General features: G+C 70.7%; 195 protein-coding genes, 2 pseudogenes and 1 riboswitch (2 of these 198 running past the window's edge). Of the genes and pseudogenes, 80 read left to right on the top strand and 117 right to left on the bottom strand.

The genetic code is table 11. The annotated features are described in order from the left end of the window. Together ACFQVD_RS05415 and ACFQVD_RS05410 are read right to left on the bottom strand one after the other, a co-directional pair. Nucleotides 1-1,169, bottom strand: partial view of a pectate lyase gene (locus tag ACFQVD_RS05415; RefSeq protein WP_343978807.1) — the 5' portion only. Its footprint begins 91 nt before the window's first position; the window shows 1,169 of its 1,260 coding nt (coding positions 1-1,169); it begins with the start codon at nucleotides 1,167-1,169; its stop codon lies beyond the left edge, outside the window. A gap of 622 nt (nucleotides 1,170-1,791) precedes the next feature. After that, the gene (locus ACFQVD_RS05410) at nucleotides 1,792-2,994 is read right to left on the bottom strand and encodes an ROK family transcriptional regulator (protein ID WP_343978810.1); all 1,203 of its coding nucleotides are present in this window, start codon (nucleotides 2,992-2,994) and stop codon (nucleotides 1,792-1,794) included. A 146-nt stretch (nucleotides 2,995-3,140) separates the two neighbouring features. On the opposite strand from ACFQVD_RS05410, the gene zwf reads away from it, so the two are divergent. The 7 genes from zwf to ACFQVD_RS05375 all read left to right on the top strand — a co-directional run bounded on the left by zwf (nucleotide 3,141) and on the right by ACFQVD_RS05375 (nucleotide 11,088). After that, entirely contained in the window at nucleotides 3,141-4,616 is a 1,476-nt protein-coding gene (zwf, locus tag ACFQVD_RS05405) for a glucose-6-phosphate dehydrogenase (protein WP_343978813.1), read from the top strand. A 50-nt stretch (nucleotides 4,617-4,666) separates the two neighbouring features. Beyond that, on the top strand, nucleotides 4,667-6,535 hold the full coding sequence (gene edd, locus ACFQVD_RS05400) for a phosphogluconate dehydratase (RefSeq protein WP_343978816.1): 1,869 nt from the start codon (nucleotides 4,667-4,669) through the stop codon (nucleotides 6,533-6,535). 43 nt (nucleotides 6,536-6,578) lie between these two features. Beyond that, the gene (locus ACFQVD_RS05395) at nucleotides 6,579-7,535 is read left to right on the top strand and encodes a glucokinase (RefSeq protein WP_343978819.1); all 957 of its coding nucleotides are present in this window, start codon (nucleotides 6,579-6,581) and stop codon (nucleotides 7,533-7,535) included. Further along, complete coding sequence (gene eda / locus ACFQVD_RS05390) at nucleotides 7,532-8,149, top strand: bifunctional 4-hydroxy-2-oxoglutarate aldolase/2-dehydro-3-deoxy-phosphogluconate aldolase (protein ID WP_343978822.1); 618 nt, start codon at nucleotides 7,532-7,534, stop codon at nucleotides 8,147-8,149. The genes ACFQVD_RS05395 and eda overlap by 4 nt, the downstream gene beginning before the upstream one ends. A 245-nt stretch (nucleotides 8,150-8,394) precedes the next feature. Further along, entirely contained in the window at nucleotides 8,395-9,642 is a 1,248-nt protein-coding gene (locus ACFQVD_RS05385) for a TIGR03118 family protein (protein ID WP_343978825.1), read from the top strand. A 432-nt stretch (nucleotides 9,643-10,074) separates the two neighbouring features. Next, nucleotides 10,075-10,692: an ATP-binding protein gene (locus ACFQVD_RS05380; protein WP_343978828.1), complete on the top strand. Its 618-nt coding sequence runs from the start codon at nucleotides 10,075-10,077 to the stop codon at nucleotides 10,690-10,692. Nucleotides 10,693-10,761: 69 nt separating this feature from the next. Beyond that, a complete protein-coding gene (locus ACFQVD_RS05375; RefSeq protein ID WP_343978831.1) occupies nucleotides 10,762-11,088 on the top strand; it encodes a cupin in 327 nt (108 codons plus the stop codon). A 129-nt stretch (nucleotides 11,089-11,217) separates the two neighbouring features. Here the strand turns inward: ACFQVD_RS05375 and ACFQVD_RS05370 are convergent, their stop codons facing one another. From ACFQVD_RS05370 to ACFQVD_RS05340, 7 genes are all read right to left on the bottom strand, one after another. After that, nucleotides 11,218-11,919, bottom strand: coding sequence for an SIR2 family NAD-dependent protein deacylase (locus tag ACFQVD_RS05370; protein WP_343978834.1), 702 nt, complete (start codon nucleotides 11,917-11,919; stop codon nucleotides 11,218-11,220). A gap of 132 nt (nucleotides 11,920-12,051) precedes the next feature. Continuing rightward, the gene (locus tag ACFQVD_RS05365; protein WP_343978837.1) at nucleotides 12,052-12,939 is read right to left on the bottom strand and encodes a carbohydrate kinase family protein; all 888 of its coding nucleotides are present in this window, start codon (nucleotides 12,937-12,939) and stop codon (nucleotides 12,052-12,054) included. A gap of 25 nt (nucleotides 12,940-12,964) precedes the next feature. Next, the gene (locus ACFQVD_RS05360; RefSeq protein ID WP_343978840.1) at nucleotides 12,965-14,020 is read right to left on the bottom strand and encodes a LacI family DNA-binding transcriptional regulator; all 1,056 of its coding nucleotides are present in this window, start codon (nucleotides 14,018-14,020) and stop codon (nucleotides 12,965-12,967) included. Then, on the bottom strand, nucleotides 14,007-15,626 hold the full coding sequence (locus ACFQVD_RS05355; protein WP_343978843.1) for a glycoside hydrolase family 13 protein: 1,620 nt from the start codon (nucleotides 15,624-15,626) through the stop codon (nucleotides 14,007-14,009). Before ACFQVD_RS05355 ends, ACFQVD_RS05360 begins: the two co-directional genes overlap by 14 nt. Before the next feature lie 50 nt (nucleotides 15,627-15,676). Beyond that, nucleotides 15,677-16,540, bottom strand: a complete 864-nt coding sequence (locus ACFQVD_RS05350) for a sugar ABC transporter permease (RefSeq protein WP_343978846.1) — start codon at nucleotides 16,538-16,540, stop codon at nucleotides 15,677-15,679. Next, the gene (locus tag ACFQVD_RS05345; protein WP_364156475.1) at nucleotides 16,537-17,529 is read right to left on the bottom strand and encodes a carbohydrate ABC transporter permease; all 993 of its coding nucleotides are present in this window, start codon (nucleotides 17,527-17,529) and stop codon (nucleotides 16,537-16,539) included. The genes ACFQVD_RS05350 and ACFQVD_RS05345 overlap by 4 nt, the downstream gene beginning before the upstream one ends. A 24-nt stretch (nucleotides 17,530-17,553) precedes the next feature. After that, entirely contained in the window at nucleotides 17,554-18,846 is a 1,293-nt protein-coding gene (locus ACFQVD_RS05340) for an extracellular solute-binding protein (RefSeq protein ID WP_343978852.1), read from the bottom strand. A gap of 369 nt (nucleotides 18,847-19,215) precedes the next feature. Between ACFQVD_RS05340 and pulA the strand changes: the two genes are divergently transcribed. The 4 genes from pulA to ACFQVD_RS05320 all read left to right on the top strand — a co-directional run bounded on the left by pulA (nucleotide 19,216) and on the right by ACFQVD_RS05320 (nucleotide 30,958). Beyond that, the gene (gene pulA, locus ACFQVD_RS05335) at nucleotides 19,216-25,077 is read left to right on the top strand and encodes a pullulanase-type alpha-1,6-glucosidase (RefSeq protein ID WP_386270532.1); all 5,862 of its coding nucleotides are present in this window, start codon (nucleotides 19,216-19,218) and stop codon (nucleotides 25,075-25,077) included. A 91-nt stretch (nucleotides 25,078-25,168) separates the two neighbouring features. Further along, complete coding sequence (locus tag ACFQVD_RS05330) at nucleotides 25,169-26,890, top strand: carbohydrate-binding module family 20 domain-containing protein (RefSeq protein WP_343978858.1); 1,722 nt, start codon at nucleotides 25,169-25,171, stop codon at nucleotides 26,888-26,890. Between the two features lie 84 nt (nucleotides 26,891-26,974). Next, nucleotides 26,975-29,944, top strand: a complete 2,970-nt coding sequence (locus ACFQVD_RS05325) for a carbohydrate binding domain-containing protein (RefSeq protein ID WP_343978861.1) — start codon at nucleotides 26,975-26,977, stop codon at nucleotides 29,942-29,944. A 138-nt stretch (nucleotides 29,945-30,082) separates the two neighbouring features. Next, nucleotides 30,083-30,958: an AEC family transporter gene (locus ACFQVD_RS05320; RefSeq protein WP_343978864.1), complete on the top strand. Its 876-nt coding sequence runs from the start codon at nucleotides 30,083-30,085 to the stop codon at nucleotides 30,956-30,958. 68 nt (nucleotides 30,959-31,026) lie between these two features. Here the strand turns inward: ACFQVD_RS05320 and ACFQVD_RS05315 are convergent, their stop codons facing one another. Further along, entirely contained in the window at nucleotides 31,027-31,926 is a 900-nt protein-coding gene (locus tag ACFQVD_RS05315; RefSeq protein ID WP_343978867.1) for a LysR family transcriptional regulator, read from the bottom strand. Between the two features lie 89 nt (nucleotides 31,927-32,015). Between ACFQVD_RS05315 and ACFQVD_RS05310 the strand changes: the two genes are divergently transcribed. Continuing rightward, nucleotides 32,016-33,362, top strand: coding sequence for an aspartate aminotransferase family protein (locus ACFQVD_RS05310; protein WP_343978870.1), 1,347 nt, complete (start codon nucleotides 32,016-32,018; stop codon nucleotides 33,360-33,362). A gap of 96 nt (nucleotides 33,363-33,458) precedes the next feature. Here ACFQVD_RS05310 and ACFQVD_RS05305 read toward each other — a convergent pair whose 3' ends face one another. From ACFQVD_RS05305 to ACFQVD_RS05295, 3 genes are all read right to left on the bottom strand, one after another. Then, nucleotides 33,459-35,774 carry a WD40 repeat domain-containing serine/threonine protein kinase gene (locus ACFQVD_RS05305; RefSeq protein ID WP_386270531.1) on the bottom strand — a complete coding sequence of 772 codons (2,316 nt, stop codon included), beginning with the start codon at nucleotides 35,772-35,774 and terminating at the stop codon, nucleotides 33,459-33,461. A gap of 137 nt (nucleotides 35,775-35,911) precedes the next feature. After that, complete coding sequence (locus ACFQVD_RS05300) at nucleotides 35,912-36,562, bottom strand: response regulator transcription factor (RefSeq protein WP_343966108.1); 651 nt, start codon at nucleotides 36,560-36,562, stop codon at nucleotides 35,912-35,914. After that, on the bottom strand, nucleotides 36,559-37,668 hold the full coding sequence (locus ACFQVD_RS05295) for a sensor histidine kinase (protein WP_343966106.1): 1,110 nt from the start codon (nucleotides 37,666-37,668) through the stop codon (nucleotides 36,559-36,561). Before ACFQVD_RS05295 ends, ACFQVD_RS05300 begins: the two co-directional genes overlap by 4 nt. A 110-nt stretch (nucleotides 37,669-37,778) precedes the next feature. Here ACFQVD_RS05295 and ACFQVD_RS05290 point away from each other — a divergent pair, with 110 nt between their 5' ends. Both ACFQVD_RS05290 and ACFQVD_RS05285 read left to right on the top strand, forming a co-directional pair. After that, nucleotides 37,779-38,720, top strand: a complete 942-nt coding sequence (locus tag ACFQVD_RS05290; RefSeq protein ID WP_343966103.1) for an ABC transporter ATP-binding protein — start codon at nucleotides 37,779-37,781, stop codon at nucleotides 38,718-38,720. Continuing rightward, nucleotides 38,717-39,481 carry an ABC transporter permease gene (locus tag ACFQVD_RS05285; protein WP_343966101.1) on the top strand — a complete coding sequence of 255 codons (765 nt, stop codon included), beginning with the start codon at nucleotides 38,717-38,719 and terminating at the stop codon, nucleotides 39,479-39,481. The genes ACFQVD_RS05290 and ACFQVD_RS05285 overlap by 4 nt, the downstream gene beginning before the upstream one ends. Nucleotides 39,482-39,580: 99 nt before the next feature. Here the strand turns inward: ACFQVD_RS05285 and ACFQVD_RS05280 are convergent, their stop codons facing one another. The 6 genes from ACFQVD_RS05280 to ACFQVD_RS05255 all read right to left on the bottom strand — a co-directional run bounded on the left by ACFQVD_RS05280 (nucleotide 39,581) and on the right by ACFQVD_RS05255 (nucleotide 46,317). Beyond that, a complete protein-coding gene (locus tag ACFQVD_RS05280) occupies nucleotides 39,581-40,303 on the bottom strand; it encodes an MgtC/SapB family protein (protein WP_425580378.1) in 723 nt (240 codons plus the stop codon). 85 nt (nucleotides 40,304-40,388) lie between these two features. After that, on the bottom strand, nucleotides 40,389-40,646 hold the full coding sequence (locus ACFQVD_RS05275) for a hypothetical protein (protein WP_343966099.1): 258 nt from the start codon (nucleotides 40,644-40,646) through the stop codon (nucleotides 40,389-40,391). Between the two features lie 94 nt (nucleotides 40,647-40,740). Then, nucleotides 40,741-42,531 carry an alpha-amylase family glycosyl hydrolase gene (locus ACFQVD_RS05270; protein ID WP_343966097.1) on the bottom strand — a complete coding sequence of 597 codons (1,791 nt, stop codon included), beginning with the start codon at nucleotides 42,529-42,531 and terminating at the stop codon, nucleotides 40,741-40,743. A gap of 2 nt (nucleotides 42,532-42,533) precedes the next feature. Further along, on the bottom strand, nucleotides 42,534-43,370 hold the full coding sequence (locus ACFQVD_RS05265) for a sugar ABC transporter permease (protein ID WP_343966095.1): 837 nt from the start codon (nucleotides 43,368-43,370) through the stop codon (nucleotides 42,534-42,536). Next, nucleotides 43,367-44,890, bottom strand: coding sequence for an ABC transporter permease subunit (locus tag ACFQVD_RS05260; protein WP_343966093.1), 1,524 nt, complete (start codon nucleotides 44,888-44,890; stop codon nucleotides 43,367-43,369). Before ACFQVD_RS05260 ends, ACFQVD_RS05265 begins: the two co-directional genes overlap by 4 nt. A 158-nt stretch (nucleotides 44,891-45,048) precedes the next feature. Continuing rightward, complete coding sequence (locus ACFQVD_RS05255) at nucleotides 45,049-46,317, bottom strand: sugar ABC transporter substrate-binding protein (protein WP_343966090.1); 1,269 nt, start codon at nucleotides 46,315-46,317, stop codon at nucleotides 45,049-45,051. A 159-nt stretch (nucleotides 46,318-46,476) separates the two neighbouring features. Between ACFQVD_RS05255 and ACFQVD_RS05250 the strand changes: the two genes are divergently transcribed. From ACFQVD_RS05250 to ACFQVD_RS05230, 5 genes are all read left to right on the top strand, one after another. Continuing rightward, entirely contained in the window at nucleotides 46,477-47,523 is a 1,047-nt protein-coding gene (locus ACFQVD_RS05250) for a LacI family DNA-binding transcriptional regulator (RefSeq protein ID WP_343966088.1), read from the top strand. A 161-nt stretch (nucleotides 47,524-47,684) separates the two neighbouring features. After that, a complete protein-coding gene (locus tag ACFQVD_RS05245) occupies nucleotides 47,685-48,647 on the top strand; it encodes an alpha/beta hydrolase (RefSeq protein WP_343966086.1) in 963 nt (320 codons plus the stop codon). 64 nt (nucleotides 48,648-48,711) lie between these two features. Beyond that, a complete protein-coding gene (locus ACFQVD_RS05240; protein ID WP_343966084.1) occupies nucleotides 48,712-50,880 on the top strand; it encodes an N-acetylneuraminate synthase family protein in 2,169 nt (722 codons plus the stop codon). Between the two features lie 310 nt (nucleotides 50,881-51,190). Further along, nucleotides 51,191-52,120 carry a glycosyltransferase family 2 protein gene (locus ACFQVD_RS05235; protein ID WP_343966082.1) on the top strand — a complete coding sequence of 310 codons (930 nt, stop codon included), beginning with the start codon at nucleotides 51,191-51,193 and terminating at the stop codon, nucleotides 52,118-52,120. Beyond that, nucleotides 52,117-53,406, top strand: coding sequence for a polysialyltransferase family glycosyltransferase (locus tag ACFQVD_RS05230; protein WP_343966079.1), 1,290 nt, complete (start codon nucleotides 52,117-52,119; stop codon nucleotides 53,404-53,406). The genes ACFQVD_RS05235 and ACFQVD_RS05230 overlap by 4 nt, the downstream gene beginning before the upstream one ends. Before the next feature lie 45 nt (nucleotides 53,407-53,451). On the opposite strand, the gene ACFQVD_RS05225 is transcribed toward ACFQVD_RS05230, so the two are convergent. The 3 genes from ACFQVD_RS05225 to ACFQVD_RS05215 form a co-directional block, all read right to left on the bottom strand. Then, entirely contained in the window at nucleotides 53,452-56,883 is a 3,432-nt protein-coding gene (locus tag ACFQVD_RS05225; RefSeq protein WP_343966077.1) for an amino acid adenylation domain-containing protein, read from the bottom strand. A 597-nt stretch (nucleotides 56,884-57,480) separates the two neighbouring features. After that, nucleotides 57,481-58,668, bottom strand: a complete 1,188-nt coding sequence (locus ACFQVD_RS05220) for a DUF6716 putative glycosyltransferase (protein ID WP_343966075.1) — start codon at nucleotides 58,666-58,668, stop codon at nucleotides 57,481-57,483. A gap of 137 nt (nucleotides 58,669-58,805) precedes the next feature. Beyond that, entirely contained in the window at nucleotides 58,806-59,846 is a 1,041-nt protein-coding gene (locus ACFQVD_RS05215; RefSeq protein ID WP_343966073.1) for a hypothetical protein, read from the bottom strand. 670 nt (nucleotides 59,847-60,516) lie between these two features. Further along, nucleotides 60,517-60,655: riboswitch (cyclic di-AMP (ydaO/yuaA leader) on the top strand. 17 nt (nucleotides 60,656-60,672) lie between these two features. Here ACFQVD_RS05215 and ACFQVD_RS05210 point away from each other — a divergent pair. From ACFQVD_RS05210 to ACFQVD_RS05185, 6 genes are all read left to right on the top strand, one after another. Then, complete coding sequence (locus ACFQVD_RS05210; protein WP_343966071.1) at nucleotides 60,673-61,386, top strand: CHAP domain-containing protein; 714 nt, start codon at nucleotides 60,673-60,675, stop codon at nucleotides 61,384-61,386. A 463-nt stretch (nucleotides 61,387-61,849) separates the two neighbouring features. Then, nucleotides 61,850-63,202 carry an ABC transporter substrate-binding protein gene (locus tag ACFQVD_RS05205; protein ID WP_343966069.1) on the top strand — a complete coding sequence of 451 codons (1,353 nt, stop codon included), beginning with the start codon at nucleotides 61,850-61,852 and terminating at the stop codon, nucleotides 63,200-63,202. Between the two features lie 82 nt (nucleotides 63,203-63,284). After that, the gene (locus tag ACFQVD_RS05200) at nucleotides 63,285-64,262 is read left to right on the top strand and encodes a carbohydrate ABC transporter permease (RefSeq protein ID WP_343966067.1); all 978 of its coding nucleotides are present in this window, start codon (nucleotides 63,285-63,287) and stop codon (nucleotides 64,260-64,262) included. Continuing rightward, a complete protein-coding gene (locus tag ACFQVD_RS05195) occupies nucleotides 64,259-65,158 on the top strand; it encodes a carbohydrate ABC transporter permease (RefSeq protein ID WP_343966065.1) in 900 nt (299 codons plus the stop codon). Before ACFQVD_RS05200 ends, ACFQVD_RS05195 begins: the two co-directional genes overlap by 4 nt. Continuing rightward, nucleotides 65,155-66,579, top strand: coding sequence for a GH1 family beta-glucosidase (locus tag ACFQVD_RS05190; RefSeq protein WP_343966063.1), 1,425 nt, complete (start codon nucleotides 65,155-65,157; stop codon nucleotides 66,577-66,579). Before ACFQVD_RS05195 ends, ACFQVD_RS05190 begins: the two co-directional genes overlap by 4 nt. A gap of 34 nt (nucleotides 66,580-66,613) precedes the next feature. Then, complete coding sequence (locus ACFQVD_RS05185) at nucleotides 66,614-67,621, top strand: LacI family DNA-binding transcriptional regulator (protein ID WP_030908950.1); 1,008 nt, start codon at nucleotides 66,614-66,616, stop codon at nucleotides 67,619-67,621. Between the two features lie 196 nt (nucleotides 67,622-67,817). Here the strand turns inward: ACFQVD_RS05185 and ACFQVD_RS05180 are convergent, their stop codons facing one another. From ACFQVD_RS05180 to ACFQVD_RS05150, 7 genes are all read right to left on the bottom strand, one after another. Beyond that, nucleotides 67,818-69,353 (bottom strand): FGGY-family carbohydrate kinase, encoded by a 1,536-nt coding sequence (locus tag ACFQVD_RS05180; RefSeq protein WP_386270528.1) that lies wholly within the window; start codon nucleotides 69,351-69,353, stop codon nucleotides 67,818-67,820. Further along, nucleotides 69,350-71,008, bottom strand: a complete 1,659-nt coding sequence (locus tag ACFQVD_RS05175; RefSeq protein ID WP_343966058.1) for a glycerol-3-phosphate dehydrogenase/oxidase — start codon at nucleotides 71,006-71,008, stop codon at nucleotides 69,350-69,352. Before ACFQVD_RS05175 ends, ACFQVD_RS05180 begins: the two co-directional genes overlap by 4 nt. Nucleotides 71,009-71,077: 69 nt before the next feature. After that, nucleotides 71,078-71,965, bottom strand: coding sequence for a 3-hydroxy-5-phosphonooxypentane-2,4-dione thiolase (lsrF, locus tag ACFQVD_RS05170; RefSeq protein WP_343966056.1), 888 nt, complete (start codon nucleotides 71,963-71,965; stop codon nucleotides 71,078-71,080). Next, complete coding sequence (locus ACFQVD_RS05165) at nucleotides 71,958-72,971, bottom strand: ABC transporter permease (RefSeq protein ID WP_343966054.1); 1,014 nt, start codon at nucleotides 72,969-72,971, stop codon at nucleotides 71,958-71,960. Before ACFQVD_RS05165 ends, lsrF begins: the two co-directional genes overlap by 8 nt. After that, nucleotides 72,968-73,930 (bottom strand): ABC transporter permease, encoded by a 963-nt coding sequence (locus ACFQVD_RS05160; protein ID WP_343966052.1) that lies wholly within the window; start codon nucleotides 73,928-73,930, stop codon nucleotides 72,968-72,970. Before ACFQVD_RS05160 ends, ACFQVD_RS05165 begins: the two co-directional genes overlap by 4 nt. Further along, nucleotides 73,923-75,467, bottom strand: coding sequence for a sugar ABC transporter ATP-binding protein (locus tag ACFQVD_RS05155; RefSeq protein WP_343966050.1), 1,545 nt, complete (start codon nucleotides 75,465-75,467; stop codon nucleotides 73,923-73,925). Before ACFQVD_RS05155 ends, ACFQVD_RS05160 begins: the two co-directional genes overlap by 8 nt. Nucleotides 75,468-75,495: 28 nt before the next feature. Then, nucleotides 75,496-76,620 carry an ABC transporter substrate-binding protein gene (locus ACFQVD_RS05150; RefSeq protein ID WP_343966048.1) on the bottom strand — a complete coding sequence of 375 codons (1,125 nt, stop codon included), beginning with the start codon at nucleotides 76,618-76,620 and terminating at the stop codon, nucleotides 75,496-75,498. A 288-nt stretch (nucleotides 76,621-76,908) separates the two neighbouring features. Here ACFQVD_RS05150 and ACFQVD_RS05145 point away from each other — a divergent pair, with 288 nt between their 5' ends. Then, nucleotides 76,909-77,646: a GntR family transcriptional regulator gene (locus ACFQVD_RS05145; RefSeq protein ID WP_343966114.1), complete on the top strand. Its 738-nt coding sequence runs from the start codon at nucleotides 76,909-76,911 to the stop codon at nucleotides 77,644-77,646. Here ACFQVD_RS05145 and ACFQVD_RS05140 read toward each other — a convergent pair. Beyond that, nucleotides 77,628-78,164, bottom strand: a complete 537-nt coding sequence (locus ACFQVD_RS05140; protein WP_343966046.1) for a GNAT family N-acetyltransferase — start codon at nucleotides 78,162-78,164, stop codon at nucleotides 77,628-77,630. The two genes, ACFQVD_RS05145 and ACFQVD_RS05140, sit on opposite strands and share 19 nt — an antisense overlap. 108 nt (nucleotides 78,165-78,272) lie before the next feature. Here ACFQVD_RS05140 and ACFQVD_RS05135 point away from each other — a divergent pair, with 108 nt between their 5' ends. Further along, nucleotides 78,273-79,490, top strand: a complete 1,218-nt coding sequence (locus tag ACFQVD_RS05135) for an FAD-dependent oxidoreductase (RefSeq protein ID WP_343966044.1) — start codon at nucleotides 78,273-78,275, stop codon at nucleotides 79,488-79,490. Between the two features lie 65 nt (nucleotides 79,491-79,555). After that, nucleotides 79,556-80,887 (top strand): class II 3-deoxy-7-phosphoheptulonate synthase, encoded by a 1,332-nt coding sequence (locus ACFQVD_RS05130; RefSeq protein WP_343966042.1) that lies wholly within the window; start codon nucleotides 79,556-79,558, stop codon nucleotides 80,885-80,887. A 170-nt stretch (nucleotides 80,888-81,057) separates the two neighbouring features. On the opposite strand, the gene trxA is transcribed toward ACFQVD_RS05130, so the two are convergent. Further along, nucleotides 81,058-81,429, bottom strand: a complete 372-nt coding sequence (gene trxA, locus ACFQVD_RS05125; RefSeq protein ID WP_030908921.1) for a thioredoxin — start codon at nucleotides 81,427-81,429, stop codon at nucleotides 81,058-81,060. Nucleotides 81,430-81,708: 279 nt separating this feature from the next. Next, nucleotides 81,709-84,084 (bottom strand): ExeM/NucH family extracellular endonuclease, encoded by a 2,376-nt coding sequence (locus tag ACFQVD_RS05120; RefSeq protein WP_343966039.1) that lies wholly within the window; start codon nucleotides 84,082-84,084, stop codon nucleotides 81,709-81,711. A gap of 163 nt (nucleotides 84,085-84,247) precedes the next feature. Between ACFQVD_RS05120 and ACFQVD_RS05115 the strand changes: the two genes are divergently transcribed. Both ACFQVD_RS05115 and ACFQVD_RS05110 read left to right on the top strand, forming a co-directional pair. Then, a complete protein-coding gene (locus ACFQVD_RS05115) occupies nucleotides 84,248-85,309 on the top strand; it encodes a pentapeptide repeat-containing protein (protein ID WP_343966036.1) in 1,062 nt (353 codons plus the stop codon). 140 nt (nucleotides 85,310-85,449) lie between these two features. Then, on the top strand, nucleotides 85,450-86,139 hold the full coding sequence (locus tag ACFQVD_RS05110; protein WP_343966034.1) for a permease prefix domain 1-containing protein: 690 nt from the start codon (nucleotides 85,450-85,452) through the stop codon (nucleotides 86,137-86,139). 19 nt (nucleotides 86,140-86,158) lie between these two features. On the opposite strand, the gene ACFQVD_RS05105 is transcribed toward ACFQVD_RS05110, so the two are convergent. Continuing rightward, complete coding sequence (locus ACFQVD_RS05105) at nucleotides 86,159-86,488, bottom strand: PadR family transcriptional regulator (RefSeq protein ID WP_343966032.1); 330 nt, start codon at nucleotides 86,486-86,488, stop codon at nucleotides 86,159-86,161. Nucleotides 86,489-86,654: 166 nt separating this feature from the next. Between ACFQVD_RS05105 and ACFQVD_RS05100 the strand changes: the two genes are divergently transcribed. The 8 genes from ACFQVD_RS05100 (at nucleotide 86,655) to menC (ending at nucleotide 96,500) form a co-directional block, all read left to right on the top strand. Then, nucleotides 86,655-87,839 (top strand): cytochrome ubiquinol oxidase subunit I, encoded by a 1,185-nt coding sequence (locus ACFQVD_RS05100; protein WP_343966030.1) that lies wholly within the window; start codon nucleotides 86,655-86,657, stop codon nucleotides 87,837-87,839. Between the two features lie 10 nt (nucleotides 87,840-87,849). Then, a complete protein-coding gene (locus ACFQVD_RS05095) occupies nucleotides 87,850-88,617 on the top strand; it encodes a cytochrome d ubiquinol oxidase subunit II (RefSeq protein WP_343966028.1) in 768 nt (255 codons plus the stop codon). A 16-nt stretch (nucleotides 88,618-88,633) separates the two neighbouring features. After that, nucleotides 88,634-90,304 (top strand): thiol reductant ABC exporter subunit CydD, encoded by a 1,671-nt coding sequence (cydD, locus tag ACFQVD_RS05090; protein WP_386270527.1) that lies wholly within the window; start codon nucleotides 88,634-88,636, stop codon nucleotides 90,302-90,304. Then, the gene (cydC, locus tag ACFQVD_RS05085; RefSeq protein ID WP_364156554.1) at nucleotides 90,301-92,004 is read left to right on the top strand and encodes a thiol reductant ABC exporter subunit CydC; all 1,704 of its coding nucleotides are present in this window, start codon (nucleotides 90,301-90,303) and stop codon (nucleotides 92,002-92,004) included. The genes cydD and cydC overlap by 4 nt, the downstream gene beginning before the upstream one ends. A 185-nt stretch (nucleotides 92,005-92,189) precedes the next feature. Then, the gene (locus ACFQVD_RS05080) at nucleotides 92,190-93,227 is read left to right on the top strand and encodes a dipeptidase (RefSeq protein WP_386270526.1); all 1,038 of its coding nucleotides are present in this window, start codon (nucleotides 92,190-92,192) and stop codon (nucleotides 93,225-93,227) included. Between the two features lie 11 nt (nucleotides 93,228-93,238). Further along, nucleotides 93,239-94,441 (top strand): M20 family metallopeptidase, encoded by a 1,203-nt coding sequence (locus tag ACFQVD_RS05075; protein WP_364147637.1) that lies wholly within the window; start codon nucleotides 93,239-93,241, stop codon nucleotides 94,439-94,441. After that, nucleotides 94,438-95,217 carry a GNAT family N-acetyltransferase gene (locus ACFQVD_RS05070; protein WP_343969075.1) on the top strand — a complete coding sequence of 260 codons (780 nt, stop codon included), beginning with the start codon at nucleotides 94,438-94,440 and terminating at the stop codon, nucleotides 95,215-95,217. The genes ACFQVD_RS05075 and ACFQVD_RS05070 overlap by 4 nt, the downstream gene beginning before the upstream one ends. A 182-nt stretch (nucleotides 95,218-95,399) precedes the next feature. Further along, nucleotides 95,400-96,500 carry an o-succinylbenzoate synthase gene (gene menC, locus ACFQVD_RS05065; RefSeq protein WP_343966553.1) on the top strand — a complete coding sequence of 367 codons (1,101 nt, stop codon included), beginning with the start codon at nucleotides 95,400-95,402 and terminating at the stop codon, nucleotides 96,498-96,500. 44 nt (nucleotides 96,501-96,544) lie between these two features. Here menC and ACFQVD_RS05060 read toward each other — a convergent pair whose 3' ends face one another. Beyond that, nucleotides 96,545-96,727, bottom strand: coding sequence for a hypothetical protein (locus ACFQVD_RS05060; RefSeq protein ID WP_343966556.1), 183 nt, complete (start codon nucleotides 96,725-96,727; stop codon nucleotides 96,545-96,547). Between ACFQVD_RS05060 and ACFQVD_RS05055 the strand changes: the two genes are divergently transcribed. Next, nucleotides 96,717-96,917 (top strand): hypothetical protein, encoded by a 201-nt coding sequence (locus ACFQVD_RS05055; protein ID WP_364147646.1) that lies wholly within the window; start codon nucleotides 96,717-96,719, stop codon nucleotides 96,915-96,917. The two genes, ACFQVD_RS05060 and ACFQVD_RS05055, sit on opposite strands and share 11 nt — an antisense overlap. A gap of 194 nt (nucleotides 96,918-97,111) precedes the next feature. On the opposite strand, the gene ACFQVD_RS05050 is transcribed toward ACFQVD_RS05055, so the two are convergent. From ACFQVD_RS05050 to ACFQVD_RS05025, 6 genes are all read right to left on the bottom strand, one after another. Continuing rightward, nucleotides 97,112-98,695 (bottom strand): PucR family transcriptional regulator, encoded by a 1,584-nt coding sequence (locus tag ACFQVD_RS05050; protein WP_343966558.1) that lies wholly within the window; start codon nucleotides 98,693-98,695, stop codon nucleotides 97,112-97,114. A gap of 205 nt (nucleotides 98,696-98,900) precedes the next feature. Then, nucleotides 98,901-100,226: a serine hydrolase domain-containing protein gene (locus ACFQVD_RS05045; RefSeq protein ID WP_343966561.1), complete on the bottom strand. Its 1,326-nt coding sequence runs from the start codon at nucleotides 100,224-100,226 to the stop codon at nucleotides 98,901-98,903. Further along, nucleotides 100,175-100,513: an alpha/beta hydrolase family protein gene (locus tag ACFQVD_RS05040; protein WP_343966563.1), complete on the bottom strand. Its 339-nt coding sequence runs from the start codon at nucleotides 100,511-100,513 to the stop codon at nucleotides 100,175-100,177. Before ACFQVD_RS05040 ends, ACFQVD_RS05045 begins: the two co-directional genes overlap by 52 nt. Then, nucleotides 100,480-101,058 carry a TolB family protein gene (locus ACFQVD_RS05035; protein ID WP_343966565.1) on the bottom strand — a complete coding sequence of 193 codons (579 nt, stop codon included), beginning with the start codon at nucleotides 101,056-101,058 and terminating at the stop codon, nucleotides 100,480-100,482. Before ACFQVD_RS05035 ends, ACFQVD_RS05040 begins: the two co-directional genes overlap by 34 nt. A gap of 216 nt (nucleotides 101,059-101,274) precedes the next feature. Continuing rightward, on the bottom strand, nucleotides 101,275-102,624 hold the full coding sequence (locus ACFQVD_RS05030) for a S1C family serine protease (protein ID WP_343966567.1): 1,350 nt from the start codon (nucleotides 102,622-102,624) through the stop codon (nucleotides 101,275-101,277). A gap of 350 nt (nucleotides 102,625-102,974) precedes the next feature. Further along, the gene (locus tag ACFQVD_RS05025) at nucleotides 102,975-103,145 is read right to left on the bottom strand and encodes a hypothetical protein (RefSeq protein ID WP_343966570.1); all 171 of its coding nucleotides are present in this window, start codon (nucleotides 103,143-103,145) and stop codon (nucleotides 102,975-102,977) included. 149 nt (nucleotides 103,146-103,294) lie between these two features. Between ACFQVD_RS05025 and ACFQVD_RS05020 the strand changes: the two genes are divergently transcribed. After that, nucleotides 103,295-103,582 carry a hypothetical protein gene (locus ACFQVD_RS05020; protein ID WP_343966573.1) on the top strand — a complete coding sequence of 96 codons (288 nt, stop codon included), beginning with the start codon at nucleotides 103,295-103,297 and terminating at the stop codon, nucleotides 103,580-103,582. A 31-nt stretch (nucleotides 103,583-103,613) separates the two neighbouring features. Continuing rightward, a complete protein-coding gene (locus ACFQVD_RS05015; protein ID WP_343966575.1) occupies nucleotides 103,614-103,790 on the top strand; it encodes a hypothetical protein in 177 nt (58 codons plus the stop codon). Here the strand turns inward: ACFQVD_RS05015 and ACFQVD_RS05010 are convergent. From ACFQVD_RS05010 to lon, 9 genes and pseudogenes are all read right to left on the bottom strand, one after another. Then, nucleotides 103,787-104,188 carry a DUF732 domain-containing protein gene (locus tag ACFQVD_RS05010; protein ID WP_343966577.1) on the bottom strand — a complete coding sequence of 134 codons (402 nt, stop codon included), beginning with the start codon at nucleotides 104,186-104,188 and terminating at the stop codon, nucleotides 103,787-103,789. The genes ACFQVD_RS05015 and ACFQVD_RS05010 overlap by 4 nt on opposite strands. 557 nt (nucleotides 104,189-104,745) lie before the next feature. Then, complete coding sequence (locus ACFQVD_RS05005; protein WP_343966579.1) at nucleotides 104,746-104,916, bottom strand: hypothetical protein; 171 nt, start codon at nucleotides 104,914-104,916, stop codon at nucleotides 104,746-104,748. A gap of 311 nt (nucleotides 104,917-105,227) precedes the next feature. After that, nucleotides 105,228-105,569 carry a hypothetical protein gene (locus ACFQVD_RS05000; RefSeq protein WP_343966581.1) on the bottom strand — a complete coding sequence of 114 codons (342 nt, stop codon included), beginning with the start codon at nucleotides 105,567-105,569 and terminating at the stop codon, nucleotides 105,228-105,230. 239 nt (nucleotides 105,570-105,808) lie between these two features. Beyond that, the gene (locus ACFQVD_RS04995) at nucleotides 105,809-107,344 is read right to left on the bottom strand and encodes an acyl-CoA synthetase (RefSeq protein ID WP_343966583.1); all 1,536 of its coding nucleotides are present in this window, start codon (nucleotides 107,342-107,344) and stop codon (nucleotides 105,809-105,811) included. 171 nt (nucleotides 107,345-107,515) lie between these two features. After that, a complete protein-coding gene (locus ACFQVD_RS04990; RefSeq protein WP_343966585.1) occupies nucleotides 107,516-108,172 on the bottom strand; it encodes a methionine ABC transporter permease in 657 nt (218 codons plus the stop codon). Then, a complete protein-coding gene (locus tag ACFQVD_RS04985) occupies nucleotides 108,169-109,131 on the bottom strand; it encodes a methionine ABC transporter ATP-binding protein (protein WP_343966587.1) in 963 nt (320 codons plus the stop codon). The genes ACFQVD_RS04990 and ACFQVD_RS04985 overlap by 4 nt, the downstream gene beginning before the upstream one ends. Nucleotides 109,132-109,540: 409 nt before the next feature. Next, nucleotides 109,541-109,708, bottom strand: a complete 168-nt coding sequence (locus ACFQVD_RS04980; RefSeq protein WP_343966589.1) for a DUF397 domain-containing protein — start codon at nucleotides 109,706-109,708, stop codon at nucleotides 109,541-109,543. 158 nt (nucleotides 109,709-109,866) lie between these two features. Further along, the gene (locus ACFQVD_RS04975; protein WP_343966591.1) at nucleotides 109,867-111,009 is read right to left on the bottom strand and encodes a Fic family protein; all 1,143 of its coding nucleotides are present in this window, start codon (nucleotides 111,007-111,009) and stop codon (nucleotides 109,867-109,869) included. 178 nt (nucleotides 111,010-111,187) lie between these two features. After that, nucleotides 111,188-113,558: pseudogene (gene lon / locus ACFQVD_RS04970) on the bottom strand (endopeptidase La). A 501-nt stretch (nucleotides 113,559-114,059) separates the two neighbouring features. Between lon and ACFQVD_RS04965 the strand changes: the two are divergent. Further along, nucleotides 114,060-114,713, top strand: a complete 654-nt coding sequence (locus tag ACFQVD_RS04965) for a biliverdin-producing heme oxygenase (protein WP_343966596.1) — start codon at nucleotides 114,060-114,062, stop codon at nucleotides 114,711-114,713. A gap of 110 nt (nucleotides 114,714-114,823) precedes the next feature. Here ACFQVD_RS04965 and ACFQVD_RS04960 read toward each other — a convergent pair whose 3' ends face one another. Next, on the bottom strand, nucleotides 114,824-115,198 hold the full coding sequence (locus ACFQVD_RS04960; protein ID WP_343966598.1) for a DoxX family protein: 375 nt from the start codon (nucleotides 115,196-115,198) through the stop codon (nucleotides 114,824-114,826). 89 nt (nucleotides 115,199-115,287) lie between these two features. On the opposite strand from ACFQVD_RS04960, the gene ACFQVD_RS04955 reads away from it, so the two are divergent. The 6 genes from ACFQVD_RS04955 to ACFQVD_RS04930 all read left to right on the top strand — a co-directional run bounded on the left by ACFQVD_RS04955 (nucleotide 115,288) and on the right by ACFQVD_RS04930 (nucleotide 120,895). Next, on the top strand, nucleotides 115,288-115,935 hold the full coding sequence (locus tag ACFQVD_RS04955) for a TetR/AcrR family transcriptional regulator (protein ID WP_343966600.1): 648 nt from the start codon (nucleotides 115,288-115,290) through the stop codon (nucleotides 115,933-115,935). A gap of 61 nt (nucleotides 115,936-115,996) precedes the next feature. Then, nucleotides 115,997-116,593: a TetR/AcrR family transcriptional regulator gene (locus ACFQVD_RS04950; RefSeq protein ID WP_343966601.1), complete on the top strand. Its 597-nt coding sequence runs from the start codon at nucleotides 115,997-115,999 to the stop codon at nucleotides 116,591-116,593. 107 nt (nucleotides 116,594-116,700) lie between these two features. After that, a complete protein-coding gene (locus ACFQVD_RS04945) occupies nucleotides 116,701-117,996 on the top strand; it encodes a sensor histidine kinase (RefSeq protein WP_343966603.1) in 1,296 nt (431 codons plus the stop codon). A 49-nt stretch (nucleotides 117,997-118,045) separates the two neighbouring features. Beyond that, complete coding sequence (locus tag ACFQVD_RS04940; protein ID WP_364147677.1) at nucleotides 118,046-118,702, top strand: response regulator transcription factor; 657 nt, start codon at nucleotides 118,046-118,048, stop codon at nucleotides 118,700-118,702. Between the two features lie 278 nt (nucleotides 118,703-118,980). Then, on the top strand, nucleotides 118,981-119,721 hold the full coding sequence (locus ACFQVD_RS04935; protein ID WP_343966609.1) for an alpha/beta hydrolase: 741 nt from the start codon (nucleotides 118,981-118,983) through the stop codon (nucleotides 119,719-119,721). Next, nucleotides 119,714-120,895: an acyltransferase family protein gene (locus ACFQVD_RS04930; protein ID WP_343966611.1), complete on the top strand. Its 1,182-nt coding sequence runs from the start codon at nucleotides 119,714-119,716 to the stop codon at nucleotides 120,893-120,895. The genes ACFQVD_RS04935 and ACFQVD_RS04930 overlap by 8 nt, the downstream gene beginning before the upstream one ends. A 34-nt stretch (nucleotides 120,896-120,929) precedes the next feature. On the opposite strand, the gene ACFQVD_RS04925 is transcribed toward ACFQVD_RS04930, so the two are convergent. From ACFQVD_RS04925 to ACFQVD_RS04905, 5 genes are read right to left on the bottom strand one after another with little or no spacing between them, the layout of a single operon-like run. After that, nucleotides 120,930-121,802 carry an STM4011 family radical SAM protein gene (locus ACFQVD_RS04925; RefSeq protein WP_343966692.1) on the bottom strand — a complete coding sequence of 291 codons (873 nt, stop codon included), beginning with the start codon at nucleotides 121,800-121,802 and terminating at the stop codon, nucleotides 120,930-120,932. A 38-nt stretch (nucleotides 121,803-121,840) separates the two neighbouring features. Continuing rightward, nucleotides 121,841-123,214 carry an STM4012 family radical SAM protein gene (locus ACFQVD_RS04920; protein WP_343966694.1) on the bottom strand — a complete coding sequence of 458 codons (1,374 nt, stop codon included), beginning with the start codon at nucleotides 123,212-123,214 and terminating at the stop codon, nucleotides 121,841-121,843. Between the two features lie 29 nt (nucleotides 123,215-123,243). Beyond that, on the bottom strand, nucleotides 123,244-124,059 hold the full coding sequence (locus tag ACFQVD_RS04915; RefSeq protein WP_386270521.1) for an STM4013/SEN3800 family hydrolase: 816 nt from the start codon (nucleotides 124,057-124,059) through the stop codon (nucleotides 123,244-123,246). Between the two features lie 22 nt (nucleotides 124,060-124,081). Next, nucleotides 124,082-125,197, bottom strand: coding sequence for an STM4014 family protein (locus ACFQVD_RS04910; protein WP_343966613.1), 1,116 nt, complete (start codon nucleotides 125,195-125,197; stop codon nucleotides 124,082-124,084). After that, on the bottom strand, nucleotides 125,194-126,144 hold the full coding sequence (locus tag ACFQVD_RS04905) for an STM4015 family protein (protein ID WP_343966615.1): 951 nt from the start codon (nucleotides 126,142-126,144) through the stop codon (nucleotides 125,194-125,196). The genes ACFQVD_RS04910 and ACFQVD_RS04905 overlap by 4 nt, the downstream gene beginning before the upstream one ends. Before the next feature lie 115 nt (nucleotides 126,145-126,259). Here ACFQVD_RS04905 and ACFQVD_RS04900 point away from each other — a divergent pair, with 115 nt between their 5' ends. Continuing rightward, nucleotides 126,260-127,687, top strand: coding sequence for an MFS transporter (locus tag ACFQVD_RS04900; RefSeq protein WP_343966616.1), 1,428 nt, complete (start codon nucleotides 126,260-126,262; stop codon nucleotides 127,685-127,687). A gap of 6 nt (nucleotides 127,688-127,693) precedes the next feature. On the opposite strand, the gene ACFQVD_RS04895 is transcribed toward ACFQVD_RS04900, so the two are convergent. Beyond that, nucleotides 127,694-128,926: a cytochrome P450 gene (locus ACFQVD_RS04895; protein ID WP_343966617.1), complete on the bottom strand. Its 1,233-nt coding sequence runs from the start codon at nucleotides 128,924-128,926 to the stop codon at nucleotides 127,694-127,696. 95 nt (nucleotides 128,927-129,021) lie between these two features. On the opposite strand from ACFQVD_RS04895, the gene ACFQVD_RS04890 reads away from it, so the two are divergent. Continuing rightward, complete coding sequence (locus ACFQVD_RS04890) at nucleotides 129,022-130,443, top strand: FG-GAP repeat protein (RefSeq protein WP_343966618.1); 1,422 nt, start codon at nucleotides 129,022-129,024, stop codon at nucleotides 130,441-130,443. Between the two features lie 39 nt (nucleotides 130,444-130,482). After that, entirely contained in the window at nucleotides 130,483-131,697 is a 1,215-nt protein-coding gene (locus ACFQVD_RS04885; protein WP_343966619.1) for an ROK family transcriptional regulator, read from the top strand. Nucleotides 131,698-131,808: 111 nt separating this feature from the next. Here the strand turns inward: ACFQVD_RS04885 and ACFQVD_RS04880 are convergent, their stop codons facing one another. The 3 genes from ACFQVD_RS04880 to ACFQVD_RS04870 form a co-directional block, all read right to left on the bottom strand. Next, on the bottom strand, nucleotides 131,809-132,327 hold the full coding sequence (locus ACFQVD_RS04880; RefSeq protein WP_343966621.1) for a hypothetical protein: 519 nt from the start codon (nucleotides 132,325-132,327) through the stop codon (nucleotides 131,809-131,811). Nucleotides 132,328-132,370: 43 nt separating this feature from the next. Further along, nucleotides 132,371-133,927 (bottom strand): alkaline phosphatase D family protein, encoded by a 1,557-nt coding sequence (locus ACFQVD_RS04875; protein ID WP_343966623.1) that lies wholly within the window; start codon nucleotides 133,925-133,927, stop codon nucleotides 132,371-132,373. A 154-nt stretch (nucleotides 133,928-134,081) separates the two neighbouring features. Beyond that, the gene (locus ACFQVD_RS04870) at nucleotides 134,082-134,915 is read right to left on the bottom strand and encodes a hypothetical protein (protein WP_343966626.1); all 834 of its coding nucleotides are present in this window, start codon (nucleotides 134,913-134,915) and stop codon (nucleotides 134,082-134,084) included. A 433-nt stretch (nucleotides 134,916-135,348) separates the two neighbouring features. On the opposite strand from ACFQVD_RS04870, the gene ACFQVD_RS04865 reads away from it, so the two are divergent. Then, nucleotides 135,349-137,778 carry a carbohydrate-binding module family 20 domain-containing protein gene (locus ACFQVD_RS04865; RefSeq protein WP_343966628.1) on the top strand — a complete coding sequence of 810 codons (2,430 nt, stop codon included), beginning with the start codon at nucleotides 135,349-135,351 and terminating at the stop codon, nucleotides 137,776-137,778. Between the two features lie 410 nt (nucleotides 137,779-138,188). After that, the gene (locus tag ACFQVD_RS04860) at nucleotides 138,189-139,187 is read left to right on the top strand and encodes an AraC-like ligand-binding domain-containing protein (protein WP_343966631.1); all 999 of its coding nucleotides are present in this window, start codon (nucleotides 138,189-138,191) and stop codon (nucleotides 139,185-139,187) included. A 99-nt stretch (nucleotides 139,188-139,286) separates the two neighbouring features. On the opposite strand, the gene ACFQVD_RS04855 is transcribed toward ACFQVD_RS04860, so the two are convergent. From ACFQVD_RS04855 to ACFQVD_RS04830, 6 genes are all read right to left on the bottom strand, one after another. Further along, nucleotides 139,287-139,943 carry a hypothetical protein gene (locus ACFQVD_RS04855; RefSeq protein WP_343966633.1) on the bottom strand — a complete coding sequence of 219 codons (657 nt, stop codon included), beginning with the start codon at nucleotides 139,941-139,943 and terminating at the stop codon, nucleotides 139,287-139,289. Between the two features lie 152 nt (nucleotides 139,944-140,095). Next, complete coding sequence (locus ACFQVD_RS04850) at nucleotides 140,096-141,841, bottom strand: ABC transporter ATP-binding protein (protein ID WP_343966635.1); 1,746 nt, start codon at nucleotides 141,839-141,841, stop codon at nucleotides 140,096-140,098. Next, nucleotides 141,838-142,866, bottom strand: coding sequence for an ABC transporter ATP-binding protein (locus ACFQVD_RS04845; RefSeq protein ID WP_343966637.1), 1,029 nt, complete (start codon nucleotides 142,864-142,866; stop codon nucleotides 141,838-141,840). The genes ACFQVD_RS04850 and ACFQVD_RS04845 overlap by 4 nt, the downstream gene beginning before the upstream one ends. Before the next feature lie 71 nt (nucleotides 142,867-142,937). Continuing rightward, nucleotides 142,938-143,315, bottom strand: coding sequence for a hypothetical protein (locus tag ACFQVD_RS04840; protein ID WP_343966639.1), 378 nt, complete (start codon nucleotides 143,313-143,315; stop codon nucleotides 142,938-142,940). Beyond that, complete coding sequence (locus ACFQVD_RS04835) at nucleotides 143,312-143,554, bottom strand: hypothetical protein (RefSeq protein ID WP_343966641.1); 243 nt, start codon at nucleotides 143,552-143,554, stop codon at nucleotides 143,312-143,314. Before ACFQVD_RS04835 ends, ACFQVD_RS04840 begins: the two co-directional genes overlap by 4 nt. Before the next feature lie 163 nt (nucleotides 143,555-143,717). Beyond that, the gene (locus tag ACFQVD_RS04830) at nucleotides 143,718-145,760 is read right to left on the bottom strand and encodes a cellulose binding domain-containing protein (RefSeq protein WP_343966643.1); all 2,043 of its coding nucleotides are present in this window, start codon (nucleotides 145,758-145,760) and stop codon (nucleotides 143,718-143,720) included. Nucleotides 145,761-146,054: 294 nt separating this feature from the next. On the opposite strand from ACFQVD_RS04830, the gene arfB (ACFQVD_RS04825) reads away from it, so the two are divergent. Beyond that, entirely contained in the window at nucleotides 146,055-146,477 is a 423-nt protein-coding gene (gene arfB, locus ACFQVD_RS04825; RefSeq protein ID WP_343966645.1) for an alternative ribosome rescue aminoacyl-tRNA hydrolase ArfB, read from the top strand. Nucleotides 146,478-146,612: 135 nt separating this feature from the next. On the opposite strand, the gene ACFQVD_RS04820 is transcribed toward arfB (ACFQVD_RS04825), so the two are convergent. The 12 genes from ACFQVD_RS04820 to ACFQVD_RS04765 form a co-directional block, all read right to left on the bottom strand. Beyond that, nucleotides 146,613-147,347 carry a hypothetical protein gene (locus ACFQVD_RS04820; RefSeq protein ID WP_343966647.1) on the bottom strand — a complete coding sequence of 245 codons (735 nt, stop codon included), beginning with the start codon at nucleotides 147,345-147,347 and terminating at the stop codon, nucleotides 146,613-146,615. Between the two features lie 187 nt (nucleotides 147,348-147,534). Beyond that, nucleotides 147,535-147,996, bottom strand: a complete 462-nt coding sequence (locus tag ACFQVD_RS04815) for a hypothetical protein (protein WP_343966649.1) — start codon at nucleotides 147,994-147,996, stop codon at nucleotides 147,535-147,537. Nucleotides 147,997-148,172: 176 nt separating this feature from the next. After that, on the bottom strand, nucleotides 148,173-150,212 hold the full coding sequence (locus tag ACFQVD_RS04810) for a Gfo/Idh/MocA family oxidoreductase (RefSeq protein WP_343966698.1): 2,040 nt from the start codon (nucleotides 150,210-150,212) through the stop codon (nucleotides 148,173-148,175). Between the two features lie 70 nt (nucleotides 150,213-150,282). After that, on the bottom strand, nucleotides 150,283-151,344 hold the full coding sequence (locus ACFQVD_RS04805; protein ID WP_343966651.1) for a phosphotransferase enzyme family protein: 1,062 nt from the start codon (nucleotides 151,342-151,344) through the stop codon (nucleotides 150,283-150,285). Further along, entirely contained in the window at nucleotides 151,329-152,504 is a 1,176-nt protein-coding gene (locus tag ACFQVD_RS04800) for a glycosyltransferase (RefSeq protein WP_343966653.1), read from the bottom strand. The genes ACFQVD_RS04805 and ACFQVD_RS04800 overlap by 16 nt, the downstream gene beginning before the upstream one ends. 23 nt (nucleotides 152,505-152,527) lie before the next feature. Continuing rightward, the gene (locus tag ACFQVD_RS04795) at nucleotides 152,528-153,325 is read right to left on the bottom strand and encodes a hypothetical protein (protein WP_343966656.1); all 798 of its coding nucleotides are present in this window, start codon (nucleotides 153,323-153,325) and stop codon (nucleotides 152,528-152,530) included. Further along, on the bottom strand, nucleotides 153,322-154,029 hold the full coding sequence (locus ACFQVD_RS04790) for a hypothetical protein (protein WP_343966658.1): 708 nt from the start codon (nucleotides 154,027-154,029) through the stop codon (nucleotides 153,322-153,324). Before ACFQVD_RS04790 ends, ACFQVD_RS04795 begins: the two co-directional genes overlap by 4 nt. A gap of 193 nt (nucleotides 154,030-154,222) precedes the next feature. Further along, nucleotides 154,223-154,942, bottom strand: coding sequence for an HAD family hydrolase (locus ACFQVD_RS04785; RefSeq protein ID WP_343966660.1), 720 nt, complete (start codon nucleotides 154,940-154,942; stop codon nucleotides 154,223-154,225). Beyond that, the gene (locus ACFQVD_RS04780; RefSeq protein ID WP_343966662.1) at nucleotides 154,939-155,808 is read right to left on the bottom strand and encodes a hypothetical protein; all 870 of its coding nucleotides are present in this window, start codon (nucleotides 155,806-155,808) and stop codon (nucleotides 154,939-154,941) included. Before ACFQVD_RS04780 ends, ACFQVD_RS04785 begins: the two co-directional genes overlap by 4 nt. Continuing rightward, nucleotides 155,805-156,341, bottom strand: coding sequence for a hypothetical protein (locus ACFQVD_RS04775; RefSeq protein ID WP_343966664.1), 537 nt, complete (start codon nucleotides 156,339-156,341; stop codon nucleotides 155,805-155,807). Before ACFQVD_RS04775 ends, ACFQVD_RS04780 begins: the two co-directional genes overlap by 4 nt. Further along, on the bottom strand, nucleotides 156,316-156,669 hold the full coding sequence (locus ACFQVD_RS04770; protein WP_343966667.1) for a hypothetical protein: 354 nt from the start codon (nucleotides 156,667-156,669) through the stop codon (nucleotides 156,316-156,318). The genes ACFQVD_RS04775 and ACFQVD_RS04770 overlap by 26 nt, the downstream gene beginning before the upstream one ends. After that, nucleotides 156,578-156,880 (bottom strand): hypothetical protein, encoded by a 303-nt coding sequence (locus ACFQVD_RS04765; protein ID WP_343966669.1) that lies wholly within the window; start codon nucleotides 156,878-156,880, stop codon nucleotides 156,578-156,580. The genes ACFQVD_RS04770 and ACFQVD_RS04765 overlap by 92 nt, the downstream gene beginning before the upstream one ends. Before the next feature lie 337 nt (nucleotides 156,881-157,217). On the opposite strand from ACFQVD_RS04765, the gene ACFQVD_RS04760 reads away from it, so the two are divergent. The 3 genes and pseudogenes from ACFQVD_RS04760 to arfB (ACFQVD_RS04750) all read left to right on the top strand — a co-directional run. Beyond that, nucleotides 157,218-158,537, top strand: a complete 1,320-nt coding sequence (locus ACFQVD_RS04760) for a hypothetical protein (protein WP_343966671.1) — start codon at nucleotides 157,218-157,220, stop codon at nucleotides 158,535-158,537. 213 nt (nucleotides 158,538-158,750) lie between these two features. Beyond that, nucleotides 158,751-159,143, top strand: a complete 393-nt coding sequence (locus ACFQVD_RS04755; RefSeq protein ID WP_343966700.1) for an ISAs1 family transposase — start codon at nucleotides 158,751-158,753, stop codon at nucleotides 159,141-159,143. 191 nt (nucleotides 159,144-159,334) lie between these two features. After that, nucleotides 159,335-159,676: pseudogene (arfB, locus tag ACFQVD_RS04750) on the top strand (alternative ribosome rescue aminoacyl-tRNA hydrolase ArfB); the annotation flags it as partial. A gap of 89 nt (nucleotides 159,677-159,765) precedes the next feature. Here the strand turns inward: arfB (ACFQVD_RS04750) and ACFQVD_RS04745 are convergent. Next, entirely contained in the window at nucleotides 159,766-160,260 is a 495-nt protein-coding gene (locus tag ACFQVD_RS04745) for an NUDIX hydrolase (protein WP_343966672.1), read from the bottom strand. A gap of 172 nt (nucleotides 160,261-160,432) precedes the next feature. Between ACFQVD_RS04745 and ACFQVD_RS04740 the strand changes: the two genes are divergently transcribed. Continuing rightward, nucleotides 160,433-160,876, top strand: a complete 444-nt coding sequence (locus tag ACFQVD_RS04740; protein ID WP_343966673.1) for an NUDIX hydrolase — start codon at nucleotides 160,433-160,435, stop codon at nucleotides 160,874-160,876. A gap of 94 nt (nucleotides 160,877-160,970) precedes the next feature. Here ACFQVD_RS04740 and ACFQVD_RS04735 read toward each other — a convergent pair whose 3' ends face one another. From ACFQVD_RS04735 to ACFQVD_RS04720, 4 genes are all read right to left on the bottom strand, one after another. Beyond that, on the bottom strand, nucleotides 160,971-161,603 hold the full coding sequence (locus tag ACFQVD_RS04735; RefSeq protein WP_386270518.1) for a hypothetical protein: 633 nt from the start codon (nucleotides 161,601-161,603) through the stop codon (nucleotides 160,971-160,973). Nucleotides 161,604-161,682: 79 nt separating this feature from the next. After that, nucleotides 161,683-162,465, bottom strand: coding sequence for an HAD-IIA family hydrolase (locus ACFQVD_RS04730; protein ID WP_343966677.1), 783 nt, complete (start codon nucleotides 162,463-162,465; stop codon nucleotides 161,683-161,685). A 188-nt stretch (nucleotides 162,466-162,653) separates the two neighbouring features. Then, entirely contained in the window at nucleotides 162,654-163,085 is a 432-nt protein-coding gene (locus ACFQVD_RS04725; RefSeq protein WP_343966679.1) for a nuclear transport factor 2 family protein, read from the bottom strand. Nucleotides 163,086-163,109: 24 nt separating this feature from the next. Continuing rightward, nucleotides 163,110-164,009 carry a TIGR03619 family F420-dependent LLM class oxidoreductase gene (locus tag ACFQVD_RS04720; protein WP_343966682.1) on the bottom strand — a complete coding sequence of 300 codons (900 nt, stop codon included), beginning with the start codon at nucleotides 164,007-164,009 and terminating at the stop codon, nucleotides 163,110-163,112. A 58-nt stretch (nucleotides 164,010-164,067) separates the two neighbouring features. Between ACFQVD_RS04720 and ACFQVD_RS04715 the strand changes: the two genes are divergently transcribed. Beyond that, the gene (locus ACFQVD_RS04715; protein WP_343966684.1) at nucleotides 164,068-164,961 is read left to right on the top strand and encodes a phosphotransferase family protein; all 894 of its coding nucleotides are present in this window, start codon (nucleotides 164,068-164,070) and stop codon (nucleotides 164,959-164,961) included. Between the two features lie 45 nt (nucleotides 164,962-165,006). Beyond that, the gene (locus tag ACFQVD_RS04710; protein ID WP_343966686.1) at nucleotides 165,007-165,300 is read left to right on the top strand and encodes a TFIIB-type zinc ribbon-containing protein; all 294 of its coding nucleotides are present in this window, start codon (nucleotides 165,007-165,009) and stop codon (nucleotides 165,298-165,300) included. Nucleotides 165,301-165,380: 80 nt separating this feature from the next. Here ACFQVD_RS04710 and ACFQVD_RS04705 read toward each other — a convergent pair whose 3' ends face one another. Then, nucleotides 165,381-166,358: a hypothetical protein gene (locus ACFQVD_RS04705; RefSeq protein ID WP_343966688.1), complete on the bottom strand. Its 978-nt coding sequence runs from the start codon at nucleotides 166,356-166,358 to the stop codon at nucleotides 165,381-165,383. 631 nt (nucleotides 166,359-166,989) lie between these two features. On the opposite strand from ACFQVD_RS04705, the gene ACFQVD_RS04700 reads away from it, so the two are divergent. Beyond that, on the top strand, nucleotides 166,990-167,430 hold the full coding sequence (locus ACFQVD_RS04700; RefSeq protein WP_386270517.1) for a hypothetical protein: 441 nt from the start codon (nucleotides 166,990-166,992) through the stop codon (nucleotides 167,428-167,430). 266 nt (nucleotides 167,431-167,696) lie between these two features. On the opposite strand, the gene ACFQVD_RS04695 is transcribed toward ACFQVD_RS04700, so the two are convergent. The 14 genes from ACFQVD_RS04695 to ACFQVD_RS04630 form a co-directional block, all read right to left on the bottom strand. Beyond that, nucleotides 167,697-169,148, bottom strand: a complete 1,452-nt coding sequence (locus ACFQVD_RS04695; protein ID WP_364147733.1) for a bifunctional phosphatase PAP2/diacylglycerol kinase family protein — start codon at nucleotides 169,146-169,148, stop codon at nucleotides 167,697-167,699. A 146-nt stretch (nucleotides 169,149-169,294) separates the two neighbouring features. Further along, a complete protein-coding gene (locus tag ACFQVD_RS04690; protein ID WP_343965390.1) occupies nucleotides 169,295-170,095 on the bottom strand; it encodes a polyphosphate kinase 2 family protein in 801 nt (266 codons plus the stop codon). Nucleotides 170,096-170,145: 50 nt separating this feature from the next. Then, a complete protein-coding gene (locus tag ACFQVD_RS04685; RefSeq protein WP_343965388.1) occupies nucleotides 170,146-172,146 on the bottom strand; it encodes a CehA/McbA family metallohydrolase in 2,001 nt (666 codons plus the stop codon). A 219-nt stretch (nucleotides 172,147-172,365) separates the two neighbouring features. Beyond that, nucleotides 172,366-173,007, bottom strand: coding sequence for a GTP-binding protein (locus ACFQVD_RS04680; protein ID WP_343965386.1), 642 nt, complete (start codon nucleotides 173,005-173,007; stop codon nucleotides 172,366-172,368). Then, a complete protein-coding gene (locus tag ACFQVD_RS04675) occupies nucleotides 172,988-173,374 on the bottom strand; it encodes a DUF742 domain-containing protein (RefSeq protein WP_343965383.1) in 387 nt (128 codons plus the stop codon). Before ACFQVD_RS04675 ends, ACFQVD_RS04680 begins: the two co-directional genes overlap by 20 nt. Further along, nucleotides 173,371-173,802 carry a roadblock/LC7 domain-containing protein gene (locus ACFQVD_RS04670; RefSeq protein ID WP_343965380.1) on the bottom strand — a complete coding sequence of 144 codons (432 nt, stop codon included), beginning with the start codon at nucleotides 173,800-173,802 and terminating at the stop codon, nucleotides 173,371-173,373. The genes ACFQVD_RS04675 and ACFQVD_RS04670 overlap by 4 nt, the downstream gene beginning before the upstream one ends. A gap of 90 nt (nucleotides 173,803-173,892) precedes the next feature. Next, the gene (locus ACFQVD_RS04665; RefSeq protein WP_343965378.1) at nucleotides 173,893-176,445 is read right to left on the bottom strand and encodes a sensor histidine kinase; all 2,553 of its coding nucleotides are present in this window, start codon (nucleotides 176,443-176,445) and stop codon (nucleotides 173,893-173,895) included. A gap of 207 nt (nucleotides 176,446-176,652) precedes the next feature. Next, on the bottom strand, nucleotides 176,653-178,311 hold the full coding sequence (locus tag ACFQVD_RS04660) for a prenyltransferase/squalene oxidase repeat-containing protein (RefSeq protein WP_343965376.1): 1,659 nt from the start codon (nucleotides 178,309-178,311) through the stop codon (nucleotides 176,653-176,655). Next, on the bottom strand, nucleotides 178,308-179,192 hold the full coding sequence (locus ACFQVD_RS04655; RefSeq protein ID WP_343965374.1) for a terpene synthase family protein: 885 nt from the start codon (nucleotides 179,190-179,192) through the stop codon (nucleotides 178,308-178,310). Before ACFQVD_RS04655 ends, ACFQVD_RS04660 begins: the two co-directional genes overlap by 4 nt. Continuing rightward, nucleotides 179,189-180,541, bottom strand: a complete 1,353-nt coding sequence (locus ACFQVD_RS04650; protein WP_343965372.1) for a cytochrome P450 — start codon at nucleotides 180,539-180,541, stop codon at nucleotides 179,189-179,191. The genes ACFQVD_RS04655 and ACFQVD_RS04650 overlap by 4 nt, the downstream gene beginning before the upstream one ends. Before the next feature lie 477 nt (nucleotides 180,542-181,018). After that, on the bottom strand, nucleotides 181,019-182,005 hold the full coding sequence (gene meaB / locus ACFQVD_RS04645) for a methylmalonyl Co-A mutase-associated GTPase MeaB (RefSeq protein ID WP_343965370.1): 987 nt from the start codon (nucleotides 182,003-182,005) through the stop codon (nucleotides 181,019-181,021). Next, nucleotides 181,989-184,139 carry a methylmalonyl-CoA mutase gene (scpA, locus tag ACFQVD_RS04640; RefSeq protein WP_343965367.1) on the bottom strand — a complete coding sequence of 717 codons (2,151 nt, stop codon included), beginning with the start codon at nucleotides 184,137-184,139 and terminating at the stop codon, nucleotides 181,989-181,991. The genes meaB and scpA overlap by 17 nt, the downstream gene beginning before the upstream one ends. Next, entirely contained in the window at nucleotides 184,136-185,875 is a 1,740-nt protein-coding gene (locus ACFQVD_RS04635) for a methylmalonyl-CoA mutase family protein (RefSeq protein WP_343965364.1), read from the bottom strand. Before ACFQVD_RS04635 ends, scpA begins: the two co-directional genes overlap by 4 nt. Nucleotides 185,876-185,885: 10 nt before the next feature. Next, nucleotides 185,886-186,611 carry a TetR family transcriptional regulator gene (locus ACFQVD_RS04630; protein ID WP_343965362.1) on the bottom strand — a complete coding sequence of 242 codons (726 nt, stop codon included), beginning with the start codon at nucleotides 186,609-186,611 and terminating at the stop codon, nucleotides 185,886-185,888. A gap of 150 nt (nucleotides 186,612-186,761) precedes the next feature. Between ACFQVD_RS04630 and ACFQVD_RS04625 the strand changes: the two genes are divergently transcribed. From ACFQVD_RS04625 to ACFQVD_RS04610, 4 genes are read left to right on the top strand one after another with little or no spacing between them, the layout of a single operon-like run. Then, a complete protein-coding gene (locus ACFQVD_RS04625) occupies nucleotides 186,762-188,405 on the top strand; it encodes an ABC transporter substrate-binding protein (protein ID WP_343965360.1) in 1,644 nt (547 codons plus the stop codon). Continuing rightward, complete coding sequence (locus tag ACFQVD_RS04620; protein ID WP_343965357.1) at nucleotides 188,402-189,337, top strand: ABC transporter permease; 936 nt, start codon at nucleotides 188,402-188,404, stop codon at nucleotides 189,335-189,337. The genes ACFQVD_RS04625 and ACFQVD_RS04620 overlap by 4 nt, the downstream gene beginning before the upstream one ends. Next, nucleotides 189,330-191,252 (top strand): dipeptide/oligopeptide/nickel ABC transporter permease/ATP-binding protein, encoded by a 1,923-nt coding sequence (locus ACFQVD_RS04615; protein WP_343965355.1) that lies wholly within the window; start codon nucleotides 189,330-189,332, stop codon nucleotides 191,250-191,252. Before ACFQVD_RS04620 ends, ACFQVD_RS04615 begins: the two co-directional genes overlap by 8 nt. After that, entirely contained in the window at nucleotides 191,242-192,243 is a 1,002-nt protein-coding gene (locus ACFQVD_RS04610) for an ABC transporter ATP-binding protein (protein ID WP_343965353.1), read from the top strand. Before ACFQVD_RS04615 ends, ACFQVD_RS04610 begins: the two co-directional genes overlap by 11 nt. Here ACFQVD_RS04610 and ACFQVD_RS04605 read toward each other — a convergent pair. Continuing rightward, nucleotides 192,236-192,739 (bottom strand): peptidoglycan-binding domain-containing protein, encoded by a 504-nt coding sequence (locus ACFQVD_RS04605; RefSeq protein WP_343965351.1) that lies wholly within the window; start codon nucleotides 192,737-192,739, stop codon nucleotides 192,236-192,238. The genes ACFQVD_RS04610 and ACFQVD_RS04605 overlap by 8 nt on opposite strands. Before the next feature lie 524 nt (nucleotides 192,740-193,263). Here ACFQVD_RS04605 and ACFQVD_RS04600 point away from each other — a divergent pair. After that, nucleotides 193,264-193,707: a hypothetical protein gene (locus ACFQVD_RS04600; RefSeq protein ID WP_343965349.1), complete on the top strand. Its 444-nt coding sequence runs from the start codon at nucleotides 193,264-193,266 to the stop codon at nucleotides 193,705-193,707. Here ACFQVD_RS04600 and ACFQVD_RS04595 read toward each other — a convergent pair. Beyond that, on the bottom strand, nucleotides 193,676-194,623 hold the full coding sequence (locus tag ACFQVD_RS04595; protein WP_343965346.1) for a DMT family transporter: 948 nt from the start codon (nucleotides 194,621-194,623) through the stop codon (nucleotides 193,676-193,678). The two genes, ACFQVD_RS04600 and ACFQVD_RS04595, sit on opposite strands and share 32 nt — an antisense overlap. Nucleotides 194,624-194,692: 69 nt before the next feature. Between ACFQVD_RS04595 and ACFQVD_RS04590 the strand changes: the two genes are divergently transcribed. The 8 genes from ACFQVD_RS04590 to ACFQVD_RS04555 all read left to right on the top strand — a co-directional run bounded on the left by ACFQVD_RS04590 (nucleotide 194,693) and on the right by ACFQVD_RS04555 (nucleotide 205,367). Then, nucleotides 194,693-195,577 (top strand): LysR family transcriptional regulator, encoded by an 885-nt coding sequence (locus tag ACFQVD_RS04590; RefSeq protein ID WP_343965344.1) that lies wholly within the window; start codon nucleotides 194,693-194,695, stop codon nucleotides 195,575-195,577. 60 nt (nucleotides 195,578-195,637) lie between these two features. Beyond that, on the top strand, nucleotides 195,638-196,744 hold the full coding sequence (locus ACFQVD_RS04585; RefSeq protein WP_343965342.1) for a DUF5925 domain-containing protein: 1,107 nt from the start codon (nucleotides 195,638-195,640) through the stop codon (nucleotides 196,742-196,744). Between the two features lie 1,230 nt (nucleotides 196,745-197,974). Continuing rightward, nucleotides 197,975-198,358 carry a histone-like nucleoid-structuring protein Lsr2 gene (locus ACFQVD_RS04580; protein WP_343965340.1) on the top strand — a complete coding sequence of 128 codons (384 nt, stop codon included), beginning with the start codon at nucleotides 197,975-197,977 and terminating at the stop codon, nucleotides 198,356-198,358. A gap of 145 nt (nucleotides 198,359-198,503) precedes the next feature. Then, complete coding sequence (locus ACFQVD_RS04575) at nucleotides 198,504-199,805, top strand: M20/M25/M40 family metallo-hydrolase (protein WP_343965338.1); 1,302 nt, start codon at nucleotides 198,504-198,506, stop codon at nucleotides 199,803-199,805. Nucleotides 199,806-200,067: 262 nt separating this feature from the next. Then, entirely contained in the window at nucleotides 200,068-201,594 is a 1,527-nt protein-coding gene (locus ACFQVD_RS04570) for a lipopolysaccharide biosynthesis protein (RefSeq protein ID WP_343965335.1), read from the top strand. A 72-nt stretch (nucleotides 201,595-201,666) separates the two neighbouring features. After that, the gene (locus ACFQVD_RS04565; protein ID WP_343965333.1) at nucleotides 201,667-202,827 is read left to right on the top strand and encodes a DegT/DnrJ/EryC1/StrS family aminotransferase; all 1,161 of its coding nucleotides are present in this window, start codon (nucleotides 201,667-201,669) and stop codon (nucleotides 202,825-202,827) included. A gap of 261 nt (nucleotides 202,828-203,088) precedes the next feature. After that, a complete protein-coding gene (locus tag ACFQVD_RS04560; RefSeq protein ID WP_343965331.1) occupies nucleotides 203,089-204,180 on the top strand; it encodes a GNAT family N-acetyltransferase in 1,092 nt (363 codons plus the stop codon). Beyond that, complete coding sequence (locus ACFQVD_RS04555) at nucleotides 204,177-205,367, top strand: DegT/DnrJ/EryC1/StrS family aminotransferase (RefSeq protein ID WP_343965329.1); 1,191 nt, start codon at nucleotides 204,177-204,179, stop codon at nucleotides 205,365-205,367. The genes ACFQVD_RS04560 and ACFQVD_RS04555 overlap by 4 nt, the downstream gene beginning before the upstream one ends. 152 nt (nucleotides 205,368-205,519) lie before the next feature. Here ACFQVD_RS04555 and ACFQVD_RS04550 read toward each other — a convergent pair whose 3' ends face one another. The 4 genes from ACFQVD_RS04550 to ACFQVD_RS04535 form a co-directional block, all read right to left on the bottom strand. Beyond that, complete coding sequence (locus ACFQVD_RS04550; protein ID WP_343965327.1) at nucleotides 205,520-205,960, bottom strand: ATP-binding protein; 441 nt, start codon at nucleotides 205,958-205,960, stop codon at nucleotides 205,520-205,522. Between the two features lie 165 nt (nucleotides 205,961-206,125). Further along, the gene (locus ACFQVD_RS04545) at nucleotides 206,126-206,875 is read right to left on the bottom strand and encodes a DUF1206 domain-containing protein (protein ID WP_343965325.1); all 750 of its coding nucleotides are present in this window, start codon (nucleotides 206,873-206,875) and stop codon (nucleotides 206,126-206,128) included. A 109-nt stretch (nucleotides 206,876-206,984) separates the two neighbouring features. Then, on the bottom strand, nucleotides 206,985-207,914 hold the full coding sequence (locus ACFQVD_RS04540; RefSeq protein ID WP_343965322.1) for a Ppx/GppA phosphatase family protein: 930 nt from the start codon (nucleotides 207,912-207,914) through the stop codon (nucleotides 206,985-206,987). Between the two features lie 12 nt (nucleotides 207,915-207,926). Further along, nucleotides 207,927-208,622 carry a class I SAM-dependent methyltransferase gene (locus ACFQVD_RS04535; protein WP_343965320.1) on the bottom strand — a complete coding sequence of 232 codons (696 nt, stop codon included), beginning with the start codon at nucleotides 208,620-208,622 and terminating at the stop codon, nucleotides 207,927-207,929. Nucleotides 208,623-209,040: 418 nt separating this feature from the next. On the opposite strand from ACFQVD_RS04535, the gene ACFQVD_RS04530 reads away from it, so the two are divergent. Then, nucleotides 209,041-210,837 carry a tetratricopeptide repeat protein gene (locus ACFQVD_RS04530; RefSeq protein WP_343965318.1) on the top strand — a complete coding sequence of 599 codons (1,797 nt, stop codon included), beginning with the start codon at nucleotides 209,041-209,043 and terminating at the stop codon, nucleotides 210,835-210,837. 305 nt (nucleotides 210,838-211,142) lie between these two features. On the opposite strand, the gene ACFQVD_RS04525 is transcribed toward ACFQVD_RS04530, so the two are convergent. Together ACFQVD_RS04525 and ACFQVD_RS04520 are read right to left on the bottom strand one after the other, a co-directional pair. Beyond that, nucleotides 211,143-212,144: a phosphotransferase enzyme family protein gene (locus ACFQVD_RS04525; RefSeq protein WP_343965316.1), complete on the bottom strand. Its 1,002-nt coding sequence runs from the start codon at nucleotides 212,142-212,144 to the stop codon at nucleotides 211,143-211,145. 36 nt (nucleotides 212,145-212,180) lie between these two features. Continuing rightward, complete coding sequence (locus ACFQVD_RS04520; protein WP_343965314.1) at nucleotides 212,181-213,050, bottom strand: class I SAM-dependent DNA methyltransferase; 870 nt, start codon at nucleotides 213,048-213,050, stop codon at nucleotides 212,181-212,183. Between the two features lie 247 nt (nucleotides 213,051-213,297). Between ACFQVD_RS04520 and ACFQVD_RS04515 the strand changes: the two genes are divergently transcribed. Together ACFQVD_RS04515 and ACFQVD_RS04510 are read left to right on the top strand one after the other, a co-directional pair. Then, on the top strand, nucleotides 213,298-213,699 hold the full coding sequence (locus ACFQVD_RS04515; RefSeq protein WP_343965312.1) for a GlcG/HbpS family heme-binding protein: 402 nt from the start codon (nucleotides 213,298-213,300) through the stop codon (nucleotides 213,697-213,699). Between the two features lie 145 nt (nucleotides 213,700-213,844). Further along, a complete protein-coding gene (locus ACFQVD_RS04510) occupies nucleotides 213,845-213,988 on the top strand; it encodes a hypothetical protein (protein WP_343965309.1) in 144 nt (47 codons plus the stop codon). Between the two features lie 56 nt (nucleotides 213,989-214,044). On the opposite strand, the gene rbsK is transcribed toward ACFQVD_RS04510, so the two are convergent. From rbsK to ACFQVD_RS04455, 11 genes are all read right to left on the bottom strand, one after another. After that, entirely contained in the window at nucleotides 214,045-214,941 is an 897-nt protein-coding gene (gene rbsK, locus ACFQVD_RS04505; RefSeq protein ID WP_343965307.1) for a ribokinase, read from the bottom strand. Beyond that, nucleotides 214,938-216,314, bottom strand: coding sequence for an ADP-ribosylglycohydrolase family protein (locus tag ACFQVD_RS04500; RefSeq protein WP_343965305.1), 1,377 nt, complete (start codon nucleotides 216,312-216,314; stop codon nucleotides 214,938-214,940). Before ACFQVD_RS04500 ends, rbsK begins: the two co-directional genes overlap by 4 nt. Then, nucleotides 216,311-217,471 carry an ADP-ribosylglycohydrolase family protein gene (locus ACFQVD_RS04495; protein ID WP_343965303.1) on the bottom strand — a complete coding sequence of 387 codons (1,161 nt, stop codon included), beginning with the start codon at nucleotides 217,469-217,471 and terminating at the stop codon, nucleotides 216,311-216,313. Before ACFQVD_RS04495 ends, ACFQVD_RS04500 begins: the two co-directional genes overlap by 4 nt. Next, a complete protein-coding gene (locus tag ACFQVD_RS04490) occupies nucleotides 217,468-218,433 on the bottom strand; it encodes an ADP-ribosylglycohydrolase family protein (protein WP_343965300.1) in 966 nt (321 codons plus the stop codon). The genes ACFQVD_RS04495 and ACFQVD_RS04490 overlap by 4 nt, the downstream gene beginning before the upstream one ends. Nucleotides 218,434-218,437: 4 nt before the next feature. Further along, nucleotides 218,438-219,400, bottom strand: a complete 963-nt coding sequence (locus ACFQVD_RS04485) for an ADP-ribosylglycohydrolase family protein (RefSeq protein ID WP_343965298.1) — start codon at nucleotides 219,398-219,400, stop codon at nucleotides 218,438-218,440. After that, a complete protein-coding gene (locus tag ACFQVD_RS04480) occupies nucleotides 219,397-220,692 on the bottom strand; it encodes an ABC transporter substrate-binding protein (protein WP_343965296.1) in 1,296 nt (431 codons plus the stop codon). Before ACFQVD_RS04480 ends, ACFQVD_RS04485 begins: the two co-directional genes overlap by 4 nt. A gap of 27 nt (nucleotides 220,693-220,719) precedes the next feature. After that, a complete protein-coding gene (locus tag ACFQVD_RS04475) occupies nucleotides 220,720-221,538 on the bottom strand; it encodes a carbohydrate ABC transporter permease (protein ID WP_343965294.1) in 819 nt (272 codons plus the stop codon). Between the two features lies 1 nt (nucleotide 221,539). Beyond that, nucleotides 221,540-222,451, bottom strand: a complete 912-nt coding sequence (locus tag ACFQVD_RS04470) for a carbohydrate ABC transporter permease (RefSeq protein WP_343965292.1) — start codon at nucleotides 222,449-222,451, stop codon at nucleotides 221,540-221,542. Further along, on the bottom strand, nucleotides 222,448-223,470 hold the full coding sequence (locus tag ACFQVD_RS04465; protein WP_343965290.1) for a LacI family DNA-binding transcriptional regulator: 1,023 nt from the start codon (nucleotides 223,468-223,470) through the stop codon (nucleotides 222,448-222,450). Before ACFQVD_RS04465 ends, ACFQVD_RS04470 begins: the two co-directional genes overlap by 4 nt. 151 nt (nucleotides 223,471-223,621) lie before the next feature. Next, nucleotides 223,622-224,269, bottom strand: a complete 648-nt coding sequence (locus tag ACFQVD_RS04460; RefSeq protein ID WP_343965288.1) for a response regulator transcription factor — start codon at nucleotides 224,267-224,269, stop codon at nucleotides 223,622-223,624. Further along, entirely contained in the window at nucleotides 224,260-225,510 is a 1,251-nt protein-coding gene (locus ACFQVD_RS04455) for a sensor histidine kinase (RefSeq protein ID WP_343965286.1), read from the bottom strand. The genes ACFQVD_RS04460 and ACFQVD_RS04455 overlap by 10 nt, the downstream gene beginning before the upstream one ends. Before the next feature lie 289 nt (nucleotides 225,511-225,799). On the opposite strand from ACFQVD_RS04455, the gene ACFQVD_RS04450 reads away from it, so the two are divergent. From ACFQVD_RS04450 to ACFQVD_RS04440, 3 genes are all read left to right on the top strand, one after another. Continuing rightward, nucleotides 225,800-227,065: an acyltransferase family protein gene (locus ACFQVD_RS04450; protein ID WP_343965284.1), complete on the top strand. Its 1,266-nt coding sequence runs from the start codon at nucleotides 225,800-225,802 to the stop codon at nucleotides 227,063-227,065. 160 nt (nucleotides 227,066-227,225) lie between these two features. Beyond that, on the top strand, nucleotides 227,226-229,718 hold the full coding sequence (locus ACFQVD_RS04445; RefSeq protein WP_343965282.1) for a DEAD/DEAH box helicase: 2,493 nt from the start codon (nucleotides 227,226-227,228) through the stop codon (nucleotides 229,716-229,718). 96 nt (nucleotides 229,719-229,814) lie between these two features. After that, nucleotides 229,815-230,333 (top strand): DUF2087 domain-containing protein, encoded by a 519-nt coding sequence (locus ACFQVD_RS04440; protein WP_343965280.1) that lies wholly within the window; start codon nucleotides 229,815-229,817, stop codon nucleotides 230,331-230,333. A gap of 1 nt (nucleotide 230,334) precedes the next feature. On the opposite strand, the gene ACFQVD_RS04435 is transcribed toward ACFQVD_RS04440, so the two are convergent. Next, nucleotides 230,335-230,686: the final stretch of a TAXI family TRAP transporter solute-binding subunit gene (locus tag ACFQVD_RS04435; protein ID WP_343965278.1), read on the bottom strand. Its footprint extends 602 nt past the window's final position; 352 of the gene's 954 nt are visible here — the last part of the coding sequence; its start codon lies off the right edge, out of view; its stop codon occupies nucleotides 230,335-230,337.

The following is a 230,686-nucleotide window of genomic DNA, read 5'->3' as shown; positions in this document are numbered from 1 at the left end:
CCCTTGTAGCGCTCGCAGATGGTGGCGCTGCCGTAGACGGTGATCCGGCCGAAGCGCGCTGTGTCGCCCCAGTTGGAGTTGATCCCGGCCAGCACCTTGGTGGAGCGGGCGGTGACACCGTCCATCACCACGTGGCGCGTGTAGGAGGTGGAGCAGTTGCCACAGGCCCGGTACAGCTTGCCGGAGCTGTGCACCTGGAAGTTCCTGATCGTGAGCGTGCCGGCGCCGTTGTGCTGGAAGACCTTGTCGGCGCCGGACTTGGCGCCGCCGCCGTCCACCAGGTAGGTGGCCGAGGAGCTGGAGGACTTGAACGTCGCGGCGTCCTCGCCGACGTCGTTCCACCACACGTTGCGGATGGTGCAGGAGCCCTCGCAGTGGATGCCGTCACCGGCCGGGGCGTCGAGGATGACGTTCTGGATCGTGCCGCCGTTGGCCACGACGAACATCGGGTCCTGGCTCTCGCCCTGGCCTCCGTCGCCGATGCCGTAGTAGCGCTTCATGCCGCCGTCGAAGAACGTGCCGGCGTTGCGGGTGGTGGTCTGGTGCACGCTGCCGGTGTTCGAGGGCCACGGGCCGCTGCCGTCACCGTTGCCGGAGGGGGGCGGCGTCACGGTCGGGGTGGGCTCCGGGCTGGGGCCGGGCGTGCCGCCTCCGGCGGACTGCAGCGTCCACTGCTTGGTGGCCACCGAGTCGCAGGAGTTCTGCTGCAGCAGGGCGCCGGAGGAGGTGGAGTTGTCCTGGACGTTGAGGCACTTGCCGCCGTTGCCGTTGACCACCCGGTAGTTGGACCCCGAAGCGGTGAGCTGCCAGGTCTGCGACGCGGCCCCGGTGCAGGACTCCTGCTGGACCGCCTTGCCGGCGCTGGTGGAGGCATCCCGTACACCGAGGCACTTGCCGCTGTGCGCCGCCTTGATCTGATAGCCGCTGCCCGAGGAGGTGAGCGTGAAGACCTGCCCGGCGGCGTTGGTGCAGGCACTCTGGGCCAACTGGACGCCGTCGCCGGTGCTCTGTCCCGGCACGGCGGCGCACAGGCCGCTGCCGGCGTTGGCCAGCGTGTAGTTACCGTTGGAGGGGGCTGCCGAGGCTGGGGTGGAGAGCACGGTCACCAGCCCGCTGCCCGTCACGAGAGCGGCGGCCAGCGTGACCACCAGTCTTCGGTCTTTGCGCATCGTAATCTCCAGTTCGGTTGGGGGTGCGAGCGCTTGGCGGGGTCGAAGCGCGTCAGGGGGTGATCTTCTCGGCGGCCGCGCCGACGACAGCCCACGTGCCCTGATCGTCGCCGTCCTCGTCAAGCTCCCTTCGCCAACAGGCCGGCCTGCCGGCCACCATGGAAGAGATCGCTCACCTTCGGCCGGTAAGCGCTTTCCCGACATGTTCGGAGTGAAGCACAAGGCGGACGGAGACGAGAAGCCCCGATGGGCGAAACACCTCGACGGCTCGACATCGGGGCAGGTCAAAGCGATTTTCTGAAGGTCACCCGAGTTGGGGCATCCCTGAAACTTTCATTTGCCGCCGTCAAGGCCCGCCGGTTGAGCCGTTCCGATGACTCCGCCGACGGGACGTCCGCCCCGCAGGCCGGCGCCCCGCCCTGCGCCCGTCCAGGGCCGCTTCCGCCTCGACCTCGCAGGCAGGCAACGGCCGCTCCCGGGGACGGCAGGGCGGGCAGTGCCCTCCCGCGGACGATGTCGCCGCATCCGGCGATCCCCATCTCGGTCCCGGTCCGGACAATGGCGATCTTGAAGGTTCGAGGCGGCGGAGTCTGGAACAGCGCGGCGCCAGGCGCGGAACCGGTCAGGCCAGGGAGCGGACGGAGCGGACCGCCTGCCAGACGGCGGAGTCGACGGCCTCGGGCGAGAGGATGTGATCCAGGACCATGTGGGCGCAGCCGACGATCCCGGCGCCCGGGCCGAGGCGGCTGCGCTCGATGCGCAGGTTACGGGTCGCCAGGGCCGTCGAGCGGCGGTGGATCACCTCGCGGACCCCCGAGACCATCGGCTGGAAGGTCTCCGCCACGTCGCCGCCGAGTACGACCACGGCGGGGTTGAGCAGGTTGACCGCGCTGGCGACGACCTCGCCGAGCATCCGGGCGGCGTTGCGGACCACGGTCATGGTCTCCGCGTCGCCGGCCCGGACCAGGCTCACCACGTCGGCCATGGTCTTGACCTCGTGCCCCCGGGCGCGGAGCTCGCGCAGGATCGCGGTGCCGCTGGCGACCGAGTCGACGCAGTCGATGTTGCCGCAGCGGCAGAGCACTCCCCCGCCGTCGCGGACCGGGATGTGCCCGATCTCCCCGGCGGCGCCCAGTGCCCCCCGCAGGATCTCGCCGCCGGCGATGACACCGGAGCCGATCCGGGTGGAGACCTTGATGAACAGCAGGTCGTCGGCCTCACCCGCGTAGATCGCGCGGTGCTCGCCGATGGCGATGACGTTCACGTCGTTGTCGAGGAGGACGGGAACGGGGAAGCGCTCGGCGATGATCGGCGGGATGGCCACCCCCGTCCAGCTGGCCATGATCCGGGCGCTCTCGGTGCGCCCGGCCGCGAACTCGACGGTGGCCGGGACCCCCAGGCCGACGCCGCGGACCAGGGAGACGGGGCGGTCGCCGAGCAGTTCACTCCAGGTCTGCATGACCAGCGGGAGGACGACGTCAGGGCCCTCCTCCACGTCCACGGACAACTCCGCGCGGGCCACCACCTCGCCCGCCAGGTCACAGACGGCGACCTGCGCGCGGCTCGCGCCCAGCGAGCCGACCAGGACGAGGCCGCCCGAGGCGTTCAGGACCAGCCGGGTGGGCGGACGGCCTCCGGTGGAGGGGCCCTCGCTGTCCTCCACGACGAGGCCCTGCTCCAGCAGCTCGGTGACGCGCAGGGACACGGCCGGCCTGGACAGGCCGGTGACGCGCCCTATGTCGGCGCGCGTGACCGCCTCACCGGAGCGGATGAGGCGCAGCACCTCACCGCTGGTGGCCAGCGCGGCAGCGGGACGTCGAGGCATCGGTTAAGTGAACCACACCTGCTTATGAAATGAAAACGTCGTACTTTCTCATCTCAAATTACAAAACTCGGCTTGTGTAGAGCGCAAGATATGGCTACTGTCCGATCTATCCCCAATTTCGGTAGATCATCACGGAGCGCTCCCCCATGTCCGAGACCCCGCAACCCGCCGACCTCATCGTCTTCGGTGGCACAGGTGACCTCTCCATGCGGAAACTCCTCCCGGCGCTCTACCACTCCGACCGCGCCGGCCTCCTCGCCCCCTCCACCCGCGTCATCGCGATGTCCCGCGGCGGGCTCGACGACGCCGACTTCCGTGGCAAGGTGGACGCGGAGGTGCGCGGCTCGGTGCCGGTGGACGACCCGGGCACCTGGCAGCGTTTCCTCGGCCGCCTGCACCACGTCAGCGTCGACATCGGCGGCCAGGACCCGACCGGGTGGGCGAGGCTCACCGGGCTGCTCGCCGGGTACGAGCACCGCGCCCGGGTCTTCTACCTGGCCAGCCCGCCCATGACGTTCGGCCCGTTCTGCCGGGAGGCACACCGCGCGGGTCTGGTCACCCCCGCCTCACGGGTGGTGCTGGAGAAACCCCTCGGGCGCGACCTGACCAGCGCACTGCGCATCAACGACGAGGTCGGCGCCATCTTCGACGAGCGGCAGGTCTACCGCATCGACCACTACCTGGGCAAGGAGACGGTCCAGAACCTCCTCGTGCTCCGGTTCGCCAACGCGTTCCTGGAGCCGATCTGGAACTCCCTCTGGATCGACCACGTCCAGATCACCGTCGCCGAGACCGTGGGCACCCCCGGCCGGCGCGGCTACTACGACCACGCGGGCGCGCTCCGCGACATGGTGCAGAACCACCTGCTCCAACTGCTCTGCCTGGTCGCGATGGAGCCCCCCTCGCGCAACGACCGCGAGTCGATCCGCGACGAGAAGGTCAAGGTCCTCCAGTCGCTGCGGGCCGTCACCGGCGGCGAGGTCGACCGTTTCACCGTACGCGGCCAGTACACGGCGGGCGAGTCCGGCGGCGCCCGGGTCCCCGGCTACCTCGACGAGCCCGACCGCACCGCCCCCACCGAGGCCTCCCGGCGGGTGGAGACCTTCGCCGCGATCCGCGCCGAGGTGAAGAACTGGCGCTGGGCGGGGGTGCCGTTCTACCTGCGCACCGGCAAGCGGATGCCGTACCGCTGCTCGGAGATCGTCGTGCAGTTCAAGGACGTGCCCCACTCGATCTTCCCGGGCAGCACGCCCAACCGGCTGGTGCTGCGGCTGCAGCCGAGCGAGGGCATCCAGCTGAACATCATGGCCAAGGAGCCCGGCGCCGGCGAGGTCACCCTCAAACCCGTCCCGCTCAGCCTCAGCTTCGCCGAGACCTTCACCGGCCGGGTTCCCGACGCCTACGAGCGACTCCTCATGGACGTCCTGGCGGGCAACCCGACCCTGTTCATGCGGCGCGACGAGGTCGAGGCCGCCTGGCGGTGGATCGATCCGATCATCAGCGAGTGGGAGTCGCGGGGCACGGCCCCCGAGCCGTACCCGGCGGGCAGCGCGGGCCCCGCCTCGGCCCACGAACTCGTCGGCCGCAGCGGCCGCACCTGGCACGGGGAGGGACTGGCGTGAGCGGCCGGGAACAGCACACAGACCGAACCGACCGCGACGCAGGAGACCGGATGCATCCCGTGATCCAAGAAGTGACAGACCGCCTGGTCGAGCGGAGCCGCCCCAGCCGTACCGCGTACCTGGCCCGGCTGCGCTCCGAGGCCGAGGCGGCCCGCCGGCGCGGTCCCGCCAGGGCGAGCCTGGGCTGCGCCAACCTGGCCCACGGTTTCGCCGGCGTGGGAGAGAACGACAAGCGCGACCTGCGGGCAGGCGTCAAGCCCGGCGTGGCGATCGTGTCGAGCTACAACGACATGCTCTCGGCGCACCAGCCCTACGAGACCTACCCGGCGATCCTCAAGGCGGCCGTCAGGAAGGCCGGCGGTGTCGCGCAGTTCGCCGGCGGCGTGCCCGCGATGTGCGACGGCGTCACCCAGGGCCGGGCGGGCATGGAGCTGTCGCTCTACAGCCGCGAGGTCATCGCGATGGCCACCGCGATCGCGCTCTCGCACGACATGTTCGACGCCTCCCTCATGCTCGGCGTCTGCGACAAGATCGTTCCCGGCCTGCTGATCGGGGCGCTGCACTTCGGCCACCTGCCCGCGTTGTTCGTCCCCGCCGGGCCGATGACCTCCGGCCTGCCCAACAAGGTCAAGGCCCGCACCCGGCAGCTGTTCGCCGAGGGCAAGGTCGGCAGGGACGAGCTGCTCGACGCCGAGGCGAAGTCCTACCACTCCCCCGGCACCTGCACCTTCTACGGCACCGCCAACTCCAACCAGGTCATGATCGAGGTCATGGGCCTGCACCTGCCGGGTTCGACCTTCGTCAACCCGCGCACCGAGCTGCGCGAGGCCCTGACGAAGGCGGCGGGCAGGCGGGCGGTGGAGCTGACCGCGCACGGCGACGAGTACACCCCGGTGGGCGAGGTCGTCGACGAGAAGGCGATAGTCAACGCCTGCGTGGCGCTGCTGGCGACCGGCGGCTCGACCAACCACACGATGCACATCGTCGCCATCGCCGCGGCGGCGGGCATCGAACTCCTCTGGGACGACCTGGCCGCGCTGTCGAAGGTCGTGCCGCTGCTGACCCGCATGTACCCCAACGGCCAGGCGGACGTGAACCACTTCCAGGCCGCGGGCGGCATGCAGGTGCTCATCGGCGAACTGCTGGACGCCGGGCTGCTCCACGGCGACGTGCTGACCGTCGCCGGGCGCGGTCTGGACCACTATCGCTCGGCCGCCGAGCTCAAGGACGGCGAGCTGGTCTGGGCGGAGCGCACCGAGGGCAGCACCGACCTGGACGTGCTGCGCCCGGTCTCCGACGCGTTCTCCGCCGACGGCGGCATCCACATGCTCAACGGCAATCTGGGGCGCGCGGTCAGCAAGGTCTCCGCGGTCAAGGACGAGCACCTGGTCATCGAGGCCCCCGCCAAGGTCTTCGACGACCAGCTGGAGCTGCTGCGCGCCTTCGACGCGGGCGAGCTCGACGGGCAGGACTTCGTCGCGGTCATCCGATACCAGGGACCGAGCGCGAACGGCATGCCCGAGCTGCACAAGCTCACCCCGCCGATGGCGGTGCTGCTCGACCGGGGACAGCGGGTGGCGATCGTCACCGACGGCCGCATGTCCGGCGCGTCGGGCAAGGTCCCCGCCGCCATCCACCTGTCGCCGGAGGCCGCCGACGGCGGCCCCATCGCGCTGGTGCTGGACGGCGACCCGATCCGCCTCGACGCCGCCGCCGGCACCCTGGAACTGCTGGTCCCCGCCGACGAGCTGGCCGCCCGGTCCCCGCATGGCGCGCCGCTCACCGACGCCCAGTGGGTGGGCACCGGCCGCGAGCTGTTCGGCTCCTTCCGCCGCGCGGCGGGCCCGGCCGAGCGCGGCGCGGGCATCTTCGCCCTGAACGGCCACGCCGAGGCCGTCGCGAACGGCGGCCGGGCGTGATCGCGCACACCGTCTCCCCGGTACGGCCCGCAAAGGAGATCATGTGAGCCTTCCCTGGCTCGTCGCGGACGTCGGCGGCACCAACGCCCGGTTCGGGCTGGTCACCGAGGCCGGTGGCCGGCCCGGCACGGTGGCCGTGCTCGCGGGCGCGGAACACGACGGCCTTCCCGAAGCCGTAGCCGCCTATCTCGCAGACCATGCGGGCGGAGTTCGGCCGGGAGCCGCGTGCATCGCGATCGCAGGCCCCGTGGACGGTGACCGCTACCGGCTCACCAACGCCGGGTGGACGGGGTCGGTGGGCGAGCTGGGCATCCCGAACGCCTGGCTGCTCAACGACTTCGAGGCCCTCGCCGCGTCCCTGCCGTACCTGCGGGGCGAGGACCTGGTCTGTCTGGGCGGCCCGGAGCCCTCGCGCGGCGTCAAGGCCGTGCTCGGGCCCGGAACCGGCCTCGGCGTGGGCGGCCTGGTGCCCGCCGCCGAGGGCTGGGTGCCGATCCCCGGGGAGGGCGGCCACGTCACCATGCCGCTCCTCGACGAGCGCGACCACGAGATCGTCCGGGCGCTGCGCGCGGACGGCATGGAGCACGTGGTGGCCGAGCACCTGCTCTCCGGGCCGGGGTTGTCTCGCCTGCACCGGGGGCTCGCCCTCGTCCGCGGGGTGGACGCGCCGAGGCTGTCGGCCTCCGACATCGTGGCCCGGATGGACGACTCGCTGTGCGCGCAGACCATCGAGGTCTTCTGCGCCATGCTCGGCACCTTCGCCGGCAACGTCGCACTGACCCTCGGTGCCCGGGGCGGGGTCTACCTGGGCGGCGGCGTGCTGCCACGTATCGTGGACCGGGTCCGCTCCAGCGACTTCCGCCGCCGCTTCGAAGCCACCCCCACCCTGAACGACTACCTTTCCGGCATCGCCACCACGCTGATCGTGGCCCCACAGCCCGCCCTGGTCGGCGCGGCGGCGTGGCTGAACCAACACCTGTCCAACCTGGAGTACGTGTGAGTAGCCTGCTCGACATCGCCCCCGTCATCCCGGTGGTCGTGATCGACGACCCGGAGACCGCGGTCCCCCTGGCCCGCGCCCTGGTGGCGGGCGGCCTGCCGGCCATCGAGGTCACCCTCCGCACCGCCGCCGCCCTGGACGCCATCGCGCGCATCGCCGCCGAGGTCCCCGAGGCGGTGGTCGGCGCGGGCACCGTCCGCACCCCGGCCGACGTGGCCGCCTCGGTGGCGGCCGGTTCCGCCTTCCTGGTCAGCCCGGGAACCACTCCGGGACTTCTCGACGCCCTTGAGGCCGGCGGGGTGCCGTTCCTGCCCGGCGCGGCGACCGCGTCCGAGGTCATGGCGCTGGCCGAGCGCGGGGTGACCGAGATGAAGTTCTTCCCGGCCGAGGCCGCCGGCGGCCTGCCGTATCTGAAGGCGCTCGGCGGCCCGCTGCCGCGGATCAGGTTCTGCCCGACGGGCGGCATCAGGCTCGCGACCGCCCCCGACTACCTGGCACTGCCGAACGTGGGCTGCGTGGGCGGTACCTGGCTCACCCCCGCCGACGCGCTCGCCACCGGTGACTACCCGCGGATCGAGAAGCTGGCCACCGAGGCGGCCGCCCTCCGCCGCTAGCTCGCCGGCAGGACTCCGCGGGCGTGCCTGTCCTCCCTTGGCCCGCCCGCGGTCATGAGCCGGCCGTGACCCGGTGTGACGCTCATGAGATCCGGCCCATGGCCGCCCTACCCGGCGGCCATGGGCCATTCCTTTTCGCCCGGCCGGCTCCTCGCCGCTCCCGGCCACCGGAAGCGGGCTGAACCCCGGTAAGGACCCCGCGCGTATCTCGCGGCGAAAGGCACTCCCTCACAGAGGAGCCATGAATGCGAGTACGCATCGTCACGATCTGCGCCACGGTTCTGGTCATGGGCGCCGCCGGTACGGCGTCCGCCGGAACCCGGCAGGCGCAGAACGGAGCGAAACAGGCCCGAGCCGGAACCGGCCAGGCGAAATCCTGGACCGGCCACGCGCAGACCGGAACGCGACGCACGCAGAGCCGTTTCTCGGTCACCAACCTGGTCTCGGACGTCAGCGGGCGGGCGGCGGTCACCGACCCCACACTGATCAACCCGTGGGGACTGGCCATGGGCAGGACCCTCTGGGTCTCGGCCGCGGGCAGCGGCCTGGCCACGGTCTACTCCGGCGGCGCGGGCACCGTGAAGCAGGAGAGGACCCGGGTCCGCGTCCCCGGCGGCAGGCCCACCGGGCAGGTCGTCAACCCGGGCGAGGAGTTCGTCGTCGAAGGACCCGGCGGTTCGGGGCCCGCGACGTTCATCTTCGCCAGCCCCAGCGGGGCGATCACCGGCTGGAACGCCGAGGCCGACCCGGACGACGCGATCATCAGCGCGTTCGTGAAGGGCGCCGACTTCAAGGGCCTGGCCCTGGCCCAGACCAACCGGGGGCCGCTGCTGCTGGCCGCCGACTTCGCCGGCGGCCGGATCCACGTCTTCGACGGCGACTTCGAACGGATCATGACCAGTCGCCGCGCGTTCCGCGACCCGGGCCTGCCTGACGACTACGCGCCGTTCAACGTGGAGGTCGTGGGCCGCTCCATCCTCGTCGCGTACGCCAAGCGCGACCCCGAGACCGGCAAGTCGGTGGCCGGGCGGGGCAAGGGGTTCATCAGCCGGTTCAACGGCTCCGGCCGGTTCGTCGGCCGCTTCGCCGCGCGGGGGGCGCTCAACGCGCCCTGGGCGATGACGCCGGCCCCGAGGGGGTTCGGCGCCCACTCCGGAGCCCTGCTCGTCGGCAACTTCGGCGACGGCCGGATCAACGCCTACAACCCGCGCAACGGCCGCCCGCTCGGCCCGCTGCGCTCCGCCGACGGCAGGCCCATCTCCCTGGGCGGCCTGTGGGACCTGGAACCCGGCACAGACGCCGTCGGCGGCACCGACTCCCTGTGGTTCAGCGCCGGCAGCGACGGTGGCACCCACGGCCTGCTCGGCCTGATCCGGCCCGCGGGCGCCGCCACCCCGACGACCTCTCCCTCCAGCGGCGCCTCCCCCGCGCCTTCGCCCTCGCATCCGAGCTCCCACAACTCCGGTTCCGGCAACTCCGGCTACGGCTACTGACGGGCACGAGGGCCCCAGGAGAGCCCCGGGGCTCGCAGGCGGCGCCGGCACCCCACCGCCGAAAAAGGTGCCGGCGCCGCGCGTTTACCGGAGAGTCTCCTCCCGGTGACCGCGCCACCGCCCGGATTCCCCTACCCTTGAACGAACGAGGGGAGTACTTCCCAAGAGCCGCCCCGGTCAGTACGGACGTCCTGTGGCGTCCCCGGACGGCTGCCCGCGAGGTGCGGGTGAAGGAGACCTCGAATGACCGAGCGCATTCGAGGAGTGAGCATGCCCACCGACGGTCTCCCGCAGGTACCACCTTCCCGGCGTTCCACCGTCCGGGCGCAGTCCCCTCCGGCGCCCTCCGGATCGGCGGCGAACCCGATCCCACCGCGGCAGTGCCCCGAGACACATGATGGTGGGAGTCCCCTTTCCTGCGAGGTGCACGCGATGGCCACCACATCGGCCGGCCAGTCCTCCGACGAGGAGCTGCATTATCCGGCCGGGACGCTGGTGCTCCTCGCGGGGCTTCCCGGCGCGGGCAAGAGCACCCTGCTCGACCGGCTGTACGGGCTGCGCGGCGACGAGAGGGAACCGGTCCGCGCCGGTGAGGTCCGCGTCATCGACTCTCGCCAGTCCCGCAACTGGTGGGCCCGCTATCTCGGCCCGATCCCCCCGCGAGCCCGTACCCCGATCGTGCACACCACCCATGTGGCACGGATCGCCCGCGCCCTGCTGCAGGGGCACGGTGTCGTCGCGCACACCCGGGGCACCTGGCCGCACATCCTGTACGGCTTCGCCTGGCTGGCGCGCGGGGTCGGCAACGAGATCCATCTGATCCTGCTCGACGTGGAGCCGAGCGCGGCCCGTGCGGGACAGCTCTCGCGCGGCCGGGTCGTCACGAGCGCCACCTTCGCCCGGCACTGCCGCCGCTGGCGGGTGCTCGTCGAACGCGCCCGCGGCGGCGTGCTCCCCCCGGCCACGGGCGTCACGATCCTCGACCGTCCCGCCGCGGACCTGCTCCGGGCCATCCGCTTCGACGAACGGTCCCCCGCGCGGGACGGATGACTTTACCTTCGTCTGGCACTGGGCATTCCTCACCCAGGGCAGGTTCAGAACGACCGGGAGGAAACCTCAATGATCGACGTACTGGCTCTCGCCGGGGAACATCTCGCCCTCGCCAGGGAGAGCGCGCACGGCCGTAGCGCCCACACCTACCTCAACGAGGGCACGCTGCGCCAGGCGGTCATCGCGCTGACCGCCGGGACGGCTCTCGGTGACCACGAGGCCGCGCCGGCCGGGAGCCTGCACGTCCTGTCCGGGCGGGTACGGATCGTCGAGGAGGGGCGGAGCGTCGAAGTCGGCGCGGGGCAGGCCACCCCGATCCCGCAGCGACGTCACTCGGTGGAGGCGGACGAGGACTCGGCGGTCATCCTCACCAGCGTCGTCAACATCTCCGTATGAGGCCTGCCCGGGGCACGCCCGGCGGATGACCGCCGTCCTCGCCCGTTCGACCCCGACGGTTCCCGTTCCCCGGACGCGGCGCTCCGCCCGCGGCACGTCCGCCGGTGACCGGCCCGCCGCCGCCCTCCGTCAGGCGAGGGACGAGCAGAGGCGGGGGACCGCGACACCGATGGGGTCGCTGATCACCTCGTCGGCCAGGTGGTCGTAGGGGGTCGGCTCGGCGTTGACGATGACCAGCCGGGCGCCCGCTCCGACGGCGACGCCCACCAGGGAGGCGGCGGGCTGCACCTGCAGCGAGGTGCCGACGGCGACGAACATCTCGCACTTCTCGGCCGCCTCGATCGCCCGGGTGAGGGTGACCCTGTCGAGGGCTTGGCCGAACATCACGGTGGCCGTCTTGAGGATGCCGCCGCAGTCATGGCAGGCGGGGTCGTTCTCGCCCGCGAGGATCCGGTCGACCGCCTCCCGCGTGGTGGAGGCGGCACCACAGGCGGTGCACAGGGCGTCGAACATGTTGCCGTGCAGCTCCAGTACCCGCTCGGGCGGCGATCCGGCCCGCTGGTGCAGGCCGTCGACGTTCTGGGTGACGATCCACGCGTCCGGCAGGCCGGCCAGGGCGCGGTGCGCCGCGTTCGGCTCGGCCCGCCAGGCGGGGTTGTCACGGCGCATCAGCCACGAGCGCCGCCGGATCTCCGGATCGGCCATGTAGTGCTCGTAGGTGACGAGCTTCTCGTGGTCGGGGTCCTTACGCCACACACCGTTCGGTCCTCGGTAGTCGGGAATCCCGGACTCGGTGGAGATCCCCGCGCCCGTCAGCACCGTCAGCGTCATGGGTCGATGGTAAAGCCGTTCCCGTCCGCGGAGCGGTTCGACGGCGAGCCGGGCGCCCGACGCGACGAGGAGGACCGCCGCCGGGATCCGCGCGGTGCCCGGGCCCGCGTGGAGCTTCCGGTCGGAGAAGGGTCACCCGGCACGGTCGAGGAGGTCCGGCTCTCCGATGGGGTTCTCGTGGGTGCCCTCCGACGTGCAGGCGTGGGCTCCGGCGTGGGCCCCGAGGGGGATGGAGTCGTCGAGGGAGCGCCCGGAGAGCAGGCCGTACAGTACGCCGGAGACGAACGCGTCCCCGGCTCCGTTGCTGTCGACCACCGGTCCCGGCAGCGGTGCCGCGGGGAAGCCCCGCAGGCCGTTCTCATCGAGGACGTGGCAGCCCTCCGCGCCCTCGGTGCAGACCACGGCCCTGGCCCGGCCGCGCGCCAGGATGTCGCGCATGACCTCGTCGCGGCGCGGGCCGAGGGCGGTGGCCGACAGGAAGACCAGGTCGGAGGAGTAGGCGAAGTCTCTGTGGTGGTCGTTCTCGCCGTCCCAGTCGTGCAGGTCGGTGGAGACGGACCCGGGGCCCAGGTCCGGGTAGACGTGCCGGGAGAAGTCGGTGATCGACACGTGGACGTGCCGGGCCGCGCGGACCGCGTCCAGGTAGAGCTCCCTGGGCAGCCGCTCGCCCGCCACGGCGCGCGGGTCGAACAGCGAGGTGCGCCGCCCGTCGGGGCCGACGAGCAGGATGCTGCGCCGGGTTCCCTGCGGGGCGAGCGCCCAGCCGGCCTCCACCCCCCTGGCCTCGAAATGGGCCCGGATGAAGCGGCCCTGCGGATCGTCGCCGATCAGGTCGACCAGTCTGACCCTCAACCCGAGCGCGTGACAGCCGAGGGCGACCCCGCTGCCGGTGTTGCCGATCCGGTCCACCACCGGAGGGACCGCGTAGGTGTCGGCGTACGGCAGGGGCAGCGAGGGCACGTAGGCGGTGGTGTCGACCCCGGTGCCGCCGATGACGACGACGTCGTGACCGCTGTTCATCTCGAACCTTTCACCGACGAGTGGGCTAGCGGTTGACCAGCGGGCCTGAACCGGTGGAGCGGCGCACGACGAGCTCGGGCTGGAACATCAGCTCGACGTGCTTGGCGCGGACTCCGTTGATCTCCTCCAGGAGGGTGGCCACCGCCGCCGAGGCCATGGCGCCGATGGGCTTGCGCACGGTGGTCAGCGGCGGGTCGGTGAACGCGATCAGCGGCGAGTCGTCGAACCCCACCACCGACACCTCCCCCGGCACCGAGAGCCCCCGATCCCGGCAGGCCCGGATCGCCCCCAGCGCCATCAGGTCCGACGCGCACACGATCCCCGTACAGCCGCGCGCCAGCAGCTGCGCCGCCGCAGCCTGCCCGCCCTCCACCGAGAACAGCGAATGCGAGATCAGCTCGTCGACCTCCGTCGCCCCCAGCAACTGCGCCATCGCCCGCCGGTACCCCTCGATCTTCCTGATCACCGGCACGAACCGGCGTGGCCCCACGGCCAGGCCGATCCGCTCGTGGCCCAGGTCGACCAGGTGCTGGACGGCCAGCCGCGCCGCGGCCCGGTCGTCGGGTGAGATGAAGGGGGCGGGGACGTCGGCGGCGTGCCCGTTGAGCAGGACGATGGGCACGCCCTGCCCGATCAGCTGGGTGTAGCGGTCCGAGCGCGCGGTGACGTCTGCGTGCAGCCCGGAGACGAAGATGATGCCGCTGACCCCGCGCTCCACGAGCAGCTCGGTGAACTCGTCCTCGACCGCGCCGCCGGGCAGCTGGGTGCAGAGCACCGGGGTGTAGCCGTACTGGGTCAGCGTCTTCTCGAACGCCTGGGCGAACGCCGGGAAGATCGGGTTGTCCAGTTCCGGGGTGACCAGGCCGATCAGCCCGTTGCTGCGCTGGCGCAGCCGCTGCGGACGCTCGTACCCCATGACGTCCAGCGCGGCCAGCACCGAGCGCCGGGTGACGGCGGAGACCCCCGGCTTGCCGTTGAGCACCCGGCTGACCGTGGCCTCGCTGACCCCGGCCTGCGCGGCGATGTCGGTCAGCCGGGCGGCGCCGTTGCCGAGCGGGCCGACGGCACTAGGAGGCGTCATCGCGTTGCCACCAGACGGCGGAGTCGGGCGCGAGCCGCGCGACGCCGCCCTGGACGACCGGCTCGGCGCTGGCCAGCAGGACCCGCCCGGGGGCGGGCAGTTCCACGTCCTCGCCGGTGAGGTTGACGGTGCAGGTGAAGCCGGCGTCGCGGGTGAAGGCCAGCGTTCCCTCCGGGGAGTCGAGCCAGGCCAGCGGCATCTCGCCGAAGGCCCTCCGCTCCCGCCTGATCCGGAGCGCTTCGCGGTACAGGTTCAGCGTGGAGAGCGGCTCCTCCAGCTGGGACTCGACGCTGAGCGGGCCCCAGGAGGACGGTATGGGGAGCCACGTCCCGTTGACGCCCGGCAGGCTGAAGCCGAAGTGCGGCTCGCCGTCGGACCAGGGGAGCGGCACCCGGCAGCCGTCCCGGCCGTCGTCGGGGTTGCGGAGCCGCTGCGGGTCGCGCAGGAACTCCTCGGGAAGGTCGAGGACCTCGGGCAGGCCGAGCTCCTCGCCCTGGTAGACGTAGGCCGAGCCGGGCAGGGAGAGGGTCAGCAGGGCCGCGGCGCGGGAGCGGCGCAGACCGACCTCGCCGCCACCGTAGCGGGTGAGGTGCCGCTTGACGTCGTGGTTGGAGAGCACCCAGGTGCTGGGCGCGCCGACCAGTCCGGCGGTCGCCAGCGACTCCTCGATGACCGCGCGGAACCGCTCCGCCTCCCAGGGGGTGTTGAGGAAGTGGAAGTTGAACGCCTGGTGCAGCTCGTCGGGACGGACGTAGTTGGCCAGCCGCTGCGGGGACGGTGCCCACGCCTCGGCGACGCCGATCCGCTCTCCGGGGTAGGAGTCGAGCAGCCTGCGCCAGGCGCGGTGGATCTCGTGCACACCGTCCTGGTCGAAGAACGGCACCACGTCGGTGCCGATCATCCGGATCTGGTCGCTGTGCCCGATGTCGGGCAGCCCCTCGGCCTTGACCATGCCGTGGGCGACGTCGATACGGAAGCCGTCGACCCCCAGGTCGAGCCAGAACCGCAGGATCGACTCGAACTCCGCGTGAACCTCGGGATTCTCCCAGTTCAGGTCGGGCTGCTCGGGCGCGAACAGGTGGAGGTACCACTCGCCGTCCGGCAGCCGGGTCCACGCGGAGCCGCCGAAGACCGACTCCCAGTCGTTGGGTGGCAGCTCTCCGGTCGCCCCCCGGCCCTGGCGGAAGATGTAACGCTCGCGCGCGGGGTCCCCCGGGCCCGCCGCCACCGCCTCCTCGAACCAGACGTGCTGGTCGGAGGTGTGGTTGGGCACCACGTCCACGATGATCCGCAGGCCATGGCCGTGCGCGTCGTCGATCAGCGCCCTGGCGTCGGCCAGCGAGCCGAAGATCGGGTCCACGTCCCGGTAGTCGGCCACGTCGTAGCCGAAGTCGGCCATCGGCGAGGTGAAGAACGGGGTGAGCCAGATCGCGTCGACCCCGAGGTCCGCCAGGTACGGGAGCCTGCCACGCACGCCGAGCAGGTCGCCCACACCGTCGCCGTTGCCGTCGGCGAAGCTGCGCACGTAGACCTGGTAGATCACCGCGTCGCGCCACCATCGGGTGACGGTCCCGGCGGCATGGTCCGCGTAAACCAGCTCAGTCATGTTAAATTCCCCGATCAGATGACATGTCAGGACGTGATAGCACGGTGGTGTTACGACTTCGTGGCACCGGCGGTAAGTCCGGCGACCAGGTGCCGCTGGACGAGCAGGAAGACGATCGCCGCGGGCACCGCGATCAGCACCGCCGAGGCGGTGAGCAGGCCCCAGTCGGACCAGTGCTGGCCGACGAACTGCTGGAGGCCGATGCCGAGCGTGCGCTTCTCCTCCTGCGACATGAACACGGTGGCGTAGGCCACCTCGCCCCAGGCGGTCATGAAGGAGTAGAAGGCGGTGACCGCCAGGCTGGGCCTGGCCAGCGGCAGGACGACCCGCCAGAACGTGCCGAACGGGGTCAGGCCGTCGACCAGTCCGGCCTGGTCGATCTCGCGCGGGATGGAGTCGAAGTAGCTCTTCATCATCCACGCGCAGAACGGCACCGCCACGGTCATGTAGGCGATGACCAGCCCGGCGATCTGGTTGAGCAGCCCGAGGCCCGCCATCAGGTTGTAGAGGGGGACGATCAGGATCGCCACCGGGAACATCTGGGTGATCAGCAGCGTCCACATCACCCCGCGGTGGCCGGGGAAGCGGAAGCGGCTGATCGCGTACCCGGTCGTCGAGGCCAGGAAGACGCCGATGACCGTGGTCAGCCCGGCGACGATCACCGAGTTGAGCAGCCAGGTCGGGAACTGCGTCTCGGTCAGCACCCGGACGTAGTTGTCCAGCGAGGGCTGGTTGAAGATCTCCAGCTCGCTGGAGAGCCAGCCGTCGCGCGGCTTGAGCGAGGTCAGGACCAACCAGACGATCGGGAACAGTGAGATGGCGACCGCGGCGAGCAGGGTCGCGTGCAGCAGTATCGACCTTCCCGCGCTGCGTTCCCCGCGGCCGCGGGCGTGCCCGGTGGTGACGGTGCTCACCAGACCTCCCCTTGCTTGCGCAGCGAGCGCCGGTAGACCACGGCCAGCACGACGAGGAGCAGCAGGACGATGACTCCCCAGGCCGCGGAGTTGGAGTAGTTGCGAACCCCGGTGAACGCCTCGCGGAAGGCGTAGGTGACCAGGATCTCGGTGGAGCTGCCCGGCCCTCCCCCGCTGATCAGGTAGATCACCGGGAACATGTTGAAGGTCCAGATCGTGCCCAGCAGGACGACGGTGCTCGACACGGTGCGCAGACCGGGGACGGTGATGAAGCGGAAGCGCTGCCAGGGGGTGGCGCCGTCCACCTCCGCCGCCTCGTAGAGCTCACCGGGGATCGACTGGAGCCCGCCCAGCACGGCGACCATCATGAACGGCACACCCATCCAGACGTTGACCGCGATGACCGCGATCTTCGCCGTGGTCGGGTCGTCGAGCCAGCCGACCGCGCCGAGGCCGGCGGCCTTGAGCATCGCGTTGATCACGCCGAAGTCGCTGTTGTAGAGGTAGCGCCAGATGAACGCGGAGACGAACCCGGGGATCGCCCACGGCAGGATGAGCAGCAGCCGGTAGGCCGAGCGGAATCTGAGCCTGCGGTTGAGCAGCAGCGCCAGGCCCAGCCCCAGGCCGTAGTGGAGCGAGACGCAGGCGACGGTCCACACCACGGTCCAGACCAGCTTCTCCCAGAACAGGCCGCTGGTCAGGATCGCGATGTAGTTGTCGAGCCCGACGAACTCGTAGGTCGAGGGGATGACGTTGACGCCGATGGTGCGGCCGATGTTGGCCTCGGTCGCGTCGGTCAGGGACAGGTAGACGCCTCGGGCCAGCGGCCAGCCGATCAGCAGCCCGGTGACCAGGATCACCGGGGCCACCATGGCCCAGGCGTACCAGTGCCTGTCCACCGTTCGCCGGAACGGGCCGGTGCCCTGGTGGCGGCCCTGGCCGCGGGCGCCGTCGGCGCCCGCGGCCCGGTCCCTGGCCGTGCTGTTCACACGTCCAGTCGAGAGCGCCACGGATCAGCTCCAGTCCTTGAAGATGCCGCGGTACTGGTCGTCCACCTTCTTGAGCATGTCCTCGGGGGTCGTCTTGCCGCCGACCAGCGACTGGTAGCCCTCAAGGAGCGGCTGGAAGAGCTGGCCGCCCTCGGGGATCCACGGCCGCGCGGTCGCGGTCTCCATGATGGGCTTGAAGACGGCGACGTCCTTGTTGGCCTGCACGTCGGGGTTGTCGTAGGCGGAGACGCGGGTCGGCAGGAGGCTGATCTCCTTGGCGACCTTGGCCTGGGCCTCCGGGGTGCTCATGAAGCGGACGAACTCGTAGGAGGCGTCGATGTTCTTGGAGCCGGCGTAGATCGCCAGGTTCCAGCCGCCGGTGGGGGCGCCGGCCTTGACCGAGCCCGCCGGGACGGGGGCGATGCCCAGGTTCTCCTTGTCCTTGAACTCCTTGCCCTGGTAGATCTCCGACAGCGCCCACGGGCCGTTGTAGATCATCGCGGCCTTGCCGTCCTTGAGGGCGGTCATCGCGTTGGCGTAGCTGTCCTGGATCGCCGGCTTGGGCGCGGCTCCGGAGGTGACCAGATCGGCCACCGAGGCCATCGCCTTCACGTTGGCCGGGGAGTTGACGGTGATCTTCTTGTTCTGCACGTCGAGGAGGTCACCGCCCTCGCCGTACATGAAGGGCAGCAGGAAGTAGGAGTCGACGTTGAGCGCGAGGCCGTTGACCCCGGTCTTCTCCTTGACGTCGAGCGCGGCCTGCTTGAGCTCCTCGACGGTGGCGGGAGCCTTCTCGTGGCCGGCCTCCGCCAGGATCCGCTTGTTGTAGATGAGCGCGAGGGTGTCGGTGACCTGCGGGACCGCGTACGTCTTGCCGTTGTACTTGGTGCTGCTCAGCGGGCCGGCCAGGAAGTCGGACTCGTTCTCCACGGCGCGGCTGCCGTCCAGCGGCTGCAGGTAGCCCAGGGAGGCGAACTGGGAGGTCCAGGCGACCTCCGAGCGGATGACGTCCGGGGCCCCCGTACCCGCCTGCGCCGCGGTCTGGAACTGGTTCTGCGCCTGGTCCGAGGGGACGTTGACGTACTTGACCTTGATGTTCGGGTATTTCGCCTGGAACTCCTTGATGAGCGCCTGGAACGTCGGACCCTCGCTGTCCGGCCGGACGGTGTCCCACCAGGTGATCTCGCCGCTGATCTTCGACGGGTCCGTCGCCGCGGACTGGGCGGGGGCCGCCGTGCCGGCGTCACCGCCACCGCAGGCGGAGACCGCCAGGGCGAGGGCCGCGACGATCGTCGCAGCCGAGAAGGCTCGCCGCATGTGTTTCTCCTCAGGTTCAAGGGGACCGGCCAGGGGCGGGGGAAGCCGCCCGGCCGGGTCTGGAGTACGCCGGACGTTACGCCGACGTGAACCCCATTGGAAGAACTTTCTGCAAGAGTCTGCAAAGTCGTTACAAAGTACTCCAAAACCGGGGGCCGAGACACCTCCGGCTGGAGACCCTTACGGAGGCGCCACCATCCCCCGGAGGGCAAAAAGTGGCATTTATCCAGTTTTGTCCCTTGATTACCCCTCGGCGCCCCTGTCCGCAGGGAGTCGGATTCAGAAAATTGCCGCAAGGGATTGCATAGAGCAATCCCAGTGAGTAACTTCCGGGCAACACCCTCGAAACAACTCCCGTGGAGGCCCCCCGTGGTCTGGCCACTCCCCCCACGGCGCGCGAGAAACACCTTTCTGCAGGGTGCCGCGCTCGCGGCCGCCCTGGTCGTCACCCCCCTCGCCGCCACCCCCCTCCCCGCAGCCGCCTCCGCCACCGGTACCTCCGGATTCGCGGCCTCCGCACCATCCCCCGGGCCGACCGCCCTCTCGGCCCCCCTCCCGCAACGCCCCGCCGAACCCGTGGTCTCCGCGCTGAGCCGCACCGCCGAACCCTCGGACAGGGACCTGGCCCGCGACGCGCTCCGCGCCGACCTGAGCCGCGAGCGCTTCTACTTCGCGATGACCGACAGGTTCGCCAACGGCGACCCCGGCAACGACCGGGGCGGCCTGTCCGGCGACCGGCTCACCACCGGCTTCGACCCGACCCACAAGGGCTTCTACCAGGGCGGCGACCTCAAGGGGCTGCTCGGCAGGCTCGACTACATCAAGAATCTGGGCAGCACCGCGATCTGGATCACTCCGGCGTTCGTCAACCGCCCCGTGCAGGGCACCGGCGCGAACGTCTCGGCCGGCTACCACGGCTACTGGATCACCGACTTCACCAGGATCGACCCGCACCTGGGCAGCAACGCCCAGATGAAGGAGCTGGTGCGCGAGGCGCACCGGCGCGGGATGAAGGTCTTCTTCGACATCATCACCAACCACACCGCCGACGTGATCGACTACGCGGAGAAGACCTCCTCCTACCGGTCCAAGGGCGCCTACCCCTACGTCGACACCGACGGCGTGCCGTTCGACGACCGGGCCTACGCGGGCAAGAACACCTTCCCCAAGGTGGACACCGGCTCGTTCCCGTACACCCCGGTCGCGCCCGAGAAGGCCAAGACCCCGTCCTGGCTGAACGACCCGACGATGTACCACAACCGGGGCGACTCCACCTTCAGCGGCGAGAACGACCAGTACGGCGACTTCTTCGGCCTCGACGACCTGTGGACCGAGCGTCCCGAGGTCGTCAAGGGCATGACGGACATCTACCAGACGTGGGTGCGCGAGACCGGCCTCGACGGCTTCCGCATCGACACCGCCAAGCACGTGAACATGGAGTTCTGGGAGAGGTTCTCCCCGGCCCTGCGCGGCTACGCGGCCCAGCACGGCAACAAGCGGTTCTTCATGTTCGGCGAGGTCTACTCCAGCGAGCCCGCCTTCACCAGCCGCTACTCCACCCGGGGCCAGATGAACGCCACCCTGGACTTCCCGTTCCAGGAGGCAGCCCGCTCCTTCAGCGGCGGCACGGCGGGCGCGGCGCGGCTGGCCCAGCTGTACGCCGGCGACGACCACCACACCGACGCCGACAGCAACGCCGCGTCGCTGCCGACCTTCCTCGGCAACCACGACATGGGCCGCATCGGCCGTTTCATCTCCCAGGACAACCCCGGCGCGCCCGACTCCGAACTGCTCCGCAGGGACCTGCTCGCCCACGAGCTGATGTACCTCACCCGGGGCCAGCCGGTCGTCTACTACGGAGACGAGCAGGGCTTCACCGGCAAGGGCGGCGACCAGGACGCCCGCGCGTCCATGTTCGCCTCGAAGACCGAGAGCTACCTGAGCGACGACCTGATCGGCACCGACGCGACCCACGCGCGCGACAACTTCGTCCCCTCCCACCCGCTGTACCGGGGCATCTCCGCCCTGGCCGCGCTGCGCGACGCCCACCCGGCCCTGGCCGACGGCGCCCAGATCGAGCGGCTCGCCTCAGGCGGCGTCTACGCCTTCTCCAGGATCGACGCCACGCGGCAGGTCGAGTACGTCGTGGCGGTCAACAACGCCGAGCAGCCGGCGAGCGCGAGCGTGCCCACCTTCTCCGCGGGCGCCGCCTTCACCAGGGTGTACGGGGAGGGCGCCGCCGCGCTCACCACCGGCTCGGACACGAAGCTCGCGCTCACCGTCCCCGCCCTGTCGGCGGTGGTCTACAAGGCGTCCGCGAAGCTCGCCACCCCGGCCGCGGCCCCGGCCGTCTCGATCGCGCTGCCGGGGGCCGAGATCAGGGGCACCGCCGAGGACGGCCGGATCCCGGTCGCCGCGACCGTGCCCGGCGGCGGCTTCGACCAGGTCACCTTCGCCGCCAAGGTCGGCGAGGACCCCTGGCGGGTGATCGGCACCGACGACGCGCCGAACGCCTCCGCCGCGGGCCGTGTCTTCCGGGTCTTCCACGACCTGCGCGGCATCGCGGCGGGCACGAAGATCTCCTACAAGGCGGTGGTGAAGGACTCCGCGGGCCGTTTCGCCTCGGCGAGCGCGGCGGCGACCGTCGGCGCCGAGCCGGCCCCCGAGGAGCCGGGCGCGGTCAGGCGCGACTGGCTGGTCGTGCACTACCAGCGCGAGGACTACGACGGCTGGGGCCTGCACGTCTGGGGCGACGTGGAGAACCCCACGGAGTGGGCCGAGCCGCTCAAGCTCACCGGCGAGGACTCCTACGGCCGTTTCGCCTGGATCAAGCTCAAGCCCGGCGCGTCCAACGTCGGGATCATCGCCCACAAGGGTGACGAGAAGGACGGCGGCGACCGGGTCGTCAACCCCACCAGGAACGGCGAGGTCTGGCTCGCGGAGGGGAAGGCGGAGACGCACCTGTCCCGCGCGGCCGCCCAGGGCCACGCGACGATCCGCTACAGCCGGCCGGACAAGAACTACGACGGCTGGGGCCTGCACCTGTGGGGTGACGGGCTCGCCGACGGGGTGCCCACCGAGTGGGCCACACCGCGCCCGCCGGACGGCACCGACTCCTACGGCGCGTTCTGGAAGGTCCCGCTGAAGAACGCCTCGACGCCGGTGAACTTCATCATCCACAAGGGCGACACCAAGGACCCCGGCCCCGACCAGTCGTTCACCCCGGCACTCCAGCCGGAGGCCGCCGTCGTCTCGGGCGTGGCGAAGGTCCACCAGAGCCGGGCCTCGGCCGAGAACGTGGCGATCCTGCACTACCACCGTCCCGACGGGAAGTATGAAGGCTGGGGACTGCACCTGTGGGGTGACGTGGCCCAGCCCACCGAGTGGGCCACCCCGCTCCAGCCCGCGGGCGAAGACGCCTTCGGTGTCCATTTCCGCGTCCCCCTGACCGAGGGGGCCAAGAACGTGAGCTACATCCTCCACAAGGGCGACGAGAAGGATCTTCCCGACAACCAGGCGCTGGACCTCACCGCGACCGGCCACGAGGTCTGGCGGATCGCGGCCACCGAGGGCCACCTGCTGCCGCAGCCGGCGGCACGCGGCGCGGACGCCGACCTGTCGAAGTCCGCGGCGCACTGGATCGACCGCGGCACCGTGGTGTGGAAGGTCGAGCCGTCGTCCTCGCTCCGGCACTCCCTGGCCTTCTCCGAGAAGGGCGACATCGCCTACGCCAAGGGCGAGCTGACCGGCGACCTCCGGATCATCCGCCTGCTTCCCGGAGCGCTCACCGAGGCGCAGCGGGCGAAGTGGCCGCACCTGGCCGGGCACGCCGCGTTCACGATCGACCCGCGCGACGCCGACCTCGTCGGGAAGGCGCTACGCGGCCAGGTCGTGGCCGTCGAGCGCGACGCCTCGGGCGCGTTGCTGGCCGCCACCGGCGTGCAGCTGCCCGGCGTACTCGACGACCTGCACGCCAAGGCGGCGACCGCCGGGCTCGGCCCCTCGTGGAGCGGCGGCACGCCCGCTCTGTCGGTCTGGGCGCCGACGGCGCGCAAGGTCGAGCTGGCGCTCTACCGCGCCCCCTCCGGCGGGGCCCGCACCGTCCACGCCATGCGGCGCGACGACGGCACCGGCATCTGGTCGGTCCGCGGGCAGCAGGGCTGGAAGGACCGCTACTACACCTTCCTGGTCACGGTCTACGCGCCCGCCGAGGGCAGGATCGTCACCAACGAGGTGACCGACCCCTACAGCCTGTCGCTGGCCGCCGGCTCGGGCCGCAGCCAGCTGGTCGACCTGTCCGACCGTTCCCTGCGGCCCGACGGCTGGTCGTCACTCGCCAAGCCCAGGGCGGTGCCGCAGGAGAAGGCGTCGATCTACGAGCTGCACGTGCGCGACTTCTCCGCCTCCGACACCACGGTCCCCGCCTCCAGGCGCGGCACCTACTCGGCCTTCACCGGCGACTCGGCGGGGATGAGGGAGCTGCGCGGGCTGGCCAAGGACGGCCTGACCCACGTGCACCTGCTGCCGGTCTTCGACATCGCGACGGTCCCCGAGCGCAGGTCGGAGCGGACCGAGCCCGACTGCGACCTGGCCTCGCTGCCCCCCGACTCCGAGGAGCAGCAGGCCTGCGTCGCGCGCACCGCGGCAGGAGACTCCTTCAACTGGGGCTACGACCCGCTGCACTACACGGTGCCCGAGGGCTCCTACGCCGCCGACCCCGAGGGGTCCTCGCGGATCAAGGAGTTCCGGAGCATGGTCGGCGGGCTGAACGGGGCGGGACTGCGGGTGGTGATGGACGTGGTCTACAACCACACCCACGCCGCCGGCCAGGACCCCACCTCGGTGCTCGACCGGATCGTGCCCGGCTACTACCACCGGCTGCTCGACGACGGCACCGTGGCCAGCTCCACCTGCTGCGCCAACACCGCGCCCGAGCACGCCATGATGGGCAGGCTCGTCGTCGACTCCGTCGTCACCTGGGCCCGCGAGTACAAGGTGGACGGCTTCAGGTTCGACCTGATGGGTCACCACCCCAAGGCGAACATGCTCGCGGTCCGCGCCGCCCTGGACAGGCTGACCGTGGCCCGCGACGGCGTGGACGGGAAGTCGATCATCCTGTACGGGGAGGGCTGGAACTTCGGCGAGGTCGCCGACAACGCCCGCTTCGAGCAGGCCACCCAGGCCAACATGGCGGGCACCGGGATCGGCACCTTCAGCGACCGGCTCCGTGACGCGGTCCGCGGCGGCAGCCCGTTCGACCCCGACCCGCGGGTCCAGGGCTTCGGCTCGGGGCTGGCCGGGGCGCCCAACGGGTCGCCCGCCAACGGCGACGAGGCGCAGCAGCGGGCCCGGCTGCTCGGCTACCAGGATCTGATCAAGGTCGGGCTGGCCGGCAACCTCCGCGACTACACCTTCACCGCCTCGAACGGCAAGGAGGTCAAGGGCTCGCAGGTCGACTACAACGGCTCCCCCGCCGGATACACCGCCTCGCCGGGCGAGGTCGTCACCTACGTCGACGCCCACGACAACGAGACGCTGTTCGACGCGCTGGCCTACAAGCTGCCGCAGGCCACCACCATGGCCGACCGGGTGCGCATGCAGTCGCTCTCGCTGGCCACGGCCGTGCTCGGGCAGGGCACCTCGTTCGTGCACGCCGGCAGCGAGCGGCTCCGCTCCAAGTCGCTGGACCGCAACTCCTACGACTCCGGCGACTGGTTCAACCGGCTGCTCTGGGACTGCTCGGCGGGCAACGGCTTCGGCGCCGGGCTCCCCCCGAAGGCCGACAACGAGGACAAGTGGCAGTACGCCAGGCCGCTGCTCGCCGACCCGGCGCTGAAGCCGGACTGCGCGGCGATCGGTGCGGCCCGCGCCCGCTACGGCGAGCTGCTGAAGATCCGCTCGTCCTCCCCGGCCTTCGGCCTCGCCAGCCTGGCCGAGGTGCAGAAGCGCCTGACCTTCCCGACCAGCGGCACCTCGGAGACCCCGGGTGTGGTGACCATGCACCTGGACGCCTCGGGGATCGACCCGCGTTGGAAGTCGATCACCGTCGTCCTCAACGCGACCCCCGAGACGCGACCGCAGACGGTCGCCGCGCTGAAGGGCGCCCAGGTGACGCTCCACCCCGTCCAGACGACCGGCGACGACGCCGTCGTGAAGCAGTCGACGTTCGACCCCGCCACGGGCACGCTGACGGTCCCGGCACGCACGGTCGCCGTCTTCGTCCAGCCCTGAACCCGCATACCCCGGAAAGACGGCCGGGCCAGGTGTTGCAGCACCCGGCCCGGCCAGGGAACCCGTCCATCGATCCTGGAGGCCCCCACTCATGAAACCCTACAGAGCCATCGTTGCCACGGCGTTAAGCGCGCTGGCAACCGCCGCGGTCGTGGTGCCCGTCGCACTGAGCACCCCCGCCCAGGCGGCACCGCCCACCCCCGGCCCGATCGTCAAGCTGTGGAACTGGAACTGGAACTCCGTCGCCAGGGAGTGCACCGACGTCCTCGGCCCCGCCGGATACAGCGCCGTGCAGGTCTCGCCGCCGAGTGACTCGATGTCCAAGGGCGGCTCGGTCTGGTGGGACATCTACCAGCCCGCCCGCTACACCCTCACCAGCAAGTTCGGTGACGAGAACGCGTTCAGGAACATGGTGAACGCCTGCCACGCGGCGGGCGTCAAGGTCCACGCCGACGCCGTCATCAACCACATGACCGGCCAGGGCAGCACCAGCTACGGCGGCTACGGCTTCGGCAAGTACAACTATCCGGGGCTCTACTCCTCCTGGGACTTCCACACACCCACCTGCGGGATCAACGACTCCGACTACAGGAACGACGGCTGGCGGGTACAGAACTGCGAGCTGGTCGGCCTGTCCGACCTCAACACCGGCTCCGAGTACGTCCGCAACCAGATCGCCGGCTACCTCAACAAGCTGACCTCCCTGGGGGTGGACGGTTTCCGCATCGACGCCGCCAAGCACATCAACCCGGGCGACCTGGCCGCGATCAAGGGCAAGCTGACCGGCTCGCCCTACATCCACCAGGAGGTCATCCAGGGCGATCAGGAGGCGATCACACCGAGCCAGTACACCGGGATCGGCGACGTGCACGAGTTCGTGTACGGGCGCAAGCTCAAGGAGCAGTTCTCAGGGCAGATCAAGAACCTGCAGAGCTTCGGGCAGAGCTGGGGGCTGTCGGTGCCCAGCGACAAGGCCGTGGTCTTCATCGACAACCACGACACCGAGCGTAACGGCTCGACCATGAACTACAAGTACGGCGACGCCTACAAGCTGGCCAACGTCTTCATGCTCGCCTGGCCGTACGGGACGCCGAGGGTCTACTCCGGCTTCACCTGGAGCAACAGCGAGGCGGGGCCGCCGTCCGCCAACGGCGGCTTCGCCACCGACGCCAACTGCGGCAACGGCCAGTGGACCTGCTTCCACCGCCAGATGAGCGGCATGGTCGGCTTCAACCGCGCCGTCGCCGGCACCTCGGTCGGCAACTGGTACGACAACGGCAACAACGTGATCGCCTTCAGCCGCGGCAACAAGGGCTGGGTCGCGATCAACAACGAGGGCGGCAGCGTCACCCGCACCTTCTCCACCGGCCTGCCCGCCGGAACCTACGCCAACGTCGTGGGCGGCGGCTCGGTGACCGTCGGCTCGAACGGCTCCGCCTCGGTGACCGTCCCCGGCAAGAGCGCGGTCGCCATCCACACCGGCGGCGTCAGCCCGTCCCCGACGCCGACGGTCGACCCCGGCCAGGTCGCCACCTCGTTCAACGCGAACGTGACGACCACCTGGGGCCAGAACGTCTTCGTCGTCGGCAACGTCGCCGAGCTGGGGTCCTGGAACCCGGCGAACTCCATCGCCCTGTCCTCGGCCTCCTACCCGGTCTGGAAGGCGACGGTGAACCTGCCGCCCAGCACGACCATCCAGTACAAGTACATCAAGAAGAACCCCGACGGCTCGGTGGCGTGGGAGAGCGACCCCAACCGGTCCTTCACCACCCCGGCGAGCGGCACCGCGACACGCAACGACGCCTGGCGCTGACCTTCGGGCCGTATCCGGCCCATCCGCCCCGGGCGTCCGCCGACGCCCGGGGTTCCCCTCTCCGCCTCGCACAGAGGAATCCCCATGCGTTCATCCCCCCAACGCGTGCTCAGGCTGCTCGTCGTCGCGATCTTCGGCCTGGCCTCCGCCCTCGTCCCGCTGTCCGCGGCACTGGCCGCCAACAGCGTCACCGTCTACTACTCCACCACCTGGACGACCGCCAACATCCACTACCAGCCCACCGGCGGCGCCTGGACCACCGTCCCCGGCGTCGGCATGAACGAGACCGCCTGCACCGGCTGGAAGAAGAAGACCATCGACCTGGGCACCGCCACCGGGCTCAAGGCCGCCTTCAACAACGGCTCGGGCACCTGGGACAACAACGGCGGCGCCGACCACACCATCGGCACCGGGGTGGTGACCGTCTCCGGCCGCACGATCGGCTCCGGCAACCCCTGTGACTCGGGCTCGGGCAACACCGCGACCGTCTACTACTCCACCACCTGGACGACCGCCAACATCCACTACCAGCCCACCGGCGGCGCCTGGACCACCGTCCCCGGCGTCGGCATGAACGAGACCGCCTGCACCGGCTGGAAGAAGAAGACCGTCAACCTTGGCACCGCCACCGGACTCAAGGCCGCCTTCAACAACGGCTCGGGCACCTGGGACAACAACGGCGGCGCCGACCACACCATCGGCACCGGGGTCAGCACCGTCAAGAACGGCGTCGTGACCGGCAACGCCGCCGACCCCTGCGTCCCCGAGGCCCCGGACACCGAGAAGCCCAGCACGCCGACCGGTGTGACAGCGGCCGCGACCGGCGTCTCGATCGCACTGGCCTGGAGCGCCGCCACCGACAACGTCGGGGTGACCGGCTACAAGGTCACCCGCACCGGCGGCACCGGGGGAACCAAGGTCGTCGACGTGACGGCCACCGCGCACTCCGACACCGGTCTGGTGGAGAACACCCTCTACCGCTACACCGTCCAGGCCAGGGACGCCGCCGGCAACCTCTCCGGGGCGAGCGAGGAGGCCGGCGCCACCACCGGGAAGAAGCCCGAGGCGCCCGAGGGTGGCACCCCGCTCGGCGGCGACCCGCGCGAGGACTCCATCTACTTCGTGATGACCGCCCGGTTCGCCGACGGCGACACCTCCAACAACCGGGGTGGCAGCCAGCACGTGAAGTCGGGCAACGCCGCGAACAACGACCCGATGTTCCGCGGTGACTTCAAGGGCCTGGTCGACAAGCTCGACTACATCAAGGGCCTCGGCTTCTCCGCCCTGTGGATCACCCCGGTCGTGCTCAACCGCTCCGACTACGACTTCCACGGCTACCACGGCTGGGACTTCTACCGGGTCGACCCCCGCCTGGAGTCCGAGGGCACGTCGTACCAGGACCTGATCAACGCAGCCCACGCCAAGGGCATCAAGATCTACCAGGACGTCGTCTACAACCACAGCTCCCGCTGGGGCGCCAAGGGCCTGTTCACCCCCACCGTGTGGGGCGCGCGCGACGATCAGTGGAAGTGGCTCTACAGCGAGAAGGAGGCGGGCCGGGAGTACAACCCGATGCAGGAGCATCAGGGCAACGACCCGAACCTGACGGCCGCGCAGAACGCGATGGCCAAGGGCAGGCCGTACAACGGCGACCAGTGGTCCACCACCGAGCCGGCGGGCAACACCTGCCGTAACTGGGGCACTCCCACCCAGTGGAGCAGCCCCGAGGGGTACCGCATCCACAACTGCCAGTGGCCGAACCCGACCTCCGGCATGTTCCCCGCGAACTACTACCACCAGTGCTGGATCGGCAACTGGGAGGGGGAGGACTCCCGCAGCTGCTGGCTCCACGACGACCTGGCCGACTTCAACACGGAGAGCAAGGCCGTCCAGGACTACCTGATCGACGTCTACAACAGGTACATCGACATGGGCGTGGACGGCTTCCGCGTCGACACCGCCGTGCACATCCCCAGGGTCACCTGGAACCGCCGCTTCCTGCCCGCGATCCGCGAGCACGCGACCGCGAAGTTCGGCGCGGAGAAGGCCAAGGACTTCTACGTCTTCGGCGAGGTCGCCGCGTTCGTGCACGACAAGTGGAACCGCGGCTCGGTGAACCACTCCGCCCAGTTCTTCACCTGGAAGGAACGCAAGGAGTACAGCGCCGACGACGTCCGAGCGGCGATCGAGCAGTACGACTACGAGAACCTGATGGGCTCGGGCAACCAGCCCACCAGCACCAACGCCACGCTGAACGGCAACACCTACCACGCGCCCGACCACAGCAGGTTCTCCGGCATGAACGTCATCGACATGCGCATGCACATGAACTTCGGCGAGGCGTCCAACGCGTTCCACAACGGCAAGGACTCCGACGACAGCTACAACGACGCCACCTACAACACCGTCTACGTCGACTCCCACGACTACGGTCCGAACAAGTCCTCGGTCCGCTACGACGGCGGCACCGACGCCTGGGCGGAGAACATGAGCCTGATGTGGACCTTCCGCGGCATTCCGACGCTCTACTACGGCTCGGAGATCGAGTTCCAGGCGGGCAAGCCGATCGACTGCGGGCCGACCTGCCCGCTGGCCACGACGGGACGCGCCTATTTCGGTGACCACCTGGCGGGATCGGTCACCGCCTCGGGTTTCGGCACGGTGTCCAGTGCCTCGGGCGCGGTGGCGCAGACCCTCGACAAGCCGCTGGTCAAGCACGTGCAGCGGCTCAACCAGATCCGCAGGGCCGTTCCGGCGCTGCAGAAGGGGCAGTACTCCACCGAGGGTGTCTCGGGTGGCATGGCCTACAAGCGTCGCTTCACCCAGGGGTCCGTGGACAGCTTCGTGCTGGTCTCGGTCTCCGGGAACGCCACCTTCACCGGCATCCCCAACGGCACCTACGTCGATGCCGTCACCGGTGACAGCAAGACCGTCACCGGCGGAACGCTCACCGTCTCCCTGAGCGGCAAGGGCAACATGCGGGCCTACGTGCTCGCACTGCCCGGCAACCCCGCTCCCGGCAAGATCGGCTCCGCGGGGCCGTACCTGAGGTAACCGCGCCCGGCGGCACCGCCCGGACCGGCTCGGGGCCGGATCCGGGCGGTGTCGCGCCTTTCACCGCACTCTCCCCAGTCGAACAAGGCGCGCACCCCCTTGGCTCTCCGGCGCCGGGGCCCGGATACGGTATGCCGAGTGCAGGCGGTTATTGCGGCTTTCGTCCCGATATGGTGCATCGGTGCCCTCGGCTGGCTGGCCGCCCGTTCCGGATCGGCGAGCGTTCAGGTCCGGCAGGCGCTGACGAAATTCGCGTTCACCATCGCGATGCCCTCGGTGCTGTTCACCACGCTCAGCCGTACCCCGCTCAGCCAGGTCCAGCCCGGCCCGCTGCTCGCCTTCGCGATCAGCACCTTCACCGTCGGCCTGCTGGCGCTCGCGCTGCTCCGCGGCAAGCTGCCCGACCGGGTGACCGGCGCGATGGCGTCGTGCTACGTCAACGCCGGCAACCTCGGCATCCCCGTCGGCCTCTACGTCCTGCACGACGCGACGTTCGTGGTGTCGGTCCTGATGTTCCAGGTCCTGGTGGTCTCCCCGCTGCTCTTCCTCGGCCTCGGGGCCGGCGGCTCGTCCTTCCTCGCCCCGCTGCGGACGCCGATCGTGGCGGCCTCGATCCTCGGCCTGGGCGTGTCCGCCCTCGGCTGGCAACCGCCCGACCTCGCGCTGCGGCCCCTGGAGATCCTCGGCGGCGCCGCGGTGCCCCTGGCGCTCTTCTCACTGGGCATGTCCCTGAGCGGCTCGGCCGTCGCCTGGCGCGGAATCGGGCCGGTGGTGGTGCTCAAACTCCTGCTCCAGCCGCTGGTGGCGCTCCTGGCCGGACGTTTCCTCCTCGACCTCGACGGCCCCGCACTCTTCGCGGCGGTCCTGTTCGCGGGACTTCCCACCGCCCAGAACACCTATATCTACGCCGCCGAGCACGGCCGCCCCACCGAACTGCCCCGCGACGCCATCCTCGTCTCCAGCCTCCTGTCCCTGGTGACCCTGTCCGTCATCGCCCTGCTGGGAGCCGGGTGATCCGAGGTCACCCCCGCCGGGGCTCGCACCGTGAGCCCGTACCGGGATCCGGCCTCACTTCCACAGAACTATGAGGGGTGAGCGGAGGCCCGCCGAAGTGCTTCGATCACGGTCGTGATCGCGGGCCGCCGCGCGCTGCCGGAGCGAACGGCGGCCACGATCCTCCGATCGGAGAGACCGACGATCGGGCGGGCGACGACACCGGCCCTGGGCTCGACCGCGAGCTCGGGGAGCACCGCGACGGACAGTCCTGCGGCGACGTGGGAGAGCAGCACGCCGTAGCTGGAGAAGCGGCCGGCGACGATCGGCTCGAATCCGGCGAGCCGGCAGTGCCGAGGAACGAGCTCACCCAGGTACGTGCCCGAGTGGTCAAGCGCCCACCGCTCCGCGGCGAGATCGGCGAGCGAGACGACGTCGAGCTTCCCCACCTCGTGGGCCGCGGGCGCGACGAGCAGGAGCGGGTCGGTCGCGAGCGGGATCACCGTGATGGTGGGGCTCAGCAGCGCGCCGTCGGCCTCGTCGACGGTGACCACGAGATCGCAGCGGCCCTGATGGAGCGCCGCCATGCTCTCGCGCGGCTCGATCTCGAGCAGTTCCAGCCTCAGCCGCGGGTGCGCGCGCGCCACAGCCGTCACCGCCTTGATCAGGATCGGGGCGATCGAGCTGGCGAACCCGCCCACGCGTAACTGTCCCGCGGGTTCGGTCGTGACCTCGGCCAGCTCCGCCTCGATGGAATCCATGTGGTCGCGCAGCTCGCGCGCCCGTTCCACGAGCGTCGCACCGGTCGGCGTGAGGGTGAGGGTTCGGCCGACCCGTTCGAAGAGCTGCGCTCCCGTCTCGGCCTCCAGCACCGCGAACTGCTGCGACACCGTCGAGGGGCTCAACATCAGTTCCGCCGCCACGGCGCGCACGGTGCCGACCCGCTCGAACACATCGAGAAGCCGAAGTCGCCACGGGTTCAGGGTCATGACAGGCAGCCTACTGTTCGATGGAACCGAACAGAATGATGGAAATGCTGCGATGGACATGCACAGTCTGGCGTCAGTACCGTCGAACCATGTCGCCCATCGCCTCCGATCCCCCGCTCGCCTCCGATGCTGCGTTCTGGTCAGATGTTGACAAGCACGTCATCCGGTACGGCGCCCCGTTCGTGCCGGAGATAATCGCGCGCGCCGAGGGGAGTTTCGTCTACACCGAAAGGGGACGGAAGATCCTCGACTTCACGTCGGGGCAGATGAGTTCCATCCTCGGCCACTCGCACCCGGAGATCGTGGCGACCGTGCGGCGCCAGGTCGCCGGTCTCGACCACCTCTACAGCGGCATGCTCTCCAGGCCGGTCGTCGAGCTCTCACGACGCCTGGCCGAGACGCTGCCCGCCCCTCTCACCAAGAGTCTGCTGCTGAGCACGGGTGCGGAGTCGAACGAGGCGGCGATCCGGATGGCGAAGCTTGTCACTGGAAAGCATGAGATCGTGTCGTTCGCGCGGTCCTGGCATGGCATGACCCAGGCCGCAGCCGGGGCGACCTACAGCTCGGGACGCCGAGGATACGGGCCGGCCGCCCCGGGCAACATCCCGATCCCGGTCCCCTATGAGTATCGGCCCGATTTCGTCGACGCGGCGGGACGACTCGACTGGCGGCGTCAGCTCGACGTCGCCTTCGGGCTCGTGGACGCGCAGTCCACGGGAAACCTCGCCGCCTGCATCGTCGAACCCATCCTGAGCTCCGGGGGGGTCATCGAACCGCCGCTCGGCTACCTCGCGGCACTCAAGCGCAAGTGTGCCGAGCGCGGGATGCTCCTCATCCTCGACGAGGCTCAGACCGGGCTGTGCCGTACCGGTACCTGGTACGCCTTTCAGCGCGACGGTGTCGTTCCCGACATCCTGACCCTGTCGAAGACGCTCGGTGCCGGCCTGCCGCTTGCCGCGGTCGTCACCTCGGCCGAGATCGAACAGGCCGCCGCCGAACGGGGGTTCCTCTTCTTCACCACGCACGTCTCCGACCCCCTGGTCGCCGCCGTCGGCAACACCGTGCTCGACGTGCTCGAACGTGACGCGCTCGATGCGCGGGCGGCCGAGCTGGGGGCGTTCCTGCGCGCCGGTCTGCTGTCCATCCAGCACCGGCACGCCGTCGTCGGCGACGTGCGGGGCCGCGGGCTCCTCCAGGGAATCGAACTCGCGCCCGCCCCCGGCGCCGAGGAGAGCTCGGACGAGCTCGGAGCGGCCATCACCCGCCGCTGCCTCGAACTCGGCCTCCACATGAACATCGTGCAGCTGCCGGGAATCGGCGGCACGTTCCGGATAGCCCCCACTCTCACCAGCACCGAAGCCGAGATCACCCTCGGCCTGGAGATGCTCGACCAGGCGATCGGGGAAGTGGTCGCACGAACGCACCTCGCTGCTTGACCAAGGGACAGGCTCTGGGTTCCCGGGCGCCCCTCCAGCCCATGGCGCCCGGGACCAGGGCGTTCTCCGTATGGAGCTCGCCACGGTGGTGGCCGGTCAGCCCAGGCGCCAGATCCTGACCGTGTCGTCGCCGCCGCCGGTGACCGCGACGGGACGCCCGTCCAGCTCGGCCACCGCGGCGCCGAACACGTTGTGGTCGTGGCCCTTGAACGGCCGCCCGGCCGACGCTCCGTTGTCGAGGTCGTGGACCTGCGCGGTGCCGTCGTTGCTGCCGGAGACGACGACGGTGAGCGACCCCACCCTCCCGACGGCCAGTGAGTAGATCCAGCCGCTGTGGTCGCGGATGGGCGGGCGTGCCTCACCGGCGCCGGCGGCGTCGTCGATGTGGATGTCCTGCGCACCGCCGGCGGACAGCACCACCAGCCTGCCGTCCAGCTCGGCGGTGGTGACCACCGATACCTGAGCGCGCTGGGTGGCGATCGTCTCGCCGCGGCCCGAGCGGAGCGGCCAGCGGCGCACCGTTCCGTCCCCGCTCCCGGTGAACACGACGGGCTCGCCGTCCAGTTCGGCGGTCGCCAGGCCGAACAGCGCCCCGCTGGAGGCACGGCGGACCTTGCCGATCGCGGCGCCGGTTCTCAGGTTCCACAGCCGCAGGCCCCCGTCGCGGCCGCCGGTCACGACCACGGGCTCACCGTCGAGGGTGGCCACGGCCAGGGAGAAGACGGGCTCGGCGGCGGCGATGGGCTTGCCGACCGCCTTCCTCGCGGCGAGGTCCCAGCGACGTACGGTCCCGTCGTCACCGCCTGACACCGCGATCGTCCTGCCGTCCAGCTCGGTGACGGCGACGGAGCGCACCCAGTTGGTGTGCCCGGTGAGCGTGGCCAGCGGCCTGCGGGTGGCCAGGTCCCAGAGGCGGACGGTGCGGTCGTAGGCGGCGGAGACGATCACGGACCTGTCGCCCACCCTGGCGACCGCCACCGCCTGCAGGTCGTCGCGGTGGCCCCGGAGCGGGCCGCCCACCGGCGCGCTCTTCCAGTCTCCGGTGACCGAGGTGGGGGTGGCCGCGGGAGAGGGCTGCCCCGTGCTCTGCGGGGGCGACGACCCGCCCCCAGACGGGTACCCGTCTGGGGACGGGGAGACGTCCGAGACCGGCGGCGGAGAAACCGATGGCGGGGAGCCGGTCAGTGCCACGGGGGTGGGGTCCGCATCCCCCTTCTCGCTTCCCGACAGCAGCGGCGGGAGCACGAAGGCTCCCGCGGAGATCACGAGGGTGGTGGCGGCGATGACGGCCCCGATCCACCACAGGCGCGACCGACCGGCCGCTACCGGCACGGTCACGGCCGGGGCGCCGCCTCCCGGGCCGCCCTGCCCGGCGGGCACACCGGTCCCGGCCGGGACCGGCCCAGCGGGTGCGGGCGCCCTTCCGTGACCGGCCGGCTCCCACTGCTGGGGCGCCGTGCTCCGGCCGGGTGGCGGCTGCTCGGCACGAGAAGGGCGCCACGGTGGCGGCTGGGGGGACGGCGGCAGGTCGTGGGCGGGCGGTCGCCGGGACTCCGGCGACCGCTCGGCCTGCGACGGCTGCCGGGGCGGCGCGGCGGCGGCGCCCGTCGACGGCTGGCGGATCAGCCTGAACAGCACCTCGGATGCCACGGGACGGTCGGCGGGTGACTTGGCCAGGCAGTCGCGCAGCAGCGGCCGCAGCCCTTCGGGCACCCCGGACAGGTCGGGCTCGACGCTGAGGACGCGGTGCAGCACGGCCGGGATGGTGTCCTGGCCGAACGCGGGACTTCCGGTCGCGGCGAACACCATCGTCACGGCCCAGCTGAACACGTCCGAGGGGGCGGCGGCGGGCTCGCCGCGAATCTGCTCGGGCGACATGTAGGCCGGGGTTCCGATCGCGCCGCTGGTGTGGGCGGTCGCGTCGAGCGTCTTGGAGATGCCGAAGTCGATGACCCGCGGGCCGTCGAAGCCGAGGAGCACGTTGGCCGGTTTGAAGTCGCGGTGCACGATGCCCGCCTGGTGGATGGCGACGAGCGCGGTGACGGTGCTGATCGCGATGCGCTGCAGGGCGGCGCCGTCGCGCGGCCCCTCGCTCTCGACCGCCTGCTGCAACGACGGCCCGTCGACGAACTCGCTCACCACGTAGAGGCGGTCGCCGCTCTCCCCCGCGTCGAGCACCCGGGCGGTGCAGAACTCGGCGATCTGCCGGGCGACGGCGATCTCCCGCTGGAAGCGCGTCCTCGCGGCCTGGTCGGCGGCGAACTTCGGGTGCAGCACCTTGACCGCGACGCTCCCACCGGCCGGATCGCGTCCGAGGTAGACCGTTCCCTGCCCGCCCTCACCGAGCCTGGCCTCGATCGCGTACGGCCCGAAGGCCGTGGGATCGCCGGATCTGAGCTCCGTACCGGCCATCGTGCTCCTCCCCCGTCACGAGCCCGCCCGAGTGGTCCGGCGGCCAACGCCCTGCCGTACGCGCCGGGTTCCGGGCAGCCGAGTCCCGGAAAAGAGCATGCCAGTATCGGCAAATTAGACCAAATGCCTACTAAATATCAGTCGAGGATGTTGGCGTGCAGGGCGCGCAGCACCGCGTTGGTGCGGTCGCGCGCCCCGAGTTTGAGCAGCATGGTCGAGACGTGGTTCTTCACCGTGCCTTCGGCCAGGAACAGGGCCTGGGCGATCTCACGGTTGCTGTAACCCTCCGCGACGAGCCGCAACACCTCCACCTCTCGTTCGGTGAGCTGCTGGATCGCGGGCAGGTCGCCGTCATCCGCCGGCCGGCGGCGGTGCACCGCGCGCAGTAGCCGATCGGTGATCGACGGCGAGATCAGCGTCCCTCCGTCGGCCAGGACCCGGATGGCCCGGGTCAGCCGTTCGAGCGTCACGTCCTTCAGCAGGTAGCCGCATGCCCCCGCCCGCATCGCGTCCAGCACCAGGGTGTCGTTGTCGAACGTGGTCAGCACGAGCACCGGTGGCGCGTCGTCCGCGCGCTCCTGCAACGCCTTGAGCACCCAGATGCCGTCGTGGCGGGGCATGCGCAGGTCGAGCAGGACGACGTCGGGGGCGTGCTCCTCGATCGCCGCCAGCGCGGACATGCCGTCGTCGGACTCCCCCACCACCTCGATGTCGTCGGTCAGGTCGAGCAGGCTGCGGATGCCCTGCCGCACCAGGGTCTGGTCGTCGACCACGATCACCCGGATCACCGCGCGGGCACCCTGGCGGTGACGCGGAAACCGTCGCTGCCGTCGAGCCGCACGTCGCCGCCGATCGCGTCGATCCGCTCGCTCAGGCCGCGCAGCCCGTTGCCCGGCCGCAGCTGGGGGCTGCCGCGCCCGTCGTCGACGGAGGTGAGCTTCACGGCCTGGTCCGGTGTGCTCTCGATCCGGATGCGCAGCGAGGTCGCGTTCGCGTGCCGGATGGTGTTGGTGACGATCTCCTGGACGACACGGATGAGCGTCATGGTCACCTCCTCGGTGGGACGTACGTCGTCGTCGATCCACACACCGATGTCGAGGCCGGGAATGTCGCGCACCACGGCGCTCAGGGACTCGCGCAGATCGGGCGCGTCGACGCGCAGCTGCCCGACGGTCGCGCGCACGTCGCGGAGCAGGTCCCGCGCCACCCGGTCGGCGCGCTCGATGTGCACCCGCGCGCCGGGGCCGTCGTGGTGCCGGGCGACCTCCAGCTCCAGGGTGAGCGCCGTGAGCTGGTGCCCCATCAGGTCGTGCAGCTCCCGGGCGATGCGCAGGCGTTCGTGAGCGCGCGCGGTGTCGGCCAGGATGACGCTCGCCGCCCGCAGCTCCAGATGCGCCTCGCTCAGCTCACGGCGCATCCGCTGCTCCCGGAGGCTCGCCAGTGAGCTGAGCAGCGTCGCGGTCTGGATCAGCAGGTACAGCAGCGCGCTGAGACCGATCTCGGTGAAGGTGGCGCCGGCGAGGCCCGCGGCCACGGCGATGACGACGGTGTTGAGCACGACCACCACCGGGCCCGTCCACCGCGGCGCGACGTACGCACTCAAGGTCGCGGTGAAGACCAGCAGGATCGGCAGCCACCCGGCGCCGGGCGCCGTCAGGATCGTCAGCCACCCCAGCACGACGGCCGCGCCGTAGCAGACCCACGTCGGCCTCGGCCGGCGGTCCTCCAAGACCGCGGCGGTCAGCGACGTGGCCAGCAGCGCCACGAACAGCACACCCCACACCGGCCGGGGCACCCGTGTCTCGGCCACGCCGAGCAGGGTCGGGGTGCCCACCGCGAGGCACACCAGCAGTGCCGCCAGCCCCGCCCACGCGTCCGGCTCGATTCGCCGCATACCGTCACTCTACTGACGCTCCCATCCGCGCTGAGGTGCCGAAAGTCATGGGTGCCGATGCTGACCATCGGCACAGGCGCCAGAGGCTCGCCCTTCCTAACCTCGACGGCATGCATGCGACAACGTCATCTCCCGCCGTCGAAGCGGACCGCCTGCACAAGCGCTACCGCTCCAAGGTCGCCGTCGAGGAGGTCAGCCTTTCGGTCGCCGTCGGCGAGATCTTCGGCATCCTGGGACGCAACGGAGCCGGCAAGACGACCACCGTCGAGCTGATCGCCGGGCTCAGGCGGCCCGACCGCGGCACCGTCCGCGTGCTCGGCCTGGACACCCGGCGCGACCGGGCCCGGCTGCGCCAGGTCCTCGGAGTCCAGCCGCAGGAGGCCACCCTGCACTCCGCGCTCACGGTCACCGAGCTGGTCCGCCTGTACGGGAGCTTCTACCGCGACCCGCTGCCGACCGGCGACCTGATCGAGTCGGTCGGCCTGACCGCCTCCCATCGCACCCGCTTCGAGAACCTCTCCGGCGGCCAGCGGCAACGGCTGTCGATCGCGCTCGCCCTCGTCGGGCGACCCCGGGTGGTGATCCTCGACGAGCTCACCACCGGGCTCGACCCCGAGGCACGCCGCCAGATGTGGACGACCCTGGAGCGGCTGCGCGAGTCCGGCGTGACCGTCCTGCTCGTCAGCCACGCCATGGAGGAGATCGAACGGCTGTGCGACCGGGTCGCGCTGCTCGACGAGGGACGGGTCGCCGCCCTCGACTCGCCCTCCGGGCTCGTGCGAAGGGCCGGTTTCGCCCAGCGGGTCATCTTCCGCGCGGCCACCCCCGTGCCGGACGGGCTGCTCGAAGGACTCGACGAGGCCGAGCGGGTACGCGCCGACGGCGACCGCGTCGTCGTCGAAGGCCGCGGCGACCTGCTCCAGGCCGTCAGCGTCGCGCTCGTACGCGCCGGCGTAGTGGCGACCGAGACACGCAGCGAACAGGCCGGCCTGGACGACGCCTTCGTCGCCCTGACCGGACACCGGCTCGACACCGAGGAGACGATCCGTTGACCGACATCACCGTCCACCGCCCCGGCCCGCGCGCCTGGGCCGGACTACTGATCTGCGAGCTCAAGATGGTCGCCCGCGACACCGCCGGGCTGATCGTGCCGATCGGCCTGCCCATGCTCATCCTGGTGATGAACGCCTCGTCCGCCGGCCGGGAGACGATCGCGCACGGCCGCACGGCCTTCGACGTCTACGTGCTGCCGCTGGTGTTCACGATGGTCGCGGCCACGACCGGCATCGTCAACATGCCGAGCTTCCTGGCCTACTACCGGCGCAGCGGCATCCTGCGCCGCCTCGGGGTGACGCCCGCCTCGCCCGCGTTGGTCCTCGTCGCCCAGGCGGCCGCCGGTGTGCTGCAGATCGCCGTCGGCATCGCGGCCGCCTGGATGCTGGCCATGCTGGCGTTCGACGCCAACCCTCCGGTGCGCGTCGGCGCGGCGCTCGGTGTGCTGTCGCTGACGGTGGCCACCATGTACGCCGTGGGCCTGATCGTCGCCGCACTGTCGCCCACCCCGAACTCCTCCGTGGCGATCGGCCTGAGCGTCTTCTTCGCCCTGGGCGCCACCGGCGGCATGTTCGGCGGGCGTGACAGCCTCCCGGAGATGATCACGACGATCGGGCAGTGGCTGCCGTTCGGCGCCGGGAGCCAGGCCCTGTCGGCCGCCTGGATCGGTGCGCCCATCGAGGCGTCCAACCTGATCGGCCTGGCCGCCAGCCTCGTGTTCGGCGGCGTCGTCGCGGCCGTGTTCTTCCGCTGGGACTAGCCGGCCGTGCGCCCGCCCCGGGCGGCCGGGGCGGGCGCACCGCCCGCCGTTTCGCCCGGGGGCGGCCGTCCGCACCGGGACATCACCCGAAAATCCCGCTCAGAGCGTTGGCGCGTTGGCGTCCTGGCTCACCACCGCGAGCACCCCGTCGATCTCGGAGAGCACGGTGGTCAGCTCGGTTATCAGGCCGGCGCCGCGCACGGTGAGCCAGAGCGAGACGGTCGCCGGGGGGCGGCGCTCGCCGCGCTGGTCGATGGAGAGCTCGTCCACGACGAACCCCCGGCGCGTGCATTCGGCCAGCACCAGCCGGAGCACGCCCCGCCCGTCGAGGTAGGTCAGATGGAGCCGCGAGGGTGCGTGCCTGGACCGGGGGAGCCGGTCGGCCAGTGGGGTGAGCACGAACACCGTCGCGAAGTGTCCCACGGTCACGGCCACCGCCAGCAGCCACAGTCCCGCTCCCGCCGCCATGCCCACCGCCGCGGTGAGCCAGATCGCCGCGGCGGTGGTGAGGCCCCGGACCGCGTCACCGCGGACGAATATCAGGCCGGCGCCGATGAAGCCGATGCCGGAGACGATCTGGGCGGCCACCCGGGACGGATCGAGGGAGACGTGCTCTCCCAGCACATCGGCGAAGCCGTGTTTCGACACCAGCATGATCAGGGCGGCGGCGAAGCCGACCAGGGTGTGGGTGCGCAGTCCCGCGCTCTTCTGGCGGATCTCCCGCTCCAGGCCGATCGCGGCCGAGAGCACGAATGCCAGGGCCAGCTCGCCGAGCTGCGTCCAGCCCTGTCCTGCCAGGTCACCGAGAGGTGCCAGCGCCACCACCTCCAGGTTGGGCCGGCAGGTCCGGTCCCCGGCCGCTGTCCGCCGGGACGGGCCGGGCCGCCGCTCGGCGTCTCTGTCCTCGCTACGCCGCCTCCGCGGCCTGCCCGGCTTCCCGCAGGAAGGGGGAGAACCGCTGTTCGGTCAGATAGTGACCGATCCCGACGACGAGCACGAGGGGCCATTCGACGACTCCGAGCGCGCCCAGCACGCCCAGCACGCCGTAGAAGACCAGTCGATCCGGCGGCGGCACGGCCAGCGTGCCGATCACCGGCAGGCTGATGTGCGGCCGCTCCGACCCGCCCGCTCTGCCATCCAGTGCGGTGGCGGTTCCCTTGACCATGACAGCCTCCGTGAATTACGACGTACTATCGCAAATCCCCGGCCCTATACGGCCCGTAACGCCGTTTGGCGAGAACTTTGCCCGCCCCGGTTCCTCAGCTCCGGGCCAGGCGCCAGATGTGGAAGGCCGGGCCGTCGGCGGGCAGCGTGACGGTGCCGTCGGCCTCGGGGGACAGTTCCGCGTCGCCGTACACGGGCAGGCACCGGGCGCCGAGCGGGAGCCGCACCGGCCGGTGGGCGGCACGGGCGGCCAGGATCAGCAGGCGTTCGCCCGCGCGCTCCCGGAGGTAGACCACGGCGTCCTCGGAGACGTGCAGCCAGCGCAGGCCTCCGTGGCGCAGGGCGGCCTCGCCCCGGCGCAACGCGATCAGGTCGCGGTAGACACCGAAGGTGCCCCGGTCCCACCTTTCCGGCCGGTCCCAGGGCATGGTCCGGCGGGAGTCCTCTCCCCACGCGCCCTCCAGGCCGATCTCGTCGCCCGCGAACACCATGGGCGTGCCGGGCAGGGTGAGCATCAGCCCGGCGGCGACCTCCACCAGGGCGGGATCCCCTCCGCATATCGTGCGGATCCTGGCGGTGTCGTGAGAGCCGAGGATCGACCAGGAGTGGACCAGCGAGCGCCACGACATGTGGCCGGAGAAGGCACGGATCGTCGCCACCGCGTCGCCGCCGCCGATCCTGGGCACCTCCGCCGGAACCCCGAGGAACGGCAGGTGGACCTCCGGGCCTCGCAGCCAGCTCCACACCGGGCGGGTGAAACCGGCGTAGTTCATCGTCCCCTGCCAGCCGCCGACGTCGAGATCGCCGGTGGCGTCGTGCGCGTGCTCGGCGACGAGCAGCCTGTCCGGGCACTCCTCGGTCATCGCCCGCCGGATGCGCCTGGCCACCTCGTGCGTGTGGTCCGCCTGGCGGAGCCTGCCGGTCATGTTGGCCACGTCGATGCGCCAGCCGTCCAGGCCGAACCGGAGCCAGCCGCGGACGACCTCCTCCATCGCCCCCGCCAGCCGCTCGCTCGACCAGTCGAGCTTGGGCAGGGAGGGAACGCCCATCCATGCCTCGTAGCCCAGGTCGTCGTCGGTGAAGAAGAACATCTCCCGTTCGGCGGCGCCCTTGTCCCGCAGCGCCGCCTGGAACCAGGCGTGGGTGTCGCCGCAGTGGTTCGTCGTGAGGTCGCCCAGGATGCGCATGCCCCTGCGATGCACCTCGTCGATCAGCGCGCGATAGGCCGCGTCGCCTCCGAGCAGCGGGTCGACCTCGGCGAAGGAGGAGGCGTTGTAGCGGTGGTTGGAGGCCGCGGGGAAGACCGGCGTCAGGTAGAGGATGTCCGCGCCGAGGGCGGTGATGTGGTCCAGCCTGGAGCGCACGCCGTCCAGGTCGCCGCCGAAGACCTGCCGCGAGGTGTCGGGCCCGCTCCCCGCGACGGGGTCGTCCCAGCCGCGGGGGATCGCCCACGGCGGCAGGTCGCGTGCCGTGCCCGAGGAGGCGAACCGGTCGGGGAAGATCTGGTAGATCACACCGCCGGCCGCCCACTCGGGTGGGGCGGCATGGGTGACCAGCTTGAAGTCGGTGGTGTCCGGAACGTCGTGGGCGGCCAGGCCGGAGGCGGTCAGCCAGCGGTAGCCGTCCGGGCCGCCGATGAGGAAGCGGTAGCCGGTCACCTGGTTGCGGGCCACGATGTCGGCCCGCCACCAGGTCTCCCGCTCGGTCTCGCGGTCGATCACCGCCTCGGTGAAGTGCGGTTCGCCGTCCGGCGTGGTCCGCACGTGCACGCCGGAGCGGTGGCCTCGCGGGGTGCGAACGAAGACGGTGACCGTCTCCCCCGGCTCCGGCGCCGCCGTGCTGACGTGGTCGGGCGAGCCGTCGTGATGGAATCCCCGGTCTATCATGATCAACCTTTCACCGCGCCCGCGGTGAGCCCGTGGACGATGTATCTCTGCAGGAACTGGAAGACGACGACGGTCGGGATCGCGGTGAGCAACGTGCCCACCGCGAACATGCCGAAGTTGGCGTTGCGCTGGTCGGCCAGCAGGCTGAACAGCCCGACCGCGAGGGTGCGGGCGTCGTCGCCGGTGAGGAAGACGCTGGCGATGAGGAACTCGTTGATCGTCCCGATGAAGACGAGCAGCGCGCTGATCGACAGGATGGGCGCCGAGAGCGGCAGGATCACCTTGCGGAACGCCTGGGTGGGCGTGCAGCCGTCGATCAGCATGGCCTCGTCGAGCTCCCGGGGGATCGTGTCGAAGAACCCCTTGATCAGCCAGGTGTTCACGCCGACCTGGCCGCCGATGTAGAGCAGGACCACGCCCCAGATGCTGTTGAGCCCGAAGACGGGCCAGTTGTCACTGATCACGCTGAAGATGACGTACAGCGGGACGATGGCCAGGAACTGCGGGAACGCCTGGATCACCAGCAGCGCCACCAGGCCGGTACGGCGACCGGCGAAGCGGAAGCGGCTGAAGGCGTAGGCGGAGACCGCCGACACCGTCACCGACAGCACGGCGGTGAGCCCGGCGATCAGAACGGAGTTGAGGTACCAGGTCGGGAAGGCCGTGGTCTCGAAGAGGTCCGTGAGGTTGGCGAGGCCGGCGCCGCTCGGGAACAGGGTCGCCGAACTGAGCGTGCCGAGCGGGTTGAGCGCCGAGGAGACCACGAACAGGATCGGCAAGAGGGCGAAGGCGGTGACGGTGATCGCCACCAGGTGCCGGAGGACCAGTCCGCTTCTCATCGGTCCACCTCCTGGAAGGCCCGGGTACGCCGGAAACTGATGATCGAGAGCACCGCCACGATCAGGTAGACGTAGATGGACATCGCGGAGGCCAGGCCGTACTGCGCGCCCTGCTGCCCGAAGGCGAGCCGGAAGGTGTAGGTGATCAGCAGGTCGGTCGCGCCCACCGTCGGGTTGTCGGCGGGGAACGGGCCTCCGGCGGTGACCAGGAAGATGCCGTTGAAGTTGTTGAAGTTGAACGCGAACGACGAGACCAGCAACGGGGCGAGGGCGAGCATCAGCAGTGGCAGCGTGACCTTCACGAACCGTTGCCAGGCGGTCGCGCCGTCCACCTGGGCCGCCTCCAGATACTCCGACGGGATCGTCTGCAGCGCCCCGGTGGCGATCAGGAACATGTAGGGAAAGCCCAGCCAGAGCTGGACCAGCAGCACCGACAGGCGGGCGGTGAGCGGGGCGCCGAGCCAGTCGACGTCGAGCCCGAACATCTTGTTGATCAACCCGAAGTCGGTGTTGAACATGTCCCGCCAGACCAGCAGCATCGCGAAGGCCGGCATGGCGTACGGCAGCACGATCAGGGTCCGGTAGGCCCGTACGGCACGCATCCGGGGATGGTGCAGCACCAGCGCGACCGCCACCCCGAGCGCGGCGGTCAGCACCACGACGGACGTGGCGTAGACCAGGTTCCAGCCGAAGACGCCGAGGAAGTGCGCGTTGATCTTCGGGTTGGTGAGCGCGGCGGTGAGGTTGGCCAGGCCGACGTCGACCTTCCAGCCCTGCGCCAGCGCCTGCCCGTCGGCGGAGACGAACCTGCCCAGCTTCTCGTCGGCCCGCCAGATCCTGTCCTGGCCGGTGACACAGTCGCAGCCCGCGTCGTAGGCGAGCGTCGCCGTACCCCGATAGGCCCTCGACAGGCCCTGGCTGCGGATCGCCCCGCCCTCGACGGGCACGACCAGCTCGGTGATCTCCGAGCCCCTGGCGGAGGCCTGCGCGGCGGTCAGCACCGTGTAGCCGCCGGCCGCGGTGATCCGGCCGCCGGCACCGAGGGTGGCGCCCTCCAGGGGGCGCAGCCCCTCGGCGGTGCCGGTGTAGGCGCGTCCTCCCGCCGCCAGCAGGAAGACCAGGTCTCCGTCCTTCTCGGCCACGGTGAGCCGGTACTCGGCGGAACCGGGCCGGCGCTTGACGGAGGAGGTCTCGATCGCGGTGATCGCGTCCTGCTTGCTCCCCAGGTGACCGTCGCCGATGTTGGTCAGCGCCAGCGACATCGTGTGGACCACCGGGAACACCTGGAAGGCGAGGACCAGGAGCGTGGTGGGCAGCAGGTACTTGGCGGGCAGCCGCCGCGGCGTCAGGTAGACGAGGAGGCCTGCGGCGGTGACGACCGCGACGATCCCCACCCCGATCCAGTTCTCCGCCGCCACCAGCGGCGCGACCGCCCAGAGCGCGACGGCGACGATGAGCCCGAGCACCAGGACCCGCAGCGCGATCCCGCCCGCGCTTCCCGGCCACGCCCCGGTCGCCACGGCCCACCCGCGTCCGCGGCGGGGCCGTTCGGGTGGAGGCGCCGCCTGGCGCGACCGAGCCCCCCGGCCCTCCTGGGCCGCGCGCCCGCGCCCGATTTCGAGGACATCCCCCTCGCGGGGAGGGCGGCGCCCCTCCCCGCTCCGGAGTCGTCTCGTGTTCACTGCTCGAGCTGCTCGGCGATGGCCTTGGCGGCCGCCTCGACCGCCGGAGGCACCGGCTCGCCCTTCACCGCGGCGTGGATGAGCGTGTTGAACGGCCCCCAGATGGCCACCATCTGCGGGATCGCGGGCAGCGGCGTGCCGTTCTCCGCGGCGGCCTGGAACTTGGCGACATCGGGGTCCTTGCCCGCCGCGTACGTCAGGGCCTCGTTCAGGGCGGGCATCCGCGGCTCGGCGTCGAACAGTGCCCGCGCCACCTCGGCCGAGGCCAGGGTGCCGGTGACGAACTCCTGGGCGATCGCCTTGTTCCCGCCCTTGCTCGCCACGAAGAAGGACTGCACGCCCACGAACGGCTTGGCGGGCTCGGCCCCCTTGAAACCGGGCACCGGGGTGACGTCGTACTTCACACCCGCCTTGCGGGCGTCGGCCAGCCGCCACGGCCCGGCGACCATGAACGCGGTCTTTCCCTCGTTGAAGGCGGCCGCCGAGTTGTCGGAGGTGAAGGAGCGCTTGAGCGCCCCTTCCCCCTTCTCACCGAGCTTGGCGATCCGCTCGAAGGCCTCGACGGACTCCTTCTCGCCCACACCCAGCTGGGACGGGTCGGGGTCGCCGCTCGGGGTGGTGCCGAACAGGTGGGCGCCCGCCGAGGTGTAGAGCGGGTACAGGTGGTAGGTGTCGCCGGACTGGCCGTCCTGCTGGCTGACCGGATAGCCGACGATCTGCTCGACCTTCCCCGCGGCCTTGAGCTTCTTGCCCGTCTCGACCAGTTCGTCGAAGCTTCCCGGGGCCTCCGGCGCCAGCTCGGTGTTGCGGAACAGCGCCAGGTTCTCGACCGCGTACGGCACGCCGTACACCTGGCCGTCGTAGGTGACGGCCTTGCGGGCCACGTCCACGTACCCGGCGAGTTGGTCCTCCGTCATCTGGATCGGGTCGATGAGGCCGTTCTGCACCAGGTTGCCGATCCAGTCGTGCGCGCCGACGACCACGTCGGGGCCCTTGCCCGCCTGGGAGGCGGTGGTGAAGGTCTGCTGCTGGTTCTGGGCCACGACGACGACCTCGGCCTTGATCCCGTTCTCCTTGGCGAAGGCCTCGGCGAAGGGCTTGAGGGTGTCCGAGCGCATCTGGTCGGCCCAGATGAGCAGGGTGGTGTCGCCTGCGGCGACCGGAGCCGAGGAGGGCTGCCCCTGCGCCTGTGTGTTTCCACCGCAGGCGGTCAGAACAAGGCCGAGCGCGAGGGCTCCGGCAAGGGTCTTCATGGGTCTGCGCACGCTTGAGCTCCAGGTGGGAGGGGGTTTTCAGGGGGTGCACCGTGATGTGCGCCGAAGTTAACAGAGGGTTCATCCAGCCTGGAATGTGTTGCAGGAAATTGCGGCAATGTTTCAGGATGTCTTGCAGAGTTTCAGAAAGCTGATCCACAATCACTGACCATGGCGGCACGACTCGACGAGATCGCCCGGCAGGCCGGGGTCAGCAAGGCGACGGTCTCCCGGGTGCTCAACGAGCGCCCCGGAGTGAGCCCGAGGGCCAGGAGCGCGGTGCTCACCGCCATGGACGTGCTCGGTTACGAGCGTCCGAACGGGTTGCGCCCGCGAAGCTCAGGGCTGGTCGGGCTGATCACCGCCGAGTTACAGAATCCGGTTTTCCCGTTCTTCGCCCAGGTGATCGAGACGGGACTGGCACGCCACGGGTACACCGCGGTCCTGTGCACACAGACCCCCGAGGGGGCCGGTGAGGACGAATACGTCGGGATGCTGCTGGACCGTGGCGTCTCCGGCATTCTCTTCGTCTCCGGGCTGCACGCCGACACGACCATCGACCGCTCCCGCTACCACGGCCTCAGGCGGCGGCGGCTGCCCATCGTGTTCGTCAACGGTGACATCCCGGGCCTCGGCGTTCCCTGCGTCTCCTGCGACGACGTCACCGCGGGCCGTATCGCCGCGCGCCACCTCGTCGAACTGGGCCACCGTCGCATCGGGTTCCTCAGCGGCCCGTTGCGCTACTCCACGGTCCAGCGGCGGCTCGCCGGATTCCGTGCCTCGCTGCGGGAACTCGGCCTGGGGCACGACACCGACGACCTGGTCGAACTGTCGCCCTTTGACGTCGAGGGCGGTCAGAGCGCCGCGTCCCTGCTGGTGCGGCGGGGCGCCACCGCCCTGGTCTGCGGCAGCGACCTGATGGCGCTGGGCGCGGTGCGCGCGGTACGGCGGCACGGTCTGCGGGTGCCCGAGGACGTCTCGGTCGTGGGCGCCGACGACTCCCCGCTCATGTCCTTCACCGACCCGCCGCTCACCACGGTCCGCCAGCCGGTGCAGGCCATGGGGGTCGCGGCCGTACGCGCCCTGCTCGACGAGATCAAGGGGCGCCCCGCCAGGGCCGCCGAGTACCTCTTCCAGCCCGAACTCGTGGTCCGCGCGTCCACTCGGGCCCGATGGGCCTCCCCTGACCGGAACGCTCCATCGGGCCCGGTTCTCTGAGCCGGCGCCGGACGGCCCGGTGGATCATGACGTACCCGCCGCCGCTGCCCGTCGCAAAAGTGGCCTGTGCCCCCGTTCGCGGGGAACTTTGTCCGTCCCACCGGCCCTCGACGCGTCGAGTGGGCTTCACGTGATCGGCGGGAAGCGGGAGTATTGGCGGCGTGAACCGCACAGCTGTACGTCTGGGAGTGTTCCTGCTGGCCGCCGTGGCGGTCGTGGCGGTGCTGATGGCACTGCTGCCGCCGTCCTCGCCCGGCAGCCGTGACAGCGGGTCCTCGCGAACCCCCGCCGTCGCGGTGAAGAAGCTGGGCGGCCGCGACCACGAGCTCACCGTGACCTCCACCGCGCTCGGCCGCGAGGGCATGGTCCGGGTCCTGCTGCCCGAGGGCTGGACGCCGGACTCGGGTCCGTGGCCGGTGCTGTACCTGCTGAACGGCTGCTGCCAGTCCGACTACGACACCTGGGTCACCAAGGGGGAGGCCGCGAGCCTCACCTCCGGCTATCGGGCGATCGTGGTCATCCCCGAGGGCGGCGCCGTCGGCTTCTACTCCGACTGGCGCGACGGCCCCGGCTGGGAGACCTTCCACCTCACCGAGGTACGGCGGATCCTGGAGCGCGACTACGGCGCCGGGGACCGGCGGGCGGTGGCGGGACTGTCCATGGGCGGGTTCGGGGCCATGTCGTACGCGGCCCGCCATCCCGGCATGTTCCAGGCGGCCGCCTCCTTCTCCGGGGTGCTGCACACCCGCGACGGCAACGGCGGCGTCGACTGGCTGCTCGACCGGAACGGTGAGGACTCCGCGAAGCTCTGGGGTCCCCCGCGAGACCCCGAGTGGGCCGCCCACAACCCTGCCGATCTCACCGGCGCGCTGCGCGGGGTACGGCTCTTCGTCTCCAGCGGCGACGGCTCCCCCGGCCCGCTGGACGGCGCCTCCGAGCAGCGCGACGAGGGCGAGGCCGCCCTGCTCGGCCAGGCCGTGACCTTCGCCGAGCGGGCCAGGGCCAACGGCGTCGACGTGACCGTCGACTTCTACGGTCCCGGTACCCACAGCTGGCCCTACTGGAGCCGCGGCCTCGAACGCGCGCTCCCCATGCTGATGGGCTCCATCGGCGCCGCTCCCTGACGACCTGGGACACCTTCTCGGAGGTGTGCCCACCCGGGTGCCGGGGCGCCGAAAGTTAAGGCTGATGACTCTGGGCGTTCAGCTCAGGCACCCCTGGCCGGTCACCCCCGTGACTAGCGTTCGTCAAACACCCCAGTTCAGGGGCGTTTGTCGTATGTCACGAGGAGCCACCTTGCGAGTCCTGGCCGTTGTCCCCGCCCGCGGAGGTTCGGTGGGCGTTCCCCTGAAGAACCTGGCCCCGGTGGGCGGCAGTCCCCTGGTCGCCCGCGCGGTACGGGCCTGTGTGCGGGCCAAGCTGGTCGACGAGGTCGTGGTCAGCACCGACCACGCCGGGATCGCCGAGGTGGCCCGCGCCGCGGGCGCGACCGTGATCGACCGGCCGGAGGAGCTGAGCGGCGGGACCGCCTCCAGCGAGTCCGCGGTGCTGCACGCGCTCGACCACACCCCCGACGTCCCCGACGTGGTCATCCTGGTGCAGTGCACCAGCGCGTTCATCGACCCCGCCGATCTGGACGGTGCCATCGCCAAGGTCCTGGACGGCAGCGCCGACGTGGTGTTCTCCGGGCTGGAGACGCACGAGTTCCTGTGGAGCGTGAACGGCGCGGGCGTCAACCACGACCCCTCCCACCGGCCGCGCCGCCAGGACCGCGAACCGCAGTTCCGCGAGACCGGCGCCTTCTACGTGATGCGCGCCGAGGGTCTGCGCGAGCACGGCCACCGCTTCTTCGGCGCCGTCGCCGTGCAGCGGGTCTCCCCTCACCACGCCGTCGAGGTGGACACCCCCGAGGACCTGGAGATCGTACGGGCGCTGGCACCGTTCGTGGACCGGCCCGAGCCGATCGACGTGGACGCGGTGATCACCGACTTCGACGGCGTGCACACCGACGACCGGGCCTACGTCGACCAGGACGGCCGCGAGATGGTCGCGGTCAGCCGCTCCGACGGCATGGGCATCTCACTGCTGCGCAGCTCCGGCGTCAAATTGATGATCATGTCCACCGAGCACAACCCGGTGGTCGCGGCCCGCGCCCGCAAGCTCGGCGTGCCCGTCCTGCAGGGCCTGACCGACAAGCGGACCGTGCTGCGCGACTGGCTGGCCATCGAGGGAATCGACCCGGCCCGCGTCGCCTACGTCGGCAACGACGTCAACGACCTGGGCCCGATGAGCGACGTCGGCTGGCCCGTCACCGTCCCCGACGCCCACCCGAAGGTCCGCGCCGCCGCCAGGACCGTGCTGACCAGGCCCGGCGGGGCCGGGGCCGTACGGGAGCTGTGCGACCGGGTCCTCGCGGCCCGCCCGGCGGACGAGAAGGTCACCGGAGGGACCCCGCCCCGCGCCGAACTGAGGCTCGCCCCGGTCGCCAGGCCCGTCCAGATCGGCGACGCGCTGATCGGCGCCGGACAGCCGGTCTACGTGATCGGTGAGATCGGCATCAACCACAACGGCGACCTGGACATCGCGCGTCGGCTCATCGACGTGGCGGCCGAGGCGGGCTGTCAGGCCGTCAAGTTCCAGAAGCGCACACCGGAGATCTGCGTGCCGCTGGAGCAGCGCGACCAGATCCGGCAGACGCCGTGGGGCGAGATGACCTACATGGAGTACAAGCTCAGGACCGAGTTCGGCCTGGACGAGTACTCCCAGATCGCCGAGCACTGCCGGAAGCGGGGTCTGCACTGGTTCGCCTCGCCGTGGGACGTACCGTCCGTTGACTTCCTGGAGTCCATGGACGTGGTCACCCACAAGGTCGCCTCGGCGAGCGTGACCGACCTGGAGCTGCTCCGCGCGCTCGCCGCGACCGGCAAGCCGATCATCCTGTCCACCGGCATGTCCACACTGGAGGAGATCGACCGGGCGGTGGAGCTGCTCGGCACCTCCAAGCTGGTGCTGATGCACGCCACCTCCACCTACCCCCTTCCCCCCGAGGAGGCCAACCTCCGCACGATCACCACACTCCAGGAGCGGTACGGCGTGCCGGTCGGCTACTCGGGCCACGAGCGCGGCCTGCAGATCTCGCTCGCCGCGGTGACCCTGGGCGCGGTGACCGTGGAGCGGCACATCACGCTCGACCGCACCATGTGGGGCTCCGACCACGCCGCCTCGCTGGAGCCCGCCGGGCTTGAGCACCTGGTCCGTGACATCCGCATCATCGAGACCGCCCTGGGCGACGGCGTCAAGCGGGTCTTCCCGGGCGAGCAGGCGCCCAAGTCCCGTCTCCGCCGCGTTGGTGTGTGAATGGCGACGCTGTGTCGATGGCGACGCTGTGTTGACTGCGACGCTGCGCGTCGCGGTGAGGCCGCTCTTGTCCGGCTCCTTCCCTCGTCGACCGGGGCCGCTCGTTCCTCGCGACCCCGCTCTCCTCGGTCCAGTCGCCGGCGCGGCCTCACGGGGAGTCCCTCAAGGGGGAGCTTGGGGCACGCCCCCAGAGGGCTCCTCGGTCCGGTCGCCGGCGCGGCCTCACGGGGAGTCCCCCGGAGGACAAGGCGAGGGGGTTCGACATGGGCCTCTTGGTTCGTTCATCTGAGTTCGGGATGGGAGGGCGAAGTTGATCAAGTTGTCGGTGGTGGTTCCGGTGCGGGACGCGGAGAGCTACGTCGGGGACGCCTTGGCGTCGCTGGCCAGGAACGCGCGGCGGGACTTCGAGTTCATCGTGGTGGACGACGGGTCGGTGGACGCCACCGGGCAGATCATCGAGGACTTCTGCCGTGATCTGCCCGGTCTGGTGGTGGTCCGCAACGACGCCCCGGTCGGACTGGCCGACGCGCGTAACCTCGGGATCTCCCTGGCCTCCGGCCGCTACCTGACGTTCATGGACGGCGACGACTGGCTCGCGCCCGGATATCTCGGGGACCTGGTCGGCGCGATCGAGCGGCTGGACTGCGACTTCGTCCGGGTCGACCACGTACAGGTGGAGGGCCGCAAGCGGACGATCCACCGGGCCCCGCTCGCCACCCGCGAGGTGGTGCTGAAGCCGCGCGACCACATCCTGCCCGATCACGCCAAGACCATGGTGGACTACCCCTACGCCTGGGCCGGAATCTACCGCCGGGACCTCGGCGACCTGCTGACCTTCCCAGGGCACCTGCACACCGCCGAGGACAGGCCGTGGATCTGGCGGCTGCACCGCGACGCGGATTCGTTCGCGGTGGTGTCACTGGCCGGGCTGTTCTACCGGCGGATGGTGGCGGGCTCGCTGACGCGGACCGGCGACGCCAGGCAACTGCACTTCTTCGACGCCTTCGACCTGGTCTTCGCGGACCTGGAGGAGGAGTTCGTGCCCAAGGCGGTGCGTACCTTCCGCGCGTTGCTGGCCCACCACCTGGAGCTGGGCGAGCGCCTCTCCCCCGAGCTTCGAGCCCGCTTCGAGGAGCGCGGTGCCACGGCGCTGAGGCGGTTCCCCGCCGACCTGCTCGCCGGGACCGCCCTGGACCCCGAACGCGATCAGATCCTGTTCGATCTCCTGGAGCGCCGATGACGCAGCTGTTCTACGCCTCGACCCTGTTCGGCGCGATGACGCTGGCGGCGGCGATCGACGACGGCCGTTTCGGTCCCCGCCGGGGGCGCCGGATCCTGCTGGTCTCCAACAACGCGGCCATCCCGGAGATCACCCCGGCTCTGGACGAGACCCCGGGCTTCGCCACGCTGCGTCCGCGCTTCGACGAGATCCACTCGTGGAACGAGATCGTGGCCCCGCTGCATCCGGCGGACTGGAAGGCACGCGTCGTCGAGGTGCCGATGCTGGGCCGCCTGCTCCGCTCGCACCTGTCCCTGGGGGCCGGGCCCGCCGAGCTGGTTCTGGAATCCGTCGTGGTTCCCCCTGCCAGGACGCTGGCCGGGCTGGTCAGGGACTGCCCGATCTCGGTCTACTCCGACGGCCTGATGAGCTACGGCCCGACCCGCGACCCGCTGCCGCAGGAGATCCACGGGCGGATCACCCGCCTGCTCCATCTCGACCTGGTGCCCGGTCTTCGGCCGCTGCTGCTCTCCGAGTACGGGGTGCCCGCCGAACCTCTTCCCGACCGGGCCTTCCTCGACGTGGTCGGCCATCGGGCCGACGACCCGCCCTCGGGCCGGGCGATGATCCTCGGCCAGTACCTGTCCGCCCTCGGCATCCTCACCTCCGAGGAGGAGGCGGAGCTCCACGCCGACATGCTGCGCGGCCTCGTCGCCCGGGGGTTTTCGCGCGTGCTGTTCAAGCCGCACCCGGCCGCCGGGCGGCGGCACGCCCGGCGGCTGCGCGAGACGGCCGCCGAGCTGGGCGTCGAGCTGGACGTGGTGGCGGAGACCGTCCCGGCGGAGTCGTGCTTCGCCACCCGCGGGCCCGAGCTCGTGGTCGGCTGCTTCTCCACCGCTCTGATCACCGCCGGACGGTACTTCGGACTCCCGGTGGCGACGGTGGGCGGCGAGCTGATCCTGGAGCGGCTCTCCCCGTACGAGAACAGCAACCGGATCCCGGCGACCATCACCGACGCCCTGCTGCCCCGCCTGTCGACGGACGGTTCGCTGTGGGAACCCCCGCCGGTGGACCTCTCCGCCCTGGTGGGCGCGGTCGGCTACTGCATGCGGAGCGAGGCGTATCCGGGGCTGCGCGAGCAGGCCGCGGCCTACCTCCGGACCTGCGGTCCCGACCGCTACTTCAAGCACCGGCGGCTCACCGCCCTGGAGCTGATCACCGCCCCGGCCCCCGCCCCGGTCGCCGCCCCCCGGGAACGGAGCCCTCTCGGCAGGCTCCGCAGCCGCCTGTCGAGAACGTCCCCCTGAGCCGGAGGCACCGTGTCGGGGCGCCTCCGGGCCACCGGTCCCAGATCAGCTACGGCTCGCCCCCGTCTCCCCGACGCCCGGCTCACCGTCGAGCTCGTCGTCGGTCATCGCCTCGATCTCCAGGTAGATCTCGGCGACCTGAGCGGTGCGGTCGTCATGGACCTGGGCGGCCAGCCGCGCCACCGTCGGGTACCGCAGGACGTCGTGAACCGAGACCGCGTCGGTGTCCAGCGCGTCCCGTAGTCTGCCGACGATCACGGTGGCCAGCACCGAGTCGCCGCCGAGCAGGAAGTAGTCGTCGTCTCTGCCCACCTTCTCCAGCCCGAGCGCCCGAGCCCAGACGAGGGCGACCACCCGTTCCAGCGCGGTGACCGGCTCGGCCTGCCCGGGGGCCTGCGCCCGGGCGGTGACCAGGGCGGCCAGCGCACGGCGGTCCACCTTGCCGTTGCCGGTCAGCGGCAGCGCGTCGACGACGACCACCCGGTCCGGGATCATGTGCGCGGGCAGCCGTTCGGCCGCGTGCGCTGTGATCTCCTCCTCGGTGAGGCCGCCGGCCGCGGCCACGACGGCGTGCAGCCGCGGTGCGCCGGTCCTGAGGACCAGGGCGGTGGCCTGGCGCACGGCGGGGTGGGCGCCCAGGGCCGCCTCGACCTCGCCGAGTTCGATCCGGAAACCACGGATCTTCACCTGGTGGTCGGCGCGGCCGAGGAACTCGATCGTGCCGTCCTGCCAGTACCTGGCCCGGTCACCGGTGCGATACCAGCGCACACCGCCCAGGGAGACGAACCGGTCGGCGGTGCGCTCGGGGTCGCCGCGGTAGCCGTCCGCCACGCCCGCGCCGCCGATCCACAGTTCCCCGGGCACCCAGTCGGGGCAGTCCCGGCCTTGGGCGTCGACCACCCGGCAGCGCACGTTCCGCAGCGGCGTGCCGTACGGGACGCTGGTCCAGCCGACGGGGACGCGGCCTGCGGTGACCTCCTGGAAGGTGGAGTGGATCGCGGTCTCGGTGGTGCCGCCCAGACCGGCGAAGCGGCAGCCGGGCACCTGGGCGGCGAGCCGGGCCGGCAGGTCGACGCCGACCCGGTCGCCGCCGAGCAGGACCGCACGCGGGCTCGGGCCGAGCGGGTCGCGTTCGGCGGCCGTCAGCAGCATGTCGAGCAGGCTCGGCACGCAGTTGAGCACGCTCACCTGGTGCGCGCGCACCTCCCGCACCCAGGAGGCGGCGTCACGGCGAGCCTCCTCCCCGATGGTGACCACGGCGCCGCCGGTGGACAGCGGCGCGAAGATGTCGAAGACCGACAGGTCGAAGTCGAGCGCCGACAGCGCGAGCGTCCGGTCGGCCGGGCCTAGAGCGAACCTGTCGGCGAGATCGGCGACGGTGTTGGCGGCGGCCAGGTGGGAGACCTCCACGCCCTTCGGCTCGCCGGTCGATCCCGAGGTGAACAGCACGTAGGCGATCGCCTCGGGTGCGGTCGCGGCCGGCTCGGCCAGCGGCTCCGGCCAGCTCACCGCGTCCCGGTAGGGCAGGCTCTGGCCGAGTACCACGGCGGCCCCGGCCCGGACGGTGATCCGTTCGGCTCTGGCCTGCGGCTGCTCGACGCCGATCGGCACGTAGTGGCCCCCGGCGGCGAGCACGCCGAGGACGGCCACCACCTGTTCGGGGCCCTTGGGCAGGCGGATCGCGACCGGGTCGCCGTCGCGTACGCCGTGCGCGCGGAGCGCCCCCGCCACCCGCAGGGCCTGTTCCGCCAGCTCGCCGTAGCCGACCGGCCCTCCGGGGCCGAGCAGGGCGGGCGCCTGCGGGGTGCGGGCGGCCTGGTCGAAGAAGAGCCGGTGCAGCGGGAGGGTGGGCAGGGGACCGTCGGTGTCGTTGGTCTCGGCCCGGACCTTCAGGGCGGCGGCGGGCAGCAGTGGCCCGACGGGCTCGTCCCAGGCTTCGGGGTCGCCGATCCTGGCCAGCAGCGTGCGGAAGGCGGCGAACATGTCCTCGGGCAGATTGTCGGGAAACGCCCCGGCGCGTACGTCCCAGTTGGCGAGCAGCCCGCCGTGGAACTCGGTGATCTGCGCGTCGAGCAGCACCTGCGGCCCTTGGGAGACGATCCACACCGACTCGCCCAGGCAGGATTCGACCTCGGGGCCGAACAACTCGCCCAGATCCAGGGCGCTGGTGAACACCACGGAGGCCAGCACCGGCGCGCCCTGCTCGCGGGCCAGGTCGCGCAGGACGTCCAGCCCCGTGTAGGAGGAGTGCGCCGCGGCCTCGTGCATGCGTTCCTGGACCTGGGCGGCCCGCTGCGCGAAGGTGCGCCGCTCGGTCAGGTCCACCTCCAGCATGATCGAGCTGGTGAAGTCACCGACCAGGTTGTCCACATCCGGGTGCAGCGGACGGCGGTCGAACAGCGGCACGTTGAGCAGGAACCGCGGTTCACCGCTCCAGGCCCCGACGACCTCGGCGAACACGGTCGCCACGGCGACCGCGGGGGTGAGGCCACGGGCGCGCGCCAAGGTGGTGATCCGGTCGCGCTCGGCCGGAGAGAGCCAGTGGTGCAGCCGGGTGACCCGGTCGGGCTCCGCGGAGTCGGCGCGCAGGGGCAGGGCCGGCGCACCGGGCAGGTTCGGCACCCGCTCGCGCCACCAGGTGACGTCGCGCTCGGCCGGGCGCTGGGCGCTGCGGACCGCCTGGTAGCCGGCGAAGGTGCAGCCGATCTCGGGAAGCCGCGCGGCGGGGTCCCGGTACAGGGCGACCAGGTCGGACAGCAGCACCCGGTAGCTGCGGGCGTCGGCGGCGAGCATGTCGACGTCCACGTGTACCCGGGTGCCGCCGCCGGGCAGCAGGGTGATCCTGATGTCGAACATGCGCCCGGCGGCCACGTCGAGGAGCTGGTGGGAGAGCTGGTCGCGCAGTTCCGCCAGGCGGCGTTCGGCTTCCTGCGGAGGGGCCTCGCGCAGGTCGAGAACCTCCAGCTCCTCCCCTCGGCTCCATGCTTCGATCACCTGCCGGCCGTCGTCGGTGATGCGGGCGCGCAGCATCGGGTGCCGGTCGGCCAGCGCGGCGACCGCGGCACCGAGCCTGGCCGGGTCGACGCCGTGGCCGTCGAACTCGGTGTAGAGATGGGCGGCGACCGCGCCGAGGTCGGCCGATCCGCCCCGGCCGACCCAGTAGGCGTGCTGCATCGAGGCCAGCGGGAACGCATCGCTCGCGTCCACGAGCACCGGGGCCGGTCCGGATTCGGGCTCGGGTTCGGAGGCGGAGCCGGGCGAGGGAGCGATCAGGCGTGCCCATTCGGCCAGGGTGGGGGTACGGGCCAGGTCGCCGAAGCCGACGGTCAAGCCGGCTTGCCGGCAGCGGTTGGCGATCTGCATGAATCGGATCGAGTCCAGTCCGAAGGCGATCAGATCCTCGTGGTCGCCTGGCGGGGTGGTGCCTGGACCGAGCAACTCGGTGGCCATCTGCCGGAGATCGTCGATCGTCAGCATGAAGTGAGGTGTCCTTTGCTTGCTCGATGGCGTGGACGGGCCGGGGTACGGTCGCGCTCCGCGAGGAGGCCGAAGCAGCGTCGGCGGTCGTGGCTCCACAGGCGGTGCGGAGAAGGCCCGCGCCGACGGCCGCTTCCCCCGAAGGAACCTCCGCCGGCCCACCGGGGGGAGGGGGAAGGACGCTGGGACATCTGGAGACCTCCGGGCGACCACAGGGCAGATTATTATTCGGGTAGGCTAACCTAAATAAAGTTTGGTTAGCCTGACCTAACTTAATCTTGCGGACCCGTGCCGCACAATCGGGCGGCGCGAATTCCCGCCGGAAACCCTGCCCCCGCCGGCACGGCGAGGCCCGCGAACCGCCGTCTCGCGGGCCGTACCCGCCGCGCGGCCACTACCGGGCCGCCGGGCAGCACGCCACCGCCCTCGCCTCCGACGGCCACCGCCGCTCCGGCGACCCGGCGACCCGGCCTCGGAGACCGAACACCACCGAGCACTTCCGCGGCGGCCACACGACCACGGTCATCACCGCGGCCACACCGCCCTCAACGGCCGACCACCCGCCGGCCGCGCACCTGACCTCTCCGGGCCGTACGGCTAGCCCAGCGCCCTCAGGTAGCGGCGCATCCGGCGCTTGGCGCGGTAGCCGGCGCGCAGCACGTTCGGCGGGACCTCCACGCGCATCCGGGCGCGACGGCGGGCGGCGGCGTACTCGGGGCCGTCGAGCAGGGACCTGGCAGGGACGAGGCGCCCCGAGCGTGCCTGCCCGACCAGGGAGACCATCCGTGAGACCCAGTCGCTCTCGTCACCGGGATGGAAGTAGTTGTCCCTGCACCAGGCGGCGTCCGGCTCCAGGAAGCGCCCCGCGGAAAGATCGTCGAGGGTGCCGAGCAGGCCGCTGCCCTCGAAGACCAGGTTGATCATCTCGGCGCCCACCCCGAAGTCCGACAGCACCAGCAGGGGCACCTGCTGGGCGATCGCCTCCAGCGCGGCGGTCGAGCTGACGGTGACGAACCCGGCCGCGTGGGCCAGGTGCTCGTGCATGGGCCCCGCCGCGAAACGCACGGTCCCGGCGCGCACCCTGCCCTCCGCCACGAGCGACTGCCACAGGCGCTGGTAGTGGTGACGCTCGTTGTGGGTCTGCCGCTCGCCGTCCAGGGCACGGAGCTTGACGACGACGTCCAGATCCGGCCGCCGCCCGGCCAGCTCGGCCAGGGCGAGCAGGACGCTCTCGCGCTCCTGCCTCCGCCTGGGCACCTTGGCCTGGGTGGCGAACACCACCCGGTCCCGCGGCCCGATGCGGGCGACCTCCTCCTGACCTCGCAGAAACGGCAGCCGGGCCAGCCCCACCTGGCCGCCCCCGCCCAGCTCGCGGCCCATCGCCGAGAACTCCTCGACCTCCCGCCCGCTGTGCAGCACGAACAGCTCGCATCCGCTGCGGAACAGCCAGGCCTTCTCGGTGGCGGGGACGGAGATGCCCGGCAGGCCCGAGACGAACACCGGCCGCGGCCGCAACCCGGCCAGCACCTCGCCGACCAGCACGTCCACCACGGGCCCCGTGCAGGCGGCGAGCACCACGTCGGGCCCGAACCGCTCGGCGGCCCGGCGCAGCGCGCGGGCCGAGAGCACGGGCGGATCCGCCGCCGAGCCCGCGACCGCGGCACTGATCTGCCCCGGGGACGGGGTGATGGGGGTGCGGATGACCGCCAGCTCCCTCGTGCATCCCGAGGGCAGGTCCCGCAGCAGGCAGGCCGCCCACTTCAGGTAGGAGTCAGAGTCGGCCACGGCCAGGACCTTCAACGAGAACCTCCAACGGGAATCCCCCGCTTCATATCCGATTTCACATGGGCGGACCCGGCACGGCTCGCGTCCCTGGGCGGCACGCCGCCGGCCTCCGGCCGCGGGGTCACGAGTTCACGAGGTCATGCCCCGGTGGCTCCCGTGTCGTGATGGGCGAACATCGACAGGTGGGAGCGGAGCGAGGGGGCCGCCTCCCCCGTCCACCACTCGTCCGGGACGTCCACCGTCTCGACCGGGACGCCCCTGGCCGAGAGCAGGACCCGCAGGGAGGTGACCGCGGTGGACGGCAGGCTCAGTACCCGCTGCCCGGCGGCCAGCCCGCGCAGGGTCATCTCGGCGGGGACCCCGCCGCCGTAGACGGTGATGCCGGGCTGCTCCCCGACCCTGACGAGATCGTGGGGGTCCTCCCTGCGGTGCGGGAAGTAGGCCACCGGCCCGGCCGAGCCGAGAGCGGCCAGCCAGCCGAGGTAGTGGTCGCGGTGGATCAGGCCGTTGCGGACCAGCGAGGTGCCGAGGACGACCGTGAGCTCCTTGGGACGGGGCACGCGCAGCGGCTGCGACCGCAGCCAGGCGAAGTCGTGGGTGACCAGCTCGGCCCCTCTCGCCCGTACGGCCTTCGCCAGGTCCGCCGGAACGGGCAGCGCCGTGAAGATCGACAGCCGCCCCGAGCGGGCCGCGGCGCGCAACCTGAGCCCGGCCGCCGCGCCGAGGGCGGTTCTGAGCCGTCCCGCTTTCCCCCGGGCCCTCAGCAGGGGCGTACCCACGTGGCCGACGAGCAGTTCCAGAAGCCTGATGGTGGCCAGCCCGTCGTCGACGATCACGATGCGACCGGGACGCCCGGTGAGCCAGCGGAACTGGACCTTGCCGGAGAATGCGTCGCCCACCACCCAGGTCACGCCCCGGCGCGGCCTGGGCATGTCCGGCCGCGCGGCGGTGAGCTCCAGGCCCGGCGGCAGGGTGAGACGCCCGAGCTCGCGCCCGGTGGCGGCCAGCGGGCGGAGGCTCGCCCTGGGCACGAGGTGGCTGCGGGCACCGAGCAGCCCCGCGTGGTGGGCCTCCACGGCGCAGAGCATCTGCAGCGGGGATTCCACCCAGGCGATGGCCGAACCCTGATCCCGCGCGTGGTCTCGACCGTCCTCCACGCCGGGTGATGACCCGTTCACGACTGACCCAAGCTAACCCGGTGGCCTTAAGCGCCGGGGAACCACGGGTGAACAGCCGCCCACGCGTGCTCGCGCGGCCTTTCCGAACCTCAGGACATCAAGGCGCCGGCGTATCACCGGATCGGGAGTTCGTCATCGGAAGCCCGTCGAGGACACGGCCGGCTCCCGATCCGGCTGGGAGCCGAGGGCTCGCCCTCCCACCGGCGGTCGCCGAGCCTCGTTCGGGCTTTTGGGGTAGAGGGACGCACTCGCTCCATACTTTTTACCATCGAATGTTTGTTCTAAGTAATTGGAGTCGAACGCTCTCGCCGGCGAGCCTCTCGGATCACGACATATCATCCCAGGTCAGGCGATCCATCAGCGGGTACCACTCGCCCGGATCGCCGAGGGAACAGGGGATTCCGCCCGCGGCGAGATCGCGACCCCGGCCGCGGCGGCCGGCCGGAGGACGGGCGCACCCCACCCCCTCCCCGGGCCAAGCGACCCCCCGTCCTACCCCCTCGATCTGGACGTACTACCAAGTCAGGGCAATGTGTCCTACTTGTAATCGTCTGTCCGAGTGACGTACGTTCGTCCTGTTCGTGGCAAATGTCTGGGTCTGTATAGGTCTAAGCATTGCCGTCACATTGCCCGACCGTGTTCCACCTGGGCGGAGCCCCTCCGCCCGCGGTGAGCACGGCCGCCGAATCCGCGAAGTCTGCGGAACCGGGGAACCACGTTCCTGGGGTGAATCAGCGCGTTCTCGCGCCGTAGGGCACTTCCCAGCCCGAACCCGTCAGCTAACCCGGTAGGCGGTATGGAAGCGAAGCAAGGAGTCGACCCCGGTATGACCAAGCACCGCCTCACCCCCACCCTCAGCGCCCCCCGCGTGGCGAGCGCCCTCCTGGGCGCCTGCGTCGTCCTGGCGACCGGCTCCGTGGGCTCCGCCGCCCTGGCCGACAGCCGTCCCGCCCTGAACACGCCGCCCGCCGACGCGAAGGTCTCCGAGGTCTCGCAGAACAGGCCCGCGAGCACCCCGCTCGAGATCGCGGCCGAGAGGCTGCCCAAGGTCTCCGCCGCACAGGTCCTGGACCTCGCCGCCAAGCAGATCGGCGTCCGCGAGAACTCCCAGGGCGGCGGGACCAAGTTCCACTCGTGGTACATGTCCTCCCCGCGCGCCAAGGAGACCGTCGCCCGTGACGGCGGCAGCATCCAGGGCTACGCCAACGCCCCCTGGTGCGCGATGTTCGTCTCCTGGGTCGGCGAGATGGCCGGCATCCGGCCCACGATGGGCTGGGACGCCTACACCGTCACCCACGCCAAGTGGTTCAAGAACAACCAGCACTGGGGCACCACCCCCACCCCCGGCGCCGTCGTCTACTTCGACTGGGCCGGTGGCAAGGACCTCGACGGCATCGACCACGTCGGCTTCGTGAAGAAGGACAACGGAGACGGCACGATCACCACGATCGAGGGTAACACCGGCAACGGCAACGTCGAGCAGCGCGTCCGGCCCACCTCGCAGGTCGTGGGTTACGGCTACCCGGTCTACGCCGACTGATCCACCCCTCGCCCGCGCCGTCCCCCGGTGACGCGGCCACTCCGCACCGCCTGGACCCGCCCGATCCAGGCGGTGCGCGCCGTCCGGCGACCACCGGACGGCTCGAACGCCGTCAGGGGCGCCGCTCGACCGAGCGGCGCCCCTGACGGCGTTCCGCCCCCGGCGCCCTGCCGCCTGACCCGGGCACTAATGCCCCGACTGTATGTCCGTGGGATGGGAGCGCTCCCAAATGCCCTCATGCGAGGTATATCACCTTTTCAAGCTCTTAGTCCCCCGCAAACCAGTCAGATGTAACGGTTGAGTTTCGGCATATTGACGTCCCGGTTGCCCATCGTCCACTCTTCGTGGGAGCGCTCCCAAAGCACATTGAGGAACTACCGCACCGCGAGGCCGTGTTTGTCGGGGACCGGCCCCCGGTGTCACCTCCCAATGATTCGGGCGACCACCTGAGAGGGGTCCGGAAATGTTGAACGACAAGCGGCACGGCAAGCTCGCCGCCGTAGCGGTCATGGCGGCCACCGCCCTGGCCATCACCTCGTGCAGTTCCAGCGAGCCCGCCAAGCCCGCCGCGGGCGACGGCGGTGCCTCCGCCGCGGCCGAGCCGGTGACCATCACCGTGCACACCTTCGGCGGCGGCGAGAACTTCGGCTACGACAAGGCCGTGGAGACCTGGAACGCGGCACACCCGAACATCCAGGTCAAGTACCAGAACCTGACCGACCGGTTCGAGGACGTCTACCTCCCGCAACTGCTCCAGCGCCTGCAGGCCGGCAGCGGCGCGGCCGACATCATCGCCCTGGACGAGGGCGCGATGGGCCTCATGAAGGCCCGCCCGCAGTTCTTCACCGACCTGGCCGAGTACGGGCTGGAGAGCCGCAAGGCCGACTTCCCCGCGGCCAAGTGGGACAACGGCATCAACGCCGACAACAAGCTCTTCGCTCTCGGCACCGACATCGGCGGCATGACCATGTGCTACCGCAAGGACCTGTTCGAGAAGGCGGGCCTGCCCACCGAGCGCGACGAGGTCGGCAAGCTCTGGCCGGACTGGAACGCCTTCAAGGCGATCGGCGAGAAGTTCAAGGCCGCCAACCCCGGCAAGAGCGACCCCAAGTTCCTCGACGGCCCGAACACGCTCTACAACGTGATCCTGTCGCAGGAGGCGCCGAAGAACGGCAACATCGCCTACTTCGACAAGAGCAACCAGCTCGTCCTTGAGAGCAACCCCGCCATCAAGACCTCCTTCGACACGGTGAAGGACTTCAGCGAGGCGGGCCTGACCGCCAAGCTCGCCTCCTTCACCCCGCCGTGGAACGCCGCGATCAAGAAGGGCGGCTTCGCGACCATGGGCTGCCCGGCCTGGATGCTCGGTGTGGTCTCCGGTGCGGCCGGTGACGACAACAAGGGCAAGTGGGACGTCGCGTCCGTGCCCGGCGGTGCGGGCAACTGGGGCGGTTCCTACCTCGCGGTTCCCAAGCAGAGCAAGCACCCCAAGGAGGCCGCCGAGGTCCTGAACTACCTCACCGGCAAGGAGGGCCACGTCATGGCCTTCCAGGAGGCGGCGGCCTTCCCGAGCTCCATCCCGGCGCAGCAGGACCCGGCGGTCGCCGACCTGAAGAACCCGTTCTTCAACGACGCGCCGACCGGCCAGATCTTCGGCGCGTCGGTCAAGGACCTGCTTCCCGTCTTCCTTGGCGAGAAGCACGCCCAGGTCAAGACCGCGGTGGAGAAGGTCCTCGAGGGCATGGACCAGGGTTCGGTCCCCTATGACCAGGCCTGGACCAAGTTCGTCGAGGCCGGCGTCAAGGCAGCGGGCTGATCCCCGTACCGACCCGCACCGGCCCGGCGGCGGTGATCCCGCCGCCGGGCCGGTCGCCTGCCCCCGCTGAAAGGCTCCGTTGATGACACTGCACGTCGACTCCCCGGCCGCCCCTCCACAGCCCGGCCCCCGCCGGTCGGCGGGGGCGCGCGGACCGCAGCGAGGCGGTGGATGGGCCCGGTTCGACCTCCGGGCGACCCCCTACTTCCTCGTCTCCCCGTACTTCCTCCTCTTCGCGATCTTCGGCGTCTTCCCGCTCGGCTACACCCTCTGGGTCTCGCTGCACGACTGGGAGCTCGCCGGGGACAAGTCCTTCGTCGGCCTCGAGAACTACATCGAGCTGATCACCGACGAGGCCTTCTGGAACGCGGTGATCAACACTCTCGGCATGTTCGTCATGTCGACGATCCCGCAGCTCGTCCTCGCCCTCGTGCTGGCCAACGCGCTCAACAAGCGCATCCGGGGACGGCTCTTCTTCCGCCTCGGCGTGCTGCTGCCGCTGATCACCTCCGTCGTCGCCGTCGCCGTCGTCTTCACCCAGCTGTACGGGCGTGACTACGGCATGATCAACTGGTTCCTGGGCCTCTTCGGAACCGACGCGATCAACTGGCAGAACGAGAAGTGGTCCGCGTGGATCGCGATCTCCACCATGATCGACTGGCGCTGGACCGGCTACAACGCGATCATCCTGCTGGCCGCCATGCAGACCATCCCCAAGGATCTCTACGAGGCCGCCTCCATCGACGGCGCCACGGCCAGGCGGCAGTTCTGGCAGATCACCATCCCGATGCTGCGCCCGACGCTCATCTTCATCGTGTTCATCTCCACCATCGGCGGCCTGACGCTGTTCACCGAGCCGGTCATGTTCGACGGCAACCCGACGATGAGCGGCGGCGCCACCGGCCAGTACCAGACCGTGGCCATGTTCATCGTCAAGGAGGCGTTCCGCGACTTCGACTTCGGCTACGCCTCGGCCGCCGCGTGGATGCTGTTCGCACTGATCCTGGTCGGGACGCTCATCAACTACTCCTTCACCCGCCGTATCGGGGGTTCCAAGTGACGGCCATCCAGTCCAGGCGGCCCCCGGCGCATTCACGACGGTCTTCCGGCCAGCCGGCCGCGCGCAACCGCATCTGGGACGCCGGCCCGCTGACGAAGGTCGTCCTGGCCTTCGCGCTCGTGCTGTCGGCGTTCCCCATCTACTACATGTTCATCATGGCCACCCGGACCAACGAGGAGGCCATCGACGTACCGCCGCCGCTGCTCCCCGGCGGCCACCTCGGCGAGAACGTCTCGCGGCTCCTGTCCACCGAGGACGCCTACTTCATGACCGGCCTGGTGAACTCGGCCATCGTCTCGGTCACCGTGACCCTCTCCGTGGTGCTCATCTCCACCCTGGCCGGCTTCGCCTTCGCCAAGCTGCGCTTCCGGGGCGCCAAGATCCTGCTGGGCCTGATCCTGGTGACGATGATGGTCCCGCTCCAGCAGATGGGCGTCGTGCCGCTGTACGAGCTCATGGTCACGCTCGGCTGGACCGGCCAGCTGAAGGCGGTGATCCTGCCCTTCCTGGTCAACGGCTTCGGGGTCTTCATGATGACCCAGTACGCCACCCAGGCGGTGCCGGACGAACTGGTCGAGGCGGCCCGCGTCGACGGCGCCTCCACCATGCGCATCTACGCGAACGTCATCCTGCCGGCGCTACGACCGGGAATGGCCGTGCTGGCACTGCTGGTCTTCATGCAGACCTGGAACGAGTTCATGTGGCCGTTGATCGTGCTGAACCCGGACAACCCGGTAGTCCAGACGTCGATCGCGGCGCTCAACCAGGCCCACGGCACCGACTACGTGATGCTGTTCACCGGCACCGCGGCATCGGTCCTCCCCCTGTTCATCGTTTTCATCGCGTTCGGCCGTCAGATCGTCGGCGGACTCATGGAAGGTGCGGTTAAAGCGTGACCACGCAAGAGACGCAGATTCAGACCTCGGATCTGGTGTTCCCGACAGGTTTCGTCTGGGGCGCGGCCACCTCCGCCTACCAGATCGAAGGCGCCGTCTCGGAGGATGGCCGCGGCATCTCCATCTGGGACACCTTTGTCAAGCAGCCGGGCCGGGTGGTGAACGGCGAGCACGCCGACGTCGCCATCGACCACTACAACCGCTACCGGGACGACGTGCGGCTGATGGCCGAACTCGGCCTCGGCGCGTACCGGTTCTCCATCTCCTGGCCCCGGATCCAGCCCGAGGGGCACGGCCCCGTCAACCTCAGGGGCGTCGACTTCTACAGCCGCCTGGTCGACGAGCTCCTCTCCCGGGGCGTCGACCCGTGGGTGACGCTCTATCACTGGGACCTGCCCCAGCCCCTGGAAGACGCGGGCGGCTGGCCGTCACGGGAGACGTCGAAGCGCTTCGCCGACTACGCGGCGGCCGTGCACGACGCGCTGGGCGACCGGGTCCGCAACTGGAGCACCGTCAACGAGCCCTGGTGCTCGGCGTTCCTCGGGTACGCCTCGGGTGAGCACGCCCCCGGGCGGCGCGAGCCCGACAAGGCGGTGTACGCCGCCCACCACCTGCTGCTCGCGCACGGCCTGGCCGCGCAGGCCATGCGGGCCCAGCGCCCGGAGACCGTCATCGGCGGCTGCGTCAACCTGTACGCGATCACGCCGCAGACCGCCTCCGAGGCCGACCAGGACGCCGCCCGCCGCATCGACGGGCTGCAGAACCGCTTCTTCCTGGACGCCCTGCTCAAGGGCGAGTACCCGGCCGACGTGCTGGAGGACCTCGGCCGACCGGCCGGGCTCGTCCAGGACGGGGACATGGAGATCATCTCGACGCCGCTGGACAAGCTGCTGATCAACTACTACAGCCGCTTCACCGTCTCCGGTACCCCCGGCGGCGCGGCGTCGGCCGCGGCGGCGCCCACCGACACCGGGTCCCCCTGGGTCGGCAGCGAGCACGTCTCGTTCGTCGAGGGCGGACGTCCCGTGACGGCCATGGGCTGGGAGATCGACGACTCGGGGCTGCTGGAGATCCTGCAGCGGCTGGCCGCCGAGTACCCGCGTGTCCCACTGGTCATCTCGGAGAACGGCGCGGCCTTCGACGACATCGTCGGACCCGACGGCGTCGTCCACGACCGCGACCGGGTGGACTACATCGACGCCCACCTGCGCACCTGCCACGCCGCGATCGAGGCGGGGATCCCGCTGGAGGGCTACTTCGCCTGGTCCCTGATGGACAACTTCGAGTGGGCGTGGGGGTACGGAAAGCGGTTCGGACTGGTGCATGTCGACTATGAGACGCAAACTAGAGTTCCCAAAGAGAGCGCTCTCTGGTATGCCGGGACCATCAGGCGCGGAGGCCTGAACGGTCCGACAGAATAGAGGCCGGCGAATTCACCACGGGGGGCTGAAACACATGAACGGCGACCGTCGTCCGACGCTTGAGGCGGTCGCGGCCCTGGCCGGAGTCGGCCGAGGAACGGTGTCACGGGTCATCAACGGTTCACCGAAGGTGAGCGAGAAGGCCCGTGACGCCGTGCTGCAGGCGATCCAGGAACTGGGCTACGTGCCCAACCGGGCTGCGCGCGCGCTGGTCACCCGGCGTACGGACACCGTGGCGCTGGTCGTCTCGGAGTCCGAGCTGCGGGTCTTCGACGAGCCGTACTTCGCGGGAACCATCCGCGGCATCGGTTCCGCACTGTCCGAGACCGGGCTGCAACTGATCCTCGCGATGGCCCAGTCGAAGCAGGAGCACGAGCGGCTGGAGCACTATCTGACCGGACAGCACGTCGACGGGGTGCTGCTGATCTCCCTGCACGGCGCCGACCCGCTGCCGGGAAGGCTGGAGGCGATGGGCGTGCCGACGGTCATCGGAGGCCGCCCTGTCGGCCTCACCCCCTACAGCTACGTCGACGTGGACAACCGGGCCGGAGCCAGACAGGCGGTCAAGTACCTGCTGGGCAGGGGTCGCCGCCGGATCGCCACCATCGCGGGAACGCAGGACATGGGCGTGGGCGTGGACCGGCTCGCGGGCTACCGCGACGCGCTGCTCGCGACCGGCCTGAGCGAGATCGTGGCGTACGGCGACTTCAGTGAGGAGAGCGGCATGGCCGAAATGCGCAAGCTGCTCGCCGAGAACCCCGACCTGGACGCCGTCTTCACCGCCTCGGACCCGATGGCGCTGGGCGCGATGCGGGTGCTGCGCGAGGAGGGCAAGAGCATTCCCGGCGACGTCGCGGTGATCGGCTTCGACGACTCGCCCGCCGGGGCGCACTCCTCCCCCGCCCTGACCAGCGTGCACCAGCCCACCGAGTCGATGGGCCGGCAGATGGCCCACCTCCTCGTCTCCCGCATCAACGGCGAGCACCTGGAGCAGCCGGTGGTGATACTCGACACCCACCTGGTCGAGCGGTCCTCCGCCTGAGGCGGCCTCCTTCGGCGAGCCGGGCGGGACGGAGTCGGAGTCGGGCCTCGGCCGGTAGCACGACGACGCGGGCGGGGCCGTGGGATTCCACCGCCCCGCCCGCGTCCCGGCGGCTCCGCGCCTCACCCTGACCCGGTCACGGCCCGGTGCCCGTGTCCCCGGGCGGGTTCCCCGCGGCGGCCGTGACCGGCCGGCCTTACCCGGCGTCGGCGGGACCGGCGGTACGGTACCGATCGACCTCCGACCAGGCGGACGACATGCCGGCCAGCGTCCGGTCGAAGACCTGCGAGTGCCGCAGGTACGCCTCCCGCCGGGGGCCCGGCAGCACGCACAGGTCGTCCTCGTCACTGACCGACCACGGCTGGAGATCGTGGCCGAGCGCGGCGGGCAGCAGCGACGCGACGCCGCGTGCTCCCAGCTCGCTGGTGAGCTGACGGCGGACCGGCCGCCCCAGCACATCGGCGAAGATCTGCGCCCAGACCTCGGATCGGGCACCGCCACCGGCCAGCCGCCACGGCCGGTCCCCGATGTCGGCTCCGCTGGCCAGGACCCGGTCGAGCTGGACCCGGTGGTACTGGGCGACCCCCTCGATGACCGCGCGGGTGAGATGCCCGCGGCGGTGCACGCCGGAGATGCCGAGGAACGTCCCCGACGCCGCGGGGTGTTCGGGGGCTCCGTTGACGAAGGGCAGGAACAGCAGGCCCTCCGCGCCCGGCGGCACCATGGCCGCCTCCCTGAGAAGGTCCACCGCGAGCAGGCCGCCGACCTGGTCGTGCGGCGCCGACGCGCACGCCAGCCATTCGAGGTTGGCGGCCGAGGTCGGCGCGACCTCCATGGCCAGCATCGTGGCCGGGTCGGGCATCAGCGCGCTCAAGGTGACCTCGGGGGCCGGGGTGCGGGCGGGCACCACGGCCCCGTTGATGGCCCATGTCCCGACGATGATCGTCACGTCCCCGAGGCCGCGTCCCCCGGCGCCGAGCGTCGCCGCCACGCAGTCCATGCAACCGGCGATCACCGGCAGTCCCTCGGGGAGTCCGGTGCGCGCCGCGGCCGCCGCGCTCAGCCCGGCGACCACGTCACTGGACTGGCGCAGCGAGGGGAACCGGTCGAGGTCGCTCGCCGGCAGCCCCACCAGCTCCAGCGCCGTCGGGGTGTAGGCGCGGGTGTCGAGGGCCACCATGCCGAAGGCGCTGGCGTCGCTGTAGTCGGCGCTCGGCACGCCGGTGAGCTGCGCGGTGACCCAGTCCTTGCAGGACAGTGCCCACCGGGTGGCCCGGTAGCTCTCCGGCTCGACGTCGTGCAGCCAGCGCAGCAGCACGGCGGGCTGCGCGGCCCACGGGATGGAGCCGGTCTCCCTGGCCAGCCGTTTGGCCTCCCGCTCCGGGATCGCGTCCACGATCCGCTGGGCCCGGCTGTCCGACGACGCGATGGCCGGGCCGACCGGCCTCAGCGCGGCGTCGACCGGATACAGTCCGTTACCGTGGGCCGCCACTCCGATGCCCGCCGGGATGTATCCGTCGGCGGCCAGCTTCCCGGTGAGCTCGCCGAGCAGCGAGATGACCGTGTCGGCCAGCCCGAGCATGTCGACGTCGTGGCGGTGCGCGGTCACGCTGGTGCGGGGGGTGCGGGCGTGCACGACGCCGAGTTCCCGCCCCTCGGTGTCGAAGGCCGCGACCTTCGAGGCCGTCAGGCCGATGTCGACGCCGATGTAGCACGTGCCCGGGGCTGTCACGAGGTCCTCCTGTCGCTGCTTCCCGTCCTGACCGGCGTGTCCAGGACCCTGGGCCTGAAGCGCCGCAGTTCGGCCTCGTAGCCGGCGACCTCGGCGCGGGCCCGCCCCTCGTCCCAGCCGAGGTGGCGTACCGCGATGTCGGCGCAGGCCGCGGCCGCCTTCAGGCCCATGTCGGGACCGAGTCCAATCAGGGTACGTCGTAGCAGGATGTCCCCCAGCGTCACGGCGCCCTCCTCGCGCACCGCCAGGACCACCTCGGCGGCGAGCGCGCCGGTCTCCTCGTCGACGACCTCGGCGAGTGTGTCGTCCGTCTCAGCGAGTTCGAGCACCCTGCGGGCCCGTACGCCGTAGACGTCGAGCAGCCGGCGCGACTGCGCCGGGGTGAGCGGCGAGGAGCGCATGAAGTCCGCGCTGAAGGTCGGCCAGTCGGCGGTGTCGGCTCCGGGGAAGGCCCGGGAGCGGGTGAGGCAGCGCCGGCGCGTGCGGCCGAGCACGCGCAGCACCGCGTCGGTGACGTCCTCGGCGAGGGCGCGGTGGGTGGTCAGCTTGCCGCCGATGACCGTGAACAGCCCCGGGTGGGCCGGGGCGTGGCTGTGCACCGTGTGCCCACGACTGATCTTGGCGTTGTCGGAGACCCCGGCGGTGTACGGCAGGGGCCGGACGCCGGCCACGCTGTAGAGCACGTCGCCGGGGGTGAGGCCGGCGCTCGGGAAGATCCGGTTGGTCTCGGCGAGCAGGTAGTCGATCTCCTCGTCGCTGGTGACGACCTCGTCGAGATCGTCCTCGTAGGTCAGGTCCGTGCTGCCCAGCATGTAGCGGCCCTCCCAGGGGAGGACGAAGATCGGCCGATGGTCGGCGGCCGCCTCGAAGAAGATGCAGGTGTCGGGTGCGCCGGGGAAGGCGTCGACGATGATGTGGCTGCCCTTGGTACCGCCGTTGAGGCGCCGGCTGGCCACCTGCCCGTCGAGGATCCTGTCGATCCACGGACCGGCCGCGTTCACCGTGATCGCGGCCCGGATCTCGGTTCGCGCGCCGGAGGTGTTGTCCTCGGCCCGTATCCCGACGACCCGGTCGTTCTCCACGACCAGCCCGGTGACCGTGGTGTGGGTGAGCACCCGCGCGCCGAGCCGTCGGGCGTCGAGGAGCAACTCGACGCAGAGCCGCTCGGCCCACGGCACCTGCGCGTCGCGGAACAGCGAGGCCCCGCGCAGGCCACGCCTCGACAGCGTGGGCCACCTGCGGGCCACCGTGCGGAGGGGCACGCTGCGGCTGCGGCCTTTCCTGCGCCCCGCCGACAGGACGTCGAACGCGGCCAGCCCGAGCCGGATCAGCGGGCCGGGCCTGCTGTCACCCGCGTAGGAGGGGATCAGCATGGGGTAGTCGCGAACGAGGTGCGGGGCGTTGCGGAACAGCAGGTGCCGCTCGCGGATCGACTCCCGCACGAGGTTGAAGTCGTAGCGTTCGAGGTACTTCAGCCCGCCGTGAATCAGCCGGCTGGACGTGCTTGACGTTCCCGAGCCCACGTCGGCGCGGTCGACGACGACGACATGCAGGCCACGGGTGGCGGCGTCACGGGCTATGGCGAGCCCGTTGATACCGGCTCCGATGACGGCGAGGTCTACGACGTCGTCAGATCCGGCTGGTTGTTGCGACATGGGAGCTCCCGGGAGATGACGGGACCGGGCCCCGGCGGTCTCACGCCGGGGCCCGAGCCCCAGAGAGGGTCAGGACGCGGTGCCGGCAGCCGAGTGGTCCTTGAAGAGCTGGTAGGCCTCTTCGGGCTTCACCTCGTCGTGCACGACGGCGCGGATCGCCGCGAGCATGCCGGCCGGGTTCTCGCTCTGGAAGATGTTGCGGCCCATGTCGACACCGGCGGCACCCTCCTGGATCGACCGGTAGGCCATCGTCAGGGCGTCGAGCTCGGGCAGCTTCTTGCCACCCGCGACGATGATCGGCACCGGGCAGCTCGCGGTGACGGTCTCGAAGCCCTCCTCGACGTAGTACGTCTTGACGATGTGCGCGCCCATCTCCGCGCTGATCCGGGTGGCCAGCCGGAAGTAGCGGGCGTCGCGGACCATGTCCTTGCCGACGGCGGTGACGCCGAGCACGGCGACACCGTGCCGCTGGCCGGCGTCCACCAGCGCGGCGAGGTTGGCGATCGACCGCGACTCGTTCTCGCTGCCGACGAAGACCTGGATGGCCACGGCCGCGGCGTTGAGCCGTACCGCGTCCTCCATGTCCAGGGCGATGTGCTCGTCGGAGAGGTCGCGCAGCACGCTCGGGCCGCCGCTGGCGCGCAGCACGATGCCGGCGTCGGTGGCCGGCGGGATGCTGGTGCGCAGCACGCCCCGGGTCAGCATGATCGCGTCGGCGTCGGGCACCAGCGGGGCGATGTTGACGTCGATGCGCTCAAGGCCGGCCATCGGGCCGAGGAAGTAGCCGTGGTCGAACGCGAGCATCACGGTCCGGCCGGTGTCGGCCTTGAAGATGCGCGCGAGCCGGTTCTGCAGGCCCCAGTCCTGGGCCTGTGCGCCCTTGACGTGGAAGCCGCCGGTCCCGGAGGCGGCGCCGCCGAAGTCGCGGGCGTCGAGCAGACCGTCGGTGTCAGCCATGGGTGTTCTCTCCAGTGGTTGTGGTGGTGACGGCCGCGGGTCGCGGCCGTCGTCGGAAACGGGAGGGTGCGCCGGCGACACGGTCACCGCCACCGGCGAGGAAGAGGACCAGCAGCACCAGACCGCCCTTGAGGATGTTCTGCGCCGCGCTGCTCCAGCCGACGAGGTTGACCAGGCCGTCCAGCAGGATGAAGAAGAGTGCGGCTCCCCAGACGCCGACGGGCACGGCCCGTCCGCCCGAGATGAGCGTTCCGCCGATCACGACGACGGCCACCGAGTCGAGCAGGTAGCGCGTGCCGAGGTCCGCGGAGGGTGCGATGTAGGCGGCCAGCAGGGCTCCGGTCAGGCCGGCCAGGGCACCGCTGGCCAGGTAGGTCACCGCGATGATCCGCGCGACGGGGATTCCGGCGCGCTCGGCCGCCCGGCGGTTCTGTCCCACCGCGATCAGCGAACGGCCGTAGGTCGTGCCGCGCAGCAGCGCGATGACCAGGACGGTCACGACCACGATGGCCACGGCGAGGACGGGGATGCCCGCCGGTCGCAGGTTGAGCAGGCTCCGCAGCCCCGGGTCGGGCACCGCGCTGAAACCGTTCGCCAGCGACAGCGTGCCCGAGGAGGCGATGAGCCCGGCGGCCAGCGTGGCGATGATCGGCGGAACGGACAGGCCGAGGATCGCCACCGTGCTGATCGCCGCGATGACGAGGCCCGCACCGACGCCCGCCAGGACGCCCACCGTCGCCGAGCCGGTGGAGAAGGCCGCCAGCACCGAGACGAATCCGGCGAGGGAGATGATCGGCGCCACGGAGACGTCGATGTTGCCGGGGCCGGCGGTGACGACGAGCATCTGCCCGAGTCCCACGATGACCAGGTAGGGCGCCAGGGACAGAGCCAGGGAGACCGTCTGGCCGCCCCCCTGCCCGGAGATGGCCAAGATCATCAGCCAGACGAGCGCCGCGGCGGCGAACCCCCAGATCCACGGACGCGCGACGAGCGCGCGGATGTTCATCGCAGCACCTTTCCGACCAGGACACGTCCGGCGAGCACGGCCAGGACGATCACGCCTTGAACCGCCGACTGCATGTTGGTCGGCACATCGAGCAGGCTGAGGACCACGCTGACCAGGCCTAGGGTCACGCCGCCGATCACCACTCCCCACGGCACCGCGCTGCCGCCGTAGAAGGAGCCGCCGCCGAGGATCACCGCCGCCACCGTCATGAGGGTGTAACTGGAGGCCGACGACACGTCGCCGCCCCCGGTCTGGGAGGCCAGCACGAGACCGGACAGCACGCCGAGCGCGCCCGCGGCGGTGTAGGCGATGGCCCGCGACGCCAGCGGGCGCAGGCCCGCCCGCTCCAGGGCCACCGGGTTGCTGCCCAGGGCGCGCATCCGGACCCCGAGGGTGCTGCGCGCGCTGAGCAGGTAGACCAGCGCGGCGACGAGGAGGATCGGCAGCAGCGGCGCCGGGAACCCGGCGGGCTGCCACATGCCGAAGGCCGCCAGCCACTCCGGGGTCGTTCCGCCGGGTGTCGGCAGGACGAACATGCCCAGCCCCAGCCAGACGAACGACGCGCCGAGGGTGGCGATCAGCGACGGCACCTTGCGCAGGTGGATGAGAACGCCGAGCACCGCGTAGGAGGCGACGAGCCCGAGCAGGATCAAGCCCCCGACGAGCGGGTCGGTCACCAGCTTGGTCGCCGTGATCACAGTGATCAGGCCGACGAAGTTGCCGATGCCGAGGTCGATGTCACCGACCGCCATCAGCGTCATCTGGGCCTGGGCCGCGATGACCAGCGGCACGGTCGCCGAGAGGACCAGCGACAGCCCGGACACGCTCAGCACGTCCGGCTGCAGCGACGCGCAGACGGCGATCATCGCGATCATGGCGACGGCGCTGACCACGGCCGGGGCCGTCCGGCGCATCCGCGCCCGGCTCGGCAGCAGGGCCGGCACGAGGGTCTCACTCATGGTTCTGCGCTCCATCGGACTCGGCGAACGAGACGGCGATGATCCGTTCCTCGGAGATCTCCGCCCCGGTCAGTTCCGCGACCACCCGGCCGGCCCGGAAGACGTAGACCCGGTCGCAGTGGGCCATCTCCGCGTTCTCGCTCGAGTACCAGACAACGCTCCGGCCCTGGGCCGCCTCCTGGCGGATGAGGCCGTAGAGATCGGTCTTGGTGTGCACGTCGACCCCCCTGAAGGGGTCGTCGAGCAGGACGAGGTCGGCCGCCGAGGCGAAGGCCCGCGCGACGATCACCTTCTGCTGGTTGCCGCCGCTGAGGTCGGTCATCGCCGCGTCCGGGCCGCCCCGGATCGCGAGGCGCTCGACCCAGTCGCGCACGACCGCGCGCTCCTCGGCGGGGCGGCGCAGGCCACGGCGCGCGATACCGCGCATCGCGCTCACCACGAGGTTCTCCGCCACGCTCCACAGCGGCAGGACCCCCGAGCGCTGCCGGTCACCCGGCACGTAGGCCCGGGTGCCGCGCACTTTCGTGTCGCGCCGTACCGGGCGCCACAGGCGTTCGAGCACCTCCTGCTGGCCCTGACCGGCCAGCCCGGCCAGGCCCACCACCTCGCCCACGCCGACCTGCAGGGAGACGTCGCGCAGTCCGGGAGCGGTGGTGCCGCGCATCTCGGCCAGCACCGGCCGGTCCCCGGCGGCGCCCTCGGCCGTGACCCGCTCGTTTTCGGTCTTGGCGGCGACCTCGGCCCCCATCAGGGCCAGTACGTCGTGCTCGCCGAGTCCGCTCGCGGGCCGTTCGGCGATGACCGCCCCGTCGCGCAGCACGGCGACGCGGTCGGCCACCGAGAGGACCTCCCGGATGCGGTGCGAGATGAGCAGCACGGCGACACCGTCCGCGGTGAGGGTTCGGACGTAGTCGTACAGCGAGCGCGCGGCGTCCGGGCCGAGGGACTCGGTGGGCTCGTCGAGGATCAGCAGGTCGAGCCGGTCGACCAGGCTGGCCCGGACGATCTCGACCATCTGGCGCTGGGCCAGTGACAGGTCCTCGACCCGGTCGCCCGGTGTCACCCCGTGGCCGGGGAACATCTCGTCGAGCCTGCGCCGGGCGCCGTTACCGGCCGCCCGCCGCCAGCCCATCCGGGGAAGGCAGTGCCGTGAGGAGACCCAGATGTTCTCCGCGATCGTGAGATCGGGGCAGAGCGACGTCTCCTGGTAGGCCATCCGCACGCCGCGGAAGTCCCCGGCCCGCGGCCCGGCCTCGCCCGAGGAGGCGTCGCGCCCGCACACCGTGACCGTGCCCTCGTCGCAGGCCTCCAGCCCGGCGAGGACCCGCATCAGCGTGCTCTTGCCGGCTCCGTTGTGGCCGACGAGGCCGAGCACCTCGCCGGCCCGGACCTCAAGGTCGACACCGGTGAGAGCCCGGGTGCGCCCGTACGTCTTGGTCACGCCCCTCGCGATCACGACGGGCCGCTGCCCGGACGGTCTCCCGCCTTCCTTCCGCGAGGCCGCGTGCGGCTTCGCGGCGAAGTTGTCGACGTGCATGAGGCAGCCTCCCCTGTGCCTTCCCCGCCTATCCGGCGGCCGTCGGGATCGGCGGCTGCACCGGCGCTCCGCCGGTCTGCACGGCCTTGACCTGCTCGCGGAAGAGCTCGCGCGTCCAGGGCCAGGCGGCGTACTCGTCGGGCTTGAGGATGCTCGCCCAGGTGTCACGGTCCTTCTGCTCGACCAGGACGATCGGGAAGGTCATCTGCTTGGGGATGTCCCGCTTCTCCAGCAGGTCGAGCGCCTGCCACAGCGCGGCGACCGACTGGCCCGGGTCGGACATGACCGCCACCGAACCGTTGTCGATCTTGTTGTCCTTCCAGTAGTTCAGCGCGCGGCCGTTGGTCTCGAACGTCACCGCGGGAACCGGCTTGCCCGCCGTGGTGAAGGCCTGGGCGACGCCGTAGCCGTCGCCGCAGCCAACGACGCCGTCGACCTTCGGCACGCTCGACAGCACACCCAGCACGGCCTTCTGCGCGGTGGCGCCGTCACACATCCCGTTCACCGTCGCGACGGTCTTCACGCCGGGGTACTCGCCGAGGATCTTCTTGGTGGTCTCCAGCATCTCGGCCTCGGGCTGCGAGCCGACGACACCCCGGCTGACGATGACGTTGCCCTTGCCCCCGATGCCCTCGAGCAGCGGCTTGGCCGCGTAGGTGGCCCAGTCGACGAAGCTGTTCTGCAGCACGTAGGCGCACTCGGAATCGATGGCGGAGTCGAAGACCACGACGGTGACGCCCGCGGAGCACGCCTGCTGGATGACCGGCTTGAGCGCGGTGGGCGAGGCCGGGTCGATGAGCAGGGCGTCCGGCTTCTGCAGCAGGAGGCTCTTGATCTGGGCTACCTGCTCGGTCGCGGAGTTCTCTCCCGGCGCGTTGACGACCTTGTACTTGCTGATCAGGCCGTCGGCCTGGGCCTTGCCCGCCGCCTCCTCGAACTTGGCGATCATCGTCTGGCGCCAGCCGTTGCCGATGAAGCCGTTGCTCAGAGCGATGAAGGGCTTCTCGCCGGCGGTCTGCGCGGCGGCGGTGTCGGAGGTTCCGGAGGTGCCGGAGTCGTCGGCGCCGCAACCGGCCGCCAGGACCGCGAGGGCGGTCAGTGACGCCGCCGAGGCCGCACGCCAGTGCCGGGATGTGGGACGGATACGCATCATGGTCTCCAGAGAAGGCAGGTCCGCCGAGGCGGTGCGAGTCGAGGCCGTGAACTCATCGCTCAATAGGGGGCGTAGCGGCGTAGTCATTACAGACCTGTAGTGACAGGTACGCTAAATCCACGTTACGTGGATGTCAAGGGCCTCTTTCGTTCCTGCTCAGTAGATAGATAGACGGGAATCTGCGCGGCGCCGCCGGATTCCTGTCATGACAGGATCACCACCCTGTCATGACAGGTCTGCCCATATGAAATGCTTTCCTGGACGCCCCCCGAGGAGGTTTCCGTGACGATGACGTATCCGCGCCTCGACCGCGACGGAACGGAGCCGCTGTGGATGCAGCTGATGCGCGCACTGCGGGCGACCATCGAGAGCGGCGAGTTCGCCGCGGACCGGCCGCTGCCGTCGGAGGCCGAGCTCACCGACATGTTCGGGGTCTCCCGAACCGTCGTCAGGGAGGCCCTGCGCGAGCTCGTGCAGCAGGGCCTGATCTATAAGATCAAGGGACGGGGCGCCTTCGTCTCACCGCGCAAGACCGAACTGAACTTCATCGGGTCGATGTCCGGCTCCGCCGACGACCTGCGGGAGTCCGGCCGCCGCGTGACGACCCGGACCATCCGCCAGTCGCTCGGCGAGGCCGACGAGCGGGAGGCCGCCCTGCTGCGGATCCCGCCCGGGGAACAGGTCGTCAGGCTGCGCAGGCTCCGGCGCGTCGACGGGCAGCCCTGGCTGCTCGTCGACACCGCTCTGCCCGCCCGTCTGGTGCCCGGCCTGGAGCGCGCCGTGCTGGAGAACCAGTCACTGTACGACCTGCTGCGGCGGCGCTACGGGATCGAGCCCGCCGCCGCCGACCGGTGGATCGAGGCCGCCTTTCCCAACCGCGAGGACGCCGCGCTACTCGAGGTCTCCATCTCGACGCCGCTGCTCGGTATCGAGTCGGTCGCCTGGATGCCCGACGGCACACGGTTCGAGGCCTACTACGCGCTGCACCGCAGCGACCAGACACGGTTCTACGTCGGCATTCGCTGACCGGAGGAGATCCCGGCCGGCGCGCCGAGGCGGAACATCTCCAGTTCGACGCCGTAGAAGCGGCCGGTCCGGCCGACCGTGGTCATGCCGAGCCTGCGGCAGACGGCCATGGAGGCGTCGTTGCCCGGCATGACGAGGGCGTGCACCTCCTTGATTCCGGAGGCGAAGCCGCGTTCCACCGCACCCCTGGCGGCCTCGGTCGCGTAGCCGTTCCCCCACGAGTCGGGATGGAGGTGCCAGCCCACCTCGATCTCACCGTCCCCGCCGACGATCGGCTGGAACAGAACGGTTCCGACCGCGACCCCGCTCCGCCGGACCTCGACGGCCCAGACCCCGAACCCGTGGTCCCGCCGGTTCAGGGCGTGCCAGCGATCCACCGTCGCCGTCGCCTCGAAGTCTCGGGGCGGCAGCCAGCGGGTGACCTCGTCACGGGTGTAGATGTCGGTGATCCGGTCGATGTCGGCCCGGTCGTGGGTCCACTCGCGAACGACGAGGCGTTCGGTCTGATAAATGGTCATATGCCAACTTTGGCCCAGCCGGACCGGCCGCGTGCCCACGAGGAAAAGACCACGCCCGCTGTTCTCTTCGGCGGCATCCCGTGCCAGAATTTCATGGGGTGATGAATTATGGCTCGGAACACATGTGTGATCGCCGGTGGCGGTCCCGCCGGGGCGATGCTCGCGCTACTGCTGGCCAGGGCCGGCGTCGAGGTGACGCTCCTGGAGAAGCACGGCGACTTCCTGCGCGACTTCAGGGGCGACACCATCCATCCGTCCACCCTGCAGATCCTCGACGAGCTCGGCCTGGCCGAGGAATTCCACCGGCTCCCCCACCGCAAGGCGTACGGGCTGGAGATCCAGACCGACGACACCACGGTGCCGATCGCTGACCTGTCAGGACTTAAAGGCAAATATCAGTACATCGCCTTCGTGCCACAGTGGGAGTTCCTCGACCTGCTGACCGGTGCCGCCGCCAGGTATCCGAACTTCCACCTCCTCATGGAGTCCGAGGTGCACGGAGTGATCCGCGAAGGCGACACGGTGCGCGGGGTGCGCTACCGGGACGCCTCCGGCGAGCACGAGCTGCGCGCGACGCTCACCGTGGCCGCCGACGGCCGCCGCTCCGACGTGCGTGAGGCCGCCGGGCTGGTCCCCGTGGAGCACGGTGCCCCGATGGACGTGGTCTGGTTCCGGCTGCCGCGCGAGCCCACCGACTCCGAGGCGACGTTCCTGCGAATGTCGGCGGGTCACCTGATGGTGTCGATCAACCGCGAGACCTACTGGCAGCTCGCCTACGTGATCCCCAAGAACGGCTTCGAGGCACTGCGCTCGGCGGGGATGGCGACGCTGCGCGAGCAGGTCGCCAGGCTCCTGCCCTTCCTGGCGGACCGGGTCGGACTGCTGTCCGGCTTCGAGGACGTCAGTGTGCTGTCGGTCGCGCTCAACCGGCTGCGCCGCTGGCACCGGCCGGGACTGCTGGTCATCGGCGACGCCGCGCACGCCATGTCGCCGGTCTTCGGCGTCGGCATCAACCTGGCCGTGCAGGACGCGGTCGCCGCCGCGAACCTGCTGGCCGGACCGCTCGCCGCCGGGGCCGAGATCCCCGAGTCGCTGCTCGCGAGGGTCCAGCGGCGGCGCACCCCGCCCACCGTGATCACCCAGTTCGCCCAGCGTGTCGTCCAGAACAGGCTGATCCGGCCGGCACTGACCGAGCGCACCCGCCCGGTGCGGCTACCGCGCGACGTCTCCCGTCTTCCGGTGCTGGGCCCGCTGGCCAGACGCTTCATCGGCCTGGGCGTCCTGCCCGAGCACGTCGCCGATCCCGCCGGGTCTCACCAGGCATAAAGACCTTCTCACCATGTGGACAATCGGGTCCGTTCGCACAGCCGGTTGCAATAGCCTGGTATGTCGTGAGCATCAACCTCGATTCCTGGCGGCAGCTGCCTGCGGCGCAGCAGCCCGTGTGGCCTGACCGTGGCGAGCTGGACAAGGTCGTCACCGAGCTGAAGGGACTCCCGCCCCTCGTCTTCGCGGGCGAGTGCGACAACCTCAAGGCGGACCTGGCGGCGGTGACACGGGGCGAGGCCTTCGTCCTGCAGGGCGGAGACTGCGCCGAGACCTTCGCCGGCGCCACCGCCGACGACGTGCGCAACAAGCTCAAGACACTGCTCCAGATGGCGATCGTGCTCACCTACGCGGCCAAGGTCCCCGTGGTGAAGATCGGCCGCATGGCCGGGCAGTTCGCCAAGCCCCGCTCGAAGAACACCGAGATCCGTGACGGCGTCGAGCTGCCCGCCTACCGGGGCGACATGGTCAACGGCTTCGACTTCACCGCCGACTCCCGCATCCCCGACCCGGGGCGGCTGTTGCGCGCCTACCACTCCTCCGCGGTGACGCTCAACCTGGTCCGCGCCTTCACCAAGGGCGGCTACGCCGACCTGCGCCAGGTGCACGCCTGGAACCAGGACTTCGTGGGCGAGTCCCCGGCCGGCAAGCGCTACGAGCAGCTCGCCCGCGAGATCGACCAGGCGCTGGCCTTCATGCGCGCCTGCGGGGCGGAGCCCGAGGAGTTCCACACCGTGGAGTTCTACTCCTCGCACGAGGCGCTGATCCTCGACTACGACCAGGCGCTCACCCGGATCGACTCGCGGACCGGCCGGCCGTACGACGTCTCGGCGCACATGGTCTGGATCGGCGAGCGTACCCGCCAGCTCGACGGCGCGCACGTCGAGTTCTTCGCCAGCATCCGCAACCCCATCGGCGTCAAGCTCGGCCCGACGACCAGCGCCGAGGACGCCCTCGCGCTGATCGAGAAGCTCAACCCCGACAACGAGGCGGGGCGTCTGACCTTCATCACCCGGATGGGCGCGTCGAAGATCCGTGACCACCTTCCCGAGCTGGTGGAGAAGGTGACCGCGAGCGGCGCCCAGGTGGCGTGGATCTGCGACCCCATGCACGGCAACACCTTCGAGGCGCCCAGCGGCCACAAGACCCGCCGCCTGGACGACGTCCTGAACGAGGTGGCGGGCTTCTTCGAGGTGCACCGCGCGCTCGGCACCCACCCGGGCGGCGTCCACATCGAGTTCACCGGCGACGACGTCACCGAGTGCGTGGGCGGCGGTGCCGAGATCGTCGAGGACGACCTGGCCCGGCGCTACGAGACGGCCTGTGACCCGCGCCTCAACCGCGGCCAGTCACTCGACCTGGCCTTCCGGGTGGCCGAGCTCTACCGCTCGGTCTGACCCCCGCCCCCGCGCGGTCCCGGCCTTCTTACGGGGTCCCGGGCCGCGCGGAGGTCGAGGCCACCCGAACGATCGAGAAACCGCGAGGCCGTTCCCGGCCCGCGGAGGCGGTCTTCGAGCAGAGGCGAGTCCCGCGCCGCCGGACGGGCGCGGGGCTGTCCCGTGTCGTGTCAGCCTTTCTGGACGCCGAGTTCGTTGGCGAGCTCGGCGCGGATCGCGTCCATGTCGAGTGCGCGGACCTGGCCGATGAGGTCCTCGAGAGCGGGCTCGGGCAGCGCGCCCGGCTGGGCGAAGACGACGATGCCATCCCGGATGGCCATGATCGTCGGGATCGACGTGATCTCGAATCCCTGAGCGAGGGCCTGCTCGGCCTCGGTGTCGATCTTGCCGAACTTGATGTCCGTGTGCTTCGCGGAGGACTTCTCGAAAATCGGCCCGAAGGTGCGGCACGGTCCGCACCAGGCCGCCCAGAAGTCCAGCAGGACGATCCCCTCATCGGCGATGTCGTTGAAGTTCTTCTCGGTTACCTCGATGGTGGCCACCGGTGGCTCCTTCTGTCGTTCACGTCTGTGTGGCTGGCATAACCACTTCCCGTCCACGCGCATTCCATCCCCGCGGCCTGCCCCCCTCTCGAACCGGGTGAGCCGGGAGGTCGCCGCCCCAGGTGCTCACCGACAGCCGCTCCCCGCGCTTCGCCGAGCTGTACGGGAACACGATGGTCGCCGCGGAGCTGTCCGGCTCGCCGACCTCTCGGGGGTGAGAACGGACGAATGGCCCGGTGCCGATCGGCACCGGGCCACCATCCGCCGGTTCCCTCCGGTCTACAGGGTGAGGCCGACGATCACGGGGTCGTGGTCGGAGGCGCGGAAGGCGTCGGGCCTGTACAGGCCCGGCGGGTTGTACTCGAGGTTGTAGTCGTAGATCCGGCTCTCATCGGAGTTGATGTGCCAGATCGTCGCGCTGGTCACCCGCTTGAGCAGGTCCTTTCCGACCAGGGCGTGGTCCAGCTCACCGAGCTGGCCTTCGTACAGGTAGCTGTAGCGCAGCGGCTCGGGGACGAACCTCTTGGTCGTGCTGCTGAGGCCACCGGCCTCCAGGACGTCCATCGGGTCCTCCTCGCCGTAGGCGTTGAGGTCGCCGAGCACCATCGGGTTGGTCAGGTTCAGGTCCTTGATCAGCCCCAGCGTGGCCCGTGCCTGGCGTACCCGCTCGTCGTTGTAGCAGCTCTGCCCGTCGCCCTGGTCGGCGTCGGGCCCCACCGCCTCTTCGTCACAGCCCTTGGACTTGTAGTGGTTGACCAGCACGGTGAAGGACTTACCGCCCTGGACCCGGCGGAAGGTCTGGATCAGCGGGGGCCGCCGGAAGACCGGGTCGGTGGAGGACTGCGCCGCGCCCACCAGCTGGACCTTGGCCGGCTTGTAGATCATCGCGACCTGGATCACGTCGGTGCCCGGGTAGGGGTGGCTGAGCGCCGCGTAGGTACCCGCGCCGACCTCGGCGTTGAGCGCGTCGACCAGGGCCTGAATCGCGGTCTGGCCGTTGTTCTGGATCTCCATGAAGCCGACGACGTCCGCGTTGACCCCCTTGAGGGCGGCGACCAGCTTGGTGAGCTGGCGCTGCTGCTCCTCCGGACTGCTCGCGCCGCGCGAGCGGAGGGTGGTGAACCAGTTGAGCGCGTTGAAGCTGGCCACCTTGACGTTGCCGATGACCGGGAACGGGGCGGGCAGGCGCGGGTTGAGCGGCAGGAAGTTGAGCGGTTTGGTCGGCTGGAGGCGGTACTTGCCGAAGCCGTACCCCATGACGCCGGTGACGCCGAAGGCGGTGTCACCCAGGCGGAGGCGCCGGTCGACGTAGGGAATCGTCTCCGGGTTCTCCGCCGTGGAGGCGTCGTCCACCAGCAGGCTGCGCCGCGCGTTCTTGTCCGTGGTCACGTCCGGCCGGTCGGTCGGCTGGAAGATGCGCCCCTCGGAGGAGACGGTGATCTCTCCGTACCTGCCCAGGTTGTAGTGGTCACTGAGGGAGAGGGGCTCGGGGAAGGTGACGAGCATGTTCTCGACGGACTCGAAGGTCTTGCCCTCGGCACGGGGCAGGCTCTGCTTGGCGGGTGCGATGCGGCCCGTGCCGCAGATGTCCACCGCGGTGACCGGTGACAGCTCGGTCCAGCCGTTGAACTCCACGGCCCTGCCGGTGACCAGGACCCGGTCGCCGACCTTGACGTCCTTGAAGGAGCTGCGGGCGAAGGCGAACAGGCCCTCGGAGGTGGCCGGGTCGGCGTCCGGGGTCGGGTCCTGGAAGAAGAACCCGCTGAGCTGGTTCGACTCCTGGAAGTCGGCGGTCACGACGCCTTCGACGCGGACGACCTGGCCGGCCAGCGGGCTGACGTCACCGCTCCCCTGCACCTGGGCGATCTGGTGGGTGGCCGGGGTCTCACACGGCTCCCCCGTCGGGGTGGGAGTCGGCGTGGGCTCCACCGTCGGGGTCGGAGTCGGAGTCGGGGTCGGGGTCGGGGTCGGGGTCGGGGTGGGCTCGACGTCACCGCACGGCGCGATGTCGGTGGCCCGGTTGCGCGGCGCGGGTGCCGCGGCCTCCACGTCGGCACCGTTGACGTCGGTGTCGGCGCAGCCGTGGTCCTTGCGCAGCCCCGCCGTGGTGGCCGAGAGCCCGGGGGCCACGGTGCCCTCGAAGTAGTTGGCGGTGCCGTAGCCGATCAGGTCGGCGATCAGTGCCGTCTGCTCCGGGGCGCACGGGACCGAGCCGCCGTTGCACGCCAGGCCCTGGTCCGAGCGGACAAGGGCCACCTTGCCCGCGGAGCCGCTCATGTTGATCGTCCCGGTACCGTCCGAGGCGGGCAGCGGTGAACCGTTGGTGCCGCCGGCCAGCTGGAGGAGGTGGTACTGGCCGGGCGCGAGCGTGCCCGTCAGGGGGACGACCGGGTTGGCTCCGAAGTTCCCGGTGCCGGTGGCGCTGGCGTACTGGACGGACCAACCGTCCAGGACCACGGGCGCGGCGCTGCGGTTGAACAGCTCGACGTAGTCGTTGGTGAGTGGTGCGCCGGCGCTACCGCCACCACCGTAGACCTGGCTGATGACGACGGTGCCCGGCTCCGCCAGGGCCGGGGATGAGGTGAGGGTCGCGACGCCGGTGGCGGCGAGGCCGACGGTCACGAGGGCGGCGAACGCCCGGGATAAAGCACGCATGACCGGGAGCGTAGAGCGGGATGGATCCCAGAACATCCACCCAAAAGTGGATAGGAGGCGAATTCATGAATCTTGACACTTCATGTCTATCCAGCCCGGTCAGATATGGCTTTCCTTGACCTAGAAGTCGCTTGCCTCGGCGCCTGCGGGTATCACTGCGGGTATGAGAACTCTGGACGTGGGTTGGGACACCTGCGCCGCCTCCCTGGAGTGCGCCGGATCCGCACGGCAGCCCTACGGGCGCTGCCTGGCCCATCTGGACGCCGCCGAACTCGACGAGGTCGTCCGCGGCCTCTCCCCCGGTTCCGCGATCGACCTGCGGGCCACCGTCGTCGGCCAGGATCTGCTGGACCGAATCCTCTCCGCGACCCACGGACGCCTGGGCCGGGCCCGGTTCGACTGGGCGACCTTTCCCGAGAGCGTGCGATTCTGCGACATCGTGTTCGGCGGGGACGTCTCCTTCGACCACGCGCGCTTCCGGCGCCTCGCCTCGTTCTTCAACGCCAGGTTCACCCGCAACGTCTCCTTCAGGGAGGTCAGGTTCGATCGGGAACTCTCCCTGCACGGTGTCGCCATCACCGGGCACGCGGCCTTCGACCGGGTGTCCATCGACGGCGACGCGCTGTTCGGAGGAGCGCTTTTCGACCGGACCGCGTCCTTCGAGCAGGCCGACTTCCATGGTTTCGTCACCTTCGACGGCACCGGATTCACCGGCGACGCGACTCTGAGGGGCTGCCGGTTCCGCCGTACCGTGTCGTTTCGCAAGACGAGTTTCGGTGGGCTGGCCGGGTTCGACGGGGCACGCTTCTCGGCGGGCGGCTACCTGGCCCCGATCTCGGTCGGCCGCCACCTGACCCTCGCCGGAGCGTGGGCGGGCAAGGGTCTCGACGTGGCCACCGGCGGATGCTCGGTGGACCTGCGGCGCCTGGAAGTGGGCGGGCGGCTGACCGTCAGGCTCGACAACGCGCGGGCCGACATGGAGGGAGCGACCCTGCGCGGCCCGGCCACGGTGCGGGGCCGGGACGGCGCCCGGGTGACCTCGCTGCACGAGGTGGACGCCGAGCAGCTGGAACTCTCCGACCTGGATCTCAGCACCTGCCTCTTCACCGGAATCCGCCATCCCGAGGGGCTCCGGATGAGCGGCTGCGCACTCGCCGTCGTTCCGCGCAGGCCATGGCCTCCACTGCGCTGGTGGCCCCTGCGGCGTGCCCCGAATCATGGTTGAGACCCGCCCACGGGTGGCCGGCCGCCGATTCCGGGTCTTCTCAGGGTGATCCCCGATGCGAGGTCCCGGACGGGCGACCAGGATGGGAGGCCCGTACCCCGAGCGGGGATCGGGCCGCGGGAGATCATCTGGAGAGCACCATGGCAGGCGGCGGGGTCATCGACGACTACGTGACCGGGCTCGGCCGTGCTCTCCGAGGTCCCAGGGGACCCAGGCTTGACATGATCACCGAGGCCCGCGACAGCCTGCTCGACACCGCCGAGGCGCTGCAGGGCGACGGCCTGGGGCGCGAGGAGGCCGAACGGGCCGCGGTCGAGGAGTTCGGGACGGTCGGTGAGATCGCGCCGGGCTACCAGGAGGAGCTGTCCATCGCGGCGGGCCGCAGGCTGGCCGCGACGCTGTTCCTCACCGTGCCGCTCACCACGGTCATGTGGAGCGTGATCTGGAGGATCTTTCCCACCGCCCCGATGGCCTACGAGACCAGCCCCGACTGGTTCGTCCCGGTCGCCCGGGGTCTGGACATCCTCCAGATGCTCATCGGCGTGCTCGGCGGAATCGCGCTGTTCGCGCTGGGCCGGGGGCTGCGCAGGATCGGACGGCCCCGGCTCGTCACCCGATTCCTCGGCCTACTCGTCTGGGCGATGCTGCCGGTCATGCTCACGCTGTCCGGGGCACTGATGTTCGGCTCCCACGGGCCGGTCGGCTTCGGCGGCTACCCGCCGGGGATCGGGATGGCGCTGGTGAGCCTCCTGTTCTGGGGCCTGCAGCTCTACTGCGCCTTCACCTGCCTGAGCCTCACCCGCCGCGCCCCCTTCCCCGCCTGCGCGTAGCCCTCGCTCCCACCGGGCGTCAGCGGGTGGTCCGCGGCTCCAGGACGCTGCCGATGGCTCCGGCGAACCGCTGCCAGGCGGAGCGCTCGCCGGCGAGGGCCGTGCGCCCCGAGGAGGTCAGCCGGTAGGTGCGCCGCTTGCGCCCGCCCACCGTGGCCCACTCACTGGCCAGATATCCCGCCTGCTCCAGCCGGCGCAGCGCCGGGTAGACCGTGCCCGTCGGCACGTTCAGCGCGCCGCCGCTGCGCGCCTGGAGCGCCTCGATGATCGCGTAGCCGTGCAGCGGTTCGTGCTCCAGCACGGAGAGCAGCAGGGCGTCCATGTGGCCGCGGAGCGCGTCGGTGTTCACGCGATCACCTCCGTGGACCGGACGGATCCCTCGTCGCCGCACCCGGCGGCCCGTTCGCTTCGCTCACTCACGTCGTCAGCCTACCTTTCGCATAGGCATCCTACATGTAGGCGTCCTACATGTAGAGTGTCTATAGGTAGACAGACACAACAATGGAGGTGAGAGTGTGGACGTGCTCGACCTGGCCCGAACACAGTTCGCCGTGACGGGAAGTCTTCACTTCCTGTTCGTCGTGCTGACCCTGGGCCTGGCCCCCCTGATCGCGATCATGCACACCCGCTACGCCGTCACCGGCAGGCCGGTCCACGAGCGGGCGACCCGCTTCTGGGGCCAGATCTACGTGATCAACTACGCGCTCGGCATCCTCACCGGGCTGGTGATGGAGTTCCAGTTCGGCATGAACTGGGCCGGCCTCTCGCACTACGCCGGCGACGTCTTCGGGGCACCGCTCGCGATCGAGACGCTCGTCGCGTTCTTCCTGGAGTCCACCTTCCTGGGCCTGTGGATCTTCGGCTGGCACCGGCTGCCCAAATGGCTCCACCTGGCGTGCATCTGGGTGGTGACGCTGACCGCCTACGCCTCCGCCTTCTGGATCATGGTGGCCAACTCGTTCCTGCAGAACCCCGCCGGGGCCGTGGAGCGGGGCGGCCACCTGGCACTGACCGACTTCGGCGCGCTGCTCACCAACCCGATGCTGACCCTGGCATTGCCGCACGTGCTCGGCGCGGGCCTGTGGACCGGCGGTTTCGTGATGATGGGGGCCAGCGCGTACCAGCTGTTCAGGCGCACCGCCGAACGGGAGTTCTTCACGAGCTCACTGCGTACCGGAGTGATCGTCTCGCTGGTCGGCTCACTGGTCACGGTCGGTTTCGGCTACGCGCAGTTCGGCCCGATCTCCCAGTTCCAGCCGGACAAGTTCGACGGCGAGGTACTGCCGGGGCTGGGACTCGGCTTCATGATCATGATTGGCCAGCTGCTGCAGTTCGTCATCATGTTCGCGCTGGCGCCGACCATGTACTGGCTGCCGCGCTGGCGCTGGGCGCACCCCCTGCTGATGGCGATGACTCCGCTGCCGTTCCTGGCGGCGATCCTCGGCTGGCTGGCCAGGGAGTCGGGACGGCAGCCCTGGATGATCAATGGCAGGCTCACCGTCGCCGACGCCATGTCCCCCGGGCTGACTCCGGGGATGGTCACCGTCTCACTCATCGCCTTCGGCGGCGTGCTCGGCCTGCTCGCACTCGTCGACTACCTGCTGATCGCCCGTACCGTACGACGCGGGCCCGCCGCCGCCATCCTCGGCGCGAGCGCCCCCGCCGATCCCAACGAGCGCGCACACGCGCTCAGCTACTAGGGAGCCGACCGTGGACATCCTCTGGCTGGGCGTGTTCGCCCTCCTGCTGATCGGCTACTTCGCCCTGGAGGGCTTCGACATCGGGGTGGGCATGCTGCTGCCCGTGCTCGGCAGGACGCAACGGGACCGGGACGAGATCGTCACCGCCGTGGCGCCGTTCGTCCTGGCGGGCGAGGTGTGGCTGGTGGCCGTGGCGGGCGTGCTGTTCGGCGCCTTCCCCGCGATCGAGGGAGAGGTGCTGTTCGGCCTCTACCCGCTGGTGGTACTGCTGCTGGTGTCGTGGATCCTGCGCGACGCCGGGCTCTGGTTCCGCCGCCGTGCCGACGGGAGCGCATGGCGTACGACCTGGGACTGGGCGATCTGTGCCGGCTCCTGCGGCCTGGCACTGAGCTGGGGCATGGCACTGGTCGCGCTGGCCGGCGGCCTGTCGGGGCCGCCGATCAGCCTGCTCGGGCTGGTGGGCGCCCTGGTGACGGCCGCGCTGTTCGCCCTGCACGGCTGGACGTTCCTCTCCTGGCGGCTGCCCGGGCGGGTGACCGGGGCGCGCCGCACCGGATGGGCGCTCCTGGGCTCGGCGTGCGCCGCGGCCGCGCCCGTCGCGCTGCTGCTCGCCGTGCTCGCCCCCTGGCTTCTGGACCACATGGCACCCGCCGGTACGTTAAGTGTGCTGAGTGTCATGATTCTGCCGTTCGCACCGATCATGGTGGGTGCGCAAGTATGGGTATGGCGGACGTTCGGTCCGGGGCGTGCCGCCGATCGGATTCCGTCGTTCTTCTGAGGTCTCTAGGGTTGGCATGCACAAGGATCTGGTACGGCTGGCGTTGGGCGAGCGGGCGGTCCGCCGCCACCTGGCCGGGTGCCTGGCCGCCGCCGTCCTGGCCGGACTGCTCGTCCTCGGCCAGGCGGAACTGCTCGCCGGGGTGCTGTCCGGGCGGTTCGAGACCTCCGCTCTGATCCTGCTGGCGCTGGTCGTCGGCGTCCGGGCGCTGTTCGCCCTGGTGCAGGGGGTCAGCGCCGGACGTATGAGCAGCGGGGTGAAGTCCGCCCTGCGGCACCGCCTGCTGGCGCGGTTGCAGGCACTCGGCCCCGCCAGGCCGGCCTCGGTGCGCTCGGGAGAGCTGGTGACCCTGACCGGCCGCGGTCTGGACGCCCTCGACCCCTACCTGACGGGCTACCTGCCCGCGGTGGCGGTCGCGGGCGTCGTGCCGATCGCGGTGCTCGTCCGGCTCTTCACCGCCGACCTGGCCAGCGCGGTGATCGTGCTGGTCACGCTGCCGCTCATCCCGATCTTCGGCGCACTGGTCGGCATGCACACCAAGGCCGTCACCGAACGCCAGTGGAGGGCCCTGTCCCGCCTCGGCGGGCACTTCCTGGACGTGGTCCGGGGCCTTCCCACGCTGCGCGCCTTCGGCCGGGCCCGCTACCAGGCCGAGGTGATCCAGCGGGTGGCCGACGCCCACCGGGTCGCGACGATGCGCACGCTGCGGGTGGCCTTCCTATCCTCACTGGTGCTGGAGCTGGCCGCGTCGCTCTCACTGGCCCTGGTCGCCGTACCGGTGGGCCTGCGGCTGCTGTCGGGCTCTCTCGACCTGTCGACCGCGCTGCTGGTCCTGCTCCTGGCGCCCGAGGCGTACCTGCCGCTGCGCAACATGGGCAGCAAGTTCCATGCGGCGATGGAGGGCGTCGCCGCCGCCGACGAGGCGTTCGCCGTGCTCGACGGCCACGCGGAGGCTCCGCGCGGCGCGCCCGCCACCGGGCACCCGGGCCCCGGAGCGGCGACGGCGCCGGAGATCCGGCTGGAGCGTGTCACGGTGCGCTACCCGGGCCGTGCGGAGGCCGCACTGGAGGACGTGTCGCTGGTGATCGCCCCGGGTGAGCGGGTGGCCCTGGTCGGCGAGAGCGGCGCGGGCAAGAGCACCCTGCTCCACCTGCTGCTCGGCTTCGTCACCCCGGCCGAGGGCCGGGTGCTCGTCGACGGCGCCGAGATCGGCGACCACGACTCCTGGCGGGCGCGCCTGGCCTTCGTACCCCAGCGCCCGCACCTCTTCGCCACCTCGGTGGCCGACAACATCAGGCTCGGCGCCCCCGGCGCGACGATCGACGAGGTCAGGGCCGCGGCACGGGCCGCGCAGGCGGAGGAGTTCATCCTGGCGCTGCCCGAGGGCTACGACACGGTACTCGGCGAGCGCGGGGCGAACCTGTCGGCCGGGCAGCGGCAGCGGGTCGCGCTCGCCCGCGCGTTCTGCCGCCCAGGAGCCGGGCTGCTCCTGCTGGACGAGCCGACCGCACGGCTCGACGGCCGCAGCGAGAGCGCGGTCGTGAGCGCGACCCGCGACCTCGCCGAGGGCCGCACCGCCGTGATCGTCGCCCACCGGCCCGCGATGATCGAGCTGGCCGACCGGGTGATCCGGATCGCCGACGGCCGCGTGGTGGCCGGGGCACGAGAGGAGATCGCCTCCCCATGACCGATGTCAACGAGGTCCTGGCGGGCAGGACCCGAGGGCGGATGACCCTTGCCGTGGCGGCGGGGGCGGCGGCCGAGCTGGCCGGGCTCGGGCTGATCGGGTCCGCCGGATGGCTCATCACCAGGGCCGCCGAGCAGCCTCCGCTGGCCGCGCTGAGCGTGGCGATCGTCGGGGTCAGGGCGTTCGCGACGACCAAGGGGGTCTTCCGGTACGGGGAGCGGCTGGCCGGACACGATGTGGCGCTGCGAGCCCAGGCGACGACCAGGGAGCGGCTCTACCAGGCGCTCATCCCCGCGCGACCGCTGAACCAGCGGGGAGCCGACCTGCTCAGCCGCATGGTCGACGACACCGACGCGGTACAGGACCTGCTCGTACGGTGCCTGCTTCCCGCCGCCGCGGCGCTGGTCACCGGTGTGGTCGCGATGGTGATCGGACTGTTCCTGCTCCCGGCCGCGGCGCTGGTGCTGCTGGCCGGGCTACTGGTGGCCGGGGTGCTGATCCCCGCCGGCACGGCCGCCGCCGCACGGCGCTGGTCGGCGCGGATCGCCCCCGCACGGGCCGACCTGGCGGCCCGGGTCGCCGACCTGGTGCACGGCGCGGCCGACCTGGCCGCCTACGGGGCGAACGAGCGGGCTCTGGCCGCCGCCGCCGAGGCCGACGGCCGGCTGGCGGCGCTGGAGCGCCGGCAGGCACGGGCGAACGCGGTGGCCTCCGCCCTGGGCGTGCTCACCCAGGGCCTGACCGTGGCGGCGATCGTCCTGGTGGCGCAGAACTCCGGGGCGGGCTCCGTGGCCACCGCGGTGCTCGCGCTGACCTCGCTGGTCTCCTTCGAGCCGGTGCTGCCGATGGCCTCGGCCGCCGAACGGCTGACCGGGGTGCTCGCCGCCCTGCGCCGCCTGCGGGAGGTCGGCGCGACCGCTCCGGCGGTGACGGAGCCGGCCACCGCGGTCGAGGTGCCCGCCGGGGCGCCGACCATCGAGATCAAGGACCTGGTGGTCCGGCACGACGCCGGCCGCGCCCCCGCGCTGGACGGGGTCAGCCTCACCCTCACTCCCGGCAGGCGGGTCGCCCTGGTCGGCCCCAGCGGCGCCGGCAAGAGCACCCTGCTGTCCGCCCTGATGCGCCTGGTCGAGCCCGAGTCGGGGACGATCAGGATCGACGGGGTGGACGTCCGGGAGCTGGCGTCCGACGACGTCCGGCGGGTGATGACCGGGCTGACGCAGGATCCGTACGTGTTCCAGGCCTCGGTACGGGACAACCTGCGGCTGGCCGGCCCTGAGGCCTCGGACGAGGAGCTCACCGAGGCCCTGCGGCGGGCGCGCCTGGAACGCTGGGTGGAGCGGACCGGCTGGGACGCCGTTCTCGGGGAGGACGGGCGGACGGTGTCCGGTGGGCAGCTGCAGCGGCTGGCACTGGCTCGGGCAGTGCTGAACGACCCGCCGGTGCTGCTGCTGGACGAGCCCGCCGAGGCACTGGACGAGACGACGGCGGACGCGCTCATGGCCGACCTGCTGGACGCCACCCACGGCCACACGACGCTGCTCGTCACCCACCGCCTGCGCGGGCTGGAGCGGGTGGACGAGATCGTCGTGCTGGAGAACGGCTCGGTCACGCAGCGGGGCGGCCACCAGGAGCTGCTCTCCTCCCCCGGCTACTACCGCGACCTGTGGCACTCCGAGGCGCTGACCGCCGGCCGATGAGGCCCTGCTCACCCACCGGCCACCCGCGCCGCCTTCCCGCCGTCCCGGTCGCCTCGGCCCCGGGGCGGAACAAGCGATCTTGGCCGAATGGACGAACAACGCGCCGCTCTTAGGAGAGCCGGACGAACTCCGCCACCCCCAACCTGTCATACCGTCGCGGTAACCACGCATCGGAGGGCTGGCACGTGTCCGTTGAGCTCCACCACCGCGCCGTCGTCGCGGACACCCACAACGACCTGCTGATAGCGGTCACCGCCAGACCCCCTCGGCGGTGGGCGTCGTTCTTCCGTGAGCGCTGGCTGCCGCAGCTGCGCGAGGGCGGGGTGAACCTCCAGGTGCTGCCGGTCTTCGTCGACGACCAGTACCGCCCCGAGGGCGCGCTCCGGCAGACGCTGCGCATGATCGAGTGCGCCCATGTGCTGGCCGAGGGCAACGCCGACGCCGTACGGCTCTGCCTGGACGGCGCGCAGATCGACGAGACGCTCGCCCAGGGCAGGATCGCCCTGGTCCTGGCGCTGGAGAGCATGCCCGGCCTGGATGCGGCCGTCGAGCTGGTGCCCACGCTGCACCGGCTGGGCGTGCGGATCGCCTCGATCGCGCACTGGGGCCGTACCGCGCTGGCCGACGGCAGCGGCGAGGACGCCACCGGCAGCAGGCTCACCGCGGCGGGAGTGGAGACGGTCGGTGAGATGGAACGGCTCGGCATGATCTTCGACATCTCCCACCTGGGCGCCTCGGGGGTGGAGCACGTGCTGGAGCTGGCGAGCAGGCCGGTGCTGGCGACCCACTCCTCGGCCCGCGCGCTGCGCGACCACCACCGCAACCTGACCGACGAGCAGATCCGCGCGGTCGCCGCCACCGGCGGCGTGGTCTGCGTCAACTTCGTGCCGAGCTTCCTTTCCGCGGACCCTGCGGAGTTCACCGTGGACCGGCTGGTGGACCACATCGAGCACATCGCGCGGGTCGGCGGGATCGACCACGTCGGCCTCGGCCCCGACTTCGTCCGCGAGGTGCTGACCGACGTCACGCCGCCGTGCTGCGAGGATCTCGGATACGGCGAGGTCGACCCCCTGGCCGTCCTGCCCGGACTGTCCGGCCCGAGCGGCCTGCCCCTGGTCACCGGGGCGCTGGCCGGTCGGGGCATCCCGGAGGAGGACATCCTCAAGATCCTCGGCGGCAACGTCCTGCGGCTGTTCCGCGCGGAACTGGGGCGACCACGGTGAACCTGGACGTCATGCTTGAGGATCTGGAGGAGCTCGTCGCGTGCGAGTCGTTCTCCGCCGACCACGAGGCGGTGGCCCGTAGCGCCAAGGTGGTCGCCGACCAGGGGTTCAGGAGGCTCGGCGCACGCCCCGAGACGATCGTGATCGGCGGGGTCACCCATCTGCGGTGGACCTTCGGCACGCCCCGGGTCCTGCTGGTCGGCCACCACGACACGGTCTGGCCGCTCGGGACGCTGGCCGAGCGGCCCTGGTCGGTGACCGGCGGGGTCGCCCGGGGACCGGGGGTGTTCGACATGAAGGCCGGGCTGGTGCAGGCGTTTCACGCACTGGCCGCGCTGCCGTCGCCGGACGGGGTGTGCGTGCTGGTCACCGGTGACGAGGAGGTCGGTTCACCGTCCTCACGTGCGCTGATCGAGGAGTCCGCGCGCGGCCGGGTGGCCGCGTTCGTGCTGGAGGCGAGCGCCGACGGCGGAGCGCTCAAGACGGCGCGCAAGGGGACGTCGATCTACGAGCTCGTGGTGCGCGGGACGGCCGCGCACGCCGGTCTGGAACCCGAGAGGGGAGCCAACGCCGGGATCGAGCTGGCCCACCAGATCCTCGCCGTCGCCGGGATCGCCGACCAGGTGAACGGCGGTCCTTCCGGCGTGCCGGCGGCGGAGACGTCGCCCGGACCGGCCCTCTCCCCGGGCCGGTGGCCGGGCTCCGCGACGCCGGGGACGCCCTCAGGCCCGGCGGCGCCCGGCGGACCCGCCGGCCTGGGCCCGGCCACCGTCACGCCCACGGTGCTGTCGGCGGGGACCACGGTCAACACCGTGCCCGCGCTGGCCCGCGTCTCGGTGGACGTGCGGGTGCCCACCCGCACCGCGCAGGAGCGGGTGGACGAGCTGATGAGGGCCCTGTCCCCCCGGATCGCCGGGACCCGGCTGGAGGTGATCGGCGGCCCGAACCGCCCTCCCCTGGAGGAGGCCGCATCGGCCGGGCTGTTCGCCCTCGCCCAGCGGATCGCCGCCGACCTCGGGCTCGCCCCGCTCTGCGGCGTCGGAGTGGGCGGAGCCTCCGACGGCAACTACACCGCCGGAGTCGGCTGCCCCACCCTCGACGGGCTGGGCGCGGTGGGCGGCGGCGCGCACGCAGACAGTGAGCACGTGGTCGTGGCCGAGATGCCCGGCCGTACCGCGCTGCTGACCGGCCTGGTCCGGGCGATGCTCAGGTGAACGGCCTGGTACTGCGCGAGCTCCGCTCCATCGAGGAGCTGGAGGAGGTCTTCCGGCTGTTCGACGGCATCTGGCACCCCGACCCCGGCGGCGAGCCCATCACCGTCGAGCTCATGCGGGCGCTGGCGCACACGGGCAACTACGTGACCGGCGCCTACCGGGGCGGCCGCCTGGTGGGCGCCTCGGTCGGCTTCCTCGCGACTCCGGCCGGGCAGGTGCTGCACTCGCACGTCACCGGCGCCGCCATCGGGCACGGGATCGGATTCGCGCTCAAACTGCACCAGCGCGGCTGGGCACTCGACCGGGGCCTGGATCGCATCACCTGGACCTACGACCCGCTGGTACGCCGTAACTCCCATTTCAACCTGGTCAAACTCGGCGCCCGCCCCGAGGAGTACCTGCGGTCCTTCTACGGCGTCATGGGGGACGCGATCAACACCGGCGACGAGTCCGACCGGATGCTCGCCGTCTGGCGGCTGACCGAGTCACGGGTGATCGCCGCCGTACGAGGCGAGCCGTGCCGGCCCGAGATCCCGCCGGACGCGGTGACCGCCCTGGCCGAGCGCGACGGCCGCCCGGTCGCCGGCCGGACCGACGCCCGGACGCTGCTGGTCGCGGTCCCGCCCGACATCGAGGCGCTACGCCGCACCGACCCCGGCACGGCCAGGACATGGCGGCACGCGGTGCGCGACGTGCTGGGCGCGCTGATGGGGGAAGGTGCCCGGGTGACCGGGTTCAGCGGCGAGGGCCACTACATCGTGGAACGGACCGTATGACCGCCCTGACCGGCGAGACCACCGGGAGCCGGCCGCCCGGCCGCCCGGCCGCCCGGTCGGCCGGGCGGCCGGGCGGCCGGGCGCGCGGAGAAGGACGCGGCGCGAGCCGCGCGACATCCTGTAACGGGCCGTCTGACCGACGGCGCTATCGGAGGGAGACGCGGCCAAGGCCGCACGCCATCATGAAGATCACTGGAATCGAACTGCGGCGGATCAGGATGCCGCTGGTCGCCCCTTTCCGTACCTCGTTCGGCACCGAGACCGAACGCGACATACTGCTCCTGCGCGTCGTCACCCCCGACGCCGAGGGCTGGGGCGAATGCGTCGCCATGTCCCAGCCGCGCTACTGCTCCGAGTACGTCGACGGCGCCGCCGAGGTGCTGCGCCGCTTCCTCGTCCCCGCCCTGCCCGCGCACATCGACGCCCACACCGTCGGCCGCGCCCTGCACCCTTTCAAAGGCCACCGCATGGCCAAGGCCGCCCTGGAGACCGCCGTCCTGGACGCTCAGCTCCGCACCGACGGCCAGTCCCTGGCCACCTTCCTCGGCGCCGGCACCGACCGCGTGCCCTGCGGAGTGTCGGTCGGCATCATGAACTCCATCCCCCAGCTCCTCGACACCGTCACCGGCTACCTCGACGAGGGCTATGTCCGGATCAAGCTGAAGATCGAACCCGGCTGGGACCTCGCCCCCGTCCGCGCCGTCCGCGAACGCTTCGGCGACGACCTCCTGCTCCAGGTCGACGCCAACGCCGCCTACACCCTCGCCGACGCCCCCCACCTGGCCAGACTCGACGACTTCGGCCTGCTGCTCATCGAACAGCCCCTCGCAGGCGACGACATGGTCCAGCACGCCCGGCTCGCCACCCGGCTGACCACCCCCGTCTGCCTGGACGAGTCCATCGAATCAGCCGAACACGCCGCCGCCGCCATCACCCTGGGCGCCTGCTCGATCATCAACGTCAAACCCGGCCGGATCGGCGGCTACCTCGAAGCCCGCCGCATCCACGACCTGGCCCGCGCCCACGGCGTCGCCCTGTGGTGCGGCGGCATGTTGGAGACCGGCATCGGCCGCGCGGCCAACCTCGCCCTGGCCGCCCTGCCCGGCTTCACCCTGCCCGGCGACACCTCCGCCTCCCGCCGCTACTACGCCACCGACATCACCGCCCCCTTCGAGCTGCACGAAGGCCATCTGGAGGTCCCCACCGGCCCCGGCATCGGCGTCGACCCCGTCCACGACATCCTGGACGAGGTCACCGTCTCCACCGAATGGATCACTGTCTAGCGGGCGCCTTCCGCCTCGCCGGGAAGGGGCCGCCCTTCCCGGCGTCACGTCGTACGGGCGCGGCTGAGGCGGGGCACCGCCTCAAGCAGGGAGCGGGGGTAGTCGTCCCGGGGCGACCCCACCACCTCTTCGGTCGCCCCCATCTCCACCAGCCCGCCCCGGTACATCACCGCGACGACATCGGAGACGTACCGGACCACGGCGAGGTTGTGCGAGATGAACAGCATCCGAGCGGACCAGGTTGAGCACCGAGCCCTGGACGGAGACCTCCAGGGCCGAGGTGATCTCGCCGGCGGCCGGCGGCTCGGGGCGCGCGCCCAGTGCCCGGGCGACCGCCACCCGCTGGCGCCGGCCACCGGGCAGCTCACGCGGGTAGCGCCCGGCCAGCGAGACGGGCAGCGACACCAGCGCCAGTAGCCGCTCCGCCTCCGCCTGACGGAGAGTCCGCCGTACCGCCACACGCGGCCGCGAAAAGGCTGAGGGCGCCGAGCACGGCCGCCGCTCCTGCTTTTCTCATCGGGACTCCAGGGAGGTGGGGTGATGCCGCACAGTTCCCTTTTCCTGGCGATCCTGCTTCGTCCTCCGCCACGAAAAGCCCGTAATTCATCGCGCTACTGTCCGAAAAGCCGCATCTGGAGCATCACGGTCAGTCGCGCGTCGGGATCGGCCAGATCCAGGCCGCTGATCTCGATGAGCCGCTTCAACCGGTAGCGGAAGGTGTTGGCGTGCACGTGCACCCTTGCCGAGGCGGCGTTGACGTCGCCGAACGCGTCCAGGTAGGCCCGCAGGGTGGCGACCAGCTCGCTGCCGTGCTCGGCGTCGTGCCTGACGAGCCGTTCGTAGGGCCCGGTGGGAACCTGTTCCTCGGCCTCGACCAGGTCCGACAACTGCAGCAGCAGCGCCTCGAAGTGCACCCCGGTGTAGCCGGCGACCACGCCGGACGCCTTGCGGGCGCGCAACACCCGCAGCGCCCGGTCGGCGTCGGCCCGGGACCTGGCCACCTCGGCCAGGTTGCCCGCCAGGCGCCCCACGCCGATGTTGGCCGCGTGCCGGGAACCGACCCGGGCGAGGAAGCTCTCGGCGACCCGCACGGCCCGTGCCTCCTCGTCACCGCCGGCATGCAGGGGCAGTACGGCGTAGGCCACCGAGCCGACCAACGCGGCGGCGGCCTTGGGATGGATGGCTCCGACGTGCAGGGCGAGCGCGTCGCAGAATCGCTGCCGGTCGCTCTCCCGGTGCGCGGCGTCGGCGTGGGATCCGCCGCTGAGCTGGGCCGCGAGCACGCACAGCCGTCCGCTGGCGACGCCGAGCCGCCCGGCGGCCTCCGCCGCGTCCCTGCCGCCCGCCAGCACGGTGGAGAGCAGGTCGGCGCGGAGCCGCCGCCTGGTGTCCGCCCCGGCCCGCTGCCTGAGCAGCTGCAACGCGACGATCTTGGCTGCGTCGGCCAGGGCGCGCTGCCGCTGGTCGCTCAGCGGCTCCCGCACGGCGGCCCAGATGGAGCCGAGGATCTCGTCGCCGGACCGGACGGCCACCGCCGCCCGGTTGATGCTGTCGTCGTCCAGCTCTATGTAGATCGGCTCGCGGCTCTGGTAGAGCCGGCGGAAGAATCCGCGCTCCTCCAGCATCCGCCGGTACCGTTCCGGCACCTGGCGGCCGAGCACGGTCTCCACCCTGCCGGGATCGGCTTCGTCCTGCCGCCCGGAGTACGCCAGCACCCGCGACGACCGGTCCTCGATGGTGACCGGCGCGTCCAGCAGCGCGCACACCGCGTTGGCCAGCGCGAACAGGTCGTCCGGCGGGGTCTCCCCGGGTTCGGCGAGGTCGCCCTCGGCCAGCAGGGAGCGCAGCAGCGCGGCCACCTGGGCCCACGAGGCGGCGCGGGTGAGACCCAGCACCGCCACTCCGGTCTGGCGGACCTTCGCGCGGACGAGCTCGTCGACGTCCACCGGTTGCTTGACGACGACGCCCGCCGCCGGGCCCGCCGCGTCGAGCAGGGCGCAGATCTGCTCGGCGCGGTCGACCCCGACCGCGAGCAGCAGGCCCCCCTCGGGGAGCAGCAGCTCGTCGAGGGGGTCGTAGATGTGCACGCCCGTGACCTCGGCGTCGAGCTCCCCGGGGGAGGCGGCCACGTCCAGCACGGTGCTGCCCAGATCCTCCAGGATCCGCTGCAGGCTTGCCCGTGGCCGATTGGTCATCCGCTCACGATAACGGACATAAAGCGACATTATTCTCTTAGATCATCGATAGCCATACGGGCCGCCCGGCCGATCACCCCGCCGGCCTGGGCGACCGGAGACGCGGGAAAAGCGCGGACGTCGAACCCCTCACGCACGGGGCAGCGCCCTGCCGCCGCGCCGCCTCGTCGAAACGCTGCCGCAGGTTCCCAAGCACGCCGGCTCCTCAGGCGACCCTGGGGGTGGCGCGCACGCCCAGGTGCATGTACCGCGAGCCGTCGGCGAGTTCGTAGAACACGGCCGACAACCACTGCGGCTCTCCTTCCGGGCGGCCGACGAAGGTGACGTCGTCCACCGGCACCAGATCGAACTCCATGGGCGGCCGCAGCCCGGCGAGGGCTCCGGTGGCCTCGCCGTACAGCGAGAGCCCGCCGTCGCGGACCGTCAGCGTCATCCGGCTGCCCGTCCGCTCGTACACGCCGGCGTACCGCTCGACGTCGGTCTCGAACGGCTCGGCCGGGGGTCGCAGCACGGGCGGCACGGCCAGGCCGATCAGCTCGTCGAAGAGCTCGGTGGCCAGGGCGTGCTGGAACGCGGCGGTGTGGCCGCCGTTGGCCAGCACGCACACCACCGTCTCGGTGTCGGGGACCACCCAGAGCATGGCCGCCTGACCGATGGTGTTGCCGCCGTGGGAGATGATCCGGCGCCCCTGCCACTCGTCCAGGATCCAGCCCAGTCCCCACTGCTTCCCGAGGGTGTGCGGGTTGGGGATGTCCACCTGCGGCTCCCACATCGCCCGGGGATCGGCGAGCAGCCCGGTGCCCAGATGGGCGCGGGCGAAGGCGACGACGTCGGCGGGACGTGCGCAGATCAGCCCCGCCGGGCCGCAGGAGCGCATCAGGCCCCAGGCGGGGGCGGGGGCCCCGTCGAGGTGCCCCATGGCGCCGCGGAAACGCAGCACGTCCTCCGGCAGGGTCCAGGTGTGGGTCAGGCCGAGCGGCTCGACGATCTGCTCGCGCAGCGCGGTGTCCCACCCCTTGCCGGTGAGGCGCTCGACGATACGCCCGGCGACGATGAAGCCCGAGTTGCAGTACGACTGGGTGACACCGAGGGGATGGTTCTGCGCGAGGCCCGCGCAGGCCTCGACGTACCTCTCGATGCAGTCGTCACCACGGCCGGTGTCGAGAAACAGGTCCCCGTCGATGCCGGAGGTGTGCGAGAGCAGGTGCCTGACGGTGACGGCCTTGGTCACCTCCGGATCGGCCACCCGGAACTCCGGCAGGACCTCGGCGACCGGGGTGTCCAGCGTCAGCTCGCCCCGCTCGACGAGGAGCATGATCTGGGTGGCGGTCCAGACCTTGGTGACCGAGCCGATCTGGAAGAGCGAGTCGGTGGTCGTCTCCACCCCGGTCTCCACGTTGAGCACGCCCGCGGCGAACTCGTGCACCTCCCCCTCGTGCAGGAAGGCCAGGCTCGCGCCGGGAACCTCGTACTCGGTGATCAGCTCGGCGAGACGGGCGTGCCGGCGACCGGGATCCACTGCTCCAGCCATTGGACGATCCTTTCGTTGTAGTCCATCCGGTGGGACGGACGGCCGTTGAGGAGGAAAAGGTGAGAGCCGCCCGGATAGCGAACCAGCCGTACCGGCACGTTCCGCTCGCGCAGCGCGGCGAACCACTGCTCGGCCTGGCCGACGGGGCATCGGTCGCCGTCCTCGCCGTGCAGGATCAGGGTGGGCGTGGTCACCTGGGCCACGTGGCTCATCGGGGACTGGGCCGCGAGGTCGCCGCGGCACTCGTACGTCTTCAGGAGGTGTCCCGCGTCGGAGGTGCCGGCCATGCTGACCAGGACGGCTCACCCGCGTGGAAGTCGCCCGTGGTGAGCCGCCTGGTCTCACCCGTCGCCACGTCCACCACGAACAGGTGCGTGGTGAGGCCGCGCAGCAGGCCCACGCCGCCGGCCTTGTACTCCAGGCTGTCGGTCACGACCGGGGCGTTCCGGTCGGGGTCGCCACAGGGCGCGCCGTAGGCGATCCTGGTGCCGTCGGGGGACCAGACCGCCGGGCCCCCCGGTCCCGCAGCGGTGAGGACGCGGGGCTCTCCGCCGTCCATCGGCAGCAGGTGAAGCTGCGGTCTTCCCTCCACCGGGCGCAGAAAGGCCGGCGAGCCTCCGTCCGGCGACCAGCGTGGGGAGGAGTCGCGAGGGCCGCCCGTCAGACGGCGCGGCTCGACACCGGGCGCGGCCAGCCGGAGTTCGGACCGGTTCTCGTCGGATTCCCGATCGGCGATGGTGATCACGTAGGCCGTGGCGCCTCCTCCGGGGTGCAGCCGGGGATCCGCCGGTATCGCGAGGTGATACAGATCGCTGAGGGAGAGGCGAGGCATGTCCGAACGTTAGGCCCACCCGGACGACGCTTCTTCGGTCTCCACGACGAACCGGACCCGATCCGTTGTGTCGTTCTCCAGTTCGCCTCGCGGGAGCAACTGCCTCCCGGCCCGTCGAGAGACGCGGCCAGGGAGGCTCCGGAGCCGCGCGGGGACCGCTGAGACGGATGTGCCGCCGGAGCCGTGGCGACCCGGCGGCACATTCGTCGGCGACCCCTACTCGCCGGTCTTCTCGGCGAGGGTCACCGTGACGGTCTGGGGCTGCCCGTCCCTGACGTAGGCGACGGTCACCTGCTGGCCGGGCTTGAAGCCGCGGACGGCCCCGACCACGGTGGCCGCCCCGTCCACGGGCGTGTCGTTGATCTTGGTGATCAGGTCGCCCTGCCTGATGCCCGCCTTGGCCGCGGGGCTGCCCTCGGTGACCTGGCCGACCAGGGCGCCGCCCGCGTCCCCGGTGGCGTCGGTCACGCTCACGCCCAGGAGGGCGTGGGACACCTTGCCGCTCTTGATGAGCTGCTCGGCGACGTGGTTGGCGGTGTTGATGGGAATGGCGAAGCCGACACCGATGCTGCCCTCCCCGCCGTTGGTGGCGATGGCGGTGTTGATACCCACCACCTGGCCGGCGGCGTTGACCAGCGCGCCGCCCGAGTTGCCGGGGTTGATCGCCGCGTCGGTCTGGATGGCGCCACCGATGGTGGTGGGGCTCTGGGCGCTCTGCTGCGGCCTGCCCCAGCCGGGCGGGAGCTGCCCCTGTCCCTGGTCTCCGCCGACGGTGAGCGTGCGGTTCAGCGCGCTGACGATCCCGGCGGTGACCGACCCCGACAGGCCGAGCGGGCTGCCGATGGCGAGCACGGAGTCGCCCACCTTGAGCCGGTCGCTGTCGCCGATCGAGGCCTTGGTGAGGTCGGAGACGCCCTCCGCCTTGATGACCGCGAGGTCGGTGGCCGGGTCGGTGCCGATGATCTTGGCGGTGGCGGTCCTGCCGTCGCTGAACTTGACGGTCACCTGGCTGTCCTGGCCCCCCTGGCCGCCGGCCGCCACCACGTGGTTGTTGGTCAGGATCAGGCCGTCGGCCGACAGCACCACCCCGGACCCCTCGCCCCCGCCCGCGGCGGTCCTGATCTCGATGGACACCACGGAGGGCTGGACCACCTGGGCGATGTCGGCGACCGTCGTCACGTTGCCGACCGGGCTGACGATCGGGCTGGACGACGAGGCCACGGTGGCGGAACCGTTGAGGCTCGTCGCGACGAAGGCTCCCGCGACCCCACCCCCGACGGCCATGGCCGCCAGCGCGAGACCGGCGCCGATCTTCTGCCCGGCGGTGAGCCTGCCGCGCTGAGCGGGGACCACCGCCGGTCCTCCGGCCTTCTCCGGAGCCTCCGCGGCGAGTTGCTCCGGCACCGGGTGGATCAGCGTCGGCTGCGGTCCGGTGTCCTCACCGGCGCGATAGGCGCCGGCGCGCGGCGGCACCTTGCCGAACTGGGTCCAGCCGTCGTTCCCGGGGGTCGCCTCGGTCGGTGTGTCCTGCTGCTCGTTCCTGTTCGGGTCCATGTCTTCCCCCACGTCCAACATCCCCCCGGTTCGACGGGGTGGAAGCCGGTGCTCACCGGTTGACACAAACGATGCCCGACGGCGTGTAAGCGCAGCTTAAGAGGTTGATCCTGGTGATCGGGATCTCCTGACAACGGCTTTATCAGCCATGCTCAGCCCCTGGATGGCAGCTCGAAAATCTTTCTCGGCCACTCTTGCGGGGCTTGGACGTAGGTGATTGAGCCAATAATCGGCCTCCTCTTCGGATGCCTGATCCTCGGCAAGGAGCTTCCCCCATGTCCGAAAACAACGTCGTCCAACTGCACGCCCTCGACCGGCCGAGGAGGTCCACCCCGGTGGAGCACCACCATGGTTACCCCCGCTTACGCCTTGTCCCGTTCGTGCAAGAACTCCGCAATGGAGACCCACGAGTCGGCAAGACGCTCAAGCCGCTCCATCAGCGCCAGATCTGTGATCGTCTCCGCGTTGTAGAGCAGGCGGGCAGCATTCGCGATGGCGATGTCCACTGTGGTGGCGATGTCTGGCTGGTTCACCGTGCGTTCCGTCCGTCTTACTGCTAGGGATGGCCGACGGTTCGCCGCGGCATGAGGAGCATAAGTCACGGTCATGCCGTAGTTCGTCGGGTTTTTGACCTTGGGCTACGACCAGCTTTCGCGCGTGTGCGTCATTGCGAGGGGGCCTCGTGGCGGTGGATCAGGACCTCCTCGACCAGATCGCCGGCACCGTCGCCGACCTCTACCGCGAAGTCGAATCCTCGCTGGTCACGGTCATCGCCGACGAACTCCGGAAGGGCCTCGACGCGCCCACCGCCGAGGTCAAGCTGGACGCGATCAGGCGCCTGCGCGCGGCCGCCGGGGCCGTCCAGCAGCGCCTGGCCAAGACCAAGTCCGCGGCCGCCCGGGAAGCAGCCGAGCAGGCCGAGGCCGACCGCCTCGCCCAGGAGGCGAAGGAGAAGGCCGAGTCGGGCTGAACTCCGCCAGGGCGGCCAACTGCTCGGTCTTGTGTGGACCGACGACCGCGAGGCCGCCGGATTCCTCCCCCACGAGGCCACCGGGCCTGACGGGGTGCGCGCGCAGGCGGCCGTGTGGACGATCCTGCATGACCTGTACGAGGCAGGCGTGCAGGCCACCGACGTGCTCGATCCCGACTTCTTCGAGGGCTTCGAGCTGCGCGTCTAGCTGGGGATCTTCGCCTTGTGCCGGGGGCACAGGCTGACGATGGCCGCACCCGCCACGTACGCCGACGTCTCCAGCCCGAACGCCTCGACACCGCTCGTTGCGACCTGGGCGAGGCTGCCGCCGTCGTCCAACGCCTTGCAGATCGACCAGCCCAGCTTCACCAGCTCCGCGTCGTCCGCATCCTTCACCCGCTGTTTCACAGTAAACAGGAACATTACTTCACGGTCAGTGCGCCTCAACGCCGTTGAGGTCGGACTCGGCTTGACCTTCTCCGCGCTCTCCTCGGTCGGCTCCGCGCCGGCCGATGGCTTGGCCGTGGCCGCCTGGTCCTCGCCGCCACCTGTGAGCTTGACCAGGCCACCGAGCAGGGCGAGCACGACCAGCGCACCGACGAGCACGGCGACCGCCTTCCCTTTCCCGCTCTTCTGCGGAGGCGGGGGCGGGAATGGGGGCAGCTCCGGCCGGTACGGGCCTGGGGGCGGCTGCCAGCCGGGCGGCGGTCCGGGCTGCGTGTACTGCTGAGTCAGCGGACCGTACGGCTGTTGCGGGGGCTGGCCTGGCCACTGCTGCGTCGGCTGGCCAGACTGCCCCGGCTATTGCTGGGGCTGCTGCGGAGGGTGCATAACCGCGCACCATACGCCCCACATCTGATGATCCACCCGAATCACCTGGGATAGATGCCCGAAAAGGGCCGCCCGGAGCGGTCCAAAACTCCTCAGTCGGCCAGGTGCCGACCTTCCACTATCGCGCGCTCCCCAGGAGGGTCCGCATGACCATGCCCACCCCGCCGGCCCCAGCACCTCAGCCCGGACCGGCCCCGACCGACCCCGGCCAGCAGCCGCCCGCACAAGGCGCGCCCCCGCCGACCCTCAGGGGCAGCAGCCCCCAGCAGCGCCCCCCGCGCCCGCCTGGACACTGCCCCGCCCAGGCCGCCGGTCCCCGGCCCGCCACCCGGCTACCAGTCGCCGGCACAGGGCGACGGTTCTCGCGACATCTCCCGGCTCCCCCAGTGGGCGCAGAAGGAGATCCAGGACCAGCGCTCCGAGAATGCCCGGCGCAGGATCAGCGAGCGCACCGCCACCGTGTCCATGCACGCCTTCGCCGCTGCAGCGACCCTCGGTGTCAACGGCCAGGCGCTCCTTGCCGGCATCCCTTTTCAGCAGGTAGCCGCCGAGCTGGACCCCGCTGCGCCGGACTTCAACGAGCAGCTATCAGCCATGCTCAGCCCCTGGATGGCAGCTCGAAGATCTTTCTCGGCCACTCTTGCGGGGCTTGGACGGTCGAGGGGGGCGATGAGCATCTGTCACCCATCGGGGACCGGGCCGCCCGAGAAGTAGCCGCACACGATCTGCGCGCAGCGAGACACGCGCACCCTCCACCGGCGTCGCCTCGCCGTATCCGTGCGGGCGACGCCGCGAGGAGGGGTGCGGGGGTGGGTCAGACCGAGTACTTGCAGATCAACGCCTGGCTGCCGCCCTGAGCGTGGCCAATGTAGGCGTAGGTGGGGTGGAAGTAGGCGCACGCGGCGGAAGGGCTCCCGCTGCCCACGTAGGTGGTCTGAGTGCCGTTCCAGCGGTAGCAGCCCAGGCTGCCGTTGTAGAAGCCGACAATGGACGAGGAGTTGACGTTAGCCGCGCAGTACTCACCGAGCGAGAGCGGGCTGTACACGATTTCGAGAACGGCCGCGGAACGGGCGGCCTGCGCGGGGACGGTGGAGACGGCAAGTGCGCCGAGGCAGGCGAGCGCGGCGGTGGCGAGCGCGACGACACGACGAGGCATGAAGGACCTCCGGGATCCAGGAAGGCGTGCGACACGGAGAGGGGGGCTGAGCGTGACGAGGTGCAGCGCCGAGCGAGGTGGAGTTCTGCGCGATAGGGATACGCTGCGTCGATCACAGTATTAAATAGGAAACCTTCCTATGCAATAGGCGGTAATACGCCTTTCAGCGAACCTTCTCGTGGTGCGGCGACCGGCTGGAGAGAGGCGTGGCGACGATGTCGTCGTCGCGGCCGGGCGGGTCAGGAGCCGGCGGGCCAGTACTCGTCGCGCAGGAGGCGCTTGTAGAGCTTCCCGGTGGGGTGCCTGGGCAGTTCCTCGCGGAAGTCGACGGACTTGGGACACTTGTAGGGCGCCAGCTGGGAACGGCAGTACTCGATCAGCTCGGCTTCCAGCTCCGGGCCCGCCAGGTCCATGGAGGCCGGCTGGACGACCGCCTTGACCTGCTCGCCCATCTCCTCGTCCGGAACGCCGAAGACCGCCACGTCCGCCACCATGGGATGGACGGACAGGACGTTCTCGGCCTCCTGCGGATAGATGTTGACCCCGCCAGAAATGATCATGTAGGAGCGGCGGTCGGTGAGGTAGAGGAAACCCTCCTCGTCGAGGTAGCCGATGTCGCCGAGGGTGGTCCAGCCCCGTCCCAGCGGGTCGCGGGACGCCTCCGTCTTGGCCTCGTCGCCGTGGTAGACGAACTGGGGGCCGTCCGAGAAGTAGACGGTGCCGTGCTCGCGCGGCGGCAGCTCGTTGCCCTCCTCGTCGCAGATGTGGGTGACGCCGAGCAGCGGGCGGCCGACCGTTCCCTTGTGTGCCAGCCAGTCCTGCGAGCCGACGTACAGGAAGCCGTTGCCCTCGGTGCCCGCGTAGTACTCGTGGATGATCGGCCCCCACCAGTCGATCATCCGTTCCTTGACCGGGACGGGGCAGGGGGCGGCGGCGTGGATCGCGCAGGCCAGCGACGACAGGTCGTAGCGCGCGCGGGTCTCCTCGGGCAGCTTGAGCATCTTGATGAACATGGTCGGCACCCACTGCGAATGGGTGACGGAGTACTTCTCGATGAGCGCGAGCGCCCGCTCCGGGTCGAACCTCTCCATGACGACGATCGTGGCGCCCATCCGCTGGAAGCTCAGGCAGTAGCGCAGCGGGGCGGCGTGGTAGAGCGGAGCCGGGGAGAGGTAGACGCTGTCTGCCGAGGGGGCGAACAGGAACTGGATGAGCTGCAGCAGCGGCCCCGGCTGATCCAGCGGCGCCTTGGAGAGCAGGGGCTTGACACCCTTGGGCCGCCCGGTGGTGCCCGAGGAGTAGAGCATGTCCATCCCCTGGCACTCGTCCTCGACGGGCGTGGCGGGGTGGGCCGCGACGGCCTTCTCGTAGGACTCGAAGCCAGGGGCGACACCGTCCAGCATGAGCCTGAGCCCGACCCCGGGGGTGAGATCGGTGATGGAGACCGCCACGTCCGCGAGGGCGGCCGAGGAGATGAAGACCCGGGCGCCGCAGTTGTCGACGATGTAGGCGAGCTCGTCGGTCTTCAGACGCGAGCTGATGGCCGTGTAGTACAGGCCCGAGCGGTGCGCGGCCCAGGCGACCACCAGGAAGAGCGGATGGTTCTCCAGCATGAAGGCGACGTGATCACCCGGCCTCAGCCCTGCGGCACGGAAGAGGTGCGCAAGGCGGTTGGATTCCTCGTCCAGCTCTCGGTAGGTGACGACCCTCCCGGAGCCCGCCATGATCACGGCGGGTTTGTCCGGCGAAACTGCTGCGATGGCTCCCGGGTGCATGGAGCAGAACATTACTCGGTTTCAGGTTTGGTGAGAAGTACCCGAACACGGCAGGGCCGCGACCTCGCGGACGAGGTCGCGACCCGGTGGACGACGGTCTTTCGCGGCCCTGGAAAGGCTCCCGGCTCACCCCGGCGTGGCCGCGCGGCGGAAGGCCATCGGCCCGGCCGGTCAGTCGCGCGCAAGACGGCGGGCGACGGTGTCACCCAGGCTCTGCACCAGCTGCACGACGGCGACCAGCACGACAACGGTGACGATCATGAGGGTGGTCTCGAAGCGCTGGTAGCCGTAGCGGATGGCCAGGTCTCCGAGCCCGCCCCCGCCGATCGCCCCGGCCATCGCCGAGTACGAGATCAGCGCGACCACGGTCACCGTGAGCCCCGCGATCAGGCCGGGCATCGCCTCGGGCAGCAGCACCTTGCCGACGATGGTCGCGCGGCCGGCTCCCATGGCCTGGGCCGCCTGCACCTTGTCCCTGCCGACCTCGCGCAGCGCGGTCTCCACCAGGCGGGCGAAGAACGGCGCCGCGCCGAGCGTCAGCGGGACCACCGCGGCGATGGTGCCGATGGTCGTGCCGACGATCAGCCTGGTGAACGGGATCACCGCGATCATCAGGATGATGAAGGGCAGCGAGCGGCCGAGGTTGACGACCAGCCCCAGCACCCGGTTGAGCACCGCGGAGGGGAACAGCCCGCCCCTGTCGGTGGCGACCAGCGCCACCCCGAGCGGGAGCCCGAGCAGCACCGTGAACAGGGTCGACCACAGCACCATCTCGACGGTCTGGCCCGTCGACTCCAGCAGCATCGGGAACATCTCGTCCCAGGTCATCGGGCCTCCTCGACCAGCAGGCCGCGTTCGGCCAGGTAGCTGAGCGCGGCGGCGCGCTCGTCACCGGTGACGAGCAGGCGCAGCCGTCCGGTCGAGACGCCCGCCACCTCCTCCAGTGCCCCGCCGAGGATGTTGACGTCCACATCGAACTTGCGGACCACCTGTGACACCACCGGCTCGCCGGCCTGACCGGTGAAGGTGATCGTGACATTGCCCGGCTCCGGCTCGGGGAGGGGGAACAGCTCCGCGGCGAGCCGGGAGCCGGGCCTGGAGATCAGCTCGGGGATGGTCCCGGACTCCTCGACCAGGCCGTCGCGCATGACCGCGACCGAGTCGCAGATCGACTTGACGACGTGCATCTCGTGGGTGATCAGCAGGATGGTCAGGCCGAGCTCACGGTTGAGGCTCTTGAGCAGGGCCAGAATCGACTGCGTGGTGCCCGGGTCGAGTGCCGAGGTGGCCTCGTCCGACAGCAGGACCGGGGGGCTGCCGGCCAGCGCGCGGGCGATGCCGACCCGCTGCTTCTGTCCTCCCGACAGCTGCGCGGGGTACGCCCCGGCCTTGTCGGCCAGCCCGACCAGCTCCAGCAACTCGGCGGTCCGCCTGGCGCGCTCGGCCTTGGCCATCCCCATGACCTCGAGCGGGAAGGCGACGTTGCCCGCGACGGTGCGGGAGGAGAGCAGCGCGAAATGCTGGTGGATCATCCCGATCCGCTGCCTCGCCCTGCGCAGGTCCCGCTCGGCCAGGCTCGTCAGCTCCTGGCCCGCCACCGAGACGGTGCCGGAGGTGGGCCGCTCCAGGAGGTTCACGCAGCGCAGCAGGGTGCTCTTGCCGGCGCCGCTCTGCCCGAGTACGCCGTATATCTCACCCTCGCGGACGTGGAGGTCCACGCCGTCGACGGCGACCACCTCGCGCCCTCGATCTCGATAGACCTTTCGCAGGTCCGACACGTCAATCACTGCTGTACCTCATATGGAACGGATCTCGGCAGGCTTCCGGGGAGGGAGCCGACGGGCACCCCGGAAGGAGGGCAGGTGGCCCGGACGGCGCGGGAGGAGATGGCCCACCGGGCAGATCATGGTCTCCGGCCCCGGTACACCCCTGGCCCAACGCAACCCTTATTTACCGTCATTCCCGACATGTTATGTTAAACCGATCGGCCCTTACGAACACCCGTGCCCGGAGTCATCCGGCGGCCCGCTCCCCCCTCGTTCGCACGCCGGAATCGACCGGCGCCTCTCCGCCCGGGAGCCCGGAGCCCGGCCGCACGGGTGCCCTCGGAGCGGTCCTCGAAAATCGGCTCCGGTCAAGTCTCAGCCGGGCCGTACGCCCTCCGCGGAAACGGAGGACCCCGTACCGTCATGGCGGTCAGCTCAGATCGGCGAACTCCCCACCCTTGATCATCCCGAGAAAGGCATCCCACTCGGACGGGGCGAAGGACAGCACCGGCCCCTCGGGGTCCTTGGAGTCACGGACCAGGACGAGCAACTCCTCGTCAGGGTGATCCACCTGAAGCCTGTTGATCCGGTTGGACATGGCCGACCGAAGTGGAGCAGGTGCCCCGTCGCCGAGCCTCGCCGCCGTCGACGTCGTTTCACCGGCCCACTTCAAGACATCCGATGGGCGGGGTGCGTCAAGTCGGTCCGGAGTGACCGCCGACGCGATCGGCGGGTTGTGGGCACGGCAACGAAGCGCTAGTCGTGCCGGTACGGATCCCGCAGCGGGACGATCCGCCGGGCGAAGTCCTCCTTGATCGCCCGCATTCTCGCCCCGGGCGCGTAGAAGCGGCCCTTGGTCTCCCCGTACGGAGCGAGCCAGCCCTTGGCCGCCAGGTCGCGCAGGTCCCTGGCCGCCTGCCCCTGGCTGAGCGACTCGTCCAGCTGGTACCTGCTCCGGCGCAGCCGCCGGTTGACGAACACCTCGTAGAGCGCCGAGACGGTACGGGTGTTGAGCCCGTCGGCGTCGACCCGCTCCTCCAGCAGCATCCACACCTCCCCCGCCTCGGCGAGCCTGCGCCGGACCTGCTGGGCCTGCAGGTGGTGGGCGCGCAGGCAGAAGCGCACCCAGTGCAGCGTGTCCCCGTGCGGATTCCAGTTCCGCCTTCCTCCCGCCGACAGAACCCGGTAGTAGTCGACGGTGTTCTCGGCGCCGCCGAGCCACTCCTCGATGGAGGAGAACTCCGGGGTGGTGATCCGGTCCCTGCCGAGCACCAGCGTCTGGAGCGCCCGCGACATGCGGCCGTTGCCGTCCCGCCAGGGGTGGATGCTCACCAGGTTGAAGTGGGCCATCGCGGCCCGCACGTAGCTCGGCGCCTTCAGGTCGCCCTCGTTGAGCCAGGCGACCAGCTCGGCCATCAGCTCCGGCACCCGCTCGGCGTCCGGCCCCTCGTAGACGACCTCCCCGGTGGTGGAGTTGCGGACGTAGATGCCGCCGGGCCGCACCGTGCCCGGCGTCTTGTCATGGTGATGGCCGATCATCATGAAGTTGAGCGCGTGCAGCAGACCGGCGTCGAACGCGAACACCGGGGCGCGGGAGAGCGCCTGGATGTAGGTCAGTGCCTGCTGGTAGCCGGAGATCTCCCTGGCGACCGCGCCGGAGGTCTCCAGGGGCTCCTCACCGGCCATGATGGACTCGATGTCCTCGACGCTGGCCCGGTAGCCCTCGATCGAGTTGGACCCCTGGATGGCCCGCGCCTGGAGCTGGCGTCTGAGCTGACCGTCCCAGCGGTGGGTCTCCGCGAGGCGGTACTTCAGGTCGCGGCGCATCTCCTCGATCTCGCCGAGGACCGCTTCGTCGATGGCCTCCAGGGGAGGCGTTCCGTACAGCATGGATCCCATGTCACCATGACCGAATCATTCGGTCAATCAACTTTATGATTCGTCCATTTATATGCGATGAGCTTGTTTCGTCCCGCGACGCGCGGATTGCCGGAGTTTGACGATCCGGCATCCACCGGGCAGCCGGACGGCCCGCCCCTTCCGGTGAGGGGGCGGGCCGTGCTGCGGGCCGCACGGGTCAGGCGGCGGCGTGTTCGGCCACCTTGGCCGGGGTGAGCGCGATGTCCAGAACCTCGCGCACGTCGCTCACCGCGTGGATGGTGAGCTCGTCGCGGACGGCCTGCGGGACGTCGTCCAGGTCGGGCTCGTTGCGCGCCGGGATCAGCACCGTCGTGATGCCCGCCCGGTGGGCGGCCAGCAGCTTCTGCTTGACCCCGCCGATCGGGAGCACCCGCCCGGTGAGGGAGACCTCACCGGTCATCGCCACGTCGGCGCGGACCTGACGGCCCGACAGCAGCGAGGCCAGGGCCGTGATCAGGGTGACGCCCGCGGACGGGCCGTCCTTGGGGACGGCGCCGGCCGGGAAGTGGACGTGCACCGAGCGGTCCTTAAGGGAGGCGACGGGCAGCTCCAGCTCCGCACCCCGCGAGCGCAGGTAGGAGAGCGCGATCCTGGCCGACTCCTTCATCACGTCACCGAGCTGGCCGGTCAGGGTCAGGCCGACCTCTCCGGTCTCGGGGTCGGCCAGGGACGCCTCCACGTAGAGCACGTCACCGCCCGCTCCGGTGACCGCCAGGCCGGTCGCCACCCCGGGCACCGCCGTACGCTGGCTGGACTCGGGAAGCGAGGACTCCGGCACGTTGCGCGGGCGGCCCAGATAGGGGACCAGGTCCCCCACCACCACGGGCAGCTCGCCCTCGCCGAGCGCGACGTTGGCCGTCACCTTGCGCAGGATCCTGGCGATCGAGCGCTCCAGGGACCGGACCCCGGCCTCCCTGGTGTACTCGCTCGCGAGCCTGCGCAGCGCGTCCTCGTCGAGGGTGACGTCCTCGGCGGTGAGGCCGGCCTTGTCGAGCTGGCGCGGGAGCAGGTGGTCCCGGGCGATGGCGACCTTCTCGTCCTCGGTGTAGCCGTCGAGCGTCACGATCTCCATACGGTCCAGCAGCGGGCCGGGGATGGCCTCCAGCACGTTGGCGGTCGCCAGGAAGAGCACGTCGCTGAGGTCGAGCTCCACCTCCAGGTAGTGGTCGCGGAAGGTGTGGTTCTGCGCGGGGTCGAGCACCTCGAGCAGCGCCGCAGTCGGGTCGCCCCGGTAGTCGGAGCCGACCTTGTCGACCTCGTCGAGCAGCACGACCGGGTTCATCGAGCCGGCCTCGCGGATGGCCCTGACGATCCGGCCCGACTGGGCACCGACGTAGGTGCGCCGGTGGCCGCGGATCTCGGCCTCGTCCCTGACCCCGCCGAGGGCGACGCGGACGAACTTGCGGCCCATCGCGCGGGCGACGGACTCGCCGAGGGAGGTCTTGCCGACCCCGGGGGGGGCCGGCCAGCGCGAGCACGGCGCCGCTGCGACGGCCGCCGACCACGCCGAGCCCCTTCTCCGCCCTGCGCCCGCGGACGGCGAGGTATTCGATGATGCGGTCCTTGACGTCGTCGAGACCGGTGTGGTCGGCGTCGAGGACGGCGCGGGCCGCGGCGATGTCGTACAGGTCCTCGGTCCGCTCGTTCCACGGGATGTCGAGGACGGTGTCGAGCCAGGTGCGGATCCAGCCGGTCTCGGGAGACTGGTCGGAGGTCCGCTCCAGCTTGTCGACCTCCTTGAGCGCGGCCTGGCGCACCTTTTCCGGCAGGTCGGCGGCCTCGACGCGGGAGCGGTAGTCCTCCTCCTCGGAGGCGGAGGTGTCGCCGTTCAGCTCGGCGAGCTCCTTGCGGACCGCCGCGAGCTGCTGGCGGAGCAGGAACTCGCGCTGCTGCTTCTCCATGCCCTCCTGGACGTCCTTGCGGATCGTCTCGGCCACGTCGATCTCGGCCAGGTGCTCGCGCGACCACTCGACCAGCTTCTCCAACCGGTCCGCCGGGTCGGCGGTCTCCAGGATCTCCGCCTTACGCGAGGTGCTCAGCCAGGGGGCGTAGCCGGAGTTGTCGGCCAGGATCGAGGGGTCGTCCATCTGGTTGACCGCGTCGACGACCTGCCAGGCGCCCCGCTTCTGCAGGATCGTGGTGGCCAGCGCCTTGTACGCCTTCGCCAGCTCGTGGGCGCGCTCGTCCGCCGCGACGACGGGAACGCGGGTGGCCTGCACCCACAGGGCCGCGCCCGGACCGGTCGTGCCGGTGCCCACCCGGACCCGGTCGACGCCGCGCAGCACGGCGGCGGGCTCGCCGCCGGGCAGCCTGCCCACCTGCTCGACGATCGCCCGCACGCCCACCGAGCCGTATCTTCCGTCGATCCGGGGAACGAGAAGGACTTCGGGCTTGTTGTCAGCGAGAGCCTGCGCCGCGTCGATCGCGGCCCGGACCTCGGTCTCCGACAGGTCAAGCGGGACCACCATGCCCGGCAGCACGACCTCGTCGTCGAGCGGCAGGACCGGGAGGATCAAGCTCTCACTCATGTGAACTCCAAAGGTTGAGTTATACCCACTCAATTAATGGGAGCCTGAGAATGTTCCCAGGGTTGAGCCTGTTCGCTGTGAGCGATCGTAATCGTGTAATCGGAGTCATCGGCCCCCTCGCACGGCCTAGGGACACCCGGAGTGCGCCCCGGACGGCGCGGGAACATCACGTCGCCCGGGAAGCCGGGCGCGCACCGCCAGAGCGTCCGGCGAATCGGACAGGTCAGGCCGGTGCCGCGGGAGACCGGCCGCGGTTTCGACGGCGCGACAAAAGTTAGCCGAGGCTAACCTAAGGGTAGATTGGCGGCGGGAGCATCGGCCGAGGCCCCCTGCGGCGCACTCCGCCCGCTCGCGCCTGACCGAGAACCCCACTTCGCGCGTCCCGCCCGCACCTGACGCGAGGGCGGCCGGTTTAATGACAGAGTGTCGTCATCGACTTGACGGGGTGGCGCGATTTTTGTGACACTGTGTCATGAAAAGTTTCCTCGCCGCGGAGTGATCATGAGTGAGCCGCCGTTCTCCGAAGTCCTCAGGAACGCCACCTGGGGCGACCACGAATCCGCCGAGGACGAGAGCTATCTCAAGGCCCTGATGGCGGGCCACCTCACCCCCGAGGCGTACGGCGAGATGGTCGCCCAGCACTATTTCGCCTACGTGGCCCTGGACGGTGCCGCACGGTCGCTCACCGAGGACCCCGTCGCGGCCCCCTTCGTCTTTCCCGAGCTCTATCGGGAGGAGGCACTGGTCCGCGACCTGGAGACGATCTACGGGTCCGGCTGGCGGTCCAGGATCGAGCCCTCCAAGCCGACCCTGACCCTGGTCGCCCGCATCAACCAGGTGGCCACCTGGCCGGCCGGCTACATCGCCCATCACTACACCCGCTACATGGGCGACCTGTCCGGCGGGCAGTTCATCCGGATGGAGCTGCAGAAGATCTACGGCTACCAGCCGGGCGGGGGTATCGACTTCTACCTGTTCGACGGGATCGGCAGCCTGCCCCGCTTCAAGAACGAGTACCGGGCACGGCTGGACGCACTGCCTCTGGACGAGGCCGAGAAGCAGCGTCTGATCCGCGAGACCAGGCTCGCCTACCAGCTCAACACCGAGGTCCTGGGCGAACTCGGCCGGGTGGCCCGGTCCGAGGCCGCCGCCTGAACCCGGTCGCCCCACAGTACGAGTGAACGCTCCGGCACGGACTCTCCGTACCGGAGCCGGTCTTGGTGAACCGCACGGTCCCGACAAAGGCCCTCGAAGACGTACGACGCTCAGAAGGCGTACGGCCCGAAACGGCCCCAGGCCACGAAGGCGGCCAGCGCGAGGAGCAGCAGGTTCATCACGAGCGCCGAGTACTCCTTGCGCCGGACGTGCACGACGATGGCACCGATCATCGTGATCACCAGGCCGGCGGCGGCGAGGGGGGTCAGCACGGGCAGGATGCCGGTGAAAGCGGGCAGGACCAGCCCGATCCCGGCCAGCACCTCGAGTATGCCGATGCCCTTGATCTGGCCGGCGGAGAAGTCCTCCACCCATCCCCCCAGTCTGGCGATCAGGTTCTCGCGCGGCTGGGTGGCCTTGGTGAGACCCGCGATGAGGAACATCACGGCGAGCAGAATCTGCGCGCCCCAGAGGGCAACGTTCATGAGGCACTCCGAAAATAAGTGAAGGCACGCCTTCGTCTGTCGCACCGTAGCATAACCGCAAGGAAGCCTTCACTTTATAGAATCGGCTCATGGACGCGTGCAAACGGCGGGGATTGCGCAGGGACGCCGAGATCAACCGGGAGCGGATCATGACGGCGGCGCGCGTCGCGTTCCGCGAGCGCGGGCTCGACGTCCCCCTGGAGGAGATCGCCCGCCGGGCCGAGGTGAACATCGCCACGCTCTACCGGCGCTTCCCCGACCGCGAGGCGCTCATCGAGGCGATCCTGGCCGACCACATGGCCGATTTCGTGGAGGCCGCCGAGGCGGCGGAGCGCACCGACGACCCCTGGGAGGCGTTCGCCGAGCTGGTCGAACACATCTGCGGGATGCAGGCCGCCGACCAGGGGGTGACCGAGGGGTTCACCGTCTGCTTTCCCGGAGCCGCCCTGGAGGCGCCGAGGGCACGGGCGATGGCGGCGGTCGAGCGGGTGATCGAGCGGGCCCGCCGCGCCGGGACGCTGCGCCCCGACTTCACCGGCCAGGACCTGATGCTGATCATGATGGCCAACGCCGGGGTGCTCGGCTCCACCCGCGGCGCCGCCCCGCAGGCGTGGCGGCGGCTGATCGCCCTGATCCTCGGCGCCTGTCGCACCGACCGCCTCGGCCCTCCGCTCCCCCCGGCTCCCAGCACCGCGGACCTGCATGCCGCCATGAGCTCGGCCCGCCCCCAGCGCTGACCTCGCGGCCGGACACGGAACGACCTGCCGGCAGGCGACGGCACTGTGCGACCATGGGACCATGCCCCGGATTTCGGCCGCGACCATCGGCGAGCACCGCGCCCAGACACAGGACCGCATCCTGCGGGCGGTCTCGCGTCTCTCCCGGGAGCAGGGCATCGACGCCATCTCCATGACCGATGTGGCGAGCGAGGCCGAGATCACCCGCACTGTGCTGTACAACTACTTCCCGGACAAGGCTGCGCTGCTGCTGGCCTTCACCGAGCGGGTGACGCACTACTTCATCGACAGCTACGAGCGGGAACTGCCCGAGCGGGCCCTGCCCGCCGAGCGGCTGCGGGTCTTCGTCAGGCTCCAGCTCGACGGGCTGCTCGCCCACCCCCATCCCGGCCCCGCCGACCTGTCCGCGGCGCTGGGCCCCGACGCCTACCAGCGCCTGGCCGACCATGTCGAGCCGATGCAGCGCATCCTGACCGGCATCATCGACAGCGGCGTGGCCTCGGGCGACTTCCACGCCCCCGACGTGGAGGTCGCCGCCCGCTTCATCCTCGCCGTCATCGGCGCCGAGCGGGTCCCGCTGCTCAGCGGCGCGGTGACGCCCGAGGAGGCCGCGGAGACGGTCTCCGGCTTCGTGCTGCGCGGCCTGGGCACGGTCTGAGCCCACTGGCGGACACCTCGGCCGTATCCCGCCACCCGCAGGAGGGACATGGGAGATCACTCCCTGGTGGGACGCGGACCACGGCCGCGCCGCCTACGCTGATCCGGGTGACCCCCACCCCCGCACGGCGCATACGGCCGGTACGGGAGGCCGCCGCGCGACTGGCCCACCCCCTCGTCGAGGCGCTGGTGACCGGGGCGGCCGACCCTGCCGGCCGCCTCCGGTCACGCCGCCTCCGCCCCCGCATGCCGAGGGCGCTGGGGCTGCTGCCGTTCCGGACCATCGACCTGGTCCTGCTGGCCGACCTGGCGCTGACCTTCACGCTGTTCGACGCCGGCCTCTCCCTACTCAGGGACGAGGCGATCCGGGCGCACCTCCCGCTCGGCGGGGAGCTCACATTCACGGCCCTGGCCTTCTCCCTGCCGCTCGCGTTCCGTGGCCGGTGGCCGCTGGCCGCATGGCGGATGGCGATCCTCCTGATTCCCCTGGGTACGGTCGTCTCACGGCAGTTGTCCGACCCCCCGTACAGCACGGCTGCCGCGGTCATGTACGTACTCGTGGTCTACGCGGTCGCGGTCCGCTCGGAGCGGCACATCACCGTGGGCGTGTGGATCGTCTCGGTCCTCGTCGCCTGGGTGATCCACCCCGGCTCGCTGGCCGTCGTCACCGGCATCGTCACGGTGACCGTCCTGTTCGGCCACAACGTGCGTGCCCGGCGGCTGGCCGTCGGCCTGCTGGCCCAGGAGGAGCGGCGCAGCCGGCAGGCACTGGCCGGACAGGCCGTGCTGGAGGAGAGGGCCAGAATCGCCAGGGAACTGCACGACGTCGTCGCCCACCACATGTCGGTGATCGCCATCCAGGCGGAGGCCGTTCCGCTGCGGGCGGCCGGGGACGCGGAGCATTTGGAGGAAGGACTCAGGGAGATCCGCGCGCTGTCGCTGGCGGCCATGACCGAGATGCGCCGCGTACTGGGCGTGCTGAGAGAGGGTGACGGACACGCGGACATCGCACCGCAGCCGGGACTCGGCCGATTGGAGGAACTCGTCGACACCGCGCGCTCCGCGGGGCTCATCGTGACGCTCAAACTGGGCGGTGACCTGACGGGGCTGCCCACGGCGGTGAGCCTGTCCGCCTACCGGATCGCCCAGGAGTCGCTCAGCAACGCCATGCGGCACGCCCCCGGTTCGGCCGTCTCGATGAGGATCGCCCGTTACGGCGCCGAGTTGCACGTCCAGGTGACGAACGACGCCGGGCGCCGTTCCACCGGGGAAGGCGGGCACATGGGGCACGGTCTGATCGGGATGCGGGAACGGGTGTCCGTACTCGGCGGAAGCCTGTGGGCCGGGCCGGTCGGGACGGGCTTCGCGGTCACCGCCATACTTCCGATCACGGAGGACGCTTGACCTCCTCCCCTGGGCCGGAGCCCGGGGTCTCCACGCTCAAGGAGATTCGATGACGATCCGGGTGCTCATAGCCGACGACCAGGGCATGGTACGGACCGGCTTCACCGTCTTCCTGAGCTCGCAGCCGGACATCGAGGTCGTGGGCGAGGCCGCCGACGGGCGCGAGGCTGTGGCCAGGACGGCCGAGCTGCGGCCCGACGTCGTGCTGATGGACGTACGGATGCCGGTCATGGACGGTCTCGCGGCGACGCGGGAGATCATGGAGTCCACCGGTCCCGTCCCGAGGATCCTGATCCTGACCACGTTCGACCTCGACGACTACGTCTACGAGGCGCTGCGGGCCGGGGCCGGCGGGTTCCTGCTCAAGGACGCCTCGGCGCAGCAGCTCGCCGAGGCGGTACGGGTGCTGGCGGCCGGGGAGGCGCTGCTGGCGCCCTCGGTGACCCGGCGGCTGATCGCGGAGTTCGCCCGCGTCGGCCCGCGCCGCCCGCGCGGGCGCCTGGACGACATCACCGAGCGCGAGACCGAGGTGCTCGCACTCATCGCGCGGGGCAGGTCCAACCAGGAGATCGCCGCGGACCTGATCCTGTCGGAGCAGACCGTCAAGACCCACGTGGGCCGGATCCTCGCGAAGCTGAACCTGCGCGACCGCGCCCAGGCGATCGTGCACGCCTACGAGACGGGCCTGGTCCGCCCAGGCGAATGAGTCCGCGGCGTCTCAAGGCTGCCGGAGTCATCCTTCGCCCCGCCCGCCGGGCACGGCCCTGGACAGCGAACGGTCGCGGAACATCCGCGCTCTGGCCGGCGCTCCTGGCCGGGTCCTCGTCTCCGCTCTGAGGGTTCCGGTGGCGCCGGCCTCGTTCGCCGGGTGAGCCCGCCTCACCCCCGAGAGTGATCGCGAAGACGACTCCCCGGGGTGATGCGATCGACGAACCGCGGTTCCTAACGTCCTGTTCGATCCCGCAGATCGGACAGGAGGCTCGTATGTTCCGCCGTACGCTCGTCGTGGCCGTCGCCACGGCGCTCGCCTACGTGACGGTCCCGCCGCCCGTGGGCGACCGGGTGGTCCGGGTCTACGGTGATCTCGCCGCGGCCGAGTACGTCGCGGTCATCGTCCCCGGGGCCGACACCACGGCCGCCACCTTCGACGGCGGCAGGGCCAAGCGGTACAGCACACCGGGAGGAGGGGCGCGGGCGGTGCTGGCCGAGGCCCGGGCGCTGGATCCGGGGGCGAGGCTGGCGGTGGTCGCCTGGCTCGGCTACGACAGCCCGGCGACGCTCAGCCTTCGCGTGACGACCGGCGGGGCCGCCGAGCGGGGCGCGGTGGAGTTGCGGCGCTACGTCACCGGAGTTCTGGGGGGCAAGCGGGTCAGCCTGCTGTGCCACAGCTACGGCTCGGTGGTGTGCGCCGGGGCCTTACCCGCCTCCGGCGTCGCCGACACGGCCGTCTTCGGCAGCCCGGGACTGGGCGTCTCCTCGGCTGCCGAGTTGGGCGGTACCCGTCTTTGGGTGGGCAGCGGCCCTCTCGACTGGATGCGCGAGGTGCCCAAGCTCCGGATCGGCCCGTTCGGCTTCGGCCCCGATCCCGCCGCCCCGGCCTTCGGCGCCCGCCCGTTCGGGACCGAGGCCGCCGGGCACAGCGACTATCTCAAACCGGGCACCGAGTCACTGCGCAACCTGACCCTGATCGCCCTCGACCGGGGCGGCGAGGTTTCCGGTGGCTAGTCTCACGGCCGGGATCGAGGCGGCCACCCCGGCGGGCCGGGACAGGGGGGTGGACGCGCTGCGGGCGCTGGCGATCCTGGGTGTGGTGCTGGGGCACTGGCTGGTGACCGCGTGGGCGCCGGGCCCGGCGGGGGCGGTGTACCTGGCCAGCCCGCTCAGCCACCTGCCGGCGCTGACACCGCTGTCCTGGGTGTTCCAGACCCTGGCGGTGTTCTTCTTCGTCGGCGGCTACGCGGCGGCGCGTGGCCTCCGCTCGGCGGCCCTCAGGCCGGAAGGCGCTCCAGCGGGGGCGTGGCTGCGGGCCAGGATGGGGAGGCTGCTGGGGCCGGTGGTGCCGCTCGCCCTGATCTGGACGGGAATCGCGACGGGGATGGCGCTACGCGGGGCGCCGGTGGGGCTGATCAGGTCGATGGTGCTCCCGGCGGTGGGGCCGCTGTGGTTCCTGGCCGTCTTCGCCGCGCTGACCGCGGCCACTCCCCTGCTGCTGCGGCCGCATCCGGCTGTCACGGCCGCCGTGGCGTTCGCGGTGGTGCTCGGGGTGGACCTGGCCAGGTTCCGGCTCGGCGGTCCCGCCTGGCCGGGATGGGCGAACCTGGTGGCCGGCTGGCTGGTGCCGTACGCGCTGGGGATCGCCTGGGCGCGCGGCCTGCTCGGCTCGCGCCGGGTGGCGGTGGGTCTGCTGGCCGGCGGGGCGGCCGGGGCGGTGCTGCTGGTCGCCGGGTTCGGGTATCCGGCGAGCATGGTGGGGGTGACCGGGGCCGCGGTCTCCAACCTGGCGCCGCCCACCCTGGCGGCGGTCTGCTTCGGGCTCGCCCAGGTGGGGGCGGCGCTGCTGGCCCGCGCTCCGCTGGCCCGGCTGATGCGGCGTCCCCGGCTGTGGGCGGCGGTCGCGCTGGCCAACCTGTCGGCGATGACGCTCTTCCTGTGGCACCAGACCGCACCGGCCGTGATCGCCGTCGCCGCCCTGCGCCTCGGCGACGTTCCCGGCCTGCTGGCCGTGCCGGACGAGCCGGTCTGGCTGCTGCACCGGCTGGCCTGGTTTCCGGTGTTCGCGGCGGTTCTCGCGCTCGCCTGGCTGCCGGGAGTCATCCGGAGGCGGCTTGAGGACAGGGGGCGTCAGCTGCTCGCCGAGGCGGCGCGGCTCCTGCGCCGCCGTCGCCGCCGTTGTCTCTGACACCATGTCATGCCCGGCCGTTCGTCACCCGACCTCAGCGGGCGGGGATGCGTTCCAGGACTCCCCCGGCGAAGACGTCGTAGAGGCCGGTCGTCTCCAGGTGCACGTAGCCGATGTGGCAGTCGCAGATCGCCGCCGGGCACGCCGTGGCCTTCGGCCTGAACGTGCCCTCGTAGAGGTTTCCTAGCACGGCCGGGACGAAGTGGCAGCGCCGCACGGTGCCGTCGCCGTCGACGGAGATCACGCTGTCGCCGGTGCGGCAGGGCAGCCCGGCGCTCCGGTGCGGTGTCCGGCTGTACCGGAAGAGCGGATCGATCGCCGTCCAGTCGGCGGCCTCGTCGTCGGTGTAGGCGGCGCCCTCCGCCGCGTTCACCCAGACGTAGACCTCCGCGGGCAGGTCGGCCCGGATGCGGCGGGCGTGGCCGAGGTGTTCGGGCAGCCCGACGACGCCGACGCTGAAGCGGACCCCGCGCGCGACCAGGTCGCGGCAGCGGGTGAGAAAGCGCTCGTGGGTGACCTGGCCGGGGTGGTAGGTCGCCCAGAGGGCGAGCGTGTCCAGGTCGGCCTCGGCCAGCCAGCCGGACCGGTGGCTGAGGTTGGTCTGGATGGCGACCCGCCGCACATGCGGGAGGTGGCTCAGCTCGACCATCGCCCGGCGGTACCACGACCGGACGAGGCCCTCGCCCCACGGGGTGAACAGCACCGAGACCGGATGGTCCCGTCCCGCCACCCAGGCGGTGAACCGTTCCAGTGCCGCCCGGTCCCGCCTCAGCTGCTCCGGGTTGTCGCGCCGCTTGGCGAACGGGCAGTAGGGGCAGTCGTAGTCGCAACTCGCCAGCGGTCCCCGGTAGAGGATCGTCAGGTGACCGCGACCCCGGTCATCGGGCCCGCCCGGCAGCAGCGGCAGGCGCCGGGTTCCGGCGGCGGATGAGCCGGCCAAGCCTGTCACCGTCCCTCGTACCGGGCCATCAGCGCGCGGACCCTGCCGGAGAACAGCGCGGGGCCGATCGCGTCGGAGCGGGCCAGCCCCTCGGCGGTGAGCCGGAGCCGTCCGGGCCGCGCCCCTTCGCCGCCCGGCGGCGGCGCGTCACGCTCCAGCAGGCCCCCGGCCGTCAGGCGCTCCAGCTCCTCGCCGAAATGGGCCTCGACCCCGGCTCCGAAGCGGGCCCGGTAGGCCGCGTGGTCGAGCCCGTCGGCCTGGAGCAGCGACTGGATGAGGTGGCGGCGGCGCCGCTCCTCCTCGTCCAGCCGGAAGCCCACGTTGGCGACCGCGAACTCCCCGGGAGCCAGGCGCACGTAGTCGTCGATGATCGCGCGCACCTGGCCGGCGCCGACCGCGTACTCGTGGGAGTAGTGCAGATGAGAGGTGTAGGAGCGGGCACCGCAGCCGAGGCCGACCATGCCGTCGCTCTGGCAGCTGTACTCGGCGGGGCTCGACCGCCCCGGCAGCCGGAACATCCGCATCGAGATCTGCTCGTACCCGGCGGCGAGCAGATGGTCGCGGCCCTGGCGGTAGAGGGTGAGCCGGTGGTCGTCCCAGTCGCGGGCACGGCGGCCGAGACCGGTGAGCGGGCGGACGTACAGGGGGTAGAGGTAGATCTCCTCGGGCTTCCAGGCGAGCGCGGCGTCCAGCGAGTAACGCCAGGACGCCTCCGTCTGCCCGTCGATGCCGTAGATCAGGTCCAGGTTGAGCGTCTCGAACCCGGCCTCGCGGATCCGGCCGAGCGCCGTCTCCACCTCCTGCCTCCTCTGCGGCCTGACCGCCGCGCGGGCCTCGGCGTCGACGAAGCTCTGCACGCCGATCGAGATCCGGGTCGTCCCCCGTTCGGCCAGGACCGCGAGCCGGTCGGCCGTCGCGGTGGCCGGGGAGGTCTCCACCGCCATCGGGACCGCCCGCAGGTCGGCGCCCATGACCCGCTCGGTGAGGTCGAACATCCGGGTGAGCTCGGCGGCGTCGAGGTAGGTCGGCGTGCCGCCGCCGATGGCCGCCGCCACGAAGCGGGGAGCGTTCAGGGCGTCGCGTACGGCACCCGCCTGGCGTTCCAGCGCACCGAGATAGGCGTCGACCAGCTCGGCGGGGGCGCCGGTGCGGGTGAACAGGTTGCAGAATCCGCAGCGCATCTCGCAGAACGGGATGTGCAGGTAGAGGAAGAGGCGGTCGACGGGCTCCCCGGCCCACACCTCCGCCAGTGGCGGACGCGGATCGAGCGGCCGGTAGGCGGTCTTGTGCGGGTAGGCGTAGACGTAACCCTGGTACGGCCCCGCATCGGGTGAGGTGGCGTCCGGCGGCGACGCGGGTGCGCCCGGCCCGCCGTCCACCACCTCCGGTGTCCGGCCAGAACTCGGAGTCAACGCCACTCCCCCCGCCGCATCGTGAACTCACCGTAGGGCACGGTCCAGACGACCTCGTGACCGATCCGGTGCCCGACATATCCATCTTCACCGTAGGCGGTGCCGTGATCGGAACAGACGATCGCGAACCCCGGCCGCCGTTCGCTCATCAGCGAGAAAAGCCTGCCGATGTGCCGGTCGACGTGCTCGAGCGCCGCGGCGTGGCTTCGCCTGCTGTCACCGTGCTCGCGAGTGGCGCCCGGCAGGTGGAACCAGTTCGGCTGGTGCAGGGCCGACACGTTGACGAACAGGAACACCAGGCCGTCCACCCGCGCGACCACCCGCTCGGCGCACGCGATCTGCGCCTCGAACGAGTCCGGCGAGGTCACCCCGAATCCCGGCTCCCAGTGGCTCTCGGCGAACATCGCCGGCAGCGCGGCCCCGAGCGGGGTCAGCTTGTTGAAGAACCCCACCCCGCCGACGCAGACCGTGTGGTAGCCCGCACCGGCCAGCCCGCCGGGCAGATCGGGCGCGTCGAACACCCAGGTGCCCGGGGCCGTGGTCTCGCTCCCGGGGAACGCGGCGGCGAACGGGCGGGGATGCGGCCCAGGCCCGGCGGGGGTCGGCAGGAAACCGGCGAGGATCGCCGCGTGCGCCGCGTAGGTGAAGCTCCCCGGGCTGTGCCTGCGCTCCCAGCGTCCGCCGGGCAGCGCCCGCGCCAGCGTGGGCAGCCGCCCCGCGGCCAGCAGTTCCTCCGCCACGTCGTACCTGAGCGTGTCGAGTGTCACCAGCAGCAGGTCGTGGCTGCCCACGATCTCGTTCATGTCGCGCATCGGCCCCTCCTTCGCCCCCGGGTCACCGGACCGCCCGGGTCGCGGTTCTCCCCGCCCCCTGCGGCGAGTGCCGGGCGAGGATCGCGCGGACCTGGGCGCCGTAGGTGTCGAGGCCCTCCGCGCCACTACCGGGCAGGCCCTCCAGCCGAGGCAGCAGGTCGCCGAACGCGTTGACCTCGGCCACCGCGAGATCGTGCCAGTCGGCCCCGACCATCAGGTCGACCCCGACGGCCAGGCTGCCGGGGAAGCAGGCCGCCGCCCGCGCGCAGACCTCCAGAACCCGCTCCCATCCCTCGGGGCCGAGTCCGGCCCTGACCTCGCCGAGGTCGCCGCGCAGACCGCCGAGGTGCAGGTTCGTCATGGGCCCCCGGCTCGCACGGACGACCGCGTGAGTGGGCCTGCCGTCCACGACGACCACCCTCAGGTCGATCGCGCGCCCGCCGAGGCTCGCCTTGGGAAACCATCGCTCGACGTGCAGCCCGTCTCCGGCCAGCGCCTCGACGATCGCCACCAGGTCGGACTCGTTCTCGTAGCACCTGACCCGCAGGGAGTTGCGCAGCCCCCCACCGGTCAGCTCCGCCGAGGTCACCGCCCTGACCCGGTCGCCCGACGCGTGCAGGGCGACGATCCCCGAGGCCGACGAGCCATGGGCCGGTTTGACGAACACCCGCCCCCAGCGGGCCTCGCCCATCCGCTCGCGCAGCTCGGCATAGCCGCGGATCGGTCCGGGCAGCGCGGGCGGCACCGGCACCCCGGCCTCCGACAGCCTGGCGTGGCAGCGCCGCTTGTCGAACATCACCGAGACGTCCTCGACGTCGGCGAGCAGCACGGCCCCCGGAGTCCGGGCGACGGCCTCGCGGACCCGCGCCGCCCCGGCGACGAACGCGGCGTGCCAGCGGGCTCCGCCGCCGACCCGGGACGGCTCGCCGGCTCCGCGCAGCAGTTCGTCCGTCTCCGCGTCCTCCCCGGGCGAGTCGATCCGGACGAGCGTCTCCGGCTCGATCCGGATCTCCGCGCCGCGCAGCACGGACGTCCACGGCAGCACCGCGGGCTCGCGCAACCCCTGCCGGACGCAGGCGTCGGCGAACATGGTCACCCGCCGCTCCCCCGGCGTGCCGACGACGGCGAGCGCGGTCATTCGGAGACCGCGACGTAATACCAGTCGTCGTCGGGCTTCTCCTGTTCGGAGAGGTCGAGCTCGACGCCGGAGAACGCCGTCCTGAGGCGCTCGACCATGGCGTCGCTCAGGAAGTGGTGGTGCAGGTCCAGCCGCCTGAGGTGGGCCGGCGACCCGCTCTCCAGCAGCGCCTCGGCGCCCGCGTCGGTGAGCGTGCCCATCGACAGCGCGAGCGACTCCAGCCGGGCCAGCACCGGGGCCGAGGCGACGGCCGCGGCGATCTCGTCCTGGATCTCGCTGTCCTGCAGACCGAGATGCCTGAGCGCGGGCAGCCGCTCGCCGGACAGGATGGCCTCCAGGTCGGCCACGGTGGTGTCTCCGCCGTAGTTCTCCGACCCGAGCCAGAGCTCCAGGTATTCGAGCGCGGGAAAATCGCTCCCACCGACCGCTCTGGCCACGGCCGGAGGCAGGCCGCCGGTCTCGAACCGGAGGATTTTGAGGTTGTCATGCCGGACGGGCCGCAGCTTCAGCTCGGTGCCGCCGCGCACCTCCAGCCGCTCCAGCAGCGGGAACGCCTCCAGCAGCGGGGTGACGTCGCTCTGCACGATCCAGGAGATCTCGCACTCCTCCGACGGCATCGCGCCGAAGAAGAGCGAGCGCAGCTTGGGAAGGCGCGCCGCGTGCTCGGCCAGCAGCCGGATGGGGCCCGAGGCGTCGACCTCGTAGGCCTCACCCCAGCCACCGACGATGATCGCCCTGACCTCGGTGGTGTCGACGGTCTCGACGAAGCGCGCGAAGTGCTCCTCGAAGGTCTCCTTGGCGTCGTGGACGCGGACCGAGAGTCGCCACGCCGCCTCCCCCGCCGCGGGCATGGGCGCCCCCGGCGGGCGCAGGCTCACGATGGGCAGGCCCGCGTACTCCCCACGGTAGAGACCGTCGACATCGTCGTTGAACTCGCTGTAGTCCATCGGAGACTCCCGTCAGGCGTGACACGACAGAACCTGTCCTATCAGAGGTGCACGACACTTCAAGAATCATGTGCGCAGGTCAGACAGATGTGAAAGCTCGGCGATGATGGACCGCATGGACAACGGTCACATCCGTCTCAATTCCGCGGCGGGGCGCTGGGTTCTGCTCACCACGGTGCTCGGTTCCGGCATCGCCCTGCTGGACGGCACGGTGGTCAATGTGGCACTGCCCGCGCTCGGCGCCGATCTCGGCGCCGACATGGCCGGTCTGCAGTGGACCGTCAACGCCTACACCCTCACCCTGGCGGGCCTGATCCTGCTGGGCGGCTCGCTCGGCGACCGGTACGGCAGGCGCAGGATCTTCCTGATCGGCGTCGTCTGGTTCGCCCTCGCCTCCGCCCTGTGCGGCCTGGCGCCCAACGTGCAGACGCTGGTCGCGGCCCGCGCGCTGCAGGGCATCGGCGGGGCGCTGCTGACCCCCGGCGCCCTGGCCATCATCCAGTCCTCCTTCGGCCGTGAGGACCGCCCCAGGGCGATCGGGGCGTGGTCGGGGCTGGGCGGGGTGGCCTCGGCCATCGGCCCGCTGCTCGGCGGGTGGCTGGTGGAGACGGCCGGCTGGCGCTGGGTGTTCCTGATCAACCTGCCGCTGGCCGCACTCGTCGTGCTGGTCGCCCTGCGGCACGTCCCGGAGAGCAGGAACACCGAGGCCGCCGGCCGGTTCGACGTGCTCGGCGCGGCGCTGGCGGCGCTGGCACTGGCCGGGATCACCTACGGCCTGATCGGCCTGGAGGTCGTCCCGATCGTGGTGGGCGTGTCGCTGGGCGCCGCGTTCGTCTGGCTGGAGATCAGGCGCTCGCCCAGGGCGCTGGTCCCGGTCGAGGTCTTCGCCTCCAGGGTGTTCACCGCCGTCAACATCGTCACGTTCGTCATGTACGCCGCGATGGGCGTGGTGTTCTTCCTCCTGGTGGTCCAGTTGCAGGTGTCGTCGGGCTTCTCCCCGCTGCTGGCCGGGTCCGCGATGATCCCGGTGACGATCCTGATGCTGCTGCTGTCGTCGCGCGCGGGCGAGCTGGCCAGGCGCGCCGGGCCGCGGCTGCCGATGACGGCCGGCATCCTGGTCTGCGCGGGGGCTTTGCTGCTGATGTCGCGGATCGGCCCCGGCTCGTCGTACGTGGTGGACGTGCTGCCCGTGACGACCCTGTTCGGCCTGGGTCTGTCGGCGGCGGTCGCGCCGCTCACCGCGACGGTGCTCGCCACCGCCGACGAGCGGCACGCGGGGGTGGCGAGCGGGGTGAACAACGCCGTCGCCAGGACCGGCGGGCTGCTCGCGGTGGCCGCGATCCCTCCGCTGACCGGGCTGACCGGTGACGCCTTCGACTCCCCCACGATCTTCACCGCCGGATTCCACACGACCATGCTGGTCAGCGCGTCGATGATGGGCCTGGCGGCGTTGCTCACCTTCCTCACCGTCCGGGAGAACGTGCTGATCCGCTCGGAGCCGAAGACCGGCTGCCCGGTGACGGCTCCCCAGCCGGGCAGGTGACCGTCCTCAGAAGGTGAACGCCTGGCTGCGGACACTGTTGTCGAAGTTGGACACCAGCAGTTCCGGCTCGCCGACCGAGCGGATCTCGGGCAGCCGGGTGAGCAGCTCGCGGAACATCGCCCTGATCTCCTGCCTGGCGAGGTTGGCTCCCAGGCAGAAGTGCGGTCCCGGACCGCCGAAGCCCACGTGGGGCTTGGTGTCCCGGGTGATGTCGAACCGGTCGGCGTCCGGGAACACCGTCTCGTCGCGGTTGGCCGAGCCGTAGAAGAGCACCACCTTGTCGCCCGCCTTCAACTGCAGGCCGCGCAGGTCGTAGTCCTCGGTGACGGTCCGGCGGAACTGCATGATGGGTGAGACGTAGCGGACCATCTCCTCGATGGCGCCGCCGATGTGGGCGTCGAAGTCGTCTGTCAGCAGGCGCCGCTGCTCGGGGTTGTCGGTCAGCAGCTTGATACCGTGCGCCATGGTGTTGCGGGCCGTCTCGTTGCCCGCCACGAGCAGGAGCGTGAAGAACGATCCCAGCTCCCTGTCGGTCAGCCTCTCACCGTCGACGTTGGCGGTGACCAGCGCGGAGACGAGGTCGCTGCCCGGCGCCCCCGAGCGTTCCCTGCCCAGGTTGATCACCAGGCGCTGCAGGGCGAGCAGCGCGAGCGTGTTCTGGGCGGCCATCCTGACCGTGTGCGCCAGGCTGGGCCGCACGCCGGAGTAGGCGGTGGAGATGTCGACGTGCTGGTGGACCCTGGCCCGCACGTCGTCGGGGATGCCCATCATGTCGCAGATGACGTGGATGGGCAGCCGGGCGGCCACCTGGGTGACGAAGTCGCCGCCGGGCCCCGAGGCCGTCACGTCGTCGACGATCCGCGCGCACGCGGCGTCGATGTCGCCCTGCAGGTTGCTCAGCATCTTCGGGCTGAACGCGCGGGAGACGATGCGGCGGAGCCGGGCGTGCCGGGGATCGTCCATGTTGACCATGGACTCGCCGAACACGTGCTTGACCCAGCCGGGCGGCTCGGGGCTGGTCACGCCGGGCTCGCTGGAGAACACCTTGGCGTTGCGGCTGGCCTCCACCACGTCGGCGTGCCTGACCAGCGCGTAGAAACCCCTGCCCGAGCGGAGCAGCGGCACCCGCTTCTCCTCGAAGAACACCGGCCGGTCGAGATCCCGAAGCCGCGCGAACGCCTCATGCCGCTCCTTGAGCGGCCGCCGCCAGAATCCCAGGTCGGCCAGGTCGATTTCCATGCTTCCAATCCTGGCACGTTCTTTACCCGTACCGGCCACGTGAATTTCATATCCTTGTGGGTCGCGTGTCCGAATTATCGGAAATCATCGCGGTTATGAGAGCCGTGTTTCTCGTCTCCATCGCCTTCACCTCCCTTCTGGTCTCCGCCTCCCCCTCCTCGGCCGTCTCCGGCGCGAGCGCCTGCTCCGGTGTACCCTCCGACTTCGACGGCGACGGACGGGCCGATCTCGCGGTCGCCGCGCCCCACACCCGCTCCGGCGGCCACGCCCGCGCGGGGGCGGTCACCGTCCTGTACGACCTGCGCACCCCCCACAGGCTGACCCAGGACGAGCCCGGCGTGCCCGGCGAGAGCGAGACCGGGGACGCGTTCGGCTCGGCGCTGGCGACCGGCGACTTCGACGGCGACCGCTGCGCCGACCTGGCCGTGGGCGTCTCCGAGAAGAACCGGTCCCGGCCGGGAGCCGACGGCGACGGAGTGGTGCTGTTGTTCCACGGCTCGCCGGGCGGCCTGCGGCCCGGCAGGGTGATCGACGCCGGGGATCTGGGCCGTGAGCGCGACTCCGGCCGGTTCGGGGCCGCGCTCGCGGCGGGGGACCTGGACGGAGACGGGGACGACGAGCTGGTGATCGGCGCCCCGGGGCTGGGCGGCGGCGCGGTCGGGGTGTACGGGTTCGGCGGACGCGAGCCGTACACGATCACACAGAGGACCGGCTGGGTGGGACAGCCCGAGAAGGAGACCGACCAGTTCGGCGCGGTGCTCGCCACCGGCGACTTCGACGGCGACGGACGGGCCGAGGTCGCCGTGGGCGCGCCCGCGGACACGGTCCTGAGGAACGGCCAGGGCTCGGTCACCGTGCTCGACGTCCGGCGGCGGAAGGCGACCCTGCTCACCCAGGACAGCCCGGGGATCAGCGGCCGCGCCGAGGCCTGGGACTTCTTCGGTGAGGCGCTGGGGGCCGGGGACTTCGACGCCGACGGCCACGCCGACCTGGCGATCGGCGTACCGGGCGAGGGCCTGACCGAGAACCAGCGGGCGATGGACTACGGCGACGGCACGGTGCACGTCGTCTACGGCTCCCGCGCCGGGCTGCGCACGACGGTCTCGGAAGCCTGGTCGCAGCGCTCCCTGAAGGGGGAACCGCGCTACTTCGACCGCTTCGGCGCCGCCCTCGCCGCCGGAGACCTCAACGGCGACGGCGACGACGAGCTGGCGATCGGGGTGCCGGGCGAGAACGCCGTCCAGGTGCTCGCGGGTACCCGCTCCGGCGGGCTCACCAGGAGCGGCAACCTGCTGATCACCGGCGAGGGCGGCGACTTCGGCGGGGCCCTGGCCACGGTCGCGGGCCGCGGTCTGGTCGTCGCCGCCCCGCGCGACGGCAGGCTCACCCTGCTGCGCGGGACCGTGCGGAAAGGCCCCTACCCCGGTATCCGCCCGTCGACGGCGAGGACACTGGCCACCGCCGCCAAGGACACCCTGTTCGGTTACGCCCTCACGAACTCGTCCTCGCCCCGGTAGACGACCGTTTTCTTCGACGCGCTACCTAAGATGATGGTCATGTTCGACGCACAGCACAGGACCGTCCGCGACCTACGCCGAGGCAACCGGGCGATAGTGCTGCGCGCCCTCTACTTCGAGGGACCCGCCAGCCGCCAGGAGCTCAGCGAGACCATCGGGCTCAGCCCGGCCACCGTGAGCAACGTGACGGGAGACCTGCTGGCGAGCGGGACCATCGTCGAGGCGGGCCTGGCCGACTCCGACGGAGGCAGGCCGCGCGTGCTGCTACGGGTCAACACCACCCACGGCTACGCCATCGGCGTCGACGTCGGCGAGACGCACGTGCACGTCGAACTCTTCGACCTGGACATGAACCGGCAGGCCAGGGCGGAGTACGCGCTCCGCCCGACCCGGCACGACGTCGATCTGGTCGTCCGCCACATCATCGAGGGCATCGAGGTGGTCCTGAACGAGAGCGGCGTGCCCGCCGAGCGGGTGCTCGGCGTGGGGGTGGGCGTTCCCGGCGTCGTCGAGACGGGGCCCGACGCCCTGATCCACGCCCCGACCTTCGGGTGGGACGCGGTCCCCCTCGGCAGGCTCCTGCGGGCGGGCACCGACCTGCCGCTCTTCGTGGACAACGGCGCCAAGTCGATGGGGCAGGCCGAGCTGTGGTTCGGCGTCGGGCGCAGGGCCAGGCACGCCGTGGTGGTGCTGATCGGCTCGGGGGTCGGGGCGAGCATCATCACCGACGGGACCACGTACCTGGGGGCCAACAGCAGCGCCGGCGAATGGGGCCACACGAAGATCATGGTCGGCGGGCACCGGTGCCGCTGCGGCGGAGCGGGCTGTCTGGAGGCGTACGTGGGGGCCAGGGGCATTCTGGAACGTGCCGGGGTCTGGACGGAGAGCGTCGACGAGCAGGCCGCGCTGGCCGAACTGGTGGCCGGCGACTCCCCCGTCATCGACGAGACCGTCACCTACCTGGGCGTCGGCCTGGCCAACCTGATCAACCTGTTCAACCCCGAGCGGATCATCATCGGCGGCTGGGCCGGCGTGCTGCTCGGCGAGCACCTGCTGCCGAGGATCAGGAAGGTCGCCGCGGACAACTGCCTGGCGCAGCCGTACAAGACGGTCTCCATCGGCCTGGGCCGCCTCGGCGTCGACTCCGTCGCACTGGGCGCGGCCACCCTGGTGATCGAGAACTTCCTGCAGACCGGCACGACGTCAAAGCCGAACGGCACTCCCACCCGTCCCCGGAAGCGCGCCGGGATCTGACCGTTCGCTCCGGCGGAAGGCGGGTGGCGGCGCCGGCGCCGGTTCCACGTGACGGGTCCCGGGGCCGGGAGGCCGGAGAGCCCGGCCGCACGCCCCCGGTCCACCGGGAGGCTAACGGATACGCGTTCTGGTCTTGATGGTGTAGCGAATCTCCTTGTGGAGCTTACGGATGTCGGCCTTCCCGTCGGTGGTGACGATCGCCCCGAATTTGGCCGTGGCGGTGCCCCGGCGCGAGCCCGCCCAGGCGCGGACCTGTACCGTCGTCGAGTCGCCCCTGTCCAGGGAGGTGACCCAGCACGACAGGTCACGGCGCTTGACGGAGCACTTGACGCTGCGCGGCTTGGAGATCACCTTGATCTTGCGGAACCGGGTGGAGAAGTCTCCGACGAGCGCCACGTAGTGCTGGCCCTTGGCCTTGGCGTTGCGGACCTTGATCGTGTAGACGAGGGATCCGCCCCGGCGGACGTGCTTGGGGAAGGAGATCACGTACCTGAAGTCGTTGGGCGCCGCGGTGGTCGCCACGGCGGATAGGGCGGATCCGGCGGCTGGGGCGGGACTCTGGACGAGGAGGGTGCCGCACAGCGCCACGGCGAGAGCCGCGGCGCTGAGCCTCGTGGTGAGGGGACTCATAAGCGGCATCATCCAACAACTTTGCAGAAATTCCTCTGGCGCTTTAGGTCAGTGCCGTCTGTCCTGCCGGAATGGTGAACCGGGCGCCGGTCTTCGCCGGAGCGCCGCGCCTGCTGATGTGGTCGAGCGTGCGGAAATCGGCGTGCAACTCCTGTGCCGTGACCCGGCAGACGATGTAGCCGCGCCGCTGGTCGAGGTAGGAGATGTGCGGGTTCTCGGCGATCGTCGCGGCGATCCGGCTCTCGTCGCGATAGCCGTCGCCGTCGCTGGCGATCGAGGAGGTGACGAGCTCCACCGCGACCCGGGGCGAGTCCGGGTCGTCGAAGTCGAGCCTCAGGTCCGCCGCGTGGTGCATGTGCGCGTCTCCGGTCAGCACCACCGGATTGGCCGCGCCCGAGTCCCGGAATCCGGTCAGCAGGCGGGTGCGCTCGGCGGCGTAGCCGTCCCAGGAGTCCATGTTGACCTCGGTGCCCGGCCCGACCTTGGAGTCCCGCTGGGCCATCAGGATCTGCTGGCCGACCAGGTTCCAGCGGGCGCCGGAGCTCGCGAGGCCGTCGAGCAGCCAGTTCCGCTGGTCCGCGCCGAGCAGGGTGCGGCCGGTGGCCAGCCTGTCGTCGCAACCGGACCTGAGCCCGTCCTCACAGGCCTGGTCGTCGCGGAACTGCCGGGTGTCGAGCAGGTGGAAGCGGGCCAGCGGCCCCCAGTCCACCCGGCGGTGGACCCGCATCGACGCCCCGCCGGGCACGCTCGCCCGGCGCAACGGCATGTTCTCGTAGTATGCCTGGAAGGCGTTGGCCCTGCGCCGGGCGAACGCCGGGTCCCCGGAACTGGAGACCTCTCCCGCCCAGTTGTTCTCGATCTCGTGGTCGTCGAAGGCCACCAGCCACGGCGCGACCGCGTGCGCCGCCTGCAGGTCGGCGTCGCTCTTGTACTGCGCGTGCCGCGTCCGGTAGTCGGCCAGCGTGGCGCAGGTGCCCGAGGTGTGCTGCCGCACGCTCCCGGCGAGGGCCGTGTACCCCCGTGGCGCGTACTCGTACATGTAGTCGCCCAGGTGGACGACCAGCTCGGGATCCTGCTCGGCCAGCCTCCGGTATGCCGTGTAGAAACCGTGCTCGTAGTGGGCGCAGGCGGCGACGGCGAAGGTCAGCGGGGACGATGAAGACACAGTGGACACGGCGGACGGGGCGGTGCGGGTGCGGCCGGTCGGCGACAGGTGGCCCTCGGCCCGGAAGCGGTAGAAGTACTCCCGGCCGGGCTCCAGGTGATCCACCTCGACGTGGACACTGTGCGCCCGCTGCCGGCGCGCGGTCTCGGTACCCGCGCGGACCACCCTGGCGAACCGCTCGTCGGTGGCGAGCTGCCATTCGACGTCCACGTCCCTGGTCGGCATCCCGCCCCGGCCGTCCGGGCCGAGCGGGTCGAGGGCGAGCCTGGTCCACAGCACGACGCCGTCCGCCGACGGGTCTCCGGAGGCGATGCCGAGCGTGAACGGGTCGCGAGCGAGGGTCCGGGCCGGGCCGTGCCCGGCCCCGGTGAGCAACAGGCCGCCCGCACCGGCGGCGGCGGAAAGAAACACTCTGCGTGACAGCTTCTGCTCCACACCCCCAGTGCAGCCGCTCCAGCTTTCCCCGCCATGACCTGCGCATCAAGGCCGGATGAACAGCCGTCGCACAGGCGAGTGCGCTACCCGCGATGGTCGAGCGGGGGACATCGAGGCGAAGGCCGGGCTCCCCATGGTGGCCGCGGCGGTCGGCTCATCCCAGGTAGGGCTTGAGGTGGGAGTTGAGGGCGCCGCAGCCCAGGTATTTCTCCGCGGTGTGGAAGTCAAGCCAGTCGAGGTTGACCAGCGCCTCCTGGTCGACGCCGGTGAAGCAGGTCCGCAGCCCCGGCGGGATCGCCGCGATGTCGTCCTTGTCGGCGATGTTCACCCACCGCCTGACCTTGCGGGGCCGCTCGCCCCAGCCGTTGACCGGTGCGGGCATCAGGCGCTCGAAGATCACATTGCGCATGCCCAGCGGGCTGCCCAGGGTGATCAGCAGGTCGACCTCCAGGTCGGGGTTGGCCCAGAGCGTCTCGTAGGTCACCACGCTGCCCAGCGAGTGCGCGATCACCACCTTGGGCCGGTTCCGTCTGATCACCTCGGCCACGGCCGCCCTCGACTTCTCGCGCGCCTCGCTCCCGGCCGCCATGTAGGCGGCGACCTCGGGACAGAAGAAGTTGGCGAAGTCGACGGCGTTGCTCTGCAGCCGGTCCAGCAGCCAGCCGGTCATCCGGTGCAGGGCGCCGGTCAGCCCCTCCCCCACCGAGTCGAGTTGCTTGGCCCAGGCGACGAAGACCTCCTGGGCGCCGACGTTCATGCTCCGCACCGCGCGTGGAGAGTCGTCCTTGCTCTCACCCAGCAGGTGGGCGTAGTAGGCGATCTCGGTGATGTAGCGCTCCTTGGCGTACGGCTTGCCGCCGGTCAGGCCCTTGTGCAGGTAGCGGTCCCACTTGTCGCGCATCGCGGCGGCCGCGCCGCCGACCGAGTTACCCGCGTCGCGGTAGTAACGGTACTTACCGATACCGTGCACCCCGACGATCGTGTCCATCCGCCCCCGCCTCCTGTGTTGGACGCCCGGTTCTCCCGGGTGTCGGTGACATACGCCCCCGCGAGCAACTGTGGCGGAACCGGGCCCCGCACCACAAGACCGTGGCGGCACCGCCGAAAGCCGTCACCGGACCTGTGGTCCGTAGGTCGTCGCTTCGGGTCCCGCCCGCCCTGTTCCGCCGAACCCTGGAAGAGCACCACGCCCCGGCGTCACCCGCCGGAGACCGGTGGCGACGGCGTCCCGGTTTGCCGACACCGTGCTCGGGTCACCGGTGACGCTGGAATGTAAGCGACGGCTCTGTTACCGGCAAGTTTCATAAATCTTGCTGAAAGCTATTGAAATCCTTGCAGGGATCAAAGATTGTTCTGCTACACGGACGGCCGTCCTCCGCCTCAAAGCGCACCTTCGTCCTCGGAAGTAGGTCCATCCCCCCATGGAACGATCTAGGTCACGCCTGCGCAGCAGAATCCGTCATGTCCTCCTCGCCGCCGCGGTCGCCATGTGCGGCGTCACCCCGGTGACCGCCGTGGTCGCCGTGCCTCCCGCGAACGCCGCCGTCACGTTGAACGACAGCGAGGTGACGGCCAACCTGTGGGAATGGAACTGGAAGTCCGTCTCCGCGGCGTGCACGAACCATCTCGGACCTGCCGGGTACGGCGCGGTCCAGGTCGCGCCGCCGCAGGAGTCGGTCAGCCTTCCCAACAGCAGTGACGGGGTACATCCGTGGTACGAGGTGTACCAGCCGGTCTCCTACAAGCTCGACTCCCGGTTCGGTGACCGGGCCCAGTTCGCCTCGATGGTGACGGCCTGCCACAACGCGGGCGTACGCGTCTACGTGGACGCGGTCGTCAACCACATGGCGGGGACGAACAACCCCGGCGGCGTGACCGGCTACGCCGGAACGTCCTTCACCGGCTACAGCTACCCGGCCGTCCCGTACGGCAACGGCGACTTCCACCGCCCGGGCGACAACTGCCCGACCGGCGGCGGCATCAACGACTGGAACAACGAGTCCCAGGTGACCAGCTGCGAGCTGTTGTCGCTGTCGGACCTGTACACCGAGAAGGAATCCGTCCGCAACAAGATCGCGGCCTACCTGAACGACCTTGTCGGGCTCGGCGTCGACGGATTCCGCGTCGATGCGGTCAAGCACATCAAGAAGGAGGACTTCGCCGCGATCCTCAGCAAGGTGAACAACACCGTCGCCGAGAACAAGCGCCCGTACGTCGCCCAAGAGATCTTCGACGGCGCCGGCAACGACAACCTCAAGGCACGGGCGTTCATCGGCAACGGCGACGTCCTGGACTTCGCCTACGCCAAGGGCATCAGGGCCAACTTCCAGGGATCGATCTCCAACCTCGCCGGCATCGGCAACTGGAACCTCGACGCCCCCAGCGCCAATGTCTTCGCCATGGTCACCAACCACGACCTGGAGCGAGACGGCGTCGTGCTGTCCTACAAGAACGGCAGCGACTACACCCTCGCCAACTACTTCGTGCTGGCCTACCCGCACGGCAAGCCCTCGGTCTACGACAGCTTCACCTGGTCCAACCGCAACCAGTCCCCGCCGGCCAACGGCAGCGGATACGTGACCGACACCTCCTGCGGAAGCAACTGGAACTGCCTGACCCAGTCCACCGGCATCAAGGGCATGGTCGGCTGGGCCAACGCCGCCAAGTCCGTCAAGTCCGTCTCGGACTTCAAGGCCGTCAACGGCAACGTCATCGGCTTCCGCCGCGGCGACCGCGCCTGGATCGGCATCAACGACTCCGGCAGCGCCGCCACCGCCGAGTTCACCACCGGCCTGGCCGACGGCGAGTACTGCGACGTCATCTCCGGCGCACCCACCGGATCCGGCTGCAGCGGCACCACGGTCACCGTCTCCGGCGGCAAGGCCACCGTCACGATCCCCGCCAACAACGCGGTCGCCGTCCACGTCAACGCCAAGGCCACCACCAGCACCGTCAAGGTCGCCACCACGTTCACCGTGACGGCCTCCCTGTCCGCCGGCCAGACCCTGCACGTCGTCGGCAACACCCCGGCGCTCGGCGGCGGCGACCCCGCCGGCTCCGTCGCGCTCACCGCGAACGGCGGCGGCCACACCGCCGAGGTCCAGCTCCCGGCCTCGACCGCGATCTCCTACAAGTACCTGATCAAGAACGGCTCGACCGTGGTGGAGCAGGAGAGCGCGAACCGGACCTTCACCACTCCCGCGAGCGGCACCCACGCCCGCACCGACACCTACATCCCGCCGTCGGCCACCGACGAGATCGCCACCACGTTCACCGTCAGCGCCACCCCGGCGAGCGGCCAGGACCTCTACGTGGTCGGCAACCTCGCCGCCCTCGGCTCCTGGGCCCCGGCCGACGCGGTCAAGCTGCCCGCCCAGGGCGGCAACGTGTTCAGCGCCGTGATCGACCTGCCCAAGTCCACCGCGGTGGAGTACAAGTTCATCAAGAAGACCGCCGCGGGTGCCGTGACCTGGGAGTCGGGTGCCGACCGCACCTTCACCACCCCGGCGAGCGGAACCCACACCGTCGCCGAGACCTTCCGCGGCGACACCGTCACCTCCCAGGTCGTCACGTCCTTCAACGCCAACGTCACCACCTACTACGGCCAGAACGTCTTCGTCGTCGGCAACATCCCCGCCCTCGGCGGCTGGAACCCCGGCCAGGCGATCGCCCTGTCCTCGGCCGACTACCCGATCTGGCGGGTAGCGGTCAACCTGCCTCCCAGCACCGCCGTCGAGTACAAGTACATCAAGAAGAACCCCGACGGCACCGTCACCTGGGAGTCCGGTGCCAACCGGACCCTCACCACCCCCGCGAGCGGAACCCACACCAGCAACGACACCTGGAAGTAGTCTCCGGTCAGACCGGCGGCGGCCGGACCTTTAAGGTCCGGCCGCCGCCGGCGTTGACAGCACGGATCACCCAGGACCTGTCGGCCTGTTCACCTATGGGCACAGCCGGGGCAAGCGGTGATCGAGGCGTTCGCTGACCACATGCTCGATGCCGTTCGGACGCCAGTAGTGCTTTGTCAGGCGGTTAGGGCGGTCTTTGCCGGCAGGTGAGGCGTCGGCCTGCGCGAGGGGCGGAGCAGGAGGCCGGCCGGAACGGCGGGAGCGCAGGCGGTCGGGACGCCGTTGGTCTTGCGGCCGGGACCAGGGTTGTGGACCCTTGGACAGTGGCCGAGAGCGTAGAGGCAGTGTGCGATCACTCGTACGGAACCTCCTGGATCCACCGTACGGTCGAACAGAGCCCTGTGGTCTCCGTGTCCACCGACCTCGTGCCGAGGAAGGATCGCCTGGAGTGGTGGGCGCACATGTCCGGGCACGAGATCGTGCCCACGTCGCTTTCCACCGAACACGCCGACGACTTCCACGGCAGGGCGCACTCCGTCGACCTGGCGGGCGCGCGGGTGTCCGAGTTCACGGTGTCGCCGATGACGGGCCGGCGCACGCCGACCCACGTCAGGCGGCACGACCCCGAGAGCTACCAGCTATTCCTGGTCCACGGCAGTCCGGTACGGCTGGAGCAGCGCCGCAACGTCTCCTGCCTGGAGGCCGGCGACATCGCGCTGTTCGACACCTCCTACCCCTTCGCCACCGACTTCCTCGACGTCGGCCGGCTCACCCAGGTGACGTTCCTGTTCATACCGCGGGACGCACTGCCCCTGCCCCGGAGCCATGTGGGGCGCCTGCTGGCGCACAAGCTCCCCGCCCGGACCGGTACCGGGGCGATGCTGGCCCGCTACCTCACCGGCCTGCGCGAGCACGCCGCCGACTGCGACCCGGCGGAGTTGCCCCGGCTGGGCACGATCGGGCTCGACCTGGCCGCGGCATTCCTCGCCGGCCGCCTCGGCGCCGACCACGCCCTGCCGGCCGAGAGCCGTCACCGGGCGCTGGCCGCGCGCATCGACGCCTTCATCGACCACCATCTCGGCGACCCCGACCTGGGGCCCTCGGCCATCGCCGCGCACCACCACATCTCCGTGCGGACCCTGCACGTGCTGTTTCAGCGACAGCCGGAGACCGTGAGCGCCACGATCCGCCGGCGCAGACTGGAACGCTGCCACGCCGACCTCACCCACCCGCGGCTGCGGAGCCGGCCGATCGGCGAGATCGGCGTCCGGTGGGGGTTCAGGACCGCAGCCGAGTTCAGCCGCGCCTACCGCGCCGCCTACGGCATGAGCCCGCGAGACCGTCGCCGGCAGATCATCGCCGAAGACGAGGACGGGGTGAGGCGTTCTACCCGGTCGCGGGATGCGTGAGCCGGCCTTCGCCGGCTTCCTCGACCATGCCCCCGGTACGCGGTCAAGCGTGTCGCCCCACGGGCGTCCCCGGACGCCGAGCGTCCGGGGACGAAGCTGTTACTTGATCTGCTCGTACCCGCCGCCGGAGTCGGCGGTTTTGGTGCCGCCGGAGAACTTCACCCAGGAATTGGTCGGGGCCGCATGGTAAACGGGCACGGTATGCAGGGGCGTGATCTCCTCGTTCTTCACCACTCCCGCTCCCTTTACGTCCACCGCCGACCAGACCAAGGTACGTGTGCCCACGTCCTTGGTCTTGAACGTCACCGCGCAGGCGTTCTGCTTGCTGGAGTTGTAGAGCAGGTAAGCGACACCACCGGTGAACGAGGCCCGGCGCTCGACCTGGTAACCCGGGCCGCAGACCGTGGCGGGCGTTTCGGTCGTCTGACGGGAAGCCGAGGCGGTGGTGGCGGTGAAGATCACCGCGGTGCCGAACGCGGCCGCGATGACCGCGCCGATCGTCGTTTTTCTGAGACTCATGATCTTGATCTCCGCGTGAAATGCCGTGCGTGACAGTTGTTCATAAGGTGACGCGCAGGCAATTTTGCGACGCCGGATTCCCCATGTCGTTAGCGCAGAGCGCAGGATGTATTGGCGATGGGCGCAGGCCGCCCCGTCGGCCGACGGCTGGGCCGTGTCGCTACCGTTGCCGATCCTGGCCGACTTCATGATCGGCGCGGTGGCCTGCGTGCCCCAGGCACCGCTGCCGCCCGGCATGGCCGGCCGCCCCGCCCTCGAAGCGGCAGGTCACCTCTGCGCCAACGAGCCGACCCCCGATAAGGACGCTCAACCAGCCGGCGTGGTCTTCGAGGCTTGGCACGCCGAGGCGGATGAGCCTGCGAGAAGGTCGCCGCCTGGCCGCGCCGTGTCTAGCGGTCGGCTTCGCCCGACCAGGCCTGCCAGAGTTCGGTGTACGGCCCGCCGTGGGCGAGCAGTTCGGTGTGGGTTCCCTGCTCCACCACGGTGCCTTCGTGCAGAACCAGTATCCGGTCAGCCGTCTCGGCCTGGGTGAGCCGGTGGGCGATGACGAGGGAGCCTCGGCCGTCTGTCGCCGCGAGCGCGGCTTTCTCCAGGTCGCGGGCGCCGGCGGAGCCGGCTTCCGCGGTCGCCTCGTCGAGGACGACGAACCAGGGGTCGGCGAGCAGAACCCTGGCCAGCGCGATCTGTTGTGCCTGGTTGGGGGCGAGCGGCTGCCCTCCGTCGCCGATCCGGGTGTCGAGACCGCCGGGGAGTGCCGCCGCCCAGCCGTCGGCGCCCACGGCCCGTAGCGCTTCGAGCAGTCGCCGGTCGTCCAGGTCCGGGGCGGCCAGGGTGAGGGCGTCTCGCAGGGTGCCCGCGAAGACGTGGACGTCCTGGCTGACCAGGGCGACCCGGGTGCGGATCGCCCTGGGGTGCATGCTCTCGTAGGGACGGCCGGCCAGCGAGACCGAGCCGCCTGTCGGTGTCAGGACACCACGGGCGATCGCTCCGAGTGTGGTCTTGCCCGCGCCGGTGGCGCCGACCACGGCGATCCGTTCGCCGGGGGCGATGGTGAGCGAGGTCGGGGCCAGCACCGGGCGCCCGGGTGTGTAGGAGTGGCTGACGGAGTCGAGCGCCAGCGGGCCTGGCTCAGCGGGAGCGCTTTCCCGCTGAGCGGGACGCGGGAGTCGGGTGACGCCCACGAGGCGGGCGAGGGCGGCGCCGGTCGACTGCAGCGAGTCGAAGATGAGCAGCAGCGCGCCGATCGGGTTGAACAGCCGGTGGAAGTAGAGCGCGGCCGCGGTGACCGCACCGACAGATGCGGCGTCCGCGCGCACCAGCAGGAATCCGGTGGTGAGAACCGAGCCGAGCCCGATGAGCTCGGCCCGGTTGGACCTGCCGAAGAAACGGGTCAGCAGCCGGAACACCGTGAGGCTCAGGTCCTTGGCCCGCGCCGAACGATCATCGATGATCTTGAGCTGACGGCCCTCGTGGCCGAAGGCCCGCAGGGTCGCCGCACCGTGCAGGCCGCCGACGAGCGCTTCGGTCAGCTCGCCCCGGGCGATGCGTTCCTCGCGGTAGAGCGGACCCGAACGGGGCAGGTACCAGCGCAGGCCCAGCACGTAGAAGGGCGCCGCGACAAGTCCTGCGAGCCCAAGCCGCCAGTCCAGGGCGAACAGGCCCACCGAGGTGAATCCGACCAGGACCACCGAGTTCACCAGCAGGGGCACGATCTCGCCCAGGGAGTCCGCCACGGCGCGGGCGTCGTCGCCGACCCTGGAGATCAGGTCACCGGCCCCGGCGACCTCAAGCCGCTGGGCGTCGAGGTGCAGGGCCGTGTCCAGGACCTCCTCGCGGAGCTCGGCGAGCGCCGGCTCGCCCGCGCGGGCCAGGAACGCGATCGAGGCCGTGGTGAAGAGGGCGCCCAGCACCGCGGCCACGGCGATGGCCGCGGCGTACGGCGTGATCGACGCCTCGCCGGCGACGACGGCGTCGACGATCCGGCCGAGCATCCACGGCGGCACCAGGGCACACAGGCCGACCAGGACGAACGAGACCGTGGCGGCGGCCAGCGGCCGTCGGTGCCGGGACACCAGCCGCAGGGCGATCCGGAAGGTGTCGCGCCAGGACGCGATGGGGAGCAGTTCGTGGGTCATCGCAGCACCAGCTCACGGTAGTCCGGTTCCGTGGCCAGGTCGCGGTGGGCGCCCTCGGCCGTCACTTTGCCGTCGCGGACCAGCAGGACCCGGTCGCACTGTGCCAGGAGCGCGGGTGAGCAGGTCACCAGCCAAGTGGTCAGCCGGGACCCGGGCCGGTGCCGCAGGCCGCGGATACCGGCGGCGATCCGGTGTTCGGTGACGGCGTCCACCGCGGTGGTGGGATCGTGCAGCACCAGGATCGGTGCCCGGGAGGCCAGAGCACGGGCGAGCGCGATGCGCTGGCGCTGCCCGCCCGAGTAGGCGGCCCCGTCGGAGGTGACCGGCCGGTCCGTGCCCGCGGGGTCGAGAGCGGCGACGTCGGCGGCGGCGGAGGCGGACAGGGTCGCGTGGAGCTCGTCGTCGTCGAGCGCGAGGGCCGGGTCGATGTTGCTGCGGAGGGTTCCCTCGAACAGGTCGACGTGGTGGGGACCGGCCACCAGGTGCGCGCGCCGGGCCGGGATCGAGAGCTCGTCGAGCGGGACGCCGTCCAGTGTGATCGAGGCCGAACCGGTGGCGAAGGCGTCCATCAGCTCGCCCGCGCACGCGGGGTCCTCGATCGCCAGGCCCAGCAGCTCGCCGGGCCGGGAGAGGACGCTCAGATCCGACAGGTGCCGACCGGTCAGGCTTTCCAGGCGCAGCACGGCGCCGGTGGCGGGAAGGGTCCGGGCCCCGGTCTCGACCAGGGGCGGGCCGGCGAGGTAACCGGCGACGCGTCCGGCGGAGGCGTGGGCCTGGGCCACCTGGGCGCCGATGCCGCCGACCACCTCGATCGGTTCGGCGAGGTACTGGGACAGGCCGACCACCATCACGAGCTCACCGACGGTGATCTCGCCGGCCAGCGCGAGGTCCCCCGCGAGGAACGCGACCAGGGCCAGGAACGCCATGCTCAGCAGGGTCGTCAGGCCGAGCATCGCACCGTGGGAGTCCGCGCCGCGGATGCCGGCGATCCGCGCCTGACGGCTGACCCGCCGGCGGCCGTTCACGCGGCGTGCGAGCGGCTCACGCCACCCCTCTATGTCCTGATTAATCGTGACACAGAGGGGTTCGATAACCGTCAGGCGCCGACCTTTAACTGGTGGACGCGCTGCTTGGACAGGCCCATGACACGTGCCGCGTCCGGCTCCGACCAGTGGCTCGTGAGCACCTTTGCAGCCTTGACGGCCAGTTCCGCGACGCGCTTGGTGTGAGCTTCGGCCAACTCCTTCTCACGGCTGTATTCGGCCACCACCGCGGCCACGTCCTCGGGCAGATCGAAGACGAACTCCACGCCAGGGGTGTTCTCAGGCCAGGCCCAGGTGTGAATCTCCGCCAAGTCACGCTCCAACTGCGACAAGGAGCGGGCCACACCGACTCCTTCCACCTCCCCGGTGGGGCAGCGCGAGACCCATCGCTCGTTCTCAAAGGTGACGACATAGGTGATCGTCTTGCTCATCGGCTCATCCTTTCTGTGACCGCCTCTAGGCGCTTGAGGGCTTCACGGAAGAGCTCCGGGTCACGATCCGGGTCGGCAGGGATCATGACGGGAACCGAGATGATGCCATCCTTGATCACACGCAGCGCGCACATGTCGCCCTTGAGGTGGTACAGCCAATCAGCTGTGGCGCCTACGGCGGCCACAATCGCTGCTACCTCGGCGAGCTGGCGCATGTGTGGTGGAGGAACTTCGGTCACGCCTGTGAGAATACTCCACTAGGAGGCAGGCTCCTAGTGGAGTAGGAAGTTGCATCGTGTCGAGGCCCTCTCACAGTCGTCGCGATCGTCCTGAACCAGAAAACGATCAACGCGAAGAGGCGCACCGAACGAGACAACGAAGTCTCTCATGCCAGGGAGCGCGTCACCGCGTCGTGCAGACGGTTCCGTTGAGGGTGAAGACGGTGGGAAGGACGTTCGGGCCGCTGTAGTTGCCGACGAAGCCGATCGTGGTCGACGCGCCGGTGGGCAGCGAGCCGTTGCCGGGCTCGTTGACGACCTTGACGTTCGAGCCGTTCTGCGTCCAGACCGCGCTCCAGCCGCTGCCCAGGCTCTGCCACGTCCTGGGCCAGTCGAAGTTCAGGGTCCAGCCGTTGATCGGCGCGCCGTTGTTGACGATGTCGATGGCGCCGACGTAGCCGCTGCCCCAGTCCGACTGGTCGGTCAGCCGGACCGCGCAGGAACTGGAGGCGGGCGTGCCGGTCGTGAAGGTGAGAGGCGGCGAGGCCGGCGAGACACCGCCGCCGCTGTCCCGCGCGATCACGTTGACCGTGTAGCGCGTGCCCGGCTTGAGGTTGCCGACGGTGAAGGAGTTGCCCGCGGTCTCACCGAGCTGCTCGCCGACGGCTCCGTTGTGGCGGTGGACCTCGTACTTCACGACCGGACGCGTCCCGGCGGAGGCGGCGGGCCAGGAGATCACGGCGGTCCTGTCCGTCACGTTCGAGACCGTCGGCTGCCCCGGCGCACCCGGCAACCCGGTCTGGGCCGAGGCGGGACGCACCACGATCGTGGTCAGCGACAGCGGCGGCAGCGTCCGGCTGGTCGCGCTCCCCGAGGTCGAGCCGGCGATGTCGGTGGCGCCGTTGGTGTGGGTCAGCACGGCCGGCGCCCCGGAGGCCGGGTTGAAACCGGAGTAGTCGATCGTGACGGGGAGCGACGTGTCGGACGAGGTGTTGATCAACAGGACCGCCAGATCGCCGTTGGGGCGGCGGACGGCATGCGCGCTGACCTTCGCCTGGTCGCTGGCGGCCCCGACGAACCGATCGCCTGGCCGGGCGAACACGCTCATCATCCGCAGCGCGTAGTAGGGCGCGAAGGGCGTGTTCAGCGCCGGCTCGCACACGCTGCCGTCGGAGGTGCACGTCCCGCTCGACAGCAGGCCGAAATCGCCGTAGTCGGTATGTCCCTCGACCTCCGTGACCTTGCCGATGCCGTTGCGGGTGTTCCACCAGTCGACGGTGAACACGCCGTTCGCGAGAAGCGTCGCGTAGGCGTCGGCGGCGGCGAGCGCACCGGGCTGGGTGTTCGTGCCGTTGCTGTTGCTCCCGGTGTTGAACTCGGTCATCGAGATGCCGATCCGCTCCGACCCGGGCCCCGCGTACTCTGCGATCTGTCGGCGGGTGAGATGGATCATGTCGGGGACCTGGCCGGCCTTGTCGAAGCCGCCGGGGTACCAGTGCAGGATCACAAAGTCGATCTTCGGTCCGGCGATCGACAGGACCACCTTGTTCCAGGTTCCTTCGTCGCCGCCGCCGACCAGCCCGTCGGGCCAGTTGGCGGGCGTGGTCAGAACCGCACCGATCTTGATGCCCGGGTCGACCGCCTTCATCGCGTCGGCGTACGCGACGACGTGGCGGGCGTACTCGGCCGGGCTCTTGTCGGCGTGGTCGTCGGCCTCCCAGGGGTCGCCGTAGTGGCCGTTGCCGTAGTTCTCGTTGCCGATCTCCCAGTACTTGACGCCGTAGGACTTGGTGACGTTGGCGTAGCGGACCCAGGCGGCGGCCTCGGCGGCGGTGCCGGTGCCGTAGTTGGCGGTCACCATCGCCTGCGCCCCGGTGCGCCGCACACCGCGCATGAAGGTGTCGAAGTCGGTGTTGGGAGCCACGTAGCCGCCGGGAGCGGTGTGGTCGGCCCAGTGGTAGATGTCGGAGTAGGAGCCGCCGGGATAGCGCAGCAGCTTCACACCCGCGCCCTTGAGCAGGTCGGCGGTCTCGTCGGTGCCCAGCTGGCTGTCCCAGATCGCATGGTTGGTACCGATACCGGTTTCGGGGACGGCGGCGAGTGCGGCACGTGCGTTGACGGTCACCGTGACCGGGGTGACATCGTCGGCGGCGTACGCGGTGGGAACGTTCAGGGCGGCCAGCGTCAGCAGGACGGCGGACGCGATCCGTAACGGGACTTTGGGCATCGGCACACCTCGTCATGGGTAGCGATATTCAATCGACGCCCCCTCCTGACCAGGGAGGCACCATGATCTTGTGGGCTGGCGCCACGCGCGTCAACCGCCGGTGAAAGTTTCAGTCGGTACGGCTGTCATGGCGCTCACCGACCCCGCGCGACCTGCGGTTTCTCCGATCCGGGAGCGGCGCCGAGGGACGGGCGATCATCGACCACGGAGAAACGGGGCATAAAACCGGTTGATCCACGCTTGTGACTCCTCGGTACGCTGGAAGCACACCCCCGTGAGAAGGAAGTCATCGCCATGCCCGGTCCGCTCCAGGTCAGCGGTTCGGTCTCGGTCCCCGAGGCCGAGCTCAGCTGGCGCTTCTCCCGTTCCTCGGGCCCCGGCGGTCAGGGGGTCAACACCACCGACAGCCGGGTCGAGCTCAGCTTCGACCTGGCCGCCACCGAGGCGCTCGGAGAGGCCCTCAGGACCCGGGCCCTCGAACGCCTCGCCCCCCGCCTGGTGAACGGCGTGATCACTATCGCCGCCTCGGAGTTCCGCTCCCAGCTGCGCAACCGCGAGGCCGCCCAGATGCGCCTGGCCCAGCTGCTCCGCGAGGCGATCGCCCCGCCCCCCAAGAAGCGCCGCCCGACCAAACCGAGCAGGGGCGCGATCGAACGGCGGATCACCGCCAAGAAACAACGCTCCGACCTCAAACGCCTGCGCAGGGACCACCACTGACCGAGTAGGCACGCTGAAGCGGTCCGGTTCGATGCAGGCAGGGCTTACCACGACTTCCATCGAGTTCGGCGCGGTCACACCGTAGCTGCCGTTACAAGCAGCGCCCCGCTCACTTCTCCAAGCCGGCGCGTTGTCTCATCTCCGCGACCGACTCGTATGGCTGATCGCCGCGAGCATCGGGCCGAGCCTCCAGGTGCACAGCCACTCGAGCACCGGCATCGGCAGGGTTTCCGGAGCTTCAAGCAAAGTGCGGCGAAGGTCCGCGACAACGGGTAGTTCACTCGGCCGGGCGTCCATCGCCCGCCGGCACCGCTCACCGTCCCGCCACGCCTCATGGCTACTGTCCTCGATCATCGCGCAGACCGTGGCCACGATCGCAGGCCACGCCGGCATGCCCTTATGGTGAGTGCCGGAGAACAGCGCCTTGACGATTAGGTACGCGAGCAGGGCCTGGCGGCCGAAGTTCCCCTCCAACCCCATGAGCGCATTGGTGCGCCCCTTGACGTGCTTGCTGAAGGCACCGAGATACCCGTAGCCCATCTCTTGAAGCGTACGACCGCCTCCCGCCCAAGGGCGGTGGCGGTCCAGCACATGGTCTTCGAACTCCAGGAGTGCGAACCGGTCACCGGATCTCAGTGCCGCCACGGCCTGGCGGTGCAGGGCGGTGCTCTCGGCGAACATCTCCGGGTCATCCGGCCCCTTCCCGCGCATCCCTCCACCGGCATGCATGTCCTCCAGCGGAGAATTCCGCCACACATCGAGCACCAGACCCACAGCCGCCGCCGAGATGATCGATTCCCGGTCAGGGCCTATACCCTCGCGCTCCCACTTCGGCCACCTCTCCGAAAGATGCGCGACCATCGCGGCCAAATCATCCGATCCGGTCGCCCGGCTACTGGATTCCTGCTCTTGTCCAGTCATACTTTCCTCTCACCACGAAGGGCTGCACCTAGAATCGCCCACTATGAGAGATACCAATATCATCTGTCCATCGGGAAACATGCGCCGATTTCCGTGAAAACCCTTTTACCAATAAAAGCTAGGCATAAAGGCATGGCTACGGTTTCAGGGAGTGTTCGGGCCACCAGACGCGCAGGTGCTCGGCCAGCGCGGTGATGCGCCGCAACGGCCCCAGGTCCAGCGGTGGCAGCGGACGGAGACTGGTAAGCGCATCGGCGGCCTCGCGGATGGCCGTCCGCAGCGGGGAGTCCTTGATGACCTGGTCGTGTAGAACTTCGTCGTCACGTTCGGCGACGACGCGATGGTGGTTGCGATCCAGCTGCCATCCGTCAGCCGTGGTGACCGGGTCGAGGTGAACACTGATGCGGATGCGTCCGACGTGGACGGTGAGGTACCGGTGCCGGTCGTCAGCGAGACGGACTCCACGCCGCCACCCGCCCGTCACACCATCGGGGGTACGGCCCAGAACGACTGCGGAGCCGGTGATGCTGGAATGCAGCTCCACAGGAACCAAGGCGTCGCCGACGCGGAGCGTGGTGTGCTCGGTAAGGGTCGACACGAATAGCCTGGGATCGCAGATAGCGCGCAGCGTCGCCTGCCGTGGATCCGTGGCCAGATAGGCGGCTAAGTCGTCAGCGGGCAAAAGGCGGCGAAGCACGGCAGCATATGTAGCCACTCGTAACCGAGCACTCCGTAAGAGCGGTCAACGAACCGACCGTCGGCAATGTCGGCGCTTCAGTCCTTGGTAAAGGTGATCCCGATGTGGCGCAGCGAGGCGCCGGGCTCGTACGCCTTGATGAGGTCAGCGACGACGCCGAGCGCGCGAGCATGCCGGTACTGGTCGATGACCATGACACGAGCGGTCGGGTGCTCGTCGAGCAGGCGGATGAGCGCGTCGATCTCATGGCTCTGACAGGCGGGTTTCTCCAGCAGGACCCGCGCGCCCGGGTCGTGAGTAAGGATCGAGCGCAGCACCGGCAGGTGGTCTGCGGTGGGGCAGCACACCGACCACAGATCGACGTCGGCTGCGACCGGCCGCGGGAGTTCGTCGACGCCGTGACAGAAGGTGCGGCACCCCTTCGGCAGGTCCTGGTGTTTGGGGTCCAGAATCATCAGTTGGGCGCCGGCGTCGGTGAGGAACTGGGCGTGCAGGCGTCCGGCGGCGCCGTAGCCGATCACACACGCCGTCATTCCCGCCAGTGGCTCGGATCCGATCGGGGCGAGCTGGGCGGGTGCGCCGATGGTCAGGTAGGTGTCGTAGTAGGCGTCGTACAGCCCCGAGGAGGTGATGATGTCGTCAACGAGGTCAGTGTGCACTCCGGCCGGGATGGTGCCGACGCGGGCGCAGAGGGCTTTCGCGGCGAGGAGTGTCCCGGCCCGGTAGGCATCGTAGCCCTGGTTGGGGATGGCATCGGCTTCGAACAGGTTGAGAGAGCGGCCGTCGCCGAGGACCGTCACCTGGGCGCCGTCCCGCAACCGGTAGCGTCGGCCAATCCCAGGAATCTCCGTCGCCGACTCGGCGAGGGCGGGGTCAATCGCTAGGACTGCGAAGTCTTTTGTGGCGTAAGGGGCGAGGACCACACCATCGGGCAGGGCGCCCACCGCTTCCGCTGTTAGCGCGTCTTCGCCGGTTGTGCCAATCAGCAGGAAAGGCCGCACCGCGTGCAATGCGTCCACGGCGGTGCGGTAGGTGGGGTGACCGGCCTCGGCGGCGGCGATGAGGGCGAGCGGGTCGGGATCGACGGTGTGAACCTGGCAGCCTTGGGCCCGCAATGCAGCCGCCAGCCGGGAGCCGAGGGTGCCATAGCCGAGGACGAGGACCGTACGACCGATGACTTTCATCGCGGGCAGCAGTGCTCGCAGCCGCCGCAGGCACGAGTCAGCGATCTCCGGGTAGCCGAGGTTCGTCTTCAGCGCTGAGCGGGCCAGATTGAGAACCGGGATGCCGAGCGGCCCGGCCGCGGTGATGCGCTTGAGGCCGGAAACGGTCAACTCCAGCGCCGCGTCCACTCGGTGGGGTGAGTCGGCGCGGCCGTACCCGTGAGCGAGCAGGCCGCCATCGTCGATGACGAGCACCTTCCGACTGGCAGCGTGGGCGGCATCGATGAACGCGTCCACGTCGGCGAAAGCTTGGGCGAGGTCGTCGGCATGGCTGTTGGGCGCGTTGATCGCGGTGTTGTCAAGCAGGCCGCTGCGGCATCCCTGGGCCAGGAGCGTGGCGTGGACGCGGTCGCGGTTGTAGGTGCGGTCGCCTTTGGCCAGCGCATAGATCCACTCGGGAGGCACGCCGGCTTGTTGGACCGCCATGAGGAAGGCGAGGGTGTTCTCCACGAAATGATCGCGGAAGATCACGGCCCAGCCGCCGAGGTGCGGGGCAGGGGTGGCGTAGCGGGCGAGCAGCGGCATGCTCGCGATGATCTGTTCCAGCTCGGCCGGGTCGTAACAACGTAGCCGGGCCCGCAGCCACACCCGTAGATCTGCGGCGGCCTCCTGCCCGCCTGGATGCACGTCGAGAAGGATCTCGACCGACTCCTGGGCGGGCAGGACGTGGCTGAGCGTGTTGGGCCGGTCCGGGATGTAGGGGTGCCAGCGCATGGCGACGTGAGGGGTGTCGTCAGTGCCGGCCAGGAGCATGCTGTCCGGACCTGTCTGATGAACGCGCAGGCCATGGCGTTCGGCGAGCCCGGCCACGCCGAGGAGTAAGGCTTCGGGCGGGATCGGCCCACGGAGGATGTCCCAGGTCGCTCGGGTAACGGGCGTGGGCACGGTGTCCATGGTCACGGGGATCTCCCTTGGTGTCGTGGAAATTCAGATTCGCGTCGCCAATGTGGGTGGCGAGTATCGATCAGGTGCCGACCAGTTCGGCCAGGAGCGCGTCTATCGCGGCTAGCTCGGACAGCAGAGTGTTCGCCGCCTGGTGGCGCAGTAACCAGAAGTCATCCAGATCGTCCTGGAACAGGCCGGGCTTGAGGTAGTGCTGTTTGACCCCGTACAGGCTTTTCAGCAACTGCAGCAGTGCGACCCGGCCGCAGGCGCGCACGTCCACGCCCGGCACGCCCAGGTGTGCCTGTCGGTAGGCACTTACGAAGGTCGCGGCGGCGTCCAGCCAGTTGTCTTCCCCAGTGACGATGTTGGGATAGAAGGCCATGCGGCCCAGGTCGTAGGCGAGTAGGAACGGGTCGGGCGGCCGGAAGTCCAGCACCGCCGACAGCGTCTCCCCGGTGAACAGGAGGTTTACCGGGGAGTAGTCACCGTGCAGGACCTGCATGGTCAGCTCCCCGGGAAGGTCGGCGAAGAGTTCCGGAATGCGAGCGAGCATGTCGCGGCGTTCCAGAAGGGTGCGTTGTGCCTCGGCATCGAACCTGTCCCCGATCCCGGCACGGACACGGTCGGCGATGATGTCGAGAAGCTGGTCGATTGTCGCCGCGAGGTCGTCGATATCCATGCCGCGCCAATGTTCCACGGCGGGCGCGGCCGGGACGGGATAGTCGGCGAACAGGGTATGGATACGGCCCAGGGCGGTGCCGGCGGCGGCGAGCTGGGCGGACGACAGGCGCGTGACGACCTGGCCAGATGCCCATTCCCACACCGACACCGACAGCGGCCTGCTGCTGTCGATGACGTCGCCTGCCTGGTTGAGCAACACCTGCGCGCCGGGGATACCCGCTTCCAACGCCCGGGCCGACAGCGCGATGGCTTCTCGCTCGGCGAACAGATCGGTGCCGCCGGGGTAGTTCTTAACGAACACCTCTTGGTCGTCGTCGCACACGACACGAAAATTGATGGTGCCCTGTCCGATGGGCAGCTGCGTGATGGTGCGCGCTGCCAGCCCGTAGGCACCGGCTAGGGCGGCGGCGACGTGGTCGCCCCGCTCGGACTCCGGGTTACCGTTCATGGAATTGAGCACGATGAGGTCTCCTTATGGGGTGGCGGGACAAGCGGCCGCGAAATACGGTGACGCGGATCGGGGAGATTAGTCACGGTGTCCGAGTCCGGCCCGCTGAAGGGGTCGTTCGGGCCGATGAGTTGCTCGAAAATCCGCTGATAGGTCGCGGTAACGAGCCGCCACCCGGCGGTGCCATCACCTGGTGACCGCCGAGCACGGGGCCCGGCTTGGCGACTTGCGTTCTCGGCGGCGGCCAGGACTCGGCCAGGACCTTCACCCGGTGGGTAGAGCCACGCTGGGGAGTTCGCCGTCATCTCGGCGATGGCGGGCAGGTCCGGGGCGACGACAGGGGTGCAGAACGCCAGTGCGGTGCTCACCGAGCCGGGGTACAGGACGCGGGTGAAGACCTCCCACGATCCATCGACCCGGTAGGGGCACAGCGCGGCATCGGCAGCTTGATACAGGCGATGCACATGTTCAGGCGGTATCCGCTCCGGATGAACGTGGACGCGGCCTCCGCTCGTGACCACTACGGCTGCGAGGTCAGCGGCCAAGGCGTCGTCGCGACACGGCCCGGTGATGAGCAGGTGCGCCCTCCGAGTATGCGCGGTGAACGCCTTCACGACAGCGGGCAGCCCCTTATAGGGGACCAGGTTTCCCACGACCAGCACCGAGAATGGGGCGTCGCGTAGCCGGCGGACCAGGGCACGTACCGGCTCCGATGCCGGGGGGACGCTCTTAGGGACGCTCAGCCCTGCCCACCCGGCCACGACGATCGGCGCCTTGGTGAGCCGGGCCAGGTGCAGCGCGTCAGAGCGGGTGTGGGTGAGCACCGCGTCCGCGATGCCAAGGACACCGAGCGCGGCGCACCAGTCGGCCTCCCGTGGCGCCCCACCGTCGATGGGCAGCAGGTTGTGGACCGTCCACGCGATGCGCCACCCGCCGTCACGCAGTGCCTGCAATTGCTCAAGCAGAGCCTTGGCCGCAGTGAGGGTCCGCTGCCCGTCTGGATCCCGGCACAGGCGCTTGAGCCGGTGCAGGTTGATCACTCCGGGCTGAGCAGGGTGTTCGGGCAGGGCGTCGAGGGTGGAGACGAACCCGAGTGGGAGGCCAGGCGGGGCGTTCCGGTGTAACTCGGCGAAGTACGGGCTCGGCCAGGCCGGATAGTCGGTGACTGCCACCCACCCTCCAATCGGTGAGCTGCTCACTGTGGCTCCAGGGCTGCGGTCAGCCGCGCCCACCAGGCGATGGCAGCCCGGTAGCGGATCAGGCATTCGGCTGGACTCCGGTCTGGGCCGGTCCACTCCACGGCGACCTCCAAACACTGCCCGGACCGGATGCGGTCGGCGGCCATGGCCGCGATAACGGCGTGCCCTGGCGCGTCCAGTCCGGTTCCCGGATCGGACAGATGTAGTACCTCTGCGTGATCGAGGACCGGCCCCAGCCATGCGGGGAACCGGGTGTCAGCGGGGAGCGCGGCGGCGAGCTGCGCGGTGTCGGCCAGCAGCCTCACCGAAGGGCAGGATTCCACCAGGTCGATCAGTGGCCGGAACGCGTCCGGGGCCAACCATCCGGGATGGTGCGGCTCCACCAGCAGCCGTATCGGGCTGTAGGCCAGGACTGACAGGTCCGCTCCTCCTGCCAGTACGGGTGCGGTCAGTGGGGTGCGGGCCGGTAGCCGCACCCAGCCCGCACCGAGCATGACCGCTGATTCGGCGAGCTCGACCAGGTCGCGAGCTGCCCGGGTGCGGGCGGAAACGTCACCGGTGAGCAGATCAGCCAGGTCGACATCGGCGGTGACCCCGGTGATCGGCACCGTTGCCTCGGCGGCCTTCCGCCACCGCCGTATCATCGCCGTCGGCTGGGCGGCCAGGTCAATGCCGCGGGTGCCGCCGCGCAGGTGCAGGAACGGGATCTTGGTGCGGACGGCCCAGGTCAGCAGATTGGGGACGTTCAGGCCGCGAACCGAGATGCTATACAGCCCGATCGGCGTGGCGTTCATGATTGCTCCCACGAGAAGATCACAACGGGTTCGGCGGGGCGCCCGGTGCCGTCGAGAGTGGCGTACACGGCGGGTGCGGCCTCGCCGGGCACGATCCGGCACCAGCCGTCGACCAGGTGCGGGTCCAGATGCCACATCAGCCAGGCCACCGCCGTGGTGTACGCGTCCCGGTAACAGGCAAGGCCCCCGGTGAGCTCGTGCATGCCGACGACCGTCCACCCGGCTCGGTGCAGGCCGAGCGTCGACAACTGCGACATCGGGTCAGGGGCGCCGAGCAGGCCCAGGATGCCGCCCTTCGCAAGCAGGCCCGCAGCGCGGTGCGGTATCCCGGCAGCATCCACGACCATGCCTGCGCTGTGCTGCTCGACGGCGGCGACGCACTCCACCCTGGGCACGCGGCCGATCGGGGCGTCTGGCCGGGAGGTCAGCACCCGAATCCGAGTGGCACCCCGACGACACAACTCCAGGGCGCAGCCGAGCGCGACCGGCCCGGAGCCGACCAGCACGACGTCGTCCAGGTCGGTCCGGTCGGGTAGCCGGTCCAGACCGAGCACCGCCAGTTGCTGGAACCTCGCCAGCGCGGCAGCCTGTGGGCGAGTGCCGGGCGGCGTCGTGAGCACACCGTCGGCGGAGGTGTCGAACGCGGCACCATGCGGCACGGCCGCCAGCACCCACCCGCTCGACAGGTCACCGCCGAACGTCATGTATCCAGCGTCGCGGGAGCCGACGGACCCGCAGGTGGCACGGAGGTGACGGCGTTCGGTGCCTGGACTGAGCACGCTGAACCGAGCCGGGATCATCCCATCCGGAACAGCGGTGGCAGGCAGCAGATGAGCTCGACCGTCGGTGAGACGGATCCGAGGACTCGCGCACCGGCACCGTGCGGGGTGGGTGAGATCAGTGGGCATGGAGACTCTCCAGGTAAGCGGGCAACTCGCTCAGGTGAGCGATCACACCAATGCGTGGGTCCAGCCCGGATGGGCGCCCATCCGGGCTGATCAGGACCGCGCGCATCCCATGGGCGAGCGGGCCGACGGCATCCTTGGCCTGGGTGTCGCCGACGAACAGAATCTCCTGCGGCGGGCAACCGGCAGCCTCAATCACGGCGGCGTAGAACCACGGGTGCGGCTTGCGGACACCGAGTGTGCTCGACAGCACCAGCACCTCGAAGCAGTCTTCGATGCGGGCTCGTCGCAGAGTGGCGCGGCGCACGCTCTCAGGACGCTGGGTGTCGCAGGCCAGCAAGCACACCAGGCCCGCCTCGTACAGGTTTCGCAGCGTGTGAGCAGCCATCGGATCGATGTCGGCGTCCGGGAGGGTGGTAAACACCGACTGCGCGAGAGCCACCGGGTCGTCCAGCCGTACCCCGCTCTCCAAGGCGGCCAGACGCAGCAGCTCGGCGAACGACGTCTGCTCGTGGCGCGGCTGGTCAGCGATGCGCGCCCGGCGTACCACTTCCTCAAAGGCAGTGGCGAACCCGTCGGGGATCACTGGACCGCTCAGCTCGCGCAGGATCCAGGCCACGGTCGCGGCGTCCGGGCTGGGTCCTGGACAGGCGACGGTACCGCCGAAGTCCACTGCCAGCGCGGTCACTTTCACCGGCTTCGTCTTCCTCATGCTGACCACCGATCCTCGAACAGCTGCTCGATGCGAGAGGCGATGTCGTGCGGGGTACCGCGCACGGCGTAGAAGCCGACCGAGCTGGTCAAGGCGTGCGCGTACCCGATCCGCTGCCGCTGGGCGTGCTCGTCCTCCAGCATCCGCAGCGGCTCCTCTCCAGCGTCGAGGAGCCGGTCGAGCAGGTGCCCGCTGGTACGCAGCCACGCCGTGGCCGCCGTATGCCGGTCCACTCTTTCCAGCACGCCACCTACCGCGAAAGGGTCTGCGTTCATGGATACGAGCACCGCAGCCCTGACCGGTACTCGCCCCGGTCCAGCGGTCACCGTGTCGCTTCGACGCAGGTCGACGATGTCTGGACCAATCTCGGGCAGGTCCAGATCAGGAAACCAGCGACGCACCGCGCCTCGTCGTCCGAGGATGGCGCTGGTGCCGCCTCGCACGGCGGGCCCGCTGTCGGCGGTGACGTCGACCAGGGTCACGTCACCAGCCAGCCACCGCCAGCCGCGAGCCGCGAGCGCCAGTCCTGCCAAGGTCTTGCCCGCGCCGTGGCCGCCGAGCAACAGCACCGCCCCCTGACCGGACCTGGCCGCCGCAACCGCATGCACGCACACGGTTGCGGCGGCCAAGTGGACCACATGCAGGTGTGCGTTGATCACCCGGCGGGCGTCTGGCGGGGTGTCCGGGACCGCCACCCCCTGGACCACTGGGCGATCGCCGGGGTGCAGCAGCTCGATGGAGGCACCGGGTACGTGTGGCGCGATATGCGGCCACGCCGCGATGACGTTGTCACTGGCGGCAACGGCCAGAGAGCGACCGGCACTGGACACGATCACCACACGGCGAGCGGTGGTTTCCGTCCTCACTGGACCGTCACCTCCAGCAGCGTGGCCAGCGACTCCCACACCGGGGCATGCGGCAGATCCCGCAGGTGAGGAACCATCAGCCGAACGACGGATGCCTCGGTCGGCACTGCCCTCCATTCCTGCGCAGGTCCGCCGGCCCTGCCCGGGGTCGGACCGTCGGTCAGCCCGAACAGGTCGCTGGAGTACAGCCGTTGCCCTGGAACATCTGCCGCCCACGCCAGCACCGCCTCCGCCTCGGCCTGCTCCAGCCGGATGGCGCGCATTGGCCGGCCCTTTCCCTCGACGGGCTCGGGAACCACGTGCACCACCGCGCCCAGCCGGGCCGGTGGCGCCCAGTCAACGACAGCCCGGTGCTCGCCGGGAGTGAACAGCACTCGCCGTCGCCACGTCCCGGCCACCATCCGCCGCTGCTCCACCCCACCGGCGGGTGCGGCCAGCTCCGTGGGGATGCCGACCTGGGTCGGCCATCCGGCGACGATCCCATCCGGCCCGACCATCACCAGGTCGTCAGCCATGAACTGCGCCCAGCTCATCGCAGGCGCGGTATGCCAGCGTGGACTTGCCGCCACGGCTACCCGCCACGAACAGCACCACCACCCCGTTCAGGGTCACCGCGGAGGCATGCAGCATCCGCCATCCGCCATCGAGCATCCGCGAGGAGAAGAACAGCCGGGCCAGCCAGTCGGGCCAGCGCCGGGCCGTACCCTCGTCAGGGACGACGACGCGGGTGGTACGCCGGGCCCGGTCGACCTCCAGCAGTGCCGCGGCGCTACCGGGCCGGTAACGTACCGGGCCGGTAACGGCCCAGCAGGCGCAGCAGACCGTCCCCCGTGCCGACCACAGCCAGGCGGGGGCCGCCATGCGGGGAGGCCAGCACGGGCCGATCGGCGAACAGCGCGTCGACGTCGCCCTGCAGTTGGTCGTGCTCATCGCGTTCGACAAGGATCGTCCAGTCCACCCCTGGGCTGGCAACATCCACCGCGCACGGCGGCACCATAACCGTGGTCACGCCCGCCACCAGGTTGGGGTCGCCGACAACACGCAGCCGCCACGGGGCCAACAGCAGATCCACCGCCCGCTCTGGGGCTGCGGCCACGGCTCCTGGCAGCCAGGGCGCCCCCGGGAAACCTCCAGTGGGATGCTTACCGGTCTCGGGCGTGAAGGCAACTGCACTGACCTGGGGGTCTACCACGGAAAACTCCTTCCCTGGCGGGCGCGAAGCGACGAAGGATGGCCACCACCCGCCACCTCGCGTTACACTTCGCGCTCAGTCGATTACGTTCCGATCCCAGTGAAGGGCGTAACCGTTCGCCCGGGTAGGGCTTTGGATATTGGATGGTTTTGGAACCTCGATGCGTGTTGAGAAGTAGCGCGAGGGGATGGACATGCCGAGACAACGCCGTCATCCGGTGAGCAACATCGCACTGCAGGAGGCAATTGCGGCCGCCGGAAAGCCATACGCGAAGGTCGCTGAAACAATCAATGCCGTCGGGGCGGAAAACGGCCGGGCTATGTACTACGACGCGGCCGCGATCGCACACTGGCTTTCGGGGACAGTCCCGATGGCGGGGACGATTCCCATCATCGTCGAGACATTCACGCGGCTGCTCGGCCACGACCTCACCGCGCCTGACCTCGGATGGCCGCACATCGAAGCGGTATCCGAAGAACCTTGGGGCGGCGACCCTGTGACCTGGGTGGCTCGTCTAGGGAAGGACGACATGCTCAACCGGCGATCATTGCTCACCACCGGCCTTTATTCGCTCGCTGCGCTGAACTTGCCGACCGAACCGCACATCATCACCGCCCGCTCCGGCGAACCACGCCGAGCAGGCGCCTCCGACGTGGAGCGGATCCGCACGATGTGCGGCCAGTTCTCCACCGCCGACGACCTGTTCGGCGGCGGGCACGCGCGTGCCGCAGTGCTGGCCTACCTCATCCACGAGGTCGCACCGCTGTTGCACGGCACCACCGGCCGAGCACGCCCCGAACTGTTCACGGCCGCATCCCAAATGACTTATCTGGCCGCTTTCATGGCCTCCGATGCCGGAGACGCCGCCGGGCTGGCCCAGCGTTACTACATTCAGGCCATACGACTCGCCGAGGAAGCCGGCGATCCGACCGCGAAGGCGACCGCCCTGCGAGGACTCGCAACCCAAGCCGTCGAACTCGGTCACCCCACCCGGGCCGTCGACCTCGCCGAGGCCGCAGCCTCAACATTAAGCGGCGGATGCCCGGCCCGTGCCCGTGCGTGGATGGCGGGTATGTGCGCCGACGCACATGCCGCCAACGGCAACACCAGAGCCGCGCTCAACGCGTTACGCCAGGCCGAAGTGAATCTGGATCGCGCCGACTCCGTTCCCGAAGCCCAATGGACAGGCGCCTACCGTCGCGCCTCCCTGGAGCACCAGACCGGGACTGCCCTCGCCCAGCTCGCGGATCTCCCCGCTGCCGAACGACACCTCAGCAACTCCGTTCGTGCCCGCCACGGTGGAGAACGCCGCTCCCGTGTGCTCATCGCCTCCCGGCTCGCCGGCCTGCAGGTCCGACGCCGCTGCCCCGACACAGCCGCCGCCACCATTTTGGAACTGCGGGAAGATCTTCCGCTGCTCACATCTGGAAGAGTCAAGAACGAACTCACCCGGCTGCGGTCTGCCTGGGTTCCCGCCAGAACCAACCCCGCCGTCGGCAGAGCCGACCGGCTCATCTCCTCCCTGGCCAATCGCTGATCTCGCCACGGCGTGCCGGGCTGATCTACATCTTCGCCAGGACAACACCACCATCTGCGTCCGCCACCGGATCACCACCGCCCCGATACCTCGGCAGATGATCAGCAGCAGCCGCAGCCCCTGGTCATCCTGTGTGTCATGGACCCGTGTTCATTCAGCATGCGCTCTTCATGACGGCACGATGTTGTCCGGCGCAGCGGCCGGCTCAAGTCCCTGCCCTGGCGCCAGGCCTTCCTCAACGACCGCACCGACGAACAGGCCCACGGCCGCCGCGAGATCCGCCGCATGAAGATCTGCACCGCCCGGCCCGATCTGCCCTTCCCCCACGCCGCCCAGGCCATCCAGATCAAACACCGCCGCACCGACCGCACGACCGGCAAGACCACCATCGTCACGATCTACGCGATCACCAGCCTGCGGCCCGACCGGATCACCCACACCCACCTCGCCGCACTGATCCGCGGCCACTGGAGCATCGAGGCCCTGCACCACATCCGCGACGTCACCTACCGCGAAGACGCCTCCCGTGTCCGGACCGGCGCCGCGCCCCGGATCATGGCGAGCCTGCGCAACCTGGCCGTCGGCCTGGCCCGCCTGATCGGCTGAACCAACATCGCCGCTGCGACCGACCACTACCGCAGCCACCCTGCCGACGGTCTTCAGCTACTCGGTCTCACAACATGAGAACGCTTCGGCCCTGCCTCCGCATGGCTAGCGCCGATCGGGTCACTTCGAGCCCCCGCCGCTAAAGACATGCTCCCGAGAATGACAGCTGAGGCCAGGGCCACTCGAGAGGCCCCGGCGGTCAGGGGGTCAACACCACCGACAGCCGGGTCGAGCTCAGCTTCGACCTGGCCGCCACCGAGGCGCTCGGAGAGGCCCTCAGGACCCGGGCCCTCGAACGCCTCGCCCCCCGCCTGGTGAACGGCGTGATCACTATCGCCGCCTCGGAGTTCCGCTCCCAGCTGCGCAACCGCGAGGCCGCCCAGATGCGCCTGGCCCAGCTGCTCCGCGAGGCGATCGCCCCGCCCCCCAAGAAGCGCCGCCCGACCAAACCGAGCAGGGGCGCGATCGAACGGCGGATCACCGCCAAGAAACAACGCTCCGACCTCAAACGCCTGCGCAGGGACCACCATTAGGGGCTGTCCTGGACTCCCTTCTCCCACGCGCGCGGGTAATCTGCAGGTTCGCATCGCTTTTCTCGCCATCGGCGGCCGGAGTGTGAGGTTCACAGGCCGAGCGACACCGGCCTGCCCGGAACCCCACCGGCGATCAGCGCGGCCAACGGTGAGGCGAGGTCGCGGGGCGAGAACAGCTCGGTACCTCGGTAGTCGGCGATGTCTCGCAGCCGCCACCAGCGGAAGCCGTCGATGTTCTCGGTGGCGAGTTCGTCGTCGGACATCGCGCCTCGGGGCTGGAACGACGCGGTGCGGACCAGGAAGTAGTCGTTGACCACGCCGTCGTAGCCTGCCGCATGTCCGGGTGCGACGACCCGCTGGTGCCATACATGCGGCGGGTCGGAGTCGACCGCCAGCCCTATCTCTTCACGCAGCTCGCGGCGCAGTGCGGCAAGCGGGGTCTCGTCGCGCTCGACGCCTCCGCCGGGAGCGGCCCAAACGACCGTTCCGGCCGGCTCGGGAATGGTCAGGCGACACAGCAGGATGCGGTCGTCCCTGTCGAGAACGACCGCCCTGACTGAGTGACGCAGGTTCAACGAAGACATCCGGGCAGGCTATCCATCGGCCAGTGAACCGCACGATCCCTTGGAATCGATCATGGTGGTGTGCTGTTCAGGCTGCTGCGGCTTCGAAGTCGGCGGGACTACGCTCGCGAGGTCATCCGTTCCGGACCCCGGATGCGGATCGCGTCGCCGGGTCGGTGACACAATGGACCCCATGCCTGAGGTGCCGAGTGTTCGCGCCGTCCTCCTCGACGACGACCGGCTGGTGGTCTTCCGGCGTACGGTCCCCGGTAAGGAGCTCTACTGGTCCGTCCCCGGCGGCCATGTCGAGCCCGAGGACGCCTCGCTGGAGCACACCCTGCACCGCGAGGTCATGGAGGAGCTGGGCGCCGTGGTCTCCGGCGTCACCCCGCTGACCACCCTGGAATGCGTGCGCGACGAGGGGATCAAGACCCAGCACGTCTACGGCTGCCGCCTGGTCTCGATGGATCTCGCGCTGCGCTGCGGCCCGGAGTTCGAGGACCCCGCCCGTGGCCGGTACGAGGTGGTGCGGCTCCCGCTCGACCCGGCCGAGATCTCCGCCATCAACCTCGTCCCCCCGGAGCTCGGCACCTACCTCACGGACACCGTCACCCTGCTGCCCGGCCTGATCGCCTGATCCTTCCCGTCCTCGGAGCGGATCGGGCCGTGGCGGAGGGCTTCTCACGAACGTTCGGGGGGAATCCGGAACGGGTGACGGTGCCCGCCGAAGGTCAGGGCCGGCGGTCCTCCATCTCCCACAGGTGGTCGAGGACGTGCCAGGCGACGCGACGGGCGGCGTAGCGGACCGGCCAGCCGCCGGGGGCCGGTGGCCGTCCGTCGGAGGGCCGGGACAGCACCTCGGCGAGGTCGGCGCGCATCGCCGCCAGGTCCGCGGGCTCGCGCAGTGGCTTGTGGCGGACGCCGACCTTGCGGGCGTACGCGCGCTCGGCCTCGACCACGTGGGAGACCATCTTGTCGCGGTCCCTGCCACCGCCGCGCGGCCCCTTGCGCAGCTCCTCCGGAGAGACGGCGGCGGCCTCGTCGAAGAGCTTCCAGGCCGCCTCGACCAACGCGACGGCCCGGGCTGCCTCCGCCTCGCCGACCGGTTCGGCGTCGAGCGAGGGGATCGCCTCGATGGCCCCGAAGTCCGTGGTGGTGCCGCCCCTGGCCCGCTCCACCACCACCGGGTCCGCCGGTTCGAAGAGCAGCCCCGCCCGCTCCGCGACGACCCGGTAGCGCGGCGCGTACGTCACCAGCGCCTCCAGCGCCTCCTCCTCGGATCTGCCGATCCGGCACCAGCCCGGCCACTCCGCCGAGCAGGCGAAGACCTTCTTGGCGCCGATCTCCAGGTAAACACGTGTCATGCGCGACAGCATGGCATCCATACCTGACAGATCACGGCAGGAATGTGCGCCGCTGGACGCCCCACCCGGCGGACAGGCTCTAGTCGATCAGCTCGATCAGGTCGGCGATCGAGTCGACCACCCGGGAGGGGCGGAACGGGTAGCGGTCGATCTGGTTCCTGCTGACGACCCCGGTGAGCACCAGGATCGTGTGCAGCCCCGCCTCCATGCCGGAGACGATGTCGGTGTCCATCCGGTCGCCGATCATGGCGGTGCTCTCGCTGTGGCCGTCGATGGCCCGCAACGCGCTGCGCATCATCATCGGGTTGGGCTTGCCCACGAAGTAGGGCTCCACCCCGGTCGCCTTGGTGATCATCGCGGCGACCGCGCCGCAGGCGGGCAGCGATCCCTCGCTGGACGGGCCGATCGGATCGGGGTTGGTGGCGATGAACCGGGCGCCGCCCTCGATCAGCCGGATCGCCCGGGTGATCTGGGTGAAGCTGTAGGTGCGGGTCTCGCCGAGGACCACGTAGTCGGGGGCGATGTCGGTCAGCACGTAGCCGATCTCGTGCAGGGCCGTGGTCAGGCCCGCCTCCCCGACCACGTAGGCCGAGCCCCCGGGACGCTGGCCGTCCAGGAACCTGGCGGTGGCCAGCGCGGAGGTCCAGATCGACTCCGGCGGGACCTCCAGACCGGCCGCGCGCAGCCGCACGGCGAGATCGCGCGGGGTGTATATCGAGTTGTTGGTCAACACCAGGAACCGCTTGCCGGACTCGCGCAGCCGGCGGATGAACTCGTCTGCACCGGGGACCGGACGCCCTTCATGGACGAGGACCCCGTCCATGTCCGACAGCCAGCACTCGATCGGCTTGCGCTCGTCCACCGTTCTCCCCTGTTCCGGCCGTACATGTACGAGAACCAGGATGGCAGGACAAGGCCGACAATGCGCCATCAGGCCCGTACATTGGAGCATCGCGCAGTTGAACGGCCCCTACCCGTTCCGGCTCCGGCCCCTGTCCACTGAGTCTGCCGTGGCGGGGAACGGCGGGCGAAAGGCCCAGGGGCCGTGGCCTAGCACACGGTCCGCCAGGTCTGTTCCTCGATCAGTTCTCTGCTCCGCCAGCCGTACATGGTGCGGACCAGGCGGTGGTGGTACCAGCCTCCGCCACGGACGAGCCCTGCGGCGTCGGCGGCGATCATGTCCCTGGACGGCGCGAGCGTGTCGGTGAACGAGGCGGTGACCGCCGCCTCGTCCCCGTCGAACCTGATGGTCATCGCCCCGATCAGGTGCTGGCGTCCCGGCCAGGTCGGCAGCACCTCGGCGAGCCATCGCCGCGCCTCGTCCCTGCTGCCCCTGATGCCGCCCGCCGAGGTGTAGTCGATCACCGCGTCCGGGGTGAAGACCAGGTCGAGCCGTTCCCAGTCCCCGGTGTCCACCGCGTAGGCGTATCTGGCGAGCAACTCGCCGATCTCCAGCCGGTCCGCCATCTCCTGTGCCCTCATGCCCCTATCGAACCAAACGCTTGCTCAGGGCGCGAGTGCCTCCAGCGCCGACTCCGCCCTGCGCATCGACTCCTCGGGGTCGGCGTCGGGCGATCCGATCTCCGGATCGAAGTTGAGGTCGTGGAAGACGTCGGTGACGCCCTTGGCCGCGAGCCTGTCCACGTCCTGCCTGATCTCCTCGAACGAGCCGGTCAGCGGCTCTCGGCCGGCCGCCCCCGAGGGCCGGATGCGGGTGACGCCCCGGGTGACGAAGCGCAGCGCCTCCGGATCGCGCCCGGCGTCACGAGCCGCCTCCCTGACGATGGAGATCTTCTTGTCGATCTCGTCGAGGTCCTCGCGGCTCGAACTGATCCAGCCGTCCGCCAGCCGCCCGACCCGCCTCAGCGCCACCTCCGCCGACCCGCCCAGCAGGATCGGCGGCACGGTGGGCGGCTTGGGCTCCTGGTACGCGGCCGGCAGCTGGTAGAACTCGCCGCTGTGCTCCACGACCTCCTCGGTCCACAGGCGCCGCAGCAGCGGGACGAACTCCTCCCCGCGCCGTCCGCGCCGCTCGAACGACGCCCCCGAGGCGGCGAACTCCTCGGGCAGCCAGCCCAGCCCGAGTCCCACGTCCAGCCGCCCGCCGGAGACCGCCTGCAGGCTGGCCAGCTGCTTGGCCAGCAGCGCGGGCGAGGCGAACGGGATGTTGAGCACCGCGACCCCGAGCCTGATCCGGCTCGTCAACCCCGCCAGGTAGGCGAGCGTGACCACCGGGTCGTGCACGCTGCGGTAGATCGGGCCCATCTGGTGGCCCTGCGGATAGAGCAGACGTTGAAAGGTCCACACCTCGTGGTAACCGAGTTCCTCGGCCCTACGGGCGACCCGCGTCATGTTGCCCGGCGTCGCCCATGATCCCGACACCGGCACCGCAAAACCGATCCTCATATCCCGTACTTTATGCGGCTGCCCGGCAAGATCCTGGATCGAGTGGTTCACTTGCCCGGTGGACAGCGATGACCTGATCGACACATTACGCCGGATCGGCGTCGAGTACGGCGGTGTGGCCGGCACCGTGCTGCCGACCAGACCAGACGTGATCATCATGCGGGCCGGCTCCGTCGTGGTCAAGGCGCACGCGCCGGGGGCGGAGCGGGAACCGCTGGTGGAGCGGATGCGGGCCGCCGCCCACCCGGCGCTGCGCCAGATCATGCTCCAGCCGGTGACCGAGGAGGTCATCACCGCCGGGGATCGGCTGGTCACCGTCTGGCCGGCCGGGACTCCGGTGGATCCCGAGGATCCGGACGCGGCGCCCTGGGAGGCCGCCGCCCGGCTGCTGGCACGGCTGCACGCCGTACCCGCGCGGACCCTGCCCCCGCTGAGGGAGGCGGGAGGGCCGGGCCGGGTGGCCGCGACCGTCGCCCGCCTGGGTGACCGCTCCGCCGCCGAGCTGACGGTACGCCGGGCCTTCACCTGCCTGCCCTCCCCCTCCACGGGCCCCGGTGGCCTGACCCACGGCGACTGGCACATGGGCCAGATGGTCCGCGCGCCGGACGAGTGGATCCTCATCGACATCGACGACCTGGGCGTCGGCGACCAGGCGTGGGACCTGTCCAGGCCCGCCGCCTGGTTCGCGGCCGGGCTGCTGGAACCGCAGGTGTGGCACCGTTTCCTGGACGCCTACCGCGCCGCGGGCGGGGTCGCCGTCCCGCCGGACGGCGACCCGTGGGAGCGGCTGGAGATTCCGGCGCAGGCGATGACCGTACAGCTCGCGGCGGCGGCGGTGTCCGCCGCCGGGCGGGCGGGGCGCCCGCTGGACGAGGTCGAGGAGATTCTCGTCGAGGCGTGCCTGAGAATTGTCCGGCACAGAAGCACCTGCCATGCTGTGCCCACGCAGTAGGTTGTGGTTACTCGGTAATCACGCCCGAACAAGGAGACCAGCCAGATGCAGTGCCCCAAGTGCCGGGGCGCCATGCGCACCTACGAGCGCAACGGCGTCCACATCGACCAGTGTGAGAGCTGTCGCGGAATCTTCCTGGACTACGGCGAGCTCGAGACGCTGACCCGCATGGAGAGCCAGTGGTCACAGCAGTCCCACGCTGCTCCGCCGCCTCCTCCGCCGCCGCCGCCCGTGCACGGCGCTCCCGGCTACGGCGCTCCCGCCTGGGGTGCACCGCACCACGGTCACTACGGTCACCACCGCCAGCGCAGCTGGGTGGGAATGCTCTTCTCGACCTGATCTGAGCCGGGGAACACAGAGACCGCGATCTCACGACGAGATCGCGGTCTTCGCGTCCGTGGGGGCCGGCGGGGCGAGTGTCAGCTGGGGAAGTCGCCCGGCTTGATCCGCTTCGGCTTCACATTGCCTCCGGTGACGGAGTGCAGGGTGATCTTCCAGTTGGTCCAGCGGGTCTGGGCCGCGGTGTAGACGGTGCGGAACCGTACGGACTTGCCGAACTGCTCGAACCGGCACGACCTGGTGAAACTACGGGCCTTGGAGTCCCAGTCCTCGCCGAAGGTGTAGTAGACCTTGTAGCTGCCGTCCCGCACCCCCTGGATCTTGAAATTCGACTTCTTGCGGACGTACACGGTGACGGCCTTCCGCTTGCCGCGCACCAGGACGATGACGGCGTCCTGCCGGGTGCCGTTGCTCAGCTGGAGATAGGCGCGACTCGGACGGCCCTCGGAGGCGATGAACCTGCCGTTGGACAGCCGGCGGGTGCGCTGCTTGGGCGCCTTGACCGAGATGACGCTCGCCGGATAACCGCTCAGCCCGTCGGCCGCCTTCTCCACGTCGGACAGCTTCCCCGCCCTGTCCATGCCGGTCAGCACGGCGGGTCCGGTGCAGAACCGCTGTTCCTCGGCGTCCTGGCGGGCGCCTCCGAAGTCGGTCGACAGGGTGCGCAGGGCCTCGACGTAGTCGTCGTGCTGGACCTTCACCTCCGGAGGAGGGGCCAGCTCGGCCAGTCGGGTCACCGCGCCGTCCACCGCGGCGGAGGTCTGCTCCAGCCGCTTGTCGAGGGTCTTCAGCCCGCCGGTCGCGGCCAGCTTCTTCACCGCGTCACGCACCGGGCCGCGCGCCTGCTCCAACTCGGCCCGGTACTCCTCGGGCGTCAGCGTCACGGGGGCGGGTGAGCCGGTGGGCGGCGCGGAGACCTGGCCGCCGGCCCCCTGGCCCACCCCTGCCACACCACCCGCGGTGGCCGGGCCGGACACCTTCTCATCCGAGGAGGCGGTGCAGGCGGTCAGGGCCACCAGGGTTGCCACGGCACAGGCGAGGAAACGGGGGGTAGTCACTCACCAAACTATTGCCGTATCGCTCATTGTCCGTCAAACCGCGCCAAGGAACGGCAGGTCATGGAATCCCGAACCGGTTTCGGGTGCTTCGCGGTGGCCGATATGGCGGCGCGAGGTCATGTCCGCCACCACGGACGGGACAACATGATCTACCCCCGCCCCACCTGAAGAGCCGGAGGTCGATATGTCCCTTCATACCGACCAGTACGGGTGAACATCCTCGCCCCGGCTCCCGCCGGAATGCACGGAAGAAACTCCGGGAAGCCCGGGTGCTTACCTAAACCAGGTTTTTCACCTCCGAAGGCCACCCACCCCGTGAGGAGTTCCCGGAAAACCATGCCGCCGGATCAGGAGACCTTTGGAAACAACTACCCTCGTCACCGGAGGCGTAGCTCAGAGTGATTAAACGCCTTTGATTAATTCTTGTCAGGAACCCTAGAGCAATCAGACTGAACCGCTACCTTTGCCTCCCTGAGATGACCGTTCTCGCACTTCGCACCTAGCGTGAGTCAGATCCAGACGCCGTACGGGTGTCGTCCCAGATACCGGTCAGGCGTCTCACCAACCCGGGTATCTCCCAGGGTTCCACCGATTCGGCAGGGAGTGATCTCTCATGATCATCCTTAGGAACATGCTCGCAGCTGGCGCGATGGTCGTCTCAACCCTCGCCGCCCCCGTAGCGCTGTCGGCCCAGCCCGCCAGCGCGGGCACCGTGGCCCAGAAGGCCGTCACGACCACCCTCGTCTCCGCTGAGAAACCCTGCAGGTTCCATAACAATCCCGCGAGATGCTTCGCCAGGCGCGGCGGCGGTGGTGGAGGCGGCGGCGGCGGAGGTGGCGGCGGTGGCGGCGGTGGCGGAGGCGGTGGCGGAGGCGGAGGCGGCGGCGGCGGCGCCAATGTCAGCAACGTCAACACCAACACCAACGTCATCGGCGGCGGAGGCGGAGGCGGCGGCGGAGGCGGCGGCCCCCGTGGCGGCGGAGGCGGCGGCGGAGGCGGCGGCAACACCGGCGGAGGCGGCGGTGGTGGTGGCGGAGGCGGCGGAGGCGGAGGCGGCGGCGGTGGCGGCTGATCCACGGAGAGCATCGCCAAAGGCACCCGGCACCGTACGTGCCAAGCGATGAATCACTGAGAACCTCCCCGGCCCGAAGGCCGGGGAGTCCTCCATCGCGTCGGATCAAGCCGCGGGGGAGGGCGGAAACACCGGCCCCCACGACCGGGCCGGTTCCGGCCGCGGGGGCGTCGGCGGATCGGAGGCTTCCGCGCCGGCCGCCCTGGGCGCCGACGCCCGCCGCCGACGGCGGGGATCCCGATCACGGTCGAGACGTCACCCGGATCTCAGCCGGACGGCCGGACCACGAGGAGCGAACGCGGGCGCTTGGTGAACTCCGCCTCGCCCGTGACCGTGAACGTCTCACCGTCACGCGCCAGCGACAGCCGGCCCGAGGGGGCGGAAAGGCACAGCGTGTCGGCCTGCCACTGCTGGTAGTGGCGTGAGAGCTTCACCCTTGCGGCCAGCAGGCTGAGGAACACCCGTACCCGGGGCAGCCGGTCGGCGGCGGCGAGCACGCGGATGTCCAGCAGACCGTCCTCCAGACGCTGCCGCCTGGCGGGGGCACCACCGCGTGCCTCGTAACGGCAGTTGCCCACGAACACCGTCCAGACACGTCTGGGCACACCGTCCACGATGAGATCCACCGGCCGCGCGCCCCCGGGGCCGAGTACCTCGGCCAGGGCCCAGAACAACGCGGGCCACGTACCGATCCGGCTCTGCCGTCGCTCCCTGCTCTCCGCCAGTGCCTGATAGAGGCCCACACTGACGGAGTTGACGAACGTCCGGCCCGCGACCTCACCGACGTCGACGGCCACGAGGTCACCGTTGCGGTACGCCTCGGCCGCCTCCTGCGCGGTCTCGACTCCGAGTGCGCGGGCGAATCGGCCGCGGACGCCCGTGGGGACGACCAGCAGCGGGGTCGCCGCACCCGCCGCCTCCTGTGCCGCGAGGTTGACCACGGCGTCCCCGCCGGCCACCGCGAGCACCTTGGCCCGCGAAGCCGCCTCCCGCACGGCGGCCCCGAGGTCGGCACCCGGCGCCACCTCGACGACCTCGGCCCGGGGCAGGGCCGCGCGTAGCGTCTCCGCCGTTCCCGCCACGGCGTCGGCCGCGCCGTCGACCACGGCGACCGTCCCCTCGCCTGCCGGGTCGAGCAGCGCGGAGGGCGCCGTGAGGGCGGCGCGGGCGTGCCCCGCCTCTGCGGCGTCGGGCCAGATGCGGCGGGTGACCAGTCCCGCCGCCACGCCGATCCCGGCTCCCGCGAGCACGTCGCCCGGATAGTGCACGCCGGTGTAGACGCGGGAGAAGCAGACGGCGGCCGCGAGAAGCGCGACGGGGACCGCGACCGCGCGAGGCGCCTCCATGGCCACGGCCGCGGCGAAGGCGGCGGCCGAGGCGGAGTGGCCCGAGGGGAACGACGCCGAGGTGGGCATCTTGATCAGCCGGGCGAGCGGGAGTCCTTCCGCCGACGGCCGGCTCCGGCGGAAGGCCTGCTTGCCGACCAGGTTGACCAGCGGGCTGGCCAGGCTGACCGCGAGCAGCCCTCTGGTCGCGGCGCGGCGCAACGGCCGGCGCCCGCTGACCGCGAACGCTCCGGCCACCCCGGCCCACAGCAGGGAGTTGTCCGCCGCGCGTGACAGCGCGGGTACGACACGTTCAAGACCGGGCAACCTCGCGCTCGCCACCATGGCGAACACCCTCCGGTCCAGCCTGCTCAGCCGCGAGCTCAACCGCATGCGTCACACCCTCCCGCGACGACGAAGAACGACGACAGACGAACGGACAGTCATTCGATTCTGCCGCCTACCCCGACAGGCGGTGCTCGGCACGCACCCACCGCTTCCATACTTCTCGCCAGAACGGTTTTAACGACACGGTCCCGCTACTCGCCCGCCGCCCCGGGCACGGGCACGGCTTCGGGCACTGCGGGGATCACCGGTTCGTAGCCCCGGGCGGCGAGTTCGGCCTCGATCGCGGCGCAGACGGTCTCCACCACCGTGACGCGGGCCAGGCGTTTGTCGTCGCCGGGGACCACGTGCCACGGCGCCTTCGGGTGGTCGGTACGAGCGAGCATGTCCTCCACCGCGGCCTCGTACAGCGGACGCTTCTCGCGGTTGCGCCAGTCCTCGTCCGTGAGCTTCCATGCCCGCAGCGGGTCACCGGCCCGGTCCTGAAAGCGCCGTAGCTGCTCGTCCTCGGAGACGTGCATCCAGAACTTGACCAGGATCATGCCCTCGGCCGTGAGGGTCCGCTCGAACTCCACGATCTCCCCGTACGCGCGGTCCCACTGCTCCTCGGTGGCGAAGCCCTCGACCCGCTCCACCAGCACCCGGCCGTACCAGGAGCGGTCCAGCACGGTCATCCCGCCCCAGCCGGGCAGGACCGGCCAGAACCGCCACAGGAAGTGGTGGCGTTTCTCGTCGTAGGTCGGCGCGGCGAACTGCGCGACGCGAACGTGGCGCGGGTCCAGCGGGCGCACCAGCCGCTTGATGGCGCCTCCCTTGCCCGAGGCGTCCCACCCCTCGAAGACCACGCACAGCGGCGGACCGATGCGCTGCTCGCCGATCTGACCTCCGAGCGTGAGCCGCAGGTGGAGCAGGCGTTCGAGAGCGGCGTCGAGACGCCCGGAGGCCTCGTTCTTGGTGAGCTTCCGTGACAGGTCAACCTCAGCCAGGCGATTCATGCTGACAAGCCTCGCATGCCCCGTCCCCCGCGCGGGCTCCGGTCGCGCCGTCAGGTCAGGCGTTCCCGGTAGACCTTCCTGGCCCGGCCGATCAGGTCGAGATGGTCGGTGAGCTGCCCGGCCGTCTCGAAGACGCCCTCCTCGCGAAGGAGTGTCTCCAGGGCGTCCAGCCACTCCAGGCACCAGGCGACGTCCTCGGCCCTGGCCACGTGCCGGCCGTCCACGTCGAGGTAGACCGGGCTGGTGTGGGCGTACACCTCGTCGGTGAAGGACCGCTCGTGCGGGCCGCCGGTGGCGAGGGCGACCACGTAGGTGGGGTCTCCGGCGACCAGTTCCGCGGTCAGCTCGCCGGGCGGCCCCTCGGCCAGCACGCCGTCGGCTGTGCGGATCTCCAGCCGCTCCACCTCGGGACCCACCGACCGGGCGGTGATCGTGATCCGCTCGCCCGGCGACAGGTCCAGAGTGGCGCCGGGGCCGCGGCCGCCGGCCGACAGCTCCAGCCAGGGTCCGGTGGTGCCGAAGGTGCGTCCCCGCCTGATCGCCTCGGCGAACGACGTGGCGGTCAGCTCTCCGTCCACCCGGGCGTAGACGCGCGCCCAGCCGGGCGGGTTGGACTGGTTTCCCCGCCGGGCGAAGGAGACCATCGCATCGGTGCCCGCGGTGACCGCGATGCGGTTGCCCGCCCCGATCAGGTGCCGGTAGACGACGGCGGTCGCGGTGATCGAGGTCTGGCTGAGCACGTCGAGGGTGTCGACGAGGCCGAGGGCCGCGTCGGCGACGATCTCCCTGGAGGAGCAGTTGCGTCCCCACAGCAGTGCCTTGTCCGGTGCGTCGGCGTCGGCGAACGGCGTGTGAAAGGGATGGCTGTAGCCGGTTACCGCGCCGAGGCCGCGGAGCTCCTCGCAGGCGACGCTGTTGGGCGGCCAGTCGGCGGTGCCGAGGAAGCCCGTGTGGAACCGTGAGGGGGGAGCCGAGACGCCGAAGGCGTAGAGGTGGCCGAGCAGGTCGTTGCGGTACTCCACGCCGATCCTGGCCAGGTGCGAGGCGTCGGACCAGGGCAGGTCACGTCCCGCCCAGTGCTCCAGCGCCTCTGAGTCGTAGACCCGCTCGGAGGAGACGTTCCCCGCGACCAGGTTGAGGACGTGCAGGTCCTCGCCGTGCTGCATGGCCCCCGCGAGCTCGGGCGTGCCGACCATGTCACCCGCCCAGTTGAGGTGGACGTGCATGTCCCCGCCGTACCAGCCGCGGGCCGCCGCGTCGTAGAGCCGTTCGGGGGTCAGTTCGACAAGGGTCTCCTCCCCCGCCGCCGGGGTGAGCGTGACCTCGGCGGAGCCGTACTCCATGCCTCTGGTGACCCGGACCGTCAGCGCCTCGGCCGGGACGTCCAGGACCAGGTCGTCGCCGTGGAAGTAGGGCATCACGTGGTAGTCGTGTCTTTCGGGGGCACCTTCGGGGTACCAGCCCTGCCCGTGCTCGCCGTACACGCTCCACTTGCACGCCAGGCCCGCGCGCACCCGCAGGCGGGCCGCGGGGGCACGGCGGGCCAGTGACGACAGGTCGACCGGCAGGCCGTCGGCGACCACCTCGCTCCGATTCGTGATCTTGATGAGCCGGGCGCCGCCGGGGCCGACCACGTGTGCCCGCCCGTCCACCAGCACGGTGACCGCCTCCGGCCTGGCGGAGTCGACCAGCAGCGTCGTGCGCAGCGGGATGCCGTCCAGCACGGCCCGCGTCCGCGCCTCGACCGTGACGCCCTCCTCGCCGAGACGGAGCGCGGCGAGGTTTTCGAGCACCCTGCCCGCCAGGACGCCGCGGACCACCTCGTCCATGTCCAGCTCGTCGAAGCGTTCCCTGAGCGCCTTGAACGACATCCCCGGGTAACGGGCGCCGAGCATGCCGTAGCAGACCTCCCAGAAGGTCGTCGTGCCCATCAGGTAGGCGTCGGTGGCCATCGATCTGACGTAGTAGATGGGGTCCTCGCCCCAGGTGACCCCGTGTTCGGCCAGCAGCGCCCGGTACTCTCCGAGCGCCCGCGCCACGGTGAGAGGCATGTTCGGATCGTCACACATAGGGCTCTCCGCGCGGTAGGACTCCCGGTGATCGCCGCTATCGTGACACGCCGGACACGGGGCATCGCGTACACCCGTTCCAGGGGGAGGAATTCATCCCTGCCGGAGGGACAAAAGCGCTCCCGAGGCGGTGACGATCCGCCCCGAAGGCGGGCGTGCCCACGGGGCGGACGGTCCAGGTGGATCCCGTCCGCCCCGGAATCAGCGGGTCCCGGTCCGCTCCGCGGCGGGTTCGGCGCTCCCCGAGGAGGCCGGCGTGCCCAGCCGCATCCGCATCGCGTGCTCCACGAGGGCGATGAGCACCTCCTTGCCCGACTCCCGCTGCCTGGCGTCGCACAGCACGATCGGGATGTCCTCGTGGAGGGTCAGCCCGAGCCTGACCTCGTCGAGTTCGTAGCGGCGAGCCCCATCGAAGCAGTTGACCGCGACGATGAAGGGCGTCTCGCGCCGCTCGAAGTAGTCGAGCGAGGGGAAGCAGTCGGCCAGCCTGCGGGTGTCGGCGAGGACCACCGCGCCCAGCGCGCCCAGCGCCAGCTCGTCCCAGAGGAACCAGAAGCGCTCCTGCCCGGGCGTGCCGAACAGGTAGAGGCGGTAGTCGTCACCGATGGTGATGCGGCCGAAGTCCATCGCGACGGTGGTGGTCTGCTTGGTCTCCACGCCCGACAGGTCGTCGACACCGATACCCCGGTCGCTCAGGGTCTCCTCGGTGCGCAGCGGCTCGATCTCGGAGACCGCGCCGACCAGCGTGGTCTTGCCCGCGCCGAACCCTCCGGCGACCAGGATCTTGATCGCCTTGGGCAGCTTCACGCGCCCGGCGTCGCGGTTAGAGCGCACGGAGTCCATCGAGCACCGCCCTGTACAGCATCTCGTCGTGCATGTCCGTCTCCGAATGCGGTTCTTGCATGGCGATGAATCCCTGGTCGAGCAGGTCACTGAGCAGGACACGGACCGTGCCTGCCGGAAGGTTCGTGTGGGCGGCGATCTCCGCGACCGACTGGGCCTGCCGGCAGAGCCGGACGATGGCCAGGCACTCCGGGTCCAGGCCCGGCTCCCTCGACGAGACCTGCCGAATGGTCACCACCAGGGTGATGAGGTCGAACCTGCCGCGAGCCGGTTCGGTCCTGCCCCGCGTCAGGACGTACGGCCTGACGATCGGCCCCGCCTCGTCGCCGACCCACTGGGCCTCGGGCTGCTCGTCGAAGATACTCATCGCGTCCCGTCGCCTCTGAAGGAGGAGTCGACAGTCCGGGTGGGCGAGGTGAGGTACTGGCCGACGCGGGTGACGAGCATGGCCATCTCGTAGGCGACCAGGCCGACGTCGGCCTCGGCGCCGCAGAGCACCGCCAGGCACGCTCCCTGCCCGGCGGCCGTCACGATCAGGTACGCCGTCCGCATCTCGATGATGGTCTGGCGCATCGGCCCCCCGCCGACCCGGTCGCTGACCCCCCGGCCCAGGCTCTGGATCGCCGATCCGACGGCGGCCAGATGTTCGGCGTCCGCGGGGGGGAATCCCGCCGACGCGGCGAGCAGCAGGCCGTCCGTGGAGAACACGATTCCGTGCTGAGCTTCCTCCACCCGCGAGACCAGGTCGTCCAGCAACCAGGCCAGGTCCGTGAAAGATCCTGTTCCCTGCACCACTCGTTGTCCTCTCCTTCTGCCTGCCGATGTTCCGTCGCCGGCTCTCGGCGCCTCGTCGGCACCGGCCCGGCACGCGCTCACATACTGGGGTCACACGGCGGTCCCGCCCTCGTCCACGGGGTCGCCTGCCTGCCTGGTCAGCTGGGCCGCGTCGTCACGGCCGCGGCGCGTGCCCAGCTGAAAGGACGTCATGGCCGCGCGGATCATCTCCGGGGAGCGCTCGTCGGCGCCGTCGTCGTCCGGGGACACCGGTGCGGCCACCTCGTCGTCCTGCAGCGGGGCGGCGAGATGCGTCTGGGGAACACGCCTCGGGAGGCCGCCCGGCGTGTGGCTGCTGTCGGGCGGGGGCAGCACGGGCGGCAGTGCCGCCCCCGGGCCGCCCGAACGTCCGGGAGCGGGGGGACCGGGGTTCGTGAGGTCGGGCAGGCTCACAGGTGCTCCGGAGTCGGGCAGTCGCCTGGGTGCCGCGGGATCGGCGAAGCGGCCGGGGGCCGCCGGATCGGCGAGATCCACGGGAAGGTCCGGGTCGGCGACGCGGCCGGGAGGGGCGGGTTCCCACGTCTCGGGCCAGGCCCCCGAGACGGGCTCGGCGACGGGCTCTCCCTCGGCGGCGCCTGTCCGCACGGGGCCACCCGCGATGCCCAGGGGATCGCCGGCCCGGCCGCGGACCGCGGCGACCGCGGAGGTGGTGCCGTTCATCTCGCCGCTGCTCGCCGGGCGCGCCTGCGGCACGCCGACGCCGACGGAGGGTTCCGGCTCCTCCTCGTTGATCAGCTCCTGCGGGATGAGGACGACGACGGTCGTGCCGCCGTACGGGGACGCCTTGAAGGTCACCCGGATGTCGTGCCGCTCGGCCAGGCGGCTGACGACGTACAGGCCCAGCCTGGCGTTGCCGGAGAGCTTGAGCTCCGGGGGGTTGGCGATCCGCTCGTTGGCGCTCGCGATGTCCGCGGCGCTCATGCCCAGCCCCCGGTCCTCGATCTCCAGCGCGTAGCCGTGGGCCACGAGTTGGCCGCCGACCTGGACCGTGGTGTAGGGCGGGGAGAAGGACGCCGCGTTCTCGACGAGCTCGGCGATCAGATGGATCACGTCGCTCACGGCCCGGCCGTCCAGCGCCACCTCTCCCAGGGGCATCACGTCGACCCGGGTGTAGTCCTCGATCTCGGCGAGCGAACCGCGGACCACGTCGATCATCGGGACCGCGTCGCGCCAGGCCCGGCCGGGCGCGGCGCCGGAGAGCACGAGGAGGTTCTCCGCGTAGCGCCGCATCCGAGTCGCCAGGTGGTCGAGCCGGAACAGGTCGCGCAGCTCCTGCGGGTCGTTCTCGCGCCGCTCCATCACGTCGAGCACGCTCAGCTGGCGGTGCACGAGCGACTGGGTGCGGCGGGCGAGGTTGCGCAGGATGTCGGCGATGTCGCGACGGAGCTGGGCCTGCTCCGCGGCGACCTTGATGGCGGTCCGCTGCACGGCGTTGAACGCCTGGCCGACCTGGCCGATCTGGTCGTCGCCGAACTTGAGGGGCGGCGCCTCGGCCGCGACGTCCACCACCTGCCCGTGGCCGATCCGCTCGACCACGGAGGGCAGCCGCTCGTTGGCGAGCTCCCAGGCGGCGGCCCGCAGCTTCTCCAGTTGCTGGACCAGCGCGCGGGCCGTGGTGATGGCCAGGACGACCGAGGCGATGACGGCCACGAGGCCCAGGCCGCCGGCCAGTGCGAGCCGCACTATGACGCCGGTGGCGACCGGACCCGACCGCTCGACCACACCGCTTCCGGCCGTGAGCACCGCCTCCGTCAGCTTGGTCTGTGCGGCCTGGGCGTCGGAGCTCCACCGCGTGATGTCGACCGCTCCGGTCGACACCACGCTCGCGTCCCCGATCAGCTGCTCCTCCATGGCTCTCAGCCGGGTGAAGTGCTCACCGGCGGCCAGCTGCCGATAGGCCTCCTGGTCGGCCGCGGGCAGCTCGGCCACCGCCTCGGTGAGAAGGAAGCGCCGCGTGCCGACGATCTGCGTGAACCTGACCTGCTCGCCGTCGGCGAACCGGCCCGCGGTCAGGGCGCCCATCACCAGGGCGTCTCCCTGGGACAGCAGGTCCCGGGCCCGGTTCATCCCGATGAGCGTGCGGGTGTCCTTGGCGAGTTCGTCGTCGTCCAGCGTGGCCAGCGAGTCGTAGACGCGGTAGACGGAGTCGACGATGTCGGTGAACTCCGTGGCCGCCCAGGTCCGGCCGCCCCGGCCCGTGTCGATCGCCTTGCGCACGGTGGCCAGCTCGTCCAGCAGCCGGCGGGTCTCGGCGATACGACGCCCCAGGGCCGAGCTTCCCAGCAGCTGCACGCTGCTGTTGGCGGTGAGTTCCCGGAAGTTCGCGCCCGCGGCGTCGGTGCGCCCGCGCTGGGCGGCCAGCACGTCGCGCCGCCGACGTTCCATGCCGCCCGCGCCCAGCGTGATCGCGGTGAGCCGTCGTTCCGCCTGCAGTTCGACGATGAGCCGCTCGCCCGGCTCCGCCACGTCGGTGTTGAGGGTCGCCACGCCGAGCATGTTCAGTCCGTCACGCACCGTCACCCATGCCGTGAACGCCCAGAGCGCGGTGAGCGACACCAGAAGTGCCGTGACCTTGGTCCGCAAGCTCGCGTTACGCAAGCGCATGGTTATACACCCCGGGAAGCAGAAAGAAAAATAGACGGCATTTTCTTGTGGCAGTCGACGCAAGTAGTTCAAACGGTCGCCACATCGCACGGATCAGCGGGACAACCCACATCACACCCGCCGAACCCTAGCAATGTCACTAAACACACTCAAGGCGGGACAGAGTAGATGCACCCTTCTGTCCTGTTTCGAATTCACAGTCAATTTTCAATACGAGCCGTCCCCAGGAAGTGAGAGTGCGCGCCGTGCCAGGTGAAGCGCGCCCAGAACGGCCGCCCTGACGATCGCCACCGGCAGGTACAGATCCTTGTCGACCCAGAGTGACGGCGCCTCACCGTCCCGGATGGCCGCCAGGCGGCGGTATCCGCGCTCCACGGCCTCCCGCCACCGCTCCTCCCCCCGCGCCGCGCCGGTCAGCAGCAGGGTCTGCAGCGCGTAGGCGGTCTCCTCCGCGCTGCCCTCCCACCGGCCCCACGACCCGTCGGCGCGCTGGGTACCGAACACCCACTCCACGGCCCCGCCCACCGCGCCCGCCGACTCCTCGCCGCCGAACTCGTGCAGCGCGATCGCGCAGCAGGCGGTGGCGTAGTACGGCGAGACGTGCCAGCGGTCCGTCCAGCTGCCGTCCGCTCCCTGGCGGCCGCGCAACCACGCCGCCACCTTGGTCACGACGGCCTCGTGGCGAGGTTCTCCCCCGCACCCGCGCAGGTACTCGCCGAAGGCGTCGAGCACGTGCGCGTTGGTCGTCGGGGACATCCCCTCCTCCCCGCGCCAGGTGCAGAAGTGCGTCTCCATCTCGAACGGCCACAACCCCTCGGGCTCGTGCGGCTCGCCGATCAACGCCAGCGCGTACAGGGCGACGGAGGTGGTGTCGGCGTCCTCGGGAAGGCCGGGCCCCGTGGCGGTCCCCTCGGGGCCGAGCCCGTCCCGCAGGCTCGCGGCCAGCTCCGGTGGCACGTCCACCGGGATTCCCGCGCGCCGCAGCCAGCTCAGCGTCCAGCCGCGTTCGAACACGGTGATGGGCAGGGCGCAGGGCACCGGCCCGCCGGTGGAGGCCACCACCGCCTCCAGATAGCGCCGTACCGCCGCTTCCTGGCCCGGCCTGGACCCGGGCGACGCGGCCAGCCAGGCGGCGCCCGCCGCGGGCGAGGCGCCGACGGCCGCCATCCCGCCGGGCATCGGCGTGGGCAGGATCCCGGAGGCCGCCGTCGTCTCCGCTCCCGCGACCTCAAGGGCGTGGACCAGCTTCTGCGGAATCTCCGCGCCCGACGTCAGCCACGCCCTGACCGCGGCCAGCTTGGCACCGTTCACGCCCGGGGGCGGTTTCGGCCCCTCCCCGCCGAGGTGGCCGTCGATCAGGGAGAACAGGGAGGACACGATGAGCTCGATCGCCGGGGTGTCCGGCGGGGAAGCGGCGGAGCGGGAGTGGTTCCGCACGGCCTCCAGCCCGCGACCGGCCGCCTTGACGAGCGGGCCGGGATCGGCGGAGGTGCCGCGCCCGATCTCGGCCAGCAGCGCCTCGACCGCGCTCAGGGTGGGGACCAGGGCGTGGTCGCCGGACGACTGCCAGCCGCCGTCCGGCCGCTGGGTGGCGAGCAGGAACCCGATCCGCTCGGTGTGCCCGGCCAGCCACGGGGCCAGGCTCACCAGCCTCCCCGTCTCGTACGGGGAGGCGGACACCTGCCCCCAGGGCCGGGCCAGCAGCCCGGCGACCAGCTCGCGCGCCTCGGCGGCCGTGTCGATTCCGTCGCCTACCCCGGTGCCGCTCTTCGTGCCGCTCCCCGCGTCGTACCCGTCGAGGGTTCCCCGGCCGATCGCCGACGCGACGCCGAGCACCGCGGGGGCGAACAGGCGGTCGACGCTCACAACGCCCCCCAGTAGTCGCCGACCTGGTAGAAACCGGCACAGAAGTCCATCTGCCGTTCCATGTAGCCCGCCAGCTCCGGATGTTCCTCCCGGAGCGGGGCGACCAGCCTTCTGCTCCGTGCCGCCAGCTCGGCGATCCGCCGCTCCACCTCGGCGCGGCCGACGTCGAGCAGCAGGACGTTGAGGTCTCCCCAGGCGACGTCCCGCTGGTAGGTGCCCAGGTCGTTGAGGAGGCGGATGACCCGTTGCACGGCCCGGCCCGCCTCGCGCAGCGGACCGACGTCCGTGACCGCGCCCTGGTCCGTGACGTGGATCCAGTGGGCCGCGAACACGAAGGAGAAGCCGAGGTTGTCGGCGTTGTCGAGATACTCCTCGAAGGTCGGCGTGACCTTGTCGTTCTTCCAGCGCCACTCCGCGAGCATCCCGTCCAGCATGCGTTCCAGCTCGTCGCGCCAGATCGGCCCGAGCTCACCGAAGGCGGGCGAGGAGGCGAGCTCGTCGCGGATGTCGGCGAGCATGCGGGTGAGGTCGTCGCCGGGGACCGGCGGCCCCCCGGCGGCCACGTCCAGGCACCGCCGGGCGATGTCCGCCACCTCGGCCGGCGAGGTGGCGACGTAGTCGACGAGCCAGTCCAGGCCGAACGCCCACAGGGAGGTCCTGTTCGCCATCCGCAGCTGCTCGGGGGTGAACCAGGGCCCGCCGAACGCCATGGCCAGCGACAGGGTGCTGTACAGGGCCGCGTCGAAGGGCTTCGCGGAGAACAGGCCGGGATAGCTCTCCGCCCACTCGCGCATCTCCCGCTGGGAGTGGCCGGCGCGGGCACAGATCGCCCCGGCCTCCATCGCCTCCGGCCGGACACCGGGGTCGGGTCGCCCCGTCATCGCGGGTCCCCGGCCCGATCGTGCCGGGACACGCCCAACGCGACCTTGTACTTGGGGCGCAGCGAGGCGGCCCACCCCGTGACGAACGGCACAGGCGTGCGCACCGACATCCGGAACCGGCTGAGGATGCTCGCGACCACGAGTGGCGTCTCGATGTAGAACAGGGGCTCGCCCAGGCATTTGTGCGGTCCGCCGCCGAAGGGGAAGTAGGCGTACTTGTGCCTGCGCTCCTCGCTCTCGGACCTGCCGGGCGCGAACCGCTCGGGGTCGAACTCGTCCGGGCGCTCCCAGAACTCCGCAAGCCGCTGGGTGGCGTACGGGGCGATCAGCACCGTCGAGCCGGCCTTGATCCGCACGCCGCCGACCTCCGCGTCCTCCATGACCACGCGGGGGAGCATCCAGCCCGCCGGATACAGGCGCAGGGTCTCCTGGAGGACCATGCGGGTGTAGACGAGGTGGGGGATGTGCTCGGGGCGGGCCGGTCCCTCGCCCACCACCTCGTCGATCTCCGCCTGGAGCCTGGCCTTGACCTCCGGGTGCTCGTCCAGCAGCAGCCACAGCCAGGTGAGGACCATCGCGGTGGTCTCCGACGACGCCGCGTACACGCTGACCAGGGCGTCACGGATCTGCTTCTCGGTGAGCCGGTCGCCGTTCTCGTCGACGGACCGGCAGAGCACGGAGATGATGTCGACATTGTCGTCGGGGGCGGCCATCGCCTTCCTGACCACGGGAAAGACCACATTGTCGATCTTCTTGACCGCCTTCAGGAAGACCCGGTCCCCGGGTATCCGGAGGTAGTACGGCATGAACGGCATCAGAATCCGGTAGACGAGCGAGTGGGACGCCCGTTCGAAGGCGGGGATGATGCGGTCCCCGTCCTCCCTGTTCAGCTTGTCCCCGAACAGCACCCGGTTGACGATGTAGCTGAGGATCCTGGACATCTCCGTGGCCGCGTCGAAGGTACTCCCGGAGTCGGCGTACTCGTCCCACTCCCGGACGCGTCCGGCGACGCGTCTGGCCACCTCCTCGGTGATCGTGGCGACGTACCGCGTGGTGAACAGCGGCTGCAGGACCTTCCGGCTGTTCTGCCAGTGCTCGCCGTCGCTCATGATGCTGTGCCCGAAGATCCGCTCCAGCGGGCGCCAGAACATTCCCAGGCGCTGGTAGTTCGTCCATTCGACGCGCATCACCTGCTGGACGTGGTCGGGATGGGTGACCAGGTAGGGGCGGAACGGCCCCAGCTCCAGTCGGACGACCTCCCCTCCGGCCTCCCGGGCGAACTCGGCGAGCGCGGCCGCCGGTTCGCGGTACAGCTTCGGCAGAGCCCTGCGTATCGAAACGGACCTCACTCGGCGACCGGGACCGGCATGCACGTCGATGGCCATGGACAAACGTCTCCCGCCTCCCGTGATGTGAATTCGCGCAGCATAAGACAACCGCCCGCGCGGGTGAGCGCGGCGGTGTTCGGAAACGGGACATCCCACTCGTCCCACTCTCACTCGGCGCGCACATAACGACTGGTCAACCGGCGAATCAGGATCGACCAGCCGACAATCGTTCTGGGGCGCTCCGAGTCTCCTCTCCTGTCTCATTACCTGCTTTAAGCACTAAAGTGCATCACATCGCAGCATTGGTAAATCTTCGCACGAAGTATCACATGATCTACCAGAAGTGATCAAGCTCGTATTCGATATAAACCTTGCTAGTTCCGGACACAGACCCCGTTAACCTGCGCTTAACGCGGTCGCTTAAATGGCGGGTCGGTCTCTCGTCGGCGCCATCGCCCGAGGTCACCCAGGGTTATCTGAGGCCCGTGCCCGGAGTCGTCAGTCGCCCCTGTCGAAGGCCGCGAGGATGCGGTCGGCGGCCAGCGAGGGGGTGACCTCACCCTCGGCGACCTCGCGTTCCACCTCGGTGACGATCGCCACGACCTCGGGGTGCTCGCGGAGCCGGGCGAGCAGCCGGTCGGTGACCATCGCCCAGGTCCAGCGGACCTGCTGGCGACGGCGGCGCTCGGCGAGCTCCCCCGAGGCCTCCAGCGCGTCACGGTGCCTGACGACCTGGTGCCAGACCTCCTCCAGGCCGTTACCGGTCATCCCGCTGCAGGTGAGCACCGGAGGCGTCCGCTCCGCGCCCAGCAGGCGGAGCGCTCCGGCGAGTTCCCTGGCGGCCTTGCGCGCGTCCAGTTCGTGAGAGCTGCCCTCGGCGCCGTCGGCCTTGTTGATCGCGATCACGTCGGCCAGCTCCAGCACGCCCTTCTTGATGCCCTGGAGCTGGTCGCCCGTCCTGGCCAGGGTGAGCAGCAGGAAGGTGTCGACCATGTCGGCGACGGTGGTCTCCGACTGGCCGACGCCGACGGTCTCCACCAGGACGACGTCGTACCCGGCCGCCTCCACCACGACCATCGCCTCGCGGGTCGCCCTGGCCACCCCGCCCAGGGTGCCCGAGGTGGGCGAGGGGCGGATGAAGGCGGCCGGGTCGACCGCCAGGCGGGACATCCTGGTCTTGTCACCCAGGATGCTCCCGCCGGTACGGGTCGAGGACGGGTCGACGGCGAGCACCGCCACCCGGTGGCCCGCCCCGGTCAGCCGCGTGCCGAGCGCGTCGACGAACGTGGACTTGCCGACACCGGGCACGCCGGTGATGCCGACCCTGCGCGCCGCGCCGGCCAGCGGGGTCAGCTCGGCCAGCAGCCGCTGGGCCAGTTCCCTGTGGTCGGCCCTGGAGGACTCCACCAGTGTGATCGCCCGCGCGATCCACACCCTGGAGCCCTCCTTCACCCCCTGGACGTAGTCGTCAAGCGTTCGCGTCATGGCCCAGCCGGGTGAGCAGGTCCGCCAGCAGTCCCTTGGCCGCGTCGGCGATGACGGTGCCGGGCGGGAAGATCGCGCTCGCGCCCGCGGCGCGCAGCTCGTCGAAGTCGCCCGGCGGGATGACCCCGCCGACCACGATCATGACGTCCTCCGCGCCCAGCTCGGCCAGCGCCTCGCGGAGCGCGGGCACGAGCGTGAGGTGGCCTGCGGCCAGCGAGTTCACGCCGACCACGTGCACGTCCGCCTCGACCGCCTGCCGGGCGACCTCCTCGGGCGTCTGGAACAGCGGGCCGACGTCCACGTCGAAACCGAGGTCGGCGAAGGCCGTGGCGATCACCTTCTGGCCCCGGTCGTGACCGTCCTGGCCCATCTTCGCCACCAGGATGCGGGGGCGGCGGCCCTCCAGCCGCTCGAACTCGGCGCACGCCTCGCGGACCGCGTCCACGCCGGATCCCACCTCCTCGCGATACACGCCGGTGATCGTACGGATCTGTGCCGCATGCCGCCCGAACACCCGCTCCAGGGCATCGGAGATCTCCCCGACCGTGGCCATGGCACGGGCCGCCTCGATCGCCAGCGCGAGCAGGTTCCCGTCGCCCGCGGCCCCCTTGGTGAGTGCCGTCAGTGCCTCCTCCACCCGCCCGGGGTCGCGCTCGGCACGCAGGCGGCGCAGCTTGTCGAGCTGCTGGGCGCGTACGGAGGTGTTGTCGACCTTGAGCACCTCGATGGGCTCGTCGGCGTCGGGCCGGTACTTGTTGACGCCGATGACCGGCTGGCGCCCGGAGTCGATGCGCGCCTGGGTACGGGCGGCGGCCTCCTCGATGCGGAGCTTGGGCAGCCCGGCGTCGATGGCCTTCGCCATGCCCCCGGCGGCCTCCACCTCCTCGATGTGGGCCCATGCCCTGGTCGCCAGCTCGTGGGTGAGCCGCTCGACGTAGTAGGAACCGCCCCAGGGGTCGATCACCCGGCAGGTGCCCGACTCCTGCTGGAGCAGCAGCTGGGTGTTGCGGGCGATCCGCGCGGAGAAGTCGCTGGGCAGGGCCAGTGCCTCGTCCAGCGCGTTGGTGTGCAGCGACTGGGTGTGGCCCTGGGTCGCGGCCATCGCCTCGACACAGGTGCGGACGACGTTGTTGTAGACGTCCTGGGCGGTGAGCGACCAGCCGGAGGTCTGCGAGTGGGTCCGCAGCGAGAGCGACTTGGGGTTCTTGGCTCCGAAGCCGGACACCAGCCGCGACCAGAGCAGCCGGGCGGCCCGCAGCTTGGCGACCTCCATGAAGAAGTTCATGCCGATGCACCAGAAGAACGACAGGCGCGGCGCGAACCTGTCGATGTCCATGCCCGCCTCGACACCCGCCCGCAGGTACTCCACCCCGTCGGCGAGAGTGTAGGCGAGCTCCAGGTCACAGGTGGCCCCGGCCTCCTGGATGTGGTATCCGGAGATCGAGATCGAGTTGAACTTCGGCATCCTCTCGCTGGTGTACGCGAAGATGTCGGAGATGATCCGCATCGAGGGGCCCGGCGGGTAGATGTAGGTGTTGCGGACCATGAACTCCTTGAGGATGTCGTTCTGGATGGTCCCGGCGAGCTGCTCGGGCGCCACCCCCTGCTCCTCGGCGGCCACGACGTAGAGCGCGAGCACCGGAAGCACCGCGCCGTTCATGGTCATCGACACGCTCATCCTGTCGAGGGGGATCCCGTCGAACAGCTGCCGCATGTCGTAGATGGAGTCGATGGCCACGCCCGCCATGCCCACGTCCCCGGCGACGCGCGGGTGGTCGGAGTCGTAGCCCCGGTGGGTCGCCAGGTCGAAGGCGACCGACAGCCCCTTCTGCCCGGCCGCCAGGTTACGCCGGTAGAAGGCGTTGGACTCGGCCGCGGTGGAGAAGCCGGCGTACTGCCGGATGGTCCACGGCTGGTTGACGTACATGGTCGGATACGGACCGCGCAGATAGGGCGCGGCGCCGGGATAGGTCTCCAGGAAGTCGAGACCGTCGGTGTCGGCGGCGGTGTAGAGCGGCTTGACGTCGATCCCCTCGGGCGTCTCCCAGACCGGGCCACGAGATCCGTCCCCCGCGGCGGGACCGGGCACCGCCGGTCGCGCACCGAGTTCGATCTCGGAGAAGTCGGGAATCATCGAGCCACCCCCAGGTCGTCGAAGGTCGTCCGGAGCGCGCCGAGCGCGTCACATCCGGTGTAGAGATTGGCGTCCACGCCCTCGAACCCGCCCTTTCCCGCCAGCCAGATCCTGCGCGCCCCCGCATCCCTCAGCGCGGCGGCCACCGCCTCGGCGTGTTCGGCGTACAGCCGGTCGCTGGAGCACAGGCACGCGACCTCGGTACCGGCCGCGGAGAACGCGGCGGCGATCTCCGCGGGGTCCGTCGCGGCGCCACCGGCCACGGTGGCGATACCGCCCGCCTGGAACAGGTTGGCCGCGAACGACGCCCTGGCGGTGTGCGCGGCCACCGGGCCGATGGTCGCCAGAAAGACCTTCGGCCGGCTCGCCTGAGCGTCGGCCAGGTCGCGCAACGACTCGAACTCCTGCGCGTAGTGCACCCCGGTACTCCCGGTGGGCCGGGCCTGCCTGACCAGGGGCCGCTCGGCGAGGTCGGGGAACTCGCTGACGCCGGTGATCGGGTCGAGGCGCCTGGCGATGTCGGCCGAGCGCCGCTCCCAGGTGGCGGCGAGCCGTTCTGCGACGAGCGCGGAGCCTTCGGCCGTCCCGGCGCCCCCGGCGCGCTCGATCTCCTGGAACCACTCCCAGGCGCGCGCGGCCAGGTCCTCGGTGAGCCGCTCGACGTACCAGGAGCCGCCGGCCGGGTCGATCACCCGGGCCACACCGGCCTCCTCGACGAGCAGCGACTGGGTGTTGCGCGCGATACGGCGGGCGAAGGCGTCCGGCAGGCCGAGGCGGGCGTCGAAGGGCTGGACGGTCACCGCGTCGGCCCCGCCGGTCCCGGCCGCGAAACAGGCGAGCGTGGTGCGGAGCATGTTCACCCACGGATCGCGGGCGGTCATCATCGCCGAGCCGGTCACCGCGTGCTGCCGCTGCCCTCCGTCGGGGGCGCCGCACACCTCGGCGACACGCGCCCAGAGCCTGCGGGCGGCCCGGAGCTTGGCGATGGTGAGGAACTGGTCGGCGGTGGCCGCGTACCGGAACTCCAGTTGCCCGAACGCCTCGGGCACGGTCAGGCCGGCACCGGTCAGGGTACGCAGCGCGGCGACTCCGGCGGCGAGGGAGCAACCGAGCTCCTCGGCGTCACCGCCTCCCGCGTCGTGATGAACGGTGGCGTCCACCGTGACGGCCCTGAGGCCGGGGTGGTCCCGAACGCAGCGGCGGGCCAGCTCGATCGCGGTCTCCGCGTCGGCGAGCGCGTCGGCTCCCAGGTTCCCCTTCAGCGTGCCGGCGTTCTCGCCCGCCAGTCCGAGGAGCACCTCGGCCGCCTCGCGGGTCCGCTTGCCCGCGTCGAGCGTGACCGAGATCAGATCCAGGTGGACCCGCTCCAGGGCTCGCGGCAGGTCCTCGGGGGCGAGGGTGAGCCACAGTGAGGTGACGCCGTTCTCCAGGTCCGTGAGGATCGCCGCGGAATCGGGCACTTCGTGGCGCTGGCGCACCTCCCAGCCCCCCTCGGGGGCGGAGCCCCTGATGTAGGGGGCGGATCCGGGAAGGCCGGGATCGCCGGGCAGATCGGACGCGTCGTAGAGCGGTGCGATCGTCACACCGTCGTAGGTGGTGGAGGCCAACGCCTCCTCCGGGGAGCCGGTCTCGACCCCGGACTTGCGCAATACCCCGAGCGCCAGCTCCCGCCATCGCTCACGCGTGGTCGGTGGGAACTCGGCGGCCGGTCGGGGTTCCTCAGGCGACACCGTCATGCACCGGATACTAAAGGTTGCCTTTTTTCGAACTCTCCCCGGGCTCTGGACAAACCTCAGCAGGAGGGGCGTCGGAGGGAGCCGAAGGGGGATTCCCGGACCATGCGGAAGAATCCTTACGCAGCAGTCTGAGATAGCCGTACGAGAAGGCGACCAGCACGTCGACCGCCTCCTCCAGGTCGGGGTAGCGCCCGTCGATGTGGCCGATCGCCATCGCGTTGGTCAGCGCGCCGACCCCGTCGGCGATCATCTCCAGGCGGCGCCTGTCGCTCTCCCGCTCGGTCGGGAAGCCGAACGAGGCCAGGTCCGCGACCAGGTGTGCCCGGTAGGCGGCGGCGGTCTCGACGGCGAACTCCTGCAGCGGCGACGACGGGTCGTGCCGGGCGCGCAGGCCGAGGCGGAAGAGCGCGGGGTGCCTGCAGATGGCCTCCAGCGGTATCCGGAAGGCCTCGCGGTGGCGCTCCCTGTCGCCGGGGACCTCGCGGGCCCGGTGCCGCGCCTCGCGCATCGCCCCCCGCAGCCGCTCCCCCGCCTGCTCCCCGAGCGCCCGCAGCAACTCCTGTCTGTCTTTGAAGTGCACGTAGAAGCTGGACTGGGCGATTCCCGCCGCTTTTGAGACCTTGACGGTGGTCAGCCCCGCCTCACCCTCCTCGTCGAGGATCGCGAACGCGGCGCGGATGAGGCGGCGCCTGGTCAGATCCTTGGCCTCGCTCCTGCTCAGGGGTGTGCTCGTCACTGCCGCCTCGCTTTCCGTCCACCGATAAGCCTACCGGCGAACTTCCGCTCGTACCCGGTGCAAACAACTCCCCTCAGGGACTTGTGCGATTTTTCACCGATAGTACTATCGGTGAATCACTCGCGGGGGGCCTACCTGGAGGAGATACACGTGAGACGCCTGACGTTTTCCACGGCGTGGCTCGCCTCGCTGACACTGGCGCTGACACCGGTGCTGGCCGCCTGTAGCGGCGAGCGGCCCACCGCGCCCTCGGACAAGGCTCCGGCGGCGACCGGCGCCTCTCCGGTACGGGGCGGGCGCCTGGTCTACGGCCTCAGCGCCGACGCGGCGGGCTTCAACCCGGTGACCGACCAGTTCGCGACCACGAGCTACAGCATGGCCGGAACGATCATCGAGACCCTGGTCGGCGTGGACGCCGACGGCGACTGGAAGCCCGTCCTGGCCCGGTCGCTGACCCCCAACACCAACGCCGACGAGTGGACGATCAAGGTACGCCCGGGGATCACCTTCTCCACCGGGGAGCCGCTGGACGGGCGGACGGTCAAGGCCAACCTGGACGCGCAGAAGGCGTCCCCGCTGACCAGCACGGCCCTCACCCCGGTCGACTCCTTCGAGCTGATCGACCCGATGACCGTGAAGGTGAAGCTGAAGGGCCCGTGGGTGGCCTATCCCTACCATCTCGCCACCCAGATCGGCATGATGATTCCCCCCTCCGCGCTGGCCGACCCCAAGGCGGCCAGCCGCAAGCCGGTGGGAACCGGGCCCTTCCTCTTCAAGGAGCACACGCCCGGCAGCCGCATGGTCGTGACCAGGAACCCCGGCTACTGGCGCAAGGGGCTTCCCTACCTCGACGAGGTCGAGTTCCGCATCCTGCCCGACAGCCAGACCCGGGCGCAGACGCTGGAGGCCGGCGGGATCGACGCGATGGGCACCAGCCGCGACGACGACATCACCAAGTTCGGCGCGCTCAAGGACGCCTACACGATCAGGCGGACCACCGGTATGGCGGTTCCCGAGTACATGTTCATGCTGAACACCGCCGCGCCGCCCTTCGACGACCTCCGGCTGCGCCGGGCGCTGGCCTACGCCACCGACCGCAAGGCGGTCATCTCCACGCTGCGCGGCGGGCTGACCGAGGAGGCCGACGGCCCCTGGTCGAAGGACTCCAGGTGGTACGCCCCCGGCGGCGACTACCCCGCCTACGACCTGGCCAAGGCGAAGGCCCTGATCAGCGAGGTCGAGGCGGAGAAGGGCGAGATCACCTTCGAGGTGATCACACCGCCCGACCCCAACACCATGCAGGGCATCGAGCTGGCCCAGGACATGTGGCGCAAGGCGGGAGTGGAGGCGCGGATCAAGCAGGTCGACCAGGCGGACCTGGTGAACCGGGCCGTGACCGGTGACTTCCAGGCCACCGTGTGGACACAGTTCTCCGCTCCCGACCCCGACGGCGAGTACGTCTGGATGCACCAGAACTACGCCATGCCCGTCGGGAGCATCTCGCTGAACTTCAGCCGGCTCAAGGACTCCAGGCTCAGCCAGGCCCTCGACAGCGGCCGGAGCAACCCCCAGGACGACGTCCGCAAGGACGCCTACGCCACGGTCCAGCAGCGACTGCGCGAACTCGTCCCGTACGTCTTCGTCGACCACCTCAACACCGGAGCGGTGATCGCGAAGACCAAGGTCGGCGGCATCGGCGACTACCTCCTGCCCGACGGCGAGGCGGGGGTGCCGCTGACCGGGGCGCCCATCCCCTCCCATCCGTTCTCGCAGGTCTGGATCGGCAACCCGTGATCCTGCTCCGGCTGGTCCGCCTGCTGGTCGTGCTGCTCGTCGTCACCTTCCTGTCGTACGTGCTGCTCAACCTGCTCCCCGGCGATCCGACCACGCAGATCCTGGGCCTGTCGGCGAGCGAGGAGGCCCGCGCGCAGTTGCGCGCGGAACTCGACCTCGACCAGCCGCTGACGGTCAGGTATCTGGGCTGGCTCGGCGGCCTGGTCACCGGCGACATGGGAACCTCCTACATCACCAGCGTCCCGGTCGCCGAGGCTCTCGCCGAGCGGCTGCCCGTCACGCTGGAACTGCTGGTGGCCGCGCAGCTGATCGCGCTCGGCCTCGCCGTGCCCGTCGGGGTCGCGGCGGCCCGCCGGGCGGGGCGGACGCTGGACCAGGTGCTCACCACGCTGAGCTTCGGCCTGCTGTCGACACCGGTGTTCGTGCTGGGCGTGGTGCTGATCCTGGTCTTCGCCGTCAAGCTCCAGGTGCTCCCCGCCACCGGCTGGACCCCGATCTCCCTCGACCTGGGCTGGAACCTGACCTCGGTGCTGCTGCCCGCCGTCACCCTCGGCTGCGGGCAGATGGCCGTCTACGCGCGGCTGCTGCGCACCGATCTCATCGCCACCCTCCAGGAGGACTACATCACCCTGGCCCGCGCCCGGGGCCTGTCGCCCCGGCGCATCCTGTGGCGGCACGCGCTGCGGCCGTCCGCGATATCACTGGTCACCGCCGTCGGCCTCAACCTCGGGGCGCTCATCGGCGGAACAGTGATCATCGAGACGCTCTTCGGGCTGCCCGGCGTCGGACGGCTCATCGTCGACTCCATCTTCTCCCGCGACTATCTGACAGTGCAGGGAGGCGTCGTGCTGATCTCGGTCGGCTACGTGCTGGTCAACTTCGTCGTCGACCTGGTCTACGCGGCCGTCGACCCCAGGATCCGGCATGCCTAGGCGGCTGGGGTGGGGGTTCTGGCTCTCGGCCGCCTGGATCGCCCTGGTGCTCGGCGCCGCCCTCGCCGCCGACCTGCTGCCACTGCCACGCTACGACGAGACCCTGGCGGGGCCGCCCCAGGCCGGACCGAGCCTCGCGCACCCGTTCGGCACCGACGGCCTCGGCCGCGACGTGCTCAGCAGGGTCGTGCACGGCGCGCGGGTCTCGCTCGGCGTCGGCGTCGGGGCGGTGCTGCTCGGTCTGCTGGTCGGCGCGCCGCTCGGCGTCCTGGCCGGCTACCGCGGGCGGGCGACGGACTCGGTGATCATGGCCTTCAACGACATCGCGCTCGCCTTCCCCTCGCTGGTGTTCGCGCTGGCCGTGGTCGCCTTCGCCGGGGCGAGCCTGACCAACGTGCTGATCGTGCTGGGCGTGCTGGGCGTGCCCGCCTGGACCCGGCTGATCCGCGGCGCCACCCTGTCGTTCGCCGGCCGGGAGTTCGTGGTCGCGGCCCGCGCCTTGGGCGCGCGGGATCGGCGGATCCTGCTGCGGGAGATCACCCCCAACGTGGCCGTACCGGCCGCCTCCTACGCCTTCATCGGCATGGCGATCGCCGTGGTGGCCGAGGGCAGCCTCGCCTTCCTCGGGCTGTCGGTCCAGGCCCCCACCCCGACCTGGGGAGGGCTGATCAACGAGGGCCGCGCGGTGATGGACAACGCCCCGTTCGTCGTGCTCGCCCCCTCCTTCGTCATGTTCCTGACCGTACTGTCGTTCAACGTCGTCGGCGACCGGCTCCGGGCACTGACCGACATACGACAGAGCGGTCTGGAACCCGGGCGGCGCGTCCCCGCTCTCGCGCCCGCCGCCGGGAGCCGCACCACCGCAGCGGAGGACCGGGCAGGGGACGCCCTGCTCCAGGTCCGCGACCTGCGCACCCACTTCGTGACCGGGCGCGGCGTCGTCAGGGCGGTCGACGGCGTCTCCTTCACCCTGGAACGTGGCCGCACGCTCGCCGTGGTGGGCGAGTCGGGCTCCGGCAAGACCATGCTGATCCGCTCGGTGCTCGGCCTGCTGCCCGGCGCGGGCGTGCTGCGCGACGGAGAGGTCCTTCTGGAGGGACGCGACCTCACCACCCTGCCTCCGAAGGAGTTGCGCGGGGTGCTCGGCACCCGGCTGGCGACGGTCTTCCAGGACCCGATGACGGCGCTCAACCCGGTCAGGACCGTGGGCACCCAGGTGATGGAACCGCTCAGGGTACATCTGGGCATGAAGCGGAGGCAGGCGCGCGCCGCAGCCGCCGAACTGCTCGCCTCGGTCGGCATCCCCGAGCCCGCGCGGGTACTGCGCCGCTACCCGCACCAGCTCTCCGGCGGCATGCGGCAACGGGTGACGATCGCGATGGCGCTGTCCTGCGGCCCCGACGTGCTGTTCGCCGACGAGCCGACCACCGCGCTCGACGTCACCATCCAGGACCAGGTGCTGCGGCTGATCCACCGCCAGCGCCAGGAACGCGACATGGCCACGGTGCTGGTCAGCCACGACCTGGCCGTGGTCGCGCAGTGGGCCGACGAGGTCATCGTCATGTACGCGGGCAGGGTGGTCGAGCGCGGGCCCGCGGAGGCGCTGTTCGAGCGCACCCGCATGCCGTACACCGAGGCGCTGCTGCGGGCCGTCCCGCGGCTCACCGACCCCGCCCACCAGCCGCTCCGGCTCCTCGGCGGCCGCCCGCCGGACCTGGCGAACCCTCCCTCCGGGTGCGCGTTCAGCCCTCGCTGCCCGTACGCGCGGGAACGGTGCGGGGCCGAGGCACCTCCACTGGCCGAGGCGGAGACCCCCGGCCACCTGTACGCCTGCTGGTATCCGGAGCTGGTGGGCCGGGAGCGCGAGCTCGACCGCGGAATCGACATCGAAGGGGTGGACACCCGTGGCAGGTAGCGGAAGCGCCCATCTCCGTGCCCCCGAGGAGGTGCTGCTCCGGGTCGAGGACCTGGTCGTGGAGTTCCCTGCCGGCCACGGCCGCCGCGTGCACGCGGTCTCCGGAGTGAGCTTCGACGTGGCCAGAGGGGAGACGCTGGGCATCGTGGGCGAGTCGGGCTGCGGCAAGTCCACCGCCGCGCGGGCGTTGATGCAGCTTCCCGCGCCGCTGGGCGGCTCGATCAGGCTGGACGGCGTGGAGCTCACCGGCCTGCGCGGCGAGACGCTGCGCAGGACCCGCAGGCGACTTCAAATGATCTTCCAGGACCCGATCTCGTCGCTCAACCCCCGGCGGCGGGTCCGCGACATCGTCGCGGAGGGGCCACGCGTCTGGGGGACCGGGGAGGAGCGGGTCGACGAGATGCTGGAGGCGGTGGGCCTGGACCCGGCCACCGCCTCGGACCGGCGCCCGCACGAGTTCTCCGGGGGACAGTGCCAGCGGATCTCCATCGCGCGGGCGCTGGTGCTAGACCCGGAGGTGGTGATCTGCGACGAGCCGGTCTCCGCGCTGGACGTGTCGGTGCAGGCCCAGATCCTGAGCCTGCTGGAGGAGCTCAAGAAGCGCTACGGGCTGACGCTGGTGTTCATCGCCCACGACCTGGCGGTGGTCAAGAACGTCAGCGACCGCGTCCTGGTGATGTACCTCGGCAAGACCTGCGAGCTGGCCTCGGGCGACACCCTGGTCAGGCGGCCCGCCCACCCCTACACTCGGGCGCTGCTCGCCTCCGTCCCCCGGAGCGGCCTGGCCCTGCCCCCGGCGGACCGGCTGATCAGCGGGGAGCCCCCGTCCCCGGTGACGCCGCCCAGCGGGTGCCGCTTCCGGACCCGTTGCCCCGCGGCGGCGCCCAGGTGCGCCGCGGAGGAACCGCTCATGCGGCGGATCGGCCCCGACCAGTGGGTGGCCTGTCACCATCCGCAGACACCCGGGCGGGAGGAGCCACCGGTCAGCTGACGGGTTCCTGCCAGGCCGCGTCCCAGGTGGCGCGGTCGACGGCGCCGGTGACGGGCAGCCCCTTCTCCTTCTGGAACTTCGCGCAGACATCACTGGAGGCGGGGCCGTACAGACCGTCGACGTCGATGTTCCAGCCTCGGTCGCGCATCCGCCGCTGCCAGGTGCGGACGTCCTCACCCTTCATGATCGGCGGCTGCTTGAGGGTGCGGCCGGGGAAGGAGGGGTGCGGTTCCGGCGGGTTGGTGGTCCCTCCGCCGGGACGGGGGGCACCCCGCTTGACCCACGCGTACAGGGGCTCGCCGGGGCAGCTGGTCGAGTAGCCGTCGCGATGGCCCTTGATCTCCTTGCCCGCCCCGCCCTTGTCCCTGAGGTATTCGATGGCGTCGAGGATGCCGTGCAGGATGCCGTCGGTCGGCTTGGTGAGCCCCGACGAGCCGACCAGGCCGAGCACCGCGTAATGACCGCTGTTGAGACCGGCGCCGTTGGCGGCCGGCACGCGATTCGGACCTCGCCCCTCAAATACCTTCCGATGTGGACAAACCAGCATGGAATAACCAACGTCAATCCAGCCATTGCCATCCATGTGATGGTTCTGGATGGATTTCACAAGGGCAACGCACTTGGTGTGGTCGTTCACGATGTCCGGGCTGACCTGGCCACCCGTGTAGTGGACCTTCACTCCCCTGGTGGAGCTGAGCCTGCTGTAGGAACCGCGCGGCTGGCGGGCGCCCCACTCCCGGCGCGTAACAAGATCGATGGCCATGGAATGTCTCCACTGTCTGGGGGATACTGCCCTACCGGAGCGTAATGGCTGACACAACACCGCATGACGCTGTTAATCAACTGATCTTCCACCACATCAGGACATGGGAACACTCCAGACGGTCATCGGGCAGCGAAACAACCGCCTCCTAACCGCAACCAAGCGCCCTAAACCAGAAAATCACCAGCACTCCTCTCGTTAGCCCCACCCACCTGCATTACCTCCCATTTCAAGCGGACGTGGATAGCCTTTCCCTCATGGCCCTGATCCCCCTCACCCCTGACGACCCGGCCCGGCTCGGGGTCTTCCGGCTGGCCGGAAGGATCGGCGAGGGCGGTCAGGGCGTCGTCTATCTCGCGCACGCCCCCAACGGCGAGCGGGTGGCGGTCAAGGTGCTGTTCCGCGGCGACGGCGAGTCCCGGGCCCGGCTCGCCCGCGAGTTGTCCGCGCTGGAGAGCGTCGCGCCCTTCAGGGAGGGCGACGGCGGAGCCGACTGGGCGGAGCCGGTCAACGACTGCGAGGGACGGATCGTCCTGACCGGGGTCGAGGCCGACGAGCTGACCTTCGCCCTCGGCTCCGGCACCGGCCGCCTTCCGGGCACCGTGTGGCTCAGGCGCAAGGGCAACGCCCTGACCTACACCTGGAAGGACGTCCCCGGCCCCGGCCTGGTCACCGAGACCGGCGATCTGACCAGGAGCTGAACACGCCCTGGCCGGTCATGATGCCGACGATGACCACCACCGCGCCCAGCGGCTGATTCCACGTCAGCGCCTCGCCCAGGACGAGCACCCCGAGGACGACACCCACCAGCGGGGTCAGGTACGTCACCGTCGAGGCGGCCGTCGCCCCCCATCGGGCGATGACCGCGGTGTTCCAGATGTAGGCGAGCCCGGTACCCAGAATGCCCAGGGCGGCCATGCTCGCCACGACGGGCGGGTCCAGGCGCACCGGACCGCCTGCCAGCAGCGGGCTCAACGCGAGCATGACCAGGGCCGCCACGCTGATCTGGGCGGCGGCGACCGTGGGGGCGTCGTAGCCGTAGGAGACCACGAAGCGCCGCGTGTAGGCGAAGGCCAGGCCGTAACAGAACGTCGCCCCCAGGCAGGCCACCTGCGCCCACCCGGGGCCGGCGGCCCCGGTCAGGTTCCACGGGGCCAGGACGACGACGACACCGGCCGCGCCCAGCAGCAGGCCGAGCATCCCCGCCGCGCCCAGGCGCTCCTGGCGGAGCGCGGCCAGGGTCACGAACATCGTCATCAGCGGCGTCGTGGCGTTGTAGATACTGGAGAGCCCCGAGGGGATGTGCTGCCCGGCCCAGGCGAACAGCAGGAACGGCACCACGCACAGCAGCAGTGCGACCACTCCCAGGTGCACCCAGAGTCTCGCCTGCCTCGGCCATCTCCGGCGGGTGACCAGCATGATCGCATTGAGGGTGAGTGCTCCCAGCGTGAGACGGCCCAGCACCGTCTGGACGGGGGACAGGCCGGTGAGAGCGACCTTGATGAACAGAAAGCTGGCCCCCCAGGTCAGGGCCAGCGCGAGATATTGGGCGAGCACGGACCGGCTCGCGGCCGTCCGCACCTGTGGAGATGCCGGGGAGGTTCCTTCACGGGTCACCGGAGCAGTCTCATCAGGCCCGGACCATGTGTCCAATGAGTTTCCCCGCCAGTGTGATGAGATGTCCTCATGAGTGCCACGGTCGCGCAGCTCCGAGTCTTCACCGCCGTGATCGCGAACGGCGGCTTCGGCGTGGCCGCCGAGGAGCTCGGCATGTCCCAGTCGGCGGTCTCCCACGCGCTCGCCGCACTTGAGCGCGCTCTCGGCGCACCGCTGGTGCTGCGGCACGGAGGCGTGGGACCCACCGCCCTGGGGGCGACGATCCTGCCGCACGCCCAGGCGGCGCTCGCCTCGGTGGCCGCCATCGACGAGGCCGTCTCCGCACACCTGGGGCAGCACACCGGGGTTGTCCGCGTCGCCGCCCCGCCCACGGTCTGCTGCGGGCTGCTCCCCCAGCTCATGCGGACGTGGCGCGCGGAACTCCCCGGTGTCGAGGTGCAGGTCTTCGAGGGTGACGACGACGAGCTGTCCCCCTGGCTGGAGACCGGAGTCGTCGACGCCGCGATCCTCGTCGATCCACTGCCCCCTCCCCCCGCGCATGTGGTGGTGGGCCGCGACGCCTTCCACGCGGTGGTCCGCGCCGACCACCCCCTGGCCGGCCAGGAACACATCACGATGGCCGAGTTGGTGGAGGATCCGCTGCTCGTCTCCAAGGGGGGCTGCGAGCCGCAGACCCGCGTCCTGTGTTCCCTGGCGGGCGTCCCCTACGCTCCGGCCCAGCATGTGCGCGAACTCGGCACGCTCATCGGCATGATCGCCGCCGGTATCGGCGTCTCGACGGTTCCCGACCTCGGCCGCGGTCTCCTCACCCCCGGGCTCGTCATGATCCCGCTGAAGCCGTCCCTGACCCGCGCCCTCGTCCTCACCGGTCCGCTGACCCGCCCGCCGAGCCCCCTGGTCGACGCCCTGCTCCGCACCGCCCCCGAGGCTCCCGCGCCGCCGGCGGCCCCCTGAGCCCGGTCCCCTTGCGAAAACCCGTCGACCGGCGGACACCCCAAGAGGATCATTACCGCCATGTCCGTACTCAAGGAGGTCCACTTCTCCCCGGAGCCCCGCCCGGTGGAGCTGCCGATGAAGATCTGGCTCGACGACGCCGACTCCGCGGTGGACGTGATCGACGCCCTCGCGCTGTCGCCGTTCGCCACCGGGGTCCAGCCGTGGTCGTGCACCGCGAACCTGGAGCGGGTCCGTCCCGACGCCTCCCTCACCCCCGCCTCCGGGACGCTCCTCCGGGCGGCGACGGAGAAGGACGGCCGTGACTCGCGGCTGCTGCGCGGGGAGGGCTGGACGCTGCGCGTGGTCCGCCACCGCAACCGCGCCGCCACGGTCAGCGTGACCGCGGTCGACGAGGAACTGGCCCGCTCGGTGATCGACGAGATCATCAAGGACGCCGAGGAGCCCGCCCCCGAGAGCGACCACGTCGAGATGGGCTTCTGGTGGCAGGGGCCCCACGGCAGCCGCCGCTCGGAGAAGCCGATCACCGCCTCCCCCTGGGCGGAGATCTCCGGCAACTACGCCAGGTCGGTCAGCGAGCGGCTGTCGCGGCTGATGTCCGTCACCGCCTCCGACGCACACGGCAGGCTGGTCCTGCTGCACGGCCCGCCGGGCACCGGCAAGACCACGCTGCTGCGCACGCTCGCCCACGAGTGGCGGTCGTGGTGCCAGGTCGACTGCGTACTCGACCCGGAGCGGCTGTTCCACTCCCCCGGCTACCTCATGGAGGTCGCGGTCGGCTTTGACGAGGACGACGGTAAGCGGTGGCGGCTCCTGGTGCTGGAGGACTGCGACGAACTGATCAGGTCCGGCGCCAAGGAGGCCACGGGACAGGGCCTGTCACGCCTGCTCAACCTGACCGACGGGCTCCTCGGCCAGGGCCGTGACGTCCTGGTGGCCATCACCACCAACGAGGATCTGGCCCGTCTCCACCCGGCCGTCACCCGTCCGGGCCGCTGCCTCGCCCAGATCGAGATCGGTTCTCTCCCCTACGACGAGGCCGCCCACTGGCTCGGCGGCACCGAGGGGCTCTCTCCCGCCGGTGCGACCCTCGCCGAGCTCTTCGCGCTCCGCGACGGCGCGTTCAGCCGCACGGCCGTTCCCGAGAACACCGGCCTCTATCTCTGACGGGGGTGAACCGAGAGTGGTTCGCCTGGTCAGGCGGACTCGGTTCGGTGAGCCTCCGCCAGGTGAGCACTGTGAATCTCCGGGCCGTTGAGCCCTGGGGTCAGACCGTGCCCCTGGCCGGTAGCCGGAGCCGGACGACGTGGCAGGCGGCGCACGGCGCCGTCCTGGGCGAGACGGTACGAGGCTCGGCGGCGCGCGGTTTCCTCCGTGCGCAACAGAACGGGACGAGGCCAGGCGACATGCCCGCGGGAGCGGGCAATGCCCGTATCACTCTCCGGCCGTTACCCGAACAATTCGGGGAACGCCGCTTGTTGGTCCGCCCGGACGGCGGAACGGGCCAATGGCGGTCAAGGAGCAAACGGGGTCCGCGGTCCCGCTCGCCCACAATGCGAGACGCCCGAAATCATACGGTCCGCACAGCACGCCTTGCCTCACCCGAGAGTGTCGAGACCACACCCCAATGTGATCGACCATGTGTCGGTGACCACCTTCGAACGCGCCCGGATCTCTGGCGTGCCGACAAAACCGGGGACACGCGGCTCGCATTCCGGAGCGCGAGGAAGCCATTTTTCCTCCGGAAATCCCGCAACACGTTCGGTGACAGACACCGGGCATGTGTGAATTGTCCGACGAACCTCCGGAGCGGGTCTCACGGCACTCCTCCGCCGCCGTCCTCCTCCCGGCGGACCCGGCCCGCTCGCCGCTCTCCGCCGGAGTCTCATCCCAGTAGCTGCCACGACCAGCGGAAACGGGGCAGGGGGCGCGCCCGCACCCCGGAAGGACGTCACGGCCGACACGATGAAGCCCTCGAAACGAACGGCAGCGGAACGATGGACCGGAACGCCCCCAAGTGGCCGAAGTCGATTTTTTCCCAGCGACCGGGGTGGAACCCACCCGGAGGTCACGAAACTCCAAAGCGCTCGGACACCTCCATCCGGAAAACCCGCCAGGGGTAACCGGCAGATCCCGGGATACAGGACACCAAGGGGCTTCCGGCGCCGCCGCCGTTTTTAATCCCTCGCCGGCGGGAAGCATTTCCCAATGACGTGGAGACGCCGGAGTTCGGCCTTGGGTAATTAACCCGAGCAAGTGGATCTCCGGCGGACAGGGTTTCCCGGCGCGACGGCGAAAGGAGGGGCTAGAGTTTTACTACCGGGGAAGAGACGCGGGAGCCATCGTCGGCCGGGTTCACAGCCGCACACTCTGGCGCCAAGATTAAGGAGTGACACAATGGCACGTCAGCAAGTCGTCACGTTCACCGATGACATCACCGGGAAGCGGGCGGACGAGACCGTCTCGTTCGGCCTGGACGGGACCGCCTACGAGATCGACCTGAGCACGAAGAACGCCACAAAACTCCGCGAGGCCCTCAAGCCCTTCCAGTCCGCCGCTCGCAAGGCGAGCACCTCCCTGGGCCGCAAGGGCAGGGCGAAGGGTTCCGGCGGCAACCGCGAGCGGAGCGCCGAGATCCGGGCGTGGGCGAAGTCCCACGGAATCGAGGTGAGTGAGCGCGGGCGCATCGGAGGAAAGGTCGCCGAGGCCTTCGCGGCGGGCGACCCCAGTGTGGCCAAGGCGGCGACCAAGAAGACCCCGCAGACCACGTCCGGCCAGTAGTGGCCAGGCTCCCGGCCCCTTGGAGGTAGCGGCGTCACAGCCGACCGGGAGTACGTGGAGCGACCCCGAGGTGCCCCTCATGCTCCGGAGGGGTATGCACTCTTGGTCCTGTATTCGGGCCATCATCTCCAGGGGGCGTTCTTCGATGAGTGAGGTCACACAGATCTGCTCGGACCTGATCAGATTCGACACCACCAATCCCGGCTCCGGCGAACGCCCGGCGGCCGAGCACGTCGCCACCCTGTTGTCGGAGGCCGGCATCGAACCTGTGGTGTTCGAGTCGGCCAGGCACAGGACCAGCGTGGTCGCCAGGATCCCCGGCGACTCGTCCGACGCCCTGCTGATCCACGGTCATCTCGACGTGGTCCCCGCCCACGCCCCCGACTGGCGGGTTCATCCGTTCTCCGGGGAGGTCTTGGGCGGCTGCGTCTGGGGCCGGGGCGCGGTCGACATGAAGGGCACCCTGGCCATGACGCTCACCCTGGTCCGCGAGTGGGCGCGGCGCGGGGTACGGCCCGGGCGGGACGTGGTGCTGGCGTTCCTCGCCGACGAGGAGGCCACCGGCGAGTACGGCGCGCGATACGCGGTGCGACACCACCGCGAACTGTTCGACGGCTGCACCGAGGCGATCAGCGAGTCAGGCGGTTACAGCGTCGAGGCTCCCGGAGCACGGATCTACCCGGTCGCGGTGGGCGAGCGCGGCACCGCCTGGATGAGACTCACCGCGACCGGCGTCGCGGGCCACGGCTCCCGCCCGCCGGCGGACAACGCGGTGGCCGAACTCTGCCACGCCATGTCCCGGATCGCCTCTCACCGCTGGCCGGTGCGGCTGACGCCCGAGGTGGCGACGCTGATCGAGAGCCTGTCGGACATCCTCGGCGAGCGCATCGACCTCGACCGGCTGGAGGAGGAGGCCGAACGGCTCGGCCGGGTCGGCTCCCTGTTCGGGGCGCAGATCCGGAACTCGGCGAACCCGACGATGCTCCAGGCGGGCTACAAGGTCAACGTGGTTCCCGGCACCGCCGTGGGCCACGTCGACGGGCGGTTCCTGCCGGGGGGCCGGGAGGAGTTCCTGGAGACGATCGACCGCCTGCTCGGCCCCCGGGTGAGGCGGGAGTTCGTCAACCTGGAGGACGCCCCCTCCGCCCCGATGGACTCACCCTTCTTCGAGCGGCTCGGCGCGGCCCTGGTGGCCGAGGACCCGGCGGCGCGGCCGGTGCCGTACGTGATGTCCGGCGGCACGGACGCCAAGTCCTTCGCGGGGCTCGGTATCAGGGGTTACGGCTTCGCCCCGCTGATGCTCACCCCGGAACTCGACTACTTCGGCATGTTCCACGGCGTGGACGAGCGCGTTCCCGTCGAGGGGCTGGAGTTCGGCGTCCGCGTCCTCGATCGTCTTCTCACCTCTCCCGCCGCCTCAGCGGGCCACAGCACCGATCCCGGATAAAACAGGGCGCTCCCCATCACGATCGAGCCCTGCCGGGCACTTCCGGATACATGCCGGACACGGCCCGCCTGAAACTGGGGCATCATGGCTCACGTGCCGATTCTCATATACCCCTCGGTGACCGGCCGGTCTGGTGACGGGACGCGAACGCTGGCGCGGCGCCATCCCGCCCCCCTCGGGGACGCCACCGAACCATCCCGTGCGAGCGACGGGCGGGCATCCTGCACCGCTCCGGAGAGTGGTGCGGATCGGGAGCGTCACGGTGAATGAGAACGGCACGGGGCTGCCCGCCTGGCACGAGGGCGGCACCCCCCCGCCGGGCGCCCTGCCGGACCTGCCGGGGACGCGACCGGACTCGGCCACCGGCCTGCGTGCAGCCGACGGCAAGGTCGCTGCAAGCGCTCCACCCGATGATGACGAGGTGACGCGCGACGGAGGCGACCAGGCGATGGGCCGGACAGTGACCGAGGAGCGCAGGACCGGGCTGATGGACCGCCTGCGCAAGGATCTGAGAAACCCCCTGTTCCTACAGGGCTACGCACTGATGATCAATACCGGGATCACCGCCGTGCTGGGCCTCGGCTACTGGTTCCTCGCCACGCACCTGTACACCGCCGCCGCGTTCGGTGAGGGCCAGGCCGTGATCAGCGCGATGCGGCTGTTCGCCTCTCTGACCGGGCTCGCCTTCGCGGGCGCGCTGGCCAGGTTCATCCCGGTGGCCGGCCGCCGCACCGCCGAGTTCGTCCTGCGCGGCTACGCGATCGCCGGGGCCACCGGCCTGGTGGCGGCGTTGGGGTTCCTGCTGACGTTGCCGGTGTGGGGGGCGGTCTACGCCGACCTCGCCGGGTTCGGGCCCGGACTGTTCTTCCTCGTCTCGGTTCTCGTCTGGACGATCTTCACTCTCCAGGACGTGACCCTGGCCGGGCTGCGCAAGGCCGTCTGGGTGCCGGTCAACAGCCTGGCGTTCGGCCTGGTCAAGATGGGCATGCTCGCCGCGCTCGCGGTCGCGCTGCCGGAGGGCGGCCTCTTCGGCGGGATCTTCGTCTCGTGGATCGTGCCGACGGCCATGGCGCTGATCCCGATCAGCTGGTTCATCTTCGGCGTCATCATCCCCAGGCACGTCAAGAACACCGAGGAGAGCGCCGCGAACCCGCCGCGCCTGCGCGAGGTGGGCCGTTTCCTGGCCGGAGACTTCCCCGGCGCGTTCTCCATCCTGCTGATCCTCTATCTGGTCCCGGTCATCATCGCGGGCTGGCTCGACGACGCGCCGACGTTCGGCTACTTCTCGATAGCCCACACGCTGGGCTCCATGATCGGGCTGCTGGCGGCCAACATGGCGGTGTCCCTGACGGTCGAGGGATCCTTCAACGCCGCCCAGCTGGCGCAGAGCGTGCGCAACGCGCTGCGCCGCACCTTCCTGATCGTCGGACCGGTCATCGCGGTGGTCGTGGTCGGCGCGCCCCTGATCCTGAGCGTGTTCGGCCCCGGGTTCGCCGAGGCGGGCACACCGCTGCTCCGCCTGATGGCGATCGCCGTACTCCCCCAGACGGTGATCGAGATCTGCCTCAGCATGCTGCGCGCGCAGAGCGAGGCCCGCAAGCTCGCACTCGTCCAGATCGGGATGGCGGTGCTGGTCCTCACCTCGATCGTCTTGCTGTTCCCCCTCTTCGGGATCGCCGCGGTGGGCTACGCGATGCTCGGCAGCCAGCTCCTGGTCGCGCTACTGATCCTCCCGAACATCCGCAGAGTGATCAACCACGGCAGGGCGTCCCAGGTCGTCGCAGGTTAGGGACGGCGTGGCTCTGTTTGCAGTCTTGATCTCGTACGTGATAGACGGTCTCCAGTGACTCCTGAGCACATTGTGGCGAAGCGGACAGGCCGCCGCTGCCTTCCGCTGCCCTCCAACCGTCTGGGGCTGTATCTGGCCCTGCGGCACTGGTGCAGCCCCGGCCAGCGGTTGCTGATGTCGCCGCTGTCGGCCGACGAGATCCTCTTTCTCGTGCTCGCCGCCGGACTGCGCCCGGTCATCGCCCCGCTCTCCGCCGACGACGGCAACATCGACGCGGGCGCCGTCGACCTCGACGCGGTCGACGCGGTGCTGACCACCAACCTGTACGGCCTGCCGGACCGGGTGAGGGCGTTCACGGGCAAGATCCTGATCGAGGACGTCGCGCACGCGATGGAGACGAGCGTGCACGGCAGGCCGCTGGGCACCTTCGGGGTGGCGGGCGTGTTCAGCCTGTCCAAGCACGCCGGAGCGGGTTCCGGTGGAGTGATCGCGGTCGAGCGCCTGGAGGACCTGCGCACCCTGGAGCGCGACCGTGACCGGCTGCTGCAGCCGGGTGCCTTCAGGAAGGAGGTCCACAGCGTGCTGACCTCGGTGGGCCGGCACACCGCGCTGCGCCTGAACATGGTCCGCCCGGCGCTGAGGGCGATGCGCGCGTTCGGCATGGAGGAGGAACGCGAGGGCTACCGGATCGCTCCGCGTCCGGCGGACCTGGTCAGGGCGCTGGAGTACGCGCCGCAGCTACCGGCGTTCGACTCCTGGGTCCAGGCCGACCTGCACGACTACCGGGCCAGGCGCGGCCACCTCTCAAGCTGGTACCAGTCCAGGCGCCTGCGGACGCTGCCCAGGCAGCGGTCGCGGCGGATCGCCGGCGTCTCGGCGCTGGCCGCGCTGCCCACCGTGGCGCCGGCCGTCCACCGGCACCTGGATCAGCCGCTGTTCCGGGTCCCGCTGCTGGTCTCGGGCCGGGACGAGGCCATCGCCGAACTGGAGCGACACGGGGTCGCCACCGGATACCTCTACGACCCGCCGTACGACAGCTACCTGCCCGGGTTCACCAGCCCCTCGCCGGAGCCCGAGATCGCGCGCTGGTGGGGCCGGCACGTGCTGCCGGTCGATCCGCTCTACGCCCACCGCGCCCTGCCGGTCGTCGAACGGCTCGTCCCGGCCGTCCCACCGCCCCATCCCCAGGTTTCCCCGGTGCTGCCGAGTCCGACCATTTTCGATATCGCTTAGCAGGTAAGGTAATATTTAGGTAGATTTACTGCATCGGGTGGCGGCAACAGGGGGCGCCGCCCGGTTCCGGGACGGTTCCCTCGCCCCGTGACGCACGCCACCCATGTCCACGGGTCAGCCGGATCGCGCGTGCTCCGCCCCGAGGACGACGTTCGGTTCCCCAACCCGGGCTTCGAGAAAGGATCGCCTCCTCGTGAACGGTAGGTTGACGCGCACCGCAGGCACGGTCGCCGGTCACCCCGGCGCGACGGGAGGGGTCGCATGAGGGTCAACGTCATCCGGCCCGCGGAGCTGGGCCCGGACGAGGTCGCGGCCTGGCGCGAGATGCAACGCTCCAGCCCGCACCTCGCCAACCCCTTCCTCAGCCCGGACTTCACGATCGCGATGGGTGAGGTCCACACCGGGGCGCGGGTGGCGGTGATCACCGAGTCGGACGGGCCCGTCGGGTTCTTCCCCTTCGAGCGGCACGGTGGCGGAGTGGGCGCCGCCCTGGGCGGATGGGTCTCGCTCTCCCAGGGCGTGGTCCACGTGCCCGGTGCCGAATTCGACTCCAACACCCTGCTCAAGGAGTGCGGGCTGAGCGTGTGGGAGTTCGGCTGCATGGTCGACCGGCAGCCCTGGTTCCAGCCGTTCGAGACGCTCAGGCAGGATGCCGTGGTCCTCGACTTCGCCGACGGCTACCCGGCCTTCCTCGACGAACTGCGCGAACGCTCTCCGAAGTTCGTCAAGAGCACCCTGTACAAGGAACGGAAGCTGGGCCGCGACGTGGGCGAGATCACCTCCGAGTTCGCGGTGCGCGACACGGAGCAGTTCCGGCTGCTGCGGGAGTGGAAATCGGCCCAGTACCAGCGGATGGGCCGCCCCGACCGCTTCGCCAGGTCATGGGTCGTGGAGCTGACCGAGCGCCTGCACGCCGTCGACACCCCCGACTTCGCCGGGCCGCTGTCCATGCTGTACGCGGACGGCAGACCCGTCGCGGGCCACTTCGGGCTGCGCACCGACACGATGATGATCGGCTGGTTCCCCGCGTACGACCCCGACTACGCCAAGTACTCCCCCGGCCTGATCCAGCACCTGCACATGGTCGAGGCCGCCGCGAAGATCGGTGTCAGCTCGCTGGATCTCGGCATCAGTAACGGCTCGGAGTACAAGGACGCACTGTGCAGCAGGACCGTCCCGGTCACCGAGGGCATCGTGCGCCGCCGTTCGGCCGGCGCGGCGGCGCACTGGCTACGCACCGCACCGGTCCGCCGCGTGCGGCGCTTCATCCTTGACAGCCCGGCCCTGTACGGCGCCGCCGACAGGGCCATGAAGCGGTACGGGCGGCTGCGCACCCGAGGGAAGGCCCAGTGAGCGGTCAGAACGGCAGCCGCGAGCTTGAGGCGGCCATGCGAGACCGGATCGGCCAGGAGTGCCTGCACGTGCCCTCCGCCAGGTTCGGTCTGCTCCTGGCGCTGCGTCACTGGTTCGAACGCGGCGACAGGGTGCTCATCTCACCGACGAACTGCGAGACCGTGCTGTTCGTCGTGCTGGCCGCCGGGCTGGAACCGGTGATGGCGCCGGTCTCCTGGCGTGACGGCAACATCGACGTCCCCAACATCGACTGGAACGGCCTGGCCGGTGTCGTCACCACGCACCTGTACGGCCAGCCCGACCGGGTCACCGAGCTGCGGGCCGAGTGCGACCGGCGCGGCGTGATCCTCCTCGACGACGCGGCACACGCCATGCAGACGACGGTGGGCGGCCGCGCCGCGGGCACGTTCGGCACCGCCGGGGTGTTCAGCCTCGCCAAGCACGGGCGGGCGATGTCCGGCGGGTTCCTCACCGCGCGGGACCCGGCCGCACTGCCCGAGCTGGCCCGGGCCAGGGACGAGTCACTGCTCCCCGGCGGGGCGCGCGCCCAGTTGCTCGGCACGCTGCGGCCCGTGCTGCGCGAGACGATCTACCGCACCGGGCTGGTCCGGCCGATGTGGCACGCCCTCAAAGCGCTCGGCCTCGTCCAGTGGACCGGGCACCGCTGCCCGCCCCGCGAGAAGGAGCTGCGCGCGGCCCTCGCCGGCGATCCGGTGGACCTGCGTGCCCTGGACCACTGGCTGCGGATCGACCTCGACGACTGGCGGATGCGCCAGGGGCCGCTGCTCCGCCGCTACCAGCGCTCCCGCTTCCGGGTGATCGACCGCGAGCGCGGTCGGCGGGTGGCCGGGGTCGAACTACTGCGTACCCTGCCCTGGGCGGCCGAGGGCGTCCGCGACGCGGCGCCACAGCCGCTGCTGCGGGTGCCCCTGCTGGTCGAGAACCGCGACGAGGTGGTCGCCCGGCTGGAGAGCCGGGGCGTGGTGCCCGGCTTCATCTACGACCCTCCGCTGGACGACTACCTGGAACTGGTGCCCGAGGGGCCGTCCTCGGAGATCGCCCGCTGGTGGACCGGCCATGTCCTGCCCGTCGACCCGCTCCGCGCCGCCCGGATGGCCGGCCTGCTGACCGAACTCGACGTCCGCCCCGCCCCCCGCCCGTTCACGGCCTCGCAACAGCCGGCCTGAGCAGGTCGCGGGCCTCCTTTCTCGGAGGAGGCCCGCCATGTCGCCTGGGGTCTCCACGGCACGGCTGCCGGCAGGGTGCCGAGGGTGGCTGCGCCTCCGACTCGTCCCGGCCCGGTACCGGCCCCCTCGACGTCCGGCCGAGCCCCGAACTCTCACCTGGCGCCTGCCAGGCTGCCCGCGCGCATCCCGGCCAGTTCGAGCACCAGCTCGAACCAGACCTTGTTGGCCCCCGCCTCCCTGACCAGGCCCCAGCGGTGGGCCAGCGCCTCCAGCAGGGGCAGGCCGCGGCCCCCCGTCGCGTCCGCCGAGGCGCGGCAGAGGCAGGGAGCCTCTGAGGAGCCCTCGTCCTGGACGCAGACCCGCACGCCGGTCGCCGAGTAGGCCACGGTGACCGTGAACGCCCCGCCGTCCCCGGAGCGGGAGTGGATCACCGCGTTGGTGGCGATCTCACTGGTCAGCAGGACACAGTCGTCATGGAGGGGATGGTCTCGCCCCAGGGTCATCGAGACCAGGCGGCGGGCTCTGACCACCTGGTCCGGGGAGCCCGCAAGGCGGAGAACCCATTCGCTGCCGTCGTACTCCGACGAGTCCATATGCCCCCTCCGATGCCGTTCCTGCCTTTGGGAAGACGCGGAGCTCGAAAGGGAAGATGTCTCGGAAAAGTAGGAATGCGATCACTTACCGGATAGACAGGTGGGGCTTGCCAGACGGGCCTTCCGCTGCATGCCCGCACCTGCCGTACCGTGCGGTTTCACCCGTCACATCCGGTGCCAGCGGGCCTCGAAGAAACAGTAGACCGCGAACAGCAGCAGGCCGATCGCGACGACCCCGAGCAGCCACGGACCGGCCGGGGTGTCGGCCAGCGAGCGCAGCGTCGAGTCGATGCCCTTGGCCTTGTCGGGGTCGTAGGTGATCGCGGCCTGGATGACGAAGACGCCGGCGACCGCGGCGATCACACCGCGGGCGAGGTAGCCGGCCATGCCGAGTTTCTCGGCCAGGTCACGCGCCTTCGGCGGCATCTCGCCGGTGCGCAGGTCCTGGAGGAACTTCTTCTTCCAGCCCTTGTGGATCCAGTAGGCCCCAAGGGCGATGACGCCCAGTCCGACCAGGCCCACGATGAACTGCCCGCCGGGCAGTTCCATCAGCTTGGCCGTGAGGTCCTTGGACTGACTGTCCGTCGAGCTTCCCGAGTCTCCGCGCAGCACGACCCCGAGCAGCGTGGCCACGATCAACCCGTAGACCACCGTGCGCGCCGCGGCCTCCACCCGGTCCTTGGTCTGGCCCCGGCCGATGACGGCCTCGGACAGCTGCCAGAGGACCAGGGCCGCGAAGCCGACGACCATGAGCCAGAGCAGCACCATGCCGAACGGCTGCTCCGCCACCGTCTCGATGGCCCCGGTCTTGTCGGCCTCCTTGCCACCGCTGCCACCGCCGAAGGCGATCTGCAGGGCGAGAAAACCGATCAGCCCGTAAAGGACCCCCCTGCAGGCCAAACCGACCCGCGCCAACCTGTCCAGCGTCTGACTGTTGGCCGCTCTGTGAGCGGCACCTGCCACCTGAGTCTGAGGGCTGTTCATGGCTATGCGCACTAACCCGCGGAAGGCCGGATAAACCTTACTACTCGGGCATTGCGTCCAGCCTGCGCAGGATGACGCCCTCGCGCAACGCCCACGGGCACACCTCCAGCTGGGCCACTCCGAACAGGTCCATGGTGGCGTCGGCGACGATGGCTCCGGCGGGCAGTTGCGGCGCCCGCCCCTCCGACACCCCGGGCAGCTCGGCCCTCTCCCCCGTGCTCATCCTGGCCAGCCGGTCGGTCCAGCCGACCAGGTCCGCGTGCCCGAGCACCCGGCGTACGTTCACCCCCTCGTGTGAGGGTGCCGCGCCGGCGATCCTCGCGAGCTGCCTGAACGTCTTGGACGTCGCCACCGCGTGATCCGCCTGGCCGTACCGCGACACCTTGCCCACCACGCGGGCGATCTCGGCCCGCACGTGCCTGCGCAGTGCCCGCACCTCGTCGGTCGGTGGCGGGTCGGCGGTGAAGTGGTCGCGGGTGAGACGGCCGGCCCCCAGCGGCAGCGACACCGCCACGTCGGGCTCCTCGTCGATCCCCGAGGCGATCTCCAGCGACCCGCCGCCGATGTCCAGCACGAGCAGCCGCCCGGAGGACCACCCGAACCAGCGGCGCACCGCCAGAAACGTCAACCTCGCCTCGTCCTGGCCGGACAACACCTCGATGTCGACCTGCGTGGCGGCCTTGATCCCGGCGAGGACCTCCTCACCGTTCACCGACTCCCTGATCGCGGAGGTCGCGAAGGCCATAAGGTCCTCGACCCCCTTGTCCTCGGCGATCCGCAGCGCCTCCTCGACGAACTCCCGCAACCGCGTCGCGCCCTCCGCCGACAGGCGGTTGCCCTCGTCCATGTGCTCGGAGAGCCTCAGTTCCTCCTTGTGGGAGTACGCCGGTAGCGGCCGGGCCCCCCGATGTGCGTCCATCACCAGCAGATGAACCGTGTTGGAACCGATGTCGAGAACGCCCAGTCGCATGGGATGAAGCTACTACCGTTCGAAGTCCCGTTCGCCCGGGGTTCGTACGTGGACGCTCACCGCGTATCCACCACCGTCGTAGGGTGCGCCGTCCCAAGTCGCCAGGCGCCGCAGCGGGGCGAGCCCCGAGGCCCGGCACCAGGCGTCGTAGTCGTCCAGGGTGACCGTGGCGGAGGCGAGCGGAAGGTGCGCTGCGTCCAGCCCGAACCCGCTCACCAGCAACCCGCCGGGCCGCAGCAGTGCCGCGAGCCCGGCGACGGTCCGCGCCTCGGTCCCGGGGGCCAGCAGGGGGATGACGTTGCCCGCGGCGACGACCATGTCGAAGCGCTCGCCCCGCCCACGCCGCTCGCCGGACACGGCCCGCTCCGCCGGCTCCGCGAACTCCGCGGAGCCGGCGAGATCACCGAGGTCGCTGAGGTCGGCCAGGATCCAGGGCAGCTCCGGTGCGGCCCGCCGGGCGACCTCCAGCATGGACGCGTCGAGGTCGACGCCCACGCAGTCGTATCCCAGCTCCGCCAGCCGGATCGCCACCCGCCCGGTCCCGCACCCGGCGTCCAGCACCCGCGCGCCCGGCGGCAGCAGCCCCGCGCACAACCGTGCCTCGCCGTGCGTGTCCGCCCCCGACTCGGCCAGCCTGGCGAACCTCGCCGCGTACCGCTCCCCGGCGTCGTCTCCCGCGATGTCCGCCCAGCGGCTTCTCTGTTCCATCGAACCAGGGTCCCATCCCCGGCAGGAGCCGCTCACAGCGGCCGGGCCGGGCATGGGCCCGCGACGGCGTTCGCGGACACCACCGCACGCCACCTGTCCATAGGGCTGTCCGGATGCGGCCACTATAAGAAATAGATCTTGTCAATATGGGCAATTATTGCGAATACTTGCGATTTGCTCTTATTCGCGAGAGAGGTCGGTAATGAAGCACGTTATTGTTCACAAACCTGGCACCGTCACGCTCAGTGGTACCGCAAGCGCCAAGCATGTCGGCTGAGAGGAATCGCAGCACCGGCGTCCAGCAGTGGGCGCCGGCCCCCAGCACGCCATAGCCATATATCATCAAATATCATCTAAATCGACTTAGAGGAGTCCGGTGAGTCGGGGAGCCCAACCGCCAGAAAACCCGTCTCTTCCCGTGTCGCCGCCGCTCGTGGTGGACGCCGACCGGCACCTGCGCGGTCCTTACACCGCGGGGGGCGCGCTCGTCGCCGCCCTGGTGCCCACGGCCCGGCCCGAGCTTGTCGCCCGCTACGACATCGAGTTGCGCGCGGCGGCCCCCGACCTGCAGGACCTAGTTCCCGACCGGCGCCGCTCCGTGGCCGCGAGCCTGCCCAGCGCGGAGCGGATCCTGGTGCACGCGCCGCGGCGCACGCTGCGCCTGGCCAACGGCCTGGCCGAGTTCGTCCGCGAGCACCTGGCCGAAACCGGTCCGCGGACGCTGGTCGTCGAGAACGTCGACCGGGCCGACCCCACCGACCTCGAACTCCTGACGGTGCTGCGGCGCCGTGTCCCGGCGGAGTCGCTGACCGTGGTGACCCGCCGGGGGACCACCGTCGAGGATCCGCTCGGTGAGGAGGAGCACCGCGCCCTCGCCGACAGGCTGGAGCGGGAGGGGACGATCGGCGCGCGGCTTGGAGCGGTCCCCTACCACCGCGAGCGCGGCGGCGACACGTCGAAGGCGGTGGAGGCGTTCCTGTTCGCGGTGCAGTGGTGCCTGGACACGGGCTGCCATGACGCCGTGGTGGATCTCGGCAGGCGCGCCCTGCGCCTCGCCGATCCCGAAGGCGACAGCGGGACCTGGTGGCGGCTCCTGCACAGCACCGCGACCGCGCTGGCCGCGCTGGGCAGGGAGGACGAGTCCGAGGACCTGTTCGACCTGGCCAGGCGAGAGAGCGTCTCCCCCGCCGTGCACGCCTCGGTCGCCTACGCCACCGGAATGCTGAAGGTACGCCACCACGACCAGGCCCGGCGTGACCCGGACGCCGCGCTCGCGCTGGTCAACCAGGCGATCGCCATCTCCTCGCTGCTGCCCGACCCGCGCGAGCGGGCGTTCAAGCTGGGGTTCGACCTCAACGGCCGGGCACTGGTGGAGGTACGGCGAGGCCGCCCGGCCAAGGCACTGGAGCTGGTCTCCGAGGCCGTCGCCCTGGCCGACCGCGACCTGCGTCCCGGCGAGCACCCGATACACCGGCTGGTGCTGCTGGCCAACAGGGCGCAGCTCACCGTGATGCTGGGCCACCCCGAGGAGGCGCTGGAGGACCTGGACGCGGTGATCGCAGCCGACCCCGGATACCCCGACTACTACATCGACCGGGGCAACCTGCTGCACCGGCTGGGCCGGATGGACGCGGCGATCGACGACTACGAGACGGCCATGCGGGTCGGCCCGCCCTTCCCCGAGCCCTACTACAACCGGGCCGAGATCCGCTTCTCCCGGGGGGACCACCGGGGTGCGCTCAGCGACCTGGACCACGCGCTGGAACTGGACCCGGAGTTCGTGGACGGCCTGGCCAACCGGGCCGGGCTGCTGGCCGCCCTCGGTGAGTACGGCAAGGCCAGGGTGGACGCGGAGACCGGGCTCGCCATCGATCCGGCCAACCCGTACCTGCTGTGCGCGCTGGGCCAGGTGGAGACGGCGGAGGGGCGCTACGACAGGGCGCGTACCGCCTTCGACCGGGCGCTGGAGCTCGCCCCCTCGCTGGCGGCCGCCTGGGCGAACCGAGGACTGCTGGCGTTCGAGACCGGTGACCCCGAGGGCGCCGTCGCGGACTTCACCCGGGCCCTCGAACCCGGAGCGGACCCCGCGCTGCTGTTCAACCGGGCGATGGCACTGCGCGCCGCCGGGCGGGAGACGGAGGCGGTCGCCGACCTCACCCGGGCGCTTGAACTGGCACCGGACGACGAGGACATCAGACGCGAACTCAAGTCCTGACCTCGCAGTCCCGGCCCCACCGGACCGCCGCCCGCGGCCACGGTGACGAAGGCTGCCGGAAAACACCCGGATTCGACGAAGGGGGCGGAAAACAAGGGCCGGGAGATGGAATCCCCGTCGCGGAAATCCCATTATCGGATTACGCGTTACCCGCACGGCGACGCGGGCGCCGACGCGTATTCACCACCGCGGACCCGCCGTGTCCCAGGAGTGGGTAGGGACGATTTCCCGATGCGCGATCACAGCGCGCCACTTCGCCGAGCGGCCCGTACGAGAACGCCGCGAGTGCCACCGGACGGACCTGGTCAGCGGAGCGAGCCGCCGAGATAGCGCTCGGCCAGCTCGCAGGCGCCCTCGGTGTAACCGGAGCCCAGCTCGACGGCGATGTCCGCGCCGGTATGGGTGCCGATCCAGGCGACCAGCAGCAGGCGGCGGAACATGACGAACGTCCAGATCTCCGCCTCGTCCTCGGCCGGAAGGTCCAGGACGGTCCGGTAACCCCGCACCCACGCGTCGAGCAGTTCGGGGACCTCGGGGAGGTGCTCGATGAAGCTGACCGCCGCGGCCAGGTCGTAGAGGTGCCAGCCGAAGCCGCAGTCGTCGAAGTCGATGACGCTGGGTGGTCCCTCGCCCGCCACGAGCAGGTTGGCGGAACGCAGGTCGGCGTGGACCAGGCCGTAGCGCTCCGGCCCCCGGCCGAAGCGGTGGAGCCGCTCGCGCAGCTCCTTGTCCAGCCGCCCCAGCACGGCCCGCGCCTCGGCCTCCATGCCCAGGCCGTCCTGCCAGCGGCCCCATCGCGCCCCGGCGCCGAGGGCCGCCTCGTAGTCCCAGTGGAAGCGGGTGAACCACTCGGGCCGAGACCAGCGGCGCGCGTGCCGGTGCATCCGCGCCGTGAGCGCGCCGAGCCGTTCGAACCCGGGCACCGGGTTCTCCAGGGACGGCTCGGCACCGGGCAGCAGCTCGAACATGACGCACTCCCGGGGCTCGGCGCCGGGGACGGTCAGCACCCGGGAGCCGTCGGGGGCCTGGAGCACCCGGGGGGTGCGGATCCCCTCCTGCTCGCGGAGCGCCTCCAGCCAGGCCAGCTCGGACAGGATCGCCGGGATGGAGTGGTAGCCGAGGCGGTGCACCCGCAGGATGGAGCGCCTCCCCGTGACCGGGTCGTCCACCCGGTAGGTGGCGTTCTCCGACACGTTGATCAGCGTGACCTCGGCGTCGGGCAGTCCGTGGATCCGCGCCGCCGCGCGGGCCACGTCATGCGCGCGGGCCAGCACACCGCCCCCGGCGGACAGGTCGTGGGCCCGCATCGGTTCCTCCAGCTCGGTCGCACAGGGCGCCAGATCCTATCCGAGATCCGACATCGCCTGCCCGGCTTCGCGGTCCAGGTCTCTCCGGCGATCCGCCTCGGACCGGTCCTGATCACGTACGGCGCGACCCGCCGAGGGCTCGGGCCCGGGAAACCTGATGCGGATCTTGGACTGCCGGTGCGGGAGCAGCTCCCAGTCCTCCATGAGAGTCGCCTGCAGGCCGTATCCGGAGGCCAGGTCGAGCAGGGTCTCGGCGCGGTAGTAGAAGTCCTCGCCCAGGACCTGGTGCTCCCTGCCCTCGGTGCGGTCGAAGGTGAAGTCGAACCAGCCTCCCGGCTTCACGACCCGGCCGATGTGCCGGAAGCACTCCTCGATCACCGGCAGCGGGGAGTGGGAGAAGACGCTGTGGGCGTGCACGACGTCGAACATCTCACTGGGCAGGGCGGCGAAGCGCAGGTCTCCGACCAGCATGAGATGGGGGAGTTTCTCCCGCAGGTCGTAGGAGACCAGGGTCTCCTGGGCGGCGATCAGGATGTCCGGGGATATGTCGAGACCGTAGTAGTTTCCGGCGTCGAGGTAACCGATGAACAGGCGCCCGGCCCGCAGGTTGCCACAGCCGATCTCCAGCATGCGGTGCCCGGGTTCCAGCCCGTGCCGCACCAGGTAGTCGAACTGCATCTTTCCCAGGACCGTCCAGCGCCGGTAGGACTTGCTGCCCACGGCCGCGTGGGGGCTGCGCGCGGTGTCGGACCTCATGATGGCCCGGTAGTAGGAGACATGGTCACGGGTGCTCAGGCGCAGCCACATGTTCCTGCTCAGCCGGCTCAGGTGCCTGGGGACTCGCCCCGGATGGTTGAGGGCGTATTTGAGCTGGTGAACGATGTTCGCACGGTTATGACTGCGCATGCCTCTCCCCACGTCGAGACGGCACCTCAACGATTCCGCCAGTGACGAGATCGTAGCTTGGAGTAAGATAAACATCACTCTTGGTAAGAGTCATCGGAATGTCGCCGCGTGTGATCCTCTCCGCACCGGGCGACATTCCCGGCTCACCCCGGTCCTCCGAAGAGCGCACACGAACGTCGGATCGTTAATGGCATCTCGCATCCCCCGACCGTCCGCGCCGAAGGTTTTCGAAACATTGAGGAGTCCGGTGAACCTGGAACTCGCGCTGCGCATGTGTGAGGCCGCGGTGCGGCAGGCCGTGCGAGAGGGAGCGCTCATCTCGGTCGCGGTGGTCGACGCGGGCGGACACCTGGTGGCGTTCCAGCGGATGGACGGCGCACGGATCTCCGGCCCCGTCCTCGCCCCCGGCAAGGCCCACACCGCGGTGGCCCACCACATGCCGACCGCCGACCTCGCGCCGCTGGTCCTGCCGGGAGGTGAACTGCACGGCCTGGCCGGCGACCGGTACGTGTGCTTCGGCGGCGGCATCCCGCTCGGAGAGCCCGGTGACGGCCGCGGGGTGGTGGGCGCGGTCGGCGTCAGCGGCGGCACCGTCGGCCAGGACGTGGCATGCGCCGAGGCCGCCGCCGCCCTCTGGGAAGGGGCATAGCGGGAAATATCAGGAAAAGGCGGGCTGGCCGAAGTTCCCGCTCCCATGAAACGGGGGCACGACGTGTTACCCCCGCTGCGCGCGGGGCAGTGAGGGCTTGCCCCGGACAGTGATCGTCCGGGGGCCGACCCTTTGGAGGATTCTCGTGGACGTTCTCGTGCTGCTCGCCCTGATCTGCTTCCTGGCCGCCACGATCTGGTCCGCCATCAGCCGCTCCTGGGCGATCGCGCTGCTCTCGGCGGGAGCGTTCCTGCTCACGCTGTCGGAGACCTCCCTCATCAGCGGCTAGTGCTCCCGCACCCGAGATCGGCCGGGAGGTCCCCGCCGGGTGTCAGCACCGGAGTGTCAGGCACCGGCCGCGGAAAGGCTCCGGTCGATCTCGGCGCGGGTGGGCATCGAACTGCTGGCGCCCGCGCGCTGGACGGACAGGCCCGCCGCCGCGGTGGCGAAGCGGACGGCCTGGTCGGCGGGCTGCTTCTCGACGTGGGCCACGGCGAGGGCCCCCACGAAGGTGTCGCCCGCGGCCGTGGTGTCCACCGCGTTCACCCTGGGTGCCTCGACCCACACGGCGGCTCCGTCGTCAGAGGAGGTGAGCGCGCCGCGCGCCCCCAGGGTGACGATCACCCATCCGACCGTGCCCCTCAGTTCCTTCAGGGCGCGCTCGTGGTCCGCCTGGCCGGTGATCGCGACGGCCTCGTGCTCGTTGGCCACCAGGATGTCCACGGCCTCCAGCAGCTCCGCGGGCAGGGGCTGGACGGGGGCGGGGGTGAGGACCACCGTGGTCCCCGCGGCACGGGCGGCCCTGGCGGCGGCGGTGACCGCCTCGATGGGAAGCTCCAGCTGGAGCAGGAGCACGTCGGAGCGGGAGATGACCTCGATCTCGGCCTCGGTGGGGGCGGTCACGGCCCCGTTGGCACCGGGCACCACGATGATCGAGTTGCCACCGCCGCCGTCCACCACGATCTGGGCGATGCCCGAGGGCCCGGGGACCGTGCGCAGGTTCGTCACGTCGACGCCCGCCTCGGCGAGCGTCCCGCGCATCTCGGTGCCGAAGTCGTCGTCGCCCACCGCCCCGAGGAAGGCCACCCTGGCACCCGCCCGCGCGGCGGCGATGGCCTGGTTGGCGCCCTTGCCGCCGGGAACCGTGCTGAAGGCGCGGCCGGTCACGGTCTCGCCGAGCGCGGGTGCGGCATCGACATAGGCCACCAGGTCCATGTTGACACTGCCGAACACCGAGATCATGATTCCTCCACCCCCAGGGCCAGCGTACGGCGGGCCAGTTCGTCCAGGCCGATGCCGTCGAATCCGCTGATGCTACTGGACAGCCGATTCTGCAACGCCCACCCCTCCGGGATCCGCGACGCGCCGCGCAGCGCGCCGACGATCGAGCCCACGGTCGCCCCCGCCGAGTCGGTGTCCCAGCCGCCCGCCACGGCGCCGGCGATCGAGGCGGTGAAGTCACCCCGGCCGTGGACCAGGGCCGCCGTGATCAGTGCGGCGTTGTTGACCGTGTGAACCCAGTGCAGCTCCCCGTGGCGTGCGTGGAGCCGGTCGACGACCCGTTCGAAGTCCGGTTCCCGGCGCGCGTCCTCGGCGGCCTGCCGTACGGCGGCGGCCAGGCGGGAGTCCGGCGGGATCACGGCAAGACCGGCGGCGACCACCTCCTCGGTGGAGGAGGCGGTCAGCGCCGTGGCGCACATCGCCGCCACGAACATGGAGCCGTAGATCCCGTTGGCGGTGTGGCTGAGCCGCGCGTCGCGCCAGGCGAACTCCGCGGCCGTGGCCGGATCGCCGGGATTGACCCAGCCGTAGACGTCGGCCCTGATCAGCGCACCGATCCACTCCCGGAACGGGTTGCGGAAGGTCGCCGTGCTGAGAGCCCGCGGGTCGTCGGAGGTGGGCGGTTCCAGACCGGCCAGCAGGTTGCGGTAGGCGGCGCGCTCGGCGGTGAAGACCCGGCCGCCGGGCAGCTCGTCCAGCCAGAGCCGCGCGACGTCGTCGGTGCCGAATCCCCGGCCGTGCCGCTCCAGCAGGGCCACGGCGAGCAGCGCGAAGTTGAGGTCGTCGTCCTCGGGAACGCCGTCGATGTTCTCGGCGAGGCTGTTGACGGCGCTGCGACGGTTCCACGGCCAGCGCCGGCCGATCTCGGCGGGAAGCCCCCTGGCGGTGAACCATCCCCGGATCGGCCAGTTCCCCGTCGCCTCGGCGATCGCCCTGATCCCCTCCCGGGGGATCTTCTCCACCGGCTTGCCCAGCACGCAGCCCGCCGCCCGGCCCAGCCACGCGCCGAGCATCCGGTCCATGTCCTGTGTGCCCGAGGTGGCCGTGCCCCTTTGTGACGGCCACCTCGGGCAGGCTGTGACGATCTCGGCCAGGGTGGAGGGCTCGGCGAGCGGGGACGGGATCGCGGCCAGCTCGTCGAGCAGCTCCTCGGCCAGGCGGCGCAGCCGTACCGGAGGGGCCTCTGGCGAGGCTCCCGCCCGGGCCGGGGCGCCGTGTCCTCCCGCGGCCTGCCAGCGCGCGGCGATCTCCGTCACCTCGCGGCCGTCCTCGGTGGCCTGGCGCAGCTCGTGGCCGACCAGGTCCTCCGGCTGCACCCAGGTCAGCCTGATCATCCGGCGTCCCCGGCGAGGGCGGCGAAGGCGGACTCGTGGGCGCGGCGGCGTGCCAGGTCCGCGCCGTGGATGCGGCGGGCGACGCGGGCCAGGTTCAGGCCGGGGGTGAGGAGGTCGGTGCGGCTGGCTGCGGAGATCTGCTCCACCCAGTCGGCCGGGACGGCTCCGCGCCCGCCGAGGGCTCCGGCGACGGCGCCGCCCATGGAGGCGATGGAGTCGGCGTCGCGGCCGTAGTTGACGCCACCGAGGACGGTGTCACGGTAGTCGCCCTTGGCGATCAGCAGGAAGGCCAGGGCGAGCGGGAGTTCCTCGATGCTGTGCAGGCGGCTCGGGCGGCGGGCGCCGAGACCCTGGTCACGGTAGGTGTCGGCGACCGTGTCGTAGGGCTTCATGGCGGCGCGCAGCCTCTCGAAGGAGCCGTCCCAGTGGCCGAGGTCGCGGGCCACCGAACACACCGCGTCGATGGCCGCCCTGGTACCGTCCCGTGCCAGCCGCAGGCAGGCGGCGACCACCGAGTCGGGTGTCGCGCCCGGGCGCATGGCCTCGGCCACCGCGGCGGCGAGCACCCCGGCCGCCTCCCGTCCGTAACTGGACTGGTGGGCGCCGGCAAGCTCGATCGCCTCGGCGTAGGCGGCGTCGGGGTCGGCGGCGTTCACCACGCCGACCGGTGCCATGTACATCGCGGCACCGCAGTTGACGATGTTGCCCACGCCTGCCTCACGCGGGTCCGCATGACCGTGGTGCAGCCGCAGCACCAGCCACTTCTCCGCCAGGAAGACCCGCTGCAGCAGCAGCGCCTCGGCCTCCAGTTCCGGGATCCAGCGCTTCTCCCCCAGCATCTCCGGTACCAGGTGCTCGGCCGCCGCGTAGGCGTCCAGGTGTCCCCCGACCCGCTCGTAGACCCGGATCAGCGCGTGGGTCATCAGGGTGTCGTCGGTGATGTGGCCGTCGCCCTTGTGGTAGGGCGCGATGGGGCGGGCGTTCCGCCAGTCCTCGAAGTACGGCGGGACCAGGCCCTCGACGTACCCGCCGTAACGCTCGTGGATCTGTTCGGGCGTCCAGCCCTCGGTGGCGCCGCCGAGGGCGTCGCCGACCGCGGCACCCGCCACGCATCCCACGGCCTTGTCCTCGAGCGTGCCCCTGCCCGCTGTACTCATCCGATCCGTCCCCTCACGATGTCCAGTAGGTCGATTCCCGCCAGTTCGGGTAGGCAGCAACCCGTAAGGGTGGTGCTCCATCCCCGCGGCAGCGCACCATGGCCGGTGAACGCGCCGGTCAGCGCACCGGTCAGCGCGGGCGCGGAGTCCGCCACGGTGGCCAGGCAGGCGGCGGCCGGTACGGCGGTGCCTATCGAGCCGCCGGAGACCTCCGCCAGTGCGAGGGCCACCGGCAGCGTCTCGGCGGCGGCCACCCCGTAGCTGTAGACGTGGTCGAACAGCGCCGCGTCCAGCGCGGGCACCGCCGCGAACGGGTCGCCCGCCTCGCGGGCGACCGCGAGCGCGATACGGGTCGCGCGGCCGATGACGGTGTCATCGGGAAGCGCCTCCAACGCGGCCCGCACGGCGTCGCCCATCGGACCGCCGTCCACCAGGACGCCGATCGCCCTGGCCATGGCGACGGCTCCGAGCACGCCGTCACCGGCGTTGGTGACCTGGGCGTCGGCCGTGGGGTCCAGCCCGACGGCCCCGAAGGCGACCGCCCGCACGGCCGCGGCGTCGTCGAAGAAGTGCGGGTTGTCGTGCCCGCTGGCGGGAGGGCCGAGACCGCGCGCGAGGTTGTCCAGCGCGGTCCGCACCGAGATCCGCGCCCTGACGTCGTCCCTGCCGGTCAGGCCGGCGAACGCCTCCGCGCGGTCCTCGTCGATGGTGAGCACGGTCCAGGCGAGCCATTCGGCGTCGTCGGACGGCCCGATCACCAGCGGCGCGACCGGCTGGTTGAGCGCGAACGGCACCGGCAGGGTGGTCACCCGATGCTCCTCGGCGAAGGCGTCGAGCTCGCGGTGGAGGCGTCTGCTCCACGGTGCGTGCACCCCCGCCCTGTGCCGCGACGACGGCCATCCCGCCGCGTCGCCCGCCGCCAGACCGGCGAACGCCCCCAGGATCCTGTCCCCCGACGTCATCGCCCTACGTCCCTTCCACGAGTCGATCGGCCACGTCGAGCACGTGCCGTCCCGCGGTCACCGGCAGGCAGCGCCCCTCGACCGGGCCGATCTGCCGTGCCCACCGCTCAGGCACCGCCGCCTCGCCGCGTCCCGCCCCGGCGAGGGCGCCGGCGATGGCCGCGGTGGTGTCGGCGTCCCGTCCCAGGTTCGCCGCGATCACCACGGACTCCTCGACCTCTCCCCCGCCCATCAGGTAGGCGGCGAAGGCGAGGGCGACGGCTTCGGGAGCCAGATCCGTCCACGGGTAGTGCCGGACCACGACCGCCTCGTGCAGCCGCCCGGCGACGTCGCCGGCTCCGGGGCCGAGGGCCTCGCGGGCGCGGTCGACGCTACGGGCGGTCCACGAGTCCTCGGGGATCACGCCGAGACCGGCCGTGACCGCCTCGTCCGGGGAGGCGCCCGCCATCGCGGCGGCCACCGCCCCGGCGACCGCACGGCCGCCGAGGATGCCCTCCCCAGAGTTGCTCACGCTGCCGTCGACCTCCACCAGACGGGCGGCCTCGCCGGGGTCACCCGCGGCGAAGATCCCGTACGGTGCGGCGCGCATGGCCAGGCCGTCCGACCAGCCGTGGCGGTGCCACTGGCCGGTCAGCGGTGGCCGGAGTCCCCGCCGGAGTGCCTGGACGGCACCGAGCTCGGAGAAGCCCGCGCCCTTCATCGGCCCGTCGATCAGCGGGATGATCTCCTGGTGGTAGGCCTGGACGACGTCCTGGGAGGTCAGCGCGTGCCCGTGCCGGATGAGCAGGGAGGCCGCGAAGATGGTGTACTCGGTGTCGTCGGTGCCGCCGCCGTCGATCTCGGTCAGCCTCCCCCAGCGGGCGGCGATCTGTTCGGGCGAGAGGTTCTCCGCCGGGCGCCCGAGGGCGTCGCCGGCCGCGAGGCCGAGCAGACATCCCCGGGCGCGCCCCCGATGTGTCAACGTCACTGGTTGTACCGCTCCAGCACCTTGTTGCCCTCGTCGACCAGCTTCTTCGCCACCTCGTCAATGGTGATCTTGTTGGCGAAGTACTGCTGCAGGGTCGGCGTGGCCACCTTGCTCTTCCACTCGTCGAAACCGTTGACCTTCAGGAACGGCGCGACCACGAGGTTCTTGGCCGATGCGGTCGCCACGTTCCATCCGTTCTCCTCGGCCGTCATGGCGGGATCGCCCGCGGCCTTGACGGAGGTCGGCAGCAGCCAGTCGCCCTTGGCGAGCTTGACCTGGTTGGAACCGTTGAGGAAGAAGGAGACGAACTTCAGCGACTGCTCGGGATACCTGCTGTCCGCGGCGACCGACAACGTCTGCGAGACGGCCCCCTGCTCGGAGCCGACGCCCTTCAGCGGCGGGAGGGTGATCCACTCGAAGCCGTCCGGCGCCTGCTCCACGACCTGCTGGCGCAGGTAGACGCCGACGGGCAGCATCGCGTACTTGCCGGCGTAGAAACCGGGCAGCGGATCGGCCGAGCCCATGCCGAGCGCGGACGGGTCGGCGGACCTGTCCTTGTAGAGCTGGTCGTGGATGCGCTGGAGCACCTCGCGCTCCTCGGCGCCGACCTTGACCGTCGTCCTGCCGCCGGCGTCGGTCTGGAAGAAGGTGCCGCCGAAGTTCAGGGCGAGGTTGAGCACCTTGTTGACCGGCGACTTCATCGGCCAGGCGACGCCGTAGGTGTCGCCCTTGGTGAGTTTCTTGGAGATCTCGGCGAACTCGTCCCACGTCCACGGATCGTCCGAGGTCGGCATCCGCACGCCCGCCGCCTCGAGCAGCTTCTTGTTGGCGATGGTGACCTGCGACTCCTGCAGGAACGGCACGCCGTACACGCCCTGGCCGCCCTTGCCGTCGCCGAAGGTGACGGTGTCCCAGGCGGGCTGCGGGATGTCGCTCTTCAGCTCGGCCGGGATCTTGTCCTTGATGTCCATCAGGTAGCCGCGGCTGGCGAATCCGGACAGGGCCGGGGAGTCGTCGTGGATGACGTCCGGCGGGTCACCGGCCTCGAAGGAGGTGACGAGCTGGTCGTTGACGTTGTCCCAGCTTCCCTGGATGTACTCGACCTGGATCTTGGGGTTGGCCTTGTTCCACTCGGCGACCAGCTCCTTGTTCGCGGCGATCGACTCCTTCTGCCAGGCGAGGCTCTGGAACTTGATCGTCACCGGCTCGTCGGGGGCGGCCGCGGGCGGTTCCGAGCCGCATCCGGCGACGAGCACGAGGAGGCCTGCGGCCAGCGCGGTCCTCATACGCATACGAGTTCTCCTATCGGGGGGGTGAAGTTATCCCTTGACGGCGCCGGCCATGAGGCCGGACTTCAACCGCCGCTGGATGAATGCGAAGAACAGCAGGCTCGGGATCGTCGCCAGGAGTGAGGCGGCCGCCAGCGGCCCGAGCCGCACGACACCCTCGGCGCCGGTGAACTTCACCAGCGTCAGCGGCAGGGTCGCCACATCCGGATCCTTGAGGACGATCAGGGCGAACAGGAACTCGTTCCAGGAGGAGATGAACGAGAACAGCAGGGTCGCGACCACTCCCGGGGCCAGCAGCGGGGCGACGACGCTCACCAGCGAGCGCACCCGCCCGGCCCCGTCCATCGCGGCGGCCTCCTCCAGTTCACGCGGTACGGCGCGCACGTAGCCCTGGAGCATCCACAGCGCGAACGGCAGCGTGAAGGTGACGTGCACGACGGTCAGCCCCGGCAACGTGTTCGCCAGGTCCAGCCCGCGCAGCACCATGAACAGCGGGATGATGATCAGGATGAACGGGAAAACCTGGCTGACCAGCACCCATCCGATCGCGATCCGGTTGACCAGCGAGCGGTGGCGGGCCAGCGCGTAGGCGGCGGGCAGCGCCAGGACCACGGTGAGCACCGAGCTGGCCGTCGCGACGACGAGGCTGCGCAGGCCGCTGCCGACCAGGTCCTGCTCGCCGAAGGCGTCGGTGAAGTTGGCCGACGTCGGCGCGCGCGGGATCCACGTCGGGTGCAGGCTGGCCAGCTCCTGCGGCGTCTTCAACGCCGTGGACAGCAGCCAGACCAGGGGGAACGCCAGGAAGACGAGGTAACCGGCCAGGGCCAGATAACGCAGTGACCTGCCCATGTCAGCTCGCCTCCCGCATCTGCCGCCAGAGGTAGGCGCCGAGCACGGCCAGCACGACGATCACGATCGCCACGCCCAGGGTCGCCGCGTAACCGAAGAAGCCGTAGCGAAAGGCCTCCTCGTAGGCGAAAAGCATGGGCAGGCGTGTCTGCCCGCCGGGGCCGCCCTGGGTGAGGACGTAGATCAGCCCGAACTGGTTGATGTTCCAGACGAAGTCGAGCGAGGTGATGGCCACGATGACCGGGCGGAGCTGGGGCAGGGTGATGCTCCAGAACTTCCGCCAGACCCCCGCGCCGTCCACCTCGACGGCCTCGTACAACTCCTTGGGAACGCCCTGCAGCCCGGCCAGCAGCACCACCGTGGTCTGTGGCATACCGGTCCAGATCCCGACGACGATCACCGCGGGCAGCGCGACGGAGAAGTCGTTGAGCCAGTCGATCTCGGTGCCCAGCATGCCGTTGAGGATTCCGGCGTCCGGATGGTAGACCAGTCGCCACATCAGTCCGATGACCACGGGCGGCATCGCCCACGGCACCAGTGCCAGCACCCGGGCGAACCCCCGGAACCGCAGATCCTGGTTGAGCAGCAGGGCCAGCCCCAGCGAGGCCAGGAACTGCAGCACCGTCACCGAGACCGCCCAGATCATCCCGATCCGGAACGACGCCCAGAAGTCCCCGTCGGAGAGCAGGTCCCCGAAGTTCGACAGCCCGACGAACGAGGTGACCGAGTTGCGCCCTGAGCGCGCGTCGGTGAACGCCAGGAAGATCCCGTAAAGCAACGGCCCCACGCTGAACACCAGCACGGGCACCAGCGCGGGCAGCATCAGCAGCAGCGCCTCACGCCCCTGCCGCCCGCCTCTCCGGGGTTTCCTCGGACTCGCCGTCCTGACCGCCCGGTCCGCGGTGAGGGTCATGGCGTCTCCTCTCCTGTGGTCGAGGCCCTGACCACCAGGCGGGGCGGCACAGTGACCACTCTGGGCTCCCGCTCGCCGTTGCCCAGCCGGTCCAGAAGCAGTTCCGCCGCCGCCCTGCCCCGCTCGGCCGAGCCCAGGGAGACGCTGGTCAGGGCGGGCCAGGCGGCCGCGGCCATGTCGATGTCGTCCATGCCGGCCACCGCCACGTCCTCGGGCACCCGGCGGCCGGCCCGGCGCAGGACCTCCAGGGCGCCGAGCGCGATCAGATCGTTGGCGCACATGATCGCGTCCAGGTCGGGTGCCCTGGCCAGCAGCCGGCTCACCGCGGCCGCGCCCTCGGCGCGGTAGAAGTCACCGACCTCCACCAGGTTCTCGTCATATGGCAGGCCGAGGGCGGTGAGCGCCTCGGCGTAGGCGGTGGACCTGGCCGAACCGGGGACCGTGTCCAGCGGGCCGTTGACGAACCCGATCCGGCGGCGTCCCAGGGAGTGAAGGTGGTCCAGCGCCAGCCGTACACCGGTGCGGGAGTCGGCGCGGATGTTGTCCACCCGCGTGCCGTCCGGTACCGAGCCGATGATGACCACGGGGGCGCGGGCCGCCTCGACGGCCTTCAGATGCGCCTCGCTCACCCTGAGCGGGATCATGATCAGCCCGTCCACGTAGCGCTCGCCGAGGCCGCGGAGCACGTCGATCTCGTCGGCGACGTCCGCGTCCGTGGAGTGCAGCACGAGACGGTATCCGGCGGCCTTCAGCACCGGCTGGATCTCGCGGATCATCGCCAGGTAGACCGGGTTGCCGATGTCGGCCATCGCGAAGGCCACCTGGTTGGTCCGGCGTGACTTCAGCGACCGGGCCACCGAGTTGGGGACGTACCCCAGTTCCTCAGCCGCACTGAGCACCCGGCGCACGGTGTTCTCGCGGGTCGGCAAACCGTTGAGGACGCGGGAGACCGAGGCGATCGAGACGCCCGCCCGTTCCGCGATCGTGGTGATCGTCGGCCCGTCGCTCACAGGGACCATGCCTTTCTGTAAACGTTTACCATGATCTTGAGGCTTACTGAAAACGTTTACGGGGTTAGAGGCATGTAACTCGCACGTAATAGAGATCGTCAAGTCACGATCGAATAACAGCAGGCGCGGTGGGTGGCGTCCCGACCGGCGGCGAGGGCCGTCAGGAACGCAGGTAGGCCAGGACCGCCAGGACGCGGCGGTGCTGGTCGCCGTCCTCGGCGTACAGGCCGAGCTTGGCGAAGATGCTGCGGATGTGCTTCTCCACGGCCCCGTCACTGATCACCAGCTGACGGCCGATGGCGGGGTTGGATCTGCCCTCGGCCATCAGGCCGAGCACCTCGCGCTCGCGCGGGGTGAGCTGGGCGAGGGGGTCGTCACGGCGGCGCCGCACCATCAGCTGTGCCACCACCTGGGGGTCGAAGACCGTGCCGCCGGCCGCGACGGTGCGCAGGCCCGCCATGAAGTCGTCCACGTCCACGACGCGGTCCTTGAGCAGGTATCCCACCGCGCCCCTGGCGTCGGCGAGCAGGTCGTCGGCATAGGAGACCTCCACGTACTGGGACAGGATCAGCACCGGCGCCCCCGGCACCTTCCGGCGCGCCTCGACGGCCGCCCGCAGCCCCTCGTCCGTGAAGCCGGGCGGCATCCGCACGTCCACCACCGAGACGTCGGGCCGGTGCTCGGCGACGGCGGCCACCAGCCGGTCACCGTCCCCCACCGCGGCGACCACCTGGCAGCCGAACTCCTCCAGGAGCCTGATCAGGCCCTCCCTGATGAGCACCGCATCGTCGGCCACGACTACCCGCACGGAACCTCCGCCACTATGACCGTCGGCCCTCCGACGGGTGAATCGACAGCCAGCTCGCCGTCGACCGCCTTCAGGCGGTCACCGAGACCGGACAGGCCATGCCCCTTGGCGACATGTGCGCCGCCGACCCCATCATCCCCGATTGTCAGCATCAGGAAGTCACCCGTCCTGGTCAGCGTCACGGTGCAGATCGTGGCGTGGCTGTGCTTGGCGACGTTGGTGAGGCACTCCGCGACGACGAAGTAGACGCTGTTCTCCACGGCGGCGGGGAACCGTCCCTCCACCTGGACGTCCAGCTCGACGGGGACGGTGCAGCGCCCGGCGAGCGCGGCGAGCGCGGGAGCCAGGCCGCGGTCGCTGAGGACCGGGGGGGCGATGCCGCGAGAGAGGGCACGCAGCTCGTCCAGCGTCTCGCGGGTGGAGGTGATGGCCTGGCCGAGCATCTGCTCGACCCCCGCCGGGTCGCGCCTGAGCTGGCGCTGTGCCCGTGACAGGTCCATGGCCAGGGAGACCAGGCGCTGCTGCGGCCCGTCATGGATGTCGCGCTCCAGCCGGCGCAGCGCGTTGGCCTCGGCCGACACCGCGGCGGCCCGGCCCTCGGCCAGGTCGTCGATGCGATCGTGCAGCTCGGCCACCCCGGTCAGCAGGGCCCTGCCGAGCCCGGCCTGGATGAGCGCGGCGCTTCGCACGACCGGCGAGAGGGTGATCGCGAACAGCACGCCGATGACCGTGTTGATCACCACCTCGACCCAGAGACTGTTCCCCAGGCCGAGGAGCGGGCCGAGCCCGCCGTCGTTGCCGGGGATGGCGTAGACGATCCACCCGTAGAGCGGGTAGGTGAGGCCGAGGATCGTCCCGGCCCACCAGACCACCGCGAAGACGAAGGTCACGATGGAGATCGGGAAGGCCACGATGCCATAGAGCAGGTCGAGCCAGGACTGGCCGTTGGTGAGCGGGTTGATCATCTTGCGGAACCATCCGGCGTCCTGCGGGGCAGGCCGGTACCTCGGCCTGGCGACGGGGCGGCCGAGCACCTCGGGCAGCCAGCGCCGCTCGACGTCCGCGAAGCCCCGGGCGACCAGGAGTGTCGTCGCGAGGACGGGCAGGCCCACGAACACCACGACCAGGCCCGTCCCGGCGGAGAAACCGGCCACCATGAGGACGAACCAGATGACGGAGAGGGGAAAGCCCACGACCAGGTAGCGGGTGTCGGAGCCGATGCGGCGGAGGAGGGTTCTCATACCGCCAACGCTATGAGTACGGGCCACCGCAATCGACCCTGCGCACCCGCTTACCGGGGTGGGGCCAGCACTACCCCCGAGGGTGGGGAGATCCGGCGAGAAGACTGCTGCGTGCGTCACTGCGCCGCCGGGGTCCCGGCGGGAGGCTTTTCACACAGCCTTTCCCGAGGTTTCCAGCTCGCCCTCCCGAAGAATCGAGACCCCCTTGACCGCCGTGATCCCCGGCCCGGCAACACGTCCGACAGCCCGCACGGCACCGGCGCCCGCCGGTCGTGACCCGTTCATCGACGTGCTCCGTGTGTTCGGCATGGCCCTGGTGGTGCTCCAGCACTGGAGCATGCCGGTGCTCTCCTTCGCCGACGGCCGGATCACCACCGGCAACGCGCTGGCCACCGGGAACGGCTGGATGATCACATGGATCAGCCAGGTGATGCCGCTGGTCTTCTTCGCCGGGGGTGCGGCAAGCGCGATCAGCAGGCGCGCCGCCGTACGGCGCGGTGACACCGCTCCCGCCTGGCTGGCGACGCGCCTGCGTCGCCTGGCCTGGCCGGTGGTGCCGCTGGCGGCGGTCTGGCTGCCCCTCCCCCACCTGCTCCTGACGCTCGGCATGCCGGAGCAGCCGGTCATCACCGCCTCGCGGCTGGCCGGACAGCTTCTCTGGTTCCTGGCGATCTATCTTGTCGCGGTGGCGCTGACCCCGCCGATGCTCAGGCTCAACATGGCGTACGGCTGGCGGGTGCCGGCCACGCTGGCGGCGGGGGCGGTGGCGGTGGACCTCCTGCGCTTCACCAGCGGTCTGGACGTGGCGGGTCTCCCCAACATCGTGCTGATCTGGCTGGCGGTGCACCAGCTCGGCTTCCTGTACGCCGACGGGCGGCTGGGCCGCCCCTGGATCCTGGCGGCGGCCGGGTACGGTCTGGCCGCGGCGCTGGTGACCTTCGGCCCCTACCCGCTCAGCATGATCGGGATGCCGGGTGCCGCCGTCTCCAACATGGCACCGCCCACGCTCGCGCTGCTCTCGGTCGGGGTCGGCCAGATCGGGCTGGCGCTGGGGCTGCGCCGCTGGATCGTCTCATTCGCGGAGTGGCCCGGGGTGGCGAGGATGCTCGGCTGGGCCGGCGGCCGGATGATGACCCTCTATCTGTGGCACATGAGCGCGCTGTTCGTCATCGTCTCGATGGTCGTGGTCGGTCTGGGAGTCTCCACCCCCCAGCCGGGCACCTCGGCCTGGGTCTCCGGCTGGCCGCACTGGCTGCTCATGCTCGCCCTGGCGATGTGGCCGCTGCTGCGGGGTCTCGCGCGGTTCGAGGCGCCCCCCTCGGCCAGGCCGTACACCGGGGGGATGGCCAGGATCGTCGTGGCCACCGTGCTGGTGGGACTGGGGCTGCTCACACTCACCGCGCTCGGCTTCGTCCCGGGGACGGCCCCGCTGCTCGGGGCGGGCGCGATCGTGGCGGGCCTGGCGCTCACCGGCCCGTCCTTTCGCACCTCGCCCGCCTCACGGGCGGACGTTCCCGGACCGCGTCCGCTCCCGGATCACCCTCGGCACGCCTGACGGCTCCGGCACCTCAGCCGACATCAAGTCCTTTTAGTAGCTGTTTATGCCAAAAAAAGTGATCATAACTACATAACGTTACATATTTTACGCGAAATGTAATGCCGACCATCGCCGCCCCCGGTTCGACCACCACAAGTTCTTCGGCAGTATTGGAACTGTGAGCCTTGTAGACCGCCTGCCAGAAGAGATCGACGCCGATCCCGATGCCATCTTCGACGCCTTCGTCGAATGGAACTCCGAGCGAGGGCTGACCCTCTACCCCGCACAGGAGGAGGCGCTGATCGAGGTGGTCTCGGGGAACAACCTGATCCTGGCCACCCCCACCGGCTCGGGCAAGAGCCTGGTCGCCGCCGGAGCCCACTTCACCGCGCTGACCAAGGATGTCCGTACCTTCTACACCGCCCCGATCAAGGCACTGGTGTCCGAGAAGTTCTTCGACCTGTGCGAGGTCTTCGGCACCGAGAACGTCGGGATGATGACCGGCGACGCGAGTGTGAACCCCGGGGCACCGATCATCTGCTGCACCGCGGAGATCCTCGCCAACGTCGCACTGCGCGACGGCGCACAGGCCGACATCGGCCAGGTGGTGATGGACGAGTTCCACTTCTACTCCGAACCCGACCGCGGCTGGGCCTGGCAGGTGCCACTCCTGGAACTGCCGAACGTGCAGTTCGTTCTGATGTCGGCGACACTGGGCGACGTCACCAGGTTCGAGGAGGACCTCACCCGGCGCACCGGCAGGCCCACCGCCGTGGTGAAGAACGCCGAGCGCCCGGTCCCGCTGGTCTACTCCTACCGGATGACCCCCCTCCACGAGACGCTGGAGGAGATGCTCACCACCAACCAGTACCCGGTCTACGTCGTCCACTTCACCCAGGCCTCGGCCATGGAGCGGGCGCAGGCGCTGATGAGCATCAACATGTCGACCAAGGCCGAGAAGGAGGCGATCGCCTCCATGATCGGCCACTTCCGGTTCACCACCAGGTTCGGCAAGGCGCTCTCCCGCCTGGTGCGGCACGGCATCGGCGTACACCACGCCGGGATGCTCCCGAAGTACCGCCGCCTGGTGGAGCGGCTCGCCCAGGCAGGCCTGCTGAAGGTCATCTGCGGCACCGACACGCTCGGCGTCGGCGTCAACGTCCCGATCAGGACCGTGCTCTTCACCGCGCTGTCGAAGTACGACGGCAACAGGGTGCGGCGGCTGCGCGCCCGCGAGTTCCACCAGATCGCCGGACGGGCCGGGCGAGCCGGATTCGACACCATCGGCTACGTCGTCTGCCAGGCCCCCGACCACGTGGTGGAGAACGAGAAGGCACTGGCCAAGATCGGCGACGACCCCAAGCGGCGGCGCGGATTCGCCCGCAAGAAGCCGCCGGAGGGCTTCGTGGGCTGGAGCGAGGAGACCTTCGAGAAGCTGCAGAGCGCCGAACCGGAGCCGCTGAACTCCCGGTTCAAGGTCAGCAACGCCATGCTCCTCGCGGTGATCAACCGGCCCGGCGACTGCTACGCGGCCATGCGCCACCTGCTCACCGACAACCACGAGGACCGCAAGTGGCAGCGGCGGCACATCAGCCAGGCCATCGCGATCTACCGGTCGCTGCTGGCCGGAGGCGTGGTGGAGAAGCTGGACGAGCCCGACGAGCACGGCCGGATGGCCCGCCTGACCGTCGACCTGCAGGAGGACTTCGCGCTTAACCAGGCGCTCTCCACCTTCGCGCTGGCCACCCTCGAACTGCTCGACATCCAGGCGCCGAACTACGCCCTGGACATGGTCTCGATCATCGAGTCGATTCTCGACGACCCCCGCCAGATCCTGTCCGCGCAGCTCAACAAGGCGCGCGGCGAGGCGGTGGCGCAGATGAAGGCCGACGGCATCGAGTACGAGGAGCGGATGGAGCTCCTCAACGAAGTGACCTATCCGATGCCGCTGGCCGACATGCTGCTGGGCGCGTACGAGACCTACCGGCGCGGCCATCCCTGGGTGGGCGACTACACGGTCAGTCCCAAGAGCGTCATCCGCGACATGTACGAGCGGGCGATGACCTTCGCCGACTACGTGCAGTTCTACGAGCTGACCCGGTCCGAGGGCACGGTCCTTCGCTATCTCGCCGACGCCTACCGCACCCTGTCGCGGACCATTCCCGAGCACCTCAAGACCGAGGACCTGGTCGACCTCATCGAGTGGCTCGGCGAACTGGTCCGGCAGGTCGACTCCAGCCTGCTGGACGAGTGGGAGCAGCTGCAGAACCCGACCGGGGAGCTGGAGGCGCCCTCCCTGGAGGAGAGCACCAAGCCGGTCACCGCCAACACCCGCGCGTTCCGCGTGCTGGTCCGCAACGCGATGTTCCGCCTGATCGAGCTGGCCGCCCTGGAGAACGAGCAGGAACTGGAGCAACTGGCCCCCGACGTCGACTGGGGCGCCGCGCTCGACGCCTACTACGAGGACCATGAGGAGATCGGCACCGGCCCGGACGCCCGAGGGCCCGGCCTGCTCCGCATCGAGGAGGAGAAGGAGTTCTGGCGGGTCCGCCAGGTCGTCTCCGATCCGGCCGGCGACGGCGACTGGGGCATCGACGCCCAGGTCGACCTGGCCGCCTCCGACGAGGAGGGCCGCGCCGTGGTCCACGTCATCGGCCTGAACCGCCTCTGACATCCCCGAGGCGGGCCCCCGCTCGCCGTGCTCGTCCTGGCTCCTCGATTGCCCGAGAGCGCGGAAACACCGGGCTCGACCGGCGAGAATGACGGGATGAGCGACGAAGCGATCAGGCAGGTGCTCGGCCTGCTCTACCAGGAGGACACGCTACGGGTGCTGGCGACCCTGGCACTGGGCGGCAAGCCCGAGGAGGAGTCCGGCCTCGACGGGGAGGCGGTCAGGCGCGCGCTGGACCGCCTGGAACGCGGCGGACTCGCCGTTCGGGGGGAGGGCGGCGAGTGGCAGGTGCGGCGCGAGCGGTTCCGCGAGCTGCTGCACACCACGGCCAGGCCCGCGTCCCCGGTCTCTCCCGAGGAGAAGGTGCTGCGCTCCTTCCTCGTCGAGGGGCGGCTGCGGGCGATCCCCAGCAAGCGGGACAAGCAGTTGGTCGTGCTCGACTACGTGGTCCAGGTCTTCGAGCCGGGGGTCCGCTACCCGGAGAAGGAGGTCAACGTCGCACTGCGCGCCTTCCACGACGACTACGCGGCGCTGCGCCGCTACCTGGTCGACGAGGGCATGCTCAGCAGGCAGAACAACGTCTACTGGCGCAGCGGCGGCTCCGTCGAAGCCTGAATCAGCCGTAGTACCTCCTCGCGCCGTCGTGCAGGGGCACCGGCTCGGTCTTCCGCGCGTTGTCGCGGCTGATCTCCCCGGCCACGGGATGGATCTTCTCCAGCTCCGCCCTGCGCTCGAAGAGCAGCCTCGTCAGGCTCTCCACCAGGGCGGGGTCCATCCTCTCGTGCACCACGAGCAGGTTGGGCACCGAGATGGTCGACACGTCCGAGGGGGTGTCGTAGACGTCCTTGGCGATCGTGCCCGGGGCGTACGCCGAGCCGTGCTCGGCGCGCATCGCGGGCAGCACCCCGTCCAGCGGTACGAAGGCGACCTGGCCTCTGAGCGAGGTCAGCAGATCGGTGATGCCCGGT

The organism is Streptosporangium amethystogenes subsp. fukuiense, from assembly GCF_042665875.1.
Taxonomy (GTDB): Bacteria; Actinomycetota; Actinomycetes; order Streptosporangiales; family Streptosporangiaceae; genus Streptosporangium; species Streptosporangium fukuiense.
This window is presented reverse-complemented; position numbering and strand designations above follow the sequence as displayed.

Coding starts and splice junctions, on each gene's coding strand:
- ACFQVD_RS05410 (WP_343978810.1), bottom strand. CDS start 2,994: ATGCCTCGACGTCCCGCTGCCGCGCTGGCCACCAGCGGTGAGGTGCTG.
- zwf (WP_343978813.1), top strand. CDS start 3,141: ATGTCCGAGACCCCGCAACCCGCCGACCTCATCGTCTTCGGTGGCACA.
- edd (WP_343978816.1), top strand. CDS start 4,667: ATGCATCCCGTGATCCAAGAAGTGACAGACCGCCTGGTCGAGCGGAGC.
- ACFQVD_RS05385 (WP_343978825.1), top strand. CDS start 8,395: ATGCGAGTACGCATCGTCACGATCTGCGCCACGGTTCTGGTCATGGGC.
- ACFQVD_RS05380 (WP_343978828.1), top strand. CDS start 10,075: ATGGCCACCACATCGGCCGGCCAGTCCTCCGACGAGGAGCTGCATTAT.
- ACFQVD_RS05375 (WP_343978831.1), top strand. CDS start 10,762: ATGATCGACGTACTGGCTCTCGCCGGGGAACATCTCGCCCTCGCCAGG.
- ACFQVD_RS05370 (WP_343978834.1), bottom strand. CDS start 11,919: ATGACGCTGACGGTGCTGACGGGCGCGGGGATCTCCACCGAGTCCGGG.
- ACFQVD_RS05365 (WP_343978837.1), bottom strand. CDS start 12,939: ATGAACAGCGGTCACGACGTCGTCGTCATCGGCGGCACCGGGGTCGAC.
- ACFQVD_RS05360 (WP_343978840.1), bottom strand. CDS start 14,020: ATGACGCCTCCTAGTGCCGTCGGCCCGCTCGGCAACGGCGCCGCCCGG.
- ACFQVD_RS05355 (WP_343978843.1), bottom strand. CDS start 15,626: ATGACTGAGCTGGTTTACGCGGACCATGCCGCCGGGACCGTCACCCGA.
- ACFQVD_RS05340 (WP_343978852.1), bottom strand. CDS start 18,846: ATGCGGCGAGCCTTCTCGGCTGCGACGATCGTCGCGGCCCTCGCCCTG.
- ACFQVD_RS05330 (WP_343978858.1), top strand. CDS start 25,169: ATGAAACCCTACAGAGCCATCGTTGCCACGGCGTTAAGCGCGCTGGCA.
- ACFQVD_RS05325 (WP_343978861.1), top strand. CDS start 26,975: ATGCGTTCATCCCCCCAACGCGTGCTCAGGCTGCTCGTCGTCGCGATC.
- ACFQVD_RS05315 (WP_343978867.1), bottom strand. CDS start 31,926: ATGACCCTGAACCCGTGGCGACTTCGGCTTCTCGATGTGTTCGAGCGG.
- ACFQVD_RS05310 (WP_343978870.1), top strand. CDS start 32,016: ATGTCGCCCATCGCCTCCGATCCCCCGCTCGCCTCCGATGCTGCGTTC.
- ACFQVD_RS05305 (WP_386270531.1), bottom strand. CDS start 35,774: ATGGCCGGTACGGAGCTCAGATCCGGCGATCCCACGGCCTTCGGGCCG.
- ACFQVD_RS05295 (WP_343966106.1), bottom strand. CDS start 37,668: ATGCGGCGAATCGAGCCGGACGCGTGGGCGGGGCTGGCGGCACTGCTG.
- ACFQVD_RS05290 (WP_343966103.1), top strand. CDS start 37,779: ATGCATGCGACAACGTCATCTCCCGCCGTCGAAGCGGACCGCCTGCAC.
- ACFQVD_RS05275 (WP_343966099.1), bottom strand. CDS start 40,646: ATGGTCAAGGGAACCGCCACCGCACTGGATGGCAGAGCGGGCGGGTCG.
- ACFQVD_RS05270 (WP_343966097.1), bottom strand. CDS start 42,531: ATGATAGACCGGGGATTCCATCACGACGGCTCGCCCGACCACGTCAGC.
- ACFQVD_RS05265 (WP_343966095.1), bottom strand. CDS start 43,370: ATGAGAAGCGGACTGGTCCTCCGGCACCTGGTGGCGATCACCGTCACC.
- ACFQVD_RS05250 (WP_343966088.1), top strand. CDS start 46,477: ATGGCGGCACGACTCGACGAGATCGCCCGGCAGGCCGGGGTCAGCAAG.
- ACFQVD_RS05240 (WP_343966084.1), top strand. CDS start 48,712: ATGACTCTGGGCGTTCAGCTCAGGCACCCCTGGCCGGTCACCCCCGTG.
- ACFQVD_RS05230 (WP_343966079.1), top strand. CDS start 52,117: ATGACGCAGCTGTTCTACGCCTCGACCCTGTTCGGCGCGATGACGCTG.
- ACFQVD_RS05225 (WP_343966077.1), bottom strand. CDS start 56,883: ATGCTGACGATCGACGATCTCCGGCAGATGGCCACCGAGTTGCTCGGT.
- ACFQVD_RS05210 (WP_343966071.1), top strand. CDS start 60,673: ATGACCAAGCACCGCCTCACCCCCACCCTCAGCGCCCCCCGCGTGGCG.
- ACFQVD_RS05205 (WP_343966069.1), top strand. CDS start 61,850: ATGTTGAACGACAAGCGGCACGGCAAGCTCGCCGCCGTAGCGGTCATG.
- ACFQVD_RS05200 (WP_343966067.1), top strand. CDS start 63,285: ATGACACTGCACGTCGACTCCCCGGCCGCCCCTCCACAGCCCGGCCCC.
- ACFQVD_RS05185 (WP_030908950.1), top strand. CDS start 66,614: ATGAACGGCGACCGTCGTCCGACGCTTGAGGCGGTCGCGGCCCTGGCC.
- ACFQVD_RS05175 (WP_343966058.1), bottom strand. CDS start 71,008: ATGTCGCAACAACCAGCCGGATCTGACGACGTCGTAGACCTCGCCGTC.
- lsrF (WP_343966056.1), bottom strand. CDS start 71,965: ATGGCTGACACCGACGGTCTGCTCGACGCCCGCGACTTCGGCGGCGCC.
- ACFQVD_RS05165 (WP_343966054.1), bottom strand. CDS start 72,971: ATGAACATCCGCGCGCTCGTCGCGCGTCCGTGGATCTGGGGGTTCGCC.
- ACFQVD_RS05160 (WP_343966052.1), bottom strand. CDS start 73,930: ATGAGTGAGACCCTCGTGCCGGCCCTGCTGCCGAGCCGGGCGCGGATG.
- ACFQVD_RS05155 (WP_343966050.1), bottom strand. CDS start 75,467: ATGCACGTCGACAACTTCGCCGCGAAGCCGCACGCGGCCTCGCGGAAG.
- ACFQVD_RS05150 (WP_343966048.1), bottom strand. CDS start 76,620: ATGATGCGTATCCGTCCCACATCCCGGCACTGGCGTGCGGCCTCGGCG.
- ACFQVD_RS05145 (WP_343966114.1), top strand. CDS start 76,909: ATGACGTATCCGCGCCTCGACCGCGACGGAACGGAGCCGCTGTGGATG.
- ACFQVD_RS05140 (WP_343966046.1), bottom strand. CDS start 78,164: ATGACCATTTATCAGACCGAACGCCTCGTCGTTCGCGAGTGGACCCAC.
- ACFQVD_RS05135 (WP_343966044.1), top strand. CDS start 78,273: ATGGCTCGGAACACATGTGTGATCGCCGGTGGCGGTCCCGCCGGGGCG.
- ACFQVD_RS05120 (WP_343966039.1), bottom strand. CDS start 84,084: ATGCGTGCTTTATCCCGGGCGTTCGCCGCCCTCGTGACCGTCGGCCTC.
- ACFQVD_RS05115 (WP_343966036.1), top strand. CDS start 84,248: ATGAGAACTCTGGACGTGGGTTGGGACACCTGCGCCGCCTCCCTGGAG.
- ACFQVD_RS05110 (WP_343966034.1), top strand. CDS start 85,450: ATGGCAGGCGGCGGGGTCATCGACGACTACGTGACCGGGCTCGGCCGT.
- cydD (WP_386270527.1), top strand. CDS start 88,634: ATGCACAAGGATCTGGTACGGCTGGCGTTGGGCGAGCGGGCGGTCCGC.
- cydC (WP_364156554.1), top strand. CDS start 90,301: ATGACCGATGTCAACGAGGTCCTGGCGGGCAGGACCCGAGGGCGGATG.
- ACFQVD_RS05075 (WP_364147637.1), top strand. CDS start 93,239: ATGCTTGAGGATCTGGAGGAGCTCGTCGCGTGCGAGTCGTTCTCCGCC.
- menC (WP_343966553.1), top strand. CDS start 95,400: ATGAAGATCACTGGAATCGAACTGCGGCGGATCAGGATGCCGCTGGTC.
- ACFQVD_RS05055 (WP_364147646.1), top strand. CDS start 96,717: ATGAACAGCATCCGAGCGGACCAGGTTGAGCACCGAGCCCTGGACGGA.
- ACFQVD_RS05060 (WP_343966556.1), bottom strand. CDS start 96,727: ATGCTGTTCATCTCGCACAACCTCGCCGTGGTCCGGTACGTCTCCGAT.
- ACFQVD_RS05050 (WP_343966558.1), bottom strand. CDS start 98,695: ATGACCAATCGGCCACGGGCAAGCCTGCAGCGGATCCTGGAGGATCTG.
- ACFQVD_RS05045 (WP_343966561.1), bottom strand. CDS start 100,226: ATGGCTGGAGCAGTGGATCCCGGTCGCCGGCACGCCCGTCTCGCCGAG.
- ACFQVD_RS05040 (WP_343966563.1), bottom strand. CDS start 100,513: ATGGCCGGCACCTCCGACGCGGGACACCTCCTGAAGACGTACGAGTGC.
- ACFQVD_RS05035 (WP_343966565.1), bottom strand. CDS start 101,058: ATGCCTCGCCTCTCCCTCAGCGATCTGTATCACCTCGCGATACCGGCG.
- ACFQVD_RS05000 (WP_343966581.1), bottom strand. CDS start 105,569: ATGCCTCGTCGTGTCGTCGCGCTCGCCACCGCCGCGCTCGCCTGCCTC.
- ACFQVD_RS04995 (WP_343966583.1), bottom strand. CDS start 107,344: ATGCACCCGGGAGCCATCGCAGCAGTTTCGCCGGACAAACCCGCCGTG.
- ACFQVD_RS04990 (WP_343966585.1), bottom strand. CDS start 108,172: ATGACCTGGGACGAGATGTTCCCGATGCTGCTGGAGTCGACGGGCCAG.
- ACFQVD_RS04980 (WP_343966589.1), bottom strand. CDS start 109,708: ATGTCCAACCGGATCAACAGGCTTCAGGTGGATCACCCTGACGAGGAG.
- ACFQVD_RS04975 (WP_343966591.1), bottom strand. CDS start 111,009: ATGGGATCCATGCTGTACGGAACGCCTCCCCTGGAGGCCATCGACGAA.
- ACFQVD_RS04965 (WP_343966596.1), top strand. CDS start 114,060: ATGAGTGAGCCGCCGTTCTCCGAAGTCCTCAGGAACGCCACCTGGGGC.
- ACFQVD_RS04960 (WP_343966598.1), bottom strand. CDS start 115,198: ATGAACGTTGCCCTCTGGGGCGCGCAGATTCTGCTCGCCGTGATGTTC.
- ACFQVD_RS04955 (WP_343966600.1), top strand. CDS start 115,288: ATGGACGCGTGCAAACGGCGGGGATTGCGCAGGGACGCCGAGATCAAC.
- ACFQVD_RS04950 (WP_343966601.1), top strand. CDS start 115,997: ATGCCCCGGATTTCGGCCGCGACCATCGGCGAGCACCGCGCCCAGACA.
- ACFQVD_RS04940 (WP_364147677.1), top strand. CDS start 118,046: ATGACGATCCGGGTGCTCATAGCCGACGACCAGGGCATGGTACGGACC.
- ACFQVD_RS04935 (WP_343966609.1), top strand. CDS start 118,981: ATGTTCCGCCGTACGCTCGTCGTGGCCGTCGCCACGGCGCTCGCCTAC.
- ACFQVD_RS04915 (WP_386270521.1), bottom strand. CDS start 124,059: ATGCGCGACATGAACGAGATCGTGGGCAGCCACGACCTGCTGCTGGTG.
- ACFQVD_RS04910 (WP_343966613.1), bottom strand. CDS start 125,197: ATGACCGCGCTCGCCGTCGTCGGCACGCCGGGGGAGCGGCGGGTGACC.
- ACFQVD_RS04905 (WP_343966615.1), bottom strand. CDS start 126,144: ATGGACTACAGCGAGTTCAACGACGATGTCGACGGTCTCTACCGTGGG.
- ACFQVD_RS04900 (WP_343966616.1), top strand. CDS start 126,260: ATGGACAACGGTCACATCCGTCTCAATTCCGCGGCGGGGCGCTGGGTT.
- ACFQVD_RS04895 (WP_343966617.1), bottom strand. CDS start 128,926: ATGGAAATCGACCTGGCCGACCTGGGATTCTGGCGGCGGCCGCTCAAG.
- ACFQVD_RS04890 (WP_343966618.1), top strand. CDS start 129,022: ATGAGAGCCGTGTTTCTCGTCTCCATCGCCTTCACCTCCCTTCTGGTC.
- ACFQVD_RS04885 (WP_343966619.1), top strand. CDS start 130,483: ATGTTCGACGCACAGCACAGGACCGTCCGCGACCTACGCCGAGGCAAC.
- ACFQVD_RS04880 (WP_343966621.1), bottom strand. CDS start 132,327: ATGAGTCCCCTCACCACGAGGCTCAGCGCCGCGGCTCTCGCCGTGGCG.
- ACFQVD_RS04870 (WP_343966626.1), bottom strand. CDS start 134,915: ATGGACACGATCGTCGGGGTGCACGGTATCGGTAAGTACCGTTACTAC.
- ACFQVD_RS04865 (WP_343966628.1), top strand. CDS start 135,349: ATGGAACGATCTAGGTCACGCCTGCGCAGCAGAATCCGTCATGTCCTC.
- ACFQVD_RS04855 (WP_343966633.1), bottom strand. CDS start 139,943: ATGCCGGGCGGCAGCGGTGCCTGGGGCACGCAGGCCACCGCGCCGATC.
- ACFQVD_RS04850 (WP_343966635.1), bottom strand. CDS start 141,841: ATGACCCACGAACTGCTCCCCATCGCGTCCTGGCGCGACACCTTCCGG.
- ACFQVD_RS04840 (WP_343966639.1), bottom strand. CDS start 143,315: ATGAGCAAGACGATCACCTATGTCGTCACCTTTGAGAACGAGCGATGG.
- ACFQVD_RS04830 (WP_343966643.1), bottom strand. CDS start 145,760: ATGCCCAAAGTCCCGTTACGGATCGCGTCCGCCGTCCTGCTGACGCTG.
- arfB (WP_343966645.1), top strand. CDS start 146,055: ATGCCCGGTCCGCTCCAGGTCAGCGGTTCGGTCTCGGTCCCCGAGGCC.
- ACFQVD_RS04810 (WP_343966698.1), bottom strand. CDS start 150,212: ATGGACACCGTGCCCACGCCCGTTACCCGAGCGACCTGGGACATCCTC.
- ACFQVD_RS04795 (WP_343966656.1), bottom strand. CDS start 153,325: ATGAACGCCACGCCGATCGGGCTGTATAGCATCTCGGTTCGCGGCCTG.
- ACFQVD_RS04790 (WP_343966658.1), bottom strand. CDS start 154,029: ATGACGTTCGGCGGTGACCTGTCGAGCGGGTGGGTGCTGGCGGCCGTG.
- ACFQVD_RS04785 (WP_343966660.1), bottom strand. CDS start 154,942: ATGAGGAAGACGAAGCCGGTGAAAGTGACCGCGCTGGCAGTGGACTTC.
- ACFQVD_RS04775 (WP_343966664.1), bottom strand. CDS start 156,341: ATGAGCTGGGCGCAGTTCATGGCTGACGACCTGGTGATGGTCGGGCCG.
- ACFQVD_RS04770 (WP_343966667.1), bottom strand. CDS start 156,669: ATGGCGGCCCCCGCCTGGCTGTGGTCGGCACGGGGGACGGTCTGCTGC.
- ACFQVD_RS04745 (WP_343966672.1), bottom strand. CDS start 160,260: ATGTCTTCGTTGAACCTGCGTCACTCAGTCAGGGCGGTCGTTCTCGAC.
- ACFQVD_RS04740 (WP_343966673.1), top strand. CDS start 160,433: ATGCCTGAGGTGCCGAGTGTTCGCGCCGTCCTCCTCGACGACGACCGG.
- ACFQVD_RS04735 (WP_386270518.1), bottom strand. CDS start 161,603: ATGACACGTGTTTACCTGGAGATCGGCGCCAAGAAGGTCTTCGCCTGC.
- ACFQVD_RS04725 (WP_343966679.1), bottom strand. CDS start 163,085: ATGAGGGCACAGGAGATGGCGGACCGGCTGGAGATCGGCGAGTTGCTC.
- ACFQVD_RS04720 (WP_343966682.1), bottom strand. CDS start 164,009: ATGAGGATCGGTTTTGCGGTGCCGGTGTCGGGATCATGGGCGACGCCG.
- ACFQVD_RS04710 (WP_343966686.1), top strand. CDS start 165,007: ATGCAGTGCCCCAAGTGCCGGGGCGCCATGCGCACCTACGAGCGCAAC.
- ACFQVD_RS04700 (WP_386270517.1), top strand. CDS start 166,990: ATGCTCGCAGCTGGCGCGATGGTCGTCTCAACCCTCGCCGCCCCCGTA.
- ACFQVD_RS04695 (WP_364147733.1), bottom strand. CDS start 169,148: ATGCGGTTGAGCTCGCGGCTGAGCAGGCTGGACCGGAGGGTGTTCGCC.
- ACFQVD_RS04690 (WP_343965390.1), bottom strand. CDS start 170,095: ATGAATCGCCTGGCTGAGGTTGACCTGTCACGGAAGCTCACCAAGAAC.
- ACFQVD_RS04685 (WP_343965388.1), bottom strand. CDS start 172,146: ATGCCTCTCACCGTGGCGCGGGCGCTCGGAGAGTACCGGGCGCTGCTG.
- ACFQVD_RS04680 (WP_343965386.1), bottom strand. CDS start 173,007: ATGGACTCCGTGCGCTCTAACCGCGACGCCGGGCGCGTGAAGCTGCCC.
- ACFQVD_RS04675 (WP_343965383.1), bottom strand. CDS start 173,374: ATGAGTATCTTCGACGAGCAGCCCGAGGCCCAGTGGGTCGGCGACGAG.
- ACFQVD_RS04665 (WP_343965378.1), bottom strand. CDS start 176,445: ATGCGCTTGCGTAACGCGAGCTTGCGGACCAAGGTCACGGCACTTCTG.
- ACFQVD_RS04655 (WP_343965374.1), bottom strand. CDS start 179,192: ATGACGGGGCGACCCGACCCCGGTGTCCGGCCGGAGGCGATGGAGGCC.
- meaB (WP_343965370.1), bottom strand. CDS start 182,005: ATGACGCGAACGCTTGACGACTACGTCCAGGGGGTGAAGGAGGGCTCC.
- scpA (WP_343965367.1), bottom strand. CDS start 184,139: ATGATTCCCGACTTCTCCGAGATCGAACTCGGTGCGCGACCGGCGGTG.
- ACFQVD_RS04635 (WP_343965364.1), bottom strand. CDS start 185,875: ATGACGGTGTCGCCTGAGGAACCCCGACCGGCCGCCGAGTTCCCACCG.
- ACFQVD_RS04615 (WP_343965355.1), top strand. CDS start 189,330: ATGCCTAGGCGGCTGGGGTGGGGGTTCTGGCTCTCGGCCGCCTGGATC.
- ACFQVD_RS04600 (WP_343965349.1), top strand. CDS start 193,264: ATGGCCCTGATCCCCCTCACCCCTGACGACCCGGCCCGGCTCGGGGTC.
- ACFQVD_RS04590 (WP_343965344.1), top strand. CDS start 194,693: ATGAGTGCCACGGTCGCGCAGCTCCGAGTCTTCACCGCCGTGATCGCG.
- ACFQVD_RS04585 (WP_343965342.1), top strand. CDS start 195,638: ATGTCCGTACTCAAGGAGGTCCACTTCTCCCCGGAGCCCCGCCCGGTG.
- ACFQVD_RS04580 (WP_343965340.1), top strand. CDS start 197,975: ATGGCACGTCAGCAAGTCGTCACGTTCACCGATGACATCACCGGGAAG.
- ACFQVD_RS04575 (WP_343965338.1), top strand. CDS start 198,504: ATGAGTGAGGTCACACAGATCTGCTCGGACCTGATCAGATTCGACACC.
- ACFQVD_RS04560 (WP_343965331.1), top strand. CDS start 203,089: ATGAGGGTCAACGTCATCCGGCCCGCGGAGCTGGGCCCGGACGAGGTC.
- ACFQVD_RS04550 (WP_343965327.1), bottom strand. CDS start 205,960: ATGGACTCGTCGGAGTACGACGGCAGCGAATGGGTTCTCCGCCTTGCG.
- ACFQVD_RS04540 (WP_343965322.1), bottom strand. CDS start 207,914: ATGCGACTGGGCGTTCTCGACATCGGTTCCAACACGGTTCATCTGCTG.
- ACFQVD_RS04535 (WP_343965320.1), bottom strand. CDS start 208,622: ATGGAACAGAGAAGCCGCTGGGCGGACATCGCGGGAGACGACGCCGGG.
- ACFQVD_RS04525 (WP_343965316.1), bottom strand. CDS start 212,144: ATGCGGGCCCACGACCTGTCCGCCGGGGGCGGTGTGCTGGCCCGCGCG.
- ACFQVD_RS04520 (WP_343965314.1), bottom strand. CDS start 213,050: ATGCGCAGTCATAACCGTGCGAACATCGTTCACCAGCTCAAATACGCC.
- rbsK (WP_343965307.1), bottom strand. CDS start 214,941: ATGATCTCGGTGTTCGGCAGTGTCAACATGGACCTGGTGGCCTATGTC.
- ACFQVD_RS04500 (WP_343965305.1), bottom strand. CDS start 216,314: ATGATCAGGCTGACCTGGGTGCAGCCGGAGGACCTGGTCGGCCACGAG.
- ACFQVD_RS04495 (WP_343965303.1), bottom strand. CDS start 217,471: ATGAGTACAGCGGGCAGGGGCACGCTCGAGGACAAGGCCGTGGGATGC.
- ACFQVD_RS04490 (WP_343965300.1), bottom strand. CDS start 218,433: ATGACGTCGGGGGACAGGATCCTGGGGGCGTTCGCCGGTCTGGCGGCG.
- ACFQVD_RS04480 (WP_343965296.1), bottom strand. CDS start 220,692: ATGCGTATGAGGACCGCGCTGGCCGCAGGCCTCCTCGTGCTCGTCGCC.
- ACFQVD_RS04475 (WP_343965294.1), bottom strand. CDS start 221,538: ATGGGCAGGTCACTGCGTTATCTGGCCCTGGCCGGTTACCTCGTCTTC.
- ACFQVD_RS04470 (WP_343965292.1), bottom strand. CDS start 222,451: ATGACCCTCACCGCGGACCGGGCGGTCAGGACGGCGAGTCCGAGGAAA.
- ACFQVD_RS04465 (WP_343965290.1), bottom strand. CDS start 223,470: ATGGTCCCTGTGAGCGACGGGCCGACGATCACCACGATCGCGGAACGG.
- ACFQVD_RS04455 (WP_343965286.1), bottom strand. CDS start 225,510: ATGAGAACCCTCCTCCGCCGCATCGGCTCCGACACCCGCTACCTGGTC.
- ACFQVD_RS04440 (WP_343965280.1), top strand. CDS start 229,815: ATGAGCGACGAAGCGATCAGGCAGGTGCTCGGCCTGCTCTACCAGGAG.